Raw genomic sequence first — 230686 nt, 5'->3', positions numbered from 1 at the left:
GCTGGTCTTGGCGACAAAGCCCGCCACATGAGCAAAGTGAACATCATCCTCTCCCTCAACACGGGTAAACTCCAGCCTCAAGTCGTCATTGAATCGGGTCAGGCCATAGCCCTCACCACGGCGGTCGGGATAAACCATCCCTACACATCCCTGAGCTTCCTCTACGGACTCAATGTAGCGCCCCAAGCCAGCGGAAGGCTCTGTCGGCAAAGGCTCAGTACGCGGCATGAAGAGCACCTTAAAGCCTTCTTCAATCTCCCATACTTGTGCATGTTCGGAGATATAATTCATCCGCGCACGCATCCCCTCCAAATACTCCACTAAGTCAGAGCCAATCATCCTCATCAACTCCCAGATCGGCTCGCCCGGTTCATGCTTCTCCTGTTTGGCAAAACGGCGAAGCATCGTCACATCAATCGGGGAATTGAGTTTTGCCATCGCATCCCGCTCCACTCCCAGCCATTTGGCCGTCTTCACTGGACCACGCGTATCCATCCACTCGGCTGTCTCCAGCCAATCACAGTACAGACGCGCATCTTCATAAAGGCCAAGATAGCGCAAAACCAGACTCAGAGCACAAGTGGGCTCATAGTCGCGAGGAAACTGATGGTGATCGAAATTCCTTTTCTCATCATCATGCTCTTCCCCTACATCCACCACGCAGACGTTCGGGTTTGCCACATCTTCCTCACTAGGCTCACGTCTATCAATCCCGACGCCAAAGTGATGCACCAACAAACTACAGGCCAAAAAATCATCCTTATGTGCACCTCCAGGGTGCGTCACGATCCGCTCAATACTCATGCACCCCAAGAACACCACATAGCCAGCCAAGTCAACCGCCTCGTGCAAGGATCCTCCATTACTTCCCATAAAAAATCCAGCCGACACAGGAACTCCCCGCGTCGGCTGGACGTGATGCTGCGAGATTCTTTTATCTGCGGCGACGCATCACCAGCATCAAACCACTGAGACCAACTAGTGCAGCGGAACTTGGCTCAGGCACGGACGCTGCCGAAACATCCAAACGCACATTATCCCAGCGCATTTGCCCTGATTGCCCTTCTTCACGGTAAATCACCAAGTAAGCATTGGTGCCCCCTTCAGTAGCAACACCTGAAACATCATAGTCCGCAAAAGCTGAATTCATTTCAGAAGAAGTTTGAGGACCACCGATAAGACTATCACCAGCACCAGCATCTCCAATCGTATCCGTACTACGAATATCAAAGACAAACTGGTTGGCTGAACCTGAAGCAGTTCTACCAGCCATCGTTAACGTAAAGACATCACCAGCGGAAAAGTTAAAGGTAAACGCCTGAGCGATCCCGGAGACGACAGTGCTCCCCCCTTGGAGGTAAATGTATATGTCTCCGTCTATACCATCTGGCGGAGTCACTTCCCACTGGGCACCAATTGGACCACCAAGACCAGTCCATCCATCTGGCACACTCGAGTTATACGTGGTACTCGCTGTAGGCTCATTAGGCAGCGGCCCATCCTCAAAGGAGTGGTTCTGCAAAGTTACAAGCGCAGCATGAGCGCTTGAAGCTAATGCCAATAGACAGACCATCAATGTGTGTTTTATTTTCATGTTATGCGTGTTTTTTAGGAGTTACCCAAAGCAAAACAACATAACGCATTTGTACAAGATTCATTATCATCCCAATCATCAAGAAAACCAAAAACACCCCCATGAAACCTTGGTAAACCGTTCAAAAACACCAAAACATACAACAATAAACACCATAAGAAACAAAACTTTGCACATGAAAAAGGTTAAAAACAAACATCGAAAAACCACTTCATACAACCTTAGTGACCAAAAAATACATTCAGCGCAATAAGTACCCCCTCCAATTTCACAAATAAAGCTATCAATACCATGAAACCCCAATAACCCTCAGAGCCTACCTAGCATCACCCCACATATGAACTTCCTCGCCCACCTTGCTCTAGCCGCCCCCACTGACGCCTCACGGATTGGCAACTTACTTGGAGACTTCGCAAAGGGAACACTAGAGGCTCTGGCTGAAACCTACCCACCGGAAGTCATCAACGGTATCATCACTCACCGGGCCATAGACCGCTTCACCGATGAACACCCGACGTTCAGCGAGGCCAAAATTCTGTTAGCCCCCAAACGAAGACGGTACGCCGGCATCATCATCGACATCGCCTACGATCACTTTCTAGCTCAACATTGGGACTCGTACCATGAAGGCTCGCTAGATGACTTCGCTCAGGAATGCTATGCCGCCCTGGAGCGACACCCCGATTGGCAAGCCGGACGCTTAAAACACGCACTTCCCTATATGAAGAAAGAAAACTGGCTGGTAGGCTATAAAGCCCTATCCGGTATCGAACGCACCTTCAAACGCGTATCAACTCGAGGTAAATATACTGCTCCGATCTACCATGCCATGGACGACTTGAAGACAAATTACCATTCCCTCGAAGCCCTCTTTCACCGCTTCTACCCGGAGCTGCAGAGCTACACACGTAGCCACCCCAACAACCAACTCTAACCACGAAGATTCTTAAGCTCTTCGGCAACCAGAAACGCAACCTCAAGCGATTGGGCAGCATTCAGGCGAGGATCACACTGGGTATCATAGCACTCCAGCAAATCCTCATCACTGAGCGCATAGGCCCCTCCAGTGCACTCGGTCACGTTTCGCCCCGTCATCTCTAGATGAACACCACCAGGCCAGGTACCGACCGCTTTGTGAGCCTTGAAGAAGGCCTGGATTTCGGAAACCACTGACTCGAACTTTCTGGTTTTCAATCCACTGGAAGCCTTCACCGTATTCCCATGCATCGGGTCACACACCCAGACGACCTTACGCCCACTGAGCTCGACACGCTCGAAGAGACTCTTCAGCTTTTCATAGGCACCTTCTGCCCCTACGCGCGTAATGAAGACAAGCTTACCTGGCTCCTTGTCAGGATCCAACTTGTCCATCAGCGCTGAAACATCGTCAGCCGTGGCCGCAGGGCCAACTTTAACACCGATTGGATTCTCAACACCGCGCAGAAATTCCACATGCGCGTGATCCAACTGACGAGTACGTTCACCAATCCAGAGGAAGTGCGCGGAAAGATCATACCATTTACCCTCATGTTCACGCAGCATCGCCTCTTCATAATCCAGCAGCAATGCCTCGTGAGAGGTGTAAAGAGCCGTCCCCTGCAGACTAGCAAAGGCCTCAATCGGCAGGCCGCACGCCTCGATAAAATCCAAGCTCTCATGAATACGCTCTGCCATCTCTCCATACTTCTCCCCCAGTGGCCCACCGGCCATCGCGGCAAGATTCCACTCTTTCACATTCCTCAAACTCGCAAAACCTCCACGCGTCAGTGCACGAAGAAGATTCATCGTGACGGCACTCTGATGATAGGAATCTAACAGACGCTGGGGATCCGGCACTCGTGCCTCGGCTGTAAATTCAATCCCGTTCACAGAATCACCGCGATAGCTTGGCAAGGAGACTCCATCTATTTCCTCCATATCCGCCGACCTCGGCTTAGCAAACTGCCCCGCCATACGGCCAATCTTCAACACATGGCATTGGCCAGCATAAGTCAGCGTCACAGCCATCTGCAGCATCACCTGGACCATCTGCTGGATATGCTCTTCGGAAAACTCAGAAAAACTCTCGGCACAATCTCCCCCCTGTAAAAGAAAGCCTCTCCCTTCAGCCACCTCCGCGAGCCCCTTTCGTAATTTCACGATTTCATCCTCGAACACCAAAGGCGGCATCGATTCCAACTTAGCACGCACACCACCTAACACATCCTGATCAGGATACGTAGGCTGCTGCTTAATCGGGAAATTCTTCCAGGATTCAGGGCTCCATGTCATGCCCCAAACTCCAAGAATTCCCCCCTCAGGTCAACGGTTATCACACCTCACTCGAGAATATCCATACAACTAGCCCAGCGCCGCTTGAAGACCGGACTCTCGTCAGCAAGCTTACTAGCCGCCGTCTTCGCCTTCTCCTTCTCACCCACCAACCAAGCATAAGCAATCGCCTGCTCTAGACGGATACGCTTTTCAAAATCATTCAGCCCCGTGCGAGTGATCTGATTGTGAAGGCCCAGCATACTACTTGGTTCAATTTCACGCCAGAGCACCAGTCGCTTCTGCCCATCGTCCAAGACTTCCACACCCTCTTCACTGGCTCCCGTAATCTGCTTAAACTCGGTTTTACCATCGCGCCCAAGCAAGGTATAACTCCCACCTTTATCCTTCAGATCACGATACACCGCCGCCAGGAACCCAGCTCCAGAGTCGGTCAAATAAATCATTTGCTCTCTCCAGGATTTCTTCACCTCAGATTCCGGCTCATACTCTTTCAGCTTCTCGGAAGCTTTGGCAAAATCCAACCTCTCCACCAAGTTGCCCACCTCCCGGTGGACACTCCGCCATTCCGCCTGAGGATCTTTCCTAGCCGGTTCTGATGCCGACTTTCCATTCCTGCCTGAGCCATACTTCTTCTGCCCAAACTTGGATTCCAACCCTTTTATCTGCTGCGACAGCTGATGATTCAGGCTATCCAGATTATAAACAGCTCTACCGCGCGTCTTGATTTTCTTCTCCACTGCCAGCAAAGCCTCTCTTCTCGCCTTAGCAGCCTGGACATTCTCTAACTGAAAGCCAGCAACATAGGGACGCATCAGCCCCTCATCATGCAGGTAGTCCCTCACCAAGGAACGATAGAACACCAGCGCTTCAGAATCCTCGGAGATCTTGGTAGACTCAAACTCCTTGAATAAAGTAGTCGCCCCATCCCAGACACCCTGCTCCCAATTCTTCAACGCTGCGGCAAAGAGAACCATCTTATCCAAATCATCCTCCATAGCCCCAAGCTGCTCTCTTTGGATAGGCCTAAACTGCATCAGCAGCTCTGTGGCACTCTTAAGTTTCAGATCCGTAGCCGAGAGTTCGCCCACCGCCTCATCCTGCCTGTTTCTCACCTCGCGCAATGCCTTACGTGCATCAGCTGAGCGTCCATCCAGCCAAGAAGCAATGGCTGACTGAACGCCCGCCCAATATACAGTTTCACTCGGCACCTCAGGATCACGCACCAAGCGCATCAACCTCTCTGAGGCAGCACGATAATTGCGCTGCTTCAGTAGACTTCTCGCGGAACTAAGCTCTGCCGCTATCAGCTTCATCTTAGCCTCACTCACCTCAGGCGAAGTAGGAATGACCTCCCCCACAGTCGCCCCACCCGCGGACTCATCCTCACCATTATTACTGAGCACCACGTAAGCTATCCCTACGCCAACAGCTACCGCCCCGATGGCACCCCACATCCAATTTGCGGACGCCTGCTTACTCATGGTACGTCGCTTAGCTCTGGCGCTGACAGGCGCCGTCGCCTCACCGGTGCGCTGGGCCAGCGTATCATAATGCTTCAGAGCCTTGAGCAATTCAGCATAGCTCTTGTAGCGATCCATCGGATCAAAGGCCATGCACTTGTCGATAACATCACAAAGCCCCTCGCTCACCCAAGGAGCTGCTTTTCTTAAAGAAGGAAGCTCTGCTTTGATCTGCCTCAATGCAGTTGTAGACTTCGTTTCCTGATCGAAGGGCGGCTTACCCGAGAGAGCATGGTAAAGACTTGCGCCCAGCGCATAGATGTCACCACGGAAGTCCTCCTCGATTCCCTCCAACGCTTCAGGAGGAACATAATAAGGGGTTGCCCAGATTTCCTCAGCCTTCGCTTTCCCCCCCTGAGTCACAAGCGCCAGACCGAAATCCACAATCTTTGCGTGACCTTGGTTATCAAAAAGAATGTTACCAGGCTTGATATCCCGGTGGATCAGGCCCGCCCGCTGCGCGGCCTGCAAGCCCTCGGTCACCTGGGTTGCTATGGAGACAATCTCACTTTCATCAAGCGAGCCCTTCTCGGACATCTTCTGCTCCAGGCTTCCGCCTGCCACCATCTCCATGGCAATGTAATATCTACCAAACGCCTGCCCCACGGTATATACCCTGACCACATGCGGATGACTGATACCAGCCGTGATGCGCGCCTCCTTCTCGAACTCAGCGATCCGTTTCTCATCCATCGAGTAGGCCTCATTCAGGATCTTAATGGCTACCTCGCGCCCGAGCGTCAAATCAGCCGCCCCAAAGACCAAGCTCATTCCCCCTACACCCTGACGTTTCTTCAGCTCGTAGTTACCAAGCTTACATTTGACACGCGTCTGCTCCCCACATTCCGGGCATTTCACATTGGTAAACGGAGACAAAACAGACACGTCCATCGCGCATCCGCACGACGGGCAGCTCTCTATTTCCTCCACCGAAACTTCCATACCAATAAACACTACGAGGAATACTCTGCTTGGAAACAGAAAAACTTTAGATCTCGGTAATTTTTTTCCTATCTCAGACAGATCCAGCAAATGCTTGCATCAGACTCACATTTGAGGAAGATCCCGATCCGCCCACCGCTACTACAAGGCTGGTTGATTAAAGCTCAGGGTAAAACAGCTCTCGGCGACATCACATCCAGCCACCTCAGAGCCGGGCCAAGCGATTTCGACACCATGAAGATTCACGTAGATGATACCACCGGTACACGATTGGATGTATTTCTGACATCCAAGCTACCTGAGCTTTCTAGAGCGAAGATCCAGGCGCTACTAAAGTCTGGAGACATCTTGGTGAACAACGCCAAGGCCAAACCCAAAAATCCCGTCAACGCGGGTGACGAGGTAACTATCAATATTCCTGAGCCCGAAACCGAGGAATTGCTTCCGGAAGACATCCCACTCGATGTCCTTTACGAGGATGAGCACATCATCGTCATCAATAAAGAGCACGGACTCGTGGTCCACCCAGCCGCGGGAAATGCAAGCGGGACATTAGTGAATGCCCTGCTCCACCACTGCCAGGGACAACTCGCCGTCACCGAAGATAACGAGCGCCCGGGCATCGTCCACCGCCTGGACAAAGACACCTCGGGCTGCATTGTCGTAGCCAAGAGCAACCTCGCCCTCAAGTCACTGCTGAAGCAATTTGCGGACAGAGACACCAAGAAACAGTATCTGGCCGCCGTGCAAGGACGCCCCAAGCTGAGCGAGGACACAATTTTTACCAATATTGGCAGACACCCCGTCAACCGCATGAAAATGGCCGTGGTCAACCCTGGCTCAGGAAAACCAGCCATCACAAGCTACAAAGTACTGGGCACCCACGAGGAAAACGACACCTCACTCATGCTCTGCGACATTCACACCGGGCGCACCCACCAGATTCGCGTTCACATGGTGCACATTGGCACCCCCATTTTGGGAGATCCCATTTACTCCAAGATCTCCAGGCAGAAAAGCCAACCCGGCAGACTCATGCTTCACGCCAGAAGGCTGGTACTCAATCATCCGGCCACCGGAGAATCGATGGAGTTTCTCGCCCCAATCCCGAACGAATTTCATCCCTGGACCGAGCCTTTTTACTCGCCAGAAAGCCATAAAGCATAAGGCGGAGCCCATGGTTTCAGGTCATAAGCATGAAACAGAGACCTTTTACCAAAATTTACCCTTCCACTATCTAAACGATTCATTTACAAGACCCTACCTATGATGAGCAGACTCATCCACACCTACACATCCATCCTCGTCATCGCTGTCCTTACCTTCTTACCACTGAGCTCCATGGCTCAAGTGGAGGACACCACTGACCCTGGCGCCATCTACCTCTCGGCTTTTACGGCTGTCATCCAGGCCGAAAAATATGAGAAAGCCAAGGACTACAAACAAGCCTGGGAGAAATACCATCAGGCCCTGCGTCTTTACAAAACACTCTCCAACGTTCACCCGGATTGGAAACCTAATATCGTGAACCCTCGTATCGCGAGCACCCAGGAGACGATCGATAAAATCAGCCCCATGGCGGAGAAAGAATACGCACTGGAGCGTGCCCGACTTGCCCACCTCGTGGAGGGAGCCCCTAAGCAAGGCGACCCAAAGACACCGGATCCATCAGGCAAGCTATTCACACCTTCCGAGCAACGTGAGCTTGCTGGCATCAACAGCGACCAGAACTATTACAAGAGGCTTTTAGAGACTGAGCGCCTCAAGCACGCCCAGGAAATCCAGAACCGTGAAGCTGAAATCAAATCACTCAAGGCTCAGCTAACTCCAGGCAAAGAAAGCCCGGAAATCCGAATGCTCAACGGTGAGATTGCTCGCCTCCAACTGGAGATCCGCAACCTCAAGGCCAACGACATGAAGACTCAGGCCAAATATCAGGAGACTATCGATGAACTCAGACGCAGACGCGAACACCTCGCTTCTGCACCTATCCGCAAAGAGGTCGAAAACCTCCGCAAGGAAACTGAAATCCAGAAAAAGGAACTCGGAATCATTTCTCGTGATTTCCGTACCCAAGCCAAAAAGCTCGAAGCGGCCTACAAAAAGCAAGCGGCCGACAAAGTACAAATCGACCTGTTACAAGCCCAGCTCAAGCGCAAGGAACAGCAGCTCGAAGCAGCCAAGGATAATGCCAGCGCTGTCGTTCGATCCCTGCGCGCGGAAAACCAAAAGCTGCGTAAGCAGGTAAACGATTACCAGACCCAGCTAGCTGACCAACAGAAACAGATCAACGAGCTTACCGAGCAACTCAACAAGTCCAACGCCATCGCTGACCAGCTGCGCATCGACTTGGAAAAGATGACTGCAGAACGTGACAAGCTCAGCGGGCTTCTCCAGCTCAGCGATGTTGAGAGAGGCAAAAAGCTCATGAAGGAAAACCTCCGCCTTGGCAATGAGATTGTGAAGCTGAAGAAGGACATGGAAATTCTTCACCGAGACAAGAACGTGGCTCAAGACAGAGTCATCGAGGCCGAAAACGATCTCGCCATCGCCAAGCAGCAAATACTCAATCTAAAGGACGAGCGCATCAACTTCATCAAGCGCATCAGCCTTCTAGAGAATACCCTCAAAGAAACACGTGAGCAACTCAACCTGAAGAGCAGCCAACCTCAGCTCACCGATATAGAGAAAGAGGAGATCGAGGTCCTGCGCGGCACAACAAAACGCCTGATGGCTGCCCTCAAGCACCGCCGCCGTGTCGATGAGACTCTTTCCTCAGAATACAACAAACTCGCCAACAAAGACGAGAACCTCAAAAAGCTGATGGACGAATTGGCCTCAAATGCCGTCACCCTCACGGAAAAGGAGCAGCAGTACATCGACCAGTCTGAGTCTACAGACACCTTCATCAACCCCCGTAAAAAATACGCCAGCGGCACAGAGAGAGACATTGCAGAACAGCGCCGCGAAGAGCAGATCAACGCCTACCACAGCATGGCCAAGGGATTCATCGAGAAAGGGAAGCTTGAGCCTGCCATTGACACCTACGACATGGCTTACGATACCACCTACGATTACAACTTCCTGATCAACCGTGGCGTGCTTCGACTGAGACTTGCCAACGAAAGCGGAGATGCGGAGTTGCTACAAGACGCATCACGTATCTTTGAGACAGGTATCACCACCCGCCCAAACAACCCATACGCTCACTTCATGCTTGGCATGTCCCGCTACTACATGAAGGAGGATGCCCTAGCCTCCAAGTCACTCAAGAAAGCCATCGACCTCAAACCTGAAGACCCCATGGCCTACCTCTACATGGGCATCATTGCCGCGCAGAACAGCGAACTCAATAAGGCTGAGGAGAGCTTTGATAACGCTATCCGCCTCAACCCTGAGTTCCACGAAGCGCACTACAACATGTCCATCATCCAACTCATGAAGGGCGACCTCAAGCAAGCACGCAAGTACTACAACGACGCCCTTCGTGCAGGTCACCCCATTGACCCTGAGCACGAGACAAAACTCGGGATCAAGAAAGCCGGTTAACACGGATCAACTGATAGAGCTTCTTTTTACCCATCGGCCAGGACACTCCTGGCCGTTTTTTATGACAGTACTGCTGTCCTCCACCTACTCACAACTCTCACACCCACCAGCACTTCGGCAGCTAGGAAGTTATTCACAATTTTCACACAATAGTTCAGCAAAACGAAATATAAAAAACAGCTTTGCAAAACTCTGTGGCATCATTCTATCCTTCACACCTTATGGCGAAGAAGGCATTAGGCAAAGGGCTCGGAGCACTCATCAAAAAACAAGATAATCCAACCCCGATAGCATCTAACAGCGCGAACAACGTAGCGAAAGCAAATGATGCACCCGGCACCCGCGACAACGAAGTACGACTCGTACCTATCGACTCCGTAGTCCCCTCCCCCCTGCAGCCACGTAAACATTTCACAGACGGTCAGCTGGATGACCTGATGGATTCCATCCGTCAGCACGGCATCATCCAGCCACTCATCACCCGTGAGGTAAACGGCAAGCTCGAGCTCATCGCAGGTGAGCGCCGCTGGAGAGCCTCTAACCGACTCAAGCTGACTGAAGTTCCCGTCATCATCCGCACGGCTTCCGACCGTGACGTACTGGAAATGGCTCTCATTGAGAACCTCCAGCGTGAAGACCTCAACCCGATCGAGGAAGCTGCTGGTTACGTTCGCCTCGCCAAGGAGTTCGACATGAAGCAGGATGAGATTGCTACCAGAGTGGGTAAATCCCGCGCCAGCGTAGCAAACGCCATGCGCCTGCTTGACCTACACTCAGACGTCCAAAACATGGTCGCCCACGGCCGCCTCACCGTAGGACACGCAAAAGCTATTCTTGCCCTCAAAGAGGACAAGGAGCAGCTGCTCGCCGCAGACCAGATCATCAAGAAGAAGCTCACCGTACGTGCGGCTGAAAAACTCACCCAGGATTTCAACAAGCAGAAGACCACCAGTAAGACTACCAACGCTGGTGGTGCCTCCTCTGAGGAAGTGGCGCTCATTGGTAAGATCCAGACTCAGCTTCAGCAGGACTTCTCTACGCGTATCAATATTCACCACACTCCGAAGAAAGGTCGCATCGAGATCGAATACTACGGCAACGAGGATCTTAACCGCATCCTTGAGCTGCTCGGCGTATCCCTTAACGACTTCTAATCACATCTGTTAGAACGGTGACCATCCGACTAGCCACTCTTCTCTGTGCAAGTGCAGTGATCTTTTCATCCTGTAAGGATGCTGCGCCGGACACCCCTGCTCCAACATCCTCTGTAGATCTACTGGTTAGTTCTCAGAAATGGGACTTTGGCTCCAAAGCATACGGTCATACCGAAAAAATCCTGAGTTTCGGGCCGCGGCCAGTAGAGTCCGCGGCTCTTGCCAGTACCCGCGCTTATATCATCGCTGAGCTCAAGAAGCATGGCTGGACTTGTATTGAACAGCCCTTCCAAACCTCCACCCCACTGGGTCAGAAAACTTTCACGAATGTCATCGCCCGCTACGCACCGGATGGGACATCCCGCACTTGGAGCAAACCAGTCAAAGGTGTTCTCGCTGCCCACATCGACAGCAAGCTACAAACCAACTTCCTCGGTGCAGACGATGCAGCCTCTTGTGCCGGGGCCATCCTAGAGATCGCCGAGTACCTGCATAAGCATCACCCGGACCAAGCGTCCAAGATGGAGCTCGTCTTCTTTGATGGAGAAGAAGCTCTCAAAGGCGGCATCGAATACCTGGAACAACAAGGACAACAAGACGGACTCTACGGCAGTGATTACTACTCCAAACGTGTAGCCTCGAGCGCCTCAAGACAGACAGCGCCTTATCCCAAACTTCCTGAGTTCGGAATCCTACTGGACATGATCGGCCACAAAGACCTCAAGATCGCCATTCCATCAGACACCCCAAAGAAGCTCAAACAATCCTACGAGAAAGCGCGCACCCGCTTCGAGCTACAGGATTCCTTCACCTATGCGGACCGCTTTATCCTGGATGACCACGTTCCCATGAACCTTTATGGCATCCCGACCATAGACCTGATCGGAGATTTCAGCTCCAGCGATTGGTGGCACACCGAAAAAGACAATCTGGACATCATTTCCCGCAACAGCCTCGCTACCAGCATTCAAGTAGCACTCAGCATTGCCTCCGACCACCTCTAGCCCCCACCCTCACTGAAAAAAACAGCCGAAAACATCATTTTTAGGTTGTCAAATCCCCCCACTCACACTACACAACGCGCACCGCAACGCGGTAAACAAACAAATCAAAACGGCTCATTAGCTCAGTTGGTAGAGCAACGGATTGAAAATCCGTGTGTCCTTGGTTCGAATCCGAGATGAGCCACCATTCACCCGAGATCTGCACGCAGACCTCGGGTGAGTTGTTTTTAGGGTCTACACCAAAGTTTGAGGACAGGGCATTTTGTGATTCATTGTTTGTTAGTTTATCCGCATTGGGCGATGACCCGCAGCCGATAGATACTGAGGAAGACGTAGATTTCCTTACACAGGCCCAGCCTTGCAACGCCCCTTTGCTACCCGCAAAACCATGCCCCCCCCCACCAGCCACATGGCAACTCACGTCACGAGAGCGCAACGTACTCACCACCTCATTGACTTCAGAGAGAGTTAGGGAATCAACCAGCGTCACCATTTTGTTAGAAGTATATTCTTATCCAGAACAATGAACTTCGTGCCAGCACTCTACCCGAAAGCCACCCACGACATTGCAAAATCTCACTCAATTTATACGGGCACCCTCCGCCACCTCACACAATAGACCTGCTAGAATTAACTTGACCCTTATAGATTGGAAATTATGATCTTACGTTGATAACCCCCATTAATTTCATTACCCCCATGAAACTCCAAACGATCGTCGCGTGTGTATGCTCCTCATTCGTCTTTGCCCTCGGCCTGCAATCTACCGCAGCTGAGGAAAAGCCAGTCACCACGCTCATCACCAATGCCAAGATTTTCAACGGTGTTGACGAAGAGCTCATCACCGGAAAATCCATCCTCATTGAGGATAATAAGATCGCAAAGATCGCTGCTAACATCACGGCCCCGGAGGGGGGCTCGGTGATCGATGCCGGAGGACGGATTTTAACCCCAGGCTTCATCGACACGCACGCTCACATGATGTTTCAGATGTCCTTTGGGCAGGCAGCCACGGCAGACGAGGAATACATCGCCTACGTCGCTACTCAGACCGCAGAGACTTACCTGATGATGGGCTTCACGACCGTACGCGACGTCGGTGGTGATTCGTTCTCGCTGAAGAAGGCTATCGACCAGGGGATCCTGAAAGGACCACGCATCTTTCCAAGCGGGCCGATGATATCTCAAACCTCTGGCCACTCCGACCACCGAACCGACGCCCAGGATGCGCGTCCGCTCTTCAATGAACCAAGCGTTTACATGAAATATGGTCACGTGGCCGTGGCCGATGGCGTCCCCGAGGTCCTCACCGTCGTCCGCGAGGCTCTTCGCCGTGGGGCCACCCAGATAAAAATCTGTACAGGAGGGGGGACTGGCTCTTACGCCGACCCTCTTGATGTTGAGCAATTCACGGATGAAGAAATCCAGGCGGCAGTCCAAGCGGCAACCCACTGGAACACCTATGTCACCTCCCATTGCTACAATGCAGAAGGAATTATTCGGGCCGTCGAGAACGGTGTAAAGTGCATCGAGCACGGAAACCTCATGAACGAGAAAGCCATGCGGGTGATGAAGGAGAAGAACATCTGGCTTTCACCCCAGGTCATCGTATACACCTTTCATCCGGACGGCTATACCGACGATCAAAAGGCAAAGCACGACGAGGCCTACGCCGGCATCGACACCATGTTCAAGGTCGCCAAGAAGATCGGTTTCAACAACATCAGCTTCGGGTCGGACATCATTACTTCCCCCAAGATGCTCAAGAGAGTTCCCGAGGAGTTCGAGCTGCGCACTAAGTGGTTCACACCCGCAGAGATTCTCATGCAAGCTACCTCAAAGTCCGGCGAGCTCTTAATGATGGCTGGACCACGAAACCGTTATGGAAAGCTCGGTGTCATCGAGGAAGGCGCCTTGGCTGACCTGCTTCTAATCAATGGTGACCCTTTCAAGAACATCTCCATTCTGACCAAGCCGGACGAATCGCTCGCCCTGATCATGAAAGACGGGAAGGTCTACAAGGACACCTTGAATGAATAAGGCAAATTGTCAGTGAGAAGCCTCCCCCACCATTTGAATTCAAACTCAGCCAATTGATGACTTTATGAATACACGTTTTGCTAAAATACTTTTGCCAATCGCCGGATTGGTCAGTTTTGCTGTCTCTGCAATTGCGCAGACCTCCGTTCCTGACGTTGAGGCCTCTGACCCTCAAAGCTCATTCACCCTGATCACCAACGTCAGAATCTTCGACGGAAAAAGCGATGAACTCACTCCGTCGATGAGCGTGCTGATCGAAGGGAACAAGATCTCGAAGATCGCCAAGGTTATTCCCGCCCCAGATAAAGCAACGGTAATCAATGGCGAGGGCAGGACATTGACTCCGGGCTTCATCGATACACATGTTCATCTCATGTGGAATACCGGCATGGGTGAGTTTTTTGATTCTCCACCCGATTACCTCGCCGCACTCACATTAGTAGAAGCCAAGAACACACTCATGAGGGGGTTTACTACCGTGCGGGACACTGGTGGTGCCGTACTCGGCGTGAAGAAAGCCATTGACCAATGGATACCACATTGGACCCCGCATTTATGCCTCCGGAGCAGCCATCGGCATGACATCTGGACACGGCGATTACAGAACATTGAATGAACTGCCCCGACAGCTGGGAGGCGCAGCAGAGTCAATCTTGGAACGGATCGGTGGGACTGTATTTGCGGACGGGGTGCCAGAAGTCCTCACAGCAAGTCGCGATCAGATGCGGCGTGGATCTCATTTTCTAAAGATCTTCGTGGGCGGTGCGGTCAGCGGCTTGCGCGACCCGCTTGATATTATGGAGTACTCGTTCGAGGAGATTAAGGCGGCTGCCGATGAAGCCGACCGGTGGAATACCTATGTCGCAGCACATGCCTATACTGATCGAGCAACCCGCGTCGCTCTAGAAGCTGGAGTCTTGTCCATTGAACACGCCAATCTGCTTACCGAAGATACGATGAAACTGCTTGTCGAGAAAGGCGCTTATCTCTCCGCTCAAACAGGCTTTTTCTTGGCTCCGCCGCCGGAAAGTTTCAACAAGCAACAGAAGGAGCGACAGCAGATGGCGGCAGACGGTCTGGACAAGCAGATGAAACTAGCCAAGAAGCATAAAGCCAAAGTGCTGTTCGGCACTGACTTCGTTGGCTCTATGGAACTGAAAAAGCTTCAGGCCAATGAATTTACCAATCGCACAAAATGGTTCTCCAACGCTGAGATTTTGAGGCAGGCAACATCGATCAACTCAGAAATTCTGGAGTTATCTGGGCCACGCAATCCCTATCCGGGCAAGCTTGGCGTCATCGAGGAAGGCGCATATGCCGATCTTTTGCTCATCAACGGAAATCCGCTTGAAGATATTTCGATTTTAACCAAGCCGGACGAATCGCTCGCCCTGATCATGAAAGACGGGAAGGTTTACAAGAACACCGTGAATGAATAGGGCACCCATGAGCGAGTTAGACAAACCAACCGGTCATCGACTCGAGCTGAAATGGCTGCTTTTGCTGCAGGCCTTGTATTCAGTAGCTTCGATCACTTATCTGCTGATTAGCGGGTATCTCAAATCGTCCACTGGCACCGGCCTCAGCGCCGCCCCGGTGGTCTTCTCGCTCTCTGCCTTCGCCGTGTATTCCTGCTGCCTGTTTCTGCCCCGCTTTGGACACATCAAGTTCTACCGCATCGCCATGATCCCTGCCTTACTGATCTTTGGCGGTGGCGGCGTGATTGGAAATATCCTGTCCTTAGCGTTAGAGGGGCTCGCCCGATACGCCTCCCTAACGGCCTGGGGGGTTGGGGTAGCCATCAACACCTACGGAACTTTGCTCAACATCATCGCCGCATTCGGATGGTTTCGTTCTCCCAATCGCTGATTTGTCCAATCTGGATAACACTGGCGCTGGTGCTGGTGGCCAGCACTGCCACGGCTCAGGAGCCAACACCTAAGGAAACCTCGTGGGAGCAACTGCTGCCCGAGTCAGAGGAGCCCTTCGATGATCCTTTCGCAAAGCTCAGCGAAGAACAGTTGTTAGATCTTAGTCGGGTCGCGCGCTTCCGGCGTCTTCGAGAAAAGGATGCCATCCCCTCTGACGGAGCGACCGCGAAACAGGTCGAGACGATAATCGCAGAGTTCGCCGAAGTCGGCATCGACGTGGATTGGATTCTATCACAACGCGAGCGCGTAACCCGTAGACGGGAACGACGCATGACGCAGGTCGATGAGTCTTTGGTCGGGCAAGAGATTCGGATACCCGGCTACATGCTTCCGCTTCGTAGTGACGAGAGTGGGATCATGGAATTTCTTCTCGTTCCCTGGGTCGGCGCCTGCGTTCACACACCACCACCACCGCCAAATCAGATGATCCATGTGACCGTGCCAGGAGGCACCAAAGATCGTGGTCGTTTCGCAGCTCTCTGGCTCGAGGGGAAGCTTGAATTGAAGCCTGAGGAATACGACCTCTTCCTCGTCGATGGCAGTGCCCGGGTGAAGGTCTCCTTTTCCATGACCACCGATCGGCTCTCGGACTATTCACCCGATGACTCTGATATCCTTGCCAAAGTCGAAGCACCTGAGATCGGCGACGAGCACAGCTGGTTTGAGGCCCTCCAAATTCGGGTGGCGCTCATGTTCACCAAAACCATGACCTCGATCCGCGACAGGGATTCCTCCGGACCGTTGTGGTGGGGCTTGCTAGTTTCCTTTCTCTATGGACTTGTCCACACACTCGGACCCGGACACGGAAAGGCTGTGGTGATTTCCTACTTTGTCGGCGAAGGCGGAAGCCTGAAACGCGGCGTAACGATGGGCACCAGGATTGCAATTTTTCATGTTTTCTCAGCTGTCATGGTTGTCTGGCTTATGGACTTCGCCGTACGTCAAACGACGGGAGCCGCACCTTCAGACTATCGTGCGGTAAAACTCGCTAGCTACGCCTTCATCGCTGTGATCGGAGCTTGGATGTTGTGGAAAGCGCTACGTGCGTCGAAACATTCGCAGGACGATCACCATCACCATCACGATGGCTGCAAGACCTGCGCCGCCGTTGAGAAAAACCAAGGGGCAGCGGGCTGGCTCGCACTAGCCGTCGGCTCGGTTCCCTGCACCGGAGCACTGCTAGTTTTGCTCTTCGGCATGGCTAACAACCTTCTGGGTACCGCGATTCTTCTGGTGGCAGCCATTTCCGCCGGCATGGCGGTGGCGATGAGCGGTATCGGCGTACTGGCCCTGCTAGGACGGCAAGCCCTTGATCTCAAGACAAGCGAAGGAGTTACGAAACGCTTTTCCAGAAGAGCACGAATCGCAGGAGCCGCTGCTATCCTGATGATTGGCTGCACACTCTTCGTTCTCACTTGTACTACATTCGAAACCTTCAGATGATGTTCTATTGCGCCTTACTGGAAGCCTTCGTCAAACGTCCCGAAGCCCTTCCTACTGGGGCAAAATGGGCTGCCGTCATGAAACAAGTCCCCAGAGACGCCAACCGCTCCCTTGGCCCCGACGGCGCCACCAGCGACGACGACATAATTCTTGAGGAGACGTCTACAAATTAGGCACTATGTTCGAAGCTCTCTTATTGACCACCTCCAGTTGACCACCGCAGTTCTGTAAATGAGCCCAAACATAGGAACACTTTTTAGTCCATCTACCCTCAGAGCCGTTATTTCATCAAGGTTCGTTAAACTCCGGAAAGCTGGCATCAATTTGAAAATCCGTGTGTCCTTGGTTCGAATCCGAGATGAGCCACCATTCACCCGAGTTCTGCACGTAGACCTCGGGTGAGTTGTTTTTGGAGCTTATACCTTTTGGAGATCTAACGCTACTCACCTATGCCCACAAAAAAAGGCTGCTACGCATGAATCGTAGCAGCCTTGGAATTGTTGAGTTAAGCAGGACTAGCGGGTCACTTCCAGCTTGAGCTGATCAATGCTGATGGTGTCCTGGGATCCGTTGCCCACGGTGCGGTCGGTGTCCTTCACTCGAATGTAGACGGTTCCACTGATATCCGCTGGAAGCATAGCAACCTGCGCGGTATTATCATCCGAGGTCTTGGTCACGGTGATCACGTCGGTAAAGACGATACCATCCGTAGAGTACCCGAAGACGAAGTCATCACCCTCATTATTGGAACTATGGTAGGCTTCCACACTCAGCTCCACCAGGGCACCAGCTGCTCCGATGTCGAAGCTCCAGGTGTGCTCCAAGCTGGAGACTCGTGTACTGGGCTTGCCTGAAGTCTTCTCCTCCTGAAGCACTTCATACACATTGTTAGAGCTTACCGTATCCAAGTAGTTTCCTGAGAACAGGAGCCCTGAAACAACCAGCTCGGCATCACTGCTATAGGTGCTAACCACATCAGCAACATCAATCACGGTGATATCCACCAAGGCCGTGTCCGTGAGTCCACCTCCATCGGTGACACTGACCGTCAGCAAGTAGGAAGTAGTCACCTCGTAGTCGAGGGCAGCAGCGGTGGTAATCTCACCTGTCGTGCTATCGATGGAGAAAGCTCCTCCAACGTTACCACTGGTGATAGCATAGCTTGCACTGTCGCCCGCATCCACATCACTTGAGGTCACGGCGACCACAGCGCTACCTACTGCAGCATCTTCAGAGACAGATCCGCTTACATCATTGGCCACAGGAGCTTCGTTGACGTCATTGACGTTCACCGTGATGCTTGCTGTATCGCTAAGAAGGCCGGCATCCGTCACTTCCACGGTCAGCACGTACTGGCCAGCAGTCTCGTAATCGAGTGCAGTGGTGGTGGTGATTTCTCCAGTGCTGCCATTGATGGCAAACTCACCACCCGCATTACCTGCGGTAATGGCGTAGCTCAAGATATCCCCGGCATCCGCATCCGTCGCGGTGACTGTACCCACTAGGGCACCCGCTCCATTCTCGTCTACGGAGAAGCTAGCATCGCCAAGCACTGGAGCCGTGTTCATGCCATCCAGTTCCAGCTTAACATCATCCACACCAAACCATCCGCCGTTCGCGGCTACACTGACACGTTCGAAGCGCAGGAAGAGCTTATCTCCCTGTGCCAGACCGGCAGTGCTGAAGCTTTCGGTGTAGACATGGTCTGTCTTGGAATCATCAATGCTCCAGCTGTCACCATCCGTAACCACTGCCTGTGGTCCACCGATGATACTTGTCGCTGTGGCAGCGGTCTGCCCGGCTAGGATATCGTAGGTCGCATTCAACTGGCGGCCAGCGGTGGCAGTTTCGGTGACCATCACCACAGACATCGTGTAGTTGGCGTTACCGACCTGAATACCATTACTGGTGATACTCGTTCCGTCCACATTACTAATCCAAAGACGCGTGCCTCCGAAATTAGTGGTGCTAAAGGTACGAGTAGCATTGGATGCCGTATTGCTGGCTACCCAGTTTCCAGTCACGACACCTCCCACGGAGAAGTCGGATGGGTTCTCGATATCGTAGTCCTCGAAGTCATCGGAGTACACCACGCCACTGGTAGCGACCATGATCTCTAGTGTAGCCTGCGCAGAGCCGCCGTTACCATCTGCGGCTTCTACCTCGAAGCTGTTTAGCCCTTCATCTCCATCACCTGGAGTACCGGACAATGTACCGTCTGAGGCGACGCTCAGCCATGCTGGACCGCTTACTTTGGAATAGGTCACGGTGTCTGCCGTGTCCGGATCCGTAGCCTCACCATCTAGGGTGCCACTGTATTCGGCATAAAGAATCGCGTTATCTCCAGTGATAGGATCATTGGCAAAAACAGGATCCTCATTCACATCGTTTACAGTTACAGCAATGGTCGCGCTGTCACTCAGTCCGCCTGCATCCGTAGAACTAACAGTCAGGCTGTAGCCAGCGGTGCTTTCGAAGTCGAGCTCCGTAGCAGTGGTAATTTCACCCGTGCTGGCATTGATAGAGAATTCCCCGCCAGCATTACCTGCCGTGATAGCATAGGTGAGTGTATCTCCGGCATCAGGGTCGCTGGCAGCCACTGTAAGCACGGTGCTACCCACAGCAGCATCTTCATTGATACTACCACTGCCATTACTGGCAACAGGAGCTTCATTCACATCGCTCACAGTCACATTCACAGCCGCTGTGTCGGATAATCCTCCGGCATCGGTCACGCTCACCGTGAGTGTATAACTACTATTAGACTCATGATCTAGCGAAGCAGCCGTGGTGATCACTCCTGTGGAACTGTTTACGAGGAATGCACCGCCCGTATTCCCGCCAGTAATGGAGTAGCTCAGGGTATCCCCGGCATCCGAGTCACTGGCAGAAACGGTAGTCACTGTGGAGCCAACGGTCGCATCTTCAGCAATGCTACCACTGCCGTTTGCTGCTGTCGGAGCCTCGTTCACATCAATCACGCTGACACTAACGGAAACGGTATCGGAGAGACCTCCTGCGTCTGTTGCCGTCACGGCAAGCTGATAATTACTGGCCACCTCGTAGTTCAGCACGGCATTGGTGCTGACCGCGCCGGTGTTACCATCGATCGTAAAGGCGGAGCCCGTATTACCCGCAGTAATGACGTAAGTAACGCTGTCTCCAGCATCAGGGTCAGTGGATGTCACAGTGGCCACAGTAGTGCCTACGGCACTGTTCTCTGCCACACTGCCACTCGCTTCGACAGCTGTTGGGGCCTCATTCACATTCGTAACGTCCACGGTGATAAGCGCCGTATCTGTCAGACCGCCAGCATCCGTCACGGTGACCGTAAAGCCGTAGCTGTTAGTCGTCTCGTAATCGAGTACCGTCGTAGTGGTAATTTCTCCAGTACTGCCATTGATGGCAAACTCACCACCCGCATTACCTGCGGTGATGGCGTAGCTCAGGGCATCTCCCGCATCAGGATCACTTGCTGCGACTGTTCCAGCAGAAATACCAGCGACTGCATTCTCAGCCACAGAGAATGTCTGGTCGTTCACTACAGGTGCGAGGTTAGAGACACTCACGCCTGTGATGCGCAGATTATCGATCATTGGCCCCTTGCTGCCAAGGGCTTCGAATCGTAGGGCCACGTCGCCTGGCACATTGAGCGCCAGCTCCACGGTTCTCCATGGCTTAGTGGAGAAATTAGGGTCCAATCCCACCATCTGTGTGGACCATACTTCTACCCAACCGCTGCCCGCATTATATTGCACGCTGAACTCCGTGTTCGTGGAGGAAGAGAAAGCGGCGTAGTCGAAGCTGACTGTTCCAATACCGTGATCGGCCCCCGGAATGCTAACATCACAGATCGGGTTGGAAGAACTCAGTCCGAGGGTAAGTGTCTGCACTCCTGCCGGAGGAATGTCCGTCCTGTTCCAGATCTTCACATCGGTCACCTCCGTCCAAGTCACCCCGTCGTTATCCACTACGGTACCGACGCTGCCAGTGCCACCGCTCGGGAAGCCTGTGAAGCCGTCAGCAACTTCAAAGCTGGTGTCCACTAACACAGGCTCAGCATTCACTGAATTACCTAACAAACCCTCTGTATAGATATCACTGACTTCCGGGCCAGAGAGCTCTCTCTCCCACACAGCAAAGTCATCATAAGCCGCCTCAATATTCTCAGAAGTACCATTGTAGATTGCGCCGATAGATACCGTTCTTTGCAGGGAAGCCACATCATAGAGGCTCTCAGACTGTGTGCCGAACTGGGCACCATCGATGTAGAGCGTGGTTTGACCCGCACCGTTGTTGATCACAGCCACGTGGTGCCACTGGCCGTCGTTGAGGTTCGTGTCAAACACGACTGCCCCCCCTGTGCTACCATCATAGACAGGCTGAAGGTCACCATTATAGTAACGCATGAAATACGCGCCGCCTATATCGTAGACCTTCTCTCCACTGTTCTGTGTGGAGCTCGTATTCAGCCAGAAGGATACGGATACTCCGCCGGATCTGGGCTTCTTCACAGGGCTTGCTATGTAAGAACGCAGTGCATCGTCAGCCCCGCTAAGATCAATCGCATCACCAATTACACCTGCGATGGTTGACGGGGTATTGATCACTTGGAAATCCTGCGCTGGCAGCGCGGTATCATCATAGGTGTGGATGGTGCCGTTGGCTGTCTGTACATCAGAGTCATCCATGGAAAGATGAAGCACCATGCCAGATGCCAAGGAGTTCGCAGCGGTGCTGAATTTCCATACACCGCCACCAATGATGGTGGAGCCGTCCACCTCGTCGATCCTCCAGAAGTAATTCTTGGAAAGGTCCAGCGTACCAGGATCAAAACTGGTCGCACTTTGGCGGCCCTGATACTCTGGAGAGGCAGTGGTGGCATTGGCCACAGCAGCTGCATCAGTACCGAAGTACACATCGTGCTGGTAGCTGCTGTTACCGGCAAGCCAGGAGAGTACGGTACCGTTCACCGCTATGTTCAGGGAATCATTTGCAGGGAAAACCGGAGCTGCCGGCACTTCACCCGCATCGTGCAAGGCCTGTACTTCTGAAAGGCTGAGAGCCTTGGTATATACTTGAGCCTCGTCTAGGGCTACTGCAGCGTCGCCGCCCAGCTTCAAGTCCTCACGTCCATTGAAAATGAAAAGGTCTGCAGGCAGGCTAGCCGCTGTCCCCACTTCTTGGCCGTTGAGGTAAAGGCGCAGGGTGTTGTCGGAACGGTTGATCACCATCGCCGCATGGTACCAGGCATCACTCACCAGAGCGCCGCTGGATACCGTCTGCCAGCCGATGTCTCCATCCCAGGCTCGTACGGTGGCGGAGAGTCCACTTGGGCTGGCCACCAGATGGTAGCCGAAGAAGCCCGGATTTCGCTTGCTCATCAGGATGGCCGTGTCGCCGGAATTATCCAGCTTGAACCAGCATGTCGCCGTGAAGCTCTGATCCATAGGGTCAAAGAAATTACTCGCTGCATTTTCTAACGGATAGTAAGTCTCAGGCTCCGCAATCAGGTCTGTAGCATCAGCTACGATGTAACTACCTCTGTCCAGCTGCAGGGCCTTGCCCACAGGACCATCAATGGTGTTCGCGCCGAAGTCGACACCGACTAGGTAGCCGTCATGCCCATGGCCACTGCCATCCGCTGCGTTTGTTCCAGAGGTCTCCTCCATTGCCCAGTGAGCCGCAAGCCCCTGGTTGATTACCTCGATATGGATCAGCCCCTGGGTGTAAAGGCCTGCTGTATCCTGTACTTCGTAGACAATCACGTCCTTGCCCACATAAGCGGCAGCAGGAGTGTAGGTCAGCATTCCGCCGGACTCGGTCACGGTACCACCTTGCACGGTATTAGCGGTATAGTACTTGAGAGAAATAGCATCGCCGTTGGCATCCCAGTCATTGGCCAGTGGGTCGATGTTTACCGCGGTATTCACCGCGGTAGAGGCGAGATCCAGAAAAGCACGCGGGTGCATGTTCGTCGCGTAGGAAGGTGTAAGCTGCAGATCACCTTCATCAATCTCCTGCTGCCTCTTTGTTAGAATACGCATGGTATTCATCTCACCGTGAGCCGGGTGAGAGCCAGACATGGTGTCCTTACCATAGTAGTAGTGCTGAGCGCGCCAGTTGTGAGCTACCTCGTGGTAGAGGGCATTTACTGCCACGGCCTCGCCGCCCGGATTATAGAAATTGTTACCACTAGCGTAGCCACCCGCAAAGGTGAAGCCAGAGGGGAAGAAACTGCAAATATAACCACGCTCATTTTGCCCTTGGGCAAGCCACTCGGACCTCAGCATGGAACTGAACTGACCGGCATTTCCGCTGGTTGGAGTATAGAACTGTTCCTTCCGAATGATCACCTCGCTAAGCTCCATGTTGAGTTTGGCGTCCCTCGTATTGAAGAAATCGTGAACGTTCCACTGGTACTCGATGTAAACCAGCGTCTCATCCACGGATCCCTTGTACTGGGAGCTCGGCACATCATACACACCGTGCGCTTTATAGAGACCTACTGGAGGAAGCAAAGCCCCAGCCGGAGCACTACCAGTAGCTAAGGGAGCCGGAGGCGGTGTGATGGATGTACCGTTGCCGATCTCCGTGGTCACATCTATGTTCGCCACCGTCCAGATACGACCGGCACCATTGTGCACCGTGGCATGCAATTCATTACTTGTATCCACGATAGCCGTCACCAGCTCGTTCGGGTTTTCCGTGACGTAGCCACGGTACGTACGTACGGGCATTGCGGGATTCTGGGCCGTGTGTTCTTCCACGTAGCCATTCACCGTATCCCAGGACTGCACCCTGAAGTTGGCCGATCTCACTGAATGCTTATGCAGGTTCAGCTCTACGATCTGCCCTCCCCCCTTATCAACGTTGACAACAAAAGACTCGGGGAGCTGAGCCTTGGCTGTATTCCAAATTCCTGTCAGAGTAAGCAGAGCTATCCAACACAAGAGATAGCCCCTCCTACTACTAGGTGGGTTTAGTGTGTTTTTCATGTTAGTGTGTGGGTTTCCCCTACCGAGCCAAGAAACTCAGATAGGTCATAACTCTCACTATAAACACATATACCCCACTCAGGCTAAACACCTTCACATGGACTAAACTATAAACCAGTTATCACACGTTTATAAATTATAACAAAACCACTTGAGTTCATCTTATTACACAAGAAACACTAACACAACAGATCACCCCTGCTTTAAGAGTCATTGTTGATTGTATTACCCATACAGCGAGGAGTTACCACGAGCACCCTCTATGAGAGCAACACAACTGATCTACTGATCAAACAGCCGCATCATAGAAACTCTCCACAGCAATAGCAACATCCCCCTTCGCCTTGCGGCGAAGCCAGAAGAGATCATTTCTTGCTGTGATAAGAGCCTCTCTCAGCTGCTCTCCCAGCGCAGACTCTAGCTTGTCCACTCCCAAGGCACAGCTTTTTAGAATATCCAGGATTTCACAGCGAACATTGTCCCCAGACACATCGATAATCTCCACGAGAAAGGGTATCACGGGAACAGCAGCTGAGCGGATGCCGCCACTACATAGCAGGCGCCAGACATCTTGGCTGGCACGCATGGCCCTGGCCTCTTTACGGGATGCCAGATCCTGGAGCAATTTGTCCAGACGCTCCGCCTTGCCGGTGGAAACTTCATAATCCCCCCAGCGCACTTCTCTCAGCCGCATCCATAAAGCATCTGCCATAGCTGCATTTCCCGCAGACTCCTCACCAGCATTCAAGTCATTTCGCGATGCGGCAAAGCGATTATTGAACTGCCTGCCGATTTCCCTTACCACCCCGACATGCCTATCGAACGTCAAGAAACCAAGCAACGCATGAGCCGCATCGTCAAACACAACGGCACCATCTATCTCTGTGGCCAAGTCTGCGCAGACGCCAGCAAAGACATCCGCGAACAAACCCAGACCATGCTGGACAAAGTGGATGCCCTCCTGCTCCAGGCTGGCTCAGACCGCCAGAACATGCTCAGCGCCACGGTCTACTTGCGAGACATGAAAGACTTCGCCGCCATGAACGAGGTCTGGGACGCTTGGGTACCTGAGGGTCACGCTCCTGCCCGCGCCTGCGTGGAAGCCCGCATGGCCCGCCCGGAACTCTTGGTAGAGGTCTCTGTGATTGCAGCCGAGATCGCTTAATCCTGCCGCTTATCCACCTATCAAATAATAGCCTGATACCAATTCCCGTTTTTCCACGTACCCTTGGGTATGAGTCTATTAAGAAAAATCCCCACCCTACTCGTAGTCTCCACCACGCTCTGCTACGCCCAGCCGCAGAAACAAGTACAGAAGGAAGAGTACGACTTCAACTTCGACGGCCACTTGGACTACCGCGTCAAGGTCATGGAAAACGGCAAGGCAGACCGCTACGACGTCTACATCTTTGACCCTGACACCAATGAGTACCACAAAGACCAGGTACTTACTTTCTCGGTCAATCCTTTACCCTATGCGAAGAAAAAACAAGTGCGTTGCTTCTGGTCCGGCGGCCACGGAAGTGCCATCTTCTCCGCTACAGTCTACGGCTGGAATGGCACACAGTTCAAATTCTCTCACTCCGAGCGGCAGGAAGCCGTCAACATCGGCGGCAGATCCATCTACATTCTCACCAAAGCAGTCCTACAAGACGGCGTTCCCCTCATCCGCAGCATAGAGTTCGTGCAAGACCCCTGGAATAATAAGTAACTCTGCTAGCTGGTACTGTGATGGCTGTTCACAGTTTATACTCAGCTTATTCACAGAGTTATTGTCAGCTTATTCACTAATTACCCACAGCTTGCACACCTACTTATGCACATGAGTTTCAGCTCTATATGAGCTAGCAGACTGGTTTGCAATGGAGGGAAAGAAAGCCAATCCAGAGTACGCCTGAAAGAGAGGCATGATACATCGAACCCACTTGCTTGTGGGACCTAAGCCTCATGCATAGCAGAAGGCCGAATTTTGCATTGGCAATTCTGGAGAGTACCGCTAGTTTTTCAGCATGAACCAAGCAAGAGCTTTCACCCTCCTCTCCTCTGCTGCCGCCGTGTGTCTCATCTCTTCCTGCGGTAACTCACCAGAAGAAATCAGACTCGCCGACGGCACCGTTAGCGCCGCGCACGCTGGTACGTCTGCTGAACTCTATGCCGAAGGCTATGCTTATGAACAAGCTGGTAAAACTACCAAAGCCATCAAGCACTACGAGTCCTTGGCAAACCAATACCCACTCGCCAAAGAGGCCGCCGAAGCTCGCTACCGTCAGGCAGACCTGCTCTATCAGACTGGCGACCTCGTTAAATCGTTCAAAGCCTTTCAAGATTTCATCACCTCCTACCATGGCACTCGCCACTACAGTGATGCCTTGGCCAAACAAGAAGCAGTCGCTCATTCCGCAGCCACAGGTGAACTCAAACACAATTTCCTTGGACTCAAATCCAGTGTAGCAGCCACGACCGCTGAAGAGATGCTGATCAAAGTAAGGGACAACGCCCCTTATGGCGCCTCAGCACCGAAAGCCCAATTTGCTATCGGCGATCTCTGGCAGCGAAGAGGCAACGAGGAAAAAGCCATCAAAGCTTATCAGGAAGTCCAGTTGCGCTACCCCAAGAGCAGCCTTGCTCCTGAAGCTCTTTTCCGTGCTGGCACCATGTTGATGAATGAAGCGGATGAGGGCAACCAGAACCAGGCCAACCTGGATCAAGCGCGCAGCGTCTTCATTGACCTTCGCCAGCTCTACCCTGGCTCCAAGCAAGCCAAGGCAGCCAAGAGCAAGCTGGCGCAACTTGGCTCCCAGGATTTACAACGCAGCTATGACATTGCTGAATTTTACCGTGGTAAAAAGCAGTACGCATCCGCTGCCTTCTACTACCGTGAAGTCATCAAGAAGACAAAGTCTGGCACCGAGCTCAACAAGCTTGCGAAACAACGCCTCGCCGAGGTTTCCCAATAAACTAGCAGAGTCATGATCCTGAGAATTCTTGCCTCTCTGGCCATTCTACTGACCTTCAGCTCATGTGCCGGCTATCGCCTAGGTAACAGCAAACCGGCTCACCTGCAGGAAGTACGTACCATTAGCGTACCCCTGTTTAAGAATGATACTCAGGAACAACGCCTCGCGGTGCTCGCTACCAACTCATGCATCGACGCCATCACCAGGGATGGTTCCTATCGTATCGGCTCCAATGGTAGCTCTGATGCCACTCTCTACGCCACCATTTCCAAACTCGATTACGATGAGTTCCGCTCACAACGTCTCGACACCCTCAAACCTGAGGAACTGGAGATGACCATTTACATCGACTGGCAGCTCAAGTCACCTGAGGGCAAGGTCTTGGCCTCAGGTCGCGACCACGGGGAGACCAAGTTCTTCGTAGATGCTAACTTGCAGCTCTCCAGAGAAAACTCACTTCCGGATGCAGTCAAAAACGCTACGGAAAAAATGGCCTCCCGTCTGGCTAACGGCTTCTAGCGCATTTCGCTCCACCCCTGAAATCCGCTGACTACAAACGACTATGGTCACTTTCGTACCCACACCCATCGGCAACCGTGACGACATCACCCGCCGAGCTATCGATACCCTGCTAGAGGCAGACCTGATCACTTGTGAGGACACCCGTCATTCACGTCCGCTGCTAGAGCATTACGGTGTCGCTAAACCTGTCGTGGCCCTGCACGATCACAATGAGGCTAAGAAAGTACCTGAGCTAATAGAGAAAGCCAAAGAAGGGGCCAAGATCGCGGTGATCACAGATGCTGGCATGCCTGCCGTATCTGACCCAGGCTACCGCCTGCTCACTGCCTGCATCGAACACGAAGTCGAATACACCGTCCTTCCGGGTCCGTCAGCCGTCCTTACGGCACTTGTCGGCTCAGGTTTTCCTGTACACGCCTTCTACTTTGGAGGATTCCTCCCGGTGAAGAAGGGCAAACGCGGCAAGGCTCTCTTAGCGGCCTGCGAAGCGGAGCATACCTCTCTCTTTTTCGAGTCTCCTCACCGTATCCTCTCCACTCTGGAGATTCTGGCCAAAGAAAAACCAGACCAGCGTGTCTGTGTGGCCAGAGAGCTCACCAAGAAATTCGAGACGTATCACCGCGGCAGCGCCCAGGAGCTTTTCGAGCACTTCAGCCACCACAAAGCCAAGGGGGAGATCGTCTTTCTCATCGCTCCGTCCAGCTAAACCTGCGCTTCTAGCTTGCATCCTCGGCGCTACCATTCTTAATCACCCGAAGTGTTATCTTTCTCTACATGCTGGAACAACTCCCGCCACACCTGTGGCGAGGAAATGATCGATGAAATTGTCGAAATGGGCTTCACCAACATCGAGCTCTCGCACGGCATGATGATCACCAAGCTACCCGGCCTGCAGAGCGCCTTCAAGGCAGGCAAGTTTAACTGCTGTGGCGTGCACAACTACTTCCCTTCCCCCGTGGAGGTCATGATCGATGCGCCTGACGCCTACGAGTATACCTCCCACCGCCCCTACGATCGCAAACGGGCGATGGAACTCACACTCAAGACTCTCGATGTAGCCGCCCAGTTCGAGGCCGACTACATGGTGCTCCACATGGGATCCGTCCCCATGAATCCTGCCCGCTGGACCAAGAAGCTCACCGCCATGGTCGAGGAGGAGCAAGACGAGACAAAGAAGTACGAAAGACTCAAAGCCAAGTTCATCAAGAGACGTGCCAAGAAAGGTAAACTCTACTACAGCCGAGCCATCGAGGCACTCGAGCAAATCGCCGAGAAAGCTGCTGAACTGGGTGTTAGACTCGCTGTCGAGTCTCGCTCCCGCTACGAGGACATGCCCACAGAGACTGAGATGATCGCTCTCCAAGAGCACTTCAAGGACAATCCTTGGGTTGGCTATTGGCATGATTTCGGACACGTCCAACTGAAGCACAACATCCATCTGCTAGACCACAAGGAATGGCTGGCAACTATGGAGCCCTACCTGATCGGCTGCCACGTGCACGACGTCTACCCACCGAAACGCGATCACCGCGTCCCACTCACCGGAGAACTGGATTTTAAATCTCTCCTCCAGCACGTAGACCCCTCACTCCCGCACACCTGGGAACTCAGCCCATCCCGCGACAAGGAAGAAATCAAGCAGGCCCTTGAAGTCTGGAAAGCTGCTTTTCCTGAGACTTTGTAACTATCATTCCATGATCTCAGGAAATGCTCATAGCTTACCAATCAAGAAGAAGTGGTAACCTGAGCTTAAAATTACCAACATACGCAGAAAACTACATGCGCGTCATGCGGCTTCCAATACAAAGCATGCACCAAATTGTGAATATCGCGCTCACATCTCTGTAAGTAGCTAAAATTTTCCCGAGAGAAACAGGAAATGACATCCGATACCAATATTGATTTAGCCAGCATTTGAAGATGCCTACTTCTCTCAAGATCTAAGGCATAATTATAGATATCCCAATCCTCATTATAAACTTCCCAATCTAGAAATAGCTCAACTCCATCTAGATTGTTCTTTGTCGGGCAATGCTGAATAATCTCAAATATCTCAGTTAGATTCCTGACCGATTCATTCGATGATGTAGGATGGATATTATTCAGTAGATTCAACACACAACCATACCAGACCTTAGTTTCGGTTAGAATCTTACCACCATATACCCCTTCATCTGCTAATTTACTCACATTACTCACCCACCCAACTTCGGGAGAATAATTGTCCATCATCCGGCTTACGTGGGAATTTTTGACCCAATAGATGTATCTGTCAGCCCCCATACTCTATAGAACTTATCACGCAGTTTACTGAGACTATCAAATAAAGATCAAGTCTCGATAAATCTCACAGTAGCAGCTTAGCCAAGCTGAGAATACACTCTACTTCTTCCCTATCTGCTTCTCGTCTTCGTAGAAGGTGATCTTGTAGCTGACCGCTTTTTCGTGAAAGCCCTCTGGCACGGGAATCAGGCAAGAACCTAGCATCGTTTTTTCACCAGCGGCTAGTCCCTCTTTACTGAAACTCCCCTGTCCGGCGCAACCGATGAGCTCACCTGACTCACTGAAAAACGCCACGTAGTAATGGCAGTGCATCGGCTTATCAGCGGTGTTCTTAATGTCTATATTGGCATTGATGATCTTTTTACCGAAGAAATCGGAAAGATAGAACTTACAGGTTCCCTTCACCACCTTACCCACTTCCACTTGGACCACCTTGTCCTTGTCGAAGCCATTGCTCTCTTGGAGCACACACTTGCCCTCCTTGGTCTGCACTTCGGCAGCAGAGACCATTGAGAATAGCGACACTGCTGCACAGGCAGCAAAAAATGATTTCATCATAGTGCACCCTGCTTAGCAGAGGCTTCCAAGGATGCCAACAATTTGTCGTGCACGCCACCGAAACCACCATTGCTGAGTACTGCCACGACATCACCTTCCTCTGCTAGTTCGGTGACTTTGGCAACAATCTCATCCACGGTGTGAAGGAACCACCCGTGGGTCCCCTGAGCCTCAATATCTGCAATCAGCTTCTCTGGACTGAGTCGGTCACTCTCTGCCACCTTCTCAGGATTGGGCACTGCAGCCACAATCGCCAGATCAGCGCGAGACAGGGCATCTGCCAGCTCATTCTGGAAAACATTTCTCCTGGTTGTGTTAGAGCGCGGTTCGAAAATCACCCAGAGACGCTTGGGATCGTATTTCTGCCTGATGGCATCCGCTGCCTGCTGGATCGCTGTTGGGTGGTGCGCAAAGTCATCGACCACCTTAACCCCGCGCGCTTCGCCACGAAGTTCCTGCCTACGGGCGATACCCTCAAAGCCAAGCAAGCCTACACGAACCTCATCCGGAGTCAGACCAGCAAAGAGTGCCGAGCATACAGCCATGGCTGCATTTCTCACATTAAACTCACCAGACATTGGAATCGAGTAACGTTCGCCCTCAAGAGTGAAGCTACTGGTCACTCCCTCGTAGGCGACATCCTTGATTTGGATATCACAGCTATCAGCTAGACCAACGGTCGTCATTGGAGCGGGAGCCCCCTGAGCAACATCGAGACTATTCGGACAGTCTCCATTGACAAAAGCCATGCCATTGCGTGGGACGATGTTCAGCAGTCGGCGGAAAGTCAGCTTGATCTCATCAAGTGAGTTGTAAATATCCGCATGATCGAACTCGATGTTGTTCACCACCACGACTTCCGGCAGGTAGTGCAGGAACTTGGAACGTTTGTCGAAGAAGGCCGTATCGTACTCATCACCTTCCAGCACCACAAAATCGGAATCCGTGAAGCGCGCGCCCTGCCCCATATTACGTGGAATACCACCAATCATGTGGCTGGGATTCTTTCCGGCCGATTCAAAAATCCAAGTAAGAATGGAGGTCGTGGTAGTCTTCCCATGGGTGCCACTGACTACAAAATTGCGCTTACCGCGGAGGAAGTGCTCCTTCAGCACCTCAGGTAAGGAAACGTAAAGCAATTTGCGATCCAGCGCGGCCTCTGCCTCTTCATTTCCTCGACTGATGGCATTGCCGATCACGATGACGTCGGCATCCTCAGGCAGATGCTCTGCCTTGAATCCGGAAGAAATCTCCACCCCCTGCTGCTCAAGAAAAGTAGACATGGGCGGGTACACGTTCTGGTCAGAACCTGTGACACGGTACCCCTTCGCCTTCATCGCAGCCGCCACTGAGCCCATGGCCGTGCCACAAACTCCCACAAAATGAAAATTCTTCTTCTCGCTCATCGTCTCGGATGCCCCATGACACGCAGCTTCAGGCGGCAAAGCAACACCAAAACGTCACATCCTGCCTACTGATCACGAATCTCTCACTGTGAACCACTCAGAATGTCGGCGCCGAGATCGTCTTGCTGTCCTTCTCCTCCTGCCTGTGGAGGAGGATACGGTCCGCCATATCAGTAACCAATTGCTCCAGAATCAATCGCAGATGGCTCCCCTTCCTGTAGTCAGCAGGAGCAATGTGCTTCACGCGATCCGCGCTGGCACTGAGCTGGAAGCACTTCTTGAAGCTACTGCGGGATTCATCTTCAGGGTTGTAAACAGCGATGGCATGACCTCCGTTTTTCTTCATCACCGTGAAACAGGGCACATCTGTAGGTCCATCCCCCACATAGACCATATTCTCAAAAGGAATCGGGCGTAGCTCTGAGGGCATGTGGTCATTCACATCCTGACCATACTCCAGAAGCCCTTTGTTTATGCGGAACAGATACTGCGTCTTGGTCGTGTGGGAGATTGCCCGCTTCGGAAAGCTGATCACGCCGTTCTCATCCTCACCAAACTCACAGCCATAGACCTTCTTGAAATACTTCGCCAGACTGGATCCATCCACGAGAGCCTTGAGACCAGACGAAACAATGTAGTGCTCGATCTTTACCCCTGCTGCCTTGTGGGCTGCATTCAGGCAGGCATCTTCGATCTCCTCGAACATGTCTGGAAGTCCCGGGAAGAAGCTAAGGTTCGCGCCCAGCTGCTTGAGCTTCTCATTGGAAACTCCATCCATCGCTAGATAATCCAGCATGCACTTCAGGTAGGCCAGCTCACCGTCCCAGCTCATCTCCCTGACCAAATTATTACACTTCTCCCAAAAGGAAGCCGGGTTGATCCCGAATTCCGGGAAGAGCACCTCGTCCTGCATGTAGCGCGGACTCAAGGTCTGGTCATAGTCGTAAACAAGCGCAATCGTACTTTGAGGTATAGCCATAATGATTGCTCAATAACAAATCAGTTAGCCGGCCATCAGGCAACTAAAACCAGAAAACAAGTTTGCCCTACAAGCCGTACTCAGCCTGCAGGGCAAGATCAAATCTTAGAATGAATTAGACTGCAGTCGGAGCCTTCATCAGCCCCTTGGCTTTCGCCCAGTCCTCCTCGGTAAGGCTACACGGGTCAGCGGAGACAAAGTGGCCCGGCTCTATTTCGACCAGCCCCATGTCCAGGCCGATGGTCTCTTCATAGCGCGGATGACCGATACGGTGACCAAAGGCACTCCCCTTAGGTGGATCGATCGGAGACGGCACATCGCCCTCCAGACGGATGCGCTGACCATGATGATCCGGATCCGCATGAGGAATCGCCGAGAGCAATGCCTTGGTATAGCCGTGGCGAGGATTGCGGTAAATCGTTTCAGAGTCAGCCAGCTCGACAATCTTGCCAAGGTACATGACCGCCACTCTATCTGAGATGTGCTTCACCACCGCCAAATCGTGGGCAATGAAGATATAAGCCATGTTCATCTCCTTCTGAAGCTCCACCAGCAAGTTGAGAACCTGGGATTGAACAGATACATCCAACGCAGACACCGGCTCATCCAGGACTAATAGATCTGGATTCAATGCGATGGCACGTGCAACACCGATACGCTGACGCTGACCACCTGAAAATTCTGCAGGGAAACGATCAGCAGCAGACTTCGGCAAACCAACTTTCTCAAGCAATTCGTCAACCTTGGCATCACGAGAAGCTCTATCTCCAATTTTTTGGATATCTAAAGGTTCACGAACAATCTGGCGGACCGAAAAACGGGAGTTTAGAGAATCAGCAGGATCTTGGAACATCATCTGAAAATCACGGCGCAAAGGTCTGAGACTACCCTGATTTAGATTGCTGATATCTTGGCCTCTAAACTGAATCTTACCAGCAGTTGGTTGGTATAGTCGCACTAAGCATTTGCCAAGAGTCGACTTACCACAACCAGACTCACCGACTAAGCCAAGTGTTTCCCCTGGCTTCACATGAAAAGACACCCCGTCTACAGCTTTCACTGCGGCAACCTGGCGTGAAAACACACCCCCTTTCACGGGAAAGTGCATTTTAAGATCGTTCACTTCGAGAAGATTAGACATGGCCGTAATGTTAGGAGACTGTTTGGTGTTGAGCATTACATACTGGGCAGTCTTCTACCCAGTGATCATTGGAAAGCTGAATAAACGCCGGGCGCTTGTTTTGTTGGTCCAGCTCATTACGTTCCATGCGCTGACAGAAGCGACACCCTTCCACGAAATTATTGATTGAAGCCACAGTACCAGGAATCGTAGCCAGAACCGATTTCTGCTTAGCATCTAGTGATGGAATAGACTTTAGGAGTGAACGTGTGTAATCGTGTGTTGGATCCTTAAAAATTTCCCTAACTGGTCCACGTTCTACAACGCGTCCGGCATACATCACCACCACCTCATCACAGGTCTCAGCAATAACACCTAGGTCGTGGGTAATCATGATAACAGACATTCCCATTTCTTTTTGCAGGGAATTGATCAGATCCAAAATCTCCGCCTGGACGGTCACATCCAGAGCCGTTGTCGGCTCATCGGCAATAATGAGATCTGGCTTACATGCCAAAGCCATGGCAATCACCACACGCTGACGCATACCACCAGAAAGCTGGTGCGGATATTCATCCACACGACGCTCTGGCGCAGGTATACCAACCTTGTCCAAGATCTCAATCGCTCGCTCACGTGCCTCCTGCTTGGAAAGCTTACGGTGCAGAAGTAATACTTCCATGAGCTGACGTCCGATCTTGTGAACCGGATTAAGAGCTGTCATCGGCTCTTGGAAAATCACTCCAATCTGCCCACCACGTATCTTGTAGAATTCCTGATGTGGCACTTTCCGGATGTCGCGTCCTTTAAAAAAGATTTCACCACCACGTACGTGCCCCATCGGTTTAGGAAGCAGATCCACGATGGACATAGAAGTCACGGACTTACCACAACCTGACTCCCCGACAATCCCGATGGTCTTTCCTTTGGGTACATTAAAACTAACGCCGTCAACAGCCCTAAGCCATCCACCATCGGTTTTGAACTCGGTAACTAGATCTTTGACCTCTAAAATGTTCTCTAATTTTCCCACTTTATCTTCCTCCTAGACTTAGTTCTTTTTGACTTCACGCTGCTCCAATATCTCAACTGATGGAATGCCATCTCGATAGAGATCGAAGAGGTTATTCTTTTCAGGAAGTTTGACTCCATCCTTCTTGGCTCTGAGAGTCTCTTCCTTCAGCTCTTCATCAATCCAATATAAATAGCTTTCACTGGGAATAGCTGTAATCGGTGAGCAGAACTCATAATATTTTGTGTCAGGCCACTTCATCCACCTCCAATGTGCTAGTCTTGAATAACTATTCTTCAATGCGGGGATGAATAGTGCTTCATCATGAACAATGTTCTGCACTTTCCATGCTGCATCTTTTAGTTCATCTTTGGTCTTAGCGAAGCGAACGGCCTCACACAAGCGGTCCATCTCAGGATCACTGTACATCATCAGATTATTCGTCTGCTGCACCTTGTTACCTTTTTCATCAAATGCGTTCTCCGAATGGAAGAACTGGAAGTAACGAGGAAAAGGAGGTGTGACCGCCCAAGCTGTATAAACTGCCTTATGGCGCTTCTCCATCACTTTGCGGTAGCTGACAGTAGGCTGCTGGGCATCTAGTAGAAGATTCACACCAGCCTTCCGCGCATCTTCCTTCAGCAAGGCCATCATTTGATTTCGTAATGGTTGCGTGGACCAAGACATCTCAACCTGAAGTCTTTGCCCCTGATCATTCACCAAGAAACCTTCACTATCACGCTTAGTATACCCTGCCTTAGAGAAGGCTTCCTCTGCCTTCACTACTGAGTACTCACGCGGCTCGATACTAGGATCCGTAAATTCCTGGAACCCCTCACTAAACTGCTTGAGACGCTCAGAATCACCACGATAAATGATAGTGTTCACTTTATCGAAGTTCAAAGCATGAGAGAGACCAATACGAATATTCTTATCGTCCAAAGGCTTCTCCGCTACATTGAGATGAAAGCCCCATGGAGGCCTAGGGTAGACGTTGTAGAACTGCACTTTTTCAATATAACCATTGAAGTACTCAGGGATTTCCATGCGATCATACCAGTAGTTAGGGTCACCTAGACTATAACTATCAAGCTTACCCAAACGGAATAATTCAAATGCTTTGGATGGCTCCGCAATTTTCAAATAGAAAATTTTGTCCACGTTATAAGAGTACTTGTAGAACTTCTTGTCCTTAGCCCACCAATCCTTCACGCGGGTAAGACTAATACTGCGACCTTTCTTTATATCCTTAGGGTCAACAGTATAAGCACCCGTCGTAGGTTGCACGCGCCAATTGTACCTCTCAGCAAAGTCTGGACCATATTCACTGTAGAAATGTGGAGGAGCAGGAGTGATATTTACAAAAAAGGGTAACAATGGCTTTGGTTCAGGCAAACTGATAGACAAAGTGCTCTCGTCATAAACCGTAATATTTGCAAACTGCTCTTTGAAATACTGCTTCTGGAAAGGAGCAGAAACATCATCAGACAGCCTTACATAGAGGTAGAACATGAAATCCTTAGCCTTAACCTGTACACCATCAGTGTAAGTTGCATCAGGATCCAACTTAAAGAATACAGTCTTTCCATCCTCACCTAGAGCCCATTCCTTAGCCACACCGGGAATAAAGCCACCTGTAATTGGATGCATACCTACCAGACCGATCTCAATATTGTCGTATAGCTCACTTCGGAAGCTATTATTAGAATTAGGACCAAAGGCTCTTAAGGACGGAGGGTAATCCAAAATCCATGTATTAAAAGTTCCGCCCTTCTTGGCAGCTGGATCACCGATAACAGGGTTATCCATCCCATTTTCCCATACCAGACCTTCTGGCAGATCACCTGGAGTCTTGAAGGAAAAATAATCGCCAAGAGAGATACGATATTCGTATTTCTCAACTTCACGCATGTGATTGGCTAATTCCTTTTCCAACTTAGCCTTCTGCTTGGGAGTCTCAGCCTTCGCAATTTTCTCACGAATCTCTGCCTCAGTCTCCTTAGCTGCTTTGTGCTTTTCTTTCAGCCACTCACTGATGTGACGGTTGTATTTCTTCACAAAAGGCTCAAAACGAGACTCGCGCTCAACTACGACTACCTCTTTCTTACAAGAGGTAGACATGAGGACCAGTGATGCGAAGAGTGTGATAGCGAGAAAAAACTTCATAAATCTATTCGACTACTTATAGGTTGTAAATTTCTTAGGATCAAAGGCATCCCGCACCGCTTCGCCCACGAAAGTCACAAGGATAAGCGTTGAAACCAAGACCGTAAACGCAGATGTCACCAACCAAGGTTTGGAAAAGCTATTCAACCCCTCTTTGAGCAGTGTACCCCAAGTCGCGTACTCCGGTGGCAAACCAAAGCCTAGATAATCGAGCGCCGTCAGAGACATAATAATGCCAGACACACTGAAAGGAACTAGTGTCACCAGAATAGCTACGGTGTTAGGGAGAATATGGCTGAAAATAATCCTGTTTGTTGATGCTCCAGAAACGCGCGCTGCAGCCACGTAGTCACGAGCCTTCTCTCTCAGAGCCGCAGTACGCATTAGATAAGTCATACTCATCCAGCCAAAGGCTACCAAGATTAGCAAAATCATCATCAGTCCACGGTTATTTGAGGGAACCAAACTACTGAAAATGATCACAACGAATAGAAACGGTATCGTAGAGAAAATCTCAATGATACGCTGAAAGATCAGATCAAACCAACCGCCAAAAAAGCCCATCAATAGGCCAAAGGTGATCCCGATTAAGTAAATTGCCGGTATGTAAATGAGAGCAGCCCGGATGTTCACCTGCAAACCGCCATAAAGATAGGCCGCCAGATCACTGCCCTTCCCTGTTGTCCCGAGCAAATGGCCACTGCTCGGCATAGGCGGTGCTGCATGGAAGAACACTTTGTAGAGCGTATTGTCTCCAGAAGACAGATATTCCTCCATAGTCATCCCTTCCCCGCTGAATCGCTGAGACCCTTCTACGAGTTCACCTTTATCATAGTATGCCTCATAGATTCGCCCCCCTTTTTCGTCGCGGCCTTCCACACGTCCCTGACGCACACCTTCACGGTATTCGTAGATCAGCTTCTGCCTCTCGGAGTCGTCGTCATAGAGAGTTGCCGCACGTCCATCCAGAGGATTGCCCTTCTCGTCCAAAAGCTTACCCTCATTGGTCTTTAGCTTTTTAGCAGGCACCTTCGCGGTATCCTGAGTTGGGTCGTAGGGAATTAGAGGCATGATGACTGTGCCGCTGCCCTCTTCTTCAAAACGCTTCTTAAGCTTACGATAATTTACCTCAGCACCTGCCATATCGCCAGTCACTCCCAGATCTTTACCATAGAGCACAGTTCTCATGAAAGCCGGGCAATAGGTCTGCCCCTGATAACTAACATAGAGAGCCTTCTTCCCTACAACTAGTTGGTCCAAGCTAGCCAAGAAGACCATCACTGCAATGATTACCAGAGACACCATTCCGCGTGTATTGTCTTTAAAGCGCTGTATACGGCGCTTTGTTGTCGGTAACAGCTCCTTACCTTTAGGAAATTCTATCAAGAGGAACACTGCAACAGCTATCCCCACCAAGCTGACTAAATAACCGAACCATGCGAACTTATAGGCAGACTCTCCTTCGCCAAAAGTGGCCATCAGAAAGTCGGTATTATAGCATGTATTAAAAGCCCAACTAACGGTGGGCAGCTTCAAGCCTAACGGCTCAGCAATGGCCGACAGGACAGAGATAATTATCAGAAACCAAGCTATTTTGCGCATGATTGAAAGTTCGTTGAGAGAAGTATAATGACGTAATTCGTCCAGCGCGGAGCTGGTTAGTTGAATTTGATACGAGGATCGACTAGAGCAACAATGAAGTCAGAGAGAATGTTACCTATCAACATGAGGAATGCACTGATTGTGAGCGTTCCCATGATCACCTCAGTGTCATTGGCTGACACTGCTTGAAATTGGAGCAAACCAAATCCCTGAATATCGAAAACATTCTCGATCAACATGCTACCACCTACAAAAAGAGAGACCAAATGCCCAAGACCTGTCGCAATAGGAATAAAAGAATTCCTGAAAGCGTGACCAATCACAGCCTTGCGGAAAGTCACACCTTTAGACATCGCAGTACGAACATAATCCGCTGAGAGATTGTCCATCAGGTTGTTTTTCATCATCATCGTCAGGAAAGCAAAACCACTAATTACATAACAAACCAGAGGTAGCACTGTATGATGAGCGAGATCTTTTATCTGATCCCATACACTCAACTCCGAAAAATTCTCACTCACTAGACCGAAGATTGGAAACCATCCCATACGAGCACCTAGGAAAACAACAAGTACAGCACCTAGGGCATACCCGGGAATCGCATAACCGATGAAAATCAAGACCGAACTCAGGTTATCAAAGATCGAACGATGGTTGATCGCCTTAAAAATACCCAGAGGAATACAGGTACCATAAATAATGATTGTAGATAATATACCAAAGTACAAAGCAATGGGAATACGCTGTAGGATAAGATCCCAAACAGGCTCTCCATAAACATTAGATTCGCCAAAATCCCCCTGCAGCACCCCTGAGAATCTGTTCTGATAAGCTACAGCTCTGAAATCATAGACTTTAGGACACTCATTGGCTGGCCTTTTCTCACGTCGAGACCATCTCTCCTTACGATCCTGCGGACTCTCGATGCGGATTTCCCATCCATCGGAAGCGGGGTCACCGCCATCGCCATCAAGATATTTGAAACTTTCCAGTTCAGCAGAGCCGTCCTGTCTTATAATCTTTGCGGACACCAAGCGATCACTCCCCTTCAGAACAAAACGAACTTCACTATTAGTGTCTACTTCATCATCGATAGACTCCCCACCATATTCCTTTTTGGAGATTAAATCCTCTTTGGGCTTCAGTCCCAACCACTGGAGATAGCCAATGAGCAAAGGCTTATCTAGACCGAACTGCTCTTCGAGACTTTCCTTCTGGTCTTCGGAGAGGGTATCACTCTTCCCATCACCTGAACTTTTTCCACCACCTTCACTGGCACCAGCGGCGGCGGCCTGTAATGCCTGCTCATAGGGTCCTCCAGGAGCGAATCTCGATACGGTGAATACCATTAATGTGATTCCCAGCAACGTAGGAATCACCAACAAAAATCGTCTTATGAAATAGGCTTTCATATAAAAAAATAAGGTCCACCAAGCACAGTGGCGAGCCATGTGCTGGCTTTTATGACACAGTTTCTACGAAATCAAGAACCGCTTTCTTTAAAAATTCCCAAAGAAAAAGGCTGCATCGCGTCCAACAATCATCCAAGTTGCACACGCAATGCGATTTCTCACATCCATTTTAGCCACAGGACTGGCGTTTTCTCTGCTCTCGAGCTGCCAAAAGGAGACTCAAATCACTACAGCTAACAGAGAAGACATCCTCATCATGGGTAACGGAAACGAACCTAAAGGTTTGGATCCACACCGTGTTTCCGGAGTCACCGAAAGTAAAATACTCAGAGCGTTGTTTGAAGGCCTCGTCCAGGATGACCCAGTACACGACAAATCTCAGCTTCCCGGTGCAGCTGAGAGCTGGACTCACAATGAGGACAAGTCTGTCTGGACTTTCAATCTACGCAAGAATGCAAAATGGTCCGATGGAACCCCTGTAACTTCCGAAGATTTTGTATTTGCCTACCATCGCATGCTCCGTCCAGAGACGGCTTCCCCATTCGTCGAGATGCTGTACTTCCTCAAGAATGCCAAACAATACAATCGATCTGAGCTCGGCTTCATCCTTTGCGGCCAAGATCCGAATTTCCCAGTCAAGTGGGACACCCTCAAAGAGATCGCCTTCCAACCCTCAGAGGATGCAGAGAATCAATACGCAAAGACTGGCCTAGACAACCTCGAACTGAAAGACCTAGAATCTATTAAAGCTAATCTGGCCAGTTTCCCATGGCCCGACACTATCAGCACAGAGACTCAGAACTTAATTCTAGATCGCCTGATTGAATACAGACAAGCGGAGGGTGTTGACCTCTGGGACAAAGCCCATGTCGGCGTAACAGCCCTTGATGAATACACTCTAAAACTAGAGCTACGAGGCCCCACAACTTTCCTACCCCAGCTAACCAAGCATTTCACTTGGTACCCCGTTCCCAAGCATCTCATAATGGACTTGGGCAAGGGCGACATGAGCGCCTACTTCACAGAATGGACATCGCCAGAAAACATGGTGAGCAATGGCCCCTTCCAACTGAAATCATGGAGAATGAACCACTCCGTGGACACCGAGCGCAACCCACACTACTGGGACGCGGAGAATGTAAAGCTCGATGGAGTCCGTTTCCTTCCCATCAATAATCTCTACACTGAAGCTCGCATGTTTATGGACGAGCAAGTCCACATCACCAGCGGACTCCCCTCAGAAGTCATTGATGAGATCAAGGTCAAGCAGCCAGAATTACTCAGACAAGACATCTACGTAGGCTGTATCTTCTACCGTTGTAACACAAAACGTAAACCTCTGGATGACGTTCGAGTCAGAGAAGCTTTATCCCTCTGTATCGACAAAAACACAATTAGTGAAAAGATTCTCCGTGGCTACAAGCCAGCCTATGCCATAACACCTCCGATGGAAGGCTATGACCCACCACATGTAATCGACTACGACATCGAAAAAGCTAGGAAATTGTTGGCCGACGCGGGCTATCCAAATGGAGAAGGCTTCCCTAGAATCAAAATACTCATCGCCTCAAGAGAAACTGCACGTACTATGGCTGAAGCCGTCCAAGCATCTTTCCTAGAGAACTTGAACATCAACGTTGAAATCGAAAATAAAGAGTGGGCCGCTTACTTAACAGCCATGCATGAAGGCGACTACGACATCGCTGGTGGTGGCTGGATTGGAGACTACCTTGACCCTCTCACTTTCCTGGAGATGTGGACGGAAGGCAATGCGAACAACAATACCGGCTTTGCTGATGCGAACTTCGAAGGCAAACTAAAAGAAGCTGGCAAGATCGCCGATGAAGAGGCCAGGTTTACTAAACTTCAAGAAGCTGAACGTATTTTTCTGGAGAGCCATGCAATCATGCCTGTCGCCTGGTACTCTCGTAACTATCTCATCCACCCTGCGGTGAAAAACTACACACCTCTTCTACTGGACAACCATCCATACAAGCAGATCGAACTTATTCCAGCAGCCAAGTAATTTTTCCACACCATGCTCAAGATCATATTAACTAGACTTGTACAGGGGATAGTCACTCTATTTGTGCTACTCACCATCACCTTTGTACTCGTGCGCCTCATGCCTGGCAGCCCATTCACAGAGGAAAGAGCTCTCCCCCCCCACGTTGAGAAACAAATGATGGAACGTTTTGCCTTGGATAAACCTGTCCCTGTTCAATATGGCAAATACCTATCCAATCTTGTTTTGAAACAAGATCTGGGAGTCATGATTAAGCGTGAGCGCACGGTCATGGACATCATCTCTCAGTCTTTCCCAGTCTCTCTCTCATTGGGTATCGCATCGATCGGCATCGCCATTCTAGTAGGCATCCCTATTGGGGTCATTTCAGCCGTTAAGAAAAACACCTGGATTGACTATGGCTCTTTGACCTTGGCCATGCTGGGCATCTGCCTCCCCAGCTTTGTTATTGGACCACTTCTGGCCATCATTGGCGGCCTTGGCTTTAAGTCCCTCAATGTAGCTGGCTGGAACTCTCCCACTGACTGGATTCTACCAGCTATCACACTAGGAATGGTAAACGCAGCTTACATTGCACGCCTGGCTCGAGGAGGAATGCTAGACGTACTATCCCAAGACTACGTGCGCACGGCACACGCTAAAGGCGTACCTCTAAAAACCATTATCTGGAAGCATACATTACGCGGCGGCCTCTTACCATCAGTCTCATTCCTTGGCCCAGCCTTTGCAGCCATGATTTCTGGATCCTTTGTTATCGAAACCATCTTTCAAGTACCAGGCATGGGGCAACACTTCATCAATGCAGCAAATGACCGCGAATACTTCCTCATTCAAGGTCTAGTCCTCTTCTACGGTTTCCTCATCGTGGTCGCCAACCTACTGGTGGACCTCGCACAAATCGCTCTCAACCCACGCCTCCGTAACGCCTAACCTACCATTTCAATGAGCTCCGAGAATTTAAAAATCGAAGAAGGCACCTCGCTCTGGAAAGACGCATGGATCAGGTTGAAAAAAAATAAAGCCTCCATGATTAGCTTGGTCGTTATTCTGATCATGCTGATCCTTTGCTTCATCATTCCATTTTTCCCCTTTGTAAAACCACCAAACGCCATCAATCTGGAAAACGTGGCTGCAGGACCTTCTGTAGATCACATCTTTGGCACAGACCACCTGGGTAGAGATCTCTTTTCTCGTGTCCTTTACGGTGGACGAGTCTCGCTTCTAGTGGGACTTGTGGCCACAGCAGTAGCTGTTTTCATCGGGCTTATCTATGGTGCTATTTCCGGCTATGCTGGCGGCAAAGTTGACGATTTAATGATGCGAGCAGTCGATATCCTTTTCGCACTCCCTTTCCTGGTACTTGTGATCTTGTTCTCAATGGTAGTCGACGAACCTGCTTCCCATTTCACTGAATGGATTATTGAAATTTCTGGACTAGAGCGAGAGGTCGTCGCTCCGATTACAACACTGATTCCTCTCTTTGTGGCTATTGGTGCCATCGGATGGCTGACAATCGCCCGAATCGTTCGCGCCCAAGTCATGTCATATAAAAAACAAGAGTTCGTTGAAGCTGCTGTCTCTCTCGGACTGACTAGGTCTCGTATCCTATTCAGACACATTCTCCCGAATGTCATCGGCCCAATCATTGTCTACACGACTCTTGCCGTCCCAGGCATCATGCTACTTGAGTCAGTACTTTCATTCCTTGGACTTGGCGTGAAACCCCCAAACTCATCATGGGGCATCCTTATTAAGGAAGGCGCCGACCGCATGGAAGCAAACTTCTGGCAACTCACCTTCCCAGCAGCATTTTTCTCCCTCACCCTACTCGCCTTGAACTTCCTTGGGGACGGACTGCGAGATGCTTTGGATCCCAAGGCTTCTAAGGATTGATGACTTTCAAGCGCTTTTTTCCCGCTTGATTTCAATGTGGAACAGGGCTTCATTGCCAATACATGAAACCCTGTTCATCTTACCTCATCCTCACTTTTACACTGACAGCCGGCTTGGCTCACGCCGGATGGCGGGAGGATGTCGGCTATTTTGATCTGCTTGGCTACAACGGGTATTACGGAAACTCACTACCGTCCGGGGCGTCCACAACCGTTGAACTCATTGAAGCTCCGAATAGCAACGGCGATTACATGCCCAATGTCGGTGATTCCAGATTTTCAGGGAAGACCATCACCAATATTTCCAATACGAGCTCGGGAACTTCAGGACACGCCACCTCTGTCGGCGCTCTCTTCTTTGGCAACACCTACAGCCTCTCCCCGGACACGGAAACGATTGGTGTGCGAGACGCCAATCATTTTCTAAGCACCTTTATCGGGTCTCCAGTCGTAGGCAGCACGAACGCGGATGTCATCTCTCATGCCTACATCTCCTACCAAGGTTCAAACTCAGTAGAAACCATCAAAGCCCTGCTCGCCCGTTTCGACTTCTTCTGTATCGATTCAGATGTCGTCAATGTGGTGGGTGTTGCCAATGGAGCCAATTCCGCCATCCCTCCCATTTGGGGCAGCAACTACAACGCGATTAGCGTAGGTCGTACCGATGGTCTCCACTCCCACGGCTTGACCAATACTACCTTCGAGAATGATGCCGGCAGCACAGGGCGGCAGAAACCTGACCACTCACATCGACTAGTAACGCGACAGGCGCCACTGCTGGTGCAGCGAAATTGATCCGAGATAAAGCTCTCTCTTCCGGCAATTCAGACGCTTCCCACCCGGACACGATCAAGGCCTGTCTACTCGCTGGCGCGACCAAAGATGAATTTCCAAACTGGTCCCAGACTGAGGCAAGACCACTGGACTCCACCTTCGGCGCAGGAGAGCTGAATATCTACAACAGCTACCGCATCATCGAAGAAGCGGAATCTTCCACTGGCAATGTCTCACACCGAGGTTGGGCGCGAAACTCCGTAACCACGAGTGGCAACCCGAACAATCAGGTTCGCACCTACACTTTCACGACACCAAATTATCCAGCAGGTGAGATCAGGCTCTCCGCTGCGCTTATCTGGCAAAGAGAAGTATCCAATATCACCTACAGCTACCAATCACTCGATAATCTCAGGCTAGAGTTGTTGGATTCTGGAGACAGTCTCATTCAAGCCAGTGACAGCTCCGAGGACAATGTAGAGCACATCTGGAATACGGGGCTCCAGCCCAATACCACCTACAGCCTTCAAGTCACCAGTAACAGCGGAGAAAGCTCCTTCTCCCTGGCCTGGCATGTGGATTTCGCACCGGCGAATCCGGTCCTCACCGCACTGAGCCGAAATCCGTCAGACATTCAGCTCTCGTTTCTGAACCTTCAGCCAAATCTCGACTACTACGTGCAGAGATCAACGACCTTTTCTGAGACATCCTGGAGTAATATCGCCCCACTCGTCCCGACCACCAGCAGTGACAGCTACACGGACAATTCACCTCCGGGAACCGACAAAGTCTTCTACCGACTACTCCCACTCCTACCCTAGCTGGCAGCGTCTTGCAGCAATCTGAGACGATTCAAAGCCTCGCCGGAGTCGATCAACTCTCTGGCGAGATCAATACCTTTCAGCAGATCATCTGCGAGACCTGCGCAGGCTAGACCTGCAGCAGAATTGAGCACTACCATATCTCGCTTCGGGCCCTTGTCTTTCGCCATCAGGATTTCCTCAAGGATCTTAGCATTGACTGTCGCATCACCGCCCTGAAGATCTTCTACCTTGGCAAGGGAGAGACCTAGATCTTCTGGGGTCACGACCTCATCCACGCTGTCCTGGAAATTACCAGACTTACAGATGCGGGTTGGCCCCATGAGACTCATCTCGTCCACAGCCAAGCCATCGGCTGTCTTACCATTCACGACCCAAGCCGAATCGCGGCCAAGTCTGCCCAGGATGTCCGCAAAAATGCTATTCATGCTCTCATCGAAAACCCCGACCAGCTGGCACTGAGGTCTGGCAGGATTCAGCAATGGACCAATCAAGTTGAAAACGGTTCTTACCCCTTCTTTAGCCAACTCCTGGCGCACTGGGCCGACAGCCTTGAATGCAGGGTGATACATAGGAGCAAAGAGGAAGCCCAAACCTGCCTTACTTAAACAATCACGGAATTGCGCCGGAGGAATATCCAGCTTGATTCCCAGAGCCTCCAGCACATCAGCACCACCACTCTTCGAGGTAATTCCGCGGTTACCGTGCTTCACGACAGTCGCCCCCCCGGCTGCGATCACAAACATGCTCGTGGTGGATACATTGAAAAGATCCAGTTTGTCACCACCCGTCCCGCAGACATCGATGGTCGGACCATCCAGCTCCATGCCAGCCACGCCCGGATCCAGCGCACGGTCCAGGAAGCACTCCACCAAACCTGAAATCTCAGCAGCGGTCTCCCCCTTCAGGGAAAAGGCCTTCAGGAAGCGAGCCTTCTTTTCCGAGCTGGCAGTTTCATCCAGCAAGAACTCAGCTACAACATTGATCTCCTGAGCAGAAAGCTCCTCACCATTCTCGACGTGCGTAATCACTGCATCCATGACGGGGGGATACTAACACCCCTTTTCTGAGGCACACCAACCCTAAAAACAAAAAAGCCTGCCAGTGAAACACCAACAGGCTTTTGGAAAATGAGAAATCGAATTACTCGACGTCAGATACTGGAAGCTGAGCCACCTCCTCACGCACCTTGTCAGCAAGTGGCGTGGAGAGGTAACGCTCAGTGGAAGAGCAACCTACAGTCACGATCTTCTTACCGGCAAACTCAGGACGCTTAGCAACCTGAATAGCAGACCAGACGTTAGCACCTGTGGAGATACCCGCTGGGATACCCTCAAGCTGAGCAAGCTGCTGAGCGGTTTCGAAAGCGTCTTCGTTAGTCACCTGAATCACCTCATCGATGATGTCGACATTGAGGTTGTTAGGAATGAAGCCAGCACCGATACCCTGGATCTTGTGTGGGCCTGGCTGGCCACCGCTGATAACGGGGCTGTTTGTAGGCTCAACTGCGAAAGTTTTGATAGCCTTGCGCTGCTTGATCACTTCAGAAACACCAGTGATCGTACCACCAGTACCGACACCGGCTACGAAAGCATCAATGCCACCTTCGGTAGCTTCCCAGATCTCCTCCGCTGTAGTCTCGCGGTGAGCTTGTGGATTAGCCGGGTTGTCGAACTGCTGAGGACCGAACGCATCCGGATTTTCTTCAAGAAGCTGCTTAGCCTTAGCAATCGCACCACCCATGCCTTTGGCTGCTGGAGTAAGTACGATCTCAGCACCAAGCATGCGGAGAAGAACTCGACGCTCGATAGACATGCTCTCAGGCATGGTCAGGATACAGCGGTAACCTTTAGCACGGGCTACGAAAGCAAGAGCGATACCGGTGTTACCAGAAGTTGGCTCGATGATTGTGCCGCCTGGCTTGAGCTTACCTTCGCGCTCTGCAGCCTCGATCATTGACTTACCGATACGGTCTTTAACGCTGAAGAGTGGGTTGAAGAACTCAGCCTTCACGTAGACCTCAGCTTCAAGGCCTTCAGTGAGCTTGTTCAGTTTAATCAGTGGAGTGTTACCCACTGTTTCTACCATGTTGTTTGCAAGTTTACTCATAATGCTTGGCTATAAAAAATTCAAAGGAACGGACTAGTACTAGCAGGTCTCACCGATCACCCAACAAAAATTTCTGTCAAATACTCAGGAAGCCCACCTACTAGCAGATTAGATCTGGAAATCCTGAACCCCGGAATCGAGGTGGAGACCACATTCATACTTCTGGCCGTTGAAGCGGGAAGCTTCCGCGTTCTCACCCTCAGCCACCGGCACTGTGGAATGCCAGTCACCCATGGTCTGATAACCTTGAGCTTCCAGCGGATGCCTTGGCAGGTCGTTCTGAGCGAAGTAAGCATTCACCTGAGCATCCGCCCAATCGAGGATCGGGTAGACCTTGGTTGTCTTGGTCTGCTTTTCCGCAAAAGAGCGATCTTTACGCGTGCTGGATTGAGCACGACGTACTCCACTGAGCCAGATATCACCGCCGATTTCGCGGAGTGCACGGTTCATTGGTTCGATCTTGTTGATCACCGCATACTTCTGCTGCTCATCAGCCCCACCTTCCCAGAGTTTACCATAGAGCGCCTCTTGGCGTGCTGCAGTAAGCTCTGGCACATAGGTGCGAAGGTCTACGTTCAGCTTGTTCTTGAGCTGCTCGATGTATTCGTAAGTCTCCTTAAAGAGGTAACCAGTATCTACGAACACAACAGGAATTTTGGGAGCGTGCTCACTGATGAGGTGAAGCATCACCGCAGCCTGCAATCCAAAGCTGGAACTTGCAACCACACGATCTCCATACTGTTCGTAGAGCCAGGCGAGTCTTTCGCCAGCTTTACGAGACTGCATGTTTGTCGCGATCAATTCTGCTTCTGTCAGAGTGCTTTCCATATTCAGTACACACATTGTTTTCTCCTCCTTAGGAGGCTACCACTTCAGTCTTCACGTTCTTGTGGAAGTCCTTGCCGTTCACTGTAGCGGCCACATAGCCGGCACGGATCACGAAGTCACCGAACTTCTCACCCTCTTCGCGAGACTTGGCGTAGTCCTCGATGATTGGTCTGAGTACGTTTTTGATTTCAGAGCCCGGAACGGACTCACGATAAAGCTTGTTCAAGCGATGGCCTGCATGGCCACCACCCAGGTACATGTTGTACTTGTCTGGGCCACGACCTACAAAGCCGATCTCCGCTAGGAACGGACGGCCACAGCCGTTAGGACAGCCAGTCATACGGATGGTGATCGCGTCGTGACGAAGACCACATTCCTCGACAACTTCCTCCAACTCGGTGATCACGTCAGGCAAGTAACGCTCGGCTTCTGCGAGAGCGAGGCCACATGTCGGAAGGGCTACACAGGCGATGGAGTGAAGACGAAGTGCACTGCGCTCGTGGCTCTTGAGGATCTTGTATTCCTCAAGCAGCTTCTCGATCTCTGGGCGCTTCTCCGGAGAAATGTTAGAGATGGCAAGGTTCTGGTTCGCCGTAAGGCGGAACTCACCATCATGGATCTTAGCGATCTCACGAAGACCTGTCTTGATCGGGAAAGCAGGGCTATCCACCACACGGCCACCTTGGATGAAGAGGTTGAGGTGGAACATGCCACGCTCGTCTTCATGCCAGCCGAAGTTGTCGCCATTGGTAGTGAATTCAAACTCACGCACTGGCTCAAGGTCATAACCAAGATACTCGTTGAGTGTCTTTAGGAACCAGTCAGCACTGCGGTCATCGATGGTGTACTTCAGACGGGAATGCTTACGGTCGGTACGGTCACCGAAGTCACGCTGCACGAGAATCACTTTCTCAGCCACATCGACGGCCTTGTCTGGAGTCACGAAACCGATGATGTCTGCGAGACGTGGATAGGTCGCATCCACACCGTGTGTCATTCCCATGCCGCCACCAACAGCTACGTTGTAGCCCAGAAGCTTGTTGTTCTCATCCTGAACCGCGATGAAAGACAGGTCGTTCGCGTGGATATCGACGTCGTTGCTCGGAGGAACAGCGATCGCAATCTTGAATTTACGTGGAAGGTAGGTCTTACCGTAGATCGGCTCTACCACCTCTTCAGAGGAAATCACCTTTTCCTGGTCGAGGAAAATCTCGTGGTAAGCACCACCTTGTGGGAGAAGATGCTCGGAGATGTCACGCGCCAGCTTCACAGTCTCAGCGTGTGTTTCGCTGAGGTGTGGGTTCGGGTTGCACATCACGTTACGGTTCACGTCACCACAAGCGGCGATACAGTCGAGAGCCACCTTATCCATTTCCTGGATGGTGCGCTTGAGCTGAGTCTTGATTACGCCGTGCAGCTGGAATGCCTGACGAGTAGTCAGCTTGAGTGTGTGGTTGGCAAAGTTCTCAGAGATCCAGTCCATTTGCAGCCACTGCTTGGGAGACACCACACCACCTGGGATACGTACACGCATCAGGAAACTGTAGGCTTTCTCAAGCTTGTGCTGGCGGCGGCTGGCACGCAGGTCGCGGTCGTCTTGCACGTAGCAACCGTGGAACTTGATCATTTGGCCAGCGCCTTCGGAGATACCACCGGTGGAGGTATCAGCAAGCTCTTCAGCCAGGGTGCCGCGGAGATAATTACTCTCAATCTTGAGGTACTCGTTGGCGGATAATTTCTTCTCTTCGCTCATCGTCTAAATCTTTCTTTTCTCGGCTCACCAGAGCCGCATTGGTTCCTATTGTCTATTAACCTTTAACTAATCACTAATTAGTACACGTCACGCTGGTAACGCTTGTCTTTCTTGAGGCCATCCACGTAGGCCACAGCCTCGTCTTCACTCATCTTGCCGTGCTCGGCTACGATGGAGATGAGTGCGGCATGCACGTCCTTTGCCATGCGCTCGGCATCACCACAGACGTAGAAGTAACCACCGAGCTCAAGCCACTTGTAGATCTCGGCGCCTTGCTCGCGCATCTTGTCCTGCACGTAGACTTTCTCCGGCTGGTCACGGGAGAATGCGACGTCCAGCTTGGTGAGCGCTCCATTCTTGAGGTGATCCTGCAGTTCAAGCTGATAGAGGAAATCGAATGTGTAGCGTTGGTCGCCGAAGAACAACCAGGTATCGCCCTTAGCCTGACGCTCGCCACGCTCTTCGATGAATGCACGGAATGGAGCAATACCAGTACCTGGGCCAACCATGATGACAGGCTTAGCATCATCTTCTGGAAGACGGAAATTCTTATTGGAATGCACGTAGACCTGCACCTTCTCACCAGACTTTGCTTTGTCAGCGATGTAGGTAGAAGCTACGCCTTTACGCTCCTTGCCGTGACCGTGATAACGGACAGCGGCTACGGTGAGATGCACTTCACCTGGGTGCGCCTTCGGGCTGGAAGCTATGGAGTAAAGTCTAGGAGGAAGCTTGCGCATGATGTCCACCAGCTGTTGAGCTTCGAGGCCCTCAACCGGGTAGTTTTCAAGCAGATCAATGATCTCACGACCCCAAGTCCAGACCTTGAAGTCATCCTTGGCATCATCTGCAAGCAGCTTCTCGAGTTCCTCACTCTTGGCAAGTGCCTGGTACTTCTTGATGACAGCACGGGAAAGTCCTGTGATATCCAGCTTGTAAGTAAAGGCTTCCTTCAGGCTGCATGGTTCTTCACCCTTGAGTGTCACGACTTCATCACCAGTGAAGCCAGCGGCCTTGAGTAGTGCAGCTACTACGTCCTCAGCATTCACAGGAACTACGGCTAGAGCGTCACCAGCTTCATAAGCGAGACCAGATCCATCTAGATCCAGCTCAAGGTGGATTGTCTCTTTAGCGGATCCTGTACCGTTCAGAAGTACGTTATCAAGCACTTCCGCAGGGAATGGATTCTTACGTCCGTATTCTACTGCTGGAGCAAATACTGGAGCTGCAAGAGTGGCTGCCCCGCCTGCATCTGCAGATCCAAGAGCATCAAAAAGTGACTTTTCCCAAGCAGCATGGGCATCGTCGAAATCAACATCACAGTCCTGACGTGGAACGAGACGCTCGGCGCCCAGTGATTCAAAACGATCGTCGAAGTCCTTACCTGTCTGGCAGAACTTGTCATAGCTGGTGTCACCGAGAGCACAGATTGAGAACTTCAATCCCTTAAGTTCAGGAGCACCATTCATGAAGGCCTTGTAGAAACCTTCCACGGCTTCCGGTGGCTCACCGTCACCCCAGGTGCTCACGATAAGAGCCACGTTTTCAAACTTCTTAAGATCCTCCACGGAGATATCCGCCAGGTTCTTCATCGCGACCTTGAAACCTTTCTTCTTCGCAGCCTTTGCTGTCTTATCGGCAAGACCTTCGCTGTTGCCAGACTCTGTACCATAAAGCACGGTCAGAGACTTGCCGCCTGCGGCTGAAGTTACCACCGCACCTGCTGGAGATGCAGCCAAAAATCCACTCAGCCAAGCGCGTTGCTCAGGTGAGAGGGTCGGCAGTAACGCCGTCAATGCAGCGCGCTGATTGGTATCGAAAGGTGCGTGTTCTGGTATCATCGCCGTGAATACTTTATTTTATTGCTAAAGTTTATTAGGTTTCGCTGACCGGAGTATTCCCTCACTTTCTGGAAGAGGCAACCTATTTTTCACAAAACCTGTGTCAACTACTCCAGTAAACGGGCGTTTATCCAGAGTAGCTAACTAAGGTTATCTGAGTAAACAATTCCACTTGCCCGCATTTGGCATCCCTGCTTTCCTCCCCCGTAGAAGATTTCAACAGGGAACAAGCGCTCCCCAAACCAAGATAGAACTATGAAAATCGTCGTCGCATATTCAGGAGGTCTCGACACCTCCGTCCTCCTCAAATGGCTCAAAGACAAGTACAACGCTGAGGTAATCGCCTACTGTGCAGACGTAGGCCAGGCCGAAGAACTCGATGGCCTCGAAGCCAAGGCTCTCGCTACCGGTGCTTCCAAATGCTACATCGGTGACCTGAAGGAAGAATTTGCCAGCGATTTCATTTTCCCAATGTTCCAGGGCAACGCCCTCTACGAAGGCCGTTACCTCCTCGGCACCTCCATCGCCCGCCCATGCATCACCAAGGGCATGATGGAAGTCGCTATCAAGGAAGGTGCAGATGCCATCGCTCACGGTGCCACCGGTAAAGGTAACGACCAAGTTCGCTTCGAACTCTCAGCCGCCGCCCTTGCACCAGACATCAAGTGCATCGCCCCATGGCGTGACGATGAGTTCCGCGCTCAGTTCCCAGGCCGCGCTGAAATGATCGCTTACGCTGAGGAGAACAACATCCCCGTGAAAGCTTCCATGAAGAAGCCATACTCCATGGACCGCAACTTGCTCCACATCTCCTTCGAGGCTGGCAACATGGAAGACACCTGGCACGATGCCTCCGGCGAGGAAGACAAAGACATGTATGTTCTCTCCGTTTCTCCTGAAGAAGCTCCAGACACTCCTGAGTACGTGCAGTTCCTCTTTGAGAAAGGCAACGTCATCGGCCTCCAGTACGAGGGCATTGACGCACTCATCGCTGAACTTGGCGACGTAAAGGCTGAAGGCACACAGGACGGCTACACCCTACTCAACCCATACGGCGTGATGCGCGTACTCAACGCCCTCGGTGGCAAGCACGGCATTGGTCGTATCGACATCGTGGAAAACCGCTTCGTCGGCATGAAGTCCCGCGGCGTGTACGAGACACCAGGCGGCACCATCCTGCTTGCAGCTCACCAGGATCTTGAGACTCTCACCATGGACCGTGAGGCTCAGGCGTTGCGCGACAGCCTCATTCCTAAGTACTCACAGCTCATCTACAACGGATTCTGGTACTCTCCAGAGCGTGAGGCCCTCCAGGCCCTCATCACCTCCACCCAGCAGACTGTCTCTGGAGAAGTTCGCCTCAAGCTATACAAGGGCAACTGCATCCAGGCTGGCCGCAAGTCTCCCCTCTCTCTCTACGACGAGGACGTGGCAACCATGGAAGGTGGCGCCGAGGAAGCCTACAACCAGAACGATGCTTCCGGTTTCATCGCCCTCAACGCACTCCGCCTCAAGGCAAGCGCTCGCCAGAAGCAAGGCAAGTAATAGGAGACCAGTCTCCTTACCCAATCATTTTCAAAGCACCTCAGATGAGGTGCTTTTTTGTTTCCCATAGAATTTAGATCAGCAGTTGAACCCAAGAGTTCTTTCACACACATAGTGAGCATGTTATGATGGCCATTCTCTCTTTTGAGATTCTATTTTAACCCTAACCCATCCAAGCCATGAAAATCATCAGCCTATACCTGTGGCTGCTATCCACCCTGATCATCCCCGTCTTTGCGGGAGACAAGCCAGACATTAAAGCTCTGCCGCTATCTACAGTCGCCTCTCAAATTGAAAGCCGCGGTTATCTCATCACCGAGGCACGGCATGACAGAGACCTTCTGAGCAGCGATGAATGGAGAATGAAGGCCATGAAGCAAGAGCGACATTTCAAACTCAAGGTAAAATCAAAAACTGGCGCCATCCTGGATACCGACCGGGACGGCAGAGGCAAAGAACACCCGGGCAAAAACATGATGCCCCTCTCAGCCATTGCACAATCACTTGAGAAAGACGGCTACCTCCTTTCGGAGGTCGAATTCAAGCAATCCAATTGGTCGATCGAAGCCTACCGGGACGGTAAGAAATGGAAGCTCCAGGTCTCCCCCAGCTCTGCAGATATTATCTCGCGCAAGAAAGGCTAAGCATCACTCCATAGGAATAAGCGAAAAAAATCCCCATTTCGTGTCACAAAATCCCCACCATCCCTCAATAGACGATATGGAACCACATGAACTCATCAAGACCCCGTGTAGCGAGAACTGGAACTGCATGTCAGGAGACGAACAAAAACGCTACTGCGACAAGTGCCAGCATCATGTTCACGACCTGACAGGACTCACCCTCGAAGAGATCGACCTCCTGCACGCAAAGCAGAAAGGCCGCCTCTGCGGCATGTTCCGCCTGGGAGCCTCAACTGCCTTGGGAGCAAGCATCCTCTCACTGGCAGCCTGCCACCCCACGAACAATGACAGCATTGTGGTGGGCGAGTACATCCCTCCTGCCAAAGAAGCACCGGTAAAACATACCCAGCCCGCACCCAAGGAAGAGAAAGTAACCAAAACCACTGAAGAAAAGCCCGAGCTAAAGATCGAACCGGAATTGAAGGAGGAAAAAGCTCCCCCTATTGACCGCCCCATGATCATGGGCATGATCTGCCCACCTCCTCAGCCTGGCCGCATCGATTAATCGGTTCGAAAAATCTAACATCGTGTGCTAAGCTTACCGCGATGCAGGCATGGTTAGCACACACACTTAGCTATCTTTCTTCCCCCATAGCCGCCCTGTGGGTCGGCCATCATGAAGTCATCATCCGCAGCACTGGACGCAGACTTAACGAGAAAGAGCTAGAGCACTGTCAAAAGCTAGGTATTCAGCACGCGGAGGACATTCGAGTAAAAATCGTCGCTCGAGTTCCCAGCCCCGTGCCTTGTTGGTTAGAGAGGCTATGCCAAAAGTTCGGTTTCCCCGTGGGCTCAGCTGCCGGCATCTGTTTCCGCTATGGCATTTATTTAGACGAGCGCTACTCCGGGAACCCTTCACTCTTGAGGCACGAGCTCGTCCACACAGCCCAATATGAGCGCTTTGGTTCACTCAAGGCATTCCTTAAAACCTACCTTTTTGAGTGCCTGCATTTCGGTTATTCTAGGAGCCCCCTTGAAACCGAAGCTCAGGAGTCGCAATAACAAAAACGTAAACTACTTTGACGCAAGCACCTACTACCCAATTCCCCCAACGTGTCGCATGATATATATGACACATGAAAAATACCCTTCTCACTTCAATCACCCTACTCACGGCTACACTGAGCTCTCAGGCAGCCACTCTAGTCCACTTCGTTGACGGCACTGACGCCGATGACCTGGCTCTAACCACGAACAATGCGCCAGTATCAGCTGACTACTCGGTATCCAATCTGACTGCTAACGGCTTTCAGACAGGATCAGTCATTACACGCACCGAATTTGGTGCAGGCAATGACATTCCCGGGGCCACCGGTGAATGGCTTTTCCAGCGAGGCGCCTATACAGGAGGTTCGGCCAACTCTGATTCTGACTACTATGGCTTCACAGTCACCAACAACTCAGGAACCGGTCTCAACCTGGACGCCTTCAGCTTTGATGCTATCAGCGTCACTAATGATGCCAATCAGTTCATCATCGCCGAATTCCAGCTCTACTATCAGATAGATGGAGGCGGGTTCAGCACCATCGGTTCAACATTTGCTGCGGAATCTCCGACTGGAGTGACCGCTAACGTTTCCGAATTCAGCCCTAAGATCACCCCTAGCATCGACCTGAGCGGGATTGGAGCAGTCGCAGATGGTTCCACCATTGAATTCAGACTCTCCGTGCATGACAACTCTGGCTCTCAAGCGAAAGCGAGCTTTATCCAGAACATTGAGCTAACAGCTGTTCCTGAGCCATCTTCCACTGCTCTCATTGGACTTTCCGGGCTCAGCTTCCTGCTGCGTAGGAGACGCTAAATTTTCTCACACAAACAACACACAAATAACAAAAGCCAGCCTGAAACAGGCTGGCTTTTCTGTCATCAAATTCTGTCGAGATAACTGGTCTAGCTATTCGCGCGAATGGAAACGGAGGCGCCGTGAGCATCCAGGCCTTCGACTCGAGCAAACTCTGCCACGTATTTCTCAGACTTCTGCACGGATGCTTTGTCCATACGCACAATACTGGTACGGCGCTGGAACTGGTCGGCACGAATCCCTGAGAAGGACTTGCCACTGCCGCCTGTAGGCAGAGTGTGACTAGGCCCGGCGAGGAAATCACCGACTGCTACAGCAGCGTAGTTACCCACATAGATCGCGCCAGCAGTCTTTACTTTGTCTAACCAAGCATCCTCGTTCTCGACAATGAGAGAAAGGTGCTCAGGAGCGAAGACGTTGCAGATGTTCACCGCTTCCTCCAGATCCTTGGTGATCAGCACGAAGGTTCCCGCATCGAGTACCTGACGGATGTAATCTGCACGACTAAGCTGAGCCAATTGCTTCTCCAGCTCGACCTTGACCTTCTCCAGCAAGGATTCAGATGGCGTTGCAAAACCGACGACACTGTCTCCACCGTGCTCGGCTTGCGCCAATAGATCCGCAGCCACAAATGCCGGATTCGCAGAGTCATCAGCAATCACCAGAACTTCACTCGGTCCCGGCAAGAGATCGATGGAAACAGCCCCAACCAGCTGACGCTTGGCTTCCACCACAAAGCTGTTGCCCGGTCCAAAAATTTTCTCCACCGGCTTCACCGTCTGGGTACCCAGAGCCATGGCTGCGATTGCTTGAGCACCTCCTACCTTGATAATCTGGGTCGCTCCACTTTCCTTAAGCGCGTAGAGCAAGGAAGGATTCACTTTCCCATCTGGACCCGCAGGAGTCGCTGCCAGAATATCCTTCACTCCAACAGCCTGACCGATAGCAGCCGTCATCAATGCTGTGGATACGAGCGGAGCCTTACCTCCGGGGACGTATACACCAACTCGGTCATAAGGAACAAAGCGCTCCCCGACCTGAGCCCCCTCAGCATTGGTGGACGTCCAGTCCTGACGCATGCTCAGCTTGGCAAAGGAATGCACATTGCGCTTGCTGGCAGCAACCGCCTCCTTCACGGAGTCTTCTACCTGAGCCTCTGCCTCAGCTAGTTCAGCCTCGCTCACAAACATGGTTTCTTCAGTGAGGTCGAGCTTATCAAACTTGGAGGTGTACTCAAACACCGCCTGATTGCCGCGTTGCTTCACCTCATTCACGATGGCAGCCACAGTCTCGTAGAGATCTGTGCCTGGCATCGCCTGACGATCCAGCTCACTGACAAAGTCGCTGTATCCAGCATCATCAAATCGTAAAACCTTCATAACTTATCTGGGAAATTTTCTAACACGTAGCTACGGCCTAGTAAAACGGCTTCAGCATAAAGTAGCAAACCGGCCCCGTAACTGCCACGTAGAGCCAGACAGGAAAGACCCACTTCGCCATCTTCTTGTGCTTGGCGAACTGATTCGTCATCCCGTAGATCCATGTATAGAGAATGAATGGCAGACTAACTCCCGCCAAAACGATGTGACTGAAAAGGACAATCAAGTAGACGCCACGCATGATCCCTACACGAGCCAGCTCGATATCGTCCACTTTGCCATTCTTATCAAAATCACCATAGATCGTCTCCATGGTGGTGAAGTGATAGGCCACATAGCAAAGCAAAAACAGCACTGAGGCAGTCATCGCCACTGCGATGGCACGCTTGTGCAAGACCACCTTCTTCGCCTTGATAGCCATGACAGCAATCATCAAAGCCATCGCTACGATGGTATTCAGCGCAGCATGAATGGGCGGAAGAAAACTGAACTCGACACCCTCTGGCAAAGCAAACTTGAGCTCAGGTCTGCGCATCATGCCGACCAAAATGAGCACTACTGCAGTCAGCACCCAGGCTACCCATTTCATCTTACGCCCTTCAGCTAGCTTTGGCTTACGCTGAAGATACTCTTTGTATTCAGACATTAGTTTGTGGCTGTTGATTTTGCCTTCAGAGCATTTTCGATGACCTCGAGAAGCTGAGCCTTACGGGCTTGGTACTCGTCTTCCTTTTCGTTCACTTTCAACTCATAGAGATTTACCTTGGCTCGCATCTTGGAAGTTGGATCAATCACCGCGATTCCCATGTCGTGCATGATCCCATCAGCAATACTTGTAGCGTTCTCGTTCTCCTTGAAATCGACGTACCACATTTGCTCACGGCAGTATGGCTCAAGCTTATCCTTGGGAACGTTGAGCATCCACCAGCTGTCGCTCTTCGCACCCCAGAGTTCGGCCATTTCCTTGAGCTTCTCCGGTGAATCAAACTCCGGATCCACAGTCACCGTGACGAACTGCACATCTGGATTCCCCTGCAATGACTCATGCAGATCCTGCATGATGATCCTGTTGTGACCCAAGCACATGCTGCAACGGCTATAAAACTGGGCAAACACCACGACTTTACCTTTGAGGTCATAAAGTCCTACCTCTTCACCATCTTGGTTGCGACCTCGCAGGTCTTCAGTCAATTGCTTGTCCAGTTCAGTGAGTGGCTGGATCGTTTCCACAATCATCGGATGACGGAGAGACTGTCGCCTTTCTTCACTTTCTTGAGCCTGTTGATTACGCGCTTTAGCAATGAAGGCAAAGCCGACTACGAGGGCGACCGCAATCATAGCGACCCCTGCGTAAATCATGACGATCTGTTTGTTCTGTTTTTCCATGGCTGGTCTAATGTTGCGGAACTATTACCCATTTACTCGCTTTCGCAAGCGGATGCCCTGAATGATGATAAAGAGAACAATCGCGATCACGACCAGCAAAGCCGTCTTGTAGTCTGGATCCTTGTCACTCTCTTTCTCCTCAAGCGTGTAGTCGATGACCTTGACCATACGCTTTTGGAACTCCTGGGTCATATTGAGATAGACTGCGGACTCAGGACGCTTCGCCAATTCGGGATCTTTAGCGATCTCATCCCGGGTTCTCAGCTCAATGTTCTTAGCGATATCAAAATCGTAATGCTCTACCTTACCACGAAGGCGGCGGCTTTGATCCACGATGCGCAGCTTGGCCGGAACATCTAGTTTCCCGTATTTCTGGATATCATCTCCTTTGTGTTCAGTGACGAGGCCAATCTTCAGGTTATCCTTCATATAGCCGCGGATCTCTTTCTGATCGGCTGCCAGGAACCACCAGCGGTCTATATCCGCCCCTACCTTGTCGGCTACCTCGGCGAGCTTTTCGTAGCCGACCTTGTTCGGATCTTCTACGGAGAGACAAACAAGATGGAAACGCTCTTCGTCTTTATAGTGATCCGCCAAACGCTTCATCTCGCGGAAGACCACTTCATTCTCTTCAGGCTGGCTGGCAACAATAGGAGCTACTACCCAGAGCTTACCTTCCAATTGAAACAAGTCCCTCGCCTTGCCATCCTGAGCAATCGCTTTAAAGTTAGAGGTCAGGCGACCAATGATCGGTGAGCGCCCTTTTTCGACCTCCACCATCTTCTCTTTCTCACTCTGCTGGTACTTCCACCAAATGAGGCTACCCCCACCAATCATGAGGATAATGAGAATAATCACCGTACGGCGAATTGCCTTTGGATCGCGCTCGGCTGGTTCCAATTCAGTCGCTTTCATAAATTTGCATCGGCCCTTAGCGGCCACAAGAGGCACATAACCCTAGTTCCAACTAATGGCAAGCAATCCCAGCACCAAAGGAAGGTACAAGAGCGTATAGAGGAACAACTTCCGGGAACTCGGGCGATCTCCCTTTTTACCAAAATCGATGCTCAGCCAGCACATGTAGACACCAGCCAAGGTACCACCGACACCATAAAGCCAGCCGGTAAACTCAATACCAGGTAAAAGAGCCAAAGGAGACAGCAAGGTCAGCAGGATACTGAAAATCAATGCCAGTTTCGCAGTCTTCTTCCCGCTCACATCACCATTGGACCACATGACGTAGCCTGCTTCTTCGTATTGCTCGCGGCAAAACCAGTTGATGGCGACAAAGTGCGGCATCTGCCACAGGAAAAGAAAGGCAAAGAGATACCAGGCAGCCGGATCATACCAATTGCCACCTGCCGCAGCCCAACCAATGACCGGAGGAATCGCACCAGGCACGGCACCAACCAAGGTATTCGCAGAGCTCTGTCGCTTCATCGGGGTGTAAATGAATACATAGAGGGCAATCGTACCGGCCGCCAAATAAGCAGCACCAACATTGACCATGTTCCCCAGATGAATCACACCAAAAGCAGAGAGAACGAAACCTACTGCAAAGGCCGTCGTCACACTCATGCGCTCTGCTGGGAGTGGCCGGTTCGCGGTACGCCCCATCTTGCGGTCCTGCTCAATCTCCATCAGCTGGTTGAAAGCCGCAGAGCCAAAAGCCGCCGCGCCTGTTCCCAGCACAGTGTGGAACAGAGTCAGAAAATCAAAGGACTTCCAGAAGGCCCCTGCCTCACTGAAGGTCTTGGACGCCAGCACGTAACCAAACACCGTGGTAATCAGCACGAAGACATTCAATTTCACCTTCGTCAGGACCATCAGATCCTTCTGCAGGGAAACTGTTTCGGTTTTCTCAACCTTCTTGGACTCGCCAGCGCTCATTTGCGCGGCATCATGCACCCTCTTCCCCCTTTGCCAAGACCGAATATTTTTTGAAATTTCGAGCCCATGAAATCATTCCTCAACAAGAGCCATCCGGGCTTCTCAAAAGTTTGATTAAGTTCCCTTTATTATCTAGCATTCATCAATATATGGGATAAAAATTCCGTCGACACCCCTACATTTAGTCTTATAAGCAGAAATGAGCACGGAGCCGCACCAGCGACTCCTCTGGAACTAAAAACCGACCTCCTCATGCGCTGTATTCAATGCGGATCACTCGAAGATAAAGTCATCGACTCCCGGATGTCCAAAGACGGCACGACTACCCGCCGTCGCCGCGAGTGCCTTCAATGTGGCTACCGCTATACGACCTATGAACAAATCGAGCGTACTGAGCTACGCGTCGTCAAACGAGACGGCACGCGCCAGCCGCTCAACCGCGAGAAACTCCTCCGCGGCCTGGTCAAAGCCTGTGAGAAGCGCCCGGTCTCGATGGATCGTCTGGACCGCGCGGTCGAAGAAATTCTCGCCGAGCTCCACAAGGACCACCTTGCGGAATGCCCATCAGATATCATCGGAGCCAAGGTCATGGACAAGCTGCACGATATCGATCCGGTGGCCTACGTCCGCTACGTCTCGGTTTACCGCCAGTTCGAGGACGTCGGTGAGTTCATCCGCGAAATCCAGAAACTCGAAAAACGCTCCCACACCAATCCGCTACAACGCCCACTCTTCAAAGACTAATACCCCTAACCCCCAAATCATTACATTATGATCTGTATCGTTGGAAACATGCCCGTACTCCAGATCGGCCGCCACCAAGTGAGCGGTTACGATACCCGCTGTATTCACAGCAGCATCGAAAAGGCCGCGGACCGCGCCGGCCTTGGCGACTTTGCCTTCGTAGACGATGTCTATGATGGAGTTATCCACTACTTGGAAAAAACCTGCCCACTCAGGCTCCTAAGGATCGAGGAACTCTACGAGCGCGTCCGTCACATGCTCAAGCGCATCGGCTATGCCTCCATCGCCTTCTCCTTGGAGCCGGAAGCACCTGCCGTGACCATCTCTCTGGAGCGTGCGGCTCGTGATGCCGGATTAGGGTTTGAGCTAGCCTTCTTCAAAGAGCTTCAGGAGGAGCTTAACGAGCTGAAAGGCTACGGTGCCTCAGAGGTCTACTTCTGCGACATCGAATCCTGTGTCCGCATCCTCAAGCAATGCGAAGACTGGAATGAGGATTGCGCCCACTTGGAAGCAGACATCCTGGACTGGCTGCAAAAAGTAGGCACCCAGCCAGAGAGACAAGGTTACCGCATCCGGGCTAACGTAAGGAACCTCAGCCCGGTGACCCTGCCATAAGTAGGCTAGATACATCTAGCTACTGAGCCTCTTTGCGGCGCTTCGCCGCACGGATGGCCAGAAAGATGAACCACGCTCCCACCAAAAGCAGTCCGCCAGTTTCATTCGGAGCCTGAATGGTCGCATTCATCTGAGACGGGATGGCAGTAGCACGCAATGGGGTGCTAAAATCAAAATTTCCCACCCCGTCTTGCATGCGGAACAATGCGGCTCCCACGGAAAAACCGATCATGCCCGTGTAGACGGCCGTGGGCTGCTCCTTTCTGGCTTCCAGAAAGGTCAGTACAGCAGCGCAGAGATAATACACGATCCAGAACCAGTTATCGTGGTTGTGATACTGAGTGGCATCATTCAACTGCCAATAGGTGAACAGCAGAAATAAACCTGTCATCGTGTAGAAGAAATATTTCATACAGTCTCTATACGCAGCAAATCAGCGACTTCTCCAGCCATTAGTCAATTTTTACACTTCTCTAGCAATCTACCGATGCACTGGCTTTATTTCAATTTGCCCAGAGAAGCACACTCCGCCACTACTGACTGATTTGTCACATGCAGGCGGGTTGACATTTCTAATTATTTCGATATTTCTCGAAATATGGAAACGGAAGACGCCATTAAGAAACTCAATGCTCTCGCCCAAGAGACACGCCTGGAGGTCTTCCGTCTTCTTGCACGCCATGGCGAACAAGGCCTAAGCGCTGGCGAAATCTCTGAGCAGACTACCATCCAGCCCAACACCCTCTCCTTCCACCTTAAGGAACTGACCCAAGCCGGCCTCATTCGCTCTGAGCGACAAGGCCGCAGTATCATCTATTCACTGGAGATCTCAGGAATGAGCTCGCTTGTCCACTTCCTCACTGAAGATTGCTGTCAGGGCCGTCCCGAACTCTGCAATCCTAACAAAGGATGCTGCTAACACTTTCACAAACATACAAGACACTATGAACATTGGTATCAACGGATTTGGCCGCATGGGCCGCCTCGGATTCCGCGCTGGCTTCGACCACCAGGAATACAGCATTACCCAGATCAACGAACTAGGCGGCACTGCCGAAACTGCAGCCCACCTGCTGGAGTTCGACACCGTTCACGGCCGCTGGGCACGTGACATCAGCTTCGACAACAACTCCATCACCGTCGATGGGCAGCAGATCGCCGTCACTCACAACCGCAACATCGCCGACACTGACTGGTCCGGCTGCGATATCGTCATCGAAGCCTCCGGTCAGTTCCGCACCCCGGAGCTACTGCAAGCCTACTTCGACCAAGGCGTAAAGAAGGTCGTCGTCGCCGCTCCCGTCAAAGATCCCGCAGCACTCAACGTAGTCATGGGCTGCAACGACCACCTCTACGATCCAGAGAAATACGACATCGTCACTGCCGCCTCCTGCACCACCAACTGCATCGCCCCAGCCATCAAGGTCGTGCACGAAAAGATCGGTATCGTCCGCGGCACCATCACCACCCTGCACGACCTGACAAACACCCAAGTCATTGTCGATGCTCCGCACAAGGATCTCCGCCGCGCCCGTTCTGCGGTCAACTCCCTGATCCCAACCACAACCGGCTCCGCCACCGCAATCACTCTCATCTACCCAGAGCTCAAAGGAAAACTCAACGGTCACGCCGTCCGCGTACCGATGCTGAACGCTTCCCTAACAGACTGCGTCTTTGAACTCTCCCGCGAGGTAACCGAAGAAGAGGTCAATGCACTGCTCAATGAAGCTGCAGAGGGTGAACTCAAAGGCATCCTCGGCTACGAGGAGAAACCACTCGTATCCGCAGACTACACTAACGACACACGCTCCGGGATTATCGATGCTCCATCCACCATGGTCGTCGACGGAACCATGCTGAAGCTCTTCGTCTGGTACGATAACGAAGTTGGTTACGCCAACCGCATGATGGAGCTTACCCAGAAGGTCGCCAAATCCATCAGCTAACATTCAAACCAGCAGCATGAGCAAGCTCTCCTACATCCTAGTTACCCTAGCATACTGGTTCTTCATGCTTACCGATGGAGCGCTGCGCATGCTCGTGCTGCTGCACTTTCACGAGCTGGGCTACAATCCAGTCCAGCTCGCCTTTCTCTTCCTGCTCTACGAAGTAGCAGGTATCGTCACCAACCTCACGGGAGGCTGGATCGGCTCTCGCTACGGCCTCAAGATCACTTTATTCTCAGGCTTGGCCCTACAAATTGTCGCCCTGCTTGGCCTCACCCTCGTCTCACCTGACTGGAGCGCTGCACTCTCCGTGGGCTTCGTCATGCTGGTTCAAGCCATGTCCGGGGTCGCCAAGGACCTCACCAAGATGTCCTCCAAGTCATCGGTCAAGCTACTGGTCAAGGAAAGTGAAGACCAGTCTCACCAAGCAGCTCTCTTCAAATGGGTCGCCGCCCTAACAGGCTCCAAAAACGCGATCAAAGGCGTCGGCTTCTTCGTCGGCGGTCTACTCCTCTCCACCCTCGGCTTCAACAATGCCCTCTACGCCATGGCCGGATTGATCGCCGTTATCCTCATCCTTTCCCTGCTGAGCATCCGCGGCAACTTCGGGCAGTCTAAAAGCAAGAGCAAGTTCACCAGCGTCTTCTCCAAATCGCGCGCCATCAATCTTCTCTCCTTTGCTCGTGCCTTTCTCTTTGCCTCACGCGATGTCTGGTTTGTCGTCGGCCTACCCATTTTCCTGCATGATGTACTCGACTGGAGCTTTACACAAGTGGGCACCCTGATGGCCAGTTGGGTCATTGGCTACGGATTCATTCAAGCCATCGCCCCGAAGATAGTCAAAATCAAGAAAGGTGCGCCCGATGCTTTGGAACGCGCCGTTCACGCCGCCCGCGGCTGGTCCTTTCCTCTAGCCGGGCTCTGCGTCCTGATGGCACTCTCGCTCGCCTTCAATTTCTACCCGACCTACATCCTCGTCGGCGGCCTCTTTGTGTTCGGCTTCATCTTCGCCGTAAACTCCTCCGTGCACTCCTATCTCATTCTCGCATATACGGATTCAGACTCCGTTTCCCTCAACGTGGGCTTCTACTACATGGCCAATGCCTGCGGCCGCCTCATGGGCACTCTCCTCTCCGGCACCGCCTACCTCCTGGGCGGCCTTCAAGCCTGCCTCTACACTTCTGCTGCCACCATCCTAGTCGCCGCGCTGACGGCAATGAGATTCCCTGAGAAAGTATACGATTAAGCTTTCGCCTCTGGAGACCAAAGAAAAGGCCCGGAGATTTCCGGGCCTTTGTTTTTAAAAAAGTCTGTTAGTCGGCTTAGGCTTCAACAGCCTTGGACTTACGCTCGGCGCGCTTGCGCTCGTGCGGGCAGAGGATGCGCTTACGGATACGGAGGAAGCTAGGAGTGGCCTCAACCAGCTCGTCTTCGTTGATGTATTCGATCGCACGCTCAAGGTCCATTCTGATTGGTGGAGCGAGAGTGGTGGTATTGTCCTTACCAGCGGAACGGTGGTTGGTCAGAGCCTTTTCCTTAACCGGGTTCACAGCGAGGTCCACCTTACGTGGGTTTTCACCGATCACCTGACCTTCGTACACTTCGTCACCAGGGCTGATGAAGAGTTTACCACGATCTTCAAGAGGAAGGAGTGAGTAGGTCATCGCTGTACCAGTCGCCATGGAAATGAGTGTACCGGTAGAGCGGGTGCTGATCTCACCACAATGAGGAGCGTACTCCTTGAAGAGGTGGGACATAATACCGTGACCACTAGTCAGGTTGAGAAGTTCGAATTCGAAGCCGATCAGACCACGAGTAGAGATCGTTGCCTCCAGAGTAGAGCCGTGAGCATTGCTGCCCATGTTTTCCACGCGGGCTCTGCGGTTGGCCAGCGTCTTCATCACACCACCGAGAGCGTCTTCAGGACACTCCACGTAGAGAGTTTCAAATGGCTCCATGCGCTTACCTTCGACGCGCTTCTCAATCACGCTAGGACGAGAAACAAGCACTTCGTAGCCTTCACGACGCATGGTCTCCACGAGAACGGCGATCTGCATTGCACCACGAGCTGCCACGTTGAAGACACCCGCTTGATCGGAATCGCTCACCTCAATGGAGATGTTGGTCTTCACTTCACGAAGAAGACGGTCACGGATCGCACGAGAGGTCACATGCTTACCGTCACGGCCAGCGAATGGACCAGTATTGATGCTGAACTGCATAGAAATCGTCGGCGGATCAATACTGACGAATGGAAGAGGCTCGGCATCCTCAGAGGCGGCCAATGTCTCACCGATATCGATGTCTTCAAAACCTGCTACACCGACGATGTTACCAGCAGTAGCCACGGTGCTCTCAGCGTTGGCATTCGCACCGTATTCAAATACTTTAGTGATCTTACTGCGTACCTTGGTGCCGTCCTTACGGTGCAACCATACGTTGTCACCCTTTTGAACCTGGCCTGATACCACCTTACCGAGAGCCACACGACCTACGTAGTTGTCCCAGTCGATGTTGGAGGCGAGCATGCGGAATGGTTCTTCTGCCTTCGCTTCTGGAGCTGGTACATTGTCCACAATGCCCTTGAGGAGAGGAGTCATGTCCACCTGATCATCATTGAGGCTGGCCACGAAGAAACCATTCTTGGCTGAACCGTAGAAGAACGGAGCTTCGAACTGCTCTTCAGTAGCTTCTAGCTCAAGGAAGAGCTCAAGAACCATGTCGTGCACTTCCTCTGGACGTGCAAAATCACGATCAACCTTGTTTACAACCACAATCGGGTGCAGTCCTTCCTGAAGCGCCTTGCGCAAGACGAAACGTGTCTGGGCCTGAGGACCTTCATAGGCATCTACCACAAGTAGTACACCGTCCACCATCTTCATCACACGCTCTACCTCACCACCGAAGTCGGCGTGACCGGGAGTATCCACAATGTTGATGGTGTGGTCGTTCCAGTGAATCGAGGTGTTCTTGGATTTGATGGTGATCCCCTTCTCTTTTTCAAGATCCATGGAATCCATCGCGCGCTCCACCTTCTCCTGGTTTTCGCGGTAGGCTCCGCCTGCCTCCAGAAGCTTGTCCACGAGCGTGGTCTTGCCGTGGTCAACGTGGGCAATAATGGCGATGTTTCTGATGTTTTCGGTCATGTGGTACTGAAATTGATTTTTCTGCCGCGCACCATCTCCAGATTCCGGTGATTGGCAATCATAATCTCATCACAATCACCGATTTATGAAAAATCGCCTCCAAGGCGCAGCTGTGCCATTTTAGTCACAGCACGTGACCAACTGACATTCAGTCAATAAACGCTGACTATTAGGCTCCGAAGGGCCAGACCATATTTTTCAAGGCTCCGAAGAGGCCACCGGTGCTCTTTTTAGGGCGATCTTCGTCCATCAGCTGGGCGTATCGGATCAAGCCCACAGCAGTGGAATACTGAGGATCGCGGAAATAGGCATGCACTCCACTCACCTCAGGTTGCTCAGGGCGGTAGATTGGAAGATTGAAGACTTCATTAGCCAATTCGCCGAAGCCTCGCATCAGACTGGTCCCTCCAGTCAGGAAAACTCCGGTACCAATCTTTTGGAGGGCTCCCTCTGGGAGTCTCTCCTTCACAAGATTGAGCGTTTCTTCAAGACGACCACGGATAATGTCGTTGAGCAGCTGGCGTTTTACCTCCAGCTCCGGGAAACCTTTTTCATCAGGAATCGTAACCACTCCTACGGAACGTGCAGGATCTCCAGAGGCATCTCCCTCCGTCTTTTTCACCTTCTCTGCCTTGGAGAGAGGCATGTGAGTCACCAGGTGAATGTCATTGGTCACGTGATCTCCACCCACAGGAATACATCCTGAGGCAGCAATCGCTCCGTCAAGATAAAGCACATAGTCAGTCGTACCACCGCCAATATCGATCACGAGCGCTCCCGCATCCTTGCGTTGGCGGTTGAGAGCGATCTGCGCACTGGCGATCGGCGCAAAGACAACATCATCCACATCCAATGGAATTTCACGCACGCATTTGATGCTATTCTGGATGCGGGTACGGATCCCGTGAATGATATGGAAGTCCGCCTCCAAGGTACGGCCAAGCAGACCGACTGGAGTCGTGGAATGTTCCTCACCGTCCAGCCAATACTGGCGTACGACATTGTGCAGGTAGACATCATCTGTCGGGATAGCGATATCCCGCGCAATCTCCTTGGCCTCTTCCACGTGCTCGGGAAGAATCTCCTGCTCATCATCCGGAAGACGGTAGGTACCGCGATTGTTCACTCCCTTGATATGGGATCCAGTCACCGAGAGAAAGACACTATTGATATCCACATCGCAAACATCCTCCGCCTCGAGCAAAGCTTCACGCACACAGGTGCGAACCTGTGCGTAATCCGAGATTTCACCTTTCCTCACGCCGACGGATTTCGTCTCTCCGACTCCGAGAATCTTCACGGAGCCATCTACCTTCACCTCACCTACCACCATGCATGTCTTGCTGGTGCCTATCTCAAGCCCTACATGTATCTTTGACTTTGCCATTGAAAATGATTCCTACCTGCTATCTCTGAATTTCATTTACGCAAGTTTCTTACCACTCTTTTTCACTCCGCGCCATTTTCTCCTTTAAAGCCGCCGGGAATATTGTGCCTCGGCAGCAAATTAATCCAGGCCAACTCACGGCCCGTCTCGCGGGCGTGACGCCTAGCATCCAGAAGGTCACTGAGCTGACGCTCGTGATCATACATGTCAAAGGTGGCGTCCACGTGGTCAGTGGAAGTCACCATCATTGAGTGAAAATTTAATACCGTAATCCGGCTAACCGCCCAGTCAGCCTCCTCACCAAGTTTGCTGTTAATCAGATTCAGCAAGCTTAGCGCACGCTCAGCCTCTTTGTGATTCATCTTCTCTCCTAGCTGGAAAGCCCCCTCTTCGGCTTCAGGAAGTTCAAACACGGGAAGATCTTTAGCCACATTCCACAGGTCACCCTGACACTGGAAAACTACGCCGTCTTCATCCATGAGTATCCCGGACAAAGGATTCCTACCCGCCAAACCTAACTGGCGACAGGATACCCAAGCCACGGGCACACGCTCCTGCAGTTTCACCTCAATCTTTCCTGGCATCTTGCGCTCGACGGTCGCAGTGACCACCTCAGGCCTGTCCATGAGCTTTTGTTCAAGTTCATCGATATCCACCTCAAAGATGGTACCATTGAGATTGATTTCTCCGATTTCCACCACACGCTCATAGGTGAGATAGCCGTTAGTCTCTAAGCTGAGTTCGCGCAGTAAAAATTCCTCGTTGTTGACGAAGTGATCCCGAATGGCACGGCCGCCGAGATACACCCCGATCCCCACGATGATCAAAACCGCCACCAACTTGATCATGCCCTGCAGCGCACGAATGGATTGGAAAAAAACAATACGCGGCGAGCTGACCTGGAGATGAAGCTTCCGGTCAGATCGATTTTTTACCCGCGTTGTCTTTTTCTTAAACATCCTATCGTTTCGTATTCAGGGAAATTTCTGCAATTTTCAAGCAGAGCGCCGGGAAAGAATATCCTGCCTCGCGCGCCGCTTTAGGAAGAAGACTGCTCTCAGTCATCCCCGGGATCGTGTTAGCCTCTAACACATAAGGATTACCGTCGGCGTCCAACAGTACATCAACACGGGAATAAACTTCAATCTCCAATGCCTTATGAGCCGCAACCGCAGCCTCCTGCACCTTCCTGGTGGTCTCCTCATCCAGATCAGCTGGGCAAAAGTAATCTGTACCACCTTCGCCAGTCATCCAAGGATACTTATTGCTCATATCGTAGAAGCCACTGCGAGGTGCGATGTGTACGACTGGGAAAGCCTCTCCATCAAGAACACCAACAGTCAGCTCCTTGCCTTCTACAAATTGTTCGACCAGCACCTGACCGCCGTAACGTGCTGCATCTTCGATGGAGGCTTCCGCCTCAGCCTGCTCACGCACGATGTGTACACCGACGCTGGACCCCTCACGAGCCGGCTTTACCACGTAAGGAAGCTTCATCTCAGGCATCTTTAAGCCGTGAGTGCAATCGACAATCTCGCTTTCAGGAGTCGGCACGCCAGCATGGATGAATTGTACCTTGCTCTCCACCTTATCAAAGGCGAGCTCACTAGATTTGGAACCAGCTCCGGTGTATGGAACATTTTGCTTCTCCAGCTCATACTGCAGCTGGCCATCCTCACCAAAGGTGCCATGGATGGTATTGAAGACCAGGCCGACACCTTCCGGCACGGTGATGTGAGGTCCTTCAACCACCAACTGGATGGCATCGTAACCTTCATCTTGTAGGGCTTTGAGAACTGCCTTGCCGGATGCCATTGATACATCATGCTCCGAGCCAGGGCCTCCCATCGCCACCGCGATCTTCATATCCTTAAGCATGCTTAAATAATACACCGATTTCCCCCGTCATTTCCAGCAAAACTCTCTTTTAATGCGAGAAAAGTAGCCTCTCTGACCTCACTCCTTGAAATCACATGAGCCAGAGCTTGGCATAGACCGCCAAGGCGAGAGCGAAAACAATATTCAGCACCAGTCCCACTTTCATCATTTCCCGCTGAGGAACCTTTTTAGTGGCGAAGATAATGGCATTCGGCGGAGTCGCCACGGGCAGCATGAAGGCACAGGAAGCAGCCAGAGCCAGAGGTACGACCAAGGCTGAAGCTTCCAATCCGATGTCCGTCGCCACCGTCATAAAAATCGGCACCAACAAGGCTGCTGATGCCGTATTACTGGAAAGCTCGGTAAGAAAGATGACGAACAAGGTCACGGCCAGGGCCAATGCCAAGGCGGGCCACTGTCTGACCAAACTTTCCAATTGCCCAGCCAAAAAGGCACTGGCGCCCGAGCTACCCAACACTCCCGAGAGCGCAATACCTCCACCAAAGAGCAAGAGTACTCCCCAGTCCGAACCTTTCTCGATATCCCGCCATCGCACCACACGAAGAAAGAGAAGCAGGAAGATAGCCAGTAAGGCCACCATTGTATCCATCCCCTTGGCTACGCCAACCAAAGTCCCTAACTGGCGGCTGAAGACCCAGCCTAAGGCAGTGAAGGCAAACAAGACCAACATCGTCACCCGTTGCTTGTTAAAGCGGAATTTCTCCTCCGGGAATTCCACCCTCACTCCACGCGTAGGTTTGCACAGGCTAAACAACACCAACCACATCAGAGGCAACAGGAGAAGGACCGCGGGCAAACCTACTTTGAGCCAGCCCAGAAAGCTCACCCCTAGCGCACTCGCCGCAATCCCATTAGGCGGTGACCCAACTAAGCTCCCCATCCCACCTATAGAGGCGGAATAAGCCACTCCGAGCAGCATGAAATAGGCATTCCCCTTGTGCTTAATCGCCTCCTTGGGCAATTGCCGCAAGACTCCAATCACCAGCGGAACCATCATGGCAGCCGTCGCGGTATTGCTCATCCACATCGACAGCAAAGCAGTTCCAGAAAACATCAGCAAAGCAACCGGGACAAAACCACCGCCTCCTAGCCGAATTAACTTTCCCGCTATCCAACGGTCGATCCCCTGATAGGCCATGGCTGAAGCCAAAGCGAAGCCTCCCAAGAAAAGAAAGATCAGGGGATGCGCAAAACTCTTCAGTGTGTTCTCCATGGGTGAGAGACCGAACAAGGCGGCTACCACCGGAACCAGCAAGGCAGTCGCCGCCAGCGACATCGCTTCGGTCAACCACAGGGCGGCGATCAGTACAAAAACCGACAAACCTCTGCGCACCATCTCTGGCTCCAGCCCGTCTTCAGAGAGAGCCTCTTTATCCAGAGGAAGAAAAAAGTAACACAAAGCAGAAAGCATCACGGCAAGCAGAACCAGCCAAGTTCTCTTCCGGCGCCAGAAAGGCTTAAACATGTCCGTCCTGTCCACATCCTCAGCCGGGTACTGGGACCTCAACCAGGAATCCTTGGCCTCGGTAATATATTTGGGCTCCTGATCGGAATGGTGATGAGAGGACTTCTTCACCCTTAAGGCTTACCACAAACTAACAGGACGAGAAAAGAACAACTCTACATACTGAATGAAAAAACGGATGAGCCTCTCGGCACTCATCCGCCTGAATCAAGATCTGGGCATCATGGAGCTTACTGCACAGCAATGCTCACATCATTCCCATCACCGCCCTTGTAACTTATCTTCGCCGCTCTTCCACTCCCCAGGAAGTTGCGGCTAATCGTCGCGCCTTCGGGCAGTGTGGTTCCAGAATTCAGCTGGGAGCCAGCTCCACTCACAAACTGGCCACTGATCGCCTCATCACCGTCATTTTGAATAATGACCAAGTGATCTCCTGACTTCGGCTTATAGCCATCAATACCCGCTAAATTCAATGTAGCACCATCCAACTTGACCGTTCCCTCGACCTGCACAGAATCAGTCTGCTCAGGACTGCTGCCTGCCATTCTGATATTCAGCAAGGAATCTGCTGCAAGAGACACGTCTCCCTTGATAAGAAGACTTCCGACGACCTTGTCACGCCCGGGATAAACGGTAGTCTCCTTACCAGCATTGAGCTTACCCAGTACTTTTCCATGCCCCCGTAATGTCTGGCCTTGAGCCAAGACAAAAGTCCCCTCTCTCAATCCATCGACTTTAAGCAAACAGTTAAAATCAACGGTGATGACTGGAGATCCCGAAATGATATTTTGGGATTCAGCATGCTCTAGCACCAGAGCTCCACCTGTCACCCGGGTATTTCCTGTATAGCTATTCTCCTGCGTGAGATACAAATCACCGATATAAACTCGACCATCATAAGAACCACGGAAGTAATCGCGTCCATGTGTCTTGGTCAGGGATCCATCCCCACTGATCTCCCCGTTAATGACCATATCCCAGTCACCTGTGTTGAACTGCCTGTCTCCCTCTAGCTTGATAGGCAGATCCCACTTGGGACCACTGCGAGCACCCTTTGGCCCGTAGGTCCCCATATTCACCACATCACCTGTTAGAGTGATGGCATTACCAGAGAATGCATACTTCCCTGAGAACCTTCCAGGCTGAAAAACCACTCCAGCGAAGCTGGTACCGCTCGCCAAATCATTTTGCAGGGCACCACTAGCTTGCGCCCCGAAGACTAACAGATCACCTTTTTGAGGGGCATCTCCACCCCAGTTTCCCCCATCACTCCACTTTCCTTCTTGCCCCTTACCTGACCAGGTTTTCATGGGGGCCACTAGCTCTTCACCAATCTCGATCCCACTCTTGCTGAACTTCGCGCGGTAAGCGAATGCCCCCGAGTAGTCTGTGTGGTAGGCATCAATGAAGGGCGAATAGGTCTCCACCCTGATTTGATTCTTCTCTGGCTCAAAAACCACTCTCTGCAGGAAGCCATTTCCGCCATTCATGCTCTGCTGCCAGTTACTCTGGATTTGTAAGACCTTCCGCCCTTTCGAGGTGGTATCCACTTCATGCCGTGAAACCCAATCATGACCGTTACAGGTCATAAATACCTGCGGGTATGGATCGATCAAAGTATTCCAGATTCGGTTTCCATTTCCACTTCTCCCTTTGCTGTTGTCCGCCATGTAACCGTGGGTGGAGATGATGGTTGGCTTCCCTTTAAACTTCTCCAGCATGCCCTTGGCCCAATCGAGATGCTTGGGCTTGGGGTTATGCGGCAGATTGAGATGAAGAAAGCTTATGCCCTCAGCTCTGAACTGCTGAGCATGAGCCATGCTGTCATCACTGCCACCTAGGTACCATGGGTAGTCCTTGTAGCGTGCTGAAGTAAATGTTCCCGGAGCACCTCCATCATGATTCCCAAAAGTCACACTGTAGGGAACGGCTCCATCAAGCAGAGACATCGCCTTGCCTGCATCTTCCCACAACACCTTGCGATCCAAAATGACGTCACCGACGTGAGTCACAAATACGATGTTCTCTTTCTTCACATGGTCACGTATCCACTCCGTCTGATTCGTGAACAAGTCAGGACCGCCCTCACGAATCACGGTAAAGTAGTTTTGAGTATCCGGCATAATCACCATCTCAAAAGGTTTGGCTAGGGAGCTGTGTGCCGCAGCGCACAAACACCCAGTCAGGAAAATAGAAGAAAGTCTCTTGGATCGATTCATTGGTTTGTCTGCTCTATATAAAGTAAGCTTCTATCCTCAGATAGAAAGTATCTGCTCAAAGGCTAAGAATGCTAGCACCTAGGATATTCCGGAAACAATGGCTGGAATGCAAACTTTACTGTCAAAACAGCAAAAACCCGCTGAATGAGATCCATCCAGCGGGTAAGTATGATGTGTTTATAGAAGCTCTTTAGAAGCCTTCTACATCACCGAGATTAGCAGCCTCTGTGGCATTTAGCGCCCGATCATAAATTCTGACCGAGGTCACATCAATCGGGTTGTCTTCACCGTTGTTATCTGCAAACAGGAGCAGCACAGATTCCAGTGAAAATCTACCGTCTACCGTCTGGGTAGATCCATTGAGAATCTGAGTTCCATCAGCATAGATCTTGTAGGAAGAACCATTGTCCACGGAAACGACGAGCCTCACCCAGGTATCAGACGCCAGCGACCAACTACTATAACCTGTAGCGGAGAGGCCGATGGTGCCATTTGAGTTCCTGATGAAGCAGTCCCCATCGTTAGCATTACTGGAAGCAGTCTGGAACAGACTCATCCAAGTATTGGCACTGCTAGCTGGATAACGAATATCCAGAACCAAGGTGTACTCATTGGTATAACTACCTCCACCATTGGCTCCGATGCCATGCGTCATTTGATAGTGACTACCCACTCCGATACGAGCGGCCCCATCACCGGGACCATAACCAGTGGCCGTCTGGTGACTACCCACTAATCCCAAGTCCTGACCCAGTGCCGCCTTGGTGAGATCCTGAGCATCATCGAACTTCCACCAACCAACAAGTCCCGCATAAGCAGCAGCCGGCTGGTCTTGGTTATCCTGTGGATCTGTTCCTACAGCCACTTCTAGTGCGTCGCCGTAGCCGTCACCATCACTATCGGCTGCATTCGGATTAGTCCCTAGGGTAAACTCCTCCAGATCTGCCAATCCATCACTATCCGCATCCCCAGTTCCATCAGAGACAGCAAGACTACCGAAATGAGTAATTTCCCAGCTATCATCGAGGCCGTCACCATCCGAGTCCGAAGAGCTGGTTGAACTAGGCACTCCACCCAGAGCCGCACACTCAGCAGCAGTCAAAGCACGATCAAACAGACGCACCGAGGTCACATCCATCGCGTTATCTTCACCATTGTTATCTGCGAACAGAAGAAGCGTCGACTCCAGCGCATAGGTTCCATCCACACTCTGGATTGATCCATTAAGGATCTGACTTCCATTGGCATAGATTCGATAGAAGGAACCGTTATCAACACTGACAAAAATTCGAGCCCAGGTCTCTTTAGGCAATACCCAGCTACTATAGCCAGTGCCTGAAACACCAATCGTTCCCTGAGAACCGCGAACAAAGCAGTCCGCATCATTTCCATTGTTAGGTGCTGTTTGGAAGAAACTCATCCAGCTATTTTCGCTACTGGCCGGATAGCTGACATCAAAGACCAAGGTATATTCATTGGTATAGCTACCACCACCATTGGCTCCAATGGTATTGGCAAGAGCATAATGACTGCCCACACCAATTCTCGCGGCGCCATCACCAGCATCAAAGCCTGCGACAGCTTGATCTGTTCCTGTGAGCACTAAGTCCTGACCGATACTGGCTTTAGCTAAATCAGCCGGATCATCAAACTTCCAAAGACCAACCAGAGGCAAAACATCGACCTGAAGTAATGCCGTATCACTCCCTCCATTGCCATCGGAAACTTGTACCGTAAACTGCACGCTTGTCCCAGCATCGCCAGCGCCAGGCGTGCCCGAAAGATCGCCATTGGAAGAAACAGTCAACCAAGACGGTCCACTCACCTTACTGTAGGTTAGAGTATCACCGTCACCGTCCAGAGAGCTGCCAGCAATAGAGGCAACAAAGGCCGTGCCAGGTTCAGCTCCTGTCTTCACGATAGGATCAGTGATAAAGACTGGAGCTCCAGGAGGCGGAAGCACAACGATGCTCACATCATTCCCATCGCCTCCCGCATAGCTGATACGCGCGGTGTATCCACTACCCAGGAAATTGGTGCTGACTGCTACACCTTCACCCAGCGCGGTCCCCAGAGTGAGGTCGGAGCCACTGCCACTCGTAAAGGTTCCACTAATCGCATCCACTCCATCGTTCTGTAAAATGATCAACTGATCACCGATCGCTGGTGTATAGCCTGCAAGACTGGTGAGGTTCAAGGTAGCGCTCCCCAGATTCACCGTTCCCTGAATCGAGGTTTGATCATAACTACCATCATCCTTGCCTGCCAGCTCGAGATCCAATGAAGAACCTGAACTCATTGCCAAATCACCAAATAGATTCAGGCGTCCAGTTTGAGTACCATTTCCCGGAGCCAGGGTAGATCCACTGGATGCCGTGGTATGACCGGAGACCTTTCCTGACCCTCTAAGGGTCTGGCCTGAGACCAAGTTAAAGGTACCATTCTGCAGGTCAACGACTCTCAATACCGCATTCAAATCCAATGTGATATTGGGCGATGAGGGCATGAGGTTATTCGAACTATTGTTGTCCAGAATCAGCGCTCCGCCACTCACTCTGGTGTCACCTGTGTAGGTATTCACCTGAGTCAGATACAGGTCACCAATGTTGACTCCGCCATCGTAAGACCCGCGAAAGTAATCTCGTCCGTGCGTTTTAGTCAGTGACCCAGTGCCACTGATTACACCATTCACGGTCATATCCCAGTCACCCGTGTTAAACTGGCGGTCACCGATCAGCTCAATCGGAAAGTTAATCTTTGGACCGGAACCTGCTCCGGAGCCATAGGTTCCCATATTGACGATGTCCCCAGTAAGGTTGACCTTATTTCCTGAAAGCGTGTAGCCGTTAGAGAAAGTCCCGGGATTGAAGACGATTCCTGAGAATGCGGTTCCCGCAGTAAAGTCATTCACTGAGCTTCCACTCCCAGTCGCTCCAAAGAATAGTCTATCCCCGGCAGACGGTGCAGTACCATCCCAGTTTGCGGCGTCTTGCCAGTTGTCGTTTTTCTTGGCGCCATCATCCCAGGTACGCTTGGGCGCACCCAGTTCATTGCCAATCACCACCGCAGAACTGCTCATTGTGGCTGAGTAACTGAACTCACCCGAATAGTCGGTATGATATAAATCCAAGAAAGGCGAATAGGTCTTCACCGTGATCTTGCTATTATCTGGGTCGAATACAACCCGCTGTAACAAGCCATTACCACCGTTGATGACTTGCTGCCAGTTACTCTGAATCTGGAGGATTTTTCTACCGTCATTCGTAGTATCCACTTCGTGACGAGATACCCAGTCATGCCCATTACAGGTCATAAACACCTGCGTATTAGGCTCCACCAAAGTCGTCCAGATGTTCTCACCACGTGTAGCACGGCCAAAGGTATTATCCGCCATATAGCCATGGGTTGTGATGATGGTCGGCTTACCTGGATTAGCCGTGATGATGCTCTGAGCCCAGGTCAGCTGCGCATTGTTCGCATCGTGTGGTACATTGATATGCAGAAAGGTAATCCCTCCTGCCGTGAAGGTCTGGGCATGAGCCAGATTATCACTACTCGCACCTATGTACCATGGGTACGATTGATAGCGGCTCGATGCAAATGGACCGGGCTCACCATTGTCATGGTTACCGAAGGTAACGCTGTAGGGAACAGCTCCATCCAGAGGAGACATGGCCTGACTGGCATATGGCCAGAGTCCGGTATTATCATGAATCACGTCTCCCACATGAGTCACGAATGCGATGTTACTGTTAGTCACATTATCGCGAATCCAGGAAGTCTGATGGGTAAACAAATCCGGCCCACCATCATCCATAAAATGCGAATAATGCTGACTATCCGGAATGATAACGACCTCAAAGGGGTCAGCAGCAGACAATCCTGTAGTCATGGAGCACATTGCCAATGCAGCTAATGGCTCCACCAAATGTGTGTGTTTTATTTTCATCTCAGGGTTTATGTTATGAGTTGCATGGACACCTCTATTTTTCACGAGGTCCATGGTGTGAGTTCTCCAAAGTCAAACACCCCCTAACTACACAGGTTCGGGCAATGAAACCAAAGGCTCCAAAGGAGCATCCCGAATCCCCTTTATGCATGTTATTAGAGTGTGTTCTGCATCAGAGGATCACAACGCTAGCTCAACACCCCCTATTCACACAATAGACGTATCGCAAAATAAATTGTCATAATAACAAAAAAACCAACTCACTCTAACCGTGGACTCATCAGCTAAACAATAAAGCTGCTAGGAGAAAAACCTCCTAACAGCTTAGTGAATCACCTTAGAATGCTAGCAGCTTGTAGATTACTAACATCTAGAAGAGGTAATCATCTTCACCGATAATCTGCACCTCAGTTTCCAGCTCGACCGCTTTTTCCTCTCTGGCTTTCTTGCGAATTTTTTCGATCAAGCCAAGGACTTCGTCGGCGGTAGCTTTACCATCGTTGACGATGAAATTGCCATGCTCTAGAGAGACTCGAGCTTTACCAACACTCTCATTCTTAAATCCAAGAGTGTCTACGAGCATGCCTGCTGGCATCAGCTCAGGGTTCTTGAAAATGCAGCCTGCACTGGCAGCTAATGGTTGGGTAGTGCGGCGCTTATGGCTAGACTCCTGCATCTTGCCATTGATCACATCAGCGTCGGCCGGTTTGCCCTCAAAGGTGGCACAGAGCGCGAAGTTCCTGCGAAGTTCAGGAACATTGCGATAGAAAGACTCGATTTCAGAACGGGTGCGCGTACGGATCTCACCATCCTCATCAAGGAAGGTAACATCAACCACCTGATCGAAGGTTTCTGTTCCCATGGCCCCCGCATTCATACGCAGTCCGCCACCTACATTGCCGGGAATTCCTTCCATCCATTCAAAACCTGTCAGCCCGTGCTTTTGAGCGACACTGGCCACTTTTTTGAAACGAACACCAGCACCTGCTGTCACTCGATTTCCTTCTACGACGACGTCACCGAAGACTCCGCGCGATGGGTGAATCACCACACCGCGAATACCGCCCTCTCTAACCAACAGATTGGACCCCCTGCCCACTACACGCACAGGAACACCGCGCTGGCGGCAGAAATTGACCGCATTCGCAAATCCCTGATGCGTACTCGGCTGTACCCAGAACTGAGCAGGTCCGCCTACCAGCATCGTGGTATGCTTCTTCATCGGTTCATACAGTGCGGTCTGTAAGGTTTCATCCTCGGACTCGCGCATCAATTCCTCTAGCACAGCCAAGTCTCGGGAAATTTTCGTGCCAGCTTCATGCACATTCCCTGCTCCCAAAGTGATCAAGAGATCACCTTCTTTGAGGCAGTTTCCGACCACATGGTGGGCTGTTGCTACCCCTCCTACACACTCGGCTCTGGTGTCTCCTTGCTCGAGCACCGAATCCACAATCGTCTGCCCAGTCACCCCTTCAATAGGAGCTTCACTGGCAGGATAAACATCCGTGACAAAGACGCGATCCGCGGCCTGCAGCACCTGACCAAACTCCTTGGCCAGCTTTTGCGTGCGGCTGTAGCGGTGAGGCTGGAATAGCACCACGACACGCTTAGGGTTGAGCGAGCGAGCCGTCTGCAAGGTCGCAGCCAGTTCGGTCGGGTGATGACCGTAGTCGTCCACCACACGCCATTTCTTGCTGAGATACTTGGTCTCAAACCTTCGTCTGGCTCCTGCAAAGGTGGACAACGCTCTTGCAGCATCAGCAAAGGCCACCCCACTCACCTCGGCAACGGCCAGTGCAGCCAGTGCATTGAGCGCATTGTGCCTGCCGGGCACTCCCAGCTCCACGCGCCCGAGCAATTTACCACTTCTAACCACGTCAAAAGCGACGACACCACCCTGCTCCTTGAGATTGTCAGCCACGAAATCAGCATCACTCCATCCATAGGAAATACTGTTTTCTCGTGGGGCACAGAGTTCGGTAGCTACCGGGCACTCCTTACAGTAAATGACGCTACCGCGCGTTTGATCGAGCAACTTGGTAAAGACCTGCTTGATGTGATCAATACCTGAGTAGAAATCGAGATGCTCTTCCTCCACATTGAGTACCACGGAATGCTTGGGTGTATACAAAGCCAGCGTACCGTCACTCTCGTCACCTTCAGCCACCATGAGGTCCCCTTCTTCATCCCAATGAGCATTGGAGCCCAGTACAGGAATCTCCGCACCTACGTAGTGAGATGGATTAACAGCTCCACGTCTCAACAGATGCGCGCTCATCGCAGACGTGGTTGTCTTCCCGTGAGTACCGGAAATCACAACTCCATCTTTGGTCCCCAAGATAGCAGCCAGACACTCCGCCCTGCGAATAGCCTGGACTCCACGTGCACGCGCTGCCGCCAGAGCAACATTATCCTCCTTAATGGCGGAGGAGTAGACCACCAAGTCCACATCCACAATGCTCTCTGCCGTATGCGGACTGTAGAATTTAAGTCCTAATCCCTGCATGCGCTCAGTTTCACGAGTCGTGACACGGTCACAACCGCTGACCTGATGCCCCATACCTAACAAAAGCAAAGCGAGGCCGCTCATTCCTGAACCAGCCACGCCGATCAAATGCACCTTCACCGGTTCATTCCGGTTCACCAATTTCTTACTCAGCTCCTCAATCATCCCTTCTCAATCACATTACAAACTCTCTTGGCTGCATCCTTAACGCCCAAGGCGGCAGATGCGGCACTCATATTCACCAACTTCTCTGTCTCCAATAGAATGGAGCTCAGATCAGCCACCAGCATCCCAGCATCCAGTTCTCTTTCCTGCCTGAGCAAAGCAGCCTCGGCCTTTTCAAACACCTCAGCATTCTTGGTCTGATGATCATCAGCCGCATACGGATATGGCACCAGAATAGATGCCAAGCCCAAGTAAGAAATCTCGCTCAAACTGGACGCTCCGGAGCGCATCACCACGACATCTGTCACCGCATAGACGCTGGCCATGTCATCACAGAAGGCAATCAGTTTGTGCCTACCGCCTGTATCCCCAAGCTCATCCTTCACACGATCATGATCCAGATTACCGGTAATCTGAATGAACTGAATATCAGGCATTGCCTTGCTGGCCTCGACAACCAGACTGTTGAGATTTTTAGCCCCCTGACTCCCGCCCATCACGAGCACGGTCTTCTTGGCTGGATCCAAGTCTAGCTTTTTGGCAGCTTCCTCCCTGCTCGGGATATTTTGGAGTTCCTCACGTACTGGTGTGCCGGTAATCTCAACCTTGCTACCGCCAAAATACTCTTTGGCTGCTTCCAAACCAAGTAGCACAGCATCGCACCAACGCGCGGTCATCCGGTTAGCTTTACCAGGAAGTGCATTCGAGTCGTGTACATAAGTCTTCGCGCCAAGTTTCTTGCCAGCGATCACAGGAGGCATCGATGTAAAGCCCCCCATACCAATCACAGCATCAACGCCAAAGTCCTTGAGGATCTGTGTGCATTTGGCCTTGGTTTTCCAAAATTTCCAGAGAAAGGGAATCATCTTCAGCGACAAGGTCGCTGGCTTGGCGATCGCGGGTACCGTGGCAAAGTCCAGGTCACCGTACTTTTTGGAAGCCTCAGCATCCACCTTCTTCTCCGAGATCAAAAGCTTCACTTCGTGACCACGCTGCTTGAGTTCCTGCGCTACGGCTACCCCCGGGAACAAGTGCCCCCCTGTTCCTCCACATGCTACGATGACCTTCTTTTGATTCTCCATTTTCTCTCCCCCGACCATCTCCGACCACCCAGCATAGGCAAGCCGAAAATGCGGAGAAAACAGCATTCCCGTGTCTTGCAACATTCTCATACTCCTAGCCCACCGCCTCAATGACCAAGCCGTCGCTCTCCCTCACTGCCAGCTTATGAATCATCTTGATTTCCCGACACCGATACCTAGCCTCTCAATATGGCTAAACTTAGCTTTGACCCCAACTTGTCACCCTTACCAGAAGCACGTGAATTGTGGAATCTCGGACGCCGTGACGAATCACTGGCTTTGTTTCGCACCGCTCACAAAGAGCAAAAGAACAATATCTCTGCGATACTGGATGCAGCCAGGGCCTTAGGATCAAGCTATCAAATCAAGGATGCCGAGCGGACTCTGAACAAGCTTCGCCCGCACGCGAAAAAAATTCCTGTGCTCAATCTCATGATGGGGCAAGTCTACCGCGAAATTCGCAGACCCGACAAAGCCCTCGAGTATTTCAATAAAGCCATCCAAGTCATACCCGACTCGGTAGACGCCCTGGTTGAAGCAGCCCAACTCCTCGAGCGCTCGGGCCGTCCGGAAGTAGCTCTGAAGAGAATCCACAAAGCGCTCTCCATCCAGCCGGACTCACATCTACTCCAGATTTTCCATGCTCGCTTATTAGCCCAAACTTCTCAGCAAGAAGAAGCAATCAAACTCTACGAATCACTTCTCAGCCTCCCCAATCTCACACAAGGACTGCGCTGCCGCGCCCTGCATGAGCTAGCCAGACTGCTTGAGCCGAATAATCCCACAAAGGCCCTTCAACTCATTCAAGAAGCTCATTCTCTCAGAATTGATAGCAGCTCACCTCTGTTGGGACGCGGCGAAACCTCCACCCAGCAAGCCCTGAAACTAGGAAATGAAGTACCCAAGGGCTTCTATAAAGAACTGAGAGACCAAATCCCAAGCTCAGAACAGAAGAAGATCATATTCCAAATAGGTTTTGCCAGATCAGGCACCACCCTGCTTGAAAAACTTCTCACCCAAAGCGGCGACATCAAGGATGCCGAAGAACTTGATTTATTTGGTCTCTATATTCACCCCATTGCAACGGGAACTTTGAAAAGTTATCTCAGAAATGACGAGGAGAGTGAACTAGCAGTGCAGTTCCTGAGACAGCGGTATTGCTCAGGCATGGAAGAGTATCTGAATGCAAGTATAGACCAGCACTGGCTCTTAGACAAGAACCCCTCAAACACCGTCATCTGCTCATCACTCGCGAGAATTTTTCCAGAGGCCAAATTCCTCGTGATGCTTCGTGACCCCAGAGATACGCTGCTAAGCACTTTCTTCCAGTATCTCCCACTGAACCCTGAAAGTATTTCATTCATCCAATGGGAAACATTGATCCAGAGATACTGTGATACCATGCAGGCATGGATTCAACTTAGGGACAATCTGCCTGCTGACTCATGGCTGGAATGCCGCTACGAGTCTCTTACCGCAAACCCTGCCGAGGAACTCTCCCGAGTCTATCAATGGCTCGACATGCCAGGAACGCCCGATTCTCAGTTTTCACCATCGATTCAAAAGTTTGTGAGCTCTCCCAGCTATTCAGAAGTCGCTCAGCCGGTTCACGGCAAGCGTATCGGGCGGTGGCGCGATCCAGCCTACGCCAAGCTCTTTGATGCTGAGACCCAAGAGCGTTTGGCTCCAATCATGCAGCAACTGCAGTACGAGTGGTAACAAAAAGGGCTTGGTATTCACCAAGCCCCGTTCAAAAAAAGGTCTTTTCCTTACAGTTATCTGCGACGTCTTAGAACAAAGCCTATTCCAGCTAGCCCAATCAATGAGACACTGGAAGGCTCAGGCACCTCGACGATACCGATGGCCATGATCCCGGCCGCATTACCAGTAGCCCCAGTCGCCTTACCCACCGTGAAGACCAGCTCATCTTCAACAACTCCATCCGTTGAAATGTCAAATGAGACAGCCATTTCTTCGGCATTCGTAATACCGGCTCCCGACCCTTCTATCTGAACACTATCTTTGGTACCGTAATTCACACCATCATAGGTCAGGTTGCCAAATTTTGTGAATTCAGGAGTAGAGTAACTACCATATAAATAAATCCGGTAGGTAGTATTAGCACTGAGAGCCGAACTGAGACCAGATAGAGTGATTGTCTTAAATCCACTCTCGCCCAGACCGTTAAACAACCATGCATCTCCCATCAAGGACACATTGGCGTTGTTGTTCCAGGTACTATTACCATAGGTGAATGCCTGATTAGTGCTATCAATCGCTAGACTGATCCCACTTCCCAAAGCAAACGGCGTATTATCCGTTGCTCCACCCAGGGTCGCACTACTCACCAAGGTGACAGTGTCCGTATTTTCCACCAAGGTTGCACCAGTATCGATAAACATCTGTGCGGTCGCAGTACCTTGGTTACTAGCAAAATCAAATAATGCTATCGAAGTGGCACTGGCCGATGCGCTGAGTGCCGCAGAGAGGGCCGCGATAGTGCATATGTTAGGGGTTTTCGTATATTTCATAATATCGCAATAGTATCATTGATATGAGGCCATATGACAAAAAACGCCACATAACATTTCACAACTATCTCATTACTAACACAATGTCCATCTCTTTCTAAGAAAACAGAAATCACCCCGGGCCAACTCATAATCTAAAACCTATGAATACCCTTCTTAGCAAAGTTGTGAGTACCGCTGCCAACTTCTCCCACCCTTTTGGCGTATTGGCCACCCACAACAAAGATCAGATTATCAAAGAACAACAGATAATCTGGTATGAAAATAGACCACTAGCCTCCCATTGCACACAAATGAGACAAAGCGATACATAATGTACGGATTAGATCAATCCCGTGACAACAGATAAACAACCTCAAAACATGAAAACACTCGCTCTTATTTCTCTCTTGGGAAGCTTAGGTGTAGCAAACGCCGCCACCACCTATCTCGATATCGACTTCGACGACCTAGCTGATGGTAGCATTACCACTGGAGCCACCATCACCAACAATGGCACTGGCCCTAACGGCACTTGGGACGGCGGCACCAGCTCCGTCTCCTCAGGAACCGTCGACACCATCGCAAACGACGGCTACATTAACTTCGCATCTGGCATTGGCTTGAGCATGGACCTGTCCACTCACAGCTATACCTTCACTGCGACTGTCGACCCAGACGGCACCCAGACTCGCGGTCTCTTTGGACAGATCAACTCGCTCACATCCGATAACAGTGAATTCTGGATTCGCCTCACCTCCACCAACGATGTTCAATTCCTGTTTCGTGACGCTAGTGGCAACCAGATCGTAGCCGCGCACGAGACCACTAGCCTACTGGACGCCGCAGGCTACCACACCATCAGCCTAGTCATAGACAACAACAACGTGACCACCTTTGTGGACGGAAACCAAATCGCTCAGACTAGCAGCACTATCCTGACAGATACCATCGGTACCGCAAATGATCGATTCATAGCACACGCTTACAACACCACACCAGGAAACCGCTTTGACGGCTTAGCTGACAGCTACCTCATCACTTCATCGGTTCCAGAACCCTCCAGCACTGCACTTCTGGGTCTTGCTGGCTGCGTGGTTCTTCTCAGACGCCGCCGCTAAATATTCTTTCATCAGTGTGTACAGTATTCAGAGGTACTGAGTGGAGAGGTACAGGGCGGCTTAATGCTCCTGTACCTCTTTTACTTTCGAGATAAGTACCATCTAGGAAGTCATACGACTGGCTAGCGTCAGCGTGCCCACGATACCAGCCTTTTGGTCTAGCTCCGCCATCTGGATGTATTCCTCTAAATCTGGCAACTCCCAGTATCCCCCAGCCAGCTCTGAAAACTTCTCCCTGATTTTCTCGAGTAAACCAGGTTTTTGCAACACGCCACCACCGAATACAATGATTTCTGGAGCCCAAGTCGCCGTCAGATTCACTGCGGCATGCGCCAAATAAGCTGCCTCCAGATTCCATGCTTCATGGTGATCAGGGAGTTCGTAACCAGGAGTCCCCCATCTGGATTGAATCGCCGGACCTGACGCCTTCCCCTCCAGACAGCATTCATGGAATGGACATACACTGATAGAACCACTACCTGATCCTTCTAAATCCGGCACCGACATATGACCAATCTCTGGATGTAGGATACCTAACAAAGGTTTACCGTCATAGAGTACTCCGCCACCAACTCCAGTTCCCACGGTGATATAAGCAACATGACGCTTACCACGGGCAGCCCCATAGAGCGCCTCTCCTACAGCTGCAGCATTCACATCCGTATCTACATGCACTGTAAAACTATCACCAATCCGGGAGCGAAGCTCTTTGATCAAATTGGTTCCCTTCCATCCTGGCTTAGGTGTCGTCAAAATGGATCCGTAGCCTTCCGAGTCCGGTCTAACATCCACAGGCCCGAAAGCTCCAACAGCCATGGAAGATATCTCACCAAAATCCGCAATGGCTTGCTTAAAAAATTCAGCAGCTTCAGCCATCGTGGTCTCAGGGTCACGCGTTGGAAAACGATGTTCACGCAAGGGCTCAAAGGGGTCATAACCAACCGCACATACAAACTTAGTCCCACCCGCCTCAATCGCTGCTAGCAGCGGCTTTCTACTCTCTTGAGAAGCTCTTTCTGACATGGACATTTTGTACTTAGACAACCAACTTTCTGCAAGTAAGTTAAGCAAGAATATTCAACTAAATAAACATCCTCACACCCGCCCCTTACCACACACCACAGCTCACCTAGATCACACAGAAAAAAAAAGTGCTGACAGCTATCTTTTCGCGCATTTCCACAGCTTTACTTAAGCCTTGTTATGTGCCATATCTACTCTTCTGGTTCTCATGAGAAAACTTCCTACAAGCAAAGCTACACAAGCCGCTAGCCTGATTGAACAAGCTATCTCTATGCGAGAATGGAATGGAATGCTACCGAGTGAACGATTTCTCGCCGAGGAACTAGTCATCAGCCGGACATGCCTCCGCCAGGCGCTAGCCATCCTAACATCAAAGGGCGTCATCTCAGCACCAGAGAGATCAAAGCGTAGACGAATTCTTATCACCTCAAAGACCAAGAAAAGACTGAACCAGGTAGTCCTGCTAACACCAAAACCCGAACTTGGATCTAACAAGAATCTGCTAGAGCAAGCCGCACACCTCAGAGGATTCTTGTCAAAATCCCAATACCAAGTACACATCCTTTCCCCTTCCCTAACAAATAAAGATAGCGCCACAGAAAAAACCATTAAAAGCCTGACAGAAAACTTCCCTCTCGCGCTATGGGTTCTCTATCAATGCCCGGAGACCATCCAGCATTGGTTTTCCAAAAACCAGCTCCCATCCATTATTCTGGGTTCCCGCTTTCCTGAAGTTTCTCTGCCAAGTCTCGATATCGACTATCGAGCCGCCTGCCGCCACGCCACAGGACTACTACTGGCCAAAGGGCACCGTAAGATTGGCTTTATTCGTTTCCGCTCAAAACTCGCTGGAGATAGCTTGGCCTACGCTGGTATGCTTGAAGCACTGAATAACAGCGGTCATGCAGATATAGAGGCACCATGCGTATTCAGACATAACTTCAGCGCAGAAAATCTAGTCCATAAGCTCAACGCCTCCTATACATCGGCAAACCCTCCCACGGCCATCATCTGCATCAACACTCATCACTTCATTACCACGATGACTTATCTCGTAGGAGCAGGAATCAGAGTCCCACAGGATGTCTCCTTGATTTGCCTGAATTCGCACGAGGTTTTCTCAAGTTTCTGGCCGGAACCAACTCACTATACTACTGGAAACAGGCTCATGAAGGAATTGACGCAAATGATCCTCAACGTCAAAGCGAGTGGCTCAGAGACCCATATACTCATGCCTGACCTCGTCACAGGGAAAACCATATCCCACTGCCCATAAGACACTTAAAACCACACACCAAGCTACTCAGATCTCTCCTATTTCTAGAAACCGCTTGAAAAAGTCTCCACAAAGGCCTGTTTCGCTGCTCTGTAGCTGAAATTCGCTGTCAAGTGGGCTAAAAACCCCGTTGACCTTCCCTGAATTCTCACCTAGCGTCCCGCTTCGCCCAAATCAATCCGCCAAGTGACAGACTGGCAGGCAATCAGAACATTTTCGTCATGAATATCACAGTAGAAAAGAACACATGCTCCGCAACAGTGAATGTTGAGGTGCCAGCAGACAAAGTGGCCTCCGAGCGTGAGTCCATCGTTAAAGCTTACTCCAACCAAGCTAAGATTAAAGGTTTCCGCCCAGGTAAAGCACCTGTGAGCATCGTCGAGAAGCGCTACGCTACTGAAATCACAGAGGAGCTCACTTCCCGCCTCGTCAACGAAGGTTGCCAGGAAGCCATCAAGAGCGAAGACCTCAAGGTCCTCAGTGTAAAGAATCCTCAGGACATCGACTTCAAAGAAGACGGCACTCTCACATTCAGCACATCTGTGATCCTCGCTCCTGAATTCGAACTTCCAGAATACAAAGGTATCGAGATCGAAGGCCAGAGCGAAGAAGTCACAGACGAGGACATCGACAAGTCCCTCGAAGACCTCCGCGCACGTTTCGCAGATTTCAAAGACGTCGAGCGTGAAGTAGCTGAAGGCGATTTCGCCATCATCAATTTCTCCGCCACCACAGACGGCAAGCCTGTCGCTGAAGCCATCGGCAAGCCAGCAGGCTTCCTCGAAGGCCGTGAAGGTCACTGGGTCAAGGTTGAGGAAGACTCCTTCCTGACCGGTTTCCCTCTCCAGCTTGTAGGTCTTAAGCAGGACGACAAGAAGGATATCACCATCACCCTCAACGATGAGTTCCCAATCACTGAACTCCGTGGTGCAGAAGTTACCTTCGACGTTACCGTCACTGGCGTTAAGGAGCAGGAGCTTCCAGAGCTCAACGACGAGTTCGCAGGCAAACTGATCCCAGAGAAAGGCCTTGAAGAACTCAAGGAAGTCATCACTCAGCAACTTGAGCAAGAGAAGAAGCGCAATGCAGCTGATGCCAAGGTGAACCAGATCGTAGAATTCCTCAACGAAGCTGTTGAATTCGAACTTCCAGAAGAACTCGTTCAGGCCGAAACACAAGGCAATGCCAACCAGATGGCTCAGCGTGGATTCCAGCAGGGAATGACTGAAGAGCAGATCAACGAGCAGCAGGACGAAATCATGGAAGCTGCTGAGAAGCAGGCACGTACCAACCTCAAGACCAACTTCATCCTTCAGGAGATCGCCTTCAAAGAAGAGATCAAGGTTGAGGACCAAGACGTACTTCAGCGCATCCATCAGCTTGCCCAGCAGGCGCAAAAGCCAGTGAAGAAATACATCAAAGAACTTCAGAAGGCGAACGCCATCCAGAATGTAAGAAATTCTGTTCTTATCGGTAAGACCATTGACTTCCTCGTAGATAACGCAAAGGTTAGTGGTACAACCGAAAAAGAAACTGAAACTGCAGATGCATAATTCCATTTCTAACGAAATCAACCCAATGGTCCCACAAGGGAACTACTACCCTATTCCGACTGTCATCGAACAGGACGGTAGAGGTGAGCGTGGATACGACATCTATTCACGCTTGCTGAAGGACAGAATCATCTTCATCGGCACCGCCATCGATGACAACGTGGCTAACGCCGTCATCGCCCAGATGCTCTTCCTTCAGATGCAGGATCCCAAGAAGGACATCCACGTCTACATCAACTCACCTGGCGGCTCTGTGACTGCGGGTCTGGCGATGTACGACACCATGCAGTTCCTCACATGTGATGTGAACACCTACTGCATCGGTATCGCCGCCTCCATGGGCGCCGTTCTTCTTACTGCTGGAACCAAAGGGAAGCGTTTCTGCCTGCCGAACTCACACGTCATGATCCACCAGGTCTCTGGTGGTGCTCAGGGCACAGCTTCCGATGTGGAGCGCACCGTGAAGTTCATGTACGGCCTTAAGTCTCGTCTCAACGAGATCCTCGCCAAACACACCGGCAAGACTGCCAAGCAGATCGAGAAAGACGCCGACCGCGACAACTACATGTCTGCAGCAGAAGCTACCGAATACGGCCTCGTCGACAAGGTCCTCGAGAACCGTAGCGAAGTACCTACTGAAGACGACAAGTAATCCACGTATCGACCGATTTACTAAAGGCAACGGATACTCCATCCGTTGCCTTTTTTTGCATCAGCTATCCAATATTATATTTACACAACTCCAAGTCATGGAAATAATAGTTGAGAACTTATCATCCCCCCAAGATGAATTCCTCCCACCAATATTTCTACGACCTTCCTTTAGGTGATGTCTACAGCTCTACGTGCTCAGCATTTCGCCTCCTTTACTTTGGCTCCGAACTTGGAACCTTCAGCTCCACGAGAACCAAAGCTGTGGATCTAAATCACACAGCAGCTATCCGCATCAAACTCTCCCATTACTCTCAAAAGCCACTATCAGAAGCATACGACTATTCATTGGTTTATTACCGCGCGGACCTGAGCCACAAACTTTGGCACCCAAAGCTGAGAGACAAGCACGCCGATATCATCAGAATGACTCGGAGAGTGAAATATTGTAGCCAGCCGTCTTTAAACGCTTCACGCGTCAACTTGTTCGCCATCCCAGGTAACCGCCCAATCAAGATAGCTGAATACGATGAAGTCATTCCAAAGGACAATTACGTCCCCCTGCATTACATCGAAAAACTCCACCAAAATTTCAAAGGCTTTCTGATGCGCTCCCCGAAAGACTTCCCACTCGTCCGAACGCTGTTTGACAGCATGGATTTATCACTAGATAGCAAACGGGAAGTCACCAACCCATCCTCTAAGGCCCAAGATGTCATCATCTACACTATCCATGGCGATTAACTGGCTTTTGACCGAAAGAGGCGCGGGATTGGCAAATTTCGGCATACGCCCCGTCCTGTATTTGACTGATTCCAGCCATTAGCACAGTCTCACTGGATCAGCGTCTTGCACTAGCGATGACAGTTTGCGGAGACAATATGCTACAAATCCTCCTTGATGCATCGCTGTTTAGGCATCATCTTCAAACGATACACAATACGTTAACACTTTCACCTCATGGCTCGATCTACCAACCTTACTATGTGCTCCTTCTGTGGCAAAAGTCACTCCGAAGTGCGCAAACTCATAGCCGGACCAGGCGTATACATTTGCGATGAATGTATCGAAGTTTGCTCCACGATTCTTCAAAAGGAACTTAATGGAGTTAAGAAATACGCAGATTCCCCGACTGATATTGATGCCCCGGAAGGACCAGCCACTGAAAGCTTAACCCCGGCAGACATCTGCAAGAAGCTCGATGACTACATCATCGGCCAAGAAAACGCCAAAAAGACACTCGCTGTCGCTGTCTACAACCACTATCAGCGCCTCCGCCAGGACGATCACGTGCATGACGAAGAACTCGACGGCGTAGAGATCGAGAAGTCAAACATTCTCATGCTTGGACCTACCGGCTCAGGCAAAACCCTCCTCGCCCGTACGCTAGCACGCGTTCTGGACGTTCCTTTCACCATTGTAGACGCTACGACTCTTACCGAAGCTGGCTATGTGGGTGAAGACGTGGAAAACATCATCCTTCGCCTCCTTCAGGCAGCCGACTTCGATGTGGAGCGCGCCGAGCGTGGTATCATCTACGTGGATGAAATCGACAAAATCGGCCGCAAGACCGAGAACGTCTCCATCACACGTGACGTATCCGGTGAAGGTGTCCAGCAAGCCCTGCTTAAGATCCTCGAAGGTACTATCTGCAACGTACCACCACAAGGTGGCCGCAAGCACCCACAGCAGGAGTACATTCAGGTAAACACCGAAAAAATTCTCTTCATCTGTGGTGGCGCATTCGTCGGCATGGAAGATCTCGTTCGCGACCGTCTTGGCAAGCGCACACTCGGCTTCAAGGTATCAGAAGAAGACCGCAAACATGAGGAAGACCCGAATCTGCTCAATCGTGTACAACCGGAAGACCTACTCCACTTCGGATTGATTCCAGAATTTATTGGTCGACTTCCAGTCTTCTCCGCACTGCGCAAGCTCACCGAAGATGAACTCGTCAAGATCCTCACCGAGCCAAAGAACGCCATGGTCAAGCAATACCAGAAGCTTCTCGGCATGAACGAGGTGAAACTGAAGATCACCAAGGATGGTCTCACAGCCCTTGCCGAGGAAGCCATCGAACGTGGCACTGGTGCTCGCGCCCTTCGCTCCATCCTTGAGAAACTGATGCTCGATATCATGTACGACATCCCATCTCGTAAGGATATTGAAAGCGTGACGATCAACCGCTCGGTCGTGGAAGGCGACAAGGATCCCATCCTCCGTAAAAAGCGCAATGCTGACGCAGCTTAAATAAGGCCCTTCATTCAATTCTCCAAACCCCGCAGGGTACAACCTGCGGGGTTTTTCTTTTAGAGCAATATCTTGTGTTCTCCATACGCCCGGGAAACACAATTCCTGCATACTAGAATGCTCAGCAAGACCAGCGCTTTGGTCAGTAGCAAGCCTACAGTCAGCTGGTAAACCTCTAACGCATCCGTGAGACCAAACGCAGCGACGCAGAAAGCATAGACCAGCTCAAGCCTTGTCTTTCTCTCTCTGAGAAATCGCCCACAGATGAATAGGGCCAAGCCTAACCATGCAGCTGCCTCCCCCCAGTTAAAGGAAACATAGAGCCAATCAAACCAGGTGAGAGGCGAATTACCACAGTTGGTGATGATCACATCCGTCAGTATCATTCGAATCTCTGACCACAAACACGCCCAGAAAAGCTCAAACTTACCATGAGCGTTAATTTTTCCATTTAGCCCTTCCCCACAGGAGCATTTTCCTTCCCACTACCCGCATGCAGCTCCGCAAACCTGATGGCAACTACGACAATGACGACATCCTCAATACCTTCTTGGAAACCGTCGTGGAAGCTGGAGTCGAGCTATACGACCACCAAGAAGAAGCCATTCTCGAACTCTTCAATGGTTCAAATGTCATCCTTAATACGCCCACCGGCTCAGGAAAATCCATGGTCGCTTTGGCCATGCATTACCGTGCACTGTGTTTAGGGCGCACCTCCTACTACACAGTACCTATCAAAGCCTTGGCCAATGAGAAATTCCTCTCACTCTGTAGCGCCTTCGGAGCTGACAATGTAGGCATGATTACTGGGGATGCCACGGTCAACCCGACAGCCCCAGTCATATGCTGCACCGCTGAAATCCTCTCTAACATGGCTCTACGCGAGGGCGCACTCGCCAAGGTTGATGACGTCATCATGGATGAGTTTCATTACTACTCAGACCCAGAGCGCGGCATCGCCTGGCAAGTACCGCTTCTTACCTTGCCCCAGTCTCGCTTCCTACTGATGTCTGCCACGATTGGGGACACCGCATTATTCTCAGATACTTTGAACACTTTGACTGGAGCAGAGACCGTACTTGTCCAGTCCGACCAGCGTCCTGTGCCGCTGGAGTTTGACTACTCGGAAATTCCACTCACGGAAAAAGTGGCTGAACTCGTCGAAGACGGAAAAGCCCCCGTCTATCTGGTCCACTTCGCTCAAAGAGCCTGTGCGGAATCAGCCCAATCCCTCCTGTCTCATAATTTCTGCAGCAAAGAAGAGAAACAAGAAATATCCAAAGCGCTCACCGAAGCCAACTTCCGATCCCCCTATGGGAAGGAAATCGCCAAACTGCTGCGCCACGGTATCGGCATTCACCACGCAGGCCTTCTTCCCAAGTATCGCGTACTGGTGGAAAAGCTCACACAGAAGGGACTACTCAAGGTGATCTGTGGAACGGACACCCTAGGTGTAGGCGTCAATGTCCCCATCCGCTCCGTCCTCTTTACCCAGCTTTGCAAGTTCGATGGATCAGGCACCAAAATTCTCACCGTCCGCGACTTCAAGCAGATCGCAGGTCGAGCCGGCCGCCGTGGGTTTGATGACATCGGTTATGTCGTCGCACAAGCTCCTGAGCACGTCATTGAAAACATCCGCCTCGAAGCCAAAGCGGCGGCTTCTGCCAAGAAAAAGAAATTCGTCAAAAAGAAGCCTCCGGAAAACGGCTTCGTCAACTGGACGGAAGATACCTTTCAGAAACTCATCATCTCCCCGCCTGAGGCTCTCAAGTCCTCCTTCAACCTGCGCCACAATCTACTTCTCAATACGCTATCCCGCCGCAACGAAGACGGCTGTACCGCTCTCAAGAAACTTATCGAGGACAGTCACGAGACAGAGGCTTCCAAGGCCAAACTCCGCAAGCGTGCCCGCTCCATGTTCATCGCCCTTGTGCGGGGCGGAGTGCTGACGATCATCCCTCCATCCAAGCGCTCTGCAGAACCAAACACCCCCAAGGTGGAATACCATGTCGACCTACAGGAAGACTTTACCATGAATCAGGCACTTGGCCTCTGGCTTCTGGAAGCCATTCCCCAACTCGATCAAGAGGCTCCTGACTACGTCCTCAACCTGCTGAGCTTGGTAGAAGCCATTCTGGAGCATCCAGCTGCTATCCTCAAAGCCCAAGTCAACAAGCGAAAGAGCGAACTCATCTCAGAGTTAAAAGAGGACGGAGTCGACTACAACGAACGCATGGAGCGACTGGAACAAGTCACCCACCCCATGCCTGGCAAGGACTTCATCTTCCAAACCTTCAACACATTCCGAGCCAAGCATCCCTGGCTGGAAGCAGAAAATATTCGCCCCAAAAACATCGCTAGAGAGATGTTTGAGGACTTCATGTCCTTTGAGGATTACATCAAGACCTACAAACTGGAACGCTCGGAAGCCATTCTCCTGCGCCACTTATCAGAAGTTTACAAAGTGCTTGCACAGACCGTTCCGCCAAACTTCAAAACCGAGGAAGTCATCGAGGCCGAAGAATATTTCCGAGACCACCTCACCAATGTTGACTCCTCCCTGCTCGACGAATGGGAAACCCTACGCAATCCCGATTACGTACCTGAGTCCATGCGGGACCAAGCCACTCCTGACAAGGCCCCGATCACGAGAGACAAAAGAGCCTTCGCCCGATTGCTACACAACCAAGTCTTTGAACTTGTAAAGCGCCTCCATCACGAGGATTTCACGGGCCTACTGGAGAGAATCCAGCCCATAGACGCCACGGGAGCTCCATGGACTACGGCACGCTTTGACCAGATACTCGACGATTACTACGAGGAGCACCACGACATCCGTCTGGACCCTGAAGCCAGAAACAAGAAACACCTCCAAGTCTGCGACCTGCCTGATTCACCTCACAAAAGAATCACCCAGACTATCACTGACCCGGATAACCTAAACGACTGGCAGCTCAGCCTGCTGCTTGACCTCAAGCGAAGCGATGAGACAGGCACACTCCACCTCACGCTGGAAGGCATTGGCCCCGTCATGAGTTCATGAACATAAAAAAGGCTCCTCTCAGTGAGGAGCCTTAAAAAACGTGATTTCTAGTATCTAAAAATATTATTTACGGGAGCGTCTGAACAGGAAAGCAAGTCCAGCCAAACCTGTGAGAAACACAGAGCTTGGTTCAGGTACGGATGCACCTGTTACGGTCTTTGGCTCAGTGAGAACACCGTGCTCTTCCCAAGTTGTGGTGCCATCGAAGTTCTTTGGCAGACCATTGAAGTCCTGGTTCAAGCTGTTGTCCTGAGTGGCTGTAGCCAATACGTAGCTGATTGGAGTATCCGGACCAAAGGCGATGCCTTTGTCTGCTGCGAAGCCGGCCAGATCACTGTAGGGCATGGAGAAGCTGATGTAGAAATCAGTTCCTGATGCCTTCCCAGGATTACCTGCATCAACATCGGTTGTCGTACCACCATCTGCAACGGTAACCGCTCTGAAGCTGAAGTTATCACCGTCTACCGCAGGATTCTGATACGTGGAGCTGATGCCGCTGATGGAGGTCGTACTCGGTGAGTTGTTCAGGTCATTACCTGCCTCAAACAAACCGATGATTTCGGTAGATCCCGAAAAGGACACACCGGCAAAGACATCGAGGGCAAAATCTCCATCGAGATCCATACCTACGAATACCACCTGGCCGAACTGACCATCACTCTTCTTATCACCAGCAACTCGCACACGATAGCCGATTACATCATCATTGGTAGGGAGAGTACCATTAGTATCGTAAAAGGTATAGAAGGAGGAGTTGTTGGTATTACCTACGATATCAGACTCGGAATTTGTCGCCTGCTCATCTTGAATGTAATCATATTCACCAAGACCAGCATAGGTCATCTGAGTCCAAGAACTATTTAAGGAGTCAGACGCGATGCTGACTGCTGCGTAGGACACACTACTAGAGGCCAGCACGAGAGCTGTACCTATACACAAGTTTCTTAATTTCATTTCTTCGGGAGGATAAAGGTTTGAGGCAGTTTTGCTAACTCTCGCCAAGTTATCGGGGTCACTTCGTTTCTCTAAAAATGAGGCCCTCGTCAAGACATTGTTCAAAATATCACCACTATCCAAAAAACATGATAACTCACTGATCCTAATACATGAACAAATTCTAATAATCCGTTCATGAAAAGCTTTTTAACTAGTGGACTGGAGCTTGCACACTCTTGTTCTAATACTCCCTCAAGAACAGACATCAAAGCGTTGTAAATAATTAACTTAAGTATAAATCAAACCATAACTACTTGATTTTCCGATGCATCCTAAAGTTACCAAGACTTGCTGAAATGTTCCTGGAATTTGTCATGTATCGTATAGTCAGATGCACGCTAAGTTAAACAGACTGTTAAAAATGAAGCTCACGCACTTTTGTCTACTAATCTCCACCCTCCTGCCAAGTATACTGATGGCTGGTGAGCATGATGGCTTGGAAATCTCTCTGATCGCAGAGAGCAAGACCATCACTCCAGGAAAGCCGGTGACTCTGGGGGTCCACCTCAAGCACAAGCCGGGCTTTCACACCTACTGGAAGAGTCCGGGTATCGTAGGCATGCCTACCCAACTGGAATGGAAACTTCCGGATGGTTTTTCAGTTTCAGAGATTCAATGGCCCTATCCTGAGAAGAGCTTCATGGCTGAGTACTCCTGCCACGGTTACGAGCGCGATGTCACACTCCTGGTTACCTTAAATCCACCGAAGACCATCTCCACTGACAGTATTTCTGTAGAGGCCTTTGCCTCGTGGATGTGCTGCGCCAAAGAATGTTTTCCGGGCACGGAAACCCTCAAGTTACCACTTCAGGTCTCCGACACCCCCGTAGCATCCCCAGTCCACCTCAAGCTCATTGAACAAGCCCGGCAGCAAATTCCCAAAGCTAATCCCCTCTGGAAAGCTTCCGTCCTCAGCAAAATCGGCGCTCCTCAAATCAAAGTGTTAATCAGACCTCCAAGAAACACCAAGCCTAAGAACATCTACTTATTTTCTGAAGACGGTCAGATCAGCTCAGACAAGAAGCAGCTGATCACGTATCAAGAAGATGGCAGCATCATCGTCACAGTTCCGCGCTCAGAGCTCGATGACGCAAAAAGCACAAATCTCCCGTTAATCCTGAAAGCCGACAATCAGTATGTAAGTATCTGCCCAGTGTACAAAAATTTGCACTCACAGTAATTCTATGAAATCAATCTTACTCCTCTTACTCCTCTTCCTACTCTGCCCCCTAATCCTGCACGCTCAAATCAGCTACGATGGAAAGTCGGGCCCCGGCAAGGGCAAGCACATCGTCTTTGTAGCCTCAGACCATGAGTACCGCGCCGAGCAGACTTGCCCAGCTCTGGCCCGCATTCTTGCAGAACGCCAGGGTTTCAAAACCACCGTCCTGTTTGGAGTCGATAAAAATGGCAACATTGAAGCAGGAGCCTCCAATATCAAAGGGCTGGAAGCTCTTAAGGAGGCAGACCTGATGGTGATCTTTACCCGCTTTCTTGATCTTCCAGATGACCAGATGCAGCACATTGTAGACTATCTGGATCGCGGAGGTCCAGTGGTCGGCCTGCGCACTTCGTCCCACGCCTTTAAAATTCCCAAGGGCAAAAAATTCTCCCGCTTCGACTTCAAGTACGCTGGCAAAGATTATGAGAAAGGCTTCGGTCACCAGATCCTTGGAAACACCTGGGTGGGCCACTACGGAAGAAACCACAAGCAAGGCACCCGCATTCAACTCATTCCTGAGCAAAAGAAACACCCAATCCTTCGCGGTGTAGGCGATGGTGCCTTCTGCTATGCAGGTGGCTACAATGGCATCGCTGGTGATGACTTCACCGTACTCGCCAATTCCCAGCCCATGGTCTCCATGAAAAAGGACGCGGCCCTGGATGCCAAGAAACCGCCAGTGCCTTGTACTTGGACACGCCACTACACTGCTAAGAATGGCAAGCAAGCTCGCGTCTTCCACTCCACACAAGGTGCATCCGAAGACATTCTGGATCCCGACTACCGTCGCCTCGTGCTCAACGGTGTTTTCTGGGCAATCGGCCTGGAAGACAAGATCGACGCCAAGGCCAACATCGACTTCGTAGGTCCTTACAAGCCGACTACCTTCAAAATGGGCGGCCATGTAAAGAACGTGAAGCCAGCCGACCTACAGGACCTCAAGTCTCCTATTATGCCTGAACCAAAGGCAAAGCCGGCCAAGAAGAAAGACGCCAAGTACACCAAACTGGACGGCCCAAAGGCTAAGAAAGATCCCAAATTGGCCCAGTACTACATCAACAAGAAATCATCTCCTAAGCCAAAGGCTACCGCTCCTATTGAGACCAAGCTGCCTCTTGAAATCGCCCCAAAGAGCCATATAGCTCTTATCGGAAACCTGTTGTTAGACAATGAACGTCGCTACGGTCACCTTGAGACTCTCATCCATCAGCACTTACCAAAGCACGAACTCGAAGTACGTAACTTTGCTTGGCCAGCCGATGAGATCGACATCATGCCTCGCCCGGACAACTTCGGTACTCTCGACCAACATCTACTCTACTATAAGACAGACGTCATCATCGCAGCCTTTGGCTACAACGAATCCTTTGCAGGCAAAGAGGGACTGGAATCCTTCAAGCAGCGCCTCGACAAATTCCTCAAACATCTCAAGTCACGCGCCTACAACGGCAAGACTGCACCACAGATCGTTCTCCTCTCCCCTACACCGAACGAAGATACTGAGCAGGTAAATGCTGCTGAGATGAACAATAAGAACATCGCCCTCTACACCGAGGCGATGAAGGAGGTAGCCACTTCTAACAAAATCGCATTCATTGACAGTTCTTATTCAGGAGGCAAGGGAGTCAAGCTGAACCGCACCTCAGACGGCAATAGCCTCACTGAATACGGCCACTCCATATTTGCCAAGAACACCTTCAAGTCCCTCTTCAATCTGGAGGACCCATCAATCAATGAAGGCCTCCGCGCTCTCGTCATCGACAAAGCCGACCAGTTCTTCTACCGCTACCGTCCGCTCAATACCTTCTACTACGTTGGTGGTCGCAGCGGCTCCTATGGCTATCTCGACTTCCTCCCGGCCATGCGCAACTTTGACCTGATGGTCGAGAACCGCTTCAAAGCCATTCACGCCACTGCCGCAGGCACACCTACCCAACCGGACGACTCTAATCTTCCTAAGATGGACGACGTCCTGCTCGCCATCGGCGCAAACGAGTTCATGAGCCCTGAGGACGAACTCAAAGCTTTCAAGATTGATCCACGATTCGAGGTCAACTGCTTCGCCTCTGAGAAAGACTTCCCGGAATTGGCATGCCCGATCTCCATCCGTTGGGATGCCAAAGGACGACTCTGGGTCTCCTGCTCTACCGCCTACCCACACATCTACCCAGGCCAAAAGCCTGCTGATAAGATCATCATTCTCGAAGATACTGACCAGAACGGCAAGGCAGACAAGTGCACCACCTTTGCTGACGACCTGCACATCCCCCTTTCCTTCGTGCTCGATGGTGAAGGCGGTGTCTACTGCTCCGAACAGCCACACCTCACCTACCTGAAGGACACCGATGGTGACGACAAAGCCGACACCAGTGAAATCATTTACACCGGATTCGGCTGTGAAGACTCCCACCATTCCCTGCATGACTTCGCTTGGACACCAGGCGGAGACCTCCTCTTCCGTGAGTCCGTCTTCCATCATTCCCAGGTCGAAACACCATACGGCCCGATCCGCGTTAGAGACTCATCTTGGTTCCTCTATAATCCAAAGACCCGCAAGCTCACCGACTTCGGTTCTTACTTTAACACCAACCCATGGGGTGTGACCTTCGACAAATGGGGCAACCATGTAGCCTCTCACCCGGTCTTCGGCTCCACTTTCCACGCCACCAACGCCCCCTACCCTCAGCTCCATCCTAAGCCACAGGGCATCCAAGCCTACTCCGGCGTCTGTGGTCACGACTTCGTGGACTTCTCCTTCTGGCCTGAGGAAATGCAGGGCGGCTTCGTAAAGAACCGCTACAAACCCACTAACAACGTCGAGTTCCACACCTGGACCGAGAAGGAAGATCACTTCGCCGAAGAGAAGAAATTCGACCTCATCTTCTCTACCAATCTTTCCTTCATCCCAGTCGACCTCAAGTTCGGCCCACGCGGAGCCATGTACATCTGTGACTGGTACAACCCGGTCAAAGGTCACGCCCAGTACTCCCTGCGTGATCCACGTCGCGACCGCAAGGCTGGCCGCATCTGGCGCGTCGTTCCCAAAGGTGCCACACTCGCCGATGCTCCCAAGATCGAAGACGCGACCGTTGTCGAGCTGCTCAATCACCTTAAGTCAGGCCAGATCCGCGTCCGCAACTGGGCCCGCCGCGAGCTCCGTACCCGCGACAAGAACGAAGTCCTCAATGCCCTGAACACCTGGACTGTTAGAAACAGCAAAGACCAGCACGCCTTGCTCGAAGCTCTCTGGGTATACCAAGGCATCGGTAAGAAAAAGTCGGATCTCGTCCGCATCCTCATCCATTCAGACAACCACCTCATCGCTGCAGCCGCCTATGGCCCGCTGCGCTTCTGGGCAGAGGAAATGCCAGCTGAAAAAGTGAACGCTCTTCTGAAGTACGGCGCCGAGCACCCATCTCAGCACGTTCGGCGAGAAGCCGTCATCTGCTCAAGCTACATCGGCACACAGGAAGCCTTCGATGCTATCCAGCCAGTGCTGGCACAACCAGCAGGCAAACACCTCACCTATGCCATTCAGACTTCCTTTGAATCCAAGGCGCTCCGCCCCTACTGGACTCAAGATACTCCGAAGCAGCTCAAGAGTCTCGGCAAAGAGGAGAAGAAAGCTAAGGATACACGCACCGCCGAGGAGAAAGCCTTCGACAAACAAAAGGGACTTCAAACCGTGCAACTCGGCTGCGTGCCAGAACGCATTCAGTTTGATAAATCCACGCTTAAGGTGAAAGCCGGCGCACCAGTGAAGTTTATCTTCAATAACCCGGACGCCACCCAGCACAACGTACTCATCCTTGAGCAAGGCACCCCGATCCAAGAAATTGGCATGGCTGCCAATGACATGGCCAAGGATGCGAATGGCGCCAAGAAGCACTACGTGCCTGATGACAAGCGCATCCTCCACCACTCACGCCTGCTAGAACCGCACAGTTCACAGACTCTGCGCTTCATCGCTCCGAAGAAGCCAGGCAAGTACCCATTCGTCTGCACCTTCCCCGGCCACTGGACCGTCATGAAGGGCGAACTGATCGTAGAGTAAACCACAAGATCACAAACTAACAAAAAAGGCTCAGGGAACACCCTGAGCCTTTTCTTTTTGGTTCAATGAACACCATTAGCCGCAACTTTCTATTAGTTTTAGCATTTTCCATGCTGTATCCTCAGCTTCGGAACCTTTAATTAAACTAGGGATCACATCTTGCTTAAGCTTAAGACATACTTCTTCTCGATCTACTCTACTCATTAAGCATACTTCCAACTCCTTGCATCCTGGAGGAAAATTTGACCAAGAATCATGCCATCCTACAACCATGGTACGGGCTGATGCTGAGTGCCAATTATCGATTAGGGACAAGCTCTCCAAAATAAATTCACAAACTGCATCCCTAACCTGAAACTCCAGGCCTTCACCTACTATGTAGCTATGCCCCATTTAAATCCCACTAATATTTTATGTAAACCTCATCACTAAACAGTCTAAATTCTTGGCCTGCTACCTTTTCTGTTCAGTTTAAAATTGTTTCACTCCCCCAGCAAACGCTTCAGCGTTCCTTCGCTGACAGGTTTCACGTCGCGGATGTCTCCGCCGACCATTTCCTTCAGCATGGTCACGCACTTGTCGTGATCCTCTTGGCTGTCGAACTCCATCCCCACGAGGGCGCGGCCAACGCGCTCACCGGAGTATTCGTAGTTGAAGTAGCACAAGCTGGCGATTCCCTTCACATGCGACATGAACTGCAGGAAGGCACCTGCACGTTCCGGAAACTCGACGTTTACGAAGAGCGGGTAAGTAAAGAGGTCTGGATCGTAGTTGATGATACGGTAGCCCACGATCTCCTCAGTAGAGACATCAGCCGCCTTGGCACCACGGCGCTCTAGCAACGCATCGATGGCTGCGTAGTCGTCCTTGGTACCAATGAGTCCGAGGACTGGGTACTGCACCTCTGAATCAGTGCGACCGTATTGGAGATCAACAATACTGACATCTTTAGGAAGCTCTTTGAGGAATTCGACCAGCGAGCCCTTGCCCTCAGGAATCGGCACGCGAAGGAAACGGCGATGTCTGGAACCTATACCCGCACGGCGCGAGATATTCGCCAGCTGAGCAAAGTCCATGTTCGCGCCACAGACAATCGTAAGCACCTTCTCACCTGGCTTGATCTTGCCTGACTCGTAGTCCTTGGTGATCGCAGCCAAACCCATGGCTCCACTGGGCTCAGGGATCGCCCGGACGGTTTCCCAGAGGCGACGCACGGCGTGACAGACCTCATCATTGGTCACAGTCACGATCTCATCGAGAAGTTCGTTACAAATCTTAAATGTATTCTCACCGACTTTTCTAACAGCCGTACCATCACAGAAGACATCCAGATACTCTAGCTCCACTGGCTTACCTGCCTCAATAGCGGCCTTCATAGAGGCCTGGTCCTTTCCTTCCACACCGATGATCTTGCAGTCCGGCCAGTAGCGCTTCAACCAGCAGCTTACAGACGCAGCCAGACCACCTCCACCGATGGCAATGTAGACTCGATCAAACGGGCCTTCGCCACTCATGACAATTTCATCTGCCAAGGTGCCTTGGCCGCCCATAGTCGCGAGATCATTGTATGGGTGTACATAGACTGCTCCCACTTCCTCGCAGTACTCACGCGCAGCGAGACCTGCCTCATCATAACTGTCACCGATCAAGCGGATCTGCACGTGATCACCGCCATGGCGCATCACCTCGTTTTGCTTCACCTCGGGAGTGGAAAGCGGCATGAAAATGATACAGTCGCAGCCCAGCTTTCTGGCTGCACGGGCTACGCCCTGGCCATGGTTGCCAGCCGAGGCAGCCACGATCCCCTTGGCGCGTTGCTCCGGGGTCAGACAAGCTACGGCATTGTAGGCTCCGCGCCACTTGTAGGCCTTGATCGGCCCTAGGTCCTCGCGCTTAGCCCAGACCTCGCAGTCGTATCCAATAATTGGCAACTTCTGCAAGGGCGTTGGTTTACCTGCAGCGTACACACGCTGCCTAGCCATCAATATCTCTTGAAAAAGTTGCTCTTTGTCCATGGTTTGTAAGGCGGAATACTCCCATCCCCTACGCCATGGTCAAGATTCAATACCGTCTTGCCCCCTGATTTACTGAAGATGCCCCTCCCGGCAGAATGCTTCAATCTCACCTTGTATTCCTCTGCTAGGTGAAGCATGTTATCCATCAGTTTTCTAAACCTAATACGAATACAACCATGTCTATCAAAATTGGCGATAAAGCCCCGGATTTCACCCTCGTCACCAAAACAGCCGACGGTCCAGAAACAGTGACCCTTTCCGACCACATTGGGGAGTCCAACATCCTTCTCCTCTTCGTGCCAATGGCCTTCACAGGCGTGTGCACCACTGAGCTCTGCGACATCACCAACAGCATCAATGAGTACGCCGACCTGGGCGCCAAGGTATTTGCAATCTCTGGAGACAATCCATTTGTACAGGAAGTCTGGGCACAGAAAGAAGGCATCAAGCTTCCACTACTCAGCGACTACGAACACGCAGTTTCCAAAGCTTACGGTGTAGCCTATGAGCAGTTCCTCCCTGAGGCAAATCTCATCATGGGCGGCGTTTCCAAGCGTTCCGCCTTTGTGATCGACAAGGCCGGGGTTGTACAACTCATCGATATCCAGGATCACCCGAAAGACCTTCCAGACTTTGCCGCCGTCAAAGAGTGCCTTAAGGGCCTCTAGTCATCGGCTTCAACACAGTTCAAAACAAAAAGCTCAATGGAAATTCCATTGAGCTTTTTTATCTTAAAGTGGGATAAGCTACTACTAACGCTTCTTGCGCATGAATGGCGGGATATCCAGATCTTCGCCTTCAAAGAGATTGGGCGCCTCACCCTCAAATTTACCTCTCGGGCCTCCATCCAGAGCTAACTCACCCTGCGGCACCTTGGGTTTGGGGGCCGGCTCTGGATGTGGAGCTGGCTCAAGATTGAGATCTGCTTTCTGTGAGAAATCCAGATCTGCAACCACATCCTGACTAGCCTGCATTGGCTCCTCATGCGGGTACTCACCTTCCTCCTCATCTTCTTCAGGATCCTGGTAGTCTGGGGTTTCCACCTCATCATGGACTACTGTTTCCTCTTCAAAATAAACTTCCTCCTCCTCTTCGTCTTCAGCTTCTACAGGCTCTTCATTGAGACTCAGGGTAACACTCTCCTCCTCATAGGAATCTTCCTCATCTTCTTCCAGAAGGGGCTCCGGCTCCTCCATGACGGGAGCTGGCTCTTGCTTCACCGTCACACGCATCGTGTCGGCACCAAAGACCTCAGGTTCCTCTTCAGGCTCAGGTGTTGGTTCTGGAGCAGGTTCCGGCTGCGGCGTAGTTACTGTCTCAGCCACTGGAGCAGGAGCCGGTGCAGCCTTTGGCTCTTCCTTAGGTTCAGGCTTTGAGGTATGCACTTCAATCACAGGCACCTCGTCACGAGAATGCAGCTGGCTCTCAGGGAGTGAACTGATGATCGTCACGCTCAAGCTGTCTCCCATGCTGTCATCCACGGCGGCACCGAAGAGAATATGGGCATTTTCAGGAACGTTCTTGGTCAACTCACGCATGAGTAGCTCTACCTCGAACAAGGTCATCCCTTCACCGCCACAGATGTGAACCAGAGCGGTCTGGGCATTTCTCAGCAAACGGCCTTTATCCAATAGTGGGCTGTTGAGTGCATTCTTGAGAGCGGCTTGGCTACGGTTCTCACCGCGCGCAATACCGGAACCAAAGAGACAACGTGAACGAGTCGTGCGGAGAGCGGACATCAGATCATCCAGCCCCACATTGATGATACCCGGACGAATGACCAGACGGGTCACGGCACGGATACTTTCAGAAATCATTCGGTCGGCTGCTGCAAAGGCATCATGGATACCCTGGGCAGCGAGGACCAATTCACCCATGCGGGTGTTATCAAAGGTGACTAGCGCATTCGCGATCACAGAGAGTTCGTTGAGCGCGGTCTCTGCCTGCTCACGACGACGACGACCTTCAAAGACGAAAGGCATTGTCGCGAAGACCACGACAAAAGCTCCCATCTCACGAGCCACGCGGGTGACCAAGGGTGCCGCACCGGAACCAGTACCACCACCGAGACCCACACAGACGAATACCATTTTGCGGTCACGCAGTGAGTCGCGGAGCTCGGTCTCCACTTCCTGCGCTGCCTGCAGACCAAGCTCAGGATCACCACCACAACCAAGTCCTTTGGTCAGCTTCTTACCCAGCTGGATCTTTTCGCCTGCCACGGAACTCGCCAAGGTACGTGAATCGGTATTCAGGGCGAGCAGCTCGGCTCCTTCCATTCCGTCCAGTGCTACACGGTCGATCATGTTGGCTCCAGCACCTCCAATTCCTATGATTTTAACCTGAGAATCGGGGATGGTCTGTTGCTGGTCGCGTTGATATTCAATCATCTTTGTGGCTGGGTGAATGTTTAACCTTTCTTTACTATTTTCCGAGGCTTTTGGCCAGATCATAACGAATCTAACACGAAAAAAGCCCAGCGCCCTTTCACTCATCAGGGCTTAGCTTTTCTTTACGTGCGCCATCCGCCGGGAATTTCAACCATTCTGTTCCCACAAACCACTTCAAAAACAACACAATTCACTAACAAATAAAAACTTAAGAACCCCCAGAAAACTACCCGCACTGATCCAAGTGAATGAAAATCAACTCACTTCCTGTATCCGCTTGAAACTTCGACTGCGAGGCTCGACACTGCCCCCATGCCACGTATCGCATTGCTTCAGCTGACAGCAGACCCAGCGCCCGCTGTGAACATCCAGAAAACCGAGGAAGCCATCCGCAAAGCAGCCGCGGGTGGAGCCCAGATCATCTGTACTCAGGAGCTTTTCACCACCGAGTATTTTTGCATCACGCAGGATACGGACAATTTCGATCTCGCCGACCCCATCCCGGGTGAACTCACAGAGTCCCATCAGGCACTCGCCAAGGAGCTCGGCGTCGTCATCGTGGCATCTGGATTCGAGAAGCGCGCTACCGGCCTTTACCATAACACCGCCTGGGTCGTGGACTCAGACGGCACCTACCTCGGTAGCTACCGCAAATCCCACATCCCGCAGGATCCAGGCTTCGAGGAAAAATTCTACTTCACACCCGGCGATACCGGCTACAAGTGCTTCCACACCGCCTTCGGTAAGATCGGCGTACTCATCTGCTGGGACCAATGGTACCCAGAGGCCGCCCGCATCACTGCGCTCAAAGGAGCAGAAATTCTCATCTACCCAACCGCCATCGGCTGGCTGCCTGAAGAAAAAAAACTGCCCAGTGGCAATACCACACTCGGAGAGGCCCAACACAATGCCTGGCAGTCCGTGATGTGCGGTCACGCCGTCGCCAACGGATGCTACGTCTGCGCCATCAACCGCGTCGGCACCGAAGGTGAAACCGAGTTCTGGGGTCAGTCCTTCGTCTCCAACCACTATGGACAGGTAGTCGATATCGCCTCTGTCCACGACGAGACCATCCTCTACCACGACATCGATCTCAAGGCCCTCGAAGACCACCGCCGCATCTGGCCCTTCTTCCGCGACCGCCGTATCGACACCTACGCACCGATCACCGAGCGCTTCCTCGACTAATAAAAGATCGGCTCCCCAGAGCCGCAGTTTCCCCACTCACCAATAACCATTAACAATTCACCGTAGATGCAGAGCAACTACTGGCCCGCAGAATGGGCACCGCAAGACGCCGTCTGGTTCTCCTGGCCGCACCGCACCGATACCTGGCCTGCAGACAAGCTTGCGCTTATCCAGACGCGCTTCGCGGAAATCATCTCCACCACCTCCCGCTTCCAGACCACCTGCATCAATGCCTCGGAGAATTTCCATGCCGGCATTGAGAAGAAACTTATTGGTGCTGGCGCGGACATGCAGAACATCCGTCTCTATAATCACCCGACCAATGACGTCTGGTGCCGCGACCACGGAGCCACCTACGTCATCAATAAGGTGACCAACAAGCTTACCGCCATCGACTGGCACTTCAATGCCTGGGGCGGCAAGTTCCCACCTTGGGATCTTGACGACAAAATCGCATCACTCATGGCCGCAGCCACCGAGGCCGACCACATCCGCTCCCCGCTCTACCTGGAAGGCGGCGGCATCGAGGGCAATGGCGCTGGACTCGTCATCACCACCGAAGCTGTCGCGCTCAATTCTAACAGAAATCCTGAGTGGACCAAACAGGAGGTAGAAGCAGAACTCACCCGCACCCTCGGCGCGGAAAAGATCTTTTGGCTCCCCTCCGGAATCGAAGGCGATGACACTGATGGCCACATCGACGACCTCACCCGCTTCGTCAGCGAGGACGTCATCGTTTCCATTGAGGAGAAGAACAGCAAAGACCCGAACTACCAGACACTCCAGCGCAACCTGGAGATGCTGCAGGACCTTCGTACCGTCTCCGGTAGCAGCGTGGAGACCATCCGCCTGCCAATGCCTGATCCATTAGTTGCCGAAGACTGGCGCTTGGAAATGCTCCCGGCATCCTACGCCAATTTCCTCATCATCAATCACGCCGTCCTCGTCCCCGTCTTCAACCAGAAGAAGAACGACGAGACAGCCCTCGGTATCCTGCGCGAACTCTTCCCTAACAGAGAAGTCATCGGCATCGACTGCCGCGACATCGTATGGGAAGGCGGCGCCATTCACTGCATCTCGCAGCAGCAGCCTAGTATTATTTAAAACTGAACAATGTCCCGCATCCACAGCTTCCCGCCGATAGCTGATCTCTCAGCAAGGAAGCTGGTGCTTGGCTCCATGCCCGGCAAGGCGTCGCTATCCGCCGGGCAATACTACGCCCACCCGCGCAATCTCTTCTGGCACCTCATGGAAGAGATTCTTGAGATTCCCAAAAGCCTCACCTACGAAGAACGCTGCGAAGGCCTGAAGCTGAAACACCTCGCCGTCTGGGATGTTCTGCACACCTGCACCCGCGACAGCAGCCTGGACTCGGATATCGACGAGTCCTCCATCGTCCCAAACAATTTTTCTCAATTTCTCGGCAACCACTCCTCGATCACGACCGTCTACTTCAACGGAGCCAAAGCCGAGCAAGTCTACCTTCGCCACATCCTCCCCACCTTGCCCGAGGAACTACAAACCCTCCAAAGAGTCCGCCTCCCCTCCACCAGCCCCGCCAATGCCTCCATCAACTATGAGACGAAGCTGGAGCAGTGGAGAGTCCTTGGATCCTTGTAGTTCACTTACCGGCGACGACGCAGACAGAGCCCCAAGGCAGTCAACACAAGCAAAGTTGATGTACCGGGTTCTGGCACAGCTTGAACACTATAGAAAAGTGTACTTGTCAGAGCGCTAGTGTCCTTTGGCTTACCTCCTTGCCCATAGGCATGGCCTTGGCCAGGATGTAGGTCAATGATGTTCACCACAGATGGTATATCCACGAATCCGGGCACACTTTGATAAGAGCCCTCCTTAAACATGCTCCAATCCTCTCCGTAAGCGGCAAGATCCACATGGAAAGTTCCATCCCAGGAAAAACGATCACCATCTCCTAGGGCTGGTTTATGGCTTAGCTCCATAAAAATACTATCTCCCCCTGAAGGGCCTCCATCAATCACTCCCAACCCATCAAATCCCCCAACATACCCAAGTTCCTCACTCTCATCCCAGTAAACGAAGATTGCATTTAAATTCATTTCTTCCCCGGAATAAACGAATCTATCACCTGATTTCATGGTAATAGCATCTGGTTCATCAGGAATATTTACACCTAAGCCAAATATCGAGGCCACAGCACCAAGTGGAGCTTCCGGTGTATAATAACCATAAGCCTCACCAGACAAAGTCACTTCAATGATAGTAGACTTAGAACTCCCTTTGATATCCATCACCAAAGCCGCCTGTAAAGGAGAAGCCAATAAGAGGCCCGCAAAGAAAAATGACACTTTTTTCATCTCGGCAACCTTGCCCGCTTTGACACCGACTTGTCAACCTCGGTAGCAGATTTATTGTTAGGAAAGACCCAACCAGCCGCCAGACACCAACTCGCCACGTAAAATGCACCAGTGATTTGTCGTAAAACAAAGCCACTCCTCGGCGTAATCTATTAGCGTAACTCTACTCATCATCAGAAACATGAAGCGCAAACTCTTCCACCTCATTTTCTCACTCATCCTGACAGCGGTGACGCACGCTCAGGAAAAACCAAATATCCTCTGGCTCACCGCTGAAGATCATGGCCCTCACCTAGGTTGCTATGGAGACACTTACGCCACTACTCCTCACATTGATGCCCTGGCGAAAAAATCGCTGCTCTACACGGTAGCATCCTCGAATGCCCCGGTCTGCGCACCAGCACGCACGACCATCATCACAGGCATGTACCCCACCTCTCTGGGGGCCGAATACATGCGCTCCAAAGCCGCCATCCCCACCTCCCTGCAACTCTTTCCCTCCTACCTCAAGGAAGCCGGCTACTACTGCACGAATAATTCAAAAGAAGACTATAACCTCTACCAGCCCAACAAACCGTGGAACGATTCTTCGGCTAAAGCACACTGGAAAAACCGCAAACCCGGACAACCCTTTTTCGCCGTCTTCAACACCACCGTCTCCCACGAAAGTCAGATTCGCAACGCCAATAAAAACCCTCACCATGATTCAGCTGGAGCTCCCATCCCGCCCTATCACCCCGATACTCCAAAGAGCCGCAAAGACTGGGCTCAGTACTATGACCGCCTGACTCTGGTGGATCAGTTTGTCCAGAAGCATCTCGACGAATTAGAGAAAGCTGGCGAAGCAGAAAACACGATCGTCTTTTTCTATGCCGACCACGGCAGCGGCATGCCACGCTCCAAACGGTATCCAGGTTGGTCCGGTCTCCATGTACCAATGATCGTTCATATTCCCAAGAAGTGGGAGAATCTAGCCAATGGTATTTATCAGCGAGGAGGAACTTCAGACCGGCCTGTTAGTTTTGTCGATCTCGCCCCCACAGTGCTCACACTTGCAGGTTTGCCAGCTCAAGAAACCATGCCTGGTCATTCCTTCTTCACCAAAACTTTCCCCAACCACAGCATGGGCTTCAAAGCTCGCATGGATGAGAAATACGATCTCTGCCGCTCCATCCGCAAAGGTAAGTACGTGTACATCCGCAACTTCATGCCTCACCTTCCTCATGGTCAGGAATTAGAATTCCAACTGAAGACCAATACCACTCGCATCTGGAGAGAGCTCTTCCTAGCAGGTAAACTCAATGCTACTCAAGCAGCCTTCTGGCAGCCTCACCCTGCAGAAGAGCTTTTCAATCTGGAAGCTGATCCACACGAAACAGTGAACCTCGCTTCTAACAAGAAATATCAGAAAGTGATTGAGGAAATGCGCGGCCACCTCATGAAGCATATGCTAGACACTCGTGATTTGGGCTTCATGCCAGAGAGTTACCTTCTGGATCTAGTAGAAGGAGAGAACACCAATGGATACGACATCGCCTTAAGCCCTACCAAATACCCGCTCTCAGAATTGGTGAAAATGGTAGACCCTGCCTACCTACCTGAGGGAGTCCACCCGCTCATCCAGTACTGGCAGATGCAGCAGGTCCTAACATACGGCCAAGGTAGCTACTTACAAAACAAAGCCCATATAGCCGATGCCACACAATCGGCCAATATGACCGTTCGTCTTCGAGCACTGGATATCATGACACGGCATGATACCACAGCTCGCGGTAAGGCCCTTCAGCAAGTCGTCGACATTGCAATGGCACCTGAGATAAATGCAGCTACTCAGCTAGTCGCCCTAAACATCCTCGCCAATGCCAGAGCCGCAGGGTATGCGCTTCCCTCCTTGGAAGGCTTGAAAGCCAAGAAAAGCCCCCACCTCTCCGACTCATACAGTAAACGCATTCTCAACAGCTTGATGAAGAACTGAAAACCTCTTCATAAAGTGACAGTCAAAAACGGAAATTGCGCGAAATGCTGGCCCCTTCGTGCTAGTACTCATGGTAAAGTCATTTCATGAAATCCTCTGCCTTCTCCACTATCTCGTGCATACTCTTGGCCATCAGTTACCTGCTCGCCCCCCAGCTTCAGGCCGCTGAACACGCTGAACAACAACTCAAAGTACTCAACTGGAACGTTTACTACGGCTTCGATGGAAAGAAGACTCTCCCTAAAGCCAGCCAGTGGTTGAAGGAACAGGCTCCGGATGTGCTCGCCCTACAGGAACTCAATGGAATCACGGAGAAGCAGCTCGGAGAATACGCCAAGCAATGGGGGCACACCCACGCAGCCATGAACAAGGAAAAGGGCTTCCCCATGGGCCTCACCTCCAATCAACCGATCGAGGTCATCGAGCGTGCAGCCCAAGGCTACCACCATGGGTTTCTCCACTGCAAGACGCACAACATCCACTTCTTTGTCGTCCATCTCTGGCCAAACAAGCCACAGGATCTTGACCGCATCCTCGCCAAAGTAGAGCCTCTCATCCAGAAAAAGGAGCGGGTCATCATCCTAGGTGACTTCAATGCTGACTCCAAGCACGACGCTGAATTCATTGCCAAACAAGGCCTGAAAGACTTCTCGTTCGACTACACCAATAAAGTTGAATCCAAAGGCTTCGTCGACCTGGTCCACAAACACTCCCCCGCTGCAAAGGTTTCTTTCCCCTCCCCCTTCATCATCCCCAAATGGGCCAAGAACCTGGAAGAAGTCAAAGCCAAGCACTGCCGCATCGACTTCATCTTCGCCAGCCAAAACCTCGCCCAAAAGTCCACCTCCGCCACCATCCACATCAATGAGGTGTTAGATAAAGCCTCGGACCATTATCCGGTAGAGAGTAGGTTTAGTCGATAGCCTCAAGCAGAAGCTATTAACTTGTAGCCTCATGCTAACTTGAGATAGAAATGCCGATGCTATGGACTGGCATTTCTGTAAAAACCCCATTTCCCCAATTATCGCACTCCAAATGGGTGTGATCTTGGGCGGATCGCTTGTCGTCTCCGGATTCATGAAATTATCCGGTTATACAGATGATCCCAACATGTATCGTTGGAATAATTTGCCCATATTCCTACACCACTGGGGTCTAATTCTTTTGTTACTCCCGGCAGGGTGGATTGTTTATTTATCGGTCAACACTCACCAAAATGGATATTACGCAAACTCTCGACTACAAATTGCTCTCGGCGTTGTCCTGACCACCATACTGATTTGTATATTTTATGTCGGAGCTATGGAAGCTGCTTTCCCATCTCATCGAGTCAGAATCGCAGTACAGTAGCCTCTGAATCACTAAGATTAGCTTTACCTAGCATCCGATAATACGCTTTCCCTCTGCATTCTCTATGGCTATGACTCGGGCAGCGATTTATGAGTGAGCGGCCTACATCATCAGATTCTGTGGAACCTTGTATCGGAATGCTGGATTCTGGTGTGGGAGGGCTATCGGTGCTGCTGGAGGTCCAGAAGCTCTTGCCGGAACATTCCATCCGCTACATCGGCGATTCCGCCTGGTGCCCCTATGGCAGCAAGCCAGCGGGATTGATTCAGCAGAGGGTGTTTCAACTGACGGATGAGTTGATTGCCAAGGGTGCAAACATCATCGTGGTCGCCTGCAACTCTGCCACCATCAATGCTGTGGAGGCCCTGCGCGCCCGCTACCCGATCCCCTTCGTGGGTATGGAGCCAGCGGTCAAGCCTGCTGCCCTGCTTACCAAGACAGGCACCATCGGCATCCTCGCCACGGAAGCCTCCATCGCCGGGGAAAAATTCCATCATTTACTAGAGACACATGCGGCCCCCCTTAAGGTAAAAGTCATCACCCAGCCCTGTCCGGACTTTGTCACGCTGGTTGAGAACGGCACTTTAGAGGGACCTGAGGCGGAAGAAGCCGTCAGGCAATACGCTATGCCGATGGTCGAAGCCGGGGCGGACACCCTCGTTCTAGGCTGCACTCACTACCCATTTCTGCGCGAAACGATTCAGAAAATAGTTGGCAATCACCTCAATATCATCGACACAGGCCAAGCGGTAGCCAAACGCACCCAAAGTCTGGTACCATCTGCCGAGACAGAAGCTGCTCCAAGCCTCCACATCCAGACAACGGGTCCACTGGAGACCTTGGAAGCACTTTTTCCTAAACTCTGCCCCGGCACAGTAGCTACACTTTCCAAGCTAGAGCTCTGATCCCATTCACCAAAAACTATCAACGGTTCACGATCCCATGTCCTTCAATCTACTTCACGAGCGCATTCAGAAAGCAGTCGCCGACACCGGCTACAGCAAGCCTACTCCTATCCAGGAGCGCGCCATCCCTCGCGTTCTCAAAGGAGCAGACGTGATCGGCATTGCACAGACAGGCACGGGTAAGACTGCCGCCTTCACCCTTCCACTACTTTCCAATCTCGTAGAACGTACCGAGGCCAAAGAAGAGCGCTGTACCCGCGTACTCATCATCGCCCCTACCCGCGAATTAGTCTCCCAGATCCACGACAACGTCCGCGCTTACGCGAAGTACACCAATCTCCGCACCGCAGCCATCCACGGAGGAATCAGCGATAAGGGACAGATTGAAAAGCTGAACTCCGGCGTGGATATTATCATCGCCACCCCTGGCCGTCTGCTGGACCTCACCGAGTCAGGCCATGGAAACTTTTCTCAGATTGAAGCTCTCGTTCTAGACGAAGCAGACCGCATGCTAGACATGGGCTTCATCCCGGACATCCGCACCATCTGCAAGCGCCTGCCGAAGTCCCGCCAGACGCTTCTCTTCTCCGCCACCTTCTCCCCGCAGATCGAGGCACTGACCAAGGAGTTCCTCAACTCCCCCTCACTGGTGGAAGTAGACCGCCGTGCCAACCCTGCGGAAACTATCACCCAGTCCATTTACGAAGTCTTCGAGCACCAGAAATTCGAATTGCTAGCGCACCTGCTGGAAAGCTCCCACCACTTCTACGCCGTCATGGTCTTCGCCCGCACCCGCGAGGGCTGTGAAGAGCTGGCTACTGCACTGCGTGCCGCCAAGATCTCTGCCGAGGCGATCCACGGGGACAAGAAGCAAGGTCAGCGACGCAAGGCCCTCCGTGACTTCAAAGAAGGCAAGATTCGTGTTCTCGTAGCCACCGACGTAGCCGCTCGCGGTATCGATATCGAGGGTGTAACCCACGTGATCAACTACGATTTCCCTGAACATTCCGAGGACTACATCCACCGTATCGGGCGCACTGGCCGTGCCGAGGCCGAGGGAGAGGCAATCACATTCACCACCCCCGCCAACCAGCTTGCCCTGCGCAAACTCGAAAAGCTCATCCGTGTCACCCTCCCACGTAAGAAAGCACCGGGCTTCGCCTACGACAAGGAGCCGATCCAAGAGGAAGCACCCGCCCGCAAGCCTGAGAAGAAGGAAAAGAAAGACTACTTCGGCCCCTCCAAGTTCTCCCAGAAAAACAAGCCACAGCAGCGTGGAGGTAAAGCCAAGCCCGGCCGCCGTAAGCCTGCAGCCAAGAAATCAGCTCCCCGCAGAAAAAAGCGTTAGACTAATCAATTTCGATCCAGACCTCATTGGTCCGAAGAGCTTGGGGAATCCAAGGTGGATTGTAGAAAGCAAAGCTGGGTTCTCCCTTCTCTTTGTATCCCTTCTCCTTGATCCATGCGCGTAACTCTGTGATGGCTTCTTGACGGGCCTTTTCAGAATTGGAGTTCATGAAGCTGGTGACCGCATACTTTCCGCCTTCAATGACTGAGAGCTTCACGTCTGGATCTGTAGGCTCTGGTATACCGGCTTCGACCACTTTCTTGGGAACTACGAAACTCATCGTCACTTTTGCTCCATCAGCTTTGTCTTTCTTCTGCGAGTGATCGACGATAACGGGAGCCGTCATTTTGATCTTCTGCTGTTTCTCGTTTCCTTTGCCGATATAATTGGCCAGCTTGCGAAAGGCTGAGTTCCTCTGCCCCTCCTGCTCCATCGACGTGGAGACGATGTGGATCTTGGCATACTTCCTCACTTCCATTTTCCCGTCTTTGACAAGCTGTTCAAACTCGGGCTTTTCTATGGCACTCGCAGTCATGGTAGCAAAAAGGGTTAGACCAAGCAGGCCCATGCCAGACACAATCCATTTCGTGACACGTTTCATATTCTCACAGATAAACCCATTCTGATCAAAATCAACTGATTGACCATTATTCTCCAGCTGTCTATACCAGCGGGACTATTCCGATGAGCGAGACCAAACAACAACTTGTCGACCAGATCCTCAAGACCCTGGAAAAGGATCGAGAGGCCCTATACCGTGCTGCCGCAGAGACTCACTCCAGCTCTACTGATGCTGAGAGTAAGCAGGAAGGCAAGTACGACACTCGCGGACTAGAAGCCTCTTACCTAGCTGAGGCTCAGGCTGAGCAGCTTGGACTTCTCAACGAGCAAATCACGAAACTCGGCCAGCTCCAGATCGGAGACATGGAGGACCAGCCAGTCCAAGCCGGTGCTTTGGTGCTCTTCAGCACTGACGAGGAAGAATATGCCTACTTCATCCTACCAGCGGGCGGCGGACAATCCGTACAATACCACGGCATCGATTTTACCGTGATCACCCCCAGCTCACCCATTGCTTCTGAACTACTCGGTTTAGAGGTGGGAGCATTTGCCGACGTACCCAAAATAGGTAACGGGTTTATTTCTGAGATTTGGTAGAAATCTTAGGTCCCAGATCCTCAAGGTGTTCGTCATGGACAAAATCCACGAGACGCTTAATACGTGGCATCAGAGGCTCCCACTCACAGATATTTTCAATTCTCACCAGTGGTTGCCATAGCATTCCGTCCACCTGGACGTCTACATGCTTGCGGTCGCGGTTCTGGAACCAAGTCATCACACCATAGTGCTTATTCGGAAATAGCTTAGCCCCCTCACTTAGACTATCTACCCAAGCAGCCTTGCCCGGAGAGGTGAGCAGGCGCATGACCCCATACATATAGCCATCCATCTGTAAAACTCCATTACCCAGTAGTGCCACTTCATCACTAACTGCCTCCAGCTGGTATATCTGAAGCCTTCCATGCATCAGAGCCGACTCCAGCAACAAATGATCGAAATGCGCCACACTATTGCGGTGATGCTCCTGAAGCTCCGTTTCCCTGGCAATGATTTTACATAGCCCGCGCCACTGCACAGGCTTTAACAACCTTCCCTCTAAAATCGCAGTTCCGGCCAGGTGCTTCGCATTGCCTGTAAAATGAACTCCCTCTAACTCCTCATCATAAGTCCATTCTTGATCAGGTATCACCAGCTTCATCATCATGACGAATTCTTTCCCCACTCTTTTAATCTCAGCTTGCGACCGACAGTGGACACCCAAGAAAATCAGATCTTCTCCATTGATGACCATGCGATCTTTCTTCCAGACCAGCGGGACATCTATCTTTGCCTGATAGTCCCTATCAAATAGCTTCGCCATTTCACAGCGCACAAAACCTTGCTTTCCATCACCACCTAGCGGGATCTTGGCATTGATAGGACCACTCTCTAGCAGCACTTTCTCTCCATCACGCAGGGTAATTTTAGCTCCTTCCACGACGACCCAAGCCTCGGGAAAGACTCTGATTATCGGTGTTGGCTGCACTCTCACAGACTTAGGCTTGCCCTCTGGTTTCTGTGACGGCTGGGCAGGAGGCACCACTTTGCCAGCCTCTCGCTGATCAGCTCCCTCTTTGTCTGCAGGCGTAGGTTTGACTGGCGGAGCTACGACCACAGGTGGTCTGGGCTGCATAGGTAGTCGAGGTTCAACATTCTCCTGCGGTTTCACAGAAGATGTATCTCTGGCTCTCTTCCCCACCTGCTCTCTGAGCCACTGCACACTCACATCTAGCTCAGGCTGGCGAATACTCAGCTCCTCAAACACCAACCTCCCGTCCACGACTTCGTAAACATTCGGGGTGATATCAACCTGGGCCACGCGCATGATGCCACCGTCTAGGTCTGCTACAGCATCGTAGACATGAACTTTACCGTCTGGAGTCCAGTTGGCCGTCTCAATCTTCCAAGCATAGCCGGTACGCTGTTCTAGCTTACTGGCTATCTTGTCTCGCCCCCACTGACTGTTAAGAAGGATATTGGATAACAAGAAGAGTACAAATGGACCCAATACCAATACACAAATCAGGCGACGCAACCAGCGCCGCCTGAGGATAAAATTCAATAGTCTGGATAGGCTTCCCAGCATAAGAAATTATTTCACAGGCAAGAACCTGATGACCATGCTGCGGTCCAGCAATGGGCGGCCAGCTGCAGTCACTTCCTGCAGACGATAGACAAGCATTCCATACTTCTTATCTCCGGTCATACCGAGGGCGATGTTTTCTTTGATTTTCCCGAGGCTATTTTCACTCAGATAGCGCCACTCCTTACCATTCCACGCACCAAACATACTGTGTGCAGGAGCCGCAATATCGGCAATTCGCTTGAGCTCGCCATTAGTAGAAGTAAAAGCATCTTTGTCCACCTGATAGCGCAGCAAGGTAAGATTGCTCGCAGGACCTGAGCCATTGATCTTCCAGACATTATCACTCTCTTTGGTCAGCATGAGCGCGACGTCTGCCTGCTTGACCACTTTACGCTGATCCCAAAGCTTTACATAGTTATTATACTCATCCTCGGTCATGCCGAGCTGCGTATCGTATACAGGAATAGGTGAGCCCGCAGGAGTCTTCTTGGAATGCTCTTTGAACCACTCTGGATCCTTCTGTGCAGCTTCCCCCAGCTTCTGGATAAAACCTTCAAACTCTTTTGGCGGCGCAACCGTGACGATTTCCGCCCGCACAGGCTTACCCTCCTCAAAGTATGGTTTAAAGACTTCTGGTATCTCTCCGGCTGTGAGTCCACTTGTTAATCCGGCAACAAGGGCCATACACACAAGCCACGTTTTTCTGAACATAATCATAAAGCTTCTTGAATTTGTGGGGATGTCCGCACACTAAGCACAACGACTTGGAACGCAAGAGAGAAAAAACCACCTCTCAGTCACCCTCTACTCTCTTGATCTACTTGAGCTGCTTTTCAGGATTCGTCAGCACCCAGTTTTTGCCAACCAACTCATCGATCACCACACATCGGTCTGACATGCTATTCTTCAGGTATCTCAGCTTCACAATGACAGGCAGCTTATTCATTTTCCCTGTGGCCTTCAGTTCTGATTCAGCCATTTGCATCAATTTCTTATCCACGGGGCTATCCAGTTCCGTGTAGCCCCAGAGATATTCCTCCTCATCTTTGAGCATGACCTTGTAGGCGCGATACTTTTTATAATCACTGAACTCAAAGCCATAGAATGGACTAAGTTCAGTAAGTTCTAGATACACGCGAAACATGGTGGGTTCGGCAACCTTCTCTTTTCGGAACTTATCCCAGTCCGCAGTCTGATAAGAAACCTTAGATTCCCAATCAACAGCCATGACCCCCTGCTCGGACTCCCCGATCAGTAATTGACTACTGCCTTTTTCCCCCTCGAGTTCATAGGTAATCACCAAAAAGCTGTAGTGATCCATCTCGACTGGGAGCCACTTTTTGATAGATTTCAGGCGTCCAGTCTCTAGGGGATGGTCTTCATAGTAGCTGTTCATCATTGGTCGTACCCTCTCAGGATCTCGAACATATTTTGCCCGTTCATCGACAGATTTTGCCTCTACGTAGCCTCTTGTCAGTCGCTCCACTTCTTCCACAATCTCCTCAGCATTCAGCTGTACTTGCTCTGCATGTTCTTGACTGACCTCCAGAGCGGCCTGCTCGACCTCAGCCTTCTCTGAACCATGATCCAGATTGGTGATCGACCAGAGGATGGCCACCCCCAACAAACCAAAAATCGTACACACGATGCCCAATATCCAGCTATCAGTAGATTTCTGCTCTTCCCCTCCCCATTGTTCCTCTGGACTACTGTGTACAGGTCGCTGGGCCTGTAGCAATGAAGCATCAGGATCTCGCCTACGCATACTGAGTCCAGATTCAGCCATCGTCGCATAGGGTTTGGGCTCCCTGCCTCTATTTACACTCTCTGGCGGCTGCCCATCTCCATTCAAATGGACGGCAGGCTTTTTCACGCCCTCCTGATCTGAGTCGTTTGGCTCTAACTCTGATTTATCTACACTAGACATTCCTCACACTTGTTAACACTTAGGATTACTTAAATCTACATATAGCGTCCTCCTCAGCCAAGATCAACACAGTTCCATGACCAGCTTCATGAGGAGCACGGTTTCTATCCTAGCGACATTTGATGAGAAATCACCATCGACGCAATCGATATTCATGCTAAAGCTTCCCGAGTGTCAGAGCCCTACCAGCCTAGAATAATCATTACAACCGCCGGGTTTGGCGAGGGTCACAACAGTGCGGCCAACAATCTGGCTTCAGCACTAGAGTCAGAGGCAGAGGTCGAAGTGGTAGATCCATGTGACCGTGGCTCGCCAAACTTGAACCAGCAGTTAAGGAGATTTTATCGCTTCGTAACCACGCACACCCCCAAACTTTGGTCTCGCATCTATAAGTCTACGGAGCGACACGACTTTTCCAAAGAACGTTTCCCACTGATGCGTAAGCCGGAGAATATCCTCCATGACTTGCTCTTCAGCTTTTCCCCGGATGCGATCATTAGCACCTATCCACTCTATCCCTATTTCCTCGACCGTTCCTTCAGACGCGGAGCAAGCAAAGTCCCCGTCTTTACCGTGATAACAGACTCGATAGAAATCAATGCAGCCTGGAGCAAAGCACCCACTGACTTCTGGCTGGTGACGGATGATTTGACCAAGAAAAAGCTCGTCGCCAAAGGGCTGCCGGCAGAGAAAATCATCGTCACAGGCTTTGCTGTGCACCCCCGTTTTCAGACCCTGACGCCGCTAACATCCCAAGTATCATGCACACCATTTAAGGTGCTCTACTTCCCCACCTCAAAAAAGCCGACCGTCCGCAAGCATCTCAGAGCGATTCTAGACGTTCCCGGCAATCAAACCCAAGTGACTGTCGTCCTGGGCCGAAACGTCAGAAAACTCTACGAACGAGCCAGAGAAATCCAGGAGCAATACCCTGGCCGCGTTCAAATCAAAGGCTGGACCCGCAAAGTCCCGGAATTACTCTCCAGCCATCATCTCACCATCGGTAAAGCTGGTGGAGCTACAGTCCATGAAGCCATCGCTGCCCAGTGCCCGATGCTGATCAGCCACCTAGTCCCCGGTCAGGAGCAGGGTAACTTGGATCTCCTGCATGATATCGGAGCGGGCCAACTCTGTGATACCGAAGAGCAGATGACCTCTGCCATCACTCAGATGTTAGCAAACGACGCCCGCGAGTGGAGAACAATGAAAGACAACCTAGCAGCATCGGCCATGCCTTGCGGTTCAGCCACCGCAGCCCAGTTTATCCTGAAACAGATCAGATCTGAGTCATGACTTATTTATTCGACATCGGAAACGTCCTTCTCTCCTTCGACTTCCAGCCCGCATTGAAAGCCTTGGCCGGTCGATCTCCCGACCCGCAGGCAATCCAAAAAATCCTTGAGGTAAAAGACGATTTCGAATCCGGGAAAATCCCCGCAAACGAGTACATCCAGTGGGCTACTCAACTCTTGGACTCCTCTGCATCTCAAGAGGAGTTCATGGCCGCCTGGAACTCTATTTTCACCCCCATCCCAGGTACTTGGGACCTGGCGGCTGAACTTAAAGAACAAGGCCACCGCTTGATTCTCTATTCGAATATCAATCCGATCCATGCGCCTTATTGCCTAGAAACTTATCCGGTCTTTGAACTCTTCGACCATGCTGTTTTCTCCCATGAAATCGGTGCAATCAAACCCCATGATGACTTTTTCACCCATTCATTCGAAAAATTTTCCATCCTCCCTGAGGATACCATTTATATAGATGATATGGAGGCAAATATCCAAGCTGGCATAAGACATGGCTTGCAAAGCTTCCAGTATGACCAGCACGATCATACAGCACTTCTTGACTGGTTAAGCGCAATAAGTTAAACAGAATTCGCTATACGTGTCGTTTTATCATCGAATGCTCACAACTAAGTGCTCGCTCGATGACTTGCGGGCTACTATCTCATCTCTCATTACCTCACATGAATAAGTTTATTAGTTTATTATCAGTAAGTCTCGTCCTTGCTTGTCAAACCACCCCTATTCTCGCCCAATCCAAAGAAAAAAAGCCTAAGGAAGAAGAGGCTAAGAAAACAGTAGATATGGGCCAAATTCTCTTAACCGATGAATTGTGGCAAATGAAAATCAGCGATTTTAAAGAAAAGTTCGCTGACTACGGTTTTGAATGGATGAGCGCAAACGAAGACCGTCTCCGCAGCGAAGGTAAGAATATTCAGACCTTTGGTGAAAAGTCCGGTGAAGTGCTAGTCTACTCTGATGCTGAGGATTTCCTCAAAGGCTTCACGATTATGGTCTACAACAAGGGCGACGATGGTAACATCGCTCTCTCTGAGTTCAACAAAGCTTTCGACACCTATGCCGAGCATGTCACTACAAATACAGGAGACAAAGCCGAGGATAAGAGTAAAAGAGGCACTGTCCGCACCAAGAAGCTTTTCTGGAAGAAGGATAAAACGGCATTCCAGCTTGAAAAATCCGTTAATGCCAGCAGTGGCGAACCTGAATTTATTCGACTCAGAGTAGCCTCACTTTCCTCTGCTAGGGATGGAGGTTCTACCGCCAACCGCAGTGCCCTGAAAAGTAATGTGGTTGAAGATGAAGAGACTGGTGATGTCTACATCGCCAACATCCCCATGGTCGACCAAGGTAAGAAGGGCTATTGCGCCTGTGCCACAGCAGCTCGCATCTACCAATATTACGGCCGCCAAACTGACCAACATGAGATGGCTCAGATCGCAGGAGCTTCAGCAGAGATGGGCACTAGACTCAATGAAATGGTCGAAGCTCTCAAGCGCGTGACAGGCAAATTAAATTCCCGCGTGATCGTCCTTTACGAATATCCTAAAGGCCTCGCCGATCTCCCTACCAAGAAAGATGGAGACGACTACAATGCCTACATGCGCGCCTTCCGTAAACTGGAAATTGGTTTGAACGAAATCGTCCGCGACGTGAACAATTATCAAAGACTGGCCAAGAAAAAAGGTGGCAAGTCTGTCAAGGGTGGTGATAACTACGACAAAGTGGATAGAGATTCCCTCGTCAATATGGACGCATTCTACTCCAAATGTGATGGTGAAATCTTCCGTGAAGTGATGATGGATAAGTCTAGCTACAAACGCTTCATGAGCAAGATCAAGGAATACATCGACCAAGGTATCCCAGTGGGCTGGTGTTTGCAGCTTGGTCTATTCCCAGAGCCAGACCTCCCTCAAGCCCGTGGGGGCCATATGCGACTGATCATCGGCTACAATGAGGCAAAAAATGAACTGATCTACTCAGACTCTTGGGGTCACGGCCATGGCAAGAAAAGCATGGATTCAGGGAAAGCTTTCTGCATGACAATGGGCCTTCTGGTGATGCCTCCTACCCGCTAGGACTCAAATATCTCGTATATTGATCAAAATCGCGTAAAGTGTACCGCTTTACGCGATTTTTTTATTTTCATTACCTGTCGTGGGGGCAAACCTGTTTTCACCTTCTCTGAGGGAGGGTAATCAACTTTCTCATTCCATCTCTATACACCATGTATCCGGATACATTCAAACAGCACCTGGAGTCCACTCTTGATGAAATCAAAGAAGCTGGCCTCTTTAAAAGCGAGCGCTACATCACTTCTACTCAAAATTCTACGGTCACCCTCAAGGACGGCCGTGAGGTCATCAACATGTGCGCCAATAATTACCTGGGACTCGCCGACCACCCACGCGTAGTCAAGGCCGCCTCCGAAGCAGCCGAAAAATGGGGCTTTGGCATGGCTTCTGTACGCTTCATCTGTGGCACCCAGACTTTGCACCGTCAGCTTGAAGAAAAAATCTCCGAATACCTCGGCACTGAGGACACGATCCTCTACCCGTCTTGCTTTGACGCCAATGGTGGTCTTTTCGAAGTTCTCCTCACCGCGGAAGACGCAGTAATCTCCGACTCACTGAACCACGCTTCCATCATTGATGGCGTTCGCCTCTGTAAAGCCAAGCGCTTCCGCTACGCGAACAACAACATGGAAGACTTGGAAGCCAAGCTTAAGGAAGCTGACGAGGCTGGAGCTCGCTTCAAACTGATCACCACAGACGGTGTCTTCTCCATGGACGGCATCATCTGTGATCTGGACAAGGTTTACGCACTTGCTGAAAAGTACAATGCCATCGTGCATCACGATGACTGTCACGCTACCGGTTTCCTCGGAGAACGTGGCCGTGGTACTCACGAGCATTGCGGCCTATTCGGTAAGATCGACATCACCACAGGCACACTCGGCAAGGCTCTTGGCGGTGCTTCTGGTGGATACACCTCAGGCAAGAAAGAAATCATCGACCTTCTTCGCCAGCGTTCACGCCCGTACCTCTTCTCAAACTCCATCGCTCCAGTCATCGCAGCAGCTTCACTAGAAGTCTTCGACATGCTCACTGAAACCAACGAGTACGCTGACAAGGTGAAAGAGAACACCAAGTACTTCCGTGACAACATGGCCTCCACAGGCTTCACCATCGCGGGTAAAGACCACCCGATCTCTCCAGTCATGCTTGGCGACGCAGCTCTCTCCCAGAAGTTCTCCGAGAAGCTTCTCGATTACGGCGTCTTTGCGATTGGTTTCTTCTACCCTGTTGTCCCGCACAACACGGCTCGTATCCGTACCCAAATCTCCGCAGCTCACACCAAAGAGCAGCTCGACAGGGGTATCGAGGCCTTCATCAAGGCCGGCAAGGATCTCAGCGTCATCTGAAGCAGTGTAGACAGCTAAAATATTTCCAAAGCGCAGAGAGATATCTCTGCGCTTTTTTTGTCCCTTGCCAACAACTAGCAGCCGACTGCTTCCCCCTAATTGAGCGAGTATCTTGCCCCATTGAAATAGTCCTACTTATCATAAACAGAGAGCAAAGCGTCTGCATACCTTTCTCTTTGGGGTCTTGCTTCGCCTGACAGAAGGTGGATTCCAAGGCATTGGAGATGTAACCTACTTCGAAAAAACTTATCTTCCCTCAGCCTTGCACGAAGGAACGACTGAGGTCATAACTAGAAGCATGTCCTGCACGCTCAAACTCGCAGTCCTCAATGGACAACCTGAAATCTTTCACACCCTCCAAGGCGAGGGAGTGAGCATGGGCGTACCATCCATTTTCATCCGCTCCTCATTGTGTAACTTACACTGTACTTGGTGCGACACTGACTACACTTGGAATTGGGAAGGAACACCTTGGACACACGAGAACGATGCCCTGCCCGGATACAAAAAATTCAGCAAGGCTGATTACATCCAAGAAGTGAGCATAGAGGAGGTGGCAAACATTCTCAGCCACTATCCGTGTAAAAACGTGATTCTTACAGGTGGAGAACCCCTCCTTCAACAAGCCGGCTGGGAAGACTTGATCACTCATCTGAGGAACATCGATCCCGACTACCGTTTTGAGGTCGAAACCAATGGCACCCAGTTACCAAATTCCTTCCTCCAGGAAGCTATCGACCAATGGAACGTTTCTCCAAAACTTTCCAACTCTGGCAACGCAGAGAACCTTCGTCTCAACGAAGCATCTCTCGCCTACTTTGCCAGCTCTCCCAAAGCCTGGTTCAAATTTGTGGTACAGAATGAGCAAGACCTTGAAGAGATTCAGGAGATCGAAAAGAGATTCTCTATTCCCAGATCCAGGATCCTCCTCATGCCAGAAGGCCGCGATGAAGAGACCCTCAATCAGCGTCGTCTATGGCTTGCTGATTTATGCAGAGATCACGGATATCGATTCTCTGACAGGCTTCATATTCAACTTTGGGGTAGTAAAAGAGGGGTCTAAATCCCACTTTTTCAACTAACAGTTTGCCCTCCCATCCATTGCTAGAAGTTGCCTAACTGGATTCTAAATCATAGGATTAATAAGAATTAATCGGCTTTTACATGATTTTTATTTATTCCTCATCTTATTCATGCTTAGAATATTAGCGTGTCAATAACACCTAGCATCAGGACAAGGTGCTAGCCCCCCAACTAACCCCCCTAGCTATGACCCCCCAAAAACGCCTACTTGGCGCAGCGAGTTTGTGTGTACTCGGTGTGCTCGGAAGCAATGCCTCACAAGCAGCCATTCTTAACTTAACAGACGAGACTGGTTCCTTATCTGACAACACACCCACCTCATTTCTGGAAGTTTACGATACTCAAGCAGACGACTACTTTGATGTAAGAGGTGGCGGTATCAATGATGCCTACTTCATCTCAGGAGATCTCAACTCTGGAAGTGGTTCTTTCCGTCAGCTTTACAAAGTTAGCGGAGGCCTACAGGAGAGCGGATACAACCGTGATGGAATCATGGACTCAAGTGTATCCAATGGCTTCAATCCATTGATCAGAAAATCCGATCTGGTCACCACCTTGAATGGCCAATTCTACATTTTTGCACTGGATGTTAATGAGCCTGGAAGCAGTCAACTCCTCTCGCTGGATGATTTTCGGATCTATACCCGCAGCGGCTCCGATCCGAATCCACTACCAGACAACGAAGCTGACCTCGATCAGCTAGGCATTCTCCGCTACAATCTGGATACTGGAGAAGACAGCACGATACTTATCGATGCCGGCATCGTCGGTAGCGGAGGCGGAGCTTCTGACTTGTTAGCCTTTGTGCCCGTACTGAGTCTAGAAGCAGCAGCAGATGATGATTACATCTACCTCTACTCCGCCTTTGGTGGATACGACCCAGACGGTACTGATGCATGGGTCAATGACAGCGGCTTCGAAGAATGGAGCGTTCCAGAAGACGCCTCGGAGCGCCCTAACGTCGAGCCACTCGAGGAGCCAATTCCTGAGCCTAGTACGTCACTTCTTCTCACCGTAGCTGCCGCTGCGTTAGCGATGAGAAGAAAGCGCTAGACAAACTATTTAAAAAAGCTCCACACACATACTTCTGCTGCACTACAGAGTTTTTCTCTGTAGCTGCAGCAGTTGTTTTTTAGGCGACGTCCATTTACCCGCCTTGATGGCAACACTCCACAAATGAAGCCAAGTCACTAATAGATTTTATTCTCAAATTCACAAAGGAACAAAACCCCCATGTAAATCAAATCAATCCCCCTAAATATGTTCGTCGTTTCAACGTATTTGCAGGGATCACATTCTAACAAATATTAATCCCTCCTGCAAGCCGGTGTGAGCGGCAGCGGCCAATCAGATGTGTATGTCTACGTTCCGACAGCCAGCCTTGAAAATGCAGCGGCCAGTGACCAAGTCTATCTCTATACTTCCTTCGGCGGCTTCAAATACGAGGGCGAAGCGCAAAACTCCATGTATGGGCCAGCAGCTCTGGCGATGAGGAATGGAGCATTCTTTATGATGAACAGCCTCAGTTCGTACCACCTAGCGCCCCCACCAATGTCCCAGAACCGTCCAGTTTAACGCTCATTCCAGGGCCACGACCAGCCTGCTTCTCCACCGGAAGCGCCCGTAAACACAGTATTTTGCCATTGTTTACCCAGTTCATGCCAGTATGAGCCATCTTATGCTGGCATTTTTGCCTCCAAACCCTCTTCAAATTTCCCCTCATAACATTGTAGCTCCCCGCAGAAAGTAATAAATCTGGCTCGTAGATCATAAAATTGATATATTTTCGCAACTCTGCTGAGTTTGGGTAGTTTAACCATCAGAACCATGAGCCAGAAACCACAGAACGATATCGAGAAAGATCCTGTATGGGATCTCCTAGGCGCTGCCAGCGAGCAGAAGCCTAGCCCCATGTTCTCTCGTAACGTCATGCGTGCCATCAGACTAGAGGAAGAGCCTATTCCTTTCTGGAAGCGCCTTCTCGCTCCACGTCCGGTGATTACAGGACTTACTGCAGCGGCTGCGTGCATCGTGCTCACAGTGGCTTTGATGAATGATGACCAAAGCCCTGATCAGCCTTCTGTAGCCTCATCCCCCCCTTCCCCAGCGGATACAAATGTCACTGAGGTAGTGATCACCAGTAATGCAGCCATTGACCAGATTGCCTCTGAGTACGATGTCCCAGAAGACTTAGATGACGTCATTGACCCTCTCATGCTCATCAGCGTCATGGGAGACTCCAGCGATTACTCTCTGGATGAGCTTGGCCTCTGATTTCCCCTTTATCAGAGACCCGGACAATGTCCTACGCCATCAATGGGAGTGAGCCTTATCATTACAAATGGCAACCTGTGCCACGGAACCATCACTATCTTTCACCCAATAGGTACCACAGGCCTCTTTGGGTAAAGTGGTGAAGGTATAGATCTTATCGCCAACCTTAGGTCTCGGCATGCCTTCTTCCACCTGAATCGTGGCTGGATCAGTCACCACTTCAAATCCTGGCTGCGCAGACTCTTCTCCCTCAGATTTCGCATCACCACCAACTGCAGCTCCTGCAGTGCTCTCTGAAGAATTCTCATCAGCAGTCTTAGCCTGATTATGATCACTAGCTGCGGGTGCCGGAGGGGTCACCACATGATCGACCACTTGCGCCTTACTTTTGGGCTGATCAGCCGAGCTTGGCTCAGCTGCTGTCTGAGCCTCCTTATCACAAGAGGATAAAGCTAAGGCAATGATTGCAGGACCCAGTGTCCATTTACCGACTTTGTGTGTGTATGAGAGCATCATAATGGAATAGTCTTATAAACTAACAAACAATGTCAAGTTGATAGGCTATAACTGAATCCCCCCTCACTGAGTTAACATAAAAAAAAGCGCTCCCCCACTGGAGGAACGCTTTAGAAATCATGAAAGCCTGAGGCTTATTCCCATTCAATACTTGCCGGTGGCTTGGTGGAAATATCGTAGAGCACGCGGTTGATGCCAGACACCTCATTGAGGATCTTATTGGATACTTCACGAAGCAAGCTCGGGGGAAGCTCCACCCAATCGGCAGTCATCGCGTCTTCGGAAATCACTGCGCGCAGGTTGGTGGCCCACTCATAGGAGCGCTCATCACCTTTTACCCCCACAGTCTTGACTGGAATCAGACCAGCATAGGCCTGCCAGACCTTGTCGTACCACCCGTGCTCTTTAAGCGCGTTGATAAAGATCGCATCACAGTCGCGAATCACATTCAGGCGCTCGAGGGTGATTTCACCAGGACAGCGTACCGCAAGACCAGGACCTGGGAATGGATGACGGTTAAGAATATCGTCTGGAATACCCAATGAGTGGCCAAGCTCGCGAACCTCATCCTTGAAGAGTTCAGCAAGAGGCTCCAACACCTTGCCCTGCTTCTGCAGCTCAAGGATGCGGTCTACGCGGTTGTGGTGTGTCTTGATCTTGGAAGCCTTAGACTTGTCGTTAGAAGCACTCTCGATCACGTCTGGGTAAAGCGTACCCTGAGCAAGCATCTCCGCGTTACCCACAGTATCCCAGAATACGTCGATGAAGAGGTTACCAATGATGACTCGCTTCTTCTCAGGATCGGGCTCACCAGCCAGAGCGTCGAGGAACAGTTTGGAGGCATCAATTGCTTCAATCTCTACACCCAGGCGGTGGAAGTTGTTTTTCACTTCCTCAGCTTCATTCTTACGCATCAGACCTTGATCTACGAAGATGGCTCGCACGTTTACGCCGGCCTCATTAAGAAGCACTGCCAGAACTGTGGAATCTACACCACCAGAGACACCACAGACCACCTGCTTGTCACCAACAGTCTTCTTGATGTTTTCGATCAGCTCACGCTTAAAATCTTCAATGCGGAATGGCTCAAGATCTTTCGCGGTGAGAAGGAAGTTATGAAGGATACGTGTACCTTCGTGAGAGTGAGTCACCTCTGGGTGGAACTGAATGCCGTAGAAGCTCTCGCCCCATTGCAGGGAAACTGGAGTTCCGTGCTGGTTCTTGGCGATCACCTTACAGCTTTCACCAAGGTTTTTCACGGTATCGGAGTGACTCATCCACACCTGGGATTTGTCTGTGATACCCTCATAGAGGCCTTCGCTAGCTACCGGGTAGAGGCCTGCAGGACCGTACTCGCGACGATCACTCGCTTCTACGGAACCGCCGAACTTGATGTTCAGCAGCTGCATCCCGTAACAAACACCGAGAACTGGCACTCCGTAGCCTTTAAGCAATTCGAAGTCGATATCTGGAGCATCAGGATGACTGGTACTCATTGGCCCACCAGAAAGGATGATGGCTCCGGGCTTGCCAATTTCAGCAAGATCCTCTGGTTGGTAAAGCTTGGCAAAGAAACCAAGCTCACGCACGCGGCGTACGATGAGCTGAGTATACTGGGAACCGAAGTCCAGCACTGCTACGTGATTAATTTCTTCCATGTTATTTAAATGATTGAGCGGGGCCAAACGACCCCGCGTGTTAAAAAGTTAAGTATTGTAACTGAGACTACGCGCTAGGCTGATAGTTGGTAGGCTCCTCGGTGATTGTGATATCGTGTGCGTGGGACTCCTTGAGTCCACCTGCTGTAATTCTTGTGAACTCAGCACGCTCACGCAGTTCGTTGAGGTTGCTCGCCCCCACATAGCCTAGGCCGGACTTCAGTCCGCCCATGAGCTGGAACACCACATCTGCAAGAGGACCCTTGTATGGCACTCGGCCTTCCACACCCTCTGCCACCATCTTGCCGGAGGCGTTCTGGCTGTAGCGGTCTTTGGAGCCTTTGTTCATCGCGCCTAGGGAGCCCATACCGCGGTAGGACTTGAAGCGACGGCCTTGGAAATGCACCGTCTGACCTGGAGATTCACGAGTACCTGCGAGGAGTGAACCAAGCATCACCAGATCTGCACCAGCAGCCATGGCCTTCACAATGTCACCAGAGTAGCGGATACCTCCGTCAGCAATCACGGCCACGCCTTTGTCACGGCAGTAAGATGCCACATTCTGAATGGCTGTGAACTGGGGCATACCAACACCGGCAATCACACGGGTAGTACAGATGGAACCAGGTCCCACACCTACCTTAACTGCTGACACACCTGCATCCACCAAGTCGCGAGCACCATGGGCAGTAACCACGTTACCTGCCACCACGGGAACATTGCTCATGGAGGTCAGCTCTTTGACCACTTCGATAACACGGGTGGTGTGGCCAGTAGCCGCATCAATGAAGAGAGCATCCGCACCAGCCTCGATCAATGCCTGGGCACGATCTCTAAACTCAGGTCCGGGTCCCACGGCTGCACCGCAACGGAGCTGACCGTTGGTGTCTTTGGCTGCACTGGTGAAAGTAATGCGCTTCTCAATATCAGCTCCTGTGATCAAACCTGTGAGTTTACCCTCTGCATCAATCAGAGGAAGCTTCTCGATGCGATTCTGATAAAGGATACGGCGCGCTTCCTCAATTTGAGTATTCGCAGGTGCTGTTACCAGACGCTCAAGAGGGGTCATCACTTCTTCAACCGTACGAGTCTCGTTCGCGATGTGGCGCACGTCACGGCCAGTCACCATACCCAGTAGGCGCTTGTCTGCATCCACTACCGGGAAACCGGAGAAACCTTCTGCATCCATGATCGAACGCACATCCGCTACGGTAAGCTCTTTGGTCACGGTCAGCGGGTGTTGGATCACCGCGTTCTCACTACGCTTCACCTTGGCCACCATCGCGGCCTGCTCTTCGATCGTGTTGTTACGGTGAATCACACCGATACCACCTTCGCGAGCCAGAGCGATCGCAAGCTCCGTTTCGGACACAGAGTCCATCGCTGCGGAAACCACAGGAATATTCAGGCCGATGTCTTTAGTCAGCCAGGAGGAAATGTCCGTCTCACTAGGAATCACTCCACTCAATTGCGGAATGAGAAGGACGTCGTCAAAAGATAATCCGAGAGAAATCTCTGCCATGACGGAGTCAATAGAGGTTCACCCCAACTTGCAAGCCCAAATCACCGAAGCCACTCGAAATCATACATCTGGCGATTGCCTGTCCCAGCATCCCCCACTACTCTCAGCACAACAATCACTTGGAAAGCTCCATGAAGACTCCATTAAACGAAAAATCCAGCACCGAGGATATACGCCAGCGCTTTGACAGCGACGTGGAGAGATTCTCCAATCTAGACACAGGACAAGCCTCTACCATCGACGCCCCGCTGAGCATGGAGCTGATCACCCAAGCCGCTCTAGCAGCCAGCCCATCCCCCTCTCGCATCCTGGATCTAGGCTGCGGCGCGGGTAACAACACGCTCAAACTACTGCAATCCCTGCCAGCCGGCAACCAGGCCCCGGCATGCGACCTACTGGATCTCAGTGCCCCGATGCTGGAGCGGGCCAGAGAGCGGGTTACGGCAGAATCCCCAGCCTCCGAACTGACCACATGGCACGGTGACCTGAGGGAGCAGGACCTCCCTGAAAACAGCTATGACATCATCATAGCCGCGGCTGTCCTGCACCACCTCAGAGAGGACGATGATTGGACACGTACCTTCCAGAAAATCTACGCTCTACTTAAACCCGGTGGATCCCTATGGGTCAGCGACTTGGTTACACAGGAACATCCAGCTATCCACGAACTGATGTGGTCTCGCTATGGTGACTACCTGGAAGATCATGGTGGCCCAGAGTACCGTGACTCCGTCTTCGCCTACATAGAGAAAGAAGATTCCCCGCGCCCGGTCACGTATCAGCTGGACTTGATGCGTCAGGTTGGCTTTACCCAAGTGGACATTCTCCACAAGAACTCCACTTTCGCTGCTTACGGCGGAATCAAGCCTACATAGAGCCGATCTGAAAACGCTGTTCCAACTATTCAAGCGCCGCACCCGTTCAGGAAACTATCTTCCAGAGCTGGACGGCTTGCGCTTTATTGCCATCCTTCTCGTAGTCCTGTTTCATAGCTACGTCTACTTTTACCCCAAGCCTTATCCAAACAACTACACAGAGGTAGAGGGAGCTCAGTGGATTTCCTACTTCATGGCACAAGGTTGGTTTGGCGTGCAGGTCTTTTTCATTATCAGTGGCTTCATCATCACCCTGCCCTTTGCCGCACACTGGATCCATGGATCACGAAAACCTAACATCAAAAACTACCTCACGAGGCGCTTTATTAGAATCGAGATCCCCTACTTCGTAGCATTACTCCTGGGATTCCTAATTCTTCCTCACATCTCCAGCCACAGCTATCAAGACCTGCTGCCCCGACTGGGCGCCAGTAGTCTCTATGCCCATTCTCTAATCTACTCTGGCGAGCTCAACCCCCTCCTGCCTCCAGCCTGGACGCTGGAAATAGAAATCCAGTTCTATCTGCTTGCTCCACTACTGGCTCTACTCTTCCGCATCTCCCACCCCACACTAAGAAGAGGCACACTACTCACCCTGGCCGTACTCTCAGGTTTCCTCCCCAGACTCTATACAAACACCACGATGGAGTGGCTGGACTATACCCTGGCCGCTCATCTCCCCTACTTTCTGCTAGGCATGCTCATGACCGAACTCCACCTAACAATGGAGTCTCCTAACAAAATAGGCTTCGACTTCATCGCTATTCCACTCTGGCTAACCCTACCACTATTACTCCACACTCCATCCATCTCCTTCCTCGTCCCTACACTGCTCGCCGTCACCATGTGGATGAGTATGCATGGTAGAGCTCTAAAACATTTTCTTTCTCGTCCATGGATTGCAGCACTTGGAGGCATGTGCTATTCCATCTACCTTTTTCATGGAGCCATTCTAGAGTTGGTGAAAAAGCATATTGTCGACCAACTCATTGAGAGCAAAATCGAACACTCACTACACAATTTAGCACCACTCATCCTCACAGCAGCGCTCGTATTCCTGAGTGCCCCTCTACTCTATCTTTGCTTTGAAAAGCCCTTTATGCCCAAGCCCAGGCAGAAATAATTTAAGCTATACGTTCGGCCTTCAAGCGAAAGCGAGAATGGTATTTTCCACCGTTGTAGTTCTGACAACAATGGTAACAAGCTGAGCTAGCACTCATTTTACGCACCCGCTCTATACTCTGCAGGCAGTTTGGGCAGACATAACGCCACTTGCGACGCTGGCGAGAACTAGGCAGCGCCAAATTGTGAGTCACGGATTCACCGGGGATCCCCAAGTCCGCACACGCCTGTTGCCACTCCCTGCCATGCGGCTGGATACGACGACGCTTATGGCGATGGTACGCAAGAAGATGGGCCAACTCATGGAGCAAAGTGCGTTTGACCTCAGCCAAACTGATACCGATGAGCTTAGGATTCAGTTCTACCTTGGCCTCGGGCCAATGTGCCTTGCCAGCTGTAGACCTCATCCGAGAGTTCCAAACCACGGTCACCTTGGAGGCCAAATCATTTCCCCCGACTACTCGCAAGCGCCTTAAGGCCTGCTCCAGAATATCACGCAGAGCGGCGTGTACTATTTTCTCATGCGCAGTGCTCATCGACTCGTATCGTCTATACCCACTCTATAGCCTAAAGCTTTCGCGACGACATCATAAAAAATGCCCGCAAGCTAAATACTTGCGGGCATGAAAATCAGTGATCGTGATCGCCTTTATTCGTTATTCACTCCGGCCATTTTGGCACGGGTGGTAAGCTCGATCAGATCTGAGAGAATCGCCATACTCTCGCGCTTCACTGGGTCCAGACGAGTCGGCCATTCAGGAGTCGTATCTAAATCTTTGTCATCATCTTCGGAGCGGCGCATATAGGAATCATCATCCTTAGTTGGATCCATTTTTTGGAGTTCCTTGGCTTCCACATCATCAAGATTCAGACGGTAGAAAGTGTACAAGGATTTATCCTGCTTCTCCATTTTAGCGAAGCGTTCGATACGCTCTTTATTACGCTCTTTAGTACGGGTCTCCACCTCGGCAAGTTCTTTCTCACGCTCTTTGAGGTTGAGTGAAACTTCGTTTTTCTCGATGCGCTCCTTCATACGGTTCACATCTTCCACGATGTACTGGAAATCTTTGTTTTCCGCCAGACGCTTCACGCTGCCGCCCTTGAGATTGGCAATGAAAAGTCCTTCTCTTGGCTCAGATGTGTAGCCTGGAGCCTTACGGATCACATCATGCGCGAGTGGGTAGTAGAGCTTGTCTTCACCGATCTCCAGAGCATCCATGATGTTCGGCAGTACGATATCCGCCTCTACACCTTTCTTCTGAGTGGAGCTACCACTGACACGGTAGAACTTCTGAATCGTTGGCTTGAGATAGCCAGCACGGTCACGCTTGGCAAAGAAAGGCATCATGCGGGAGATATCCATAGGCTGCTGCACGGTACCCTTACCAAAAGTAGAGCTAGTACCAATGATCACGGCCCTGTTGTAGTCTTGCAAAGCACCAGCAAGAATCTCACTGGCAGATGCACTCGCTTTATCGATCAAGCACACCATCGGCTTGTCAAAAATTGCCTTCTGGAAGCTGCTCTTCATATCAATGCGGCCGAGGTAATCCTTTACCTGGACCACTGGGCCAGCACCTGTGAAGAAACCAGTCATGCGTCTGACTTCATCCAGTGAACCACCGCCATTTCCACGAAGGTCGAGGATAAGACCATCAACTTCCTCTTCATTCATACGCTCAAGAAGTACACGAACATCTTCTGAGCAACGTACTTCACCGGTCTTAAAGTCGGCATAGAAGGATGGAAGAGTGATCACACCAATTCGCTGGGCAACACCGTCTTCCTTCTTGGACTCGATGATTTGCCCCTTGGCAAATTCATCTTTCATTTCCACCTTGCCGCGCTCGATCACGATAAACTTAGGCTCACCACCATCAGCTGGCTCCACCTTGAGGCGCACGCTCGTGCCTTCCTTCCCGCGAATCATGTCCACGACCTTGTCGATCTTCATGAACATAATATCGACCATCTCACCTGAATTCAGCGGGTCCACTGCGATGATACGGTCGTTGAGCTTCAACTCACCGCCCTTGTCAGCAGGACCACCGACAACCACGCCCATAATCTTGGTCGCGCCATCGTCTTCAGCCTGCAAAAGAGCACCGATACCCACGAATCCATTGTTCATGCCTGACATGAAACGATCCATTTCACGGGCACTGAAATAATCTGTGTGCGGGCCATAGGCTTTCGCCACAGCGCTCAGCAAGTAATCCGCGATATCCTCGCTGTCCACCTCGTCTGCAGCATGCAAGATGCGCTCATAGCGGAGAGCCAGCTTCTCGTTGATCGGCTTCTCATCCTTGAGTGGATTGTCTTTACCCTGCTCTTTGGCACGCGTTTCAATGGTCTTGCGGCGTAATACTTCTGAAAGATAAGCTTCCTCGATCACCTTGGTCCACAGCTCATCGGAGGCCTTCTTGTCAGCCGGCCAGCCTTTGAGAGTAGGCTCGTCCATATCTCTACGAGCACGCTTCATAGTGGCATCGGAATCTACATTGAACTTCCCCTTTTTCAGCAGATCATTGGCGTAGGCGATACGCTCGTGAACACGTTTCTGGTAAAGTTCATAGACCTCTGCAGCCACATCCATGCTCTTGGCCTTGATCATGAGATCATCCAGCTCATTGCCATACTTTTTGGCCAGCATGTCTACATCCTCTTGGGTGAAAAACAGCTTACCGTAATCCAAATCATTGAGATAAAGCTTCAAGATGCGCTGACTCAGCTCGTCATCAAACGGCATTCGATCATAATGTCGGTTCTGCAGCATGATGGACATCTGTTTGCCCACCTGGTTAAAGTCTGTTGCCTCCTCCGCTTGAAGAGCAGTCGCGGTCGAAGCCATGGCCAGACCACCGAGGAGAACATTGCGGATGGATTTTCTCACTTTCATAATCATTCATTTAACGGCAGAAGCTTAGACTTCTGCATCATCCAATGCGGGATATACTCACCCAGCTATTGTGACTTGTCGAATCCTTTCCATGAAAAACTAGATTCGTTCTACTAATTATAGCGCCTCCGATCACGGCAGCTGTCTACTGCCATTCTTTTTACTTTGCTATAGCGCAGATATCCTTCAGTAATCCCTTTCAAGAGCATGCATATTCAGGACATCATCAAACAAGACGGCCCGTCCCTCTCATTCGAATTCTTCCCTCCCCGGACCAAGGAGGCATCCGATGCCCTTTACGAAACGATCGCCGAGCTGGAGCCCTATAAACCATCGTTTGTTTCAGTCACCTATGGCGCCGGCGGCACCACCCGTGACCTGACACACGACCTGGTACTCAGGATCAAGGAGACCACCGCGATTCCTCCCGTGCCCCACCTCACCTGCATCGGCCACACCAAGGCTGAGATCGAGTCCATCCTCATCAGATACGCCGAGGCAGGGGTTTCCAATATTCTCGCCCTCAGAGGGGACCCACCGCGTGACAACCCGAACTATGATCGCTCTGGCGATGATTTCAAGTTTGCTGCTGACCTGGTAGCCTTCATTAAGAAATTCAACGAATCCGGCCGTCACCCAGACCCTCGCGGCTTTGGCATCGGTGTAGCAGGCTTCCCAGAAGGCCACCCGGCTACCCCCAACCGCATGCTCGAAATGGAGTACCTCAAAGCCAAGGTCGATGCTGGGGCTGACTACATCTGCACCCAGCTCTTTTTCGACAATCACGATTTCCTCGACTACCGCGAACGCTGCGAGATCGAGGGCATTCACATCCCGATTCTCGCCGGCATCATGCCAGTGACCTCCACCAAGGGGATGAAACGCATGGCTGAGCTCGCCGAAGGTGCACGTTACCCGGCCAAGCTACTGAGAGCGCTACAGAGAGCCGGAGACAATCCGGAATCTGTGGAACGCGTTGGTATTCACTACGCTGCACAACAATGCGCCGAGCTACTCGACGCCGATGTAGCCGGAATCCACTTCTACACCTTGAACAAATCGAAGGCCACACGTGAAATTTATGCAAGTTTAGGCTTGAGCCAACTCCAGTCTTAGCGTAAATCCTCGCTCGCACCGAGGCAACTCAGTGCATCCTAACAAGCGAAAGCGGGTATAGCATAGTGGTAATGCTCCAGCCTTCCAAGCTGATTAGGAGGGTTCGATTCCCTCTACCCGCTCCACTTTAAAAAACGGCCCAGACCTAGTCTGGGCCTTTTTGCTTTCAGTCCCGATGCCCCCCCTCTAGCCCTCTCGTAGCCTGCACCCAACCAAACCGGCACCTTAGGTGATTTGACACCGCCAGCCCAGCCACACAGCTTGTAGAGCTCACAGCTGGGTACAAAAAATCCTCTGAGAACAAGGTTCCCAGAGGATTGGAAAAATGCATTAGCTAAAGCTTAGCTTAGACAAACTTGTACTTGCCAGGCTGAGGAATCGGAGCCGGTGTGAAGGAATCACCCATCTTGAGATCGTCCGGAGCTAGATCCTGCTCAGACTTCCAGAGCTGCTCCCAAGTAAGACGCTTACCGGAGTGAGCAGCTTCACGACCGAGCAGACCGAGAGCAGTGGAGTTAGCCATGTACTCACCCGTGTTGATGATCTTGCCTTCGCGGATGGCCGCGAAAAACTCGTTGTGACACACCTGATACATGTTCTGGCCTTTCACCTTACTCATCCAGATGCGCTTGCCACTCGGATCAAATGCTGATGGACGGCCGGGGCCAGTCACATTAGCCTTTTCACAGAAAACTCGGTCAATGGTCTCATTGTGAGCACCACGGAACTGGCGCTGACCCACGTGACAGAATACACCGTCAGCATACTCATAGGCCACGCTGTAGTGGTCATAGATGTTACCACCGTCTTGATCACGGGTGAGGCCACCTGTAGCCACAGCAGCGATAGGAGCTGCATCATTCATCGCCCAAGCAACCTTATCCACAGTGTGGACGGCTTGCTCAAGAAGAGGACCGCCTGAGAAGTGGTCGAAATTGATCCAGTTGTGAAGCTGCCACTCCACATCTGACCACTCGGCCTTGCGAGCGGAAGGAGGCATGATCACCTTCGGAGGGCTGGCCAAGTAGGTACCGTAAACGCTAGTCACGCGGCCAAACTCACCATCATGAATACGTGTGTACATGTCACGCACCTGTGGGGCGAAACGCCAGCAGTAGCCGTGCTGGATGGAAACATTCTTCTTCTTGGCAAGCTCTGCAGACTCAAGCACGGAGCGTACACCAGCCATGTCCACAGCCATAGGCTTCTCAGCAAACACATGCTTGCCAGCCTCGATCGCAGCGCGAAGGTGCTGCGGACGGAATCCTGGAGGCGTACCGAGAAGAACTACATCCACACCGGATTCAATGAGCTTCTGGAAGGCATCAAGACCTACGAACTGGCGCTCTTTAGGCACATCTACTTTGGCCCCAAAACCGCTCAAACGCCCGAGGGAGCCTGTAAGCTGACCTTCAAAAACATCTGCCATGGCCCAGAGTTTGACATTCTTGTCAGCGCTGAGGGCTTGAGTAGCGGCACCAGTACCACGGCCACCGCAACCGATTAGACCGATCTTGAGCTCTTTGTTGTTCGCTCCCTGTCCGCGAAGGATGCTAGGAGCAGCCATGACACCCGCACCAACGGCGGCTGTGATTCCTGAAAATTGTCTACGATCCATAGTTTTTTCTGTTTATCTGAGTGAGTAACGTGAAGTTGAGTTCAGAAAACGAAGTCTATCAAAGTCTTCTTTCAAGATAAACTTAGAATGTCTGAGATATTATACAACTCCCTTCGTCAGCTTCAAATACCGCTCAGCCAAGATTGCTGACACTTTTTTTGCATCATTAGAAAAGAGGCCTGTCCGGAAGATTCTCATTCCGGGATCAGAGCTCATCGCTGACCTACAGATTTGATCCACGTCTCCACCATCACCTGCGTGGCGCCCAGGAGCCGCAAAGAGAAGAGACGTCACGACATCCGTTGTATACCCCTCACTCCCCAGCAATCGCTCGAGCAGCGGCTCGTTGAAATCGTACTCCTCCCCCTCTCTTCTCTCCATCGAGCAAGCTCTCACGCTGGACACATCGTCCCCCAGCTCTTCAGCCAGTAGTGCAGCCACCCTCTCACGCACCTTATTCACCGCTCTTAAAGGCGTCCCATGATCTACCATCGCTACAGCCGGCTTATCCAGACCTTGCCCAGAGATTGTGGCCCTGACCTGATCCGCCATCACCTTTGCAACCTCTCTATCCACTTCATCCATAGCTACCATCGGCTCAGCGAATTGCACCACAAGATCAGCCAATCCCTCATTCCTCAATTCCTCCAGCCTCCCAGGCAAATATTCCTTGAATGCCGCACTCGGACCGAAGAACAGCGGCACCACCAAAAAGCGCCTCACACCCGCCGCATATTGCCTCTTCAGGAAGGGAACCATCACATCCGCCTTCTGCCCACCCAACTTCTCGGCATCCACCTTACTAGAGTGCAGCAGGGAAACCGGAAACACTTTGCGCTCAATTCTCGCTCCCAGCTCCTCAGCCAAGCCCCTCAAACTCAGGGTCGCTTCAGGCCTCAACGAGCCATTGTCCATCAATATCACGCATTCCTGCTTTTCTCCCATGCCTTGTACCTAAAGGCACTAGCTAGTTCCGTCAAAAACGATTCCATTTTTCCTTAAAAAAAGGATTGCCACCACCCCACCATCTCGTTAGCGTCCCGCCCTCCGACGACCACCGGAGTTTTTCCATACACCTAATAACGGACAGGTGCCAGAGTGGTCGAATGGGCTCGCCTGGAAAGCGAGTGTGCGCGAAAGCGTACCGAGGGTTCGAATCCCTCCCTGTCCGCCATTTTCCTCGACCGCCGTAAATCAATAGATTCAGCGGTTTTTTATTTCTCCGAAAACCCCAAGGGTAACCCACAGTGGAACCATGTGCGCACGAGTCCGACACTGTCCAGAGACGTACTTCAAGATCGCACATTCACTGCATGAAAGCCACGTGTCGTATTATGCCCGTCTCCACCTGCCGTTCAGAAATGATTTTATGACTACTTTCTATTAATAGCTCTCTGTAAATCGGGATCCCTCTTACAATCAATCTTAGTCACCTTAAAAGTTCTCCAGCTATTGTTACCCGGCTTGTGAGTTCTACACAAAATAACCACTGCTGTACCACAGATGCACTTAAGCAGCAGAAAGACACCACCGCAACCATTTAACAATAAGTACATAAATAATTCACACCTACTATTCTCCCAGGATCATAATACAGGCCTCAGGTGAGTTATTTTTAGGTTCTTTTAAACTTGATACGACTGCTCTGACCCTATCACGAAAAAGGCTGCGGCGATGTGAATCGCGGCAGCCTTGGAATTCGTTTTGATAAGCAGGTCTAGCGGGTCACCTCCAGCTTTAGTTGATCGATGCTGATGGAGTCCTGGGAGCCGCTACCCACAGTGCGGTCGGTGTCCATCACACGGATGTAGACGGTCCCACTGATACCCGCTGGCAGCATGGCTACCTGAGCAGTGTTATCATCCGAGGTCTTGGTCACTGTGATCACATCTGTGAAGACGATGCCATCCTTGGAATAACCGAAGACGAAATCGTCCCCTTCATTATTGGCGCTGTGGAAAGCTTCCACGCTCAGTTCCACCAGAGCACCTGCGGTACCGATATCGAAGCTCCAAGTATGTTCCAAGCTAGATACACGGGTGTTTGGCTTACCTGAGGTCTTCTCCTCCTGTAGCACCTCATACACGTTGTTTGAAGCCTGTGTATCCAGATAGCTACCAGATATCTGTCCGCCAAGTACGACCAGCTCTGCATCACTGCTGTAGGAGGTGACCTGATCAGCCACGTCATTAACAGAAATGTCCACCAATGCGTAGTCTGTTAGACCACCTCCGTCGGTGACACTTACCGTCAGCAAATAGGCAGTGGTAATCTCATAATCCAGAGCTACTGCGGTGGTAATTTCACCTGTCGCGCTGTCGATGGAGAAAGAGCCTCCCACGTTGCCGCCGGTGATGGCATAGCTTGCACTATCTCCCGCGTCCACGTCACTTGAGGTAACTGTGACCACAGTCGTCCCCGCAACAGCATCTTCTGAGACAGAGCCACTGTGATCATTGGCCACAGGAGCCTCGTTCACGTCATTGACGTTCACGGTGATGCTTGCAGTGTCACTGAGAAGCCCGGCGTCGGTCACTTCCACGCTCAGCACGTACTGGCTGTTTTTCTCATAGTCTAGTGCAGTGGTAGTGGTAATTTCACCAGTGCCACTGTTGACTGTAAACTCGCCACCCGTGTTACCAGCGGTAATGGCATAGCTCAACGACTGCCCTTGATCCGGATCCGCGGCTACTATAGTACCGACCACTGTTCCAATGGTACTGTTTTCAGCGATACTGAAACTCTGACCAGCAATCACTGGTGCACTGTTAGGAGTTTGCCCAGACCAAGCCTGGTAATGCGCGGCTATCTCACCACCCGCTAAGACGTCATCATAGGCGGCAAAGACATGAATGCCCGTAGAGGCATCGCTACGCATATTGGTGTCTCCCAATACGATGGAAGCTATGTTGAGTTCAGGAACTTGATTGGCAGTTCCTACCAGAAATCCGTCAACGAATACTGATGTCTTAATATTAACAACATCGACTACATACACGATATGATGTACCGCGCCATAAGGTGAGTCTACAGACTGTCCTGACTCTGGAGTTAGTAGATAGTCACTGTCCCCATATTTGGTGACGCCAAGCTTATTGGTATTGTTCCACTGCTCAAACCTCAAACTCCAGCCGTTACCGTCTAGCAAATGCACTGCAGCACGCCCTAGATCCTGAGCATCGACTACAAACTCATAGGTAGCACTGCCACTGATTGCGGACAAGTCGACTGTTGTGGTCGTATTCCCAGAGAGAGGACTGATACGCTTGTGCACAAAAGCACTACCTTGATGAACCGCCTCTTCCCAAGCCTGTACTCCAGTCAGGGTACTTTCATTCAGATCCGTAACACTTACTGTGATCGTAGCAGTATCGCTCAATCCACCTGCATCCGTTACTGCAATAGTAAGGCTATAGCTACTCAGCTCCTCATAGTTCAGGGGCATAGTAGTCGCTATTTCGCCAGTACCGTTGATGGAGAAGGCACCGCCAGTATTGCCAGAAGTGATTTCGTAATTCAGCACATCTCCAGCATCAGGGTCACTCGTACCTACAGTCGCAACAATAGCACCGGCAGATGCATTTTCGGCTACGCTGCCACTACCATCTGCAGCGCTAGGCGCTTCGTTCACGTTCGTCACGTTCACAAAAATCTCCGCAACGTCACTTAATGCCGGATTTCCGTTATCGCTTACTTCCACAGTTAGCACATACTGACTTGTTGACTCATAGTTTAATGAAGCCGCCGTAGTAATCTCACCAGTCGATGCATTGATACTAAATTCTCCACCAGAGTTACCCGCAGTGATGGCATAGCTCAATACCTGACCTTGATCCGGGTCCATTGCTACAACTGATCCTACTACTGTGCCAGCCAGACTATTTTCAGTCACACTGAATACAGCATCACTTGCTGTCGGAGCCTGGTTTGTATTAACACCGGTGAACCATGCATTCTTGCGAGCCAACATTTCAGACACACTCAATATCGTGTTATAAGCTGCAAATGCATGGATTCCTGTGGCACCATCACTGCGCATGTTGCTTTGACCAAGTGTTGCAGCCCCACCGCCAAGCTCTACAGCCTGGCTAAAGCTACCAACATGCACTCCATCCACATACAAACGTGTTTCATTTAGCGTGGTATCTACGGTAAAGACCACATGTTGAACTGAACCATAAGGACTGGCCACAGATTGTCCGTTTACTGCAGTAAAAGACCAATCAGCAGCACCGAACTGAGTAACGCCGAATTCATTACGGTCATTCCATTGTTCGAACTTCAAGGCGAAACCATTCCCCTCCAGCAGGTTGACACTCGTCTGCCCATCATCTATGGCCTCCACTAGAAACTCATAGGAGGCATCACCGTTAATAGCTGATAGATCCACTGCCTTCGTTCTATTTCCAGCTATACTTCCTTGCTTTACCAAGGCTGGAGTACCGTACTCAATTTCTCTGACCCAAGGCATGATACCAGTGGACCCATCGTCATCGATCAATGGATCTTCATCGCGACGTATTACGATAGATGCGGAGTCACCATACTCATCAAGTGTCACCACACGATAGTAATAGCGCAACCCTGAGAATGCCCATGAGTCCACGAACTTACGACCATGCTGCACAGCAGTTCCGACAGTCGTGTAATTCACGCCATCAAGAGAGCGCTCAATGCGATATCCTGTCTCACCAAAAGGCTCCTCCCAGTCCAATACAATGGTAGTGGTACTAAGAGAAATGAGGCGCAGGTCACGTACTGGTCCCGGACGTGTTGTAGACTCTACAGCTACAGATGCGGCAGAAACGGTATTCCCATCGTTAGCCCTGATGCGGAAAAAGTGAAGTCGCCCATCATCTAGTCCAGTGACCTGATAAGAGGTAGTCCCGCTAGCAACGATACCAGCACTGACGAAGTCCACACCATTCATTGATTTTTCAATGGTATAGCCTGTAGCACCTGATACCGAATCCCAACTCAAGTCCACACTGTCGTGCGTGGAAGAAGTTACATTCACAACCGCTGGCACAGAGAGGGAGTTGGTGGCTGGATCCTCATTCACCAGAGTTCCAGTGACGGTCACATTATCAAAAATAGCAGTCACAGCACGCGTGTGATTATTGGAGCAATTCGCCAAGCCAATGTACACCTGCTGGGCCATTGGAATGCTCTGGCTATTCATCAAAGTCCAGTTTGTACCATCAGCTGATGCATAGGAGCTGACAGTATCTCCGGAGCGCACCAAGCGGAGCCATTTGTTCGAGTTACCACCATTAACATCAGACGAACTACCGCTTGTAGCTGAGCGGTATTGCACACGTGTCCCATTGGAGGAAGAAGATAGCGCAAAGACGTGTTTGGAATCATGGTCTAGAGACTCACGAATCATCACACCACTTTTAGTCCACGCATTATCAATGTACTCCTGAGACTTCAAATGTGCGATAATCTCTCCATCCCCATCTAGTCTCTGGTAGGTAAACATGAAACTGTCTCCCGCACCCCACACATCACGACTGGCTACATCCAATGACCACTCACCTGTTGCGGAGTCATAATAATTCTCACGGGCCAAGCGAACATTTCCAACATTCTGAGCATACCAGTCATTAGGCGTCGCATCCACATAGATGCGGTAACTACCCAAGTCACTATACCTGCCTGCACTCTCAAGCTTAAGATAATAAGTGCCTGCGGCTAGGTCGTCCTGAAGCCATTGAATGTTCTTACCATTATCAACATGAGCAATCACATCTCCGTTTGAGTCCAGCAAGCTCACCTTCAAACATACAGGGGAAATCTCAACAGCTGCAGTATGCAAGGACATGCGTCCTCCAGCCCAGGTAAAACTGAACATATCTACATCGGACATTTGCTCGATAACCCCTTCCCCACGGAAGCCTGTACCTTGCGCGGTCAGAGCAGCAGCACTTCCAAGCGCATCGGCATGATCATCTGGTCGGTATCCTGAACTCGCAGGAACATGAGACTGCACAGTGCTTATGACCCGTGAGATATCATCAAAAATAGTATCATCATACCCCCAATGGTTTTTGTTATACCATTTATTTTGGACATTATCGGCTGACCCCATCACTGCTGCCCGCAAGTTATCCGGGTTGCCGTAATAAGCTTCTGTCAGATCACCGTACTTATCCCAGTTAATCGCATGAGGAAGACCAAATGTGTGCCCACCTTCATGCCCAATTACTGTAGAATATGGCCCAAACCCAGTAGATATAACAGAGGTACCCTCAGTCATCCCAAAGGAACCGAATCCTGCTGCACCTCCATTCCATGACGGGGAGACAAGATTCCAAGAACGAGGGTCATTGAGATCAACCTCTGTAGTGACATCAATATCAAACATAGAATACATGGCTGAAGTCGAAAGCCACCAGTTGTAGATATACTGCTGCTCATACGCGTTAAACGTAGTTGGATCACCATCAAAATCGATGGCTCTTACTGGGTTACCGTCATCTCCAATGCGGTTTGGATCACCGTCAAAATCCAAATATACTTGAGCTTTCGAACTAGGAGAGCTGTGAAGTATCGGCATGCCATTAGGAGCAAAAGTGACCCAAGAGGGCACCTCTTCATTGAAGCTCGTCCAAGCTCCTGCTCCGCCACCCGGGGCCGCTGGAGCTCCAACAACTACTTGTGGAAATGCAAGTGCGGCCGCAACGATAGCATCTCGACTTAGAAGTCTTCTATGTGTTGTGTGTTTCATGATGGGTTTATTTATATTTCAGGAGTGATCTCCCTAACAAATCAGTGAAACCGAATATCGATACACTGATCATTCAACCCATTTAATACTACAACATCCCCCACCCATGCAAAATGATGCCGCTTGTCTCCATATGAAACAGCGCGCATAACAAAATATATTAATATAACTTAAAACATAATAAAACATCACATCTCGCGAACAAGGCCTGGCCTATGTCCGCGAGAACTATAATGCGCAGTAAGCCGACTTACTTACCAAGCTTGTGAATCGTCATCCAAGTCGGGAAGAGGACTTCGTCGCCATCTTCTGTTTCGACGTCGATATCGAGCTGCAGCTCATGCACCGGCTTGAGACCCTTCACCTTGATGAAGACGGACTTGCCATCTTCGGACATCTTGGCATCCGTCACTTTCATCTTGGACCAGCCCTCACCGCTTCCGTCTACCTTGTACTCCTTGGTGCCGTACTCACGGCTCCACTTGATGTTTGCTGCCTTGATCGCGTAGCTCTCAGGGTCTTCCGCCAGTTCGTCGTCGAGCGTGAAGTTAAAACTCAGCTTCAGGCCGCCTTCCTTGGCTTCCACGGATGTGAGTGTGTGAGCTGGTTCACCTGTGTAGCGAATACGGTCGATGCCACCGAGCTCGGCCGCATTGGTCTGCCAGCCGCGAAGACCTCCCACATAGAGCTGGCCGTCCGCCGGGTTGAAACGTGCACGCATAGCAGAGGATGTCAGTCTTACCGGAATCTTCACCACCCCGCCCTGAATCAGTCCGTCCACGGTCTCGTGGTATACGGTGTAGATGGAGCTGGTGCCGTAGGAGCAGTGCAGCATCTGGCCCTTGGGCATGCCCCACTTGTCGTCAGGTACCCAGATCTGGACACCTCCTGAGTTATCAACATCACGTGGCAGCCAGGCCAACGGCTTGGGCATCTCGCTCGGGTCATGCTTATGGCTGTCATCCGTCCACACTACAGTGTTTAATTCTCCTTTCTTGCTGAAAGTGTCCACTACCCCCCCGAAGTAGCCAGGGGTGATCCAGTGGATCGGGCATCGTGGAATAAAAGTCCCCTCATTATCACCCGCGGTGATCTCGCCGTTCGGTCCTACTCCTATGCCGTTTGGCGCACGGAGGCCGGAGGCATACTGCTCCAGCCTGGAGCCGTCCTTGCTGATCTTGAGAATGCTGCCGTTCATTGCACCGACACGCTCGAAGCCTCGGCCACCAGCACGAACAGGTGAGCCCTGCGCGAACCAGAAGTTACCGTCCTTGTCGTTCTTCAGGTCAAAGCTGAAGATGTGGAAGCCCTTGTTGATCGGCCAGTCGTTGTTGAAGCACTGGTAGAAATCAGTCTCTCCATCGCTATTGAGGTCGACGTGCCTGGTAATCTGGTCGTTGCCCAGCGTGTAGATCTCATCGTTAACAATAGTCAGGCCAAGTGACTCGTGCAGACCTGTGGCGATGAGCTGGTACTCCAGCTTGCCAAGATTCTTATCGATGCCAGTCGCCTTCCAGAGATCTCCGTCCCAAGTACAGAAGGCCAGACTCTTCCCATCGGAGAAGAAATCAAAGCCACCCACACGAAGCTGCTTGCCAAACGGATTTTTGTTAGGAAGCGTCAGACGGTCCACTACATAGGAGTCCTTCTTGTCGGAGACCTGGCCTTTGGTGATGATAGGCTCGTCTGTCTTGTAACGGCTTGGGCCCCCTTTGAGCATTTCATCGACCGGCTTCAGCTTGGCAAGTTTTTCAGCCAGACCTACGGGTGCAGAACCTTTGCTAACCGCCACCTGCACCAGCTTCTCAGCCTGGTCCGCCGGCACCTTAAGCAAGAGCTTGCCGTCCTTTGACTCGAAGCCTGCGCTGCCATTAATGGTGAAGAAGGCATCACCTGCCTTGGCAGTCTTGCCACCGTCACCGATTTCAACATTGGCCGCCTCGGCTAAAACCATCACCTTGTCCTTCTTGAGGCTACAGAACTTCAGCTCCCTGACGAGTGCTCCATCCATGCTTGCCGAGTGATCCAGCACATCCGCCTCTCCCACACTGTAGGAGAAGACGACATCCTTTCCGTGCACGTAGTAGCCTTTGAACTTCGCCCATTCCTTCGGAAGAGTTCCGAGCGGCGGGTTACCACCACCGGCACGCGGGTCGTCCCACTTACCGTCAGGGGAGAGCCAGCCTGGCGCATTCTTGGAAGCAAAGAGCGCCTGCTTTTCATTCCACACCGGAGTCGCACCGTGGCCCGACTGGAACGGAAGTCCTTTGAAAGCGACCCCGCCGCCGTTGAGCCAGCCTCCGGAGAGCTGCATGGTATCTGCATTGAATACCACTCCCGCATCTCCATCACCCCCGTCAAGAGTGACTACATAACCACGGTTCACATCGTAAGCACCATTCTTGGCAGAGAGGACAGTCGCTACTACCGGGCCATTGCTCTTGTAGATATCGTTTCTTAACTTCTCCTCTTTGCTGAGGGATGCCTTGGCAGTGATCGGGCGTATCTTGATGTTGCGGTAAGCAACCTTGTCACCATGGTCTTGCAGACCGATGACACCTTTCTTGAAGGTACCGAATGCTTTGTTTGCCTTAAATTTACTGTTAGCCAGCAGAGTATCATTCCAGGTTTCGTCACCCACCGTGTAGGTATATAGCTTCTGGCCGTTGAACCAGTGGGTAAAAGTACCATTCTCACACACGATCTTCACCTTGTTCCAGCCGTCCTTGTTGATCACCTTCTTGCCCTTCGGCGGAGCGATCATGTCGTAGAGCGCACCCGCGGAATGCTTGTCTGTTGCTTCGGCGGTATCGTTCATCACCTGCATCTCAAGCGCACCCTGCCAGATGGCCCCCTTGGAGCCCGGGTTCACGCGCAGAAGAATCCCGCTGTTACCCTCGGACTTCCATTCAAGCTCCAGCTCGTAGTTCTCGTAGGCTGGAGCAAAGTAGATGTCCTCGCCGGCCGGCTTCACCAGCCTCAGCTCCCCGTCCACTGCCTGCCAAGCCCCAGTTTGCAGGTCAGCTTTGGTCTTCCAGCTTTTCACTCCCTGCAGGTTTTCACCGTTGAAGAGCAGCTTCCAGCCCTGCACCTGCTCCTCCTCTGTCAGGGGAACTGGCTGCTTGGCCAGCAGCATGGGAGTTGTACCGAGTGTCAGCCCTGTCATGGCTAACATCATTTTGTGAGTCACGTTGTTCATGTATCGAGTATAGTAGTGCGTTTAGAAATTATTTATCGAGAGACTTCATCCATTGGAGGATGGCCTCCATCTGCTTCTGCCCGTCACCGTCCAGAGGCTGGGCCAGCGTGGTGGTGTTCTCCTCCACGAAATATTTCGGCATGATCGTCAGCGGATCGATGCGGCGCGGGTCTCTCATCCAGCGGTGGTAATAGTCAGTCCTCAGGCGCTGCCCTGCATAGAGCAGGTTCACCCCCGGCGCTTCAAACACAGCCACCGGCTTCGCTTCCGCTGCACCATGGCAGGCAGCACAACCAAAGCCACCCTGCATACCGAATAAGGTTTTGCCTGGATCCTCCTTCGACTCCACCTTCGCAGGTTCCTCACCTACGCCGTACTGTGCGGCCAGGCCCTCCGCCAGCACCTTGGCGCGGCTGTGATAATCAGGCATCCGTTGTTTCAGCCACGGGCGGGTAGTATAGCCTAGCTCCCCCTTGAATAACTTCTCCATCCACTCCGTCTTGAGCTTTTCACCCACGTAGGTCAGGTCCGGCGGAGTTGTGCCATGGCCGCCCTTCTTGTGCTCACCTCTGGCATACGCCGCGGAAAGGGAGTGCACAGCATCGAGCCTCGCGCCCTGCCCATCCTTGGTATGGCAAGCTGCACAATTCAAATTCTTGAACTGGCGGGATGCATACTCGGCCCGGTTGAAGTTGAGCAAAGACTTCACCGCCTGCTCACTCTGCATGAATGCCGCCAACGCTTTCTTGTCCCCTTCCGATAAATTGTATTTCGGCGCCTTGCCTTCACCAATCAGGCAGCCCTTCATGCCATTCTTTGCCAGACCTGAAAGTGGCGTAAAGCCGACCTCAGCTACAGCATCCTGCGGCAAGCCATCATGACAGCTTGAACAATGGGCACTCTTCACCAGCTCCTTGCCTTTCACGGCATCTTTGGCTCCAGCCGCATTCTTCCCGGCCTTATCCAGACCTCTAACAAAATCAGCTAGATCCGCGGCCTCTTTGTCACTCACGGCGAAATCAGGCATGCGGGTCGAGGCATGGTGCTTGCCGGGCTCCTTGAGGAAAGCTGCCAAAGCACCTGGCTCATACTTGCCGCCTGCATGGAAAAGCTCGATCGGCACCCCCTCGCCCCACTTGGCCAGATCCTGCCCCTGCTCCGTCTGATGACAAGCGATACAGCCTAACTGATCAAAAACCTTACCGCCTTCTGCGGCGTCACCGGCAACCGCCTTGTCAGGCGCATCCGCCTTGAGAGTCTTCAGATAGGCTGCAATATTCGCAGCCTCCTCCTCACTGGCCACCACTTTGGGCATACGGGCGTGCTTGCGCATGGCACTTGGATCTGTAAGCCACTCGGCCATCCAGCTCTCGTCCAGCCTACTACCGATACCAGCAAGGGATGGAGCCATCTCAGTAGCTTCGGGCATCCCTTTGCCTCCGTCGTGACAGGCTGAACATTTCAACTCGGCGAACAACCCGCGTCCCTTGCGGATCAACTGGGACTGCGTAAGCTTCTCATCCATCTTGTGACCTAACAGCGAATGCGGAACTGGCTCCTTGGCAAAATCCCTCCCGCGCCACATCAGGCGCAGCCTGCCTGCCCCCTCCGGGCCACTCTTGTATATCACCTTCACCTGAACCTCGCCGCTGTTCAGGCGCAGACGCTTGCTCTCCTCTTTGCCAAATTCACCATCCTCCTTGAGAATGCTCTCGCCATCAATGAACAACTCAGCACTTCCCTGCCCCTCAAAGGAAAAGTAGACGCGGCTTCTCTTGTCTACTTTCAGGAACCCTTCCCACACCGCATCGTACTGCCCAGCCGGCAGCAGCGCACTCACAGCCTCGCCCTTCTGGACGGTGAGTGCAGCCTGGCGGCTTTCACGGACATCACCAGCCTGACCTTGAGTAAGGGTCAGCCTGAGACCTTGCGTTCCAGCCGGTGCATCCTGTCCTGAAACTGTACTTCCGCAAACAAGTATCGGGGCAATAACATGCACTAGATGCAGTTTTCTGCTTACTGCCCCATACGCCTCAAGCTGAGCCATTATCTTTTTTATTTTAGTCATTTAGAACCAAGTTGTGATGTTGTGTGAGGCCATTTAATGGACCCGTGGATGAGTAATAGCACCTTACCAGTGAGTCCAGAGAGTTGAACCTGTCCCAATGTGGTACAACATGCACACCTTCACTCGGCAAAATCAGATGGCAAAACATCTCCACCTGTCCCTCCGTGAGTCAGCTAGCTTGACCTTGTGAACTAGCGTGATCATCAGCCTACTATTTGGTTCCAGCACCAGAGCAACATGGAGAAGATCACTCAAGTTTACGAAAAACGCATCGCAGTTACCCCAGAGCGCATCATCGAGCCGATGATACATGGAAAAGAAATCCCGCTACAAGTATCTGCCATGAAAGTAGGAAGCGAACCCATCTCCTATGAAGAAGCCATACAAAGACCCTTCTCTCCATTCAATGAAGGTGATCGTTGGGGCAGTATCTGGGACACTGTATGGTTCCGTGTATGTGCTGAAGTGCCTGATGACTGGAAGGGTGAATCAGTGGTTGCCTCTATCAACTTGAGTTACGCCAAGCATGAAGGCTTTGGCCGCGAGGGGCTCGTGTATATAGACGGTCAGCCAACCATTGCTATCAATAGAGCGCGAAGTGATATCCCTCTCATCGAGAATGCCGAGGGCGGAGAGAAAATTGAATTCTACATCGAAGCCGCTGCCAACCCCGCAGCTCAGATGGGATGGGGTGACAACGATTTGCTAATGCCTGATTACTCCACACCTCCCCTGTTCAGCATGGAGAAAGCAAGGCTGGCTACATTCAATAGAGAAGCACATCAGCTGAAGTTGGATTACGAGGTGTGCCATGAAGCGATGCTGGCACTACCTGATAATGAGCCGAGACGAGGCCAGCTCTATCGTGCACTAAACCAGGCTTGCTCTGTTTTAGAACTTGGAGATTCAACTTCGATTGTCCCGGCTCGTGCAGTTCTCGAAAAAGTCATGTCCCGCAAAAATGGTGACACGAACCACAGTATCACTGCAGTGGGACACGCGCATATCGATACGGCCTGGCTCTGGCCGCTCAGGGAAACAATTCGCAAATGTGCTCGGACATTCTCCACAGCTCTACGCTACATGGAGAAATATCCTGACTATCAGTTCGCCTGCTCCCAGCCCCAACAATATTCTTGGATGAAGAAATATTACCCAAGCATCTACGCCGACATCAAAAAAGCGGTAGCTCGAGGTCAATGGGAACCTGTTGGTGGCATGTGGATTGAGGCTGATTGCAATATCAGTTCGGGTGAGTCGCTGATCCGACAACTTATCCACGGCAAGAATTTTTATGAAGAAGAATTCGGTATTGAGGTAAAGGACCTATGGCTTCCCGATGTGTTTGGTTACGCCGCAGCCTTGCCGCAGATACTTCAGAAAGCTGGCATTCAATGGTTTCTCACTCAGAAGATCTCATGGAACGATACTAACAAATTCCCTCATCACACATTCTGGTGGGAAGGTCTAGATGGATCACGCATCTTCACCCACTTCCCTCCGGTCGACACATACAACTGCCAGATGGGGGCTAAAGACCTGATGCACTCCATGCATAATTTCCAAGAGAATGATCGTGCCACAGCAGCACTTATCCCATTTGGCAATGGCGATGGAGGCGGCGGCCCAACTATCGATCACATCGAGAAATGCCGACGCTGGGAGGACTTCGAAGGACTTCCCAAAGTCAAAATGGGTAAGGTCTCCGAATTCTTCACCGAAGCAAAAGACGATGCTATTGACCTACCGGTGTGGAACGGAGAGCTTTATTTGGAACTCCATCGAGGCACTCTTACCAGTCAGGCATACAACAAGCAGAAAAACCGGGAATGCGAGCTTCTTCTCAGAGATGCTGAATTCTTTGATGCTGTTTCTAGGGGGCTTGGTCTGGATGGCATGTTAGAGTCTATACCAGAAACGCAACGCCCCGTATGGGATGTAGACGCCCATATCACAGGAAAAGACAAAGACATGAATGCTCGCTGTCTGGACCGCGCATGGAAACTTCTCCTCTTGAATCAATTCCATGACATTATCCCAGGCTCATCCATACACTGGGTCTATCAGGATAGCAAAGTAGACTACGCCAACATTCGTACTTTGGCTGATGCCGTAAAAAACAAGAGCTTGGAGAGCATCCTATCCGTGATCGACACAGGCAAAATGGAGCAGCCAGCTGGAATCTTCAACACACTGTCTCACGAACGCACAGAAGTCGTTGAACTACCGAATGGTGAACTTATGCATTGCCTCGTCCCCCCCTGTGGATACACAGTGATAGATCAGAATCAGGGACAAAGTCATGACGAGTTACCCCCCGTAAGCTATCAAGAAGATGATGGATTGATCAAACTGACAAACGGTCTTGTCAGCGTATCTATTGATGAAAATGGACGTCTAATATCACTCTTTGATCACGAGATGCAGAGAGAGGTCTTGACTCCTGGACAAAGAGCAAACGTCTTCCAAATACACAAGGACATCCCTAACTTCTGGAATGCTTGGGACATTGACCATTTCATCAATGAGAGCACCCAAGAAATCAGTGGAACTACACGTGTAAAGATCAAGGCACACTCCGAACTCAGGGTCACTGTGCAAGTAGAGCATCATTTCGGAGACTCTCATCTATCACAGGATATCGTTCTTAACGCCGGCAGCAAGAGGGTGGATTTTCATACACAAGTCAACTGGCAAGAACGCAACAAACTACTGAAGGTATCATTCCCAGTGAACGTGCGCAGCCTACGTGCTACATACGACACGCAGTTCGGACACGTGGAAAGGTCCACACACGGTAATTCAAGCTGGGATGTCGCCCAGTTTGAAGTCCCCGTGCACAAATGGATGGATCTCAGCGAATCCGACTACGGGGTAGCCCTTCTGAACAACTGCAAGTACGGAGCAGACATTCATGGCAGCAATATGCGCCTAACCCTATTAAAATCAGCCTGCGCACCTGATCCTGAAGCAGACCGAGGCGTGCACACCTTCTCATACTCTCTATTCCCTCACAAAGGGAGCTTACAACAAGGCAAAGTGATCGAGGAAGCATACGCATTCAACAGCCCACTCTTGGTCACACCAGCACCACGGTCATCTGACACGATGAACGAGAAAGCACGCCTACCAAGGATACATTCATTCATAACCATAGATCGGCCCGGCGTTATTCTAGAGAGCCTCAAGAAGGCTGAAAAATCCGATGCTTTGATAGCGAGGGTCTATGAGGCATACAGCTCCAGAGGCACCGCTGAGATACAAACGCAGCTTCCGGTGACTAGCCTAAGAGAGACAGACTTGCTTGAGAGAGAAATAGACGGTTCAACAGCTGACGGCCAAACCCTACATTTTGACATAGATCCTTTCTCCATCAGAACATTTATGCTGGTCTCGTAATCAAAACAATTCACCTACGTCCCTAAAAATTAATAACCCCATCCAACACGCTATGGATGGGGTTATTATGTGTATCACACGCTGTACTATTTGCTCTCTATTACATGTGTATGAAAAACTTTTTTGAAGATCTCTACGCTAGCCCAAACAATCACTCCGCATAAAGGATCGTTTATCAAACATACCTTCCGTTGCGCACTGTGAGCATGTTTTACGAGCACAAGGCTGAGTATTCTACCCAAATGCGAATGTGCCACCCAGGGACAGGCTGCGCACACCAGTTAACGTCACACTGTCTATAAACCTATTCTACCTGTGCAGGTTTGATCTTCTCCGATACTACTTTCAATTCAGGAGAGTTGTTATGCCTAGTCTGGTAGACGAATAGATATTTCTTCTTGGAAGGATTATGAAACCAGCGGGAAGTCACGAATCGAACCCATTTCTTGTCTGTCTGGTCATAGTATTCCAAATAGACTTGGTATCCTTCTCCAGCCTTGGCATGAGAATCCACTTCAGAGATAAATTTGCTAGCGTTGGCATCCACATAAAAAAACTTATTAGACTTAGCATTAGGATCAAAAGGTGTCTTACCAATCACCCCTCTCAATCTAGTTGAGGTGAAATTTAATACCATGCGCGTGCCTCCTGAAAAGCGAGCTTGATCAGAGGGTAATGCCAACGCCCTGTAGCTCTGGGCTTCATTGTCAGCTTTTCGATTTGGAACTAGTACAACCACTAGTTTAGATGAATCTTCGGGCAGCTTTAGTTTAGACAGAACTTTGAAACCTGCTTCGCTTTCGTCGGGCACACAAATCGTCAAGATTTTAGGACCGGTATACTTAACCGGAGCCAGAATAGTTGAAGTAGAGACTAGCAAGCTACTTCCTGAATCCTTGGCCAACTTACCACTTGCATCCAACCAGTGTAGCCTCTCGGGAACATCTCCACCACCAACCGACAGAATGCTAAGCTCAATTTGCGCTTGCTCCCTTCCTGAAGATTCAGCGTTAACAGTATAACAATTAAGAATGGTAAGCAGCCCAACTAGAATTTGAAGAATGCAACAAGATAAACTAGGTACTCTTTTCATGATCAATAATCAATAGTCGTTGTATGCTTTAAACTTCATCTTCAGCCAACCAGCGGAAAGATATCATGCGCATCTTACGGCCAAGCTTCTGATTGATCGGATTCAGTGATGAGCTTACTTGGTTCACTGGTTCATCAGCCGCGTCCACAAATTCTGGTACTCGCTGCACGGTGGCTTCGCACCATGCTCTAGCCACGATTTTCCCAGAAAGATCATGGGCTTCTCCGTATGCTCTGACAGTAAAGGTATCACAGCGAGCAGATAAAGCTGGCGCAATTCCCATCAGTATATCCGCTTGTGTCAAGAAGCCTGGTGCAGCTTTCCCGGTCATTCCTTTCGGATTAGCCAAGGCCTTTTTGTTCTGAAATGAACCCGCAACGGAATCTTCATCATATAATTTGGAATCAGCCTCACAATCTTTGTTGATTCCTGATTCGTCAATAGCTGCCTGTAATGCTCCGCAGAGACCATCCTCACCATCCACTAAACGCCGGTTCATAAACTCACCTAAACTAAGGAAAGGTCCTCTTGCTTTTACCTGTTTTACAATTGCTTCAGCTAGGGCATCAATTTCAGAACTTGTTAATTTCCTAGACCCAAACCAGCGCTTCTGCCAATAAGACTGCCCCCCACCTGAGGCCTCCACTGAGGAACCGTTTGCTAGTGTGAAACGTGAGAATGCAAAACCATTATCCAGAGATTCGGTCTCCCACTCCCCATTCTGGGCATTCAGGAAGGCTACAGTATTGCCTTTATAGTTCAAACCACTGAGCAAAGCTTTCCAAGCATGCTTCGATGTTGAGTTTACATTGAAGCTACCTTTAATCGTTAGATACTGTGCAAGCTTTTTGTACCCATCATCCCCCTCTAGTTCCAGTTTCGCTTTCTCAGCGTCGATAACATCTACATGATAACGCATGTTGGGCAGAGAATTCTTACCTTGAGATAGCTCTTCTAAAAGTTGAGACATGGATTTCTTATCCTCTACAAGCGGTGAATCCCAGTTTCCCAAGCCACTAGTATACCAGTCATCCCACAAAGCCTCGTTCAGCTTCCATGATTTATCATGTAAAGTGACAGAATAACCATTGTCACCTCCATGAAATCCCCCCAATGGAGAAGCCCCCTTATGTTCAACATCTGTCTGTGAAACGAATGGGTTCGCAAATGAGTTTGCAAATGCATAGTTAATGTTTGGGTGTGATTTTAGGTGCCAGGGCTTAAGCTTGTAGGTACCATAGTCATCACTCAGGTCACATATTTGGCTGGGGTCTTTGGGGTTGTGTTCATAGCGCGCCGCATAGTGACCTAGATCAGAATGCTGGAGCTGAGCCATTGATGTAATCGGCTGCACTGGAATTTCTCTGACAGGTACCATGGACTGACCATCTACGCCAACACTTCGGCCCAAGTGACCATTGTCACCATCGATTGCGAGCTTGATGTCATCAAAATCATTTACTCGTCGAACTATGAAATTGTAAGGACTCGTCGTCAATTGGTGCTCATTATTCTCTCTGATGAAGCACTGACCCAGAGTAAGTGGAGAAAAGAGGAAAGGAGAAAAATCCACCTGCTCAGACAGAGTTAGCTCATCACCTAAGGAGATATCTGCAATTGAATGCTCCGTCTTAAGCACAGCCCCAACTAACACAGAAGGCTGAGGATCCTCTTTGGACGTCGATGACAGGGAGAACAATGATTTATTAGGATCAAGATCTACAGAAGTTGCCCTCATTGACCCTACAGTCATGATGTCGGCTTGGTAAGACCATTGGTTTGGATAGCCCTGTGGACCGACAAGGTAGTTATCACTATAGAACCATTCATTCCGGCGGGTGTAGTATACTTCTATCGCAGCGTTACTATCCAAAACCAGCTTATTACCATAATGGTCAATGTTTGCAGAATACGTGCCACCGCGAACCTCGAAACCTCTATTGAGAGGAATAACCCTCGAGCTCGGCAGCTTGGGCCTATTGCTACCGTCTGAATAGAGAACCACCTCTCCAGGAGCCATAGACTTAGGCTTGCCGAATTGGTCTTTCAAATTCACCTCATAGCGTACTGTTGGAGCTGCAATCTGAGGCTGAGATGAATCGTAAGATTCATTCTCTCGGACAGGATGGTGCAATGCCCGATTCTGTATGAGGTTTCCAACACCTGGCTGCCTGACATTCAATGCAAGCGGCATGCTCCAGAATTTCAAATCGAAATGAGAATCAGGAGGAAGTGAGAGTTGTATATTGAAAGGGTTCCACAGTTCTATGATAGGTTGAACAACCATACACAACTGGCTCTTATCCGCTGACACTGGATCACCAAAGTATGAAACTAGCCACAGCCATTTGCTCACTACAGGCATACGGTGTTGCCAGCCTCTTCTACTACAAACGTCTAGCCAATCATTACCTAGTGAATAAGTGGGCTGATCCCCATCCCAAGTCAACAATCCCCCCTCAGAGAGAGGCTTGTAGGCCCTCATATAGTTTCTCAGATCATACCAGAATGGGCCATCCTCAAAAACTCGAGCTGCAATGTCAGGAGACAACTGCATCTCCTGAGGCAAAGCTTCTCTCTCCATCATCATATTAAGGTCTTTGCGCAGACCTCCCCACTTAACATTTGTTAGAACACCTACTGACTTCGTTGACAAATCATGATAATAATAACCTATATCACCATCTTCGACTTCTTGCTCAGCAGCTAATTTTAGAGTTTTCCAGCTATGAGTTTTTCCAAATTTCTCAGTCAGTTCTCCTTCCGTAGTCACAAACTTTCCAGCAAGAGCAGGTGCTCCCTGACCGTCAAATGCCTCCAGGCTGGTATTCGGGTGGGCAGCTTTTGCAACCAACTGGGTTGATCGATCATCTTTCTCTGATCTCTCAAAATCTATGCGAGCTTTCAAGCTCTCTCCAGATACCATCCAAGCATACGCCCCTTTTCGGTAATCCTGCGTGATTTGCACCTTTGGCACTGATACAATCTTGCGCTCAAGCTCGCCAGAGACCGAAGCGTCTGGTGCTAGACCGAGCGAACCGCGCCCGATCAAAGCCACTTCATTATTCGTGGACTCCACTTTGACAAAATCAATCTCTTCTACATCCTTCTTTTCACCGGAGACCAACCACTTCAGAAAGCGCCCATTTCTATCTTTGCCAGAATAACTATCTCTATAGTCATTTGCCAGATCAGTAACATCAGTTTTATCCACTCCATCTCCTATACTTCTCCATGTCCCAAGCAGATATTCCCTTTGCACACCTGACCCCAAAATATTAGAATTTGCTGTGATACGTTGGTCCGGCCCTGCAGCTTCCTGCAATTCACCAATCGCTATCATCAGGGCCATTCTTGCATTGGCCTGGGCCTCCACCATTGGGTCTCTGGCAATCCTGCTTTCCTGATTTGACAAACTTAGCATGCCCATAGCGAGAAGCATGATCAACACAGTCACACTAAGTGTGGCCACTAATGCAAATCCCTTCGGTTCGACTATTTTCTTTCGCGGAAACATATTCAGTAATTCGTATTCATTTTGAGTATTTCAAATCAATGAAGTACTTCGAAATATCCTGACGATAGATGTATTTACAATGAATTTTTTCCATTCAGAGTATCCTGTACTATATGACAGGACATGTCTTTTTACGATCACTAATCCGCTCCTAAGCATGTAAAATAAAGCTTAGAACACCTACACATAATTCAGCATTTACGTCTAAACAACTCAATGCTGTCCCCCCAAGAGACACCTGAACTCACACCCCAATCCCGCCGTGAGACGCAAAACGCACTAATACTTCACCACCTCTGGCCTGTCTCTTCATTAGACAGGTGAGATTAAGTGTAATCTCAAGTGTGCCGTCGTAATTTTGCGTAACTCAATACACACGCATCTCCTATTATGACTAATACACCTATTCTAATCGCCAGCTCATTACTGGTTTGCTTTAGCTCCTTGACTGCCCACACCCTCATCCCATCTCCAGCAAACTCTGAGATATCTGAAGGCAAAAAGCTTAGCTTGAAAAAATCCACCACCATCTACTTCAGTCCATCACTAGCTAATGAAGCCGGACTCTTGGCAGATCAACTGCGCGCGTCCACAGGCTGGCCATTCCCACTAAGACCCCTCAACAATAATTTAGTTCAAAGCGGCTCACACATCATCCTACAAACCACTAACACGAACCCTAACAATAGAGAAGCATACAGCCTGAATGTTGATGGAAATAGCGTAAGAATCACAGCTTCACACCCCGCAGGCATTTTCTACGGCACCAGAACATTACTCCAGCTACTGCCTTCTGAGGTCTATTCCAGTAGCCCTGTAGATAGTGTCAATTGGAGCATAGCGCATTGCTCGGTAGAGGATCAGCCACGTTATCATTGGAGAGGCGCCCATCTGGATGTCTCCAGGCATTTCCATGATATAGAAACTGTGAAGCGCTTCATCGATCGCATCGCATCCTTAAAGATGAATGTGTTCCACTGGCATCTTACTGACGATGACGGCTGGAGAATCGAGATTAAAAAGTACCCCAAGCTCACCAGCGTGGGTGCATGGAGGAACCGTGGCGCACGCGTAGATTCCACGCTGGAACCAGATAAGTACATCAACAATGATAACCTGTACGGGGGTTTCTACACCCAGGAAGAGATCAAAGAAATCATCGATTACGCAGCTAAAAGGCATGTCCAGATACTTCCTGAAATCGATTTCCCCGGCCATTGCGGCGCGGTAAACAAGTCCTACCCAGAATATACGGCGGGTAACTCAAATGTGATTTCAGCCTCGGACAAGGGCATCACATTCATGTGCGACGTTCTCGATGAGATTACTGATCTTTTCCCGATGCCCTACCTGCACATTGGCGGTGACGAGGTGGGTCACAACGCCTGGTCTGAAGATCCCGATTCTATTCAGCGTATGAAAGAGCTGGGAATTGAGGACGACCCGAAAAAGCTACAAGACTGGATGACCCTTCAGATCAAGAAGCATCTAGATCAAAAGAGAATCACCACGATTGGCTGGGATGAGCTCAGGGACCACAATGCCCCGAAAGACATCGTAATGATGGCGTGGAGAAACTCTAACTTTGAAACTCTGAGTGCTAAAGACGGCTACAAAACCATCGCAGCTCCTCTCCCTGAATGTTACCTCAATTACAACCATGATCCACTAGCCTCATTCCCTGGTCACGGCTACTATAACGTAACCCTGAAGCGCTCATTTCTCTGGAATCCATCTCAGAATCTCACAACTCAGGAGGCAAAAAACATCCTCGGGGGTCAATCCTGTATCTGGACCGAATACATCCCCAGAGAAAAGGATGTCGACTGGCTTATGTACCCTCGCCTTTTAGCTCTCGCGGAAACCTTCTGGTCCCCCAAACAAGAAGAGAATGAGTGGGATGCATTTCTTGATCGAGTCAACGCTCACAAGCGGAGAATGACCAACCAGGGTATTCACTTCGAAGTCCAACGCCCAAACTTACCATTCAAAACAGCTATTTTTAGAAAATCGGTCACAATTCCAGTCACTGGATTTCAAAAACCTGACAGCTTAAAATATACACTGGATGGGACAGATCCATCCATCACTGACAATTCTCCCAAGCGCCCCATTACAGCCAAAGAGAACGGTAAACTACTCATCTCCCGTTTTGAATCAGCCGATCACCACAGCTATCCGGCGGCGATCAAACTGGTGAAGGAACTATACCCTCTAGATAACCTCAAAACTGAGCCCGGACTCTGGGTCTCCTACACGGAGGGTAAATGGAATCACATTCCGGCTCCACGCTTTGTTCTTCCTCTCCAGACAGAGCAGGTATCCAATATTTCCATCAGCCATGCGTTGAGTAAGAAAAATTTCCTTCTAGATTATTCAGGTCTAATTCGCGTACCAGTAAGCGACACCTATACTTTCAATCTAGGTAGTGACGATGGTTCGATACTGGACATCTCTGGCATTCGAATCGTGGATAACGATGGGCTACATTCTTACAAAAAAGAAAGCAGCAAGGTCTATCTGGAGAAAGGCATGTACCCGATACGAATCGCTTATCTCGAAGGTGAAGGCGCTTCCAAGCTTGACGTCACCATCGCTTCCTCACGTATGGCGGAGCAGCCTATACCAGCGGACTGGCTTCTCAGAAGCAAGAAGCCACCGGAAGTCTTCTCCGTAAATATATCAACTAGTCTCCCAACCTATGGGGACAATATACCAGAGAAAGCGATGGATGATTCTGAAGTAAGCAAGTTCTGGTCAGCAGCCGCCCCACAAAAAGGAGATCATTTCACACTCGAAGTGACTTCAGACAAACTGGTAAAAGAAGTACTCGTGATTACAGGGAATGGAGGTAGTGACCGACTTGAGAGCGGTGTGCTTGAAATTTCCCAAGATGGTACAAACTGGAAGGAGGTAGCCAACTTCAAGGATGGCCAAGCTGGTGCTTTAGTGAATCAGCAAGTATCACACATCAGAATTCGGTGTACTGCCAACCAAACTGCCTGGTTAGTAATTAAAGAGATGATAGTTAAGTAAAAGGCTAGATGAAATATCTTTGATAAAACGGAGATTTGTGGCTTCTATACTAAATACACTCCTACTCAAATTTTGTGATTTCCCATGTTAAGTATGAAAGTACCCAGGCCAGACTCTCTTGTGCAACGTACGGTGGAAACCATACGTAATTCTATTAACAATGGGGAAATTGGCCCCTTGCTGCCGGGAGAGCCACGCCTAGCCAAAACACTTGGCGTGGCCAGGAGAACTCTCCGCAACGCTCTCGACATACTTGAGAAGGACGGGACGATAACCAAGGCCAAGACTGGATGCCCGAGAAAGGTAAGAAAGTCTCCTCCCGAGCAAAAGCAAAACACCCAGCACAAAACTCTCATCACTCTCCTGCCTCGTCCAGTTGAGCAGCTAGCTTCAGGCACTCAGGACTTTTTACGCGAACTATCTAACAACATAAAAAGTGATGAGGTAAGCGTCACCTATCTCCATCATCACATCTATCATCTGGCTAGTCCGGACAGCCGTCTGGATACCATCACTAGCCAGTCAAAGGCTGATGTCTGGCTACTCTACGAAGCTTCTAAGCCCATTGCCAGATACTTTGAAAAGAAAAAAATTCCAGCGATCATCTGCGGCGGCCCAGCGTTCAAGTCACGCCTCCCATACCTTGCCTATGACGGTGTCGCTACTCTCAGGCATGCGATCGGAGTACTCACCCGTGCAGGCCACACCCGCATCACATCCCCGATGCACTACAAAAGAAAAAACCGCATTGAGGCTTTCGCTGAAGAATTAAGTTCGAGAAAGCTACCATTCTCCGCAAACTACAATACGCCATGCTGGGAAAACGACCCCGAGGAACTCTATGGGATTTTGCACAAACTTCTCACCTCAAAGGAACGCCCCACCGGAGTGATCATCAATGGTATGGATGCAGTAATTACTCTCTATTCGGTACTATTGGAGCTGAACTTGAAAATACCTGAAGATATCAGTGTCGTCATAGCAGGTTCCGATCCACTGCTCCCATTGTTCCACCCCAAGCTGAGCTTCTACAGCACGGATCACAGGTCGCTCGCAAACGCACTGGCAAAAATGATCCGGCAGCTCTTGAAGACCAAAACCCTCTCAAGCGAGAACAAGCTACTGCTGATGGAATACTTCAACGGGAAGTCTGTCGCACCCCCACCTGTCCCCAAATGAGACACTCGGCAATTCGTCGAATCGAGGGAACCTGACACGTAGTGTGTGAAGAGCTTATTGCTCGCAACGAAACACACATTTACGATGAACAAACACTCACTCCTATCGCTACTAGTAGCCTTGCCGCCACTCATGGAGGCGGCATCTATTACCATCATTCCACAACCTCAGGAGGTTCAGGAAAGCCAGAAGTCATTCCAGCTTGGCACCTCCCTAACCATCCATTCTGAAGCTGTTGATCTTGCTCCTCTAGTCGATCTTTGTCAGGAAACTCTAAACGCCAGATTCCCTGTTACTCACAAGGGCGACACCACTAAGATCAGGCTCCTAGAAGCCACTGCACATCAAAAACTTGGAAAAGAAGACTACCTGCTCGAGATTTCGCAGAGCAAAGGCATCACGATCACAGCATCATCCCCTGCCGGCCACTTCTATGGATTCCAGAGCTTTCTCCAACTACTGCCGGACGAACTAAAGCAAGATGCAACCTTGCCTGAGGTCAAAATCAAGGACTCCCCACGCTTCCAGTGGAGAGGAATGCACCTGGATGAATCCCGCCACTTCTACGGCAAAGACTTTGTAAAGAAGTACATAGACCTTCTCGCTGCCTATAAAATGAATGTCTTTCATTGGCATCTGATTGATGACGGCGGGTGGAGGTTGGAAATCAAAAAGTATCCGAAGCTGACCAAATTGGGCGGCTTCCGCAAAGGCACAGCTGCAGGGTGGAGAGTAACCGAGTTAGAATTCCCCAAGTCAGAACAAGACCTCAAGTCCGGCGATTGGTACGGAGGCTTTTACACCCAAGAAGATATCAAGGAAATTGTAGCCTACGCCAAGCTCAGAAATGTCAGGGTCATCCCGGAAATCGAAATGCCGGGCCACAGTCTTCCAGCTATCTCAGCCTATCCCGAGCTCGCCTGTGGCGGAGACTTAAAAGATGACGGCGAAGGTTGGACACCATCTAGCCAGAACTCCTACTGCGCGGGCAAAGAGGCTACCTACACTTTCCTTGAGGATGTGCTGACCGAAGTTATGGCACTATTCCCAGACGAATACATCCACATCGGTGGAGACGAAGTTATCAAAAAATTCTGGGACCAGTGTCCACATTGCCAGGCTCAGATGCGTAAGGAACGTATTAAAAACACCAATGAACTACAGAGCTACTTCATCCGGCGCATGGAGAAATATATCAATGCCCACAACAGGCACCTGATAGGCTGGGATGAGATTACCCACGGCGGTCTAGCTCCGAATGCCACTGTCATGTTCTGGATCGGGATGGGAGCCGTACCTGAGACGGTCAAAAAAGGCCACAACGTAATCATGACTCCCATGTCCCCTTGTTATTTCGACTATGCTTACAGCAGCAACTCTACTGAACGCGTTTATAATTGGAACCCTGTGCCAGAGGAATTCATGGGGAGTGCTTACGAAAAGCAATTCCTGGGCGCACAAGGGAACGTCTGGACGGAATGGATGGAGACCTCAGACCGTGTGGAATATATGGTCATGCCCCGCATGATCGCCATGGCTGAAACTCTTTGGACTAGCAAAGACAAGAAAGATCTTCGCTCATTCAAATCTCGTCTCACTCACCACTTCAGCTACCTAGATCACTGGGATGTAAACTACCGCATACCAAATCCTGAGCCCAACGCCACCACTCACCTGTTCAGTGAAAGCACGAGTGTTACATTCCAAGAGCCACCTAAAGGCTTTCAAATCCATTACACCACTGACGGTTCTGAACCTACCATGGACTCGCCAGTCTACACCACCCCAATCAAGGTGGATAAGCCGCTCACAGTAAAATCTATGATGGCCAAGAGTGATCGCCACAGTGAAATCACAGCCATCCATTGCTCGAAGTTCTCACCAATCAAAGTCTCTGACCTAAAACCCGGCCTCACTGCCCAGTATGCTGAAGGTAAGTGGAAGAAAGTACCTGATTTTGCTACTTTATCAGACGTCAGTTCCTCCGTGGTTCAGACTCCTAATTTGGATATCCGCAAGAGGAATGACAACTTCGCATGCCGTTTCACCGGTTATATCAAAATACCCCAATCCGGACCCTACACTTTCTCTCTAGCCAGTGACGATGGGTCTCTGCTTCGTATTGGCGGCAATACCATCATTGATCACGACGGCCCACATGGATACTCCGCAAAGACAGGCACCGTACTACTGCAGACCGGCATCTATCCAATCGATATCGGCTACTTAGAAGTAGGTGGCGCTGAGCGTCTTGATATCAAAGTAACCACCCCAGGTGGAAGCACAGGCGACCTGCCAGCCAGCATCTTGTTCCACAAAGAAGGAGCACTCTCAACCAACACCAATTTGACCACCGAACTACCAGCCTCAGGAAAACACACGGCAAGTCACATCATCGATGGAAATAGAGGCACCTATTTCTGGGTAGCTCGAAAGGTGAGCAAAAATGAAACCATCAACTTGAAGCTCAGTACACCAATTGCCAGAGGTAAGACTGTCGTGGTCCATACCGGCTTACCTGATGGAGGTGATCAGTTTGATAATGGCGTGTTAGAAGGATCACTCGATGGTAAAACATGGGCTGTGCTGGCTCAAGAAACAGGTGGCATACTGGCAGCAAAGCTCACACGTCCTTTGAAGCACTTCAGACTAAGAGCAACGCAAGACATCCCTCACTGGGTTGCTGTTAGGGAATTTGAAATCACTGACCAATCTCCCCTCTCGGTCAAGACTGGCAAAGTGCGCTATAAGGGAACCAACCACACCATCAGACTGATAGGCCATATGGAGGGATTTGAAGACCTACAACCACACTTTGATGAAATAGCGTCCCTCTACTTCGATGCCTGGCCAAAGATCATTCACCTTATCGATGCTCCTGTTCACAAGACCAGAACCACTGTGAACATCGTTTTCAACGATAAGATCAAGCATCCTGCTCACGCCTTTGGCGACACCATCACCATGTCTAGTGGCCATCTCAGGAGAAATAAGAGTGATGCAAAAGGAGTCTTCGTGCACGAACTAACCCATATCATCCAGAATCACTCTGGGCCGGGTTGGTTCATCGAAGGCGTTGCAGACTATGTCCGTTTTAAAGTGATCAATAACGACGGATGGGCAAAGCACAACAGCCAGCACATCAACTACAATAAGCCTCTAGGAGCCTATTGGGCTTCAGCTGCTTTCCTTCTCTATCTGGAGGATAAATACCAGAAACCCATCGTGAAAACCGTTTCTTCTTCCCTTCGCGACAAAACCTACCACGAAGGAATCTGGAAGGAGCTAACAGGTCACACTCTTGAAGAGCTAACCACTGAATATCAGAAATCAAATTGGAAGCCTACATTGTAGATACACTTTATAAACTTCAGCATCTATGGACTGAAGTTTATCGCATAGTCTGAGTCACATAAGATTCATTGCGTAATATTGCCCGCTGAACTAAAAAACTTTCAAAAGTCTGATATTCCCGTTCAGCGGGCAACAAAATTAAAACAAACTATATACTGTTAGTACCCAGACCGCATCGATTCTTCATTGAGTAGAAAAAACCTACACCTTACTGACTACCCGCCTTCTTACACCAGGTACGATCATATCATCTTCGCCATTCTTTGCAGCCTTTGAAGGATCAAGCTGCTGTGGGGATTTACCCACCCACTCGCTCATCTTACCTCCCACCTTTACAACCCCTGAATGAGAATCAAATTCTAGAGTGGTAAAAACAGCATCTTTGTACGGACATGTCGAAGCAAGATGGTGGTACTGAGCATGAACTTTCTTAGAATAGCTCTCGTGCCTGTACTTTCCTCCCACCCAATAATAAGAGGCCGAATTAATATGCAGGTAATGGATGCCACCCAGTTTCACCACGTAATCAATATGCGTGTGACCATTAATAGCAATCACGACCTTGTCCTTATGTGAACTTAAAATTTTCTGAATATCCGCAGCATTATCTACCGCGTCCGGCCCGCCTAACGGCTGATGGGAAACGATCACACAAGGTCCGTCATACTGCTTTAATCCCGTTTCCAACCACTCCAGCTGTTCTGAACCTACATAATTGGCATAGCCTCCCTTGTGCGTTGGAGATCCCTTATCATTCCCATCTAGTACAAAGAAACGCAATCCGTCCACATCCTTGTGGTAATAACGGTTTTCAATCCCCCACGCCTTTAGCACCTGCTCTGTTGAATAACCAAGATCCGTATCATGATTCCCTATCACATGCATGACAGTATCATGTGCTCTATTAAAATCATCCACCAAGCCCTGACTCTCCTTTTTGGGAATAGCAAAATCACCCATCTGCAATATAGCGTCTGGTCTGATCTTTTTCATCTCCTCTAGAAAGGTCGCAAGACGTTTGTGTCCATCATGCATTATATCATGGTGCAAATCCGTGATTACACCCAACCTCACAACTCGGTTTATTTTTCCAAGCTTAGCCAAAACCTCCTGGGGCAAAGCGATACTTACAACCCCAGTGGACAACATCTTCAGAGCACTCCTTCTTTTCATAATCTATACATATAGAGACGATTATATTTCATATAACTTACAGTTCAGCAGCTTCCAAAAACATTCAACACCTTGCATTATGACAGCCCCCTCAGCTCGTCATTACGCCACATATGTAAAACATACGAGACACATGAACATATAGCTCTGATTTATAAGCTAGATTCCAAATCAATAAGCGATAGGCCAATCACCAGAATCACAACAAAATCAGTAACTAGTTACTCTTGAATTCTACAGAAACCGGATAGTGATCTGAAATACGATTCAAGATTTCATCTCTCGGGATAAAACTTTTACTAATGCGATGGTATAAATTCGGGCTGACCAATATAAAATCGACCCTCTGTCCATTCGCCGGAACCGTTTTTTTGTCCGCAAAAATCCCTGTCGGACAAGTCACCCTGTCCACGGCGTTCAAAGGAAGCTGTTTATCGACGACATCATGCAGACCAGCGTTGAGAAAGTGAGCCATCACCCCGTAGTCGAACTTACCATCCTTTAGGTTCTGAACGTGCGCGTGTTTGGTGTCGGTCTCACTCGCTGCCTTCAGCGCCTCTTCATTCTTATCTAGAAATAATCTGTCGCTCGGGCTCAGCGCATTGAAATCCCCCATAACGATGACTCGCTTCTTCTGCTCAAGTAGCGGTTTGATTTGCTCCACCAGGATTTCTGCCTCCCTAGTCCGCACCTCGTACTTGAACGGGGACAAATGAACGACAAATACCTCCAGGTTGGCTGTGCTCGCATGAAGGTAACCGTGATGCATCCCCTTGAGCCTCTTGTCTCTGATCTCAATAGGAGTACGTGATGTCAAACCAACCGAGTAGCCTGACGTTTTCAATAATGCCGAATACTCATGCCCCCATCGCTTTGCTATGCTACCTAGAAATTCAGGCTTAACATTGGTCAGCTCTTGTAACGCCAGAACATCTACATCCTGTTCCTTGATCCATCGAACACCATTCTCCAGTTGATTCTTATTATCAAAGACATTCCAGATATTATAAGTCATCACTCTGAAAACCTTGGCCTGTGGAGAACCACTTCCTACCTCGGCCCGCACACTCCCCCCTAGGCAAAAACCACATACCAATAGGATTGCCATAAGGCTAAATCTATTCATCGCTGCTAGCATAACTGTATCATACCCATAAGACGATTTACTCCCACTCAAATTATACCTGAGTGGGAGTAATTCTCTTTGTACCTATATGCTCTCTAATACACGCACAGAAAACTTATCTGCGTCTACGTAACAACAAAAGCAGCCCAGCCATACCGATTAGAGAGCTTGCTGCAGGCTCTGGGATAGCTGAAATGTTCACACCACCTGCACCGTCATCAGTAACTGAAAGCAACGCATTATCAATATCCCCCCCAAATCGCACTTTGTCGCTGTCGAGATATGCTGTGATGGCATCAGAAACGCTAATGTTGCCGACATTCATCACTCCATTGGCTGTAATATCGATATAGGAACCAGCAGAACCGATATAGATACCATTGGCACCGATGCTGCCATCGTTGATTTTGAAAACGCCACCAGACACATCAATGGTAGCTGCACCAAAATCACCTAAACTCAGAAAGCGTGACGAAAAGCTACCTCCTGATACCGTCATCGTATTTCCACCTCGTAATTTAAACTCACCATTACCAGTATGGTTAAATTCACCAGATGTTATCACCAGACTAGCGGTGTCTGCGCCAGAGTTACCAAACTGTACGTTGTTTGCTGAGGTGTTGACAACTCCGCCGCTAACAGTGAACACTGTAGAGCCATCAAACTGCCACCAGTTACTTACGGTTTGAGTCAGCTCACCGCCGCTCACAGTTACATTGGAGCTACCAAAGCCTAGACCAAAATCACCGCCTGGCGTATAAGTTACCAGACCTGAGTCAATCTGTGCATCGTCGGTACCATCCATGGCCGGTGCTGCTCCGCCGCCGTTCCAGTTGGAGTCACTCCAGCTTCCTGTGCCACCGTCCCAGAGGACGAGGGCTGCCTGACTGGAAGCTGTAAGTAGGCCTGCAGTGGCCAGAGTCATGAGTATGTTTCTTGAGTTCATATCTTGAGGATTATGTTTGTAATCATCACACTACCATTAGGTAATGATCTTTATACACTTGTAGAACCATCCTCATCTAACGCCACTATTTAGCAGCTGTCCCTTCTGTAGTCAGCCTACTCCTCTCCAACCATGAATACTATCACTTAGCGATGAAGTATGCGCGTATGGTAGACCGACCATTCCTCTCCGTCATCTGACACAACCTTGGGCTTCAACGTGTATTTCCCGGCAGGAATCGAAAGCGCTTCAAAGATGGCCAGCTTCCTCTCGGGATCAAAGGGGGCAGAGTAACTCTTCTTTCCAAGTTGCAGGATAGCTGTCCATTTCTTATTGGCATCCATCTTATGCTGATGTGCTCCCTCGAAACGGATGTCATATCTTCCGTCATGCACAAAATCGACTTTGTAAAAACCTACTTTGTTAGGCCGCCACGTGCCCTCAATCATGTCCTGCCAGGTAAGTACTGAAGGATTCTCCTTATCTTTATCAATGAGAATGTATGGCGGGCTTGGCTGATCTTTCCGCTCGGAACTTACGTCTGTATACCATGCTTCGTAGATAGCCACGAGTTCAGCAACTACATCGGGATGGCTCACTGACAAATCATTCACCTCTCCCGGATCCTTCTCCAGATCATACAGCTCCCACTTAGGCTCCCCGACAAAGCTCTCCCTCTGAGTACCGCTCGGATGCACCAGCTTCCATTTACCCCTTCGCACCATGCAGCTGTGGTATTTACTGATTTCATCACCACGATGATATTGAATGATAATCGGGCGCTCCTCCATACTCGTATAAGGAGCTTTCAGCTGGGACAGAATACTTCTCCCATCCAGATTCTGCGGCAAATCCTCAACCCCACACACAGCCAGCACAGTAGGCATGAGATCGATATGCGCAGCAACCGAATGCTTGACCTTTGTTCCCTGTTTGATCCCCCCCGGCCACTGGATTAGAAGCGGCGTCCGAACTCCCCCTTCATAAAGCTCGGATTTCTTACCACGGAACCTCCCCACGTATCGTCGCGTATTTGGACCATTGTCTGTTAGAAAAATCACTATGGTATTCTCAGTAACCCCCATCCTGTCGAGACGTTTGAATAACTTACCCATATTATCATCGATATTGGTAATCATCGCCGCAATACGGGCCAGTTTGTCGTTCTCTATTGCTCTTTGCCCTTCCTTTATTCCCACCATAATTCCACTGAAATCTACCTTCTTGTACTTATTATAGAGCTCCACCGGTACATCGTGGAATGGAGAGTGAGGCGCGTTGGGTGCCAGGTAGACAAAGAACGGCTTCCCATCCTGCCGGCACTTCTCCATAAAAGAGAAACTCCTCCCAAAAAACACATCCGTGCAGTATCCCCGCGTCTCTACCTCACGATCATTCTCGAATAACAGAGCATCTGTATACCGTGATGCATTATCACGGGGATCAGCCGGCTGTCCTAGCCCTCCACCCTTGTGAATGAAGGAATATTCGAAACCCTGATCACTGGGGCGCATAGGATAGTTATCACCCAGATGCCATTTGCCAAAAATCCCCGTAGCATAGCCAGCATCACGCAGAGCCTCCGCCAGAGTATACTCATCAGTCGACATCATTGACCTACCCAGATAGGTATCAATGCACTTCGTCCGGTGGTTATATCTTCCAGTCATCAGACACGCCCTCGTTGGGGAACACACCGGGCTCACATAAAACTCACTCCAGATCGCACCACGTTGTACCATCGCATCCAGTTCCGGAGTCTTAATCAAATCGTTGCCCATGAATCCAAAGTCCCCGTAACCCTGATCATCTGTCATCACTAAAATGACATTCGGCCTCTCCGCCCCATAGCAAAGCCCGATACCCAGAGCGAACAACCATAGCAGTCTAAAAATCATATCTCCCACTATACGTGAGTCATCACTACGAAAAATAGCAAAAATCCAGCTGTCTACTCATTAGACAATATGTACTTTAACCTAAAGTAGACCTTGCAACTAACTCATCTCAGAGCTATTGTAAAAATTGCAATTCTAGCAAAAACATCCCCAACTATGATGGATAAACAAAGTTTCAAGTTACCATTCCTACTGGCCATAGTATCAACAGGCATTCTCACAACAGGAGCTCACGCAGCATCAATTGCTTGGGACGGTGAAGGTAGTGATGGCATTTGGCAAACAGGATTAAACTGGGATACGAATAGCGTACCAACAGCCGCTGACGATATAACAATCAGCAATGGAGATACTGTCACATATGTGCCCGGCGGAGATCTGACCGTTGACGGAGGCAGTGTCACTGTTAGCGGCGGCTCAACACTTACTCAGACTGCCAGTAATTGGGCTAGAATCAACAATGGCACACTCACCCTCAACGATAGTACTTTCAGCCGTGCAGGCGGCAATGTAGTACTCGCCTTTAACACAGACAATAATAGCGGCATCAATGCAGTAAACAGCAATTTCAGCATTGGTGGTGAGCTTTGGTTTGGCCACAACAATAATACAGGAAACCAAGTTGTCTCAGTCAACCTCACGAATTCTACCATTGATGCCAACGGCGTGGTTGGCATCTGGTTCTGGGATACAGATGCAGCAGGAAATAGCTTTTCTCTTAACATCAACGGAGCTGGCTCTACCGTAGAAGGCCGGGTAGGAAGAAGAAACACAGGCGGTAGCAATAATGCGGTTACTTGGGAAACGCTTTGGAATGAAGGCATCTTGACCTACAATGGCAGCAATGCGGGTCTCTTCGCTGATCACTTTATTACTAGTGGCACTGCTGGCACCGGTGATTATACACTCACTTCCATCCCAGAGCCGTCATCTTTGAGCCTAATCAGCCTGGTTTGTTTCGGCCTACTTATGCGAAAGCATAGAAAACCATAGAGCGAATGGCCATTTACCTGAATGCCACAAAAGTAGTACTTCTAAGAAACTCATCTTGAGCATGCTCAACTAGAGGAGCAAACTCTGGGAAAACTATACACCGCTAGCTATAATTTCGGCAGTGAGTCAGCAGCCTTACGTAATGCATCATCTCCGATGTGCGTGTATGCTTGGTGGACTGCTTCCGAGTCGTGGCCGATGAGGGCTTGGACGGAGGCGGCGGGAATACCGGCTTCATGCATGAGACTGACTGCAGTGTGGCGCAGAGAGTGGTAAGAGAGCTGCATAGCCTGGCGTTTTGCGGATCTCCCCTGTCCCTTCTTCTGGTGGGTGGTCTTTTCCCTCAACCCGGCATGTTCCAGGATCTTGGTAAACTGGTTACTGAGAGTCGATACTTGCCAGTTGGCATTCTGGAGGGTCTCGCATGACTTAGGGTGAATGCATGCCTGGGGATCGTCACCTACGGGCAATCTTTCTATGTGGTCCAGTAGAGGCTTGGCGATTGGGATGTGTAGGCGTTTTCCGGTCTTACCTGTGACCAAGTTGATCATGCCCCGGTTGAGGTCGATGTTAGACCATCTCAGCTTGACGATGTCTCCTAGACGCTGGCCTGTGTAGAGCCCGAACAACACCATGCTTCTCCACTCGGAATTGGCATGCTCCATCACCAGCTTAAGTTCATCGACGGTGAAGGGCTTTCGCTGCTCCTTAGTGCTCTTGTCATCCTTAACTGAATCCACATGCTCAGCCGGGTTCTCAAGCAGAAAACCATCCCGCAGGGCATCCCTGAAAATCGACTTCAATGCCTTGATCTGGTGGTTGACTGTCTTGGCCGCGAGTTTCTTGGATAGATGATTCCTGAAGTTCGTGATCTCCTGCCGACTGAAGTTGTTGATGTCTTCACCGAGTTTATCTCCGAAGTAGGCTTCCAGTTTCTTCTGCACCCCGGCATAGAATGCAAAGGTAGCATCAGACACTTCCGGTCTCTTTCTCTCAAGCCAGGACTTGAGATGCTTTTCCAGGGAAATGGTAGGTAGATCCTCTCCAGTGATCTTCTGGTGTAGAGAGGCAATTACCTCCCGGGTCTGCTTTGCGGTCCTTTTCTTGCGTGCAGCCTCTTCATAATCATCAGCGATCTTCTGAGCCTCCCTCCGGGAACTTACTCCCTTTCTAACTACCTTGGTACTACGGCTGCACCTCTTCCCGTCCTTGTCGTAAAATGGGCAATCCAGTACTTCGAATTGGATTTCTGGTACACAAAAGCCATGTGGAACCTATAGTGGAACCATCCACATCCGTCCAACGAAATTCACAGAAGAACCAAAAACCTATATAAATCAATATTCATAGAATACCACGGACAACTGTGGACACTCCATTCCCGAACCGAGGGTTCGAATCCCTCCCTGTCCGCCATTTTAAAATGAAGCCATCTACTAAGATGGCTTTTTTGATATCAGGATCCTGAGGGATGCGAACGCAGTTCCTCTACTCTGAGTCTATAGCAAAGCTTAGCTCTATCTTGCCCTGATCTCTAATCACCACGTGGCAATTTCGTCGTGAGATTTTGTTGTACCCCCGGCACAGATTTTGTGAATCTTTGAAGCATATGTGGGATTTCCCCAGTGAGTTCTTCCTATCAGGGTAGATCTTCTGGTAGAATCCGGCATCGGACACTGATTCTCGAATGGCTGCTAACTCTCAGAAGAACACAAAACCTCAAATCCTCGTCATCGATGTAGGGGGCTCGAATATTAAGATGATCGCGACCGGTCAGGAAGAGCGGATCAAAATCCCCTCCGAACCTGACATGACTCCCGAGCAGATGATCAAACTAGTGCAGGAAGCCACAGCGGAATGGGACTATGATCACGTAGCGCTCGGCATTCCATGTGTGGTCCTACACGGTGAACCGGCGACTAATCCGGTCAACCTAGGCAAAGGATGGATCGGTTTTGATTTCGAAAAAGCGTTTGGCGTTCCTACCAAGGTGATCAATGATGCGGCCATGCAGGCCTATGGCTGCTACCATGGCGGCACCATGCTCTTCTTGGGCTTCGGTACTGGACTTGGTACCACACTCATCTGCGATGGCACCATCATCCCGCTAGAGGCTGGCCACCTTCCCTATAGAAAGAAGAAATCCTTCGAACAATACGTAGGTAAAAAGGGCTTCAACAAACTAGGCGCGGAAAAATGGGAGAAGCACGTGCGCAAAGTCATCAAGATCCTGCGCGACGCTTTCAATGCTGAAGACATCGTCATCGGTGGTGGCAATGCCAAGCTGCTAGATCCCATGCCGAAAGGCACACGCCGCACCGATAACGGCGCGGCCTTCACGGGTGGATTCAGGCTCTGGGGTGAAGAGCACGCTTGATAGGCATGCTCCCTCATCCATCTTTGCTTAGTAGGCGTCCACTGCCCCGTGAACTCCAGCGATGTAGGCGTCGATGTTTTCCCTGCTTGTTAGAGGATTCATGAAGACAGCCTTCTCTCCTGGGATTGGCTCCCAGTTGCCGTACTCATCGTAGTTTGTGTGACTCACAAATTCGATCCAGTTCGTGTAGAGGTGCTTCTTACCTCTGGCTTTGAAGATGTGGCGATGATAAGCCGTGTTCTCCCGGAGGCGCTGTCTGTACTCAGGAGAGTCGGAAAGCTTCTTCTCCATTTCATACTCGGCTTCGACATCGCTCACCTTCTTAGGATCATAAAGACGGAAGCCCACACTTGGCCCCTGGTTCTGGCCGGCCACGATCAGAGCACCAGGCACTTCGGAGAGCTTTTCACGGAAGTAGTTGGCATTCTGCAGACCGTGCGCAATCAGCATTTGATAGCCTTCCACCCCCATGTACTGTAGGGCAGAATAGGCTCCAAACATCCCAGCGGCACCGCGAGAACATTCCACAGTAGACTGCAAGTGAGTCTGCCCTTGTACATCATTCTCGAAGTAAGAGAAATTCTCTGGATCATGCTCCAGAGCCTGCATGGAACTCTTGTCCTTCACCATCACCAGGCTGGAGGTGTAGGGAACAAAGCCCCACTTCTGGAAGTCTACCGTGAAGCTGTCCGCATACTTCAGCTCCTGAAAGCGCGCTACATTGCGTTTCAAGCCAGTAAGAGTAGCCTCATTGATTTCGAGTGGATTTTGATCAAAGTCATATCCGAGGAAGAAGATCAGCGGCCAGCCCACTGCCGCATCCACGTGGATGTGCGGACGCACCATGCGGAACTGCTTGCACAGGCGGTCCAAAAGATCGGACACCGGCTTTACCTTATCCACACCAAAGGTATCTGTGGTCCCCATGGTCAACATGATTGTAGGCACTACACAGCCGAGACGGAAGCAAGCTGTGAGCTGCTGCTCCAAATCCAGCATGTCCATATCGTTGTCGTCGGTCAGCTTGATCTTGATGGTCTTCTTGTCAATGTTCACTCCGAGGACGGAAAGGTTTGTGGTGTTGGAGTAATGTCCACCTTGGGAATACATGATGCGATAGTCCTGGCCGTACTCTAGACCGAGATGCAGTGAGTCCGGCAGAGACTTTCTCAGTCCGAATAGATAGCCATAGAGGTTACAGAAGGTTCCTCCCTGGGTGAACAAGCCTGTGGCAGACTCTTCATTGTAGCCTACGAGTCTGGCAATCTTTCTGATCACCATGCGCTCGAAGTCCTCAGCCATACCAGCATACTCACTGTAGACGAGGTTTGGGTTAGCAACAGTTCCCATGAAGGCGCCGTAGATCGCGGCATCCGATGGTGCGCAGATCACATTTTCCACTGACGCCGGATCTTCCCAGTTTTTTGAAGTGGCGGCAGCAAAGACCAATAGAGGATCGATGCCATCTTCTGGAGAGCGCCATGCCTGGTTCAGCTTGGAGTTCAGCATCATTTGCTGGTGCAGAGCAGCACCACCGGGATATTCATCTACCACACGATGGCTGGGCACATGCTTTTTCCTGAAGTTCAGCACCTGCTCAATCCCTGGATCCCCGAAGACCGGCCAGACAGCCTTGTCCCTGGAGAAAAAAAGTCTTCTTAATTCATCCAGATTTTCCTGGAAGCGGTCAGAAACCGTATTGTCGAGTTTATGTGGAGAGAGCGTGTGCATAGGCGCTCTCTGTTTCACATTCCCCTCAAATTGTCAAATATCTCCACTATTTGTGCCAATTTCATCACAGATAGTCATCCATCTGCCTAGATCTCCTCTACTTCGAAGTCTCCCCAAAACTCCACAACCTCCACACTACAAGGAGCCATCTCTCCGATCACTACCTTGTGAGCCACCTCATGACCTATCCATTCCCGGGCCTCCTGAGAGAGCCGCACTTCTACTTCCTGAGCTGTCTGCCAGGGGTTGAAATGAATCACCACCAGAAAGGCTTGTCCTGATTTCCGATCCCTTCGCAGAAAGGCATACATCCATTTCCCGGAAACATGCTCCCCCTCAGCTCTGCCAAAGTGTTCGTTATCCCTATTGATGTAGTTGAGCCCAAAAACCTCCCCTCTGGAGAAAGCCGGCTCCCCCATCAGCTGGATCCATCCGGCGTACCAATCACGGAGTTCCTTCTGCTGCTCAGACAGCAAGGCTCCGTCATAACTCCCGCCATGCACCCACTTACAAAATTCCGGCAGGCTCCAGTAATCAAAGATACTGCTCCGTCCATCATCTCCGCTAAAGCCTTCTGAACCAATCGCCGGCTCACCGACTTCCTGACCATTGTAGAGCATACAGGGGCCACGGCCAACACCCAGGAGAAACGCGGTCACAGGCACCCCGACCTTCAGGCCATGCCCTCCCCAATGCTTAGGCGAAGCAATCCTTACCTCATCATGGTTTTCAGCATAGCGCAGCATCTGGTTTAACTTCCGTTCATCCCACAAAATATCATCCAGGTCATTCGCCCATTTGTCTCCCTCATAGATCTGCTTGACCAGCTCATAGCTGTCCCCGTCATATACGGAGTCGAAACCTGAATCTAACAAGGCATGCAGAACATTTTCATCAGTCAGCTTAGCCCGATCACCATCATAGGCTTCCGCCATGAAGTAGACCTCGGGATTTCTCCATCTAGCCTGCCTCACCGCCCAGCGCCAGAACTCCATGGGCACCATGTGCGCCATATCACAGCGGAAACCGTCTACCCCCATGAGCTGCCAATAGGAGAGAATGGCATCCATCGTTCTCCAGGTTTTTGGTACCTCATGCAACTCAGCCTCTGGCTCCGGCATATGGGATGTATCCCTACCCGTGCGAAAGTCATGGCCATAGTTGAGCTTCACCGTCTCATACCAATCATTCGGAGAGGGAGACCAGGTAGCCGCGTTATTTCCGGTGACTCGACCATGAACTTCTGGCTCATACAAACCACCGGGAAGCTGCATCTTCCACTCTCCCTCCAAATAAAAAAAGTGGTTTTCCCTATGGAAAAACTGCCTCACATCATCTCCTTTTCCAAAACTCAAATCTGGCTCTACGTCGCTGCCATAGCTTCTCGCCACATGGTTTGGAACAAAATCGATCACCACTTTCAGGCCTACGCTCCTACAACGGGCTAACAACTCCTTAAATTCCTCCAGCCTATTCTCAGGGTCACAGGCATAGTCAGGGCAGACATCGAAGTAGTCCTTCACAGCATAGGGGCTCCCAGCGCGCCCTTTCAGCAAAACAGGATTATCAGCTGGGCGGTTAGGATAGCTTGTACCGCTCGCATGCTCTAACACACCTGTGAGCCACAGATGGGTAAATCCCATCTCCTTGATCTCCTCAAGTGCCCGCTCGGTGATATCCGCGAACTTGCCGCAGCCGTTTTGCACAATCGCACCACCCGGAACTCTGCTCTCATTCGTATTTCCGAAGTGGCGGACAAACAGCTGGTAGATCCTTACCCTATCACTCATTTGACCCTTTGATACACATTACGATGATACATATCAATATAGACTGCTAACTTGGACGCCTCGCGCTCCACCTCATCCGGGATATCGTCTAGCAGCCACTCAGCTCTACACGTCCAGTTATGGTCCCCCACAGTCGCTGGTGTATTAATGCGGACATCACTTCCCAGCAAATCTGTGTACATCATGCAGGCGTAGCGGGCGTTGCTTTTCAGCAAGGCCTCCAGCAACTCCCACTTCAGGACATTATCAAAAGGCCCGTAGTCCTTGGCGTTTTTCATCACAGGCATCCCGGCATACTCACATAAAATCCGGAGCCCATCCCCACTACCAGCGCAGCCATCAGCGACATTTTTTCTCAGCTCTTCCCAGATCCCTTTGATAGGCGGATGGTCATGTGTGGTGTAAGTAGCAAATGAGCACTCATGATGACTCTCCGGTGGTTGCGCGCGTCCGGCCTGGTCAGTCTCCCAATGACAAATTTTAAATCCAGCGACACCCAGCTCCTCCAAGTGAGGCCTGACATAATCAGGAACACAGCCCAGATCCTCGCCTACGACCTCATATCCATCAGCCGCTTTGAGCACAGCTTTCAGGTAGCGGTCGCCATCCATGAGGTTCTGCGCCTTATGCTTCATTGTATCATCAGGCCTAGGCATGAACTGCGGCAGTCTTCCACCGGTGAGCGCCTTGGCCTCAGCCTCTGACAGGGGCAAGAACTCGGCATTACGTTTGGGGTGCCAAGGGAAGGCATAGATACGGTAAAACCCCAGAATGTGATCGATCCGGAAAATATGAAACACATCAGTGAGCTTTTCAATGCGCCGACACCACCAGGAATATTTATCTTTCTGGAGCTTATCCCAGTTGTAGAGAGGCACACCCCAGTTTTGCCCCCACTTGCAGGCAAAGGGATCATCTTTAAATACCTTCTCAGGTGGTGCTCCACCAAACCAATCCAAATCAAACCACTGCTGTTCAAAAAACACGTCAGCGCTGGCACAACTAACTCCGATGGGGATGTCCCCCATCAGCTTGATTCCCAAGTCATCCGCGTAATCCCTCACCTCCCACCATTGCTTGAAGGCATGCCACTGTACCCAGGCGTAGTAGAGCTGCACTCCTTCAGGCCCTCCATCAGTGAGCTTCTGCTTTTTCTTCTCATACGCTAAGGCCTTCTCCGCGGTATTGAATTCCTCAGGCCACCGGGTCCAATCCTCCTCACAGTTTGCCTCCTCCATCAACCAACGATACCGACAATATGGCTGCAACCAGTCTTTCTCCTGCTTGCAGAAATGCGTAAACTCAGGATCCTCATCCCCGTTGGCCACGTAACGCTGATAGGCTTTCCGCAGCAACCTCCCTTTGACGAGCTTCACCGTGTGGTAATCCACTCTATCACTTTCCAACCACTTGCGCCCAAACTCGTCCAACAAATCCTCGATATCATCCTGGCCTATTTCCGGAATGCGCGAGACATCCACATAAATAAAATCCAAGGCTACCGAACTGATCGCCGCATAGGGACTGTTATCCATTCCACTCACATTGATAGGCAACAGCTGCAGGAAGCCCACCTTGTGCTTGGCCAGCCAATCCAGACACAGTTTCACCGTGGAGGTATCACCAATCCCCAGATCACCACTGCGGCGCATCGAAAAAACTGGAAACAAAAGTCCAGCAGAACGAGCCACATTCTCAAAGGCTTTGACCATAGACTACTATTATAAATACCCGGAACTTCTTCTTGGCAACGCTAATTCTCGTGGCACATTGGCTCCTCCCCTAGCCAAGCCATGACATACCCTCAAATAGGGAATCTCACTATTTCGTATTACTTAATCACTCAGAATTTGCTTCCCAAACCACGATTCCATCCCTAATCCCAGTCCCAAGCATGTCCAAAACTCTGATCATCGCCGAAAAGCCGTCCGTCGCAACCGACCTTTCACGCACACTCGCGAAGGCCCCCGACATCGGTAAATTCGAGAAAAAAGGCAAAGGCCGGGATATTTACTACGAGAACGACACTCACGTGATCACATCAGCGGTAGGTCATTTGGTACAGCTCAAGATGCCCACTGGGCCGAATGGCAAGAACCTGCCATGGAAATTCGACGTCCTTCCCGCCGTCCCTAAAAAATTTGAGCTTGAGCCGATCGAGCAATCCGAGACACGCCTCAAGCAAGTCCTCAAGCTAGCCCGCCGCAAGGATATCGACATGATTGTCAATGCATGCGATGCCGGCCGTGAAGGTGAGCTCATCTTCAAGTACATTCTCGAACTGGGTAATATCGACAAGCCAGTCAAGCGCCTCTGGATGCGTTCCATGACTACCCAGGCAGTGCTCGATGCCTGGAGCGAGCTGCGCGATGACGAGGATATGGCCAATCTGACAGCCGCTGCCAAGTGCCGCTCAGAGTCCGACTGGCTGGTAGGCCTGAACTCTACCCGCGCCCTGACCTGCTTCCGTTCCCGCCATGGTGGGTTCAACATCACTTCCGCAGGCCGTGTGCAGACTCCTACTCTGGCCATTCTGGCCAAGCGCGAGCTGGAGATCAGAAATTTCAAGCCTACACCTTATGCTGAAGTCCATGCGGATTTCTCAGTTTCCGCAGGAAGCTATTCCGGCAAGTGGATCGACACAAACTGGAGCAAAGACTCCAGCAACCCACACTCCAAAGCGGAACGCATCTGGAAAACCCCTGACGCCGAGGCGATTAAGAACCGCTGTGAGGGCAAATCAGGCACAGTCACAGAAACCAAGAAGCCAACCAAGCAGGTAGCGCCTCAGCTTTATGACCTCACCACGCTACAGCGTGAGGCATCTTCTCGCTTCGGTTTCTCAGCAGGCAATACACTCAAGCTGGCTCAGGCTCTCTACGAGCGCCACAAAATGCTAACCTACCCGAGAACGGACTCCCGCTACCTTCCGGAAGACTACGTACCCACCGTCAAGTCCACGATCTCTTCCATTGCCAAGGATTACGATGATCTCTCAGAATACGCCAAGGACATCCTCGACAACAAGGGGCTGAATACTTCCAAGCGTATTTTCAACAACGCCAAGATCTCTGATCACTTCGCGATCATTCCTACTGGCCGCTTCGTCAAACTCTCCGAGCCTGAGCAGAAGATCTTCGATCTGGTCTGCAAGCGCTTCCTCGCCGTTCACTTCCCTCACGCGGTCTTCGAAAATACCCGCCGTGAGACTACCATCTCTCACTCCGAGGGAACCGCAGACACCTTCCTCACCACAGGTAAGGTACTCGTCGAACCAGGCTGGATGGCCGTTTACGGCCGCAAGGTTGGTGTAGCAGCAGGTAAGGATGAGCTCTGCTCTGTCTCCGAAGGTGAAACCGCACAGGTTGAGCACATCGAAGTAGTCGAGGACGAAACCAAGCCTCCAGCGCGCTACAACGAAGCTACCCTGCTTTCAGCCATGGAAGGTGCAGGCAAGCTGGTGGAAGACGAAGAACTACGCGAAGCGATGGCTGAGCGCGGCCTCGGTACTCCAGCGACTCGTGCTGTCATCATTGAGACGCTCATCCGCCAGAAATACATCGCCCGTGATGGCCGTGACATCCACGTGACCGGATCCGGCCTCAAGCTCATCAGCACCCTTCACGAGATCGGTGTCGACGGGTTGACCTCTCCAGAAATGACGGGTGACTGGGAATACAAGCTTCACGAAATGGAGCAGGGTAAACTGGAACGTCCGGAATTCATGCGCGAGATCATCGCATACACTGAAGACATCGTCGAACGTGCCAAGGCTTACGCCGCCGAACTCAAGAACAAGGTATTCCCTGACATCAAGGCCCCATGCCCTAAATGTGGCGCCGAGACCCTCAAACAGACCGACGCTACGTACGAATGTCATGATCCAGAATGCGGCTTCCGCATGAGCAAGTATGTGGCATCCCGCCTCATTTCAGAGGATGAAGCCAAAGAACTCTGCACGAAGAAATTCGTAGGCCCCCTAGAGGGCTTCAAGTCACGCTTCAACCGCCCCTTCGATGCTGGTTTGGAGATCGATAAGAAGTACAAAGTGGCCTTCGTCTTTGACCGTGATGAAGAGGATGAGGAAGACCTGTCCGAAGATCAAATCATCGGCTCCTTCACCAAAGACGGTCAAGAGCACAAGATCTACGAGACCGAAAAGTCCTACCTAGCACCTTCCTTCAAGAACAACAAGGCGCCGAATGGACTCAAACTTTCCAAGGTCATGCTGCAGCAGGAGATCTCCCGTGAGGATGCCATCAAGCTATTCAATGGCGAGAAGTCATCCTTGATGACCGACTTTGTCTCCAACCGCACAAAGCGTAAATTTAAGGCCTTCCTGATCTACGATTTCGAAAATGCTCGCCCGAACTTTGACTTCCCGCCACGTGAGCCAAAGAAAAAAGCGGCCAAGAAAGCCGCTAAGAAAGCCGCTAAGAAAGCCGCTAAGAAAGCCGCTAAGAAAGCCGCTAAGAAGGCCGCGAAGAAGACCGAAGAGTAAGGCTCATAAGCCAATATCTTTTTCCCTAAGCCCGCCACTTATCTGGCGGGCTTTTTTTCATACAGACACAGACAGAGGGAATTTGGTGCTTGATCCAGCCATCCCAGAAATCTAAACGGGCATCCTGACATTGGATACAAAGCTCCAATTCTTTCTATCTGAACTACAAGCAAAACAAGATGACTATTCGAATCCTCATGCTGTTGTTCCCCCTAATTTGCGTCAGCTGCGCCAACAGTTCTCTCACCAGCACCTCTTCGGATGAGGAGTTGATCAACGGAAAATACAAGGTCGTGAAGACGGAGACAGGCAAGATGTCCTGGTACTCCGTGAAGACTAACTATGGAACCGCTACCGCCTCTGGTGAAAAGTTCTGCAATTTCAAACCTACGGCTGCCCATAAGAAGCTCAAAATGGGCACTATGGTTCGTGTCACCAATCTGAAGAATGGCAAATCCAGCATTCTTCGCATCAATGACCGAGGTCCCTACAAGCCAGGACGTATCATCGACGTCGCTGTCGGCATGTCCAAAAATGAGAAACTTGCCTTTTATAAGGATGGAGTCGTCCCATGCAAGGTGGAGGTCCTTGAGGAAATATCTGAAGACAATAAAGACCAGGAGGAATCCTAGGCCTTCATTGACTCACCATATTTTGCAGTGGAAGGCTCTGGCTTCTTGATCAGCCAGCCTTCCACCCAGGCCTGCAAGTCTGCAGCCACTTCCTCCGGTACAAAGCTGCAGAGTTTGACGAACTTCTTTCCTTTCAGCTTCACCCGGTATCTCGGGCTGTTATTCACGTGCCCTGAATTTGTGCTATCCACGGATCGAAAGCTGTCCCTCGGATGAGTGACACTCTTCACTACAGCCCCCTTCTTGCGGGTCTCCACCACCAGCGAGTCTTTGCCAAACTCAAAGACTTCCTCGCGCCCGATGGAACTGAAGCCACCTAATACGAGCAGCAAGCCCACGACACCGAAGACCGTCCCGATGAGAAATGGTATGATCTCAAAAATAGTAAAGATCAGCTCAAACCAGTTGTCCGTATCAGGCCCGAATCCATCGAGTCCGGATCGTACCACAATAAAACTCACCACCATGAAGACAATGCCGATAAGCATTGCCCACTTCCCGCCTTGGTTCAGGCGCGTGAAACGAAAGCCATCTTGACCGATTCTCTCCAGCTTCATTCCTTTGTGAGAAAACTCCTCCTTGTCGGCACTGCTAGCGATCTGGAGACTACCTGAGCTATCAACCATACGGGAAGACGGTAACACCTGTTGGATACTGCTGACTAACCAGCGTTTCTCATCATCGCTCAATTCACTGCCGAAACTTAATCCTTTGCCGCCTTCCTTTTCGGAAATACTTACGGCGTACACTGGCCGGTCATTGCTTCTGTAACTCTCCTTCAAACTCACAAAGTCGACCTGCTCTATCTCCAAGGTAGTCTCCTTCACCTTGCTAAAGAAGCGCTTCATCATCCGCACACGATGCTCGTCCGCCAGTACCATTACCTCCGTGTAGCGCATACGTAGACCTGCATAAAGCACCCCGATCCCTACTAGCCAGAATGGGACAAAGAACAAAATAGTCCATTTGCTAGCAGGCTCACCAGTATTCGAGTCTACCGGATCCCCAAATATGAACATCAAGCTCATAAAGAGAGTAAAACTTAACCAGATAGCGCCGAACACCATGAGAAAGCCTACCCCCTTCTTCGCCGGGATGAGCCAGCTCTTCCCTCCATCTATATCCGCCTCTACTATTTTTGATTTTTCCGGTTTCGGCACAGCCTCCCCTAACTTTCCGTCACGCTGCTCCCTGCGCTCCTCCATCACCTGTGAGAGACTTCCGCTCCAGCCGCAGCTAGCACAGTCAAATTCGGCATCCAGCCCCTCCTTGGGCATCACAGGGGGAAGCAGGAGTTTCTGCGCACACTTCGGGCACTTTACTCCTTTAGAACGGGCGATGTCGTAGCCCTTCTTCACCGCAAAATCTTTTAGCTTATCAAGCATAGTCTCAGAAAACTAGGTTCCCCCTCATCCGTCAAGCACCCCAGTAGCGCAGACCAATTCCAGTCAGATACAGACACCAGAGCAACGGAACGAAGGCTTTACTCTCCTTCCTGCAATAGCTCACACCCCAATAGCCAGATTGATCGACTTCGGGGACCAGCTATTCCACATAGAAGCCATCGTGAACAAACTGGCCAATATTCATCAGCTTGAACTCGTTCGGGATAGCCCTGCAGCCCACATGGGATGGACTCGATGATGACCGACAACCTACGGAATCGCCACTTCTACCTTGTAGAAAGCGGATGAATCTAAGGTTGTGCCTGAAAAAATGAGATTATTCCCAGTGCCCGGTATAGCGGTCTGTCCCGGAACCGGAGTCCACTCCTGCAGGTCTGTGCTGCGCAGGAGCGTGTAGGATCTCACCGACGATGTCGGAACCGTGATGGTGATGGTTTCACCTCTTTCCAAGGCCAAAATGCGAAAGCGATCCGCGGTATCAAACGGGTTGGTATCTGCCACATACTCGTCGTAGGCAGATGCGCCATCACCGTCAGCATCGGGAGTGGCATCCGCGGCATCGGTGGGATCGAGCCCCCGGTCCACTTCCCAGCCATCGGCCATACCATCCGCATCCGAGTCAGGATTCAAAGGATCCAGCTTTTGGATGATGATCAGGCTGTGATTACCCCCAGCGCGGATGGCCTTTGCATGACTCACTACGCTCGGGATGGTGGTCTGTCCGGAGGTATTGTGTCCCCATCCAATCACGGTGCCGTCTTCAAGGAGCGCGAGGCTATGGAGTCCACCTGCTGAAATCTGTACGGCATTGCTGAGATCTGGGGGAATGCTCGTCTGACCGAATTGATTATTTCCCCATGCAACCACCGTGCCGTCCGCTAAGAGAGCCAAAGCATGAAGGTCTCCAGCTGCAATCGCTTCCACATCGGCCCCAAATTCCGGGACATTGTTGATACCGAAACTGGTCTTAGCCCAAGAGATGACAGAACCATCGTTCAGCAGCGCTAGGCTGTAGCCCGAGCCTGCAGAGATAGCCGCCGCATCGGTCACTGATGAAGGAACCGTCGCTGCAAGAGCAAGATCACTCCCCCATGCGACGACCGAGTTGTCCGGCTGGATGGCCAGATTGTGGGATTCTCCTGCAGCGATCGCTTTCGGATTCGTCACTGTTGCAGGGATCGTTGCTTGGCCGTCTTCATTTCTTCCCCAGCCGACGAGCGAACCATCCCCCAAAAGCGCCAGGTTGTGATAAGCACCCACGTAAATGGCGATCACATTGGTCACCCCTGACGGAATGGTGGATTGCCCATAATCATTATCTCCCCATCCGACCAATGAGCCATCCGCCAGCAGGGCGATGTTGTGAAACTTTCCCGCTCCGACATCGATCACCTTGGCCGCGGCAGAAGGCACCTGACCCTGTCCCACACCATTGTTCCCGAAGGCCACCAACTCAGGCAGCTCATCCGCATCATCCAGACCGTCGGAGTCGCTATCGACATCGAGCGGATTGGTTCCCAGATAACGGATTTCCAGGTAGTCCGTGATCTTATCCGCATCTGTATCGCGCAGAAGCGGACTGGTACCATAGGTGTTCACTTCCGCGCTATCGGACAAGCCATCCTCATCCGTATCGGCATCCAATGGGTCGGTTCCAAGCGTGTTGACTTCTGCTCCATCGAGCAAGCCATCCTCATCCGTGTCGTCAATCAACGGGTTCGTTTCGTGGACTAACAACTCATCGACATCATCGATCCCGTCTGAATCTGTGTCGACGCCGATATTGCTGACAAAGGGATCGAATCCGAGTTCAATTTCCAGGCTGTTGATAAGGCCATCGTCATCGGCGTCCAGATCCGTAGGATCGGTCCCATGGATATTGACCTCATCGCCATCGGAGAACCCGTCCCCATCCGAGTCTGGATTCAAGGGATCGGTTCCATAGCTGCTTCCTTCTTCACCATCCAGTAGCCCGTCGCCATCCGAGTCGGGATTGAGCGGATCCAGATCCAGCGAAAGCACCAAACTGTGATAATACCCAGCCGAGATTGCCATGGCATTCGCGACCGTTCCAGGCTCCGAAACCTGATGGTATAAATTTTTTCCCCACCCGACCACGGAGCCATCGTCGAGGAGCGCCAGATTGTACTGCCCACCGCATGCGATGGCTGCCGCATTGTTCACCGAGGAAGGTCCGGTGCTTTGATTGTGGGAGTTGTCTCCCCAACCGATGAGCGTGCCGTCGGACTGCATCGCTAAACTATGATACCTGTTGGTATCGATCGCCACCGCCTGGGTGACCGCCCCGGGCACCGTCGCTTGCCCCAGGTGATCATACCCCCACGCAATGACGGAACCGTCGGCATTGAGTGCCAGGCTGTGACCATCTCCCGCGGCAATGTCCACCGGATTAATCACTGAGCTAGGTGTCGTGATCTGGCCAGAACTATTGGATCCCCAACCAATCACGGTACCGTCGGCCTTCAATGCTAAGCTGTGATAAAATCCGGCAGAAATCGCTGTAGCATCCGTCAAAGAGCCTGGCACGCTACTTTGGCCGGATTGATTCCGCCCCCAGGCAATCACGGTGCCGTCGGCCTTCAATGCTAGACTGTGCTCAAGCCCCGCAGAAATCGCCACTACGTTGGTGGCGGAAGCCGGAACCGAGACCTGACCATACGTGTTTTGACCCCAGCCCACCACCGAACCATCGGCCAGAAGAGCCAGGCTGTGATATCCACCGCCATCAACGGTCACCACCTGGGATGAGAAATTCGGAATGCTTATCTGACCCTCCGCATTTCTGCCGAATGCCACCACCTTCGGCATTTCATCCTGGTCATCGATACCATCAGCATCGGTGTCCGCATCGAGAGGGTTGGTTTTGAAGTAATGGATTTCAAAATAGTCGGAAAGGGTATCGTCATCACTGTCACGCTTGAGCGGGTCGGTCCCATGGGTGAGCACTTCGGCGAGATCCTTCAAGCCGTCCAAATCAGAATCCTGCCCGATGTTGCTGACCAGCGGGTCGAGCCCGAGAGTCAATTCATTAGGGTCGGTCAGGCCATCTGAATCTGTGTCGTCTTCCAAAGGATTGGTGCCGTGGGTGAGCACCTCATCAATGTCGCTCAAGGTGTCTGAATCCGAATCCAGCCCAATGTTGCTGACAGACGGATCAAGGCCGTTTTCCACCTCCTGCTTATCAGTGAGGCCATCGGCATCGGGGTCGGCATCCAGTGGGTTGGTGCCATGGGTGCTCACTTCTTCCTCATCGGTTAAACCATCGTCATCGGAGTCGGCATCCAGCGGATCGGTGCCATGGTTGTTAACCTCTTCACCGTCGGTCAGGTCATCGTCATCGGAATCATCATCCAGTGGGTCGGTGCCGTGGGTGTTGATTTCTTCGTCATCGGTTAACCCGTCCGCGTCGGAGTCGTCACTCAGCGGGTTGGTACCGTGGGTATTGACTTCATCGATATCGCTCAGGTTATCCGAATCGGAATCGAGACCGATGTTGCTGGTGAGCGGATCGAGTCCGTTATCCAACTCCTGCTTATCAGTCAGGCCATCGTCATCGGAGTCAGCATCCCGTGGATCCGTGCTATGCGTGTTGACTTCTTCGCCATCCATCAAACCATCGGAATCCATGTCACCGTCCAGCGGGTCGAGCGGCAGCGAGAGAATAAGATTATGAAAGCCTCCGGCTGAAATGGCCACCCCATGAGACACGGAAGCGACCCCCGAAGTTTGGCCATAGATGTCATTCCCCCATCCGCTAACCGTGCCATCATCATGCAGGACGAGGCTGTGATCGTTGCCGCCGGAAACGGCCACGGCATTCGTTATCGTGGACGGGATGGCTATCTGAGACTGGGAATTGTCGCCCCAAGCGATGACGGTTCCATCATCCAGCACCGCCAGACCGTGATTTTCACCGGCGGAAATGCCCGCCACATTGATTGCCGTGCCGGGAACCGAGTTCTGCCCCAGTGAGCTGTCACCCCACGCAATCACCGAACCGTCGGCGCGCAAGGCCAAGCTGTGATACGCCCCAGCCGAGATGGCCTCGACATTGGTCGCCGTGGCCGGAACGGTGGCCTGTCCGTAAAGATTTCCACCCCATCCAATCACCGAACCATCGACCAACAGAGCCAGACTATGAAATCTGCCGGCCGCGACCCCCACAGCATTCTTCACAGAAGACAGAATATCAATCTTGCCTGAAAAGGTGTTTCCCCATCCGACCACGCTCCCATCTGCCAAGACGGCGAGGCTGTGGGATTCCCCGGCGGCAATAGCGATTGCATTGCTTGCCGAGGCGGGCACCGAAGTCTGACCAGAATCGTTACGCCCCCAAGCGACCACCGAACCATCGGCCAGAAGAGCCAGACTATGATAAACACCCGCTGACACCGCAACCACGTTTGTGGCGGATCCCGGAATGGTCGTCTGTCCGTAGTTATTTCTTCCCGAGGTGCTCAGCTGCGGCAACTCCTCGGAATCATCCAGACCATCAGCATCGCTGTCTGAAAGAAGTGGATTGGTCTTGGTATAATGGACCTCAATATAATCGGTGATCCCGTCCTCATCACTGTCCCGGTCCAGCGGATCGAGCCCGTTGTCCGACTCATACTGATTGCTCAACCCGTCCTCATCGCTGTCCCCGTCCGGAGTCAAGGCCACCACTTCCAAAGCACTCAGTGGCCGATTGTAGAAGCGCAGATCCTTTAACGCACCGTCGAGATATCCGTCCACCGCCCAAGGGGATCGCCCCAGATAGTTAATCGTGCGTACGGAGGAGGCTGGTAAAGCTCGGGTGGTATTTAATCCGGTGTCTACGCCGTTTCGATAGAGAGATACCTGGCCATTGGCCGCATGCACCAATGTAATGTGGACCCATTCTCCTGTGACGAAAAAATCCGGCACATCCCACCCTCCGCCGTTCCGAACATCGTAGACCAAACCATCCGTCGTCCCGACATGCCCCATGAGAATGTTGTTGGTGTCGGCTCCTACGCTGAAATCGAAGATGCGGGAATAGTTTTCAGCAAATGAGTCATAGCGCACCCAGCCGGAAAAGCTGAAACCGTTGGTGAAACTGTCAAACCCGTCCGGCAGATCGATCCAGGCATTGGTGGTCCCGTCGAAATCCGCATAGCCATTGTTGAAGGAGACGCCGGACATCACCGTTCCCGTCATCCCATTGCCCGAGGCATCAGCGGCATCGCTGGTCAGGGGGTAATGCGCAATCAGACCATCATTCAGATCCACCGCACCAGATGTCTGACATATGAGCATAAATGCCAAAATCGCGGCACATGATCTGTAAAGCTGCATTACTTTTTCCATGTAGGGGGGTTGTAAGAACTTTAGACACTTCGTGTCCAGCCGATAGGAAAGAAACGACACCTAGGTTCCCCATCATCCGTCAAGCGCCCCAGTAGCGCAGGACAATTCCTGTCAGAAACAGACACCAGAGCAAAAACACGAAGACTTTGTTATCTTTCCAGCAAAAGCTCACAATCAGCATGGCCCCAATAGCCAGATTGATCGACTTCGAGGGCCAGCTATTCCCAACCGAAGCCATCGTGAACAAACCGACCACGATAAAGGCCAGCCAGCAGAAGATGCGGCCGATGTTCGTCTGTTTGAACTCATTGGGGATAGCCTTGCTGCCCCGCTTCGAGCGATGCGTTCTCATCCTGGAGAGCTGGGTGCCCGTTTTCAGAAATACATCATCTTCCTTCATGAAATAGAGCCTATCCGCTCATCAATTCTCCCAGCTATTACAAATTCCTAGGGAAAATCCACCCGCTGCCGAGGAAATCTGAATAATTCATTTTCAATTCTCGCTCCCCCCGTTAAATAACGCCTCAGCAAGAGCGCACTAGCGCACCCATCATAATCCATTTCCATCACTCGTCATGTCCCTAGAGCAACTCATCGCAGGCACAGCAAAGGTCCTTTCTGAAAAAGAACTGGAGGAAAAACTCAAGCTCGGCCGCCCGCTGCGCATCAAGCTTGGTGTCGACCCGACAGCTCCGGACATCCACCTCGGCCATACCGTAGCCATCGAGAAACTTCGCCAGTTCCAGAAGCTCGGCCACACTGCCGTACTGATCATCGGCGACTTCACCGCCACTGTAGGTGACCCTACCGGGCGCTCCACCGCTCGCCCACCGATTACCCGCGAGGAAGTGCTGGCTAACGCAGAGACCTACACTACCCAAGCTTTCAAGATCCTGGATCCGGAAAAAACCGAAGTGGTCTACAACGGCGATTGGTTCAACAAGATGACCTACGTCGAGGTACTCAAGCTCAATGCTAGGGTCACCATGCAACAGATGCTTCAGCGCGAGGACTTCAAGACCCGCCTAGCAGAAGGCAAGGAAGTGCGCCTGCACGAAATCCAGTACCCGATCATGCAGGGCTGGGACTCAGTAATGGTCAAATCCGATGTCGAGATCGGCGGTACCGACCAGCTTTTCAACATCCTCGTTGGCCGTGATTTCCAAAAGGAAGAAGGCATGCCTCAGCAAGTGGTCATGCTCATGCCACTACTCGAAGGCCTGGACGGCGTGAAGAAAATGTCCAAGTCCTCCGGCAACTACGTTGGTGTCTCCGAGCCTGCCACAGAAATGGTCAACAAGCTCATGTCTATTTCCGACGAGCTCATGGACAAGTACTACCTGATGTTGCTCGGTGAGAGCCGTGATGAGAATGCTCACCCTCGCGATGCCAAGCTCGAGCTAGCCCGCCGCATCGCCGCTCGCTACCACGATGACGCTTCCGCTGAGGAAGCAGTGAAACTCTGGATCGAGCGTGCAGCAGGTAACCAGGAGTCAGGTGCCACTGAAGTGCCCCTCTCAGAGTTTAGCGGAGAGCTCACTGTACTCTCCCTCGCTTCAACAGCATTTCAAGTTGGCTTCAATGTGAAGAAGTCCAACGGTGAACTGAAGAAACAGGCCATTGCTCCTGGAGCCATTCAACTCAACGGCGAAAAGCTCACCGACCCGAATGCGACAGTTTCAGTTGCAGAAGGAGACGTTCTGCGCCTCAGTAAGAAACATACTGTCAAATTCGTCTAACCCATCTATGCGTGCCGTCACCGTTCTCATCAATCAACAATCCGGTACGGCACGCTCTATTGACCTCGCAGACTTTTGCGACACGATTCGGGAGATCCTAGGCAGCTACCTTATCACGCCATCCATCCAACTCGTCGATGGAGCGCAAGTGGAAGACTCTATTCGTCAAGCCATCACCGAAAAGCCGGAAAGCCTCATCGTAGGAGGAGGAGATGGAACGATAGCGACTGCTGCAGGACTGTTAGAGAGCACCAACATCTCCCTAGGCATTCTCCCGATGGGCACGTTTAATCTCGCGGCTAGAGACCATGAGATCCCTTTGGACCTGGAGGAAGCTCTGCATGTTCTGGCTAAAGCCAGCCCTGTGACTACCTCACTGCTGCGCGTCTCCGGGCAACCTTGCCTCTGCACCTGCATCATTGGCTTCTACCCTCGCATGACCCGCATATTGGACGAGTATCATGGCACCCAATGGTGGCGTAAAACCTGGAACATCTTTAAAGTCTCAGTTGTCCGTTTTACCAAATCCCCCCTTTACGAGTTTACGTATGAGACCGACACCTCATCCTTGGAGTACCGCTCACGCATGCTAGCTATTGTGCCTGGCGCCTACCGTGATAGCCTGGGAATCATCCCTGAGCGCACCTCTACCACTCCTCTGTCTCTCACCCTCTATATCTTCAAGCACCGGACCCGCATCGCCATGCTCCGCGGCATCTTCGCGTTCCTCGCTGGCAAGCTCGCAAATGATGACGACATGCAGGTGCTTTCGGCTACCAAAGCCAGCCTGGATTTCGGCAGGAAAAAAGAAATCAAGACACTGATAGATGGAGAGGTTTTGCAGCTCCCCAACCCTATCAAATTGAGTCTAGAACCAGAGTCGCTGCGTATCTTACACCCTCAGCTTTGAGACCAGTTTTAGACAATATGCTGTTTTGCGTTTAGACTGCCGCTGGTGTATCGTATTCTCCATCTCTCAGACCCACACTTCGGGGCAGCCAATAGACAACAAGCCGATGCTATTGTGGAGACAGCAGGGAAACTTAATCCTGACTTCACACTCGTTACTGGAGATTTTTCCATGCGTGCACGCCGTCGGGAAATGCGTGATGCCGCTGAGTGGTACCTCAAGCTACCTACACCCAGAATGGCGATCCCCGGTAACCATGACGTCCCACTCCTAAACCATCTCTATGACCGCTTCTTCAATTCATTTGGTCGCTACAAAGCCTATATTGAACCTCAGTTAGAACCCGCCGAACTGTTGCCAGTAGGTAAAATCATCGGTCTCAACTCATCCACTCCATTTGGCCTGCATATCGATTGGTCACGTGGGTTCCTCACCCCAGCCCAAGGCAGGCGCATAGAAACAGCCTTCGATGGGGTTGATGAAAACCTTTTCCGATTCGTGGCCTTCCATCACCCACTACACCGCAAGGGGGAATCCACCCGGATACTGATCCACCCTTTGACTCTCATCCAGCATGCACTCGCTACAGGCCAGGTAGATATCGTCTTCGCCGGACACTTCCATCAGTCCTATGCTGGACTCATAGACCTCCATTACAAACAGAGAAATGTCATCGTCTCGCAAGCCCCAACATGCTGCTCTACTCGCCTCAAAGGAGAACCTGCTGGCTTCCACCTCATTCACCTCGCCCCTGAAAAGCAATCGATCTCTATCGAGTATTTCTCTTGGTATCAGAACGCATTCTCCCACACCGAAATCAAACACTTCCGTAAAATTGGGAACCGCTGGGACACGGTAATATCCGCTTAGTTCTGCTCAGAATCTGCTGCCGTTCTCCGAGCTGGCTTATTCTTCAAGTACAGTTGTTTGATCTGTCTGGGAGTCAAAGCCGCATCAAAAATATAAAACTCATCGATACGCCCTTTGAAGTTATTATGCTGCAAACCACGGAATCTTGGATTGATCCGCTCCAGGCGTAGACCTATCGACAAAGGCTCTGCCTCTGGAGACTCGACATCCGTATTGATACTCATTTTCGAGTAGCCAGTTATTTTCTCCAACTGGCCATCGACATACAGTTTGATATTTCCGAATTCTTGGGGATCTGAACTAGGCAGTACCACGCAGGCAATGTGATGCCACTTGCCATCATTGATGACGGTCTCTCCAATCACGTGACCAGAAAAACCAGTCTCCACTCTCAGAGCCCCCTTCACTCCTTTGGAAGTATCCCGGCCAGTATTCCAGCTCACTTGGAACTTGCTATCTTTAGAGCGCCTCAAGCCCCAGCTCACGATACTGTATGCATTCTTCAGATCCGGATTGGTCGGCGTTCTCACCCAGCAAGCAATGGTCCTTTCCTTATCTCCAGAAATCCCCGGAAAGTCGGACTCAAAGTAAGCTCCTCTGCCAGCCAAACGTAAGGACTTACCATACTTGCCCCCACTTTGATGCATTTCTTTGGTAAGCATCATGTCTGGCAAGATACGCTTGCGCAGGACAAACTCATCACCATCATACCACTGACTCTCACTCGTAAAAATCACCTCATCCTCTTCTGATGCCTGCTGCATCTCATTAAAACTCCAGTAGATGTAGTGCAGCTCTTCTGAGGCGACTTTATCCCATTCCGGCGTAACCGGCTTTTCCACCTCATGGAGATACTTGATACCGTCACCAAAAACGACACCCTCCCCCCCTGTCAGGTCTGCCAGAAATCCAGGATTGGAGACAGTCACCAAACCATTTTTGATCTTGAGCGTTTCATCCTGTCCAGCAGCTTTACTAGACAGCACATAACTCCCCTGCTCTGTAGACACTAGGGTATCTCCTACTAGACAAATAAACTCCCTACGAGAACTGGGCACCTGCACAGTCATTTGCCCTGACACCAACTGAACTCGATGGGGATCAACGATATTCACCTTCGCTCCCGCACTCATGGACACCACGGCACCAGAATCCATCGTAATCTGGGCTCTTCCCGACTTCAGCTCCAGCTGATCCGGAATCAGCCATGACCCCATAGAAATCTCCTTGTTGCCAAAAACAGCATTTTTGGCATTCGTCACTCTGGCCACCGGACCAAGCTCTACAATTGGAAGTCCAAACTCTTTCTCCTGTATTTGAGCCTCCTCAGAAGCATCCGCAATCACAGTAGCAGGCTCCCTAGCCACATAGCGATCCACCATCAGGCCAATGCCGATTCCTCCAGCTAGGATCAGCGCGGCCGCGATGGCCGTAGATTTGCTGAACTGATACCATTTTCTCACGGGGGGATGCATCTCCACCACGTTTTCAGCCATCTGGAAGTCCCCCAGCATCCATTCCAGCCGGGCATTAAGCTCCGCCTGCTCCTTGTAGTAGCTGAGCAGAAGAGGGTCATTCCGCATAGCCTCCTGCAGGAGATCAAACTCCTCACGAGGCAAGGTCCCTTCCAAGAGACGATCGATAGATTCCATGTGCGACTTGTTCATGCTTCTGAGACCGAATGTTCTATACAAATTTTCAGGGCTTTCCGAATTCTAAAAAATAACTGCTGCAGTGATCCCTCGGAGCATTCCATTTCCTCGGCAATTCCTCTCACGGTCGCCTTATCATAATAGCGCATCTTCAATAGCTTCTGCTCCTTTGGATTCAGCTTCTGCATACAGGTATTGAGTGCGTCCTCGTAGTCTTGCTCAACGGAAGCTACCTCAGCCTGCTCCCCCAGAGCCTCCACGATATCCGAGTCAAAGCTCAAAAACTCACTGCGCTTGCGTTTGCGAATGTATTCCAAGGCTTTGAAATAGGCTACCTTGCAGGCAAAGGCTCCAAAATTGGTCCCCATCTCATATTTATCGAACTTTTGCCAAAGCATCAGATTGGTTTCCTGGAGAACATCCTGAGCCCCATGGGCATCCATCACCATCTTCCGAATATGCGAATAGATCAGCCCCTGATGACTGGCAATCAGTTGCAGATATTCTCGGCTGGGCTGTCTCGGAGATTTCACTTCACCTATTGAATGGCATTTCACCTAAAAATATTACCTGACAGAATAAAGATATTTTCTGTGTACCACTCAAATGTGCAATCATGATGGGGTGTAATATTTCCAGAGAATGCATCATTCTAGAGAACCCAGTCTATTGCTCAATCCTCAAAGTGAAAATCATCACTGGGTCACTACTCGCAATCGTCTATGAAAAAATTATTCTCCACCTTTGTATCCTGTTTCATTCTCTGTGCCTCTGCAGCCTCTGGATTCGCTGCTGAAAAGCCGAATATCATCTTTATCATGGTCGATGATGCCGGCATCGGAGACTTCGAAAACTATGGAGGTAAGCACCTGAGCACTCCCATCATGAAGAAAATGGCCGCTGAGGGCATGCAGTTCAACAACGCCTACAGCGGCAACGCTGTCTGCGCCCCTACCCGCTGCACCCTCATGACAGGCAAGCACCCCGGTCATGTCATCCGCCGCGCCAATCAGTCAAACAAGGGCCTGTTACCACTAGCTGCCCGAACCCCCACTGTAGCAAGCATGCTTAAGAAGGCTGGTTACGCCACAGGCGGCTTCGGCAAGTGGGGACTGGGAAATCCCGGCACCACTGGAGTCCCCGAGAAACACGGATTTGACCTCTGGTATGGCTACTATGACCAAAAGCACGCTCACGACTACTACCCAGAGTATCTGGTCAAAAACAGCGAGCGCATCGAGCTTCCTGGAAACAAAAAAGGGGCCAAAGGTCAGTACACCCACTACCTTATCGAGGCAGAAACCCTCAAATTCATCGAGGATAATAAGGACCGCCCATTCTTCTGCTATGCGGCCTGGACTCCACCTCATGGTCAGTACGTCATTCCCCAGGATGACCCTAATCTCCAGCTCTACAAAGACAAACCGTGGAACCAAACCGTCAAAAACTATGCGGGTATGGTGAGTCTTCTCGATCAAGGTGTGGGCCGCGTCCTTGATAAGCTCAAAGAACTCGGAATCGATGACAACACCTTGGTGATCTACACCTCTGACAACGGAGCCAATGGCCCCTTCATCAAAGCGCTGAATAGCAATGGCGGCCTGAAGGGTGGCAAGCGCTCTCTGTACGAAGGTGGTATCCGCGCTCCATTCGTGGCACGCTGGCCCGGAAAGATTAAACCCGGCACACAAAGCGACCTCTTGGTCGGCCATCTGGACCTCATGGCTACAGCTGCTGACATGCTAGATATCAAAGCACCCGCCAAAGACGGCGCCTCATTTCTCCCCACCCTTCTGGGCAAAGAACAAAGTGGTCACGAGTTCCTCTACTTCGAACTTTACGAAGGAAAATTCCAGCAATGCCTGCGCATGGGGAAATGGAAAGCCTACCGCCGAGGCCTGAAGGATCCAGCCGAACTCTATGATCTCTCTACAGACCCTGCTGAGACGAAAAACATCGCTGAGCAACACCCTGAGGTAGTGAAGCAAATGGAGCAAATTCTGACACGCGAACATACTCCAAGTCCCAACTACACGACTCCAGACCACGCTAGCTCCGGCAAAAAACAAAAGCGAAAGAAATAGAGAGAGGCTCAGACAACACCGTGGCTGAATCCTCGGAATTACATTCTCGACAGCAGGCTCTATCTTTTGAAGTCTGCTACCGTAATGAAAAGTTTATTCAAAGTTGCGTGTGTTGTTAGCTCATTAGCTCTCCCCCTGGTTGCTCAGGAAAGCCAAGAACCCGAAGCTACTCTATCACCAGAACTGCTAGACCAACTCTACCTCAAAGAACTCAAAAACGAATTTCCCAGTGCTAAGCTAGAAGGCACTGGAGCACTGGGAAACATTGCTGAAATTGAAATCAAAGAGGGCCTTATCTACCTCGGTGCCAGTGACGCCCAGAAGTACATGCAGGCCATCGGCAACCTGCCATCAAACATGTCAGGCATGCTGTTAGACAAGAACGAAGAATGGTTCGTCACTTTTACTTTTGATTCCATTGGCTATGTCAAAGACGAAGACAAAGAGGACTTGGACGCCAAAGAAATCCTTAGTGAACTGCAAGAGTCAGAGAAGGAAGCTAACGAAATCCGTGGTCAACAAGGTAAGCCAAAGCTCTACATCACAGGCTGGAAAACCCCACCGAAATACAACGAGCAAACAAACAATCTGGAATGGGGGCTCCTACTTCGAGACGACCAAGGACAAACACATCTCAATCATGATATTCGCCTCCTTGGCCGTAAGGGTGTCATGAGTGCCAAGCTAGTCTGCGATCCTGAGCAGTTTTCTGCACTGGAGCCAAAAGTAGCGAATGTACTTAAAGGCTTCAGCTACACCGCAGGAAACAAATACTCCGAGTACAAATCGGGTGACAAAATTGCTGAATATGGCCTTACTGGTCTCATCGCTGGAGGAGGCGCTTTCGTCATCTGGAAATTCTGGAAGCAGATTGCCTTCGGCGTAGTCGCGGTAGGTGCAGCCGCGAAAAGCTTCATCGGCAAACTATTCGGTCGCTCTTAACCAGTCATCATTTTCGATTCGCATGTCTGAAGGTCAGACCTTCTACTTACTGATTACCCTATTCTACCTGAGCAGCTGCATCAAGTCAGCTGCTCCAGGTGGGATCGCGATCAAAAAGAACCTTCTCAAAGGGTGGTCTATCCGCCAGCCGATGGCCACCTTGGCTGGTGTTGGAAAGTCGCTCTATCTGGCACCCCTATCTCCTTGGCCTGGGGCTATCTTGCTCTCGTCCTCCTGTGCCAAGCAATCTGCAAAAATCACCAGAGCCTCGGCTTGGCGCCTGCTGCGGCTAACACACCGCGCTACCACACACCTGCGCTTCATCTCCCTTCTGATCTTTGCGCTCTTCTTTGCCGTCATCCCCTACATTTATTATTTGGACGGAGATTCCATCCGTACCAGACTAGTCATCGGCTACGCCTTTTTCCTGATTCTGTACGCCTCACTCTGTTTTTTCTGCATTCATCGTCGCTTTGTACCCAAAAGAAAAGCCGAACGCATCAAACACCTCCTGCTCAACATCATCTCCCCCTGGAGTGCCATGCGCTGCTCGGATGACATCCTGATGCAGGGCAAGCTCCAGGCCATCCATCCTCTTACCATGGCCTCCCTCTGCAAGGACAGCGAACGCACTGCGTATCTAGGCCAAGCCCTACGGGATTCCATCTACAGGAAAGAGCCCCAATTCACTCTGGAAGAGGTCAAATCCACTCTCGCAGTCTCCGGCATAAAGCAGTCAGATCTAACCAAGCCCCCCGTGCTAGAATCTGATGATTCCAGCCAATATTGCCCCTGCTGCTTGACCACCTTTTCAGCAGGGACTGCCTACTGCGAGGAATGTGACCACGTCCCCTTGAAATCCTTCCGGGACCCCGAACAACAGGCCTCTTGAGGCAAAATACCTGCACCAGCCATGGTTCATTCGTGACCATCTTCCCATTTTTCACTGAAAAAGGTGAAATGAATCATTCAAAATTCTGAGAATCCCACTAGATTGCCCCTAGCAAAGCCCACAATCATTCGCCATCCAATCACTGATTCTCATTAGCAATGACCGAAGACATCATCAAATCAGCCCTTACGAACGTTAAATATCCTGGCTTCTCCCGTGACATCGTGGCCTTCGGCCTGGTCAAGGAAATCGCCATTTCGGGCAACAACGTCGAAGTCACCATTTCTGTCCAGACCAAGGACCCTAAAGTCCCGGAGACTATTTTCAAAGATTGCCAGGACGCCCTCAACGCAATCGACGGCATCGGTACTACCCGCGTCAATATTGACGTCAAGAACCCCGAGGCTACCGGCACTCCTGGTAATCCAAATGCCAAGTCGGCCATTCCCGGCATCAAGAAGATCATCGCTGTGGCTTCAGGCAAAGGCGGAGTAGGCAAATCAACCGTCGCTACCAATCTGGCTGTCGCCCTCTCCAAGACTGGCGCCAAAGTAGGCCTCTGTGACTGCGATCTCTATGGTCCATCTACCGGCCAGATGTTTGGCACCAACCAGCAACCGATGGCCAATGAGAACGATGAAATCATCCCGATCGAAGCTCACGGTATCAAACTGATGTCCATGTCCTTCCTTCTTGAAGAGAATTCCCCAGTCATCGTCCGTGGCCCACTAGCCACCCGCTATACCCAGCAATTCCTGCGTCAAGTCGCTTGGGGTGAACTGGATTATCTCATTCTCGACCTCCCTCCAGGCACTGGAGACATTCAGCTCACTATCGTCCAGACCGTGGCTCTGGATGGCGCCGTCATCGTTACCACTCCACAGGAAGTGGCCCTCATCGATGCCCGCAAGGCTGTTTCCATGTTCGCCAAGGTCAATGTAGACATTCTTGGAGTCGTGGAAAACATGGCTTGGTTCGAATGTGAGCACGGCACCAAATACCACATCTTTGGAGATGGCGGCGGTGTTCGTGAAGCCGAGAGACTCAAAGTCCCTCTGCTCGGCCAGATTCCTCTGGATGCCCACACCCGTGCTTGCGCAGACGGCGGCACCCCTGTCGCACTACTTCCTGAGGCAGAATCTCCAGTCAGTGCCGCTTTCAAAGAAACCGCGGAAAAGGTAGTTGCCCGGGTCAACCGCTAGGCGAACTACCCAACCCTGTTCCGTATCACCAGAGAATCTATGGCGTCAGTCGAGGAAATCATGCGAAAAGTCCACCACCTTGAGATCAAGGCGAGGCGGCTTTCGCGTGAATCCTTCTCAGGCGAATATCATGCATCCTTCAAGGGACAGGGGCTGGATTTCGAAGATTTCCGCGAGTACCAACACGGCGATGAAATCCGCTTCATCGACTGGAATGTAACTGCCAGGATGAATGCCCCCTTCATCCGCACCTTCCGCGAGGAGCGGGAACTCAATGTCCTCATCGCCGTGGATATATCCGGCTCCTCCGTATTCGGCTCCCAACATCTTTCCAAGCGGGAGCTGGCAGCGGAGATTGCTGCCGTTCTCGCGTTCTCAGCCAAGCACAATGGCGACAAGGTCGGCCTTCTTCTCTTCACCTCGGAGCCGGTGCTTTTTCTCCCGCCTCAGAAGGGAACCAAGCACACTTTGCGAATCATCCGGGAAATCCTCGCCACCACACCTGCCAAGCGAGACACCTCCATCGGCACGGCATGCGATTTCATCAATCGCACCCTGAAACGCAAGTCGCTGGTCTTCATGATTTCGGATTTCATCGACCATGATTTCCACAAAAAGCTCGGCACCCTCGCCCAGAAACATGAGACCATCGCCATTCGGGTGTTTGACCCTGTAGAAGAACATCTCCCTAACGTTGGTAAGATCAACCTCACCGATCCAGAAACGGGCTGGCAAACCATGGTCAACACCTCTAACAACAATGTACGCCAAGCATTCGAAAAGCTGACCAAGCGCAGGCTTGAAGCGCTGCAGAAAACTTTGCGTAAATACCAGATCGATTCCATCGATGCCCCTACCGATCAGGACTACCTTCCCGATCTCCACAAACTTTTCAAAACTCGCTCAAGTAGACACGCTTAATCAACCCAACACCAGACACTTTTGAAACTCGAAGACATTGTCGAAACCTCCCAAAAACCTGCCCTCCTCTTGTGGTGGCAGTGGCTCGGCATTGCGATTATTTTCATCAGTCTCCTACTCTTACTGCGTTTCTTCCTGAAGAACAAAAAGATCTCTCCCCCGAAGCCTGATAACTTGAAGGACGCCCTGGATCGCCTCGCTCGACTCCGGGACCAGAGTATACCCACCAAGGATCTGGCAATCCAGCTGTCGATCATCATCAGGGCATACCTACAAAAACAATTTGAGGATCCGGCATTGTTCGAGACTCATGAAGAGTTCCATGCCCGCTCCAGTCACCTCAAAAGACTCCCCCCCGAAGCAGCCTCCCGCCTCACCATCTACCTAGGAGAACTTTCTGATCTTAAGTACGCGCCTACCATAGACGCCAAGGCCATTCAAAGCTCTCTACTCGAGATGACGGATGCTCTGCTCAGAGGCTTGGATTCGACCAACCCGCGGCCCATCTCCTCAGAGCTCCCCTCACAAGGACCTCCTCCACTACCAGACACCTCACAACCATAGACGATTTCTTCCAACGCTTCAGCTTTGCTAACCCGTGGTGGCTTCTGCTGCTTCTGGCCATCATTCCCGTGGTGTTGCTCAGAAATAGAGCCGGAACGCAGAATAGCATCGTCTTTTCCTCGCTTTCCATTCTGGGAACTCTGGGTTCAAAGCCACGCAATCTAGCAGGGGCCTTTGCCTCCACCTTCCTGATCCTAACTATCACTGCAGCAGCCATCGCCTTGGCACGCCCTCAGCTCTCTAACACCTACACAGAGAGAAAAGCCAGCGGCATCGATATTGTCGTCGCCATGGACGTCTCCACTTCCATGGAGATCGATGACTTCATCATCAATGGCCGGAGAGTCGACCGCACCACTGCCGCCAGATTAGTCGTCAGAAACTTCATCCAGCTAAGACCCAATGACCGCATCGGCCTCATCCCCTTTGCTGGTCAGCCTTATCAGGAATCCCCCATTACACTGGAACATGATTGGCTGCTCTCCAAGCTCGACTCGGTGAGACCGAATCAGGAACTTTCACAAGGCACCGCAATCGGCTCCGCAATCGCCGCTTCAGCTGTCCGCTTGGACAAACGTGAAGACTCCAAATCACGAATCATTATTCTCATCACAGACGGCTCCAACAATTCCGGCCGTATGTCTCCTATCACTGCGGCTGAGCTAGCCAAAGAACTGGGGATCCGCGTCTACACGGTCGCGATTGGCACTAAGGAAGGCCGACTACCCAACTTCAAACAGCGTTTCCCCAGCCAAGAGTTTGATACCAAAACACTCGAGCAAATAGCCGAGATCACTGACGCCCAGTACTACCGGGCCAAGAGCACAGAAGACTTACAATCCACCTTCAGCACGATCGACCAATTGGAAAAAACAGAAGTGAAACGTAACGTCATCACGGAAAAGAAAGACCTCCATTTCTACTTCATAGTCGCTGCTATCTCCTTCTTGCTTATCTACACCGTGCTCACCACATTCACGGTTCCTCCATCCCCAAACTAATCGCAGCTTGTCTTTTCTGAATCCATATTTGCTCTATTTGGTGCTACTCATTCCCTTCTTGGTCGTGGGCTGTATCTTAGCGCGAAGATCCAAGAGACAGGCTTGGAGAAAATTCGTAGCTCCGCGCCTTAGCGAGGATTTGGTCAGCAAGAAGAAAGCCTACCTCTTCTGGATATCCTATGCCCTGCTGATGCTAGCTTTCGTCTGCTTCATTCTGGCATTGGCCCGCCCTTATAAAGGAGAATCCAAAAGTTTCGACAAGATCAAGAGCCGTAACATCATGATCATGATGGACGTCTCCAAATCCATGCTCTGCCAGGACGTCAGCCCGGATCGCCTTACCGCTGCTAAATCACTCTCCCTGCAGCTACTTGAATCCTTTCCAAACGACCATGTTGGAGTTATCGCCTTTGCTGGTAGCAGCCACATTATTGCCCCTTTGACCATCGACCACGCAGCGGTCCATGATTCGCTCTCCCAGCTAGACTCGGATAGTGTTGCCATTGATGGATCCAACTTGTCCGAAGCTGCCATCAAGGGAGTCGAAGCACTCAAAGCCACAGGCCAACGGGCCAATGCTCTCGTCATTTTCAGCGACGGAACGGAGAGTGATGAAGGGATTGATAAGGTTGCCAGAACTGCCGAGGCGTCTGGCGTGCAAATCTTCTGTGTAGGTGCCGGCACCCCGGCGGGGGGCATCATTCCCTCGGAAGAAGACCCATCAGGCAAACATCGCAATCAGGAAGGTCAGGTCGTCCACACCAAACTCGAAGCCCAAGTCTTACGACAACTTGCAGAAAGTACCTCCGGCATTTATACGTCTATTAATAGTAGTCCTGATAAAACCATCGCGGCAGCACTCAATAAAATGGAGCAATTCGAACAAGACGGCAGAGAAAGAGTCATCCCCAATGAACTCTACATGTGGTTTTTGGCTCCGGGGGCTTTCATCTTACTCCTGTCATGTCTGGTGAGAGCTAAATGGAGACTGCCTAAGTCAGCCGTCCCCGCTCTGGCTGCGCTCATGCTCTGCGTTCCTGAATCAAGCTATGGAGGTGAATGGTGGGACGAAGCTAAGGCCAAGTTCATCGAACGCCCTGCGAGAGAGCAACAAGGATACAAGAAGCTTCAAAAAGAAGAATTCGAAGATGCGCTGGCTGACCTGCGACGTGCCCGTAGCCTCTCTAGTGGACAAAAGCATGCCGAACTCTCACAAGCGATTGGCGAGATTCAGTTCCGGCTCGGCAACTATCCACAAGCAGCCAGAGAATACAGTTCCTCACTCCTTTCTGAAAAAGCGGACACTCAGCAAAAGGCCTACTACAACATCGGCAACTCTCTCTACCAACAGCAATGGTCTCAGCTTAAGGTAGCTGAAGAGCAATCTCTCGAAGACTATCTGATCAAAGCTGTTGAAGAAACAGACCCCGAGAATATTCCGCCTCTTGAACTGAAGGATCTGGATACATTGGAAAAAGGCTTCACCAACGCCTTGGCCAAATACAATGACTCACTCAGCATCCGCCCTGAAGACGAAGCTACACTTAATAACAAAAAGCTGACTGAGCAGAATATCCGGGATATCAAAAATGCTCGAAAACAACTCACTCAAACAGGGGGTGACGGCGGCCAGCAGAAGGACGAACAGCAGAAGGACGAACAGCAGAAGGACGACCAACAAAAGGACGACCAACAAAAGGACGACCAACAGAAGGACGACCAGCAGAAGGACGACCAGCAGAAGGACGACCAGCAGAAGGACGACCAGCAGAAGGACGACCAGCAGAAGGACGACCAGCAGAAGGACGACCAGCAGAAGGACGACCAACAGAAGGACGACCAGCAGAAGGACGACCAACAGAAGGACGACCAACAGAAGGACGACCAGCAGAAGGACGACCAACAGGAACCATCCACGAACTCAGAACAATCAAAGGATGGCCGCAAGCCCCCCCAAGAACGTCCCCTCACCCCTGAAGAACTCGCTAAACAGCTCGATCCCAACCTCAGCAAGGAAGAACGGGCCAGAGAGCTACTCGAACTTCACTCCGATCTCCAGAAACCACCGGGAAAGAATTACCGTTCCTGGAGGCGCAGACCTAAAATAGACTGGTAAAGCAACATGCGTATTCTCCTTACAGCATTATTTCTAGCCATACTCAGCCCCCTACTTACCGCTCAGGGACTGAAAAACCTCTACACCAGAACAGAGTCTAACAATTACGTTACTGGCGAAGTTGGCTACGTCAGCTATTTCTTTGTAGATCGAGATCTCGATACGGAATTCCCAGAGATTCAGGTCAAAGGTCTGAATATCCAACTCGCCCGCCACTACCCGACCCGGATTAATGGGCACAAGATCTACGTCTATGAGTTCAAGTACGTGGGCGTCAATCCAGGTGAATACACGATCCCCGCTCTGAGCTTCAACTATTACGGTCAAACGATCAAATCCGATGCCGTTGACATCAAGGTGGTCGATCGTAACTTACTGCACAAGAGTTCCCAGGAAGTCAATAAGCGCCAATACACCTTCTACTCCTACTTGTTCTCAAAAAAGAAGACGCTCTATCCAGGTGAGACCATGGAGCTCGAGTACAAAGTCTACTTGCCCAACTATTCACGTGTACTTCAGTGGGGCATCCCCGCACCGGAGAAACTAGATAACTGCACAGCATGGCGGTTTGAACCTCCGGAGTCTGGAACCAGTGCAGGCTACGCGCGCATTGATGGGCAAGAGTTTATCGTGGCGAATTACCGTACTGTCCTGACAGCTCTCAACCCCGGCACAGCGACTATAGGAAAACTTGAGTCCCGCATTGTTTCTGCAGTCACGGTGACTGATCCACGACGAGGCCCCAATAACGTTCGGGTAGATCTACTCCCCACCCACCCTGCTACATCTTTTGAGGTTCGCCAGTTCCCCGAGACACCCCCAAAAGATTTCGAAGGTGCAGTAGGTAATTTCCAGATGGCTACCACCATCAATGCGAAAGATAAGATCAAAGAAAGCGAATCGATCAGCACCAGCATCTACGTATCAGGAGAGGGCAATCTCCCCAACCTAACACCTCCTAGAATGCTGGACAGTAAGCATTGGGAATTAATCGATTCCTCACGTACTCAGCAAGGAGAAGAGCGAAAAAAACTCAAGGGAACCATCGAATTCAAATTCATCATCAAACCCAAAACCACGGCAAGCGCCACACCACGTTTTAGTCTTACCTATTTCAATCCGGATACCGAAACCTTTAACACCCTGATCAGCACCAACCAGCCTATCGAGGTAGAAGGCGTCAGTGGTATCAGCGCTATCGAGGGCACCTCTGCGGAGAACCCGGAAGTCCCCGAAGAAACAATGAGAGATATTCTCGGGCCTATTCAAGATCCTGAGAGCGATGGCCGCGCCCTCGTTGCCATGATCCCCAGCTGGAGCATCCATGTCATTCCTGGTGCGCTGCTACTCTGGCTTCTGTGCACGACGGCAGTTCGCTCTTTCAGGCAGTATCAGTTCAACAATGCCGAACGTAGAATCCGCCTGGATGCGTTGAGCAAAATCGAAAATAGCAAGAGCGACTTCCTCAAAAATGCCGGAACCTACATCGAACGCTGGTACCCGCATAAGCGCAGTGAGGAACTTCAACAGATTCTGCTAGAGCGCGATCAGACCTGCTATCTCCCGGCCGAAAAATCCGGCATCAGCCAAGCTCGCCGCAAGGAGATCCTGAGCATTCTGAAGAAACTGGCTCTGTTCACCGTCTTCCTAGCCGTGACCGCACCGACATCCCTCAGAGCCAGCGAAGCTGCGTACAAAGCTTGGACCTCCAAGGACTACAGCAAGGCACTGGAGCTCTATCAGCAAGAACTTGCCAAATCTCCCAAGTCTGCCGACCTGGAATACAATGTTGCCAACTGCTACTATCGCCTCGATCAACCAGGTGAAGCAGCCTTGCACTACTACCGTGCGCTGGAGCTCGACCCTTATCACATTGAAGCACGCAAAAACCTTGGCTTTGTGCAATCCCATCAAGCCAGCATCCTGCCATCGGATTTAGAGGACAACACCAAGTGGATCGCCTGGCTCAATCCACAGTCGTATAAGGACATCGCCTTTCTGGCTGGCTGGGGAATTCTTCTGAGCACGCTTACCTTGTTTATCAAGAAGCCAAGAGGCTGGAGCCTGGGAGGCCTCATCACCATTCAGGTGCTATCGCCGATCATCCTGACGGCTGCTCTCATCCTCTACTATCACCATCCGCTACGCAAACCGACTTCGGAGACAACGGCTGGCGTGGTGATTCAGAGCGTCCCCCTCTTCACAGAGCCATTCGAACCGCTCCCCGATGAACTCTCTGCCAAGACCTTGATCCAAGCCACTCCGGCATCTCCATGCCGCATCATCGCGCGCCGCAATGACTGGACCTACATTGAGCTAGGAGACTTCACCCGTGGCTGGCTCCCATCAGACAAGGTAGAGGCCATCAAGCCTACTTCATAAAGAAGGTGGCGATCCCTTCCAGCAGCATCTGGACGGCGATCATAATGAGCACCATTCCCATCAGTCGCTCGATGGCACGCATTCCTTTTCTCCCCAGTTGCTTCATCAGAGCCGTGGAGAAAAACAGGACGACAGCACTGATCAACCAAGCCGAGAATACAGCCACACTGAGTGAAGCCAACTGATCGTGATACTTCACGGAAAACAGCATGATCAGCGCTAGGGCAGACGGACCTGCCATCAAGGGAACAGCGAGCGGAACGATAAAAGGCTCATCTTCATCTGACTCACCGAGCATGGATTTCGCGGGGAAGATCATCCCCAGCGCAATCACAAACAGCACCACGCCACCCGATACCCGTAAGGTCGCAGGCTTGAGCTCGAGGAAATCCATCACATTCTTGCCGATGAACAGGAAGATCAGCATCACGGCCAGAGCAATCAAAAGCTCCCTTACCAGAATTTTCTGGCGTCGCTCCTCAGGGACATTCTGCAGGACATTGGTGAAAATCGGGATGTTCCCGAATGGGTCGATCACAATGAAGAGAGTCACAATAAGGCCGAGCAGATCCATGCGCGGAATCCTAAGCAGAGAGCTTCTCTATAGCCACTAAAAACGGTGGATTGTTAGGGGCATTGATGAAGCCGTACTGGATCACCCGCCAGCCTTCACGCGGCAGGCTGGATGCCCACTTCAGCACTTCTTGAGCTTCTACGTCGCCACCTTCATGGCCGGGATAGCACATCACCGAAATGACTCCCCCCTTCTCCAGCAGATCACAGGCTTGCCCGAGTGCGGGCAAGGTCGTCTCCACCGTCGTAATCACGGCCTTATCAGCACGAGGCAGATAGCCTAGATTGAACATCACCGCCTGCACCGGTTCCTGTACGGTCTCAGCCAGATGCTCATGACCGCGGCAATGAAAGGAGAGCTCACATTCCACGCCGGCCTCTTGTACTTTCAGGTTGGAGGTCGTGATGGCTTCCTCCTGCACATCGAAGCCATAGACCTTGCCTTCCTTACCAACGAGCTTCGCTAAAAAAAGTGCGTCGTGCCCATTGCCCAGCGTGGCATCCACCGCCACGCCGCCCTCGCGGACTGCACTGCGGACAATTTGCTGCGCCATCATCAATGGTTTTGGAAAACTCATAGAATTACCTTACCAGACTCGGTTCAGATCCAGCTCCGGATCAAGTTCATTTTCCCCACAGAGGAAACCCGCAAAATGCTCGGCCACACTCGGAGCAGTGATCACTCCCTTGGAACCAAGCCCGTTAAAAAATCCAAGCCGCTCCAGCTCCGGGTGCATCCCGATGATCGGTTGGCTGCGGTTCACAATCGGCCTGACTCCGGCCTCATGCTCTAGCACTTCAAAATCTACTTTCACCAGACTACGGATCTTCTGCTCCAGTTCAGCCCTACCCTCGGCACTGACACCGCTCAGCAGCTCGTCCCACTCATAGGTCGCACCCGTTCTCCACAGGCCATCGCCGAGTGGCACCATCCACCCATTCCGGTTAATGATGCGATCACTCGCCAGCTCTTCACTGCGCACCGTTAGCATCTGCCCCTTGGCACTGCGGTGCTGCACTTGGGAGAGCCATCCGGCATCCAGCCCCCAGTAGCCTTGACAGAGAATCAAGCGTTCGGCCTCCACATCTTTCCACACCACGGAGTCCTCACGGAGCTCCAGATCTGCCGGATCAAAATCCGCCTGCAGATAGCTTCCCTCCGCCTCTAACAAATCGCGTACTACCCCCAGATACGCCTTGGTATCCAGCCTGCCACCACGAGCCATTTCAAAGCCCCCTTCCTCACCGTACAGCATGCTGAGATCAATGGATGGCTCAGCACTTCCTACCCACTCACTGACCTCCTCCTGCTTGCGGCCAAACTTCTCACGTTCCTTCTTATCCGCAAACAAGCGCAGCACGGGCATAGCGTGAAACAGTTTCTTTCCACTGCATTCTTCCAGCGCGGCATAGTAGGCCATCGCCTCCGGCAAATACTCAGCCTGCCGCCAGGCCGGATTCATTCCCTTGCCCGCCAGCGCAGTCACCAGTCCCGCCGCCACACGAGAGGCGGCATTCGGATCTGCTCGATCCACCATGAGGATTTTCTTGCCGCGCCTGAGCATGGCCATCGCCAGCGCACTGCCGGCGAGTCCCTGCCCTACGATCAGAAAATCCACCTTCGTCATCACCCTTATTCTTCTTCGTCGCCAGCCAGCAGCTCCTGACGGAGGCTGTCGTTAGGATCTACGAAACTAGCATCGTAGCCCTTGGCATAGTTGAAGAGGTGCTTGTGCATGTACTCGAAGTACTTCTCCTTCTGCTCATCATTGAGGCGGAACCAAATGGTCACGTTGAAGGCACGGGTCACCTTCATCATCATCTTGAGTGTCAGGCGGCGGCCCTTGCGCGCACGCTGGATCTGCTTGTGATTCAGCTGCTCGGTGGAGACTTCCACCATGTCATGGTTATCGATGCCCCAGGCGGTCATCATTGCATCCAGAGGCTGAGAACCGAATTCTCTTTCCTCCATAAAATCCTTTTGGTCTTCCATACCCCCTTCCTATTCAGAAACCCCCGCAAATTGAAATGATTAATTTACTTCACCAGCAGAATATTCAGGGCTCCTCTGCAACCGGATCTCCTTGGGAGGTTTGTTCTGCCGCTCCCTGCTTCCTTTGATCCAGACATAAGGAGCATAACCATCCGCCCGCACCTCGACTCGCGAGATCGAGGTCTTTAGCCTCATCCCATCATAGGGCAAAGGATAGGAAACCGGGCCAATCAGATACCCCCAATGCCACTTGGCGTCCTCGGCAAACATAAAACCGCTGGGAGTCGTCGTGGTCGTTTCTTCCTGAAAGTACTCACCTCCACTGCCATTGCTCCATGATGAGCTGCGGTGGATACTCACCCTCGCGCCACTGACAGGCCGCGCCGTCAAGCCCTCGACGACACGGCCTTGGTAGCCTTCCTGGTACACTGTCTTATTCGGCACAGGCAGCACGCAGCCGACTAAAGACAGTGTGGGAAGCAGTAGCACACGACACAAAATTTTCATGCTAGTTCAGCACCCAGAGTTTCTTGAATACCCAGCCAGTTCCCTTGGCTACGGCACCCAGTGGACCCGGCACGGATTTTCTCTCGATTGAAATATCCAGTTCGGAGTAAGCGATGTTCTTCTGCATGGCGCGCATCCTTCCCTCGATGGAATCCAGCTCCGTCTGCACTCGCGCCAGCTCCTTTTCAATTTCCAGCATCTCCTCCACCTTGGTGGCCTTTTCATAGACCTTGCGCAGGCGCTCACGCAGCACGCGGAGGTTCCTTATTTTAGCCTCCATATCGATGTACTGGTCCGTCACATCCTTTGTCCGGATTTTGCTGTAGCTCACCTTGCCCAGCGTCTCCAGCTCCTCCATGCTGGTCTTCAGCTTACCGGCTGGCACACGTACGGAGAGGCCCACCTCATCTTCATCCTCATTCTTGTTTTCCACATAGCCACCGTGCTTCTTTACGATGCCCTCGGCATTTTTCGCCACCTCACTGACATGCGGCGTTTCCAGACTCAGACGCCCTGTCTCGATCAACTTGCGGCTCACGGGCGCGGCATCCCTGGAGCGGCTATTTGCGTACTCCATAGACGCCACTGGGGCAGGCGCAGGCGAATACGCAGCCGCTCCGGATAACCCATCCACTCCACAGGAGGCTAAACACACACACATTAAGCTGGCTAAGATCCACTTCATAGTGCTAGAAATTCAGCACATAAACCTATCACCCGTCAACACCCTATTTGCTGTTTTTTTAGCATTTTATGTTTCGGATTCCAAAAATGACCGAATTCCCGAAATTCTTACGTGCGCAGCCGCTCTATCACGCTTAGGTTTTCCACATGCCTGACAAAAAGGACATCCTTGACCTCTATTTCATGCCCGCAAGGCGCGATCTGATCGAGATTGCCGCCTATCTGGACCGCCTTGAGCGCCACGCTGGAGAGCCTGATTTCCGCGCCCAGGCATTTGAAAAAGCGCTGCAGGCCATGCTGGATGCCAAGCCCGGCAAGAAAGCCGCCGCCGTCCTGGAAGCCCTCTCAGACCACAGCGAGGAACCAGCCGAGAAATCCAATATGAAGGCCGCCTGGGGAGCTCCTCAGAACAGCTAATCGCTAACAAAGATTTTGATATGAAGTACATTGAGCCACACGGTCACATGGTTTCCAGAACCACGGACGACTACCAGAAAATGGCCATGGCTGGCTGCGAAGCCATCTGTGAGCCAGCCTTCTGGGCCGGATTCGACCGCTCATCACCTCAGGGATTTTACGACTACTACTGCCAGCTCACCCAGTATGAACCCGCCCGCGCGGCCAAGTTCGGCATCAAGCATTTCTGCTGGCTCTGCATCAACCCGAAGGAGGCGGAAGACGCAGGCTTCGCCCGTGAAGTCATGCAGATCATCCCGGAATTCCTGGACCGCGAGACCGTCCTCGGCATCGGTGAGATCGGTCTGAACAAAAACACCCGCAGCGAACTCGCCATCTTTGAAGAGCACGTGGAGCTCGCCAAGAAGTACGATCTCCCCATCCTCATCCACACCCCGCACCTTGAGGACAAGCTGAAGGGCACCAAGCTCATCATCGATTCCCTCAAAAATGCGCAGGTCGACCCGACCCGCATCATCATCGACCACGTGGAGGAGCACACCGCCGGACTCGTGCTCGACGCCGGATTCTGGGCAGGCATGACCCTCTATCCTGAGTCCAAGTGCACCCCGGCCCGCGCCATCGATATCCTTGAGGAATTCGGCAACGAAACCATCTGGATGAACTCCGCCTGCGACTGGGGCATCTCGGATCCCCTCGCCGTCGCCAAGGCTGCCATGGAAATGCGCAAGCGCCAGTACACTGACGATCGCATCGAAAAAGTCATCTACGACAACCCGCGCACCTTCCTGCGCCAGTGCAAGAACTTCGATCTCTAGGGTCGAAGTTTTTCTCACCGACTGTTTAGCAAGCGCAGGCCTGCCGCTTAGCGGATGCAGACGCAGATCTTGGACAAGGACTGGAAAAAACGATCTGTATTCTGCGTATCTGGTGCTAGAATCACCTCAGCCCTGCTAACAACCAGAATCTCTCGCTTTGAAAGTCTACCAGTCCAAGTTCCACCTCTCCTACTGCACCAACATCCACCCGGCCGAATCCTGGTTGGCGACCTTCAATGCGCTGGAAACTCACGCGCTCAAGGTCAGGGACCAGGTGGAAGCCACTGGCAAGGTGCCGGACAAGGACGCCGGATTCGCACTCGGACTACGCCTCTCAGCCGAGGCTGCTGACGAGCTGCTAGAGGGAGACAACCTGGACTGCTTTATCGATTGGCTGAAGGAGACCAACACCTACGTCTACACGATCAATGGCTTTCCTTACGGCGCTTTCCACGGCACCCGCGTGAAAGAGAAAGTCTATCAGCCGGACTGGACCACACCCGAGCGCCTCAGCTACACGCTTCAGCTTTTCAATATCATTGCCGAGCTCGCCCCGCAGGAATGCGGCGGCTCCGTCTCCACCCTGCCGGGCTCCTTCAAGGAATTCGGTGCCAAGGAGAAAATCATTTTCGAGAACCTCTACGCCTGCGCCAAGCACATCGACCTCCTCGCCCACGAGTATGAGAAAGATCTCCATCTCGGGCTCGAGCCGGAACCTCTCGGCCATTTCGAGAACCTGCAGGAGACGCTCGACTTCTTCCATCGCTTCAATGACTGGGCTCTCTCGCACAATCACGACGTCACCCTCATTCACCGCCGCATCGGCCTGAACTACGACACCTGCCACTTTGCCCTCGAGTACGAGGACGCGGCCTCTTCCCTAAAAAAGTTGCACGACGCCAAGATCCGCATTTCCAAAATCCACCTCAGCAACGCGATCGCCATCAATGCCAGCGACGCCGAAGCCCTGCAGGCCATCAAGTCCTTCGACGAGCCAACCTACCTGCACCAGGTCATCACCCGCGATGACAGTGGGCAAATCACTCGCCACCGCGACCTGCCTGAGTTCTTTGAAGAACTCGATTCCGGCAAGCTCGTACTTGGCGAGGAATGCGAGGCCCGCGTCCATTTCCACATCCCGCTCTACGCAGACCCCGCCAAGCCACTCGGCTCCACCCGCGACTACGCGGAGGCCACCCTCGCCTACCTCAAGGATCACCCGCTCACCTGCTCCCATCTGGAAATGGAGACCTACACCTGGGGTGTACTGCCGCAGGACATGCAGAAGCCGATCGAAGACCAGCTGACTGAGGAATACCTCTGGACGCTTGACCAGCTCGCCTAAACCGAACAGCTTCTCCCTGTTTTGTTCAAAGCACTTCTAGCCACCGGTCGCATCTCCAACCTGCCAACAGTCTGGAGCAATGTCCTCGTCGCCTTCGTCATCATCTTCGGGTTAAACCCCGAACGCAAAGACCTCGTCACTGTCACCCACACCCTCGACATGTGGCTTCCGCTGTTAATCACCTGCATCGCAGCCTCGCTACTCTACGTCGGCGGTTGCTTCCTTGGCGATGCCATCGATGCCAAGTTTGATGAGCAGCACAAGCCAGACCGCCCTATCCCCAGCGGCGTGCTCTCCCGCAAAGGCGTCTTCACCGGAGCCATCGCCATGCTGGCTCTGGGGTCCGTGATTCCTTTCATCATCACCCACGGCCTCATCCCGGCCGAGCAACGCGCGGAATCCTGGCTGCACCTGCTTGCCATTCCCTTGTTGGTGGCCGCCATCGTTCTTTATTCTTGGCTGCACAAGAAATCCCCCTGGTACGGACTACCGCTCATTGGAGCCTGCCGTTTCTGCCTGGTCATCTTTGGCGGGGCCATGGCAGCAAGTTGCATCGATCAGGAAGCCAGCTTCATTCCTAACTCCGGCTGGCATCCATTGACAGAAATGCTAGACGGCATCCTCGTTACCTTCGCCGCCACCGTCGCCGCCTACACGATCTGCTTCGCTTCCGTGGCGCGTAGCGAGTCTTCGCCCAAGCCGATCACCTGGCGCAAGGTCCTCATCCCGACCATGCTGATCCTCCCGCTCTGGATGCTCATCCCGGCGATGTTCGAGAGCGACTTCTGGGAGAAGCTCCCGCAAGCAGCCGAATTGCTTCTCCATGTAGAGACGTTACCCATCATCCTCGTAGCTCTGGCGAACTACCTTATCTGGAACACCTGCTCCTTCATCAAGCTGAAGCCTAACAAAGGCGCATTCGTCTCCATGTCTCTGGCCGGTTTCTGCCTGCTCGATGCCTTCTTCATCGCCCTCTCAGGCTGGGAGAATTTCTTCATCGTACTTGGTCTCTTCCTGCTCGCGCTCCTCTTGCAGCGCTGGGCTCCGGCTACCTAACAAGCTGCAGATCCTGGAAATAAAACTCGGTATCCCAGGTCTTGCAGCAGTCGCAATCCTCGTCCCCCTCACCCGGCGTGTAGCTGCGGTCGCTCACCTCGCCTTCACGAATTTCGATCGTTGAGTGGTAGAGCGGGCTGTCGTAGACAAAGGTATGGAACTCGCCGTTCTCCCCGCAGGGATCTACTCCCTCGGGAAGCGCGTTGAGGAAATCTAGATCGTAATCGCGGCCGAGGAAGCTGCGGTCAAAGTACTTGCCACTCACACAGACGATCTTCGCCTTCACGCCACTCTCGATGATCTGCCGCGCCAGCTCCTGCGTATCCGTCAGCTTCCAGATCGGGAACTCGCACTTCAGCTGGCAGCCTTCCATTTCCTTCTCGCGGTAGGCCTTGAGATCCTCCAGAAAAATATCGCCGAAGACGCAAGTCTCCGCGCCTAGCTCACGCAGTGCGGCCATTTCCCGCTGCATCATCTCACCATAAGCCGCCATGCTGGCATCCTTCGGAATCAGCAGCTTTTGCAGCGGCAAGCCCAGGCGCTCGGCCTGCGCATCCAGCAATTCCTCCCTCACCCCGTGCATGGACACCCGGCGGAATTCTTCGCTCATCGAAGTCACCAATCCAGCCACACTGCCCGGCGCTGCTTCCAAAACCTTCGCCAAGGCAAAGGCCGAATCCTTGCCGCCACTCCAATGCATCCACGCCGTACTCATAAGGCTGAAGCTAGGTAAGCTGCTAGGAAAGTCTAGCCAAAGGCTTTCATGAAGCCGACTTCCAGCGCGAGCTGCTCACTGACGTTGGTCTCTAGCAGGCCACGCAGTTTCTCCAGTGCCTCCATGCGGCGCAGCAGGGTTTCCAGATCCTCAGTCTCGGCCACGGCCTTGGTCACGGCGGCTTGCTTGGGATAGTCCAGAGTCTCCACGTCCACCTTGGCGCGGACCACGTCGCCCAGCCAGCCGATCAAAATATCGATGTAGCGGGAACGCTCTAACAAATACTCACTCTCGGTGAGCGCCTTGTAGTATTCCTCGCGGCGCTTCAGCCAGTCACCTTCGGTGGTCTGCTTGTAGGTCGCTACCTCATCCTTGTAGGCGGAATCATTCGCCTTGGAAATTGCGGACTTGCGCTTGTCGAGCAGCTTGGAAAAGGCCGCCTTGATGGTCAGCGCACCGGATACGGAGCCCAGGCCATTCTTGGCAATGCGGGAAAGCGCCTCTACCAGATCGCGCTCGCCTTCGTATTCCTCGCGCGCCTCTTCTGTCATCAGCGGCAGACGCACGCAGCGGGAAAGGATGGTCGGCAGCAGACGCTCAGGGCTGCTGGTCACCAGCAGCATCAGACAGCGGTCCGGTGGTTCTTCTAAAGTCTTGAGGAAAGCATTCTCGGCCTCCACGCCCATGCGGTCGGCATCGATCACCACGCCGATCTTCCACTTGTCGCGCTCGGAGGACTGATACATGCGCTTCTCCAGCTCACGCATCTGCTTCACACTGATGCGGCGGGACTTCATTTCCGGTCTGACTACACTGACCAGATCGCCCTCCAGCTCATCCAGAGTCTTCGGCTCCGGCGGTGGAGCTTCACCAAAGAGATCCAGTCCGGAGGTCACATCATCATCACCGCCATTGACCATCTCGATCATGCGCGCCACCAGCCTTTCGCCGCCAGCCACTGCATCCCCAGTGATCAAAAAAGCATGTCCCAACCTGCCTCGCTCATGCGCGGCACTGACCAGTTCAAATGCTCTCTCTTCCGTGTAAGCCATCTTCGCTGCACATGCTCACCATGAACCCGGGAAATAACAATCGTAAAACTCCCCAAGCTAGCCGATGACGACTTTTTCCACCCACATCGTAGGATCCATCTCCTTGAGCGCGCGTTTCTTCAGTGCCTCGGCATCGCCTTTCAAAATGGCGATCATCGTGGAGCCGGACCCGCTCATCAGCGCGCCCTCCACCTCCGGCTGCTCCAGCAGCCACATCTTCAGCTCCGGCAGGAAGCGATGCTTCTCATACACCGGACGCTCCAGATCATTAAAAAATTCCCCCCAATCGAAGTGCTGCGGCGCGTAGTCGATCCCCTTGATCTCCTGGGATTGCTGCCAGCCCTGATAGGCATGCGGCGTACATACGCCAAAGCTCGGCTTCAGCAGTAGCGCATCCACCTTGTAGTCCCACTGCACCGGAGTCACCAGCTCACCGCGGCCCACGCAGTCGCAGACGGAATCAAAGACAAAGAAAGCCACATCACTGCCGATCTCCGCCGCCATGTCCGCCAACGCGGTGTGCGGGAGATTCGTCCCCTCCAGGGTATTCAGCGCGCGCAGCATAGCCGCCGCATCGCTGCTGCCGCCGCCCAGTCCAGCCCCGTGCGGGATACGCTTCACCAGCTCTACCCGGTAGGCGCAGTCCTTGCCCGTCTCGCGCTGGAAAATGCGCACCGCCATCGTGACCAGATTCGTCTCGTCCAGCGGCACTCCCTCCACATCGCAGACCAGCTCATAGGCATCCGCCGGAGTGATGAGAAGCTCGTCGGCTACGCTGACAGGGGCCATGCGGGTCTCAAGCGCGTGGAATCCATCCTCACGCTTACCTAAAACTCTGAGAGTTAAATTCACCTTCGCCCTAGCTGTCTCCTTGTGCGTCGCCATATCTCATTAGTTCTATACAGCATGTTAGGGCATTTGGCCACCACCGGCTGCTGCCCTGAGAACAATTTACGCACAGTCCTTACAGCCTCAGGGGCAAGCGGCTACAGCTGATCCTCAGCTCAGCCTCTATGCTTGGTCCTTGAGACCAAGCAGCGCCAGCATGCGGCCCGTCGCTCCCTTCTCTATCCGGTAGCTGTAGTAGTGCTCCAGGTCGCTGCCCGTACAGATCCCGCAATCCACAAAATTCGCCGCCGGCATGCCGGCCTCCTTCACCTGCTGGACGATCTCCGCCGCGAAATCCACATCGTACTTCGGCGGGCGGATACAAGGGCCCAGGGCTCCCCGCATCTTCGTCACGTCGCAGCCAAACTCATCGCGCATCAGCGCCATCGCATGGCGCACGATATTCAGCTCCGTCCCCTTCTTGCCGGAGTGCACCAGGCCGATCACCTTTTTCACCGGATCGTAGAGATACACCGGCCCGCAGTCCGCCACATAGATCCCCAGCATCACGCCAGGCTCATTGGAAATAATGCCATCCACCCCGGCCACCTCATGGGCTCCGGTACCACGGACTACCGCCACACCGCCGCCGTGCACCTGCTCGGCGCGCCAGCACTTGTCCCAGTCGTAGCCCAGCGCCTTCACCTTCTCCTGGTGATAGGGCTTCAGCCGCTGCAGCGTCATGCCACGATCGTGATCCACCTCGACCCCCGGAATCCTGCCCACAAAGCAGGCGTCCACAGCTGGGTGTTCATTCAAATGCTTCAGGTAGGGCTCACTCATCTCCAGTCAAGGTATTGGCATTCCCAACAAAAAGCAATCACCCCACCGCCCAGATACGAAAAAAGCGCACATGCTTCCGAGCAAGTGCGCTTTGATTTCAAAACTAGTGAAATCAGACTTCGGTCTACAGGGCGAGCTTAGACTTCGCCAGACGGAATGTGTCTGCTTCCTCTTCATCCATTTCGGACATGATATCCGCGAGGTTCATCGCAATTTCACGGCGCATGCGGGCCACCAGTTCGGTGCCCTTGTTGGTAATGCGTACCATGATCTTACGGCGGTCCTCAGCTGCATGCACACGCTCTACGTATCCCAGCTTTTGGAGACGGTCCACTAGACCTGTCGCGGCCGCCGTGGAATGGCCCATCTTCTTGGCGATATCTGACATCGTGAGGTAATCCTCACTGGAGAGATACGCCATCAGGAAGAACTGCGGGAAAGAAATGTTTCCTCGGTTCAGCTCGGAGGCCAGATTTAGTATGCAAGAGCGCTGCGTGAAGAGAACAAAATCCGCGAGCCTTTCAGCTTCTGCCAGACCCGAGACCATGTTCGTAGTGGAGGGTGATTTCATGTTAGCGCTTTCGTTAGGTTTTTTCCTTTTTTGGCTCCGAAACCATTTCGAAGCTGGCCCATACTACCCTTAAGTTTTAAAAAAAATCAATATCATTTGTTAATTTTAACAAAATATTCATATCCAATTAATATCTGAAGCGCTCCAAACCCCTAATTTTTAAAGTTTTGGCGCTCACTTACACAAAATATTTTTTTTTAGACCCCCACCCGGCTCAAAATTTTGAGCTACGCAAAGCCGAAATAAAAAAATCTCTTCCCAGAGGACAAAAAATAGAGAACACGATCATCCTAAATGCCTTGCAAACACAGGAGCGAGCCAGTAAAAAAACCAGCGTCATGGACACAGGATCCCCGCACATCTGCCTAAAGCGGGCCTTGTAGCCTCCTGATCGTGGCACTACCGGCTACTGCCCCGCTGGCTTGAACGGGCTCTTCTCCGGCGCATCCGCCGTGAAGCCCGTGGCCGAGTGATCCAACGAGCTCGCCGCCCCCGTATCCTCAAATTCGCGCAGATACACCGGGTCGCCCACCGTGGGAGCACCCTTCACAATGTCCGCCGCCACGTACTGCCCCAGCCGCTCGCCTGTCATTTTCAGGCTCGTCATCTGGTTGGCCGCACTGCGCACATAAAAGACCTTGTCGCCCTCCACCGCGATCGAGCCGTAGCGCTGGATCAAAATATAGCCATCCCCCTCCTGACCGTAGACAGACGCCACCCGGCCCACCAGTTTATCCTGCTTCACCTCCGGCTTCTTCTCCTCCACCTCCACAACATCCTGAGCACAAGACGCGAACAAACCCGCCAGTACACCCAGGACCAAAAATTGTAGCCTCAAACGCATGCCCGCAATCTAACCAGCATCCCCCGCCCCAGCAAGCCCCGTCACCGAAAAATGAGCATTTTCCCATTCGTAGGGTTGACGTATCCCAGCGCATATGATCTTTTCTCGGCAGTTCGACGACGAACCCCGAGGGCCGGTGGCTGAGTGGTCGAAAGCGCTCCCCTGCTAAGGGAGTATACCGGAAACGGTATCGAGGGTTCGAATCCCTCCCGGCCCGCCATTTCCAAAAGAAGCCATCCATCTGGATGGCTTTTTTGGTATACGGGCCTGAGGGATGAGAACGCAGTTCGACTGCCATGGCGTGCATCACGCCAAATCCTCCCTCCCATGTTGCGTGAGGCGCAACATGCAAACCGCAGAGCCTGTGAGGATCACTGGCAATCCCTCCCGGCCCGCCATGACCCGACTGCAGCACGCTGTGGGGGTCTACACCAAAGTTTGGGGACAGGGCATTTTGTGATTCATTGTTTGTTAGTTTATCCGCATTGGGCGATGACCCGCAGCCGGTAGTTTTCGAAGTTTCTAAATCCGTAGGCGCGTCGCTGGATCAGTTTCATTTGTTTCAATGGCCAATTTATTCCTTTTTACCTACAATTACGAAGCTCACACCTGCTTTCTCCGTAACAACCTCTTTTCGCTGCTGAACTCTTGATTATAGAGTTTATTTGGGCATAATTGGGTCATTTAATGGTTCATCATGGAAGTCACAGTTAATATCACACCAGAAATCCTCCAGTTGATCGCTTCGATTGATGAGTTCAAGGGACGTTGGCAGGCATTGGGAGCTATTGACCGTGATCGTCTGACACAACTCAGAAAAACAGCCACCATTGAGAGTGTGGGTTCATCCACAAGGATCGAAGGCTCCAAAATGTCTGATGCTCAGGTGGAAACCCTGCTGGCTAACATTGAAATTGAGAAATTCACTTCCCGGGATGAACAGGAAGTCGCTGGTTACGCCAAGGTCATGGATCTGATCTTTGACTCTTGGGAATTTCTCAATGTAGATGAAAATCATTTGCTTCAGCTACACTCGACTTTGTTAGTACACTCTACAAAGGATGAACGCCATCGAGGAGCATACAAAACTCTGGATAACCATGTCGCAGCCTTCGACCCCGATGGTAAGCAGATAGGCATTGTCTTTGAGACTTCAAGCCCCTTCGACACTCCTGCACACATGAAGAAACTCCTTGCATGGGAGCTAGCTACGCGGCAGTCCAATGAGCTTCACTCTTTGCTGAGGATTGGTGTTTTTATTGTCCGGTTTCTAGCAATCCACCCTTTCCAAGATGGAAACGGCAGACTTTCGCGGGCACTCACCACACTTTTTCTGCTTCAATCAGGGTATGAGTATGTTCCATATGCCTCGATTGAGAGGATTATTGAAGAAAATAAAGACAGCTATTACAGAGCGTTGAGAACAACGCAAACATCATTTAAGACTACGCCAGACTGGAACGCTTGGATCGTCTTCTTCCTGCGGACTTTGTCAAAACAATGCGAGGTTCTAGCTCGGAAAGTGGAAGACCATCGCATCATGCAGGCGAGTGACTTATCTCCTCTGGCACTTGAAATCCTGTCACTTTTTGAGCAGCACAATAGTTTGAGTAACCGTGAAATGGTTGCTTTGACGGATTCCAACAGAAACACAATGAAAAGAACACTTTCTTCTCTGGTCGATAAACGTCTGCTTATTCTTGAAGGGAAAGGAAGATCCACACGCTACAAGGTGGCCCCATAAAATTGCTGGAGTGAAGTCATGTTCGAGCCATTAAAAGCCAGAATTCGTGAGCTCGAAGCCGAGTGTAAACGTCTGACGAAGGAAAATTCTGATCTTCACAGGCAATTGAACCACTACCAATCCAAGACAACAGCCCAGCCTCCGCATAAAACCTGTGCTTCGTCTATAGACAATCATTCTTCTTCAGATGAGAAGGTCAAATTTTTCAGACAACTCTTTCGTGGACGGGAAGATGTTTATTCCGTTCGCTGGGAAAACCCTCAGAAAGGCACTGCCGGATATGCACCTGTCTATCACAGAAACTGGGGAGAAGTTGTGCCCAAGGAGGAACGGCAGTATTTACCTGTCGATAATCATGTAATCCACAACCACCTCAGTGGTAAGATCACGATGGGAATATACGCTATTTTAGAAGATGACAGGTGTTGGTTTCTTGCTGCTGATTTTGACAAGAAATCTTGGCAACAAGACTGTTTAGCGTTTTTGAATTCATGCGATGCTTTGGGGGTTTCTGCATCTTTGGAACGATCACGCTCCGGAAATGGAGGCCACGTGTGGATTTTCTTTCGTGAACCTATTCAATCTTCACTTGCTCGTAAACTGGGATCGGCGATCCTAACCCATGCCATGGAATCACGTCCCGAAATGGGGCTTGATTCCTATGACCGATTTTTTCCCAGCCAGGACACCTTGCCCAAAGGTGGCTTCGGCAACCTCATTGCATTACCATTACAAAAAATTCCAAGGCAACAAGGAGGTAGCGTCTTCATTGACCGAAATCTTACTCCTTACGAGGACCAGTGGGCTTATCTGGGTGGTGTCAGAAAAATGACTGCGTTTCAGATTGAAGATATTGTCGCCAATATTTCAGGAGATCTCCTCGGACTGCGTCATCGATTTGAAGATGGAGATAAAATTGAGAGACCTTGGGAGCTAAAACCTTCCGAGCATTTTTGCTCTGAACCATTGGACGGCATTCTGCCTGAAGAGGTGAAAGCAATTCGGGCAAATCTGCTCTTCATTGAAAAAGCCAGCTTACCTCCAGCTCTGATCAACAGGATCATTCGTCTTGCTGCATTTCATAATCCGGAATTCTACCAAGCTCAGGCGATGAAATTTTCCACCTCCAACATACCTCGGCTTGTCCACCGTGCTGAGGATTTTTCTGAGCATATTGCTCTACCCCGTGGTTGCCTTCAAGATCTCCAAACACTTTGCGAAACTCACGAGATAAAGGTATTAACAGAAGACAAACGCTTTGGGGGAGAACCTCTTAGTATAAAATTCCAAGGAGAGCTTCGTTCGGATCAAACAAGAGCTGTCAGAGCGGTAATGAAATATGACGAGGGTATCATCTGTGCAGCAACTGCTTTTGGTAAAACAGTCGTAGCGGCAAATATCATCGCGCGGAGAAAAACAAATACTCTCATTATCGTGCATCGCAGACAGCTCCTAGATCAATGGAAAGCCCGCATTTCAACATTTCTGGACATTGATCCCAAAGAAATTGGTCAAATTGGCGGAGGAAAGAATAAGCCAACAAAGAAAGTTGATATTGCCATCATCCAAAGTCTCAATCGTAAGGGAGCCGTAAAGGATATTGTGGATGATAATGCTCCTATGTTTGCCTCTATGTTCAGAAAACGGATGAAAGGTTATTCCTCCATGGGTTATGAAATTTACGATCCTGAACAGGAAGTGCTTGGTTTCACTCGTTGAACCGAGTGAACCAAGTTAGCCCCTGATTTTGACCCCGAAAGCACTCTCAAAATATTCCAGCTTATCCTCTGACTTCATCGCAACAATCCTTCTCAGCTTGTTTTCTGAGAAGCCCCTTAACGATTTTGCCCCCTCCAAAGACTTGAAGTGGGCAAGGATTTCAGGTGGTTAATTGATCAATCTGATAATTTGACGCACCCGTCCCGATGAAAATCCTGTTATTTCTGAAATTTCGGTCGATGAGTCCACAAGCCCCGCTTTCAGGGCTTCCAACCAGTTTCATTCAGGTGAATCGGTGGCCCCCTGTGGATTACGTATTCGCCTCCCAGGAGGCCATACCGTTGTCGATACCGCCCACATCATTCCTTTTGCCGAAAGCCAAGATGACCACCCACGTAACGGCATCGCCCTCTGTAAGAATCATCACAGGGCGATGGATCGTTCATTGATAGCCTCAAACCCCGATATGATTTGGACGTGTAAACTTCCCCGCCAAGGGGGTAGATTAAAATGAGAGTTTTCTCTTTTTCTGTTAGTTGAGCGTTCTGTGTATCCATTCCTCGCTGTAGTTGGTCATCCAGACGTGGACCATGTCACGAACCTCCGTCATTGAACCGAACAGGTGCGCGTCCAGAACAGCGCGTCTCATCGTCCTGTTGAAACTTACTCCCCCACCTTACTCTAGCCCTTCCTACTTCCCCACAGTAAGGCATAGGGTATGCCGCTTGTTGAACGTTCTGCTTATCAGTCGCCTTGGTGGATGCCGGGGGCGTTTGCAGACGATCTTGCCGGTGGCGTGAGGGACGAGTCAACTAAGCGGGTTCTGAACCTCCACTTTACAGGCCTCATCAAGTTCAGCTTGCCAATATTGTTAGAAAAAAATAACTGTACTGTATGCCCGCTAACGAGAATAAATCTGGCTGCCTTGGTATACTACTCGCACCTTTTCTTGGTAGGAAAGCTGTAGATGCCTCTGCTCAAGAAGAACTTCCCTATGCAAGGCGTGACGACTTCCTCAGCCACGCTGAGATTTCATTTTTCCATGTCGTTCGCAATACCCTCTCTCCCGATCACCACCTACTCACCAAGGTCAATCTGGCCGACCTATTCTTCGTCCGGCAGCCGCACATCAACTTGAGTGCCCGTGGTAAGATCAGTCAGAAGCATATCGACTTCGTCATCTGCGACACAGCCACGATGAATCCACTCGTCGCCATTGAACTGGATGATGCATCACACCAAAAGCCAGACAGGCAGGCACGTGACACCTTTGTCGATCAAGTCTTTGTGACTGCCGGGCTTCCCTTGATTCGTATCCCGGCAGCGAGAGCCTATAACCCGGAACAGATACGCCTCCAGCTTGCGCCACACCTCTCCATGGATCCACAAGCAGAATCATCTCCACCTTCTCCTCTGGGGACGACTGATTCCACTCCAATCAACGAGGAAGCCTATGCCGAGGGAAACCAAGCGGACGCCGAGACTGCACCTGCGTGTGAACGATGCGGTAGTCCGATGCTTGAACGTATGGCGAAGCGCGGACCAAATTCCGGACAAACATTCTGGGGATGCTCAGCCTATCCGAAATGCCGTCACACGCTAACGAGATAGAGTGCCCGGGAAAAAAAACTATGAAACTGGCTCGCCACCATTCACAGGCTCTTCATCACGAGAACGAGGTGACTGAGGGAGAGGTCTGTGTGTCCATACCTTGCTATAGTTGGTCATCCTGTCGTGAACCAAACAGATGCGCGTCCAGAACAGCGCGTTTCATCGTCCTGTTGAAATTTACCTCCCCCACCTTACCCTTGCCCTTCCTTCTTCCGCGCAGTAAGGCATAGGGTATGCCGATTGTTGAACGTTCTGCTTATCAGTCGCCTTGGTGGATGCCGGGGGGGCATTTGCAGACGATCCTTCCGGCGGTGCTGAGGAGGCCAAGGCTGGTGACGAGGGAGCGGGAGAGGCTGGAGCTGGAGGACGGGGATTTTCTGGATCTGGATTGGCGGCGCGAGGGCCGCGGCAAGCTGGCAATTCTTTCCCACGGCTTGGAGAGTTCCTCCAAGGTGATGTACGTCCAGGCGATGGCGGAGGCGCTGTGGCAGGCGGGCTGGGATGTGCTGGCCTGGAACTTCCGCAGCTGCAGTGGCGAGATGAACCGGCTGATGCGCTTCTACCACAGCGGGGTGAGCGACGACCTGAAGCGGGTGCTGGATCATGCGCTGGCCACGCACCCTGCCAAGCAGGTGGATCTGGTGGGATTCAGCCTGGGGGGAAACATCACGCTCAAGCTGCTGGGCGAACTGGGAGAAAAACTGCCGCCGCAGCTGCACCGGGCGGTGACTTTCTCCGTGCCCTGTGATCTGAGCTGCTCGTCCAAGAGCCTGGAGTCCTGGTGGAACCGGAAACTGTACATGCGGCGCTTCCTCCGCAGCCTGATGGAGAAGGTGGAGCACAAGCGGGAGCTGCACCCCGGGCTGCCCGAGCACGATGCCGGGCTGCGTATGGAAACTTTTCAACAGTTTGACGATGCCTACACGGCGCCCCTGCATGGCTTCCGCGATGCGCGGGAGTACTGGGAGCGCTGCAGCTCGCGCCCATTCATCGAAAACATCCGCATCCCCACCCTGCTGGTGCAGGCGGCGAATGATCCCTTCCTCGGCGAGCGATGCTATCCCCATGAGGAGGCACTCCGGAGCGAGCACTTCTATCTGGAGGTGACCCGCCAGGGCGGGCACGTGGGATTCGGCAGTCCCTGGCAAAGGCAGAATTGGGCCGAGGCCCGGGTGCTGGAGTTCCTCAACTCCTGATCCCTAACGTGTCTTCTTGAGTTTATTCCTGAGGCGCTCGCGGGCTCCTTGTTTCCCGAATCACCCTAGAAACCACTCAGGAAAACTTTTTTTCGCCTTTCTTTGGGACAGATCGCTCAGGGCTACGCTTCTAAGGGTGAAGAGATCATGACTGACGCGACGCACCATCACCATGCCTGGACCACCTGGATCGACGAGTTCGGCTGGCGACTTCTCGCCCACGCCAGACAGATCACCCGATCCGACCAGGATGCCGAGGACCTGCTGCAGAATGTCATCCTGGAACTATGGAAAGCCACTCCCAGCGCCACACCTGATCTCCCCCTCGCCTACCGGAAAATCAGCCAACGCGCCATCGATCTGGGCCGCTCATCCCAGAGCCGGAGCCAGCGGGAGGAGACCTGGCAGCAGGATCCCGCACTGCAGCCAGAGTTCACCACGCCACAGCTTTCCCAGAGCGAGGAACACGATCTCGTAAACCGCGCCATTGCCGAGCTCGACCAACCGCTACGCGAAATCATCAGCCTCAAGCTCTGGGGGGAACTCACCTTCCAGCACATTGCCGAGATTCTCGACATCCCGAAATCCACCGCTGCCGCGCGCTACCAGCTGGCGCTGCTGCATCTAGAATCTGCTCTCAAACCACTGACCACATGAACTCAGACCATTTATCCGAACTGGAAAAACGCATCCAGGCCGCTGCCCCGAAGCAGCTGCCCCCCCAGCTGCGCCAGACCATCCTGGAGGTAATGCAAGCACCCCGGAAAGAAAGCAAGGTGCTGCCCTTCCTCCCCTGGATCGCCGCCGTGGCCGCCGCCCTCACCCTTGCCCTGTTCCTCAGCGATCCGGCTACAGATCCAGCCCCGGCTCAGCCCGTGCAGATCAGCCAGCAAGAAGCGGAGACCTCCGGCTTCCGCCCCGTATCCTATGAGCCGATTTCCACCGAGACCAGCCATCGCTACGTACGCCTGCAGAACAGTACTCCCATCCACCTGCAGCAGCAGGCCACAACCTACCGGATCACCTTCGAAAATCCAGCTACCAAAGAGACCATCCAGGTGGACAAACAGATCGATACCGTCACCGCCAACCCGGTGACTATCTACTAATCACCAACCCAAACAAACAACCAGCAACCAAAAACTAGAACCATGAAGACATCTCACAAAATCGCACTCACGCTCGCGGCCCTGAGCCCGATGCTTCACGCCGAGGAGCCTACTATCCAGTACACAATACTGCAGGACGGCTCTGTGGCCCTCCAGCAAGTACAGCCAGGTGATGCCACCTACTACGCCGCTGCCGTCCAGCTCGACGATGCCAGCAGCCAGCGTTTGATCATAGGAGTCAACACCTCTGAAATCGACCAAAGACTGAAACAGCAACTCGGTATTGATTCTGGCGTCCTGGTAGAACAAGTCGCTCCGGGAATGCCCGCCGCCAAGGCCGGAATCATGGCCGGGGACATCATCACCGCCATTGACCAGACAAAGATCAACAAGCTCGTAGACATCACCTCACTCACCAAGAAGCACAAACCCGAAGACACCCTGCAGCTGACCTACCTGCGCTCAGGCAAGCAATCCACGGTCTCCGTCTCCCTGCATGAGGTCAAGCCAGCTACCCCACAGCCTACGATCCGGCTCAACGCGATCGATAGCAAGCGACTGGTCATGGGCGTGGCGATCAATGAGATCGAACCAAAGCTGAAGCAGCATCTGGGTATCCAGTCCGGGGTGATTATCGACTCGGTATCTCCAGGTCTCCCTGCCGATAAGGCCGGACTCCAAGCCGGAGACATCATCACCTCAGTCAATCAGGTACCAACTGATAAGCTGGAAACCATCATCTCCGTCTTGCAGCGCCTCAAGGCCGACGACACGGTGCAGGTGGAGTACCTACGAGAGGGCAATAAGTCCCTGGCCACCGTAGCCCTGAAGGAGATCAGCACCAATCAGAACGCAATGACGCAGGTGATTCCAAAGTCTGCTATGTTCCGAGTCCCCGGAATCGAGCAAGAAATGCTCATCATTGAGTCCACAGATGACAAAAACAACGTGATCATCCGGTCGGCCAAGGGAGAGAAAACATTCGAACTCAATAACCAGACACAATTCCTCGCTCTTCCAAATCAGTACCGCAAGATCCTACGCGAGCATCAGCTCGTAGATGAGAATGGCCAGTTCACCAAGAACTACACAAATATACAAGATGAGACTCTCTTCTCCCTCGTCACACCCGATGGCAAGATCCAGAACCAGCGCGGACGAGTCATCCCCCTAGGCCAGGCCAATGCCCTGAACTGGGGTACCGGAGATTCTGAAGTCATGGTGCATTCAGGAATCGCAGCCTTCACTACGGACTCAGTGACCCCGATGGTGATTCAAAACCAAACGGTGCAGGAAACGCTCTTGAAAGTACTCAAGGAGAAAGAGGTGGCAAACGCTGAGCAACTCAGCAAGGAGCTGGCCAAGGCACTCGGCCCCGTCTTCAGTCTCCCTTCAGCCAGGCCACAAGAGAACGAGTAAACAGCCGCAAGCTCTTCACTTCATAATAAAAGCCTCTGGTCTAACCAGAGGCTTTTATTCTATCCCTTCACTGGCAAAAAGCTCCATTGATCTCTACTGGAGATTTGATTGTTAGATGTATCGTGGACGGCTGGGATGCGCCTCTTGATTGGGCTTAGCGTGTCTTCTTGAGTTTATTCCTGAGGCGCTCGCGGGCTTCTTGTTTCTTCTGCTCAAGTTCTTGGCGACGGCGGGCCTGTTCTTCGGCGGCTTTGCGCTGCTGCTCCTGGCGGGCACGTTCGGCGCGTTCGCGCTGCTCCTGCTGTTCGCGGGCACGGCGCTGCTGTTCCTCACGCTGCTGGCGCTCGCGCTCCGCTCTCTGCCGGGCGGCACGCTCCTGGGCCTCACGGGCGGCCTGCTCTTTGGCTGCGCGTTCGCGGCGCTCTTGCTCCGCCTTGGCGCGCTCGGCTTTCATGGCTTGTTCCTTGGCGGCGCGCTCTGCTTGTTCGCGGGCCTGACGTTCCCGGGCTTCACGGGCACTCTGGGCTTTCTCGGCGCGCTCTTGCTGCTCGCGCTGGGCGCGCTCCTGTGCCTTGCGTTCCGCCTTGGCGCGTTCCTCACGCTCTGCCTTTTGCTGGCGCTCACGCTCGAGCTTCTCCATGCGCTGACGTTTCTCCTCTTCCTTCTTTCGCTCTAACAGCTCACGAATACTCTTCACCTCTTTCTGCTTTTTGGCCTCTTGTTCCTCGCGCATCTTGCGTTCGCGTTCTTCCTGGGCCTTGCGCTTCATCTCGGCTTCGCGGGCGGCGTTTTCCTTGGCTTCGCGGGCTGCCTTTTCACGGGCCTCACGCTCGGCGCGGATTTTCTCAGCACGCTCACGTTCGGCGCGTTCGCGCTGGGCTTTCTCTCTGCCTTCGCGGTCACGCTCAGCTTTCTCACGGCCTTCACGCTGACGGTCCTCCATCTCGCGCTTGCGTCTATCCTCGCCGCGCTTTCTGGCATCTTCTTCGCGGGCACGGCGTTCTTCTTCGCCACGCTTACGTTTCTCGTCTTCCTCGCGCTGGTTGCGCTCCATTTCCTTGCGGCGATCGCTATCGCGTTTTTCGCGATTGAGTTTCTCCTCGAGCTTACGCTTTTCTTCTTCCTGTTTCTTTTTGATCAGGGCACGCAGGTCGTTCTTCTCTCGGGCGTCTTTGTTCGCACGTTCTTCGCGCATCTTGCGCTCACGTTCGGCACGCTCCTTGGCTTCTCGGTTCTCACGTTCTGCGATCTCGCGAGCACGGCGCTCACGCTCAGCACGCTCTCTGGCTTCGCGCTCACGTTTATCTCGAGCTTCA

General features: G+C 51.5%; 176 protein-coding genes, 4 tRNA genes and 2 pseudogenes (2 of these 182 cut by a window edge). 98 read left to right on the top strand and 84 right to left on the bottom strand.

Annotated features, from left to right (window positions below; all coding sequences use genetic code 11):
• Both BUB27_RS12650 and BUB27_RS12645 read right to left on the bottom strand, forming a co-directional pair.
• Positions 1 to 852: the 5' portion of an MYG1 family protein gene (locus tag BUB27_RS12650; protein WP_234991749.1), read on the bottom strand. 69 nt of this gene lie to the left of the window's left edge; 852 of the gene's 921 nt are visible here — the first part of the coding sequence; its start codon is at positions 850 to 852; the stop codon falls past the left edge of the window.
• A gap of 82 nt (positions 853 to 934) precedes the next feature.
• Positions 935 to 1594, bottom strand: coding sequence for a PEP-CTERM sorting domain-containing protein (locus BUB27_RS12645; protein ID WP_143184205.1), 660 nt, complete (start codon positions 1592 to 1594; stop codon positions 935 to 937).
• Positions 1595 to 1931: 337 nt separating this feature from the next.
• On the opposite strand from BUB27_RS12645, the gene BUB27_RS12640 reads away from it, so the two are divergent.
• Entirely contained in the window at positions 1932 to 2528 is a 597-nt protein-coding gene (locus BUB27_RS12640) for an acyl carrier protein phosphodiesterase (RefSeq protein WP_143184204.1), read from the top strand.
• Here the strand turns inward: BUB27_RS12640 and BUB27_RS12635 are convergent.
• Together BUB27_RS12635 and BUB27_RS12630 are read right to left on the bottom strand one after the other, a co-directional pair.
• Positions 2525 to 3865: a class II 3-deoxy-7-phosphoheptulonate synthase gene (locus BUB27_RS12635; protein WP_143184203.1), complete on the bottom strand. Its 1341-nt coding sequence runs from the start codon at positions 3863 to 3865 to the stop codon at positions 2525 to 2527. The two genes, BUB27_RS12640 and BUB27_RS12635, sit on opposite strands and share 4 nt — an antisense overlap.
• A gap of 47 nt (positions 3866 to 3912) precedes the next feature.
• Positions 3913 to 6279: a serine/threonine protein kinase gene (locus BUB27_RS12630; RefSeq protein ID WP_159434952.1), complete on the bottom strand. Its 2367-nt coding sequence runs from the start codon at positions 6277 to 6279 to the stop codon at positions 3913 to 3915.
• A gap of 141 nt (positions 6280 to 6420) precedes the next feature.
• Between BUB27_RS12630 and BUB27_RS12625 the strand changes: the two genes are divergently transcribed.
• The 11 genes from BUB27_RS12625 to BUB27_RS18925 all read left to right on the top strand — a co-directional run bounded on the left by BUB27_RS12625 (position 6421) and on the right by BUB27_RS18925 (position 17624).
• Positions 6421 to 7497 (top strand): RluA family pseudouridine synthase, encoded by a 1077-nt coding sequence (locus BUB27_RS12625; RefSeq protein WP_234991748.1) that lies wholly within the window; start codon positions 6421 to 6423, stop codon positions 7495 to 7497.
• Positions 7498 to 7596: 99 nt separating this feature from the next.
• Positions 7597 to 9879 carry a tetratricopeptide repeat protein gene (locus BUB27_RS12620; protein ID WP_143184201.1) on the top strand — a complete coding sequence of 761 codons (2283 nt, stop codon included), beginning with the start codon at positions 7597 to 7599 and terminating at the stop codon, positions 9877 to 9879.
• Between the two features lie 221 nt (positions 9880 to 10100).
• Positions 10101 to 11033 (top strand): ParB/RepB/Spo0J family partition protein, encoded by a 933-nt coding sequence (locus BUB27_RS12615; RefSeq protein ID WP_143184200.1) that lies wholly within the window; start codon positions 10101 to 10103, stop codon positions 11031 to 11033.
• Positions 11034 to 11050: 17 nt separating this feature from the next.
• Positions 11051 to 12037 (top strand): M28 family peptidase, encoded by a 987-nt coding sequence (locus BUB27_RS12610; protein WP_159434951.1) that lies wholly within the window; start codon positions 11051 to 11053, stop codon positions 12035 to 12037.
• Between the two features lie 111 nt (positions 12038 to 12148).
• Positions 12149 to 12224, top strand: a tRNA-Phe gene (locus BUB27_RS12605).
• 512 nt (positions 12225 to 12736) lie between these two features.
• Complete coding sequence (locus BUB27_RS12600) at positions 12737 to 14077, top strand: metal-dependent hydrolase family protein (protein ID WP_143184198.1); 1341 nt, start codon at positions 12737 to 12739, stop codon at positions 14075 to 14077.
• A gap of 64 nt (positions 14078 to 14141) precedes the next feature.
• Positions 14142 to 14693, top strand: a complete 552-nt coding sequence (locus BUB27_RS19190; RefSeq protein WP_143184197.1) for an amidohydrolase family protein — start codon at positions 14142 to 14144, stop codon at positions 14691 to 14693.
• Positions 14656 to 15516: an amidohydrolase family protein gene (locus tag BUB27_RS12590; RefSeq protein WP_143184196.1), complete on the top strand. Its 861-nt coding sequence runs from the start codon at positions 14656 to 14658 to the stop codon at positions 15514 to 15516. The genes BUB27_RS19190 and BUB27_RS12590 overlap by 38 nt, the downstream gene beginning before the upstream one ends.
• A 7-nt stretch (positions 15517 to 15523) precedes the next feature.
• On the top strand, positions 15524 to 15946 hold the full coding sequence (locus BUB27_RS12585) for a hypothetical protein (RefSeq protein ID WP_143184195.1): 423 nt from the start codon (positions 15524 to 15526) through the stop codon (positions 15944 to 15946).
• Positions 15922 to 17451: a HoxN/HupN/NixA family nickel/cobalt transporter gene (locus BUB27_RS12580; protein ID WP_143184194.1), complete on the top strand. Its 1530-nt coding sequence runs from the start codon at positions 15922 to 15924 to the stop codon at positions 17449 to 17451. The genes BUB27_RS12585 and BUB27_RS12580 overlap by 25 nt, the downstream gene beginning before the upstream one ends.
• On the top strand, positions 17448 to 17624 hold the full coding sequence (locus BUB27_RS18925; protein ID WP_159434950.1) for a hypothetical protein: 177 nt from the start codon (positions 17448 to 17450) through the stop codon (positions 17622 to 17624). The genes BUB27_RS12580 and BUB27_RS18925 overlap by 4 nt, the downstream gene beginning before the upstream one ends.
• A gap of 342 nt (positions 17625 to 17966) precedes the next feature.
• On the opposite strand, the gene BUB27_RS12575 is transcribed toward BUB27_RS18925, so the two are convergent.
• Together BUB27_RS12575 and BUB27_RS12570 are read right to left on the bottom strand one after the other, a co-directional pair.
• Positions 17967 to 24449, bottom strand: coding sequence for a cadherin domain-containing protein (locus BUB27_RS12575; RefSeq protein WP_143184193.1), 6483 nt, complete (start codon positions 24447 to 24449; stop codon positions 17967 to 17969).
• A 289-nt stretch (positions 24450 to 24738) separates the two neighbouring features.
• On the bottom strand, positions 24739 to 25278 hold the full coding sequence (locus BUB27_RS12570) for a hypothetical protein (RefSeq protein WP_143184192.1): 540 nt from the start codon (positions 25276 to 25278) through the stop codon (positions 24739 to 24741).
• On the opposite strand from BUB27_RS12570, the gene BUB27_RS12565 reads away from it, so the two are divergent.
• The 6 genes from BUB27_RS12565 to BUB27_RS12540 all read left to right on the top strand — a co-directional run bounded on the left by BUB27_RS12565 (position 25261) and on the right by BUB27_RS12540 (position 29612).
• Positions 25261 to 25614: a RidA family protein gene (locus BUB27_RS12565; protein WP_143184191.1), complete on the top strand. Its 354-nt coding sequence runs from the start codon at positions 25261 to 25263 to the stop codon at positions 25612 to 25614. The two genes, BUB27_RS12570 and BUB27_RS12565, sit on opposite strands and share 18 nt — an antisense overlap.
• A gap of 69 nt (positions 25615 to 25683) precedes the next feature.
• Positions 25684 to 26160 carry an XAC2610-related protein gene (locus tag BUB27_RS12560; protein WP_143184190.1) on the top strand — a complete coding sequence of 159 codons (477 nt, stop codon included), beginning with the start codon at positions 25684 to 25686 and terminating at the stop codon, positions 26158 to 26160.
• Positions 26161 to 26458: 298 nt separating this feature from the next.
• Entirely contained in the window at positions 26459 to 27406 is a 948-nt protein-coding gene (locus BUB27_RS12555) for an outer membrane protein assembly factor BamD (RefSeq protein ID WP_143184189.1), read from the top strand.
• 12 nt (positions 27407 to 27418) lie between these two features.
• The gene (lptE, locus tag BUB27_RS12550; protein WP_143184188.1) at positions 27419 to 27925 is read left to right on the top strand and encodes an LPS assembly lipoprotein LptE; all 507 of its coding nucleotides are present in this window, start codon (positions 27419 to 27421) and stop codon (positions 27923 to 27925) included.
• Positions 27926 to 27968: 43 nt separating this feature from the next.
• A complete protein-coding gene (rsmI, locus tag BUB27_RS12545) occupies positions 27969 to 28634 on the top strand; it encodes a 16S rRNA (cytidine(1402)-2'-O)-methyltransferase (RefSeq protein WP_143184187.1) in 666 nt (221 codons plus the stop codon).
• Positions 28635 to 28685: 51 nt separating this feature from the next.
• On the top strand, positions 28686 to 29612 hold the full coding sequence (locus BUB27_RS12540; protein ID WP_143184186.1) for a sugar phosphate isomerase/epimerase family protein: 927 nt from the start codon (positions 28686 to 28688) through the stop codon (positions 29610 to 29612).
• A 698-nt stretch (positions 29613 to 30310) separates the two neighbouring features.
• On the opposite strand, the gene BUB27_RS12535 is transcribed toward BUB27_RS12540, so the two are convergent.
• The 8 genes from BUB27_RS12535 to BUB27_RS12500 all read right to left on the bottom strand — a co-directional run bounded on the left by BUB27_RS12535 (position 30311) and on the right by BUB27_RS12500 (position 40505).
• Positions 30311 to 30769 (bottom strand): hypothetical protein, encoded by a 459-nt coding sequence (locus BUB27_RS12535; RefSeq protein WP_143184185.1) that lies wholly within the window; start codon positions 30767 to 30769, stop codon positions 30311 to 30313.
• On the bottom strand, positions 30766 to 32175 hold the full coding sequence (gene mpl / locus BUB27_RS12530; RefSeq protein ID WP_143184184.1) for a UDP-N-acetylmuramate:L-alanyl-gamma-D-glutamyl-meso-diaminopimelate ligase: 1410 nt from the start codon (positions 32173 to 32175) through the stop codon (positions 30766 to 30768). The genes BUB27_RS12535 and mpl overlap by 4 nt, the downstream gene beginning before the upstream one ends.
• Before the next feature lie 97 nt (positions 32176 to 32272).
• Positions 32273 to 33154, bottom strand: coding sequence for an HAD family hydrolase (locus BUB27_RS12525; protein WP_143184183.1), 882 nt, complete (start codon positions 33152 to 33154; stop codon positions 32273 to 32275).
• 115 nt (positions 33155 to 33269) lie between these two features.
• Positions 33270 to 34295, bottom strand: coding sequence for an ABC transporter ATP-binding protein (locus BUB27_RS12520; RefSeq protein WP_143184182.1), 1026 nt, complete (start codon positions 34293 to 34295; stop codon positions 33270 to 33272).
• 10 nt (positions 34296 to 34305) lie between these two features.
• Positions 34306 to 35307 carry an ABC transporter ATP-binding protein gene (locus BUB27_RS12515; protein WP_143184181.1) on the bottom strand — a complete coding sequence of 334 codons (1002 nt, stop codon included), beginning with the start codon at positions 35305 to 35307 and terminating at the stop codon, positions 34306 to 34308.
• A gap of 18 nt (positions 35308 to 35325) precedes the next feature.
• On the bottom strand, positions 35326 to 37452 hold the full coding sequence (locus BUB27_RS12510; protein WP_143184180.1) for an extracellular solute-binding protein: 2127 nt from the start codon (positions 37450 to 37452) through the stop codon (positions 35326 to 35328).
• Positions 37453 to 37464: 12 nt separating this feature from the next.
• Positions 37465 to 39054 (bottom strand): ABC transporter permease subunit, encoded by a 1590-nt coding sequence (locus BUB27_RS12505; RefSeq protein WP_143184179.1) that lies wholly within the window; start codon positions 39052 to 39054, stop codon positions 37465 to 37467.
• 56 nt (positions 39055 to 39110) lie between these two features.
• Entirely contained in the window at positions 39111 to 40505 is a 1395-nt protein-coding gene (locus BUB27_RS12500) for an ABC transporter permease (protein WP_234991747.1), read from the bottom strand.
• A 109-nt stretch (positions 40506 to 40614) separates the two neighbouring features.
• Between BUB27_RS12500 and BUB27_RS12495 the strand changes: the two genes are divergently transcribed.
• The 5 genes from BUB27_RS12495 (at position 40615) to BUB27_RS12475 (ending at position 45979) form a co-directional block, all read left to right on the top strand.
• Positions 40615 to 42492 (top strand): peptide ABC transporter substrate-binding protein, encoded by a 1878-nt coding sequence (locus BUB27_RS12495; RefSeq protein WP_143184178.1) that lies wholly within the window; start codon positions 40615 to 40617, stop codon positions 42490 to 42492.
• A gap of 12 nt (positions 42493 to 42504) precedes the next feature.
• The gene (locus BUB27_RS12490) at positions 42505 to 43422 is read left to right on the top strand and encodes an ABC transporter permease (protein ID WP_143184177.1); all 918 of its coding nucleotides are present in this window, start codon (positions 42505 to 42507) and stop codon (positions 43420 to 43422) included.
• A gap of 12 nt (positions 43423 to 43434) precedes the next feature.
• Positions 43435 to 44385, top strand: coding sequence for an ABC transporter permease (locus BUB27_RS12485; protein ID WP_143184176.1), 951 nt, complete (start codon positions 43435 to 43437; stop codon positions 44383 to 44385).
• Between the two features lie 62 nt (positions 44386 to 44447).
• A complete protein-coding gene (locus BUB27_RS12480; protein WP_143184175.1) occupies positions 44448 to 45179 on the top strand; it encodes a hypothetical protein in 732 nt (243 codons plus the stop codon).
• On the top strand, positions 45176 to 45979 hold the full coding sequence (locus BUB27_RS12475) for a hypothetical protein (RefSeq protein WP_143184174.1): 804 nt from the start codon (positions 45176 to 45178) through the stop codon (positions 45977 to 45979). Before BUB27_RS12480 ends, BUB27_RS12475 begins: the two co-directional genes overlap by 4 nt.
• Here BUB27_RS12475 and trpD read toward each other — a convergent pair.
• The 5 genes from trpD to BUB27_RS12450 all read right to left on the bottom strand — a co-directional run bounded on the left by trpD (position 45976) and on the right by BUB27_RS12450 (position 52510).
• Positions 45976 to 47019 carry an anthranilate phosphoribosyltransferase gene (gene trpD / locus BUB27_RS12470; RefSeq protein WP_143184173.1) on the bottom strand — a complete coding sequence of 348 codons (1044 nt, stop codon included), beginning with the start codon at positions 47017 to 47019 and terminating at the stop codon, positions 45976 to 45978. The two genes, BUB27_RS12475 and trpD, sit on opposite strands and share 4 nt — an antisense overlap.
• Before the next feature lie 103 nt (positions 47020 to 47122).
• Positions 47123 to 48088: a cysteine synthase A gene (cysK, locus tag BUB27_RS12465; protein WP_143184172.1), complete on the bottom strand. Its 966-nt coding sequence runs from the start codon at positions 48086 to 48088 to the stop codon at positions 47123 to 47125.
• 108 nt (positions 48089 to 48196) lie between these two features.
• Positions 48197 to 48916, bottom strand: a complete 720-nt coding sequence (locus tag BUB27_RS12460) for a phosphoadenylyl-sulfate reductase (RefSeq protein ID WP_268793973.1) — start codon at positions 48914 to 48916, stop codon at positions 48197 to 48199.
• Between the two features lie 28 nt (positions 48917 to 48944).
• Complete coding sequence (locus tag BUB27_RS12455) at positions 48945 to 50669, bottom strand: NADPH-dependent assimilatory sulfite reductase hemoprotein subunit (protein WP_143184170.1); 1725 nt, start codon at positions 50667 to 50669, stop codon at positions 48945 to 48947.
• Between the two features lie 77 nt (positions 50670 to 50746).
• Complete coding sequence (locus BUB27_RS12450; protein WP_143184169.1) at positions 50747 to 52510, bottom strand: assimilatory sulfite reductase (NADPH) flavoprotein subunit; 1764 nt, start codon at positions 52508 to 52510, stop codon at positions 50747 to 50749.
• Between the two features lie 255 nt (positions 52511 to 52765).
• On the opposite strand from BUB27_RS12450, the gene BUB27_RS12445 reads away from it, so the two are divergent.
• The 5 genes from BUB27_RS12445 (at position 52766) to BUB27_RS12425 (ending at position 56540) form a co-directional block, all read left to right on the top strand.
• Positions 52766 to 54055 carry an argininosuccinate synthase gene (locus BUB27_RS12445; protein ID WP_143184168.1) on the top strand — a complete coding sequence of 430 codons (1290 nt, stop codon included), beginning with the start codon at positions 52766 to 52768 and terminating at the stop codon, positions 54053 to 54055.
• A gap of 179 nt (positions 54056 to 54234) precedes the next feature.
• Complete coding sequence (locus BUB27_RS12440; RefSeq protein WP_143184167.1) at positions 54235 to 54699, top strand: PepSY domain-containing protein; 465 nt, start codon at positions 54235 to 54237, stop codon at positions 54697 to 54699.
• A 76-nt stretch (positions 54700 to 54775) separates the two neighbouring features.
• Positions 54776 to 55243, top strand: a complete 468-nt coding sequence (locus BUB27_RS12435; RefSeq protein WP_143184166.1) for a hypothetical protein — start codon at positions 54776 to 54778, stop codon at positions 55241 to 55243.
• 41 nt (positions 55244 to 55284) lie between these two features.
• On the top strand, positions 55285 to 55740 hold the full coding sequence (locus BUB27_RS12430; protein WP_143184165.1) for a hypothetical protein: 456 nt from the start codon (positions 55285 to 55287) through the stop codon (positions 55738 to 55740).
• A 74-nt stretch (positions 55741 to 55814) separates the two neighbouring features.
• Positions 55815 to 56540 (top strand): PEP-CTERM sorting domain-containing protein, encoded by a 726-nt coding sequence (locus tag BUB27_RS12425; protein ID WP_143184164.1) that lies wholly within the window; start codon positions 55815 to 55817, stop codon positions 56538 to 56540.
• Between the two features lie 89 nt (positions 56541 to 56629).
• On the opposite strand, the gene hisD is transcribed toward BUB27_RS12425, so the two are convergent.
• The 5 genes from hisD to cyoE are packed head-to-tail and all read right to left on the bottom strand — an operon-like array spanning position 56630 to position 61195.
• On the bottom strand, positions 56630 to 57919 hold the full coding sequence (hisD, locus tag BUB27_RS12420; protein WP_143184163.1) for a histidinol dehydrogenase: 1290 nt from the start codon (positions 57917 to 57919) through the stop codon (positions 56630 to 56632).
• 37 nt (positions 57920 to 57956) lie between these two features.
• The gene (locus BUB27_RS12415) at positions 57957 to 58565 is read right to left on the bottom strand and encodes a DUF420 domain-containing protein (RefSeq protein ID WP_143184162.1); all 609 of its coding nucleotides are present in this window, start codon (positions 58563 to 58565) and stop codon (positions 57957 to 57959) included.
• On the bottom strand, positions 58565 to 59305 hold the full coding sequence (locus tag BUB27_RS12410) for an SCO family protein (protein ID WP_143184161.1): 741 nt from the start codon (positions 59303 to 59305) through the stop codon (positions 58565 to 58567). Before BUB27_RS12410 ends, BUB27_RS12415 begins: the two co-directional genes overlap by 1 nt.
• 24 nt (positions 59306 to 59329) lie before the next feature.
• Positions 59330 to 60220, bottom strand: a complete 891-nt coding sequence (locus BUB27_RS12405) for a hypothetical protein (protein ID WP_143184160.1) — start codon at positions 60218 to 60220, stop codon at positions 59330 to 59332.
• A 42-nt stretch (positions 60221 to 60262) separates the two neighbouring features.
• Positions 60263 to 61195, bottom strand: a complete 933-nt coding sequence (gene cyoE, locus BUB27_RS12400) for a heme o synthase (protein ID WP_143184159.1) — start codon at positions 61193 to 61195, stop codon at positions 60263 to 60265.
• Between the two features lie 252 nt (positions 61196 to 61447).
• Here cyoE and nrdR point away from each other — a divergent pair, with 252 nt between their 5' ends.
• Both nrdR and BUB27_RS12390 read left to right on the top strand, forming a co-directional pair.
• Positions 61448 to 61939: a transcriptional regulator NrdR gene (nrdR, locus tag BUB27_RS12395; RefSeq protein ID WP_143184158.1), complete on the top strand. Its 492-nt coding sequence runs from the start codon at positions 61448 to 61450 to the stop codon at positions 61937 to 61939.
• A gap of 27 nt (positions 61940 to 61966) precedes the next feature.
• On the top strand, positions 61967 to 62554 hold the full coding sequence (locus BUB27_RS12390) for a TraB/GumN family protein (RefSeq protein WP_143184157.1): 588 nt from the start codon (positions 61967 to 61969) through the stop codon (positions 62552 to 62554).
• Between the two features lie 19 nt (positions 62555 to 62573).
• Here the strand turns inward: BUB27_RS12390 and BUB27_RS12385 are convergent, their stop codons facing one another.
• On the bottom strand, positions 62574 to 62966 hold the full coding sequence (locus tag BUB27_RS12385) for a transmembrane 220 family protein (protein ID WP_143184156.1): 393 nt from the start codon (positions 62964 to 62966) through the stop codon (positions 62574 to 62576).
• 186 nt (positions 62967 to 63152) lie between these two features.
• Between BUB27_RS12385 and BUB27_RS12380 the strand changes: the two genes are divergently transcribed.
• The 3 genes from BUB27_RS12380 to arsJ are packed head-to-tail and all read left to right on the top strand — an operon-like array spanning position 63153 to position 65746.
• Entirely contained in the window at positions 63153 to 63473 is a 321-nt protein-coding gene (locus BUB27_RS12380; protein WP_143184155.1) for an ArsR/SmtB family transcription factor, read from the top strand.
• Between the two features lie 25 nt (positions 63474 to 63498).
• On the top strand, positions 63499 to 64500 hold the full coding sequence (locus tag BUB27_RS12375) for an ArsJ-associated glyceraldehyde-3-phosphate dehydrogenase (protein WP_143184154.1): 1002 nt from the start codon (positions 63499 to 63501) through the stop codon (positions 64498 to 64500).
• Between the two features lie 16 nt (positions 64501 to 64516).
• Positions 64517 to 65746: an organoarsenical effux MFS transporter ArsJ gene (arsJ, locus tag BUB27_RS12370; protein ID WP_143184153.1), complete on the top strand. Its 1230-nt coding sequence runs from the start codon at positions 64517 to 64519 to the stop codon at positions 65744 to 65746.
• A gap of 76 nt (positions 65747 to 65822) precedes the next feature.
• Here the strand turns inward: arsJ and typA are convergent, their stop codons facing one another.
• The 9 genes from typA to murG all read right to left on the bottom strand — a co-directional run bounded on the left by typA (position 65823) and on the right by murG (position 82318).
• Positions 65823 to 67646, bottom strand: coding sequence for a translational GTPase TypA (typA, locus tag BUB27_RS12365; RefSeq protein WP_143184152.1), 1824 nt, complete (start codon positions 67644 to 67646; stop codon positions 65823 to 65825).
• A 169-nt stretch (positions 67647 to 67815) separates the two neighbouring features.
• Positions 67816 to 69033, bottom strand: a complete 1218-nt coding sequence (ftsA, locus tag BUB27_RS12360) for a cell division protein FtsA (protein ID WP_143184151.1) — start codon at positions 69031 to 69033, stop codon at positions 67816 to 67818.
• Between the two features lie 62 nt (positions 69034 to 69095).
• The gene (locus tag BUB27_RS12355) at positions 69096 to 69881 is read right to left on the bottom strand and encodes a cell division protein FtsQ/DivIB (protein ID WP_159434949.1); all 786 of its coding nucleotides are present in this window, start codon (positions 69879 to 69881) and stop codon (positions 69096 to 69098) included.
• A gap of 112 nt (positions 69882 to 69993) precedes the next feature.
• Entirely contained in the window at positions 69994 to 70911 is a 918-nt protein-coding gene (locus BUB27_RS12350) for a D-alanine--D-alanine ligase family protein (protein ID WP_143184149.1), read from the bottom strand.
• 91 nt (positions 70912 to 71002) lie between these two features.
• Positions 71003 to 72508 carry a DASS family sodium-coupled anion symporter gene (locus BUB27_RS12345; protein WP_200797120.1) on the bottom strand — a complete coding sequence of 502 codons (1506 nt, stop codon included), beginning with the start codon at positions 72506 to 72508 and terminating at the stop codon, positions 71003 to 71005.
• 119 nt (positions 72509 to 72627) lie between these two features.
• Positions 72628 to 74520, bottom strand: coding sequence for a metallophosphoesterase (locus tag BUB27_RS12340; protein WP_159434948.1), 1893 nt, complete (start codon positions 74518 to 74520; stop codon positions 72628 to 72630).
• A 286-nt stretch (positions 74521 to 74806) separates the two neighbouring features.
• Complete coding sequence (locus BUB27_RS12335) at positions 74807 to 78565, bottom strand: LamG-like jellyroll fold domain-containing protein (RefSeq protein WP_159434947.1); 3759 nt, start codon at positions 78563 to 78565, stop codon at positions 74807 to 74809.
• A gap of 370 nt (positions 78566 to 78935) precedes the next feature.
• A complete protein-coding gene (gene murC / locus BUB27_RS12330) occupies positions 78936 to 81236 on the bottom strand; it encodes a UDP-N-acetylmuramate--L-alanine ligase (RefSeq protein WP_200797119.1) in 2301 nt (766 codons plus the stop codon).
• Positions 81233 to 82318: an undecaprenyldiphospho-muramoylpentapeptide beta-N-acetylglucosaminyltransferase gene (gene murG / locus BUB27_RS12325; RefSeq protein WP_159434946.1), complete on the bottom strand. Its 1086-nt coding sequence runs from the start codon at positions 82316 to 82318 to the stop codon at positions 81233 to 81235. The genes murC and murG overlap by 4 nt, the downstream gene beginning before the upstream one ends.
• A gap of 189 nt (positions 82319 to 82507) precedes the next feature.
• On the opposite strand from murG, the gene BUB27_RS12320 reads away from it, so the two are divergent.
• The gene (locus BUB27_RS12320) at positions 82508 to 84037 is read left to right on the top strand and encodes a tetratricopeptide repeat-containing sulfotransferase family protein (protein WP_143184145.1); all 1530 of its coding nucleotides are present in this window, start codon (positions 82508 to 82510) and stop codon (positions 84035 to 84037) included.
• Positions 84038 to 84093: 56 nt separating this feature from the next.
• Here BUB27_RS12320 and BUB27_RS12315 read toward each other — a convergent pair whose 3' ends face one another.
• On the bottom strand, positions 84094 to 84849 hold the full coding sequence (locus BUB27_RS12315) for a PEP-CTERM sorting domain-containing protein (protein WP_143184144.1): 756 nt from the start codon (positions 84847 to 84849) through the stop codon (positions 84094 to 84096).
• Between the two features lie 362 nt (positions 84850 to 85211).
• Here BUB27_RS12315 and BUB27_RS12310 point away from each other — a divergent pair, with 362 nt between their 5' ends.
• Complete coding sequence (locus BUB27_RS12310; protein ID WP_143184143.1) at positions 85212 to 85949, top strand: PEP-CTERM sorting domain-containing protein; 738 nt, start codon at positions 85212 to 85214, stop codon at positions 85947 to 85949.
• Between the two features lie 102 nt (positions 85950 to 86051).
• Here BUB27_RS12310 and BUB27_RS12305 read toward each other — a convergent pair whose 3' ends face one another.
• On the bottom strand, positions 86052 to 86972 hold the full coding sequence (locus tag BUB27_RS12305; protein WP_159434945.1) for an ROK family protein: 921 nt from the start codon (positions 86970 to 86972) through the stop codon (positions 86052 to 86054).
• 208 nt (positions 86973 to 87180) lie between these two features.
• Here BUB27_RS12305 and BUB27_RS12300 point away from each other — a divergent pair, with 208 nt between their 5' ends.
• The 6 genes from BUB27_RS12300 to BUB27_RS12275 all read left to right on the top strand — a co-directional run bounded on the left by BUB27_RS12300 (position 87181) and on the right by BUB27_RS12275 (position 95745).
• A complete protein-coding gene (locus BUB27_RS12300; RefSeq protein WP_143184141.1) occupies positions 87181 to 88248 on the top strand; it encodes a substrate-binding domain-containing protein in 1068 nt (355 codons plus the stop codon).
• A gap of 221 nt (positions 88249 to 88469) precedes the next feature.
• Positions 88470 to 89801 (top strand): trigger factor, encoded by a 1332-nt coding sequence (tig, locus tag BUB27_RS12295; RefSeq protein WP_143184140.1) that lies wholly within the window; start codon positions 88470 to 88472, stop codon positions 89799 to 89801.
• Positions 89794 to 90453: an ATP-dependent Clp protease proteolytic subunit gene (locus BUB27_RS12290; protein ID WP_327289786.1), complete on the top strand. Its 660-nt coding sequence runs from the start codon at positions 89794 to 89796 to the stop codon at positions 90451 to 90453. The genes tig and BUB27_RS12290 overlap by 8 nt, the downstream gene beginning before the upstream one ends.
• A gap of 134 nt (positions 90454 to 90587) precedes the next feature.
• Positions 90588 to 91196 (top strand): hypothetical protein, encoded by a 609-nt coding sequence (locus BUB27_RS12285; protein WP_143184139.1) that lies wholly within the window; start codon positions 90588 to 90590, stop codon positions 91194 to 91196.
• Between the two features lie 216 nt (positions 91197 to 91412).
• Entirely contained in the window at positions 91413 to 92702 is a 1290-nt protein-coding gene (clpX, locus tag BUB27_RS12280) for an ATP-dependent Clp protease ATP-binding subunit ClpX (RefSeq protein ID WP_143184138.1), read from the top strand.
• Positions 92703 to 93195: 493 nt separating this feature from the next.
• Positions 93196 to 95745 (top strand): DEAD/DEAH box helicase, encoded by a 2550-nt coding sequence (locus tag BUB27_RS12275; RefSeq protein ID WP_143184137.1) that lies wholly within the window; start codon positions 93196 to 93198, stop codon positions 95743 to 95745.
• Between the two features lie 63 nt (positions 95746 to 95808).
• On the opposite strand, the gene BUB27_RS12270 is transcribed toward BUB27_RS12275, so the two are convergent.
• Complete coding sequence (locus BUB27_RS12270; RefSeq protein WP_143184136.1) at positions 95809 to 96699, bottom strand: PEP-CTERM sorting domain-containing protein; 891 nt, start codon at positions 96697 to 96699, stop codon at positions 95809 to 95811.
• Between the two features lie 403 nt (positions 96700 to 97102).
• Between BUB27_RS12270 and BUB27_RS12265 the strand changes: the two genes are divergently transcribed.
• Together BUB27_RS12265 and BUB27_RS12260 are read left to right on the top strand one after the other, a co-directional pair.
• Positions 97103 to 97921 (top strand): protein-disulfide reductase DsbD domain-containing protein, encoded by an 819-nt coding sequence (locus tag BUB27_RS12265; RefSeq protein WP_159434944.1) that lies wholly within the window; start codon positions 97103 to 97105, stop codon positions 97919 to 97921.
• A 4-nt stretch (positions 97922 to 97925) separates the two neighbouring features.
• Complete coding sequence (locus tag BUB27_RS12260) at positions 97926 to 102017, top strand: PVC-type heme-binding CxxCH protein (RefSeq protein ID WP_143184134.1); 4092 nt, start codon at positions 97926 to 97928, stop codon at positions 102015 to 102017.
• Between the two features lie 482 nt (positions 102018 to 102499).
• On the opposite strand, the gene BUB27_RS12255 is transcribed toward BUB27_RS12260, so the two are convergent.
• Positions 102500 to 104032 carry a pyridoxal-phosphate dependent enzyme gene (locus BUB27_RS12255; protein ID WP_143184133.1) on the bottom strand — a complete coding sequence of 511 codons (1533 nt, stop codon included), beginning with the start codon at positions 104030 to 104032 and terminating at the stop codon, positions 102500 to 102502.
• Between the two features lie 176 nt (positions 104033 to 104208).
• On the opposite strand from BUB27_RS12255, the gene BUB27_RS12250 reads away from it, so the two are divergent.
• Complete coding sequence (locus BUB27_RS12250; RefSeq protein WP_143184132.1) at positions 104209 to 104700, top strand: redoxin domain-containing protein; 492 nt, start codon at positions 104209 to 104211, stop codon at positions 104698 to 104700.
• Positions 104701 to 104784: 84 nt separating this feature from the next.
• On the opposite strand, the gene BUB27_RS12245 is transcribed toward BUB27_RS12250, so the two are convergent.
• Positions 104785 to 106422, bottom strand: a complete 1638-nt coding sequence (locus BUB27_RS12245) for a cell division protein FtsZ (protein ID WP_159434943.1) — start codon at positions 106420 to 106422, stop codon at positions 104785 to 104787.
• Positions 106423 to 106734: 312 nt separating this feature from the next.
• Between BUB27_RS12245 and BUB27_RS12240 the strand changes: the two genes are divergently transcribed.
• From BUB27_RS12240 to BUB27_RS12230, 3 genes are all read left to right on the top strand, one after another.
• Positions 106735 to 107610 (top strand): carbon-nitrogen hydrolase, encoded by an 876-nt coding sequence (locus BUB27_RS12240; protein ID WP_143184130.1) that lies wholly within the window; start codon positions 106735 to 106737, stop codon positions 107608 to 107610.
• A 66-nt stretch (positions 107611 to 107676) separates the two neighbouring features.
• Complete coding sequence (locus BUB27_RS12235; RefSeq protein WP_143184129.1) at positions 107677 to 108714, top strand: agmatine deiminase family protein; 1038 nt, start codon at positions 107677 to 107679, stop codon at positions 108712 to 108714.
• A gap of 9 nt (positions 108715 to 108723) precedes the next feature.
• The gene (locus BUB27_RS12230) at positions 108724 to 109230 is read left to right on the top strand and encodes a DNA-deoxyinosine glycosylase (protein ID WP_143184128.1); all 507 of its coding nucleotides are present in this window, start codon (positions 108724 to 108726) and stop codon (positions 109228 to 109230) included.
• 5 nt (positions 109231 to 109235) lie between these two features.
• Here the strand turns inward: BUB27_RS12230 and BUB27_RS12225 are convergent, their stop codons facing one another.
• A complete protein-coding gene (locus BUB27_RS12225; protein ID WP_143184127.1) occupies positions 109236 to 109946 on the bottom strand; it encodes a PEP-CTERM sorting domain-containing protein in 711 nt (236 codons plus the stop codon).
• Positions 109947 to 110127: 181 nt separating this feature from the next.
• Here BUB27_RS12225 and BUB27_RS12220 point away from each other — a divergent pair, with 181 nt between their 5' ends.
• The 4 genes from BUB27_RS12220 to BUB27_RS12205 all read left to right on the top strand — a co-directional run bounded on the left by BUB27_RS12220 (position 110128) and on the right by BUB27_RS12205 (position 115524).
• Positions 110128 to 111921 carry a sulfatase family protein gene (locus BUB27_RS12220; protein ID WP_143184126.1) on the top strand — a complete coding sequence of 598 codons (1794 nt, stop codon included), beginning with the start codon at positions 110128 to 110130 and terminating at the stop codon, positions 111919 to 111921.
• 86 nt (positions 111922 to 112007) lie between these two features.
• Positions 112008 to 112844 (top strand): endonuclease/exonuclease/phosphatase family protein, encoded by an 837-nt coding sequence (locus BUB27_RS12215; RefSeq protein WP_143184125.1) that lies wholly within the window; start codon positions 112008 to 112010, stop codon positions 112842 to 112844.
• A gap of 546 nt (positions 112845 to 113390) precedes the next feature.
• Positions 113391 to 114176: a glutamate racemase gene (gene murI, locus BUB27_RS12210; RefSeq protein ID WP_159434942.1), complete on the top strand. Its 786-nt coding sequence runs from the start codon at positions 113391 to 113393 to the stop codon at positions 114174 to 114176.
• A 37-nt stretch (positions 114177 to 114213) separates the two neighbouring features.
• A complete protein-coding gene (locus tag BUB27_RS12205) occupies positions 114214 to 115524 on the top strand; it encodes a DEAD/DEAH box helicase (protein WP_143184123.1) in 1311 nt (436 codons plus the stop codon).
• Between the two features lies 1 nt (position 115525).
• Here the strand turns inward: BUB27_RS12205 and BUB27_RS12200 are convergent, their stop codons facing one another.
• Positions 115526 to 116125, bottom strand: a complete 600-nt coding sequence (locus BUB27_RS12200) for an SOUL family heme-binding protein (RefSeq protein ID WP_143184122.1) — start codon at positions 116123 to 116125, stop codon at positions 115526 to 115528.
• Between the two features lie 83 nt (positions 116126 to 116208).
• Between BUB27_RS12200 and BUB27_RS12195 the strand changes: the two genes are divergently transcribed.
• Positions 116209 to 116682 carry a transcription elongation factor GreAB gene (locus BUB27_RS12195; protein WP_143184121.1) on the top strand — a complete coding sequence of 158 codons (474 nt, stop codon included), beginning with the start codon at positions 116209 to 116211 and terminating at the stop codon, positions 116680 to 116682.
• Here BUB27_RS12195 and BUB27_RS12190 read toward each other — a convergent pair.
• The 3 genes from BUB27_RS12190 to BUB27_RS12180 form a co-directional block, all read right to left on the bottom strand.
• Positions 116663 to 118111: a hypothetical protein gene (locus tag BUB27_RS12190; RefSeq protein WP_143184120.1), complete on the bottom strand. Its 1449-nt coding sequence runs from the start codon at positions 118109 to 118111 to the stop codon at positions 116663 to 116665. The two genes, BUB27_RS12195 and BUB27_RS12190, sit on opposite strands and share 20 nt — an antisense overlap.
• A 105-nt stretch (positions 118112 to 118216) precedes the next feature.
• Positions 118217 to 118921: a hypothetical protein gene (locus tag BUB27_RS12185; RefSeq protein ID WP_143184119.1), complete on the bottom strand. Its 705-nt coding sequence runs from the start codon at positions 118919 to 118921 to the stop codon at positions 118217 to 118219.
• A gap of 106 nt (positions 118922 to 119027) precedes the next feature.
• On the bottom strand, positions 119028 to 120137 hold the full coding sequence (locus BUB27_RS12180; protein ID WP_143184118.1) for a hypothetical protein: 1110 nt from the start codon (positions 120135 to 120137) through the stop codon (positions 119028 to 119030).
• A gap of 171 nt (positions 120138 to 120308) precedes the next feature.
• Here BUB27_RS12180 and BUB27_RS12175 point away from each other — a divergent pair, with 171 nt between their 5' ends.
• The 8 genes from BUB27_RS12175 (at position 120309) to BUB27_RS12140 (ending at position 128225) form a co-directional block, all read left to right on the top strand.
• Positions 120309 to 121430 carry an MGDG synthase family glycosyltransferase gene (locus tag BUB27_RS12175; RefSeq protein WP_143184117.1) on the top strand — a complete coding sequence of 374 codons (1122 nt, stop codon included), beginning with the start codon at positions 120309 to 120311 and terminating at the stop codon, positions 121428 to 121430.
• Positions 121427 to 122011 (top strand): HAD family hydrolase, encoded by a 585-nt coding sequence (locus tag BUB27_RS12170; RefSeq protein WP_143184116.1) that lies wholly within the window; start codon positions 121427 to 121429, stop codon positions 122009 to 122011. Before BUB27_RS12175 ends, BUB27_RS12170 begins: the two co-directional genes overlap by 4 nt.
• Before the next feature lie 98 nt (positions 122012 to 122109).
• Positions 122110 to 123522: a C39 family peptidase gene (locus tag BUB27_RS12165; protein ID WP_159434941.1), complete on the top strand. Its 1413-nt coding sequence runs from the start codon at positions 122110 to 122112 to the stop codon at positions 123520 to 123522.
• Positions 123523 to 123671: 149 nt separating this feature from the next.
• Positions 123672 to 124868, top strand: a complete 1197-nt coding sequence (gene kbl, locus BUB27_RS12160) for a glycine C-acetyltransferase (RefSeq protein ID WP_143184114.1) — start codon at positions 123672 to 123674, stop codon at positions 124866 to 124868.
• 184 nt (positions 124869 to 125052) lie between these two features.
• Positions 125053 to 125931 (top strand): 7-carboxy-7-deazaguanine synthase QueE, encoded by an 879-nt coding sequence (locus tag BUB27_RS12155; protein ID WP_234991745.1) that lies wholly within the window; start codon positions 125053 to 125055, stop codon positions 125929 to 125931.
• A 206-nt stretch (positions 125932 to 126137) separates the two neighbouring features.
• A complete protein-coding gene (locus tag BUB27_RS12150; protein ID WP_143184113.1) occupies positions 126138 to 127004 on the top strand; it encodes a PEP-CTERM sorting domain-containing protein in 867 nt (288 codons plus the stop codon).
• Between the two features lie 300 nt (positions 127005 to 127304).
• Complete coding sequence (locus BUB27_RS12145; protein WP_143184112.1) at positions 127305 to 127526, top strand: hypothetical protein; 222 nt, start codon at positions 127305 to 127307, stop codon at positions 127524 to 127526.
• Positions 127527 to 127778: 252 nt separating this feature from the next.
• Positions 127779 to 128225, top strand: coding sequence for a hypothetical protein (locus tag BUB27_RS12140; protein ID WP_143184111.1), 447 nt, complete (start codon positions 127779 to 127781; stop codon positions 128223 to 128225).
• Between the two features lie 39 nt (positions 128226 to 128264).
• On the opposite strand, the gene BUB27_RS12135 is transcribed toward BUB27_RS12140, so the two are convergent.
• From BUB27_RS12135 to guaB, 3 genes are all read right to left on the bottom strand, one after another.
• The gene (locus tag BUB27_RS12135) at positions 128265 to 128741 is read right to left on the bottom strand and encodes a hypothetical protein (protein ID WP_143184110.1); all 477 of its coding nucleotides are present in this window, start codon (positions 128739 to 128741) and stop codon (positions 128265 to 128267) included.
• Between the two features lie 134 nt (positions 128742 to 128875).
• On the bottom strand, positions 128876 to 130390 hold the full coding sequence (gene guaA / locus BUB27_RS12130; RefSeq protein WP_343124698.1) for a glutamine-hydrolyzing GMP synthase: 1515 nt from the start codon (positions 130388 to 130390) through the stop codon (positions 128876 to 128878).
• Positions 130391 to 130466: 76 nt separating this feature from the next.
• Positions 130467 to 131921 carry an IMP dehydrogenase gene (gene guaB / locus BUB27_RS12125; protein ID WP_143184108.1) on the bottom strand — a complete coding sequence of 485 codons (1455 nt, stop codon included), beginning with the start codon at positions 131919 to 131921 and terminating at the stop codon, positions 130467 to 130469.
• A gap of 131 nt (positions 131922 to 132052) precedes the next feature.
• On the opposite strand from guaB, the gene BUB27_RS12120 reads away from it, so the two are divergent.
• Positions 132053 to 132796 carry a class I SAM-dependent methyltransferase gene (locus BUB27_RS12120; RefSeq protein ID WP_143184107.1) on the top strand — a complete coding sequence of 248 codons (744 nt, stop codon included), beginning with the start codon at positions 132053 to 132055 and terminating at the stop codon, positions 132794 to 132796.
• Positions 132723 to 133919: an acyltransferase family protein gene (locus BUB27_RS12115; RefSeq protein ID WP_143184106.1), complete on the top strand. Its 1197-nt coding sequence runs from the start codon at positions 132723 to 132725 to the stop codon at positions 133917 to 133919. The genes BUB27_RS12120 and BUB27_RS12115 overlap by 74 nt, the downstream gene beginning before the upstream one ends.
• A 1-nt stretch (position 133920) precedes the next feature.
• Here the strand turns inward: BUB27_RS12115 and BUB27_RS12110 are convergent, their stop codons facing one another.
• Together BUB27_RS12110 and BUB27_RS12105 are read right to left on the bottom strand one after the other, a co-directional pair.
• On the bottom strand, positions 133921 to 134454 hold the full coding sequence (locus tag BUB27_RS12110; protein ID WP_143184105.1) for a SprT-like domain-containing protein: 534 nt from the start codon (positions 134452 to 134454) through the stop codon (positions 133921 to 133923).
• A gap of 113 nt (positions 134455 to 134567) precedes the next feature.
• Positions 134568 to 136817 carry a carboxy terminal-processing peptidase gene (locus tag BUB27_RS12105; RefSeq protein WP_234991744.1) on the bottom strand — a complete coding sequence of 750 codons (2250 nt, stop codon included), beginning with the start codon at positions 136815 to 136817 and terminating at the stop codon, positions 134568 to 134570.
• Between the two features lie 207 nt (positions 136818 to 137024).
• Between BUB27_RS12105 and metF the strand changes: the two genes are divergently transcribed.
• Together metF and BUB27_RS12095 are read left to right on the top strand one after the other, a co-directional pair.
• Positions 137025 to 137933: a methylenetetrahydrofolate reductase [NAD(P)H] gene (metF, locus tag BUB27_RS12100; RefSeq protein ID WP_143184104.1), complete on the top strand. Its 909-nt coding sequence runs from the start codon at positions 137025 to 137027 to the stop codon at positions 137931 to 137933.
• A gap of 51 nt (positions 137934 to 137984) precedes the next feature.
• A tRNA-Gly gene (locus BUB27_RS12095) sits at positions 137985 to 138058 on the top strand.
• Positions 138059 to 138279: 221 nt separating this feature from the next.
• Here BUB27_RS12095 and BUB27_RS12090 read toward each other — a convergent pair.
• Both BUB27_RS12090 and BUB27_RS12085 read right to left on the bottom strand, forming a co-directional pair.
• Positions 138280 to 139551, bottom strand: coding sequence for a Gfo/Idh/MocA family protein (locus BUB27_RS12090; RefSeq protein WP_143184103.1), 1272 nt, complete (start codon positions 139549 to 139551; stop codon positions 138280 to 138282).
• A 99-nt stretch (positions 139552 to 139650) separates the two neighbouring features.
• Positions 139651 to 140496: a sirohydrochlorin chelatase gene (locus tag BUB27_RS12085; RefSeq protein ID WP_143184102.1), complete on the bottom strand. Its 846-nt coding sequence runs from the start codon at positions 140494 to 140496 to the stop codon at positions 139651 to 139653.
• A 139-nt stretch (positions 140497 to 140635) separates the two neighbouring features.
• On the opposite strand from BUB27_RS12085, the gene BUB27_RS12080 reads away from it, so the two are divergent.
• A tRNA-Ser gene (locus BUB27_RS12080) sits at positions 140636 to 140725 on the top strand.
• Between the two features lie 543 nt (positions 140726 to 141268).
• Here BUB27_RS12080 and BUB27_RS12075 read toward each other — a convergent pair.
• The 3 genes from BUB27_RS12075 to BUB27_RS12065 all read right to left on the bottom strand — a co-directional run bounded on the left by BUB27_RS12075 (position 141269) and on the right by BUB27_RS12065 (position 151482).
• Positions 141269 to 146284, bottom strand: a complete 5016-nt coding sequence (locus BUB27_RS12075) for a cadherin domain-containing protein (RefSeq protein ID WP_143184101.1) — start codon at positions 146282 to 146284, stop codon at positions 141269 to 141271.
• Between the two features lie 250 nt (positions 146285 to 146534).
• Complete coding sequence (locus BUB27_RS12070) at positions 146535 to 149483, bottom strand: 3-keto-disaccharide hydrolase (RefSeq protein ID WP_143184100.1); 2949 nt, start codon at positions 149481 to 149483, stop codon at positions 146535 to 146537.
• Between the two features lie 28 nt (positions 149484 to 149511).
• Entirely contained in the window at positions 149512 to 151482 is a 1971-nt protein-coding gene (locus tag BUB27_RS12065; RefSeq protein WP_159434940.1) for a c-type cytochrome, read from the bottom strand.
• Between the two features lie 306 nt (positions 151483 to 151788).
• Between BUB27_RS12065 and BUB27_RS12060 the strand changes: the two genes are divergently transcribed.
• Entirely contained in the window at positions 151789 to 154950 is a 3162-nt protein-coding gene (locus tag BUB27_RS12060) for an alpha-mannosidase (protein WP_143184098.1), read from the top strand.
• A gap of 304 nt (positions 154951 to 155254) precedes the next feature.
• On the opposite strand, the gene BUB27_RS12055 is transcribed toward BUB27_RS12060, so the two are convergent.
• Together BUB27_RS12055 and BUB27_RS12050 are read right to left on the bottom strand one after the other, a co-directional pair.
• A complete protein-coding gene (locus BUB27_RS12055) occupies positions 155255 to 156043 on the bottom strand; it encodes a hypothetical protein (protein ID WP_143184097.1) in 789 nt (262 codons plus the stop codon).
• A 28-nt stretch (positions 156044 to 156071) separates the two neighbouring features.
• Positions 156072 to 159560, bottom strand: coding sequence for a hypothetical protein (locus BUB27_RS12050; RefSeq protein WP_159434939.1), 3489 nt, complete (start codon positions 159558 to 159560; stop codon positions 156072 to 156074).
• A gap of 390 nt (positions 159561 to 159950) precedes the next feature.
• On the opposite strand from BUB27_RS12050, the gene BUB27_RS12045 reads away from it, so the two are divergent.
• From BUB27_RS12045 to BUB27_RS12035, 3 genes are all read left to right on the top strand, one after another.
• Positions 159951 to 162596 carry a family 20 glycosylhydrolase gene (locus BUB27_RS12045; protein WP_143184095.1) on the top strand — a complete coding sequence of 882 codons (2646 nt, stop codon included), beginning with the start codon at positions 159951 to 159953 and terminating at the stop codon, positions 162594 to 162596.
• Positions 162597 to 162689: 93 nt separating this feature from the next.
• The gene (locus BUB27_RS12040; protein ID WP_159434938.1) at positions 162690 to 163775 is read left to right on the top strand and encodes a substrate-binding domain-containing protein; all 1086 of its coding nucleotides are present in this window, start codon (positions 162690 to 162692) and stop codon (positions 163773 to 163775) included.
• Between the two features lie 84 nt (positions 163776 to 163859).
• Complete coding sequence (locus BUB27_RS12035; protein ID WP_143184093.1) at positions 163860 to 167129, top strand: family 20 glycosylhydrolase; 3270 nt, start codon at positions 163860 to 163862, stop codon at positions 167127 to 167129.
• Between the two features lie 201 nt (positions 167130 to 167330).
• Here BUB27_RS12035 and BUB27_RS12030 read toward each other — a convergent pair whose 3' ends face one another.
• From BUB27_RS12030 to BUB27_RS12015, 4 genes are all read right to left on the bottom strand, one after another.
• Positions 167331 to 168278, bottom strand: a complete 948-nt coding sequence (locus BUB27_RS12030; RefSeq protein ID WP_268793980.1) for a metallophosphoesterase family protein — start codon at positions 168276 to 168278, stop codon at positions 167331 to 167333.
• 241 nt (positions 168279 to 168519) lie between these two features.
• Positions 168520 to 169410: an endonuclease/exonuclease/phosphatase family protein gene (locus tag BUB27_RS12025; RefSeq protein WP_159434937.1), complete on the bottom strand. Its 891-nt coding sequence runs from the start codon at positions 169408 to 169410 to the stop codon at positions 168520 to 168522.
• Between the two features lie 133 nt (positions 169411 to 169543).
• Positions 169544 to 170374 (bottom strand): hypothetical protein, encoded by an 831-nt coding sequence (locus BUB27_RS12020; protein WP_143184090.1) that lies wholly within the window; start codon positions 170372 to 170374, stop codon positions 169544 to 169546.
• A 146-nt stretch (positions 170375 to 170520) separates the two neighbouring features.
• Complete coding sequence (locus BUB27_RS12015; protein WP_143184089.1) at positions 170521 to 172272, bottom strand: arylsulfatase; 1752 nt, start codon at positions 172270 to 172272, stop codon at positions 170521 to 170523.
• Positions 172273 to 172428: 156 nt separating this feature from the next.
• On the opposite strand from BUB27_RS12015, the gene BUB27_RS12010 reads away from it, so the two are divergent.
• Positions 172429 to 173265: a PEP-CTERM sorting domain-containing protein gene (locus BUB27_RS12010; RefSeq protein WP_143184088.1), complete on the top strand. Its 837-nt coding sequence runs from the start codon at positions 172429 to 172431 to the stop codon at positions 173263 to 173265.
• Between the two features lie 107 nt (positions 173266 to 173372).
• Here BUB27_RS12010 and BUB27_RS12005 read toward each other — a convergent pair whose 3' ends face one another.
• Complete coding sequence (locus tag BUB27_RS12005) at positions 173373 to 174287, bottom strand: tyrosine-type recombinase/integrase (RefSeq protein WP_268793979.1); 915 nt, start codon at positions 174285 to 174287, stop codon at positions 173373 to 173375.
• A 665-nt stretch (positions 174288 to 174952) separates the two neighbouring features.
• Here BUB27_RS12005 and BUB27_RS12000 point away from each other — a divergent pair.
• Positions 174953 to 175642, top strand: a complete 690-nt coding sequence (locus tag BUB27_RS12000; RefSeq protein WP_143184086.1) for an ROK family protein — start codon at positions 174953 to 174955, stop codon at positions 175640 to 175642.
• Positions 175643 to 175669: 27 nt separating this feature from the next.
• On the opposite strand, the gene BUB27_RS11995 is transcribed toward BUB27_RS12000, so the two are convergent.
• The 3 genes from BUB27_RS11995 to BUB27_RS11985 form a co-directional block, all read right to left on the bottom strand.
• Positions 175670 to 177373 carry a pyridoxal phosphate-dependent decarboxylase family protein gene (locus tag BUB27_RS11995; RefSeq protein ID WP_143184085.1) on the bottom strand — a complete coding sequence of 568 codons (1704 nt, stop codon included), beginning with the start codon at positions 177371 to 177373 and terminating at the stop codon, positions 175670 to 175672.
• An 86-nt stretch (positions 177374 to 177459) separates the two neighbouring features.
• Entirely contained in the window at positions 177460 to 179163 is a 1704-nt protein-coding gene (locus BUB27_RS11990) for an alpha-amylase family glycosyl hydrolase (RefSeq protein ID WP_143184084.1), read from the bottom strand.
• Positions 179160 to 180875 carry a 4-alpha-glucanotransferase gene (locus BUB27_RS11985; protein WP_143184083.1) on the bottom strand — a complete coding sequence of 572 codons (1716 nt, stop codon included), beginning with the start codon at positions 180873 to 180875 and terminating at the stop codon, positions 179160 to 179162. Before BUB27_RS11985 ends, BUB27_RS11990 begins: the two co-directional genes overlap by 4 nt.
• 182 nt (positions 180876 to 181057) lie before the next feature.
• Here BUB27_RS11985 and BUB27_RS11980 point away from each other — a divergent pair, with 182 nt between their 5' ends.
• Together BUB27_RS11980 and BUB27_RS11975 are read left to right on the top strand one after the other, a co-directional pair.
• On the top strand, positions 181058 to 183664 hold the full coding sequence (locus BUB27_RS11980; RefSeq protein WP_143184082.1) for a DNA topoisomerase III: 2607 nt from the start codon (positions 181058 to 181060) through the stop codon (positions 183662 to 183664).
• Positions 183665 to 183843: 179 nt separating this feature from the next.
• Entirely contained in the window at positions 183844 to 184296 is a 453-nt protein-coding gene (locus BUB27_RS11975; RefSeq protein WP_200797118.1) for a septal ring lytic transglycosylase RlpA family protein, read from the top strand.
• On the opposite strand, the gene BUB27_RS11970 is transcribed toward BUB27_RS11975, so the two are convergent.
• The 3 genes from BUB27_RS11970 to BUB27_RS11960 all read right to left on the bottom strand — a co-directional run bounded on the left by BUB27_RS11970 (position 184293) and on the right by BUB27_RS11960 (position 191451).
• Positions 184293 to 185681, bottom strand: coding sequence for a hypothetical protein (locus BUB27_RS11970; RefSeq protein ID WP_143184081.1), 1389 nt, complete (start codon positions 185679 to 185681; stop codon positions 184293 to 184295). The genes BUB27_RS11975 and BUB27_RS11970 overlap by 4 nt on opposite strands.
• Before the next feature lie 270 nt (positions 185682 to 185951).
• The gene (locus BUB27_RS11965; RefSeq protein WP_159434936.1) at positions 185952 to 191000 is read right to left on the bottom strand and encodes a LamG-like jellyroll fold domain-containing protein; all 5049 of its coding nucleotides are present in this window, start codon (positions 190998 to 191000) and stop codon (positions 185952 to 185954) included.
• Between the two features lie 130 nt (positions 191001 to 191130).
• Entirely contained in the window at positions 191131 to 191451 is a 321-nt protein-coding gene (locus tag BUB27_RS11960; RefSeq protein ID WP_143184079.1) for a hypothetical protein, read from the bottom strand.
• A gap of 175 nt (positions 191452 to 191626) precedes the next feature.
• Between BUB27_RS11960 and tyrS the strand changes: the two genes are divergently transcribed.
• The 3 genes from tyrS to BUB27_RS11945 are packed head-to-tail and all read left to right on the top strand — an operon-like array spanning position 191627 to position 194570.
• Positions 191627 to 192790 (top strand): tyrosine--tRNA ligase, encoded by a 1164-nt coding sequence (tyrS, locus tag BUB27_RS11955; protein ID WP_143184078.1) that lies wholly within the window; start codon positions 191627 to 191629, stop codon positions 192788 to 192790.
• A gap of 7 nt (positions 192791 to 192797) precedes the next feature.
• A complete protein-coding gene (locus BUB27_RS11950) occupies positions 192798 to 193700 on the top strand; it encodes a diacylglycerol/lipid kinase family protein (RefSeq protein ID WP_159434935.1) in 903 nt (300 codons plus the stop codon).
• 45 nt (positions 193701 to 193745) lie between these two features.
• The gene (locus tag BUB27_RS11945) at positions 193746 to 194570 is read left to right on the top strand and encodes a metallophosphoesterase family protein (RefSeq protein ID WP_159434934.1); all 825 of its coding nucleotides are present in this window, start codon (positions 193746 to 193748) and stop codon (positions 194568 to 194570) included.
• Here the strand turns inward: BUB27_RS11945 and BUB27_RS11940 are convergent.
• Positions 194567 to 196237, bottom strand: a complete 1671-nt coding sequence (locus BUB27_RS11940) for a LamG domain-containing protein (protein WP_143184075.1) — start codon at positions 196235 to 196237, stop codon at positions 194567 to 194569. The two genes, BUB27_RS11945 and BUB27_RS11940, sit on opposite strands and share 4 nt — an antisense overlap.
• The gene (locus BUB27_RS11935) at positions 196234 to 196755 is read right to left on the bottom strand and encodes a sigma-70 family RNA polymerase sigma factor (RefSeq protein ID WP_159434933.1); all 522 of its coding nucleotides are present in this window, start codon (positions 196753 to 196755) and stop codon (positions 196234 to 196236) included. The genes BUB27_RS11940 and BUB27_RS11935 overlap by 4 nt, the downstream gene beginning before the upstream one ends.
• Before the next feature lie 189 nt (positions 196756 to 196944).
• Here BUB27_RS11935 and BUB27_RS11930 point away from each other — a divergent pair, with 189 nt between their 5' ends.
• From BUB27_RS11930 to BUB27_RS11890, 9 genes are all read left to right on the top strand, one after another.
• On the top strand, positions 196945 to 198306 hold the full coding sequence (locus BUB27_RS11930; protein ID WP_143184073.1) for an arylsulfatase: 1362 nt from the start codon (positions 196945 to 196947) through the stop codon (positions 198304 to 198306).
• Positions 198307 to 198390: 84 nt separating this feature from the next.
• Positions 198391 to 199248, top strand: a complete 858-nt coding sequence (locus BUB27_RS11925; RefSeq protein WP_143184072.1) for a DUF2167 domain-containing protein — start codon at positions 198391 to 198393, stop codon at positions 199246 to 199248.
• 22 nt (positions 199249 to 199270) lie between these two features.
• Positions 199271 to 200140: a hypothetical protein gene (locus tag BUB27_RS11920; RefSeq protein ID WP_143184071.1), complete on the top strand. Its 870-nt coding sequence runs from the start codon at positions 199271 to 199273 to the stop codon at positions 200138 to 200140.
• Positions 200141 to 200298: 158 nt separating this feature from the next.
• On the top strand, positions 200299 to 201342 hold the full coding sequence (locus tag BUB27_RS11915; protein WP_143184070.1) for an Mrp/NBP35 family ATP-binding protein: 1044 nt from the start codon (positions 200299 to 200301) through the stop codon (positions 201340 to 201342).
• A 39-nt stretch (positions 201343 to 201381) separates the two neighbouring features.
• Positions 201382 to 202263: a DUF58 domain-containing protein gene (locus BUB27_RS11910; RefSeq protein WP_234991743.1), complete on the top strand. Its 882-nt coding sequence runs from the start codon at positions 201382 to 201384 to the stop codon at positions 202261 to 202263.
• A gap of 21 nt (positions 202264 to 202284) precedes the next feature.
• A complete protein-coding gene (locus tag BUB27_RS11905) occupies positions 202285 to 202827 on the top strand; it encodes a hypothetical protein (RefSeq protein ID WP_143184068.1) in 543 nt (180 codons plus the stop codon).
• A gap of 74 nt (positions 202828 to 202901) precedes the next feature.
• Entirely contained in the window at positions 202902 to 203828 is a 927-nt protein-coding gene (locus BUB27_RS11900) for a VWA domain-containing protein (protein WP_159434932.1), read from the top strand.
• Between the two features lie 7 nt (positions 203829 to 203835).
• Complete coding sequence (locus tag BUB27_RS11895) at positions 203836 to 205944, top strand: vWA domain-containing protein (protein ID WP_143184066.1); 2109 nt, start codon at positions 203836 to 203838, stop codon at positions 205942 to 205944.
• Positions 205945 to 205950: 6 nt separating this feature from the next.
• Positions 205951 to 208326, top strand: coding sequence for a BatD family protein (locus BUB27_RS11890; RefSeq protein ID WP_143184065.1), 2376 nt, complete (start codon positions 205951 to 205953; stop codon positions 208324 to 208326).
• Here the strand turns inward: BUB27_RS11890 and BUB27_RS11885 are convergent.
• The 6 genes from BUB27_RS11885 to BUB27_RS11860 are packed head-to-tail and all read right to left on the bottom strand — an operon-like array spanning position 208316 to position 211976.
• On the bottom strand, positions 208316 to 208900 hold the full coding sequence (locus BUB27_RS11885) for a MarC family protein (protein ID WP_143184064.1): 585 nt from the start codon (positions 208898 to 208900) through the stop codon (positions 208316 to 208318). The genes BUB27_RS11890 and BUB27_RS11885 overlap by 11 nt on opposite strands.
• Positions 208901 to 208910: 10 nt before the next feature.
• The gene (gene mnmM, locus BUB27_RS11880) at positions 208911 to 209477 is read right to left on the bottom strand and encodes a tRNA 5-(aminomethyl)-2-thiouridylate-methyltransferase MnmM (protein ID WP_143184063.1); all 567 of its coding nucleotides are present in this window, start codon (positions 209475 to 209477) and stop codon (positions 208911 to 208913) included.
• A gap of 9 nt (positions 209478 to 209486) precedes the next feature.
• Positions 209487 to 210527, bottom strand: coding sequence for an NAD(P)/FAD-dependent oxidoreductase (locus tag BUB27_RS11875; protein ID WP_143184062.1), 1041 nt, complete (start codon positions 210525 to 210527; stop codon positions 209487 to 209489).
• Between the two features lie 5 nt (positions 210528 to 210532).
• Positions 210533 to 210892 (bottom strand): hypothetical protein, encoded by a 360-nt coding sequence (locus tag BUB27_RS11870; protein ID WP_234991742.1) that lies wholly within the window; start codon positions 210890 to 210892, stop codon positions 210533 to 210535.
• Positions 210893 to 210931: 39 nt separating this feature from the next.
• Positions 210932 to 211399 carry a hypothetical protein gene (locus BUB27_RS11865; RefSeq protein ID WP_143184061.1) on the bottom strand — a complete coding sequence of 156 codons (468 nt, stop codon included), beginning with the start codon at positions 211397 to 211399 and terminating at the stop codon, positions 210932 to 210934.
• Between the two features lies 1 nt (position 211400).
• Positions 211401 to 211976: a DUF4349 domain-containing protein gene (locus tag BUB27_RS11860; RefSeq protein WP_159434931.1), complete on the bottom strand. Its 576-nt coding sequence runs from the start codon at positions 211974 to 211976 to the stop codon at positions 211401 to 211403.
• Positions 211977 to 212230: 254 nt separating this feature from the next.
• Here BUB27_RS11860 and BUB27_RS11855 point away from each other — a divergent pair, with 254 nt between their 5' ends.
• The 4 genes from BUB27_RS11855 to BUB27_RS11840 all read left to right on the top strand — a co-directional run bounded on the left by BUB27_RS11855 (position 212231) and on the right by BUB27_RS11840 (position 215719).
• Positions 212231 to 212500: a hypothetical protein gene (locus BUB27_RS11855; RefSeq protein WP_143184059.1), complete on the top strand. Its 270-nt coding sequence runs from the start codon at positions 212231 to 212233 to the stop codon at positions 212498 to 212500.
• A 20-nt stretch (positions 212501 to 212520) separates the two neighbouring features.
• Complete coding sequence (locus BUB27_RS11850) at positions 212521 to 213318, top strand: TatD family hydrolase (RefSeq protein ID WP_143184058.1); 798 nt, start codon at positions 212521 to 212523, stop codon at positions 213316 to 213318.
• 157 nt (positions 213319 to 213475) lie between these two features.
• Positions 213476 to 214663, top strand: coding sequence for a metabolite traffic protein EboE (eboE, locus tag BUB27_RS11845; RefSeq protein ID WP_143184057.1), 1188 nt, complete (start codon positions 213476 to 213478; stop codon positions 214661 to 214663).
• 21 nt (positions 214664 to 214684) lie between these two features.
• Positions 214685 to 215719, top strand: a complete 1035-nt coding sequence (locus tag BUB27_RS11840) for a UbiA family prenyltransferase (RefSeq protein ID WP_143184056.1) — start codon at positions 214685 to 214687, stop codon at positions 215717 to 215719.
• Here the strand turns inward: BUB27_RS11840 and BUB27_RS11835 are convergent.
• The 6 genes from BUB27_RS11835 to BUB27_RS11810 form a co-directional block, all read right to left on the bottom strand.
• Entirely contained in the window at positions 215712 to 216434 is a 723-nt protein-coding gene (locus BUB27_RS11835; protein WP_143184055.1) for a Dph6-related ATP pyrophosphatase, read from the bottom strand. The genes BUB27_RS11840 and BUB27_RS11835 overlap by 8 nt on opposite strands.
• Positions 216435 to 216466: 32 nt before the next feature.
• Complete coding sequence (locus tag BUB27_RS11830) at positions 216467 to 217486, bottom strand: hypothetical protein (protein WP_143184054.1); 1020 nt, start codon at positions 217484 to 217486, stop codon at positions 216467 to 216469.
• Positions 217487 to 217543: 57 nt separating this feature from the next.
• Positions 217544 to 218371 (bottom strand): 4-(cytidine 5'-diphospho)-2-C-methyl-D-erythritol kinase, encoded by an 828-nt coding sequence (gene ispE, locus BUB27_RS11825; RefSeq protein ID WP_143184053.1) that lies wholly within the window; start codon positions 218369 to 218371, stop codon positions 217544 to 217546.
• Positions 218372 to 218497: 126 nt separating this feature from the next.
• Complete coding sequence (locus tag BUB27_RS11820; RefSeq protein ID WP_143184052.1) at positions 218498 to 219157, bottom strand: purine nucleoside phosphorylase YfiH/LACC1 family protein; 660 nt, start codon at positions 219155 to 219157, stop codon at positions 218498 to 218500.
• Between the two features lie 124 nt (positions 219158 to 219281).
• Positions 219282 to 219728 carry a MarR family winged helix-turn-helix transcriptional regulator gene (locus tag BUB27_RS11815; RefSeq protein ID WP_143184051.1) on the bottom strand — a complete coding sequence of 149 codons (447 nt, stop codon included), beginning with the start codon at positions 219726 to 219728 and terminating at the stop codon, positions 219282 to 219284.
• A 406-nt stretch (positions 219729 to 220134) separates the two neighbouring features.
• On the bottom strand, positions 220135 to 220572 hold the full coding sequence (locus BUB27_RS11810) for a hypothetical protein (protein ID WP_143184050.1): 438 nt from the start codon (positions 220570 to 220572) through the stop codon (positions 220135 to 220137).
• A 130-nt stretch (positions 220573 to 220702) separates the two neighbouring features.
• Between BUB27_RS11810 and BUB27_RS11805 the strand changes: the two genes are divergently transcribed.
• Positions 220703 to 220792: transfer RNA gene (locus BUB27_RS11805), tRNA-Ser, on the top strand.
• A gap of 256 nt (positions 220793 to 221048) precedes the next feature.
• Here BUB27_RS11805 and BUB27_RS11800 read toward each other — a convergent pair.
• Positions 221049 to 221135: pseudogene (locus tag BUB27_RS11800) on the bottom strand (transposase); the annotation flags it as partial.
• A gap of 134 nt (positions 221136 to 221269) precedes the next feature.
• Between BUB27_RS11800 and BUB27_RS11795 the strand changes: the two are divergent.
• The 3 genes from BUB27_RS11795 to BUB27_RS19235 all read left to right on the top strand — a co-directional run bounded on the left by BUB27_RS11795 (position 221270) and on the right by BUB27_RS19235 (position 224549).
• On the top strand, positions 221270 to 222316 hold the full coding sequence (locus BUB27_RS11795) for a Fic family protein (protein ID WP_143184049.1): 1047 nt from the start codon (positions 221270 to 221272) through the stop codon (positions 222314 to 222316).
• 18 nt (positions 222317 to 222334) lie between these two features.
• The gene (locus BUB27_RS11790) at positions 222335 to 224035 is read left to right on the top strand and encodes a TOTE conflict system archaeo-eukaryotic primase domain-containing protein (RefSeq protein WP_143184048.1); all 1701 of its coding nucleotides are present in this window, start codon (positions 222335 to 222337) and stop codon (positions 224033 to 224035) included.
• 295 nt (positions 224036 to 224330) lie between these two features.
• On the top strand, positions 224331 to 224549 hold the full coding sequence (locus BUB27_RS19235) for an HNH endonuclease (protein WP_200797117.1): 219 nt from the start codon (positions 224331 to 224333) through the stop codon (positions 224547 to 224549).
• Between the two features lie 18 nt (positions 224550 to 224567).
• On the opposite strand, the pseudogene BUB27_RS11780 reads toward BUB27_RS19235, so the two are convergent.
• Positions 224568 to 224687: pseudogene (locus tag BUB27_RS11780) on the bottom strand (integrase core domain-containing protein); the annotation flags it as partial.
• A gap of 242 nt (positions 224688 to 224929) precedes the next feature.
• Between BUB27_RS11780 and BUB27_RS11775 the strand changes: the two are divergent.
• From BUB27_RS11775 to BUB27_RS11755, 5 genes are all read left to right on the top strand, one after another.
• The gene (locus tag BUB27_RS11775) at positions 224930 to 225646 is read left to right on the top strand and encodes a DUF2726 domain-containing protein (protein ID WP_143184326.1); all 717 of its coding nucleotides are present in this window, start codon (positions 224930 to 224932) and stop codon (positions 225644 to 225646) included.
• Between the two features lie 233 nt (positions 225647 to 225879).
• On the top strand, positions 225880 to 226842 hold the full coding sequence (locus BUB27_RS11770) for a YheT family hydrolase (protein WP_143184046.1): 963 nt from the start codon (positions 225880 to 225882) through the stop codon (positions 226840 to 226842).
• A 147-nt stretch (positions 226843 to 226989) separates the two neighbouring features.
• On the top strand, positions 226990 to 227499 hold the full coding sequence (locus BUB27_RS11765) for an RNA polymerase sigma factor (protein WP_143184045.1): 510 nt from the start codon (positions 226990 to 226992) through the stop codon (positions 227497 to 227499).
• Positions 227496 to 227951, top strand: coding sequence for a hypothetical protein (locus tag BUB27_RS11760; RefSeq protein ID WP_143184044.1), 456 nt, complete (start codon positions 227496 to 227498; stop codon positions 227949 to 227951). Before BUB27_RS11765 ends, BUB27_RS11760 begins: the two co-directional genes overlap by 4 nt.
• A 42-nt stretch (positions 227952 to 227993) precedes the next feature.
• Complete coding sequence (locus tag BUB27_RS11755; RefSeq protein WP_143184043.1) at positions 227994 to 229370, top strand: PDZ domain-containing protein; 1377 nt, start codon at positions 227994 to 227996, stop codon at positions 229368 to 229370.
• Between the two features lie 154 nt (positions 229371 to 229524).
• On the opposite strand, the gene BUB27_RS11750 is transcribed toward BUB27_RS11755, so the two are convergent.
• Positions 229525 to 230686: the final stretch of a DUF6600 domain-containing protein gene (locus BUB27_RS11750; RefSeq protein ID WP_200797116.1), read on the bottom strand. The gene runs 1349 nt beyond the window's last position; the window shows 1162 of its 2511 coding nt (coding positions 1350-2511); its start codon lies beyond the right edge, outside the window — the gene reads right to left on this strand; its stop codon occupies positions 229525 to 229527.

This window comes from Rubritalea squalenifaciens DSM 18772, from assembly GCF_900141815.1.
GTDB classification, from domain to species: domain Bacteria; phylum Verrucomicrobiota; class Verrucomicrobiia; order Verrucomicrobiales; family Akkermansiaceae; genus Rubritalea; species Rubritalea squalenifaciens.
This window is presented reverse-complemented; position numbering and strand designations above follow the sequence as displayed.

What these genes read in the sequence shown, in the direction of transcription:
- BUB27_RS12645 (WP_143184205.1), bottom strand. Translation starts at nt 1,594, where the DNA reads ATGAAAATAAAACACACATTGATGGTCTGTCTATTGGCATTAGCTTCA.
- BUB27_RS12640 (WP_143184204.1), top strand. Translation starts at nt 1,932, where the DNA reads ATGAACTTCCTCGCCCACCTTGCTCTAGCCGCCCCCACTGACGCCTCA.
- BUB27_RS12635 (WP_143184203.1), bottom strand. Translation starts at nt 3,865, where the DNA reads ATGACATGGAGCCCTGAATCCTGGAAGAATTTCCCGATTAAGCAGCAG.
- BUB27_RS12630 (WP_159434952.1), bottom strand. Translation starts at nt 6,279, where the DNA reads ATGGACGTGTCTGTTTTGTCTCCGTTTACCAATGTGAAATGCCCGGAA.
- BUB27_RS12625 (WP_234991748.1), top strand. Translation starts at nt 6,421, where the DNA reads ATGCTTGCATCAGACTCACATTTGAGGAAGATCCCGATCCGCCCACCG.
- BUB27_RS12620 (WP_143184201.1), top strand. Translation starts at nt 7,597, where the DNA reads ATGATGAGCAGACTCATCCACACCTACACATCCATCCTCGTCATCGCT.
- BUB27_RS12615 (WP_143184200.1), top strand. Translation starts at nt 10,101, where the DNA reads ATGGCGAAGAAGGCATTAGGCAAAGGGCTCGGAGCACTCATCAAAAAA.
- BUB27_RS12600 (WP_143184198.1), top strand. Translation starts at nt 12,737, where the DNA reads ATGAAACTCCAAACGATCGTCGCGTGTGTATGCTCCTCATTCGTCTTT.
- BUB27_RS19190 (WP_143184197.1), top strand. Translation starts at nt 14,142, where the DNA reads ATGAATACACGTTTTGCTAAAATACTTTTGCCAATCGCCGGATTGGTC.
- BUB27_RS12590 (WP_143184196.1), top strand. Translation starts at nt 14,656, where the DNA reads ATGACATCTGGACACGGCGATTACAGAACATTGAATGAACTGCCCCGA.
- BUB27_RS12585 (WP_143184195.1), top strand. Translation starts at nt 15,524, where the DNA reads ATGAGCGAGTTAGACAAACCAACCGGTCATCGACTCGAGCTGAAATGG.
- BUB27_RS12580 (WP_143184194.1), top strand. Translation starts at nt 15,922, where the DNA reads ATGGTTTCGTTCTCCCAATCGCTGATTTGTCCAATCTGGATAACACTG.
- BUB27_RS18925 (WP_159434950.1), top strand. Translation starts at nt 17,448, where the DNA reads ATGATGTTCTATTGCGCCTTACTGGAAGCCTTCGTCAAACGTCCCGAA.
- BUB27_RS12575 (WP_143184193.1), bottom strand. Translation starts at nt 24,449, where the DNA reads ATGAAAAACACACTAAACCCACCTAGTAGTAGGAGGGGCTATCTCTTG.
- BUB27_RS12565 (WP_143184191.1), top strand. Translation starts at nt 25,261, where the DNA reads ATGCCTATCGAACGTCAAGAAACCAAGCAACGCATGAGCCGCATCGTC.
- BUB27_RS12560 (WP_143184190.1), top strand. Translation starts at nt 25,684, where the DNA reads ATGAGTCTATTAAGAAAAATCCCCACCCTACTCGTAGTCTCCACCACG.
- BUB27_RS12555 (WP_143184189.1), top strand. Translation starts at nt 26,459, where the DNA reads ATGAACCAAGCAAGAGCTTTCACCCTCCTCTCCTCTGCTGCCGCCGTG.
- lptE (WP_143184188.1), top strand. Translation starts at nt 27,419, where the DNA reads ATGATCCTGAGAATTCTTGCCTCTCTGGCCATTCTACTGACCTTCAGC.
- rsmI (WP_143184187.1), top strand. Translation starts at nt 27,969, where the DNA reads ATGGTCACTTTCGTACCCACACCCATCGGCAACCGTGACGACATCACC.
- BUB27_RS12535 (WP_143184185.1), bottom strand. Translation starts at nt 30,769, where the DNA reads ATGATGAAATCATTTTTTGCTGCCTGTGCAGCAGTGTCGCTATTCTCA.
- mpl (WP_143184184.1), bottom strand. Translation starts at nt 32,175, where the DNA reads ATGAGCGAGAAGAAGAATTTTCATTTTGTGGGAGTTTGTGGCACGGCC.
- BUB27_RS12525 (WP_143184183.1), bottom strand. Translation starts at nt 33,154, where the DNA reads ATGGCTATACCTCAAAGTACGATTGCGCTTGTTTACGACTATGACCAG.
- BUB27_RS12520 (WP_143184182.1), bottom strand. Translation starts at nt 34,295, where the DNA reads ATGTCTAATCTTCTCGAAGTGAACGATCTTAAAATGCACTTTCCCGTG.
- BUB27_RS12510 (WP_143184180.1), bottom strand. Translation starts at nt 37,452, where the DNA reads ATGAAGTTTTTTCTCGCTATCACACTCTTCGCATCACTGGTCCTCATG.
- BUB27_RS12505 (WP_143184179.1), bottom strand. Translation starts at nt 39,054, where the DNA reads ATGCGCAAAATAGCTTGGTTTCTGATAATTATCTCTGTCCTGTCGGCC.
- BUB27_RS12500 (WP_234991747.1), bottom strand. Translation starts at nt 40,505, where the DNA reads ATGGCTCGCCACTGTGCTTGGTGGACCTTATTTTTTTATATGAAAGCC.
- BUB27_RS12495 (WP_143184178.1), top strand. Translation starts at nt 40,615, where the DNA reads ATGCGATTTCTCACATCCATTTTAGCCACAGGACTGGCGTTTTCTCTG.
- BUB27_RS12490 (WP_143184177.1), top strand. Translation starts at nt 42,505, where the DNA reads ATGCTCAAGATCATATTAACTAGACTTGTACAGGGGATAGTCACTCTA.
- BUB27_RS12485 (WP_143184176.1), top strand. Translation starts at nt 43,435, where the DNA reads ATGAGCTCCGAGAATTTAAAAATCGAAGAAGGCACCTCGCTCTGGAAA.
- BUB27_RS12480 (WP_143184175.1), top strand. Translation starts at nt 44,448, where the DNA reads ATGAAACCCTGTTCATCTTACCTCATCCTCACTTTTACACTGACAGCC.
- trpD (WP_143184173.1), bottom strand. Translation starts at nt 47,019, where the DNA reads ATGGATGCAGTGATTACGCACGTCGAGAATGGTGAGGAGCTTTCTGCT.
- cysK (WP_143184172.1), bottom strand. Translation starts at nt 48,088, where the DNA reads ATGAGTAAACTTGCAAACAACATGGTAGAAACAGTGGGTAACACTCCA.
- BUB27_RS12460 (WP_268793973.1), bottom strand. Translation starts at nt 48,916, where the DNA reads ATGGAAAGCACTCTGACAGAAGCAGAATTGATCGCGACAAACATGCAG.
- BUB27_RS12455 (WP_143184170.1), bottom strand. Translation starts at nt 50,669, where the DNA reads ATGAGCGAAGAGAAGAAATTATCCGCCAACGAGTACCTCAAGATTGAG.
- BUB27_RS12450 (WP_143184169.1), bottom strand. Translation starts at nt 52,510, where the DNA reads ATGATACCAGAACACGCACCTTTCGATACCAATCAGCGCGCTGCATTG.
- BUB27_RS12445 (WP_143184168.1), top strand. Translation starts at nt 52,766, where the DNA reads ATGAAAATCGTCGTCGCATATTCAGGAGGTCTCGACACCTCCGTCCTC.
- BUB27_RS12440 (WP_143184167.1), top strand. Translation starts at nt 54,235, where the DNA reads ATGAAAATCATCAGCCTATACCTGTGGCTGCTATCCACCCTGATCATC.
- BUB27_RS12435 (WP_143184166.1), top strand. Translation starts at nt 54,776, where the DNA reads ATGGAACCACATGAACTCATCAAGACCCCGTGTAGCGAGAACTGGAAC.
- BUB27_RS12430 (WP_143184165.1), top strand. Translation starts at nt 55,285, where the DNA reads ATGCAGGCATGGTTAGCACACACACTTAGCTATCTTTCTTCCCCCATA.
- BUB27_RS12425 (WP_143184164.1), top strand. Translation starts at nt 55,815, where the DNA reads ATGAAAAATACCCTTCTCACTTCAATCACCCTACTCACGGCTACACTG.
- hisD (WP_143184163.1), bottom strand. Translation starts at nt 57,919, where the DNA reads ATGAAGGTTTTACGATTTGATGATGCTGGATACAGCGACTTTGTCAGT.
- BUB27_RS12415 (WP_143184162.1), bottom strand. Translation starts at nt 58,565, where the DNA reads ATGTCTGAATACAAAGAGTATCTTCAGCGTAAGCCAAAGCTAGCTGAA.
- BUB27_RS12410 (WP_143184161.1), bottom strand. Translation starts at nt 59,305, where the DNA reads ATGGAAAAACAGAACAAACAGATCGTCATGATTTACGCAGGGGTCGCT.
- BUB27_RS12405 (WP_143184160.1), bottom strand. Translation starts at nt 60,220, where the DNA reads ATGAAAGCGACTGAATTGGAACCAGCCGAGCGCGATCCAAAGGCAATT.
- cyoE (WP_143184159.1), bottom strand. Translation starts at nt 61,195, where the DNA reads ATGAGCGCTGGCGAGTCCAAGAAGGTTGAGAAAACCGAAACAGTTTCC.
- nrdR (WP_143184158.1), top strand. Translation starts at nt 61,448, where the DNA reads ATGCGCTGTATTCAATGCGGATCACTCGAAGATAAAGTCATCGACTCC.
- BUB27_RS12390 (WP_143184157.1), top strand. Translation starts at nt 61,967, where the DNA reads ATGATCTGTATCGTTGGAAACATGCCCGTACTCCAGATCGGCCGCCAC.
- BUB27_RS12385 (WP_143184156.1), bottom strand. Translation starts at nt 62,966, where the DNA reads ATGAAATATTTCTTCTACACGATGACAGGTTTATTTCTGCTGTTCACC.
- BUB27_RS12380 (WP_143184155.1), top strand. Translation starts at nt 63,153, where the DNA reads ATGGAAACGGAAGACGCCATTAAGAAACTCAATGCTCTCGCCCAAGAG.
- BUB27_RS12375 (WP_143184154.1), top strand. Translation starts at nt 63,499, where the DNA reads ATGAACATTGGTATCAACGGATTTGGCCGCATGGGCCGCCTCGGATTC.
- arsJ (WP_143184153.1), top strand. Translation starts at nt 64,517, where the DNA reads ATGAGCAAGCTCTCCTACATCCTAGTTACCCTAGCATACTGGTTCTTC.
- typA (WP_143184152.1), bottom strand. Translation starts at nt 67,646, where the DNA reads ATGACCGAAAACATCAGAAACATCGCCATTATTGCCCACGTTGACCAC.
- ftsA (WP_143184151.1), bottom strand. Translation starts at nt 69,033, where the DNA reads ATGGCAAAGTCAAAGATACATGTAGGGCTTGAGATAGGCACCAGCAAG.
- BUB27_RS12355 (WP_159434949.1), bottom strand. Translation starts at nt 69,881, where the DNA reads ATGATCAAGTTGGTGGCGGTTTTGATCATCGTGGGGATCGGGGTGTAT.
- BUB27_RS12350 (WP_143184149.1), bottom strand. Translation starts at nt 70,911, where the DNA reads ATGCTTAAGGATATGAAGATCGCGGTGGCGATGGGAGGCCCTGGCTCG.
- BUB27_RS12340 (WP_159434948.1), bottom strand. Translation starts at nt 74,520, where the DNA reads ATGCCGGATACTCAAAACTACTTTACCGTGATTCGTGAGGGCGGTCCT.
- BUB27_RS12335 (WP_159434947.1), bottom strand. Translation starts at nt 78,565, where the DNA reads ATGAAAATAAAACACACACATTTGGTGGAGCCATTAGCTGCATTGGCA.
- murC (WP_200797119.1), bottom strand. Translation starts at nt 81,236, where the DNA reads ATGATTGAGGAGCTGAGTAAGAAATTGGTGAACCGGAATGAACCGGTG.
- murG (WP_159434946.1), bottom strand. Translation starts at nt 82,318, where the DNA reads ATGGAGAATCAAAAGAAGGTCATCGTAGCATGTGGAGGAACAGGGGGG.
- BUB27_RS12320 (WP_143184145.1), top strand. Translation starts at nt 82,508, where the DNA reads ATGGCTAAACTTAGCTTTGACCCCAACTTGTCACCCTTACCAGAAGCA.
- BUB27_RS12315 (WP_143184144.1), bottom strand. Translation starts at nt 84,849, where the DNA reads ATGAAATATACGAAAACCCCTAACATATGCACTATCGCGGCCCTCTCT.
- BUB27_RS12310 (WP_143184143.1), top strand. Translation starts at nt 85,212, where the DNA reads ATGAAAACACTCGCTCTTATTTCTCTCTTGGGAAGCTTAGGTGTAGCA.
- BUB27_RS12305 (WP_159434945.1), bottom strand. Translation starts at nt 86,972, where the DNA reads ATGTCAGAAAGAGCTTCTCAAGAGAGTAGAAAGCCGCTGCTAGCAGCG.
- BUB27_RS12300 (WP_143184141.1), top strand. Translation starts at nt 87,181, where the DNA reads ATGAGAAAACTTCCTACAAGCAAAGCTACACAAGCCGCTAGCCTGATT.
- tig (WP_143184140.1), top strand. Translation starts at nt 88,470, where the DNA reads ATGAATATCACAGTAGAAAAGAACACATGCTCCGCAACAGTGAATGTT.
- BUB27_RS12290 (WP_327289786.1), top strand. Translation starts at nt 89,794, where the DNA reads ATGCATAATTCCATTTCTAACGAAATCAACCCAATGGTCCCACAAGGG.
- BUB27_RS12285 (WP_143184139.1), top strand. Translation starts at nt 90,588, where the DNA reads ATGAATTCCTCCCACCAATATTTCTACGACCTTCCTTTAGGTGATGTC.
- clpX (WP_143184138.1), top strand. Translation starts at nt 91,413, where the DNA reads ATGGCTCGATCTACCAACCTTACTATGTGCTCCTTCTGTGGCAAAAGT.
- BUB27_RS12275 (WP_143184137.1), top strand. Translation starts at nt 93,196, where the DNA reads ATGCAGCTCCGCAAACCTGATGGCAACTACGACAATGACGACATCCTC.
- BUB27_RS12270 (WP_143184136.1), bottom strand. Translation starts at nt 96,699, where the DNA reads ATGAAATTAAGAAACTTGTGTATAGGTACAGCTCTCGTGCTGGCCTCT.
- BUB27_RS12265 (WP_159434944.1), top strand. Translation starts at nt 97,103, where the DNA reads ATGAAGCTCACGCACTTTTGTCTACTAATCTCCACCCTCCTGCCAAGT.
- BUB27_RS12260 (WP_143184134.1), top strand. Translation starts at nt 97,926, where the DNA reads ATGAAATCAATCTTACTCCTCTTACTCCTCTTCCTACTCTGCCCCCTA.
- BUB27_RS12255 (WP_143184133.1), bottom strand. Translation starts at nt 104,032, where the DNA reads ATGGACAAAGAGCAACTTTTTCAAGAGATATTGATGGCTAGGCAGCGT.
- BUB27_RS12250 (WP_143184132.1), top strand. Translation starts at nt 104,209, where the DNA reads ATGTCTATCAAAATTGGCGATAAAGCCCCGGATTTCACCCTCGTCACC.
- BUB27_RS12245 (WP_159434943.1), bottom strand. Translation starts at nt 106,422, where the DNA reads ATGATTGAATATCAACGCGACCAGCAACAGACCATCCCCGATTCTCAG.
- BUB27_RS12240 (WP_143184130.1), top strand. Translation starts at nt 106,735, where the DNA reads ATGCCACGTATCGCATTGCTTCAGCTGACAGCAGACCCAGCGCCCGCT.
- BUB27_RS12235 (WP_143184129.1), top strand. Translation starts at nt 107,677, where the DNA reads ATGCAGAGCAACTACTGGCCCGCAGAATGGGCACCGCAAGACGCCGTC.
- BUB27_RS12230 (WP_143184128.1), top strand. Translation starts at nt 108,724, where the DNA reads ATGTCCCGCATCCACAGCTTCCCGCCGATAGCTGATCTCTCAGCAAGG.
- BUB27_RS12225 (WP_143184127.1), bottom strand. Translation starts at nt 109,946, where the DNA reads ATGAAAAAAGTGTCATTTTTCTTTGCGGGCCTCTTATTGGCTTCTCCT.
- BUB27_RS12220 (WP_143184126.1), top strand. Translation starts at nt 110,128, where the DNA reads ATGAAGCGCAAACTCTTCCACCTCATTTTCTCACTCATCCTGACAGCG.
- BUB27_RS12215 (WP_143184125.1), top strand. Translation starts at nt 112,008, where the DNA reads ATGAAATCCTCTGCCTTCTCCACTATCTCGTGCATACTCTTGGCCATC.
- BUB27_RS12205 (WP_143184123.1), top strand. Translation starts at nt 114,214, where the DNA reads ATGTCCTTCAATCTACTTCACGAGCGCATTCAGAAAGCAGTCGCCGAC.
- BUB27_RS12200 (WP_143184122.1), bottom strand. Translation starts at nt 116,125, where the DNA reads ATGAAACGTGTCACGAAATGGATTGTGTCTGGCATGGGCCTGCTTGGT.
- BUB27_RS12195 (WP_143184121.1), top strand. Translation starts at nt 116,209, where the DNA reads ATGAGCGAGACCAAACAACAACTTGTCGACCAGATCCTCAAGACCCTG.
- BUB27_RS12185 (WP_143184119.1), bottom strand. Translation starts at nt 118,921, where the DNA reads ATGTTCAGAAAAACGTGGCTTGTGTGTATGGCCCTTGTTGCCGGATTA.
- BUB27_RS12180 (WP_143184118.1), bottom strand. Translation starts at nt 120,137, where the DNA reads ATGTCTAGTGTAGATAAATCAGAGTTAGAGCCAAACGACTCAGATCAG.
- BUB27_RS12170 (WP_143184116.1), top strand. Translation starts at nt 121,427, where the DNA reads ATGACTTATTTATTCGACATCGGAAACGTCCTTCTCTCCTTCGACTTC.
- BUB27_RS12165 (WP_159434941.1), top strand. Translation starts at nt 122,110, where the DNA reads ATGAATAAGTTTATTAGTTTATTATCAGTAAGTCTCGTCCTTGCTTGT.
- kbl (WP_143184114.1), top strand. Translation starts at nt 123,672, where the DNA reads ATGTATCCGGATACATTCAAACAGCACCTGGAGTCCACTCTTGATGAA.
- BUB27_RS12150 (WP_143184113.1), top strand. Translation starts at nt 126,138, where the DNA reads ATGACCCCCCAAAAACGCCTACTTGGCGCAGCGAGTTTGTGTGTACTC.
- BUB27_RS12140 (WP_143184111.1), top strand. Translation starts at nt 127,779, where the DNA reads ATGAGCCAGAAACCACAGAACGATATCGAGAAAGATCCTGTATGGGAT.
- BUB27_RS12135 (WP_143184110.1), bottom strand. Translation starts at nt 128,741, where the DNA reads ATGATGCTCTCATACACACACAAAGTCGGTAAATGGACACTGGGTCCT.
- guaB (WP_143184108.1), bottom strand. Translation starts at nt 131,921, where the DNA reads ATGGCAGAGATTTCTCTCGGATTATCTTTTGACGACGTCCTTCTCATT.
- BUB27_RS12120 (WP_143184107.1), top strand. Translation starts at nt 132,053, where the DNA reads ATGAAGACTCCATTAAACGAAAAATCCAGCACCGAGGATATACGCCAG.
- BUB27_RS12110 (WP_143184105.1), bottom strand. Translation starts at nt 134,454, where the DNA reads ATGAGCACTGCGCATGAGAAAATAGTACACGCCGCTCTGCGTGATATT.
- BUB27_RS12105 (WP_234991744.1), bottom strand. Translation starts at nt 136,817, where the DNA reads ATGAAAGTGAGAAAATCCATCCGCAATGTTCTCCTCGGTGGTCTGGCC.
- metF (WP_143184104.1), top strand. Translation starts at nt 137,025, where the DNA reads ATGCATATTCAGGACATCATCAAACAAGACGGCCCGTCCCTCTCATTC.
- BUB27_RS12090 (WP_143184103.1), bottom strand. Translation starts at nt 139,551, where the DNA reads ATGGATCGTAGACAATTTTCAGGAATCACAGCCGCCGTTGGTGCGGGT.
- BUB27_RS12085 (WP_143184102.1), bottom strand. Translation starts at nt 140,496, where the DNA reads ATGGGAGAAAAGCAGGAATGCGTGATATTGATGGACAATGGCTCGTTG.
- BUB27_RS12075 (WP_143184101.1), bottom strand. Translation starts at nt 146,284, where the DNA reads ATGAAACACACAACACATAGAAGACTTCTAAGTCGAGATGCTATCGTT.
- BUB27_RS12070 (WP_143184100.1), bottom strand. Translation starts at nt 149,483, where the DNA reads ATGAACAACGTGACTCACAAAATGATGTTAGCCATGACAGGGCTGACA.
- BUB27_RS12060 (WP_143184098.1), top strand. Translation starts at nt 151,789, where the DNA reads ATGGAGAAGATCACTCAAGTTTACGAAAAACGCATCGCAGTTACCCCA.
- BUB27_RS12055 (WP_143184097.1), bottom strand. Translation starts at nt 156,043, where the DNA reads ATGAAAAGAGTACCTAGTTTATCTTGTTGCATTCTTCAAATTCTAGTT.
- BUB27_RS12050 (WP_159434939.1), bottom strand. Translation starts at nt 159,560, where the DNA reads ATGTTTCCGCGAAAGAAAATAGTCGAACCGAAGGGATTTGCATTAGTG.
- BUB27_RS12045 (WP_143184095.1), top strand. Translation starts at nt 159,951, where the DNA reads ATGACTAATACACCTATTCTAATCGCCAGCTCATTACTGGTTTGCTTT.
- BUB27_RS12040 (WP_159434938.1), top strand. Translation starts at nt 162,690, where the DNA reads ATGAAAGTACCCAGGCCAGACTCTCTTGTGCAACGTACGGTGGAAACC.
- BUB27_RS12035 (WP_143184093.1), top strand. Translation starts at nt 163,860, where the DNA reads ATGAACAAACACTCACTCCTATCGCTACTAGTAGCCTTGCCGCCACTC.
- BUB27_RS12030 (WP_268793980.1), bottom strand. Translation starts at nt 168,278, where the DNA reads ATGTTGTCCACTGGGGTTGTAAGTATCGCTTTGCCCCAGGAGGTTTTG.
- BUB27_RS12025 (WP_159434937.1), bottom strand. Translation starts at nt 169,410, where the DNA reads ATGGCAATCCTATTGGTATGTGGTTTTTGCCTAGGGGGGAGTGTGCGG.
- BUB27_RS12020 (WP_143184090.1), bottom strand. Translation starts at nt 170,374, where the DNA reads ATGAACTCAAGAAACATACTCATGACTCTGGCCACTGCAGGCCTACTT.
- BUB27_RS12015 (WP_143184089.1), bottom strand. Translation starts at nt 172,272, where the DNA reads ATGATTTTTAGACTGCTATGGTTGTTCGCTCTGGGTATCGGGCTTTGC.
- BUB27_RS12010 (WP_143184088.1), top strand. Translation starts at nt 172,429, where the DNA reads ATGATGGATAAACAAAGTTTCAAGTTACCATTCCTACTGGCCATAGTA.
- BUB27_RS12000 (WP_143184086.1), top strand. Translation starts at nt 174,953, where the DNA reads ATGGCTGCTAACTCTCAGAAGAACACAAAACCTCAAATCCTCGTCATC.
- BUB27_RS11995 (WP_143184085.1), bottom strand. Translation starts at nt 177,373, where the DNA reads ATGCACACGCTCTCTCCACATAAACTCGACAATACGGTTTCTGACCGC.
- BUB27_RS11990 (WP_143184084.1), bottom strand. Translation starts at nt 179,163, where the DNA reads ATGAGTGATAGGGTAAGGATCTACCAGCTGTTTGTCCGCCACTTCGGA.
- BUB27_RS11985 (WP_143184083.1), bottom strand. Translation starts at nt 180,875, where the DNA reads ATGGTCAAAGCCTTTGAGAATGTGGCTCGTTCTGCTGGACTTTTGTTT.
- BUB27_RS11980 (WP_143184082.1), top strand. Translation starts at nt 181,058, where the DNA reads ATGTCCAAAACTCTGATCATCGCCGAAAAGCCGTCCGTCGCAACCGAC.
- BUB27_RS11975 (WP_200797118.1), top strand. Translation starts at nt 183,844, where the DNA reads ATGACTATTCGAATCCTCATGCTGTTGTTCCCCCTAATTTGCGTCAGC.
- BUB27_RS11970 (WP_143184081.1), bottom strand. Translation starts at nt 185,681, where the DNA reads ATGCTTGATAAGCTAAAAGATTTTGCGGTGAAGAAGGGCTACGACATC.
- BUB27_RS11965 (WP_159434936.1), bottom strand. Translation starts at nt 191,000, where the DNA reads ATGCTCATATGTCAGACATCTGGTGCGGTGGATCTGAATGATGGTCTG.
- BUB27_RS11960 (WP_143184079.1), bottom strand. Translation starts at nt 191,451, where the DNA reads ATGAAGGAAGATGATGTATTTCTGAAAACGGGCACCCAGCTCTCCAGG.
- tyrS (WP_143184078.1), top strand. Translation starts at nt 191,627, where the DNA reads ATGTCCCTAGAGCAACTCATCGCAGGCACAGCAAAGGTCCTTTCTGAA.
- BUB27_RS11950 (WP_159434935.1), top strand. Translation starts at nt 192,798, where the DNA reads ATGCGTGCCGTCACCGTTCTCATCAATCAACAATCCGGTACGGCACGC.
- BUB27_RS11940 (WP_143184075.1), bottom strand. Translation starts at nt 196,237, where the DNA reads ATGAACAAGTCGCACATGGAATCTATCGATCGTCTCTTGGAAGGGACC.
- BUB27_RS11930 (WP_143184073.1), top strand. Translation starts at nt 196,945, where the DNA reads ATGAAAAAATTATTCTCCACCTTTGTATCCTGTTTCATTCTCTGTGCC.
- BUB27_RS11925 (WP_143184072.1), top strand. Translation starts at nt 198,391, where the DNA reads ATGAAAAGTTTATTCAAAGTTGCGTGTGTTGTTAGCTCATTAGCTCTC.
- BUB27_RS11920 (WP_143184071.1), top strand. Translation starts at nt 199,271, where the DNA reads ATGTCTGAAGGTCAGACCTTCTACTTACTGATTACCCTATTCTACCTG.
- BUB27_RS11915 (WP_143184070.1), top strand. Translation starts at nt 200,299, where the DNA reads ATGACCGAAGACATCATCAAATCAGCCCTTACGAACGTTAAATATCCT.
- BUB27_RS11910 (WP_234991743.1), top strand. Translation starts at nt 201,382, where the DNA reads ATGGCGTCAGTCGAGGAAATCATGCGAAAAGTCCACCACCTTGAGATC.
- BUB27_RS11890 (WP_143184065.1), top strand. Translation starts at nt 205,951, where the DNA reads ATGCGTATTCTCCTTACAGCATTATTTCTAGCCATACTCAGCCCCCTA.
- BUB27_RS11885 (WP_143184064.1), bottom strand. Translation starts at nt 208,900, where the DNA reads ATGGATCTGCTCGGCCTTATTGTGACTCTCTTCATTGTGATCGACCCA.
- mnmM (WP_143184063.1), bottom strand. Translation starts at nt 209,477, where the DNA reads ATGAGTTTTCCAAAACCATTGATGATGGCGCAGCAAATTGTCCGCAGT.
- BUB27_RS11875 (WP_143184062.1), bottom strand. Translation starts at nt 210,527, where the DNA reads ATGACGAAGGTGGATTTTCTGATCGTAGGGCAGGGACTCGCCGGCAGT.
- BUB27_RS11870 (WP_234991742.1), bottom strand. Translation starts at nt 210,892, where the DNA reads ATGGAAGACCAAAAGGATTTTATGGAGGAAAGAGAATTCGGTTCTCAG.
- BUB27_RS11865 (WP_143184061.1), bottom strand. Translation starts at nt 211,399, where the DNA reads ATGAAAATTTTGTGTCGTGTGCTACTGCTTCCCACACTGTCTTTAGTC.
- BUB27_RS11860 (WP_159434931.1), bottom strand. Translation starts at nt 211,976, where the DNA reads ATGGAGTACGCAAATAGCCGCTCCAGGGATGCCGCGCCCGTGAGCCGC.
- BUB27_RS11855 (WP_143184059.1), top strand. Translation starts at nt 212,231, where the DNA reads ATGCCTGACAAAAAGGACATCCTTGACCTCTATTTCATGCCCGCAAGG.
- BUB27_RS11850 (WP_143184058.1), top strand. Translation starts at nt 212,521, where the DNA reads ATGAAGTACATTGAGCCACACGGTCACATGGTTTCCAGAACCACGGAC.
- BUB27_RS11835 (WP_143184055.1), bottom strand. Translation starts at nt 216,434, where the DNA reads ATGAGTACGGCGTGGATGCATTGGAGTGGCGGCAAGGATTCGGCCTTT.
- BUB27_RS11830 (WP_143184054.1), bottom strand. Translation starts at nt 217,486, where the DNA reads ATGGCTTACACGGAAGAGAGAGCATTTGAACTGGTCAGTGCCGCGCAT.
- ispE (WP_143184053.1), bottom strand. Translation starts at nt 218,371, where the DNA reads ATGGCGACGCACAAGGAGACAGCTAGGGCGAAGGTGAATTTAACTCTC.
- BUB27_RS11820 (WP_143184052.1), bottom strand. Translation starts at nt 219,157, where the DNA reads ATGAGTGAGCCCTACCTGAAGCATTTGAATGAACACCCAGCTGTGGAC.
- BUB27_RS11815 (WP_143184051.1), bottom strand. Translation starts at nt 219,728, where the DNA reads ATGAAATCACCCTCCACTACGAACATGGTCTCGGGTCTGGCAGAAGCT.
- BUB27_RS11810 (WP_143184050.1), bottom strand. Translation starts at nt 220,572, where the DNA reads ATGCGTTTGAGGCTACAATTTTTGGTCCTGGGTGTACTGGCGGGTTTG.
- BUB27_RS11795 (WP_143184049.1), top strand. Translation starts at nt 221,270, where the DNA reads ATGGAAGTCACAGTTAATATCACACCAGAAATCCTCCAGTTGATCGCT.
- BUB27_RS11790 (WP_143184048.1), top strand. Translation starts at nt 222,335, where the DNA reads ATGTTCGAGCCATTAAAAGCCAGAATTCGTGAGCTCGAAGCCGAGTGT.
- BUB27_RS11775 (WP_143184326.1), top strand. Translation starts at nt 224,930, where the DNA reads ATGCCCGCTAACGAGAATAAATCTGGCTGCCTTGGTATACTACTCGCA.
- BUB27_RS11770 (WP_143184046.1), top strand. Translation starts at nt 225,880, where the DNA reads ATGCCGATTGTTGAACGTTCTGCTTATCAGTCGCCTTGGTGGATGCCG.
- BUB27_RS11765 (WP_143184045.1), top strand. Translation starts at nt 226,990, where the DNA reads ATGACTGACGCGACGCACCATCACCATGCCTGGACCACCTGGATCGAC.
- BUB27_RS11760 (WP_143184044.1), top strand. Translation starts at nt 227,496, where the DNA reads ATGAACTCAGACCATTTATCCGAACTGGAAAAACGCATCCAGGCCGCT.
- BUB27_RS11755 (WP_143184043.1), top strand. Translation starts at nt 227,994, where the DNA reads ATGAAGACATCTCACAAAATCGCACTCACGCTCGCGGCCCTGAGCCCG.